Origin of the sequence: Streptomyces sp. NPDC021093, from assembly GCF_044333135.1 — a bacterium.
Taxonomy (GTDB): domain Bacteria; phylum Actinomycetota; class Actinomycetes; order Streptomycetales; family Streptomycetaceae; genus Streptomyces.
This window is the reverse complement of record NZ_JBIRQJ010000006.1, coordinates 501,787-678,306: the sequence shown is the minus strand read 5'-3', so window position 1 is coordinate 678,306 and position 176,520 is coordinate 501,787. Positions and strand designations below refer to the sequence as shown.

The window sequence follows — 176,520 nt, the reverse complement described above, 5'->3', positions numbered from 1 at the left end:
TCCTCCCTCGCCTACGACGCGGAGCGCAAGCTCTTCCTCGCCGCGTCCTACGACGGGCAGGTCTACCCGCTCGCCGGGTGATCCCCCACCAGCGGGGGGGGGGGGGGGGGGGGGGGGGGCCCCCCCCCCCCCCCCCCCCCCCCCCCCCCGCCCCGCCTCACCCCACCCCTCGCTTCGCCATCACGGAGGGGCACAGGGACGGCCCCCTGCGGCCCCTACGCCCCCTCCGCCCCCTAAGCCCCCACCTCCTAAGCCCCCACCTCCACCTCAGCCCCCGCCCCGCCCCGTACCTGGGTCCCGCCCCGCAGTACCCGCAGGTCCATCCACTGCCCCATCCGCCGGTACCCCTCGTCGCCCGGGTGCAGATGGTCCCCCGAGTCGTACACCGCCAGCATCCGCGTCGGTGCGAACGGATCCCGTACCGCCCGGTCGAAGTCCACGACCCCGTCGAACACCCGCCCCGCCCGGATCTCCTCGTTCACCGCGTCCCGCACGGCCTCCCGCTCCGGCGTCCAGGACGAATGCCCGCCGAACGGCAGCAGCGTTCCCCCGACGACCCTCTGCTGCCGTGCGTGCCCCTGCCGTACGAGCTCCCGCAGCCCCGACACGATCCGTCCCGGATCCATCTCGTGCGGCGGCGCGATGATGTCGTTTATCCCCAGAAGCACGACGACCACCCGGACCCCGGGCCGGTCAGCGGCGTCCGCGGCGAACCGGGAGAGACCGCTCGGCCCGCGGCCGTCGCTCAGCAGCCGGTTCCCGCTGATCCCCTGGTTCAGCACGCCGTAGTGCGGCGCCCCGGGCTCGGCCCGCAGCCGGTCGGACAGCACGTCCGGGTACCGCCGGTTGGCGTCGGTCGTGGACGCTATTCCGTCCGTGATCGAGTCGCCGAAGAGCACCACCGCACCGTTCGCGTCCGGGTTCAGCACCTCCACCCCGGTCAGGTAGCGATAGTTGTTGGTCCGGCTGCGGTACGCGCCGCCCGAGGGGTCCTCGGTGTGGTCGCCGACCGCGGCGTACCCGGTCTGGCGGGCATGCGGGTGGTACGTCACCGAGCCGCTCGGGGCCGCGGAGTACACGGTGACCAGGAGCTCGCCGTCGTACGGCACCTTGATCGCCGTACGGTCACCGACGAAGGACCCACCGGCCGGGATGGTCACGGACGGCTTTCCCCGGAAGGTCACGGGCCGCATGGTGCCGGGCTCGGCGGCCGGGGCGCCGGAGGCCGCCGCGACGGCGATCGACGCGTGCGAGACGACCAGCGGCTTGTTGCCGAAGCGGTTGGACAGGGTGATGCGGGCGCTGGTCCCGCCGATGCTGGTGTGCACGACGTTGCGTACGGAACGCCCGGGGAGCCCGCGCCTGGTGCGCGGTTCCGGGCCGACGGGGGAGGCGGACCAGGTACCGATCCACTGACCGGCACCGGCGGGCCGCAGCCCCGTACCGTTGCCGTGCCGGGCTCCGTCGGTACGGCCGTTCTTCGCATCGCCCCCCTCGCGCGCACCGCGCGGGGGAGCGTCGCCGGTCATCAGCCCGGTGAGGGCGAAGATGCCGCAGGAGATCAAGACGACCACTGCTGCCAAGCCGGCCAGCAGGGCATAACCATTGCGCCTGGTCATGCGGTGGGGGACTCCTCATCGATCATTCGAACTGATCACCATGATGCGGCATGGCGTCGGGAAGGGAGACGTCGGGAACTCCAGGTGCGTTCCGGGAGTAGGTCAGGTAGGGACATTGCGTACGGGTCTTTACGTACGTACGCCAATGCACGGCATCGACATCGGCACGGGTACGGGGTACGGGCATCGGCGGCAGCGCCGTCACCGGTACGTACGTACGGCACGGGCGAGCGGAGTGGGCGGAACGGATGGAACGTACAGACAGCGGTGCGACCGAGCGGGAGGGACGCGAGGGGCAGGAGCGGCGCGAGGAGCGCCCGTCCGGCCCCTCGATCTCCGCACGCCCCGATCCTTCGGACGAGGGATTTGCGGACTCTTCGGACGAGGGACTCGCGGACCCTTCGGACGAGGGACCCTCGGCGAGGGACCCCCGGGCTCCTTCGGCCCAGGCTTCCTCGGCTCAGGCCCCATCGGCCCCGGCCGCTTCGGTAAAGGCTTCCTCGGCTCAGGCCCCGTCGGCCCAGGCCCCATCGGCCCCGGCTTCCTCGGCCCAGGCCCCTTCGGTAAAGGCCTCCACAGCCAAGGCTTCCTCGGGAAAGGCCTCCTCCTCAGCCACGGGTTCCTCACCCAAGGCTGCCCGCTCGACCCCCCGCCCACCCTTCGCCTTCAGCGAGGCGGACGAGGAGAAGCGCCGGGGCGTGCGCCGGATGAAGACCACGGCGACCGGCCTCCTCGTCCTGGTCGCCCTGATCTACGTCCTCGCAAAGTGGGCGCAGCACAGCGGCTTCACGGGCTGGCCCGGCTATGTCGCGGCGGCGGCGGAGGCCGGAATGGTGGGTGCGATGGCGGACTGGTTCGCGGTCACAGCCCTCTTCAAGCACCCGCTCGGCATCCCCATCCCGCACACGGCGATCATCCCGACCAAGAAGGACCAGCTGGGCGTCTCCCTCGGCTCCTTCGTGGGCGAGAACTTCCTCTCCGAGGACGTCATCAAGGCCCGCCTGGCCCCGCTCGACCTGGGCGGCCGAGTGGGCGCCTGGCTCGCCGAACCGGCCCACGCCGACCGGGTCACCGAAGAGCTCGCCACCGCACTGCGCGGCGCGCTCACGGTCCTCCGCGACTCCGACGTACAGGCCGTCGTGGGCGAGGCCATCACCCGCCGCGCGGACGCCGCCGAGATCGCCCCGGGCCTGGGCAAGGCCCTCGACAAGGTGGTCGCGGACGGCGCCCACCACCGCGCGGTCGACCTGATCTGCACCCGCGCGCACGACTGGCTCGTCGAACACGGCGACTCCGTCATGGACGCGGTCCAGGGCGGCGCCCCCGGCTGGACCCCCCGCTTCGTGGACCGCAAGATCGGCGACCGCGTCTACCGCGAACTGCTCCGCTTCATCACGGAGATGCGCGACATGCCGACCCACCCGGCCCGCGGCGCCATCGACCGCTTCCTCACGGACTTCGCCACGGACCTCCAGTCCGACTCCGAGACCAGGGCCCGTACCGAACGCCTCAAGTCCGAGATCCTCAACCGCCCCGAGGTCCAGGACGTGATCGCCTCGGCCTGGTCCGCGGTCCGCTCGATGATCATCGCGGCTGCCGACGACGACCAGTCCGAACTCCGCCTCCGGGTCCGGGCCTCGCTCATCTCCCTGGGCGCCCGCCTGGCCACGGACGGCCGCCTCCAGCGCAAGCTGGAAGGCTGGGTGGAGGGAGCGGCGGTGTACGTCATCACCACCTACCGCTCGGAGATCACGTCCCTCATCACGGACACGGTCGCGGGCTGGGACGCCGACCACACATCGAAGAAGATCGAGGCCCACATCGGCCGCGACCTCCAGTTCATCCGCATCAACGGAACGGTGGTGGGGGCGCTGGTGGGCCTGCTGATCTACACGGTGTCGAGGGCGTTCGGCGCGTAAACGCGGCGCTCCGCAAGCGGGGGTGGGGCGCCGCAAGCAGGGGGGCGCCGCGGGTCTTCTGCGGCACCCCACCCCCCTCGGGGTTTCTGCGGCGCCCCACCCCGGGTCTGCGGGCCCCACCCCCCCGGGTGCGCCCCCCGCGGGTACGACCTACTCCCCGCAGCGCTTCCCGCCACCACACCGAGTCGCAGCCCAAGAAGCCGCAGCAACCCCACCCGCCACAGCGAACACGGCAGGCCAGGCCCCGACCTTCTTCGCCAACGGGTGCGACCCCGCGAACCCGGCCACGTACAACCCGGTCAGCCCGGCCGCGACCTTCCCCCCGGCCTCCTGCTGCCACTGCCGAGCGGCCACAGCCCCGGCCGCGGCGAGCGCCACCCCGCCCAACGGCCGCTTCTTGGTCCAACGGGCAACCCCGTAGCCCCCCACCAACCCGGTAGCGGCAACGACGGATGCGGGCACCTTGGCCATGACTACTGCCTCCTGATCTGCTGCGCCGTCCAGGGCGCAAGCCTCGTCCACCGAGGCTAACGACCGCACCGGACCGCCCGGATCGGGGCCCCTCCCGCTGCTCACCCGGTGAGCAGCGGAGTCACCGCCGGCCGCCGCCCGAGGCAGGCGAGACGTTGACTGCCGGGCCCTGTGCACCACCCCCCTGCGCACGCCCGCGCCCACCGCGCCGCCCGAGATCCGGGGCGCGGATTCGTTACGCCTGAAGAGCCGGGGCCGGCCCCCACGACAGGCGACTTCACTAGTCACGCAGAGTCACCCACGGGGCTGGTTCATGACATATGCCAGAACCGGAGTTAACCGCTCGTAGTTATGTCAGCTCAATGGTTCAAACGAGCAGGGGTGGCCTGATGCAGATTGTCGACGTATCTCGGAACGTGCTGGTAGCAGCACTCGCGGCTGCCTTCACCGTCTCTGTCGCCGCCGCGCCCGCCCACGCCTCGGCGATCGGGTCAACCGCGGTGAACTCCTTCTCGTACACGGTCGGGGGAGCGACGGTGAAGGTGCCGACGGGGTGCTTCTTCACGCACATCATCAAGGGGAGCGGAAAGAAGATCGACCACCAGAATGCGGGCGTGGACTGCGGGTTTGTCGCCGCTCTGGGTCCCGGCTTCTGCAACTGGCGGATCGATTTCAGCTACGCGGACATGAACAACGCGACGTACAAGACATCCCGGGGCAAGACGCATCCCGAGTGCAAGATTGACCCCATGAGGAACAACTCGCCCCAGACGCTCCCGCGTTACGGAAAGGCGTGCACGCATCTCTACGTCAACGGAACCCGCCGGTCCAGCCAGTGTCACTACATCAAGAAGTGAGCAGCGACTCATGGTGAACGCCAATCAACCGCAGGAGCGCCAACGACTCCTCAAAGGCATCGCCTTCGCGGCGGGGCTGCTCGGATCGCTCGCGTTCTTCGGGTTCTTCCCGGGGCTCCCGCATGTGATCGACGGCGGGGCGATCCTGGTGTCGGTGGGCGTCGGGGCGCTGGCCAGCTGGGTATGCGGACGGCGGGTCAACAGACCCGGCTGAGCCGCTTCTCCATCCGGGTGCTGCCGCTTCCGCAGGGGGCAGCACCCGGTTGGCACGCCTCAGCCCCTACGACTAGGCATCGCAGGCGACGCCGTCCCTGTCCCGGTCCAGGTGGCGCCCGTACCCGGGCTGTCCCTTCCTGAGCGGTGCGGCGCCGGCGGCCCGTACCGCCGAGCAGTTCCTGAAGTACACCTTCGTCTTCGTCGTGGGCTTCTTGGTCCTGGCGGGGGCGGGTGCGGCCGTGTTCATGGTCACCCGCACAACTGCCGTAGCTTCCAGGGGTGTTGAGCCCACGGTCGCGCCCGTCCCCTTGATCTTCACCTTGTACGCGAAGTCGTCCTCGCCCACGTACGAGGCGTTCGGCGTGTAGGTGGCGCGGGTCCCGCTGAGCGTGGCGGTGCCGTGCCGGGGCTTGGCGTCAAGGGTCAGTACGTAATCGGGCTTGCGAACAGCCGTGAGGAACGGTGCGCCCTTCGCCCCGCCGTCCTGCGCGAAGGTGTCATTGGCCAGCATCTCCACCACGACGCGCCTCCCGCCCTCGGTGCTCTTCGCGTCGTCGATGAGCTGGAGTACGGGCGGATGGGTGGCGGCGTCCGCCTTCACGACCCCCGCGTCCTCGCCCGCCTTCGTGCCCGCACCCTTGTCGCCGGCCGAAGCGCCTCCTTCACACCCGACCAACGCCACGGCCAACGCCACGGCAGCCCCACTCACCACAGCTGCGCGCCGACGCGCGGCACCTCTCACCCACCACATGTGCCCTCCAAGGCATCCGTCCGAAGTCCGCAGTCGGCGGTCCACAGCCCACGGTCCACAGCCCACAGTCCGCAAGAACGGTGGCTCGAATCCGCGCAAGGTACGCCACGGACCGCCCGCGCGACAGCCCATCCACAAACCCCCGCCGACCTCCCGCAAGGGCGTGTAAGCGGGGCAATCACCGCCAAAGAGGTGTGAGACCGAGAGGTGAGCGGCGCAAGGGCGGCGTGAATGGCGACGTTGCCGATCCAGCAACGCGAATTGCCAAATTCGCACGTACGGAGTGACTGTGTGAGCAGTAGAAGACCCACCGGACCGCGGACCCGCTCCGGACCACGGACCCCCTCGGGGCCACGGACCGCTACAGGACAGACCGCGCCTCACGGCAGGAGACCACCATGCTCAACCCCACCGAAGTGCCGCAGTCCACGGACGCGACACAGAGCCCCGAGTGCCTCGACGTCGTCGTCATCGGCGGGGGCGCCGCAGGCCTCAGCGCCGCGCTCGTCCTCGGCCGCTCCCGCCGCTCCGTACTCGTCGTCGACGCCGGACAGCCGCGCAACGCCCCCGCCGCACACATGCAGGGGTACCTGGGCCGGGACGGCATGCCGCCCGGTGAGTTCCTCGCTGTCGGCAGGCAGGAGGTCCAGCGGTACGGTGTCCGCCTCACTACGGACGAGGTCACTGACATCACCGCGCACGGCGACGGCGAGAGCGACAGCGACGGCGGTGACAGCGACGGCATCGGCGATTTCGACGTACACCTCCGGAACGGCCCCTCCGTCCACGCCCGCCGCATCGTCGTCGCCACCGGCCTCGTAGACGAGCTGCCCGACATCCCGGGCCTCGCCGAACGCTGGGGCCGCGACGTCCTGCACTGCCCGTACTGCCACGGCTGGGAGGTGCGCGACCGCGCCTTCGGCGTCCTCGCCCACCCCACCCTCGGCGCCCACCAGGCGCTCCTCCTGACCCAGTGGTCCCAGAACATCACCCTCTTCCTGCACGACGTCACCGAACTGCCGGACAGCCAGCGCGCACAGCTCAAGGCAGCAGGCATCCCGGTCGTCGAAGGACCGGTCGCCGCACTCGTCGTGGCGAAGGGGACGGACACGGACACGAGCACGGCCACGGACATGCTCACCGGCCTACGTCTAGCCCAAGGCGATGTCGTCCCCCTGGACGTCCTCTTCGCCGCCGGGCGGCCCGTGCCCCGCGACACCCTGCTGCGCCGCCTCGGCGCCCGCACCGTACCCACCCCCGTCGGCCCCTACCCCGAGGTCGACCCCACCGGCCGTACCAGCGTCCCCGGCGTCTGGGCCGTCGGCAACGCCGCCGGACCGACCGAGCAGGTCATCAACGCCGCGAGCGCCGGCTACCGCGCGGGCGTGACCATCAACGCGGAACTGACCTTCCTCGACCTGGGCCGCTAGGACTCGCAGCCCACCCCGTCCCCGTCACGGTCCAAATGACGTCCGTACCCGGGATCGCCCACCCTGATCGGCGCGACACCGGCGGCGCGCACGGCGGAACAGTTCTTGTACGAGACGCTGCCGCCACCCCCGGACCCGCCACCGGAGGCACTGCCGCTGCCACTCCCGCTCCCAATCCCTCCGGATGAGGAGTCGCAGCCCACCCCGTCCCCGTCCCGATCGAGATGCGGTCCGTAACCGGGTCGGCCCTTCCTGATCGGTGCGACACCGGCGGCGCGTGCCGCAGCACAGTTCTCGTAGTAGACCGGCGGTGCGGGCTTCTTGGTTCTGACCGGCGCGGGCTTGGGTGCAGACACGCTGAGGCGTACAACAGCCGTGCCCGTAAGGGAAGTTGATCCCCCTCCCCTGCCGCCATCGACGACGATCTTGTACGTGAACTGGTCCTCGCCGCCGAATCCCACCATCGGCGTGTAGACGAAGCTGCTCCCGCTCGCGCTGACGACGGCAGTCCCAGCGGTGGGCTTCGCATCGAGGGAGAGCGTGAACTCCCCACCCCGTACAGCGTCCTTGAGCGGTGCGGCCGTGCCGCCACCCTCAGTGAAGGTGTCGTTCGCCAGCACGTTCACAGTGATCGGCTTGACGCTGCGCACGCTCGCGGTGTCGTCGACAAGACCGAGCACGCCCCCGGCCGGGGAGGGCGTCGCCTGCGTGGCCGAAGGAGTCGCCGCCGTCCCCTTCGCGGTCCTCGCGGACGCGGCCCCCACCGGCTTGGCGTCCGTCGCACCCCCGCCCCGATCCCCGCACCCCGCCAGCGTCACCGCCAGGACCACGGCAACCCCACTCGTCAACGCCGCGCGCTGACGTATCGCACCTCTCCTCAACAACACGTGCCCCCCAAGGCATTGGTAGTGAACTGAGGAGCCGATGATGGCAGCACTGTGAAGATCCAGTAATGAACTAGTGGCTATCTGGCCTAAAGAAGCCGTTTAGCCTCCCCCTCCCGGCCCCCCTCCCAACCCCACTCCCCACCCCCTCCCCGCCAAGCCCTCAGCTCACCGCGCTCCCGCGCAACACCTCGACGTGCTGGGAAAGTTGCGATGATGGCTCGAATCCACACCCAGTCCTGTCACAGATCGCCGACAGCACGACCACAGCCCGCCCACAGCGCGCGCAGCCCACCCCTCCACCGGGCAGATCCCCGACATGCCCACCCCCACCAAGGCCGACGTCCCCGCACTCGCCCGCCTGGCCCGCACCCAGCAGAACCTGGTCACCGCCCGCCAACTCCACACCGTCGGCCTGGCCGCCAGTACCGCCCGTCGGCGCTCCGCCCCCGGCGGCCCCTGGCAGTGCGTACTGCCGCGCGTCTATCTGATGCAGCCACTCCCTCCGACCCCCGCCCAACGGGCACTGGCCGCGGTCCTGTATGCCGCAGGCCCCAACCCCCGCCCCCTCAACGGCAGATCAGCCGCAGTGACCGCCGAGACCGCCCTCTTCCTCCGAGGGGTACGAGACGCGCGCCCGGCCCCCGTGGACGTACTGGTCCATCACACCCGAGACATCCGAAGCACTGCCTTCGTACGGGTCCACCGCACCCGGCGCTACCCACCCGTGCTCCTGGCCGAGGGCGTCCCCTCGGTGCGCGCCGTCCGCGCGGCAGCGGACTTCGCCGGCCGCGAACCCTCCCCGACCCGCGTACGTGCGCTCCTCGCCAACGCCGCCCAGAAGGGCCTCTTCCACCCGGAAGATCTCCTCGCCGAACTCCGCGCGGCCAAGACCCTCCACCTCCCACCGGCGGCCGCCGCGGCCACCGAACTCCTCGCCGGCATCCGCTCCTTCGCCGAAGCCCAGGCCCGCGACCTCCTCCTGGCCACGGACCTCCCCGTCCCCCTCTGGAACCCCACCCTCCATACCCCGCAAGGCACTTTCCTGGCAGTCCCGGACGCCTACTGGCCCGACCATGGTGTGGCCCTGGAAGTGGACTCCCAGGAGTTCCACTTCACACCGACTGCGTACCAGCACTCGGTACGCCGCCGCCTGCGCCTGGAAGCACACGGCGTGGAGGTGGTGACGACGACCCCGGCCACGATCCGCGACCAACCGGAGGTGCTGGTGGGAGCGTTGCGGGCGAAGCTGGAGCAGGGGGAGGGGCGGGGTGTGCTGCTGGGGGTACGGGTCACTCCGGGCTGAGGTCTCCGCGACGTACCGCTCGTACGAACTCGCCCCAGGCGGCACAGCGCACGGCGATGAGCGGCCCACCGGGCGACTTGGAGTCGCGCACGGCGGCCGAGTCGCCTGCGAATGCCGTCTCGACGCACTCGGTTTCGTTGCCACCGCTGTAGGACGACTTGAACCACTCCCAAGCGCCGCCCGTCATCACAACTCCCCACCTCGGACAGCCCGTATGAACTCCACCCACGTAATGCGGCGCAGATTGATCCGGCGCCCCTCCGGCATCTTCGAATCACGTACGGCCGTGTGCGCCGATATGCAGGCGACCTCGACGCACTCTCCACCCGTGCCGTTGCTGTAGCTGCTCTTCTGCCAACTCGGCTCTGCGGACCGGGTCATCGGGAGTGTTCCTCCAACGTCTTGCGGATCAGCGTGGCTGATCTCTGCGGGCTCAGCGCCATCGCCCGGAGGTGATCGAACGCCTTTGTGTAGAGGTGCACGTCTGTGGGCTGCTCCAGGTAGACCGAGTCGGTCAGCCCTTCCCGGTAGACCACGTCGGGGTCCTCCTGCTCGGGGAAGCCGAGGATGGTGTAGGTCCCGGTCACCGGGTATGCACCTGCGTCGAAGGGCAGGATCTGCACCGTTACGTTGCTCAACTTCACCATTTCCAGCATACGTTCGAGCTGCATGGCCATCACCTGACGGCCGCCGATGACGTGCATGAGAGCGCTCTGGTGGATCACCGCCCAGAGATCCGGCGGGGCCGGTTCGGTCAGCAGCTCCTGGCGCCGCAGCCGTACGTCGACAAGCCGCTGGATCTCGTCGGCGCTGTGGTCGCTCGATGCCCGGCTCAGCTCTGCTGCGTAGTCGGCGGTCTGGAGCAGGCCGGGGATGAACTCGTTCTGGTACGTACGCAGATCAGAGGCGGCCTGCTCCAGGCCCACGTACACCGAGAACCACGCTGGCACTGCATCCCCGTGCGCATGCCACCACCCCTTGGTCTTCGAGTCCTTGGCGAGGGACTTCAGCAGGTCGCGCATCTCGTCAGAGGTCTCGTAGAAGCGGCACAGTGCGTCGATGTCCGAAGGCTGTACACGCCCCTGTCCGGTCTCCAGCCGGTTGACCTTGGATCCGCTCCAGTCGAGTTCCTTGCCCACCCGGTTGCAGGTGAGCCCGCTTTCTTCGCGCAGCTTCTTGAGCTCGATCGCCAGCCGTCGGCGCCGCGCTGTGGGTGAACCGGCCACGTGCTTCAACTCCCTGTGCGGTAGCGGAAGTTCCATCCCACAGGAAGGCAGGCGTTCCGCCAATCACTCATTCGAGCTAATCCCTTCATGCACATTGCACGGCGGGATGGGCGCTGCAATCCTCTCACTAAGAGTGACCGACGGTCACGCGGTGCACGACGAGGTGCGCGGGAGGCAGAAGCGAATGCTGATCCATGGAGAAGGAAGCGGCGGAGCCGGCGGCGAAATCGGCTGCGTGAAACGGAAGCCCTGGGAGCTCCCCTTCTGCGCGGAAGCAGAGGAGGCCGCAGGCGTGAGGCGGGTGCTGGCCCTCCACCTCACCCTCTGGGGCCTGCCGGAACTGATCGACCCGGCCCAGATCTGCGCCACGGAACTGATCTCGAACGTCATCAATCACGTGGGCCCCGGCACCCCCACGACCCTCACGGTCTCCATGAACGGGACGTACCTGCGCCTCGAACTGCACGACCCGGACACCCGCGCCCTCCCCACCCTCCTGGATGCCGAGAACGACGACGAGTCCGGCCGCGGCATGGCACTGGTCGACGCGGTCACCGACCGCTGGGGCGTGATTCTCCGCGCGGAAACGAAGGCGGTGTGGTGTGAACTGGCCACCGGGCTCACGGCAGAGAACGGTCATGTCGGAGGCCCTCGGGTGGCCCGCGCCGAGGAGCACCTCACGCTCTATCGCCCCGCCAGCCATTCGCGTTCGTCCGCCACGGGCCGGCTCGGCACAGCGATCGCGGAAGAAGCCGCGATCGCCCTGATCGCCGACCTGCTGCACTGGCTGCGGGCGCATGGCTGCGACCCGGATGAGGCGCTGGACCGGGCGCAGGTGCACTTCGAGGCTGAGGTGGCCTGAGGTAGCTGGGCGGATCAGTTGGCCGACTGCCAGGGGGCTACCGGCCCGCCGAATGCGGCGGCGTCGGCCTACGCACTCGGCCTGCCCTCCAGGAAGCCCGGGAATGCTGGCCTATCTGGCTGGACTCTGGGCGGATTGCGCCAAGAGTGCGCGGAGCTCTGCGGGAGTGCGCCAGGATGCACCCTTGTGGCTCCGGTGGCACATGCGGTGGCAGTTGGAGCACACCAGAGCGAGATCCTGCAGCTTGGTCGCACGAGGGCCGGCGATGTGGAGAGGGAGGGTGTGGTGGACCTCGATGTAACCGTCGCCGAGTGCTCCATACCGATGGGCGAATACGAACTCGCACACCTCGCAGGCAAACGGCAGCCCCTGCTTGCGGACTTGGTCGAGCTTGCGCCTGCGGAGCTTGGGGTCTCGCTCACGACTCGTTGCCCAGCGCACGAGGAGGCGGCCTTCGATGGCGGGGCTGCCATCCCCGTCGAGCTCATCCGGTTGCCTGCTGAGCTTGTGGATCTCGCCCGAGGCAACCCCAGCGTCGAGGGCTTTGGCGGCTTTGAACATCCTTTCTGGGGCCGTGAGGAAGGCCTCGATCATCTGCCGGTCGCCGGCGCCGCACCGGGTCGGTTTGCCCGAATAACCGGGGTGGTTCGAGGCCAGGTCTGTCGTCTTCCGGCTGACGCTGCCGACCGAGCGGAACTTCGGGTCGGCGCTCGCGCCTTCATGCAAGGGGAGTGCCCGCAGAAGTTCAGACAGCTCGATCACGGCTGGATCTCCTTCGCGGAGCTCCCGCCAGCCGTTCTCCGCGACCAGTGCGCAGGCGAGCAGCAATTCATCAGATGTCCACGTGGGGCTCCGCATAGGGAATATCGTACGTGTGTTCGTTGCAGTGTGGAAGAAGCGGAGTTCTGAGTACGGCAGCGCATCACGCACACTAGGGGGACGTGTCACCAGCAGGGTCGTGTCACCCTCTGTAATGAGCAATCACAAAGAGTGGTCGCTGTTCGAGTTCGCAAGGAGGGTGCATGACCAGCACTGAGCGAAAGTTCACCTCGGTGGAGATCTGTGCCGGCGCGGGAGGGCAGGCGGTCGGCCTGCACGAGGCGTTGTTCAAGCATCTCGCGTTGATCGAGATCGACAAGCATGCGGTCATCACCCTCAAGGAGAACGTTGAGGGAAACGTGGAATGGCAGGGCTGCCAGGTCATGGAAGAGGACCTGACGAAGCTTGCCCCGGAGAAGCTGAAACATGGCCTGGGTCTTGCGGATTTCGATCTCGACCTGCTGGCCGGAGGAGTCCCATGCCCTCCGTTCTCCGTGGCGGGGAAGCAGCTCGGCAAGGACGACGAGCGGGATTTGTTCCCGACCATGCTCGACCTCGTCGATGAACTAAAGCCCAAAGCTGTTCTGATTGAAAACGTCCGAGGTCTTCTTGATCAGAAATTCCAGGAATACCGCGAAGGGGAAATCCTGAAGCGGCTGGAAGGGATGGGATACAAGAAGTGCTACTGGGAAATTATTGAAGCAAAGAATTATGGTGTTCCGCAGCTTCGGCCCCGGGCAATTCTTGTAGCTATGCACGAGAGCTACTTTGTCGAGGAGTTCGTCTGGAAGAAGCCCGAGGAGAAGCCCGCAGTAACTGTCGCTGAGGCGCTTCACGACACGATGAAGGATCGGTTCGACAGTTCCGGTGATCTTCGGGCGAAAGCTGCATTTAAGAAGTGGCACGATGCTGCTTCGAAGGGTGTTGCCCCGACCCTAGTAGGAGGGTCAAAGAAGCACGGAGGGGCTGACCTTGGGCCGTCGCGGGCGAAGGCAGCGTGGAGGGAACTCGGAGTGTGTGGCCTTGGTGTCGCAGACAAACCGGAAGAAATGACGAGGCCGGAGCGAGACCTCTTTGCCGAAGACGGTCCCAAGCTCACGGTGAGGCAAGCGGCAATCATCCAGGGATTCCCAGAGACTTGGAAGTTCCCTGGGAAGAAGACGGCTACCTACCGGCAGGTTGGGAACGCGTTCCCGCCGCCGGTGGCACGAGCGGTGGGTGAACAGATCATCGCGGCGCTGGAAGCAGCGGGAGTGAAGAAGGAACGCGAGGCACCCTTCGAAGCACCCGTTCCTGCCCGCCCGGCTCGGTCAGCTGGTCTTACTGCGAAGCTTGCTGACCGTCGCAGCGATCTGGAGAGCGCAGGCGTCAGGTGACTCGTGCTCCCAGTAGCGGAGTACGGTCCAGCCGGCGTCTCTAAGGCGTTGACTGGTGTCCTGATCGCGTGCCATGTTCCGGGCGACTTTGTCAGACCAGTAGCCGGAGTTGGTTTTCGGTGGGACGTAGTGCTCTGGGCAGCCGTGCCAGTAACAACCGTCAATGAACACAGCGACCTTTGTCGGCCGGAAGACGAGATCCGCCGTCCGGCGAAGGCCAGGCAGGGGCTTTGCTGCCACTCGGTAGCGAAGCCCCTGTGCGTGGAGTAGGCGGCGGATCAGCAGCTCGGGCTGGGTGTCCCGGCTGCGAATTGCCTGCATGTTCCGGCGTCGAGCGGCGGATGAAGCCCAGGAACCAGGAGGCAGGGGCTCTTCGTTCTCCACTGATCATTCCCTTTGAAGTCCATCTGGTCTCCCGCACCTGCCGATGCTGTCGATGACGCGCGGCAGCTCTAGGAGTCGAGCGCCAAGTCGAGGAGTACGCCGGCAGCGGCCTGCTGCTGATCGTTCAGCAGCGTCTTCGTCAGAGACATCACTGCCCACACGTCTCTCTGCGATGCGTAGTGGAGTATCGCGTCGGCTGCCTCGTGTAGTCCGCTACGTCGGCACGATGCGATGGCGAGGGAGGTCTCCGCGGCGCTCGCTTGCCCGCCGAGATGACGCAGGACACCCGCTGCGTCCTCGTGTCGCTTCGTCGCGAACCGATCGGTGAGCTCCTGCAGAGCCGGCCAGGGTGGGTCTGTTGCTTCGTTGTGTTGCCGGTCCCCCTTCAGCAGGGGGACCGGCAACACAACAGGAAGTTCAGGGGCGATGTTGTTGTGGTTCTGCGCGGCTGAGTCAGCCGGCTTGCCCTGAAGCATGGGTGCAGAACAGTTCGCACAGAGAGCCGAGAAAGTGGAGACGGTGCGCTCCCGCACGGACTGGCACAGCTTCGCCAGGTCGTCCCAGGAGATGACGGGGTCGCCTGTCCTGCTGGCGTAGTCGCAGGCCAAGGCATGCAGGGACTTTAGGGGTTCCAGAGTGGGGCGGCGTCCCCGCTTTCCGTGGATCAGATCGGACAGGACCGACTTTGACAGGGGAGGGTTCGCACCTCTCTGGTCGAGCTGTCTGCATATGCCTGCGAGTGAGTCCTGCTGAGGTTGCACGGGAGAGCTCGCGGGGAGCTTGATGGCAGCACAGAGGTCTCTTACGGCTTCGGCCAAGTCTCTCTGCGGCCCCGGCTGGCAGGTCAGCGGCTTGTACTCTCCGCGCTTCGGCATGCTTGCTCCCCCAGGCTGAGCTTCGTTGCTGGTGGCTTCCCTGACAGATTGTCACCTGCACGAGGGGCCCATGGGTGGGGTCTTCTGTCCTGACTTCAAGTGGGACAGGAATCGGCTTCCGTTCAGGTGCGTGGTGACGTTCTCTTGAGGAGGAAGAAGCCAAGGGCGATGCGATCTGACGCTGAGGTCCGATTTCTCGGTTGCGATGCCCCTACGAGAGGTGACGTGTGCGCATGAACATGCCCATCTGGACGAATGAGAAGCTCGGCACGATGAAGCGCGCCGGGCTTTGGCTTGTCCAGGAGATCGGCGTCGGGAATACCTTCACGAAGGGGCAGCTGCGGGATGCCTTTCCTGATACCGCTCAGATTGACCGTCGTATGCGTGATCTGCGTGACTTCGACTGGCAGATCGATACGAAGCGTGAGGACGTAACTCTTGATGCGCACGAGCAGCGTTTCGTACGTCAGGGAGACCCTGTCTGGGAGCCCGGAAAGGCGACGCGTAAGGCCGGTACGGTGGTGTCCGCGTCTCAGCGGCGTTCGCTTCTCACCCATGATGGGCACAAGTGCCGCTCCTGCGGAATCGGACCGGGTGAGAACTACGTGGGTACGGATGTGACCTCGCAGCTGGACATCGCCCGCCGACCTGTCCGCCTTGCGGACGGAACCACTGAACTTCAGATGATCATCGAGTGTAATCGCTGTCGCGTCGGTGACCGGGAGCTCGTTGCGGACGTGGGTGCTCTCTTGGGGCGTGCCGCGGCATTGCCGGCGATTGAGAAGAAGATCCTTCGTAGCTGGTTGGAGCAGGATCGCCGGGAGTTCAGCGAGATTGAGGACCTGTGGGCGGCATTTCGGACGCTGCCGGCTGACGCTCGCGAGCAGTTCAAGGACGGTTTGGAGTAGTCCTTCTGGAGAACGGGTGTGGGGGCACCGGGTCCCCACACCCGGCGTCATTGTTCTTAATTCTTTAAGTACGAGAGGGAACTCATGTCTGTGCAGTTTGGTACCCCGCCCATTGCGAACGAAAATCAAGCCCTGGTTGAGAAGAGATTGAAGGAGGTTCACGAAGGGCAGGGCGTTGCTGAGACCTTGACAGTTGAATTTCGGGGGCAACCCCGGCATATCGAAGTTATCGACATGCCGGTGAATCAGCTCTTCTACAACCCTGGAACTCATCGAATCCGCGCCCAGCGTAGCCATGATCCGGTCAGTGACAAGGCGTTGGATGAAGATCCCTGGAGTGAGAAGAGCCAGGAGTACCTGCACCATCTGCTGACCGCGCTCCCGGCGGACCCGAAGAAGCGTGACCCGGCGTTCATAGCGTTGATGGAGAGCCTTCAGGAGCATAAGCAGAACGAGCCTGGTCTGATCACCCGCGAGGGAATCCTTGTCAACGGGAATACCCGTCGCGCTGCTCTCAAGGAACTTGCAGTACCCAATATCCGGGTCGCGGTGCTGCCGGCTTCGTGCACCGAGGCAGACATCCATGCTGTGGAGCTGTCGCTTCAGCTGCGCCCTGATGAGCGGCGACCGTATTCCTATATCAATCACTTGCTCGCCCTGGAGGAGCAAGTCAAGCTTGGTAAGCATCTCTCCGAAGTAGCCCGGAACTTCCGTACGACCCAGCCGGCTTGTGAACGGGATCTTTGGATTTTGAGCCAACTTCAGGACTTGGTCCGGCGCAGTTCGACAGGAACCCTCTCTCTGCGGCTCATGGACTTTGAGGAAGCGAAGGAAAAGCTCTTCGAGCTCTTCCGTGCATACAGCAAAGAGCACGGAAAGAACAAGGACAAAGCTGACCTGCTCAAGGAGGCTCGTCTGACTGCCATCGCCCTCGACTTCTCGAAGACCGATGTCCGGTACATCAGTTCCGACTTCCAAGCCCGTTTCCTGGACCAGCGGCTGCCTGAATCTGTCAAGGGGGCTGCCGGTGCTCCTGCTGCGGTTTCCATCCCTGGTCTCAACAGGGTCGTCCAGTCCGCCGGTGCCCCAGTCGCGGCAGCGCGTGCTCTGACGGACTCGCTGCTTCGCGCGAGGGCCGTCCAAGTTGCCGATGACAAGGCGACGCCGGAACAGCTCAGCACTGCTTCTCAAGCCGTTACGGAAATCAAGGACGCTTTCGAGGAGGCAATCGAGTTCGCTGGAAAGGATCATCGGCTGCGGAAGAAGCGGCAGGCAGCGCCAGACCGGGTTCTGGATGCCAGCAAGGACTTGGAGCAGTGCATCACTGATCTCGTGATGGCGCGTGGAAACGGCAGCCTGGACGAGGGTGCTTTTGATGATGCTCTGATCAGCCTGCGAACTGTCATGGGGCGCCTCGCAGTAGAGGCGGGGAAGAGTATTCCACTGCCTGGCGAGGGAGTTACGTGGCTGCGCAACGCAACCGCTGAAGGCCGGTGAATGTGATGACAGCCTACGGAGGGCCTTCGCTCTGGCTCGGATTTGACACTTCCCGTACAAGGGTTGTTCTGCGTACCCGGTCAGAGTTCGCAAGTGATTTCTCCGCACTGATCGCCCGCATTGCAGTGGGAGGCCAGCGCGGCCCTCTAGTCGCAGAATTCGACCTGGATGATTTCCTCGTCGGGCTGAGCGAACTTGCTACCTGGGTACATGAAGGTGTCGACTGGGAAGACACTCTTGTCAGCCTTGTGAACGGCGTCCTGGATGATGCTGCAACGGCTGAACGGAGCATCCAGGGCGATTCCCCGCCTGCGGAAGGCCAAGTCGATCCTGAAGATCTTGATGTGCTGATCGGTGCGGACTGGACCGCAGATCTCACCTCCTTCCAGCGCAGGGATATCGCCCGTCTGTTGTCCCTGCGCCATGGGGCAAATTTCAGTGTGCCCGGGGCTGGAAAGACAAGAGTGGGACTTGCGATCTTCTCAGCGATGAGGGAGCAGGGTGAGGTTCAGCGACTGCTGGTAGTCGGCCCCAAGTCTGCTTACGAGTCCTGGCAGCACGAGAGCATGACCTGCTTCAAGACCCCCCTCCGTACTTCTGTCATGGGGGGAGCACCGGATCAGAGTGCTGAAGTGCTCATCGTGAACTACGAGCGGTTGAGCCGTTCGGTCTCTGGTCTGGCCTCGTGGCTTCGGTCTGCGCCTTCGATGATCATTCTCGATGAGGCGCACCGTATGAAACTTGGGGCTAACGGAACCTATGGAGCGGCTTGTCTGGCCCTGGGTCCCCTGGCTGAGCGGCGATTGATCCTGACGGGCACACCGGCTCCGAACGGAGCCCGGGACCTGGAGAATTTGCTTTCCTTCGTATGGCCGGGCCATGGGAAACGTGTGGTGACAGATGCGGTGGGAGGTGGAGATCTAGCCCATGCGAGTTCCGTACTTCGCCCCCTTTTCACGCGTACGACGAAGAGTGAGCTTGGCCTTCCGCCGTTCGAGCCAAAAATCAAGTACGTGGATCTTCCGCCGCTTCACGAAGAGATTTACCAAGCTCTGAAGGGGGAGGCTTCAAGCCGCCGGGGGGATCTGGAATCGCTAGGGAAGGCCATGCTGCGCATGCTCATGGCTGCTACAAGCCCAGCGCTGCTCGCGGAAGGATCAACGCGGTATGAGCCGCTGGCTTACCGGACCCAACCAGTGGAGGCTTCACCAGATGCTTCTCTGATCTCCTTGCTGCGTAGTTTGCCGAGTCATGAGCTGTCCCCCAAGTACAGGGAAACTCAGAAGATTGTCCGGAGGAATGCCACCGCGGGACGTAAGACGTTGGTCTGGACGGCCTTTGTCCGTAGTCTCACGACGCTGGAACATCTTCTCGCTCCGCACAGCCCGGCAGCGGTCCATGGCGGGACGCCTGACCGGGAGGAGCAACTGCGCCGGTTCCGTGAGGATCCGGACTGCATGGTCCTCATCTCCAACCCCGCGACCCTCGGTGAGGGCATCAGCCTCCACCAGGTCTGCCACGATGCTGTCTACGTGGACCGCGACTTTATGGCCGGCCGGTTCCTTCAGAGCCTCGACCGAATTCACCGACTCGGCCTGGCGCCAGGCACCGAAACCAGAGTGACGGTACTCGCAGCGCGGCGGACCGTTGACGAGATCGTGGCCATGCGGCTGCAGGAGAAGCTGGAGTTTATGGGCCGGATCCTGGATGACCCTTCTGTCCAGCAACTCGGCGACCTTCAAGAGGAGGCGCCTGCCACTGAGGGAATGGATACGGCGGATATCCGGGCACTTCTGGCCCACTTGGATTCGCCTGCCTCGTAGGGCGGGGGGGGGGCTTCGCTTCAGGGAGTTGGTCACTCTGCGCGCTGAGCGGCACGGAGGTCCGGCAGGAGCGGACCTCTGGCTGGGAGGTCCTCGGGGCGGGCGAGGGCCCAGCGCTGGCCGCCAAGGATGATGTGCGGGCGTGCTGCGTCCTCGGTGACAACGGCGGCAACTCGCGCGCTGACGAACTCGCCTTCCTGCGGTACTGGGAGTTGCAATCGGCGTGCGATGTCCTGATGGCTGATGTAATCCCCCATGATCAGGAACCCCTCATCCCGGAGTGCGGATCGCGATCCGCCGTTCCCGCGCACGCGTTTCATGTAGTCCTTCTGCTGCGCGACCGTGCGGACGACATTGCGGCCGATGCGCCGGTTCTGGGCACGGCGGAAGAGTTCGTTGAGGCGGGCCTGGCCAGACTTTGGGGAGCAGACAGCTTCCTGGTCCGCGGGGCTGAGATGCAGGAGAATGTTCTCGGGGAGTTCCGCGTTGTGCCAGAGCCAGAGGATCTTGTTCCTGTGCTCGGCTTTGACAGTCAGCTTCTTGTCACGGTTGGTTCCCGTGTTGAGCCATGCCCGGTCTATACGGAGCAGGCCCGCGCTCCAGCGGCTTTGGTAGTCGTCGGCCCATACGAGCAGGCACAGGTGACCCACTGCTTCGGGAGGAATCATCCAGCCGCCGAAGGACTGGGAGTACTTGCAGTCCACATCGAAGCCTGCGATCTGGTAGTCCATGTCGACGCCGTCATCGAACCTGAACTCCCGCTGGAGGTTGATCTCCACGATCGTTCCTGCGTGGGTCTTCTCCGTCTTGAAGAGGTCCTTCCAGTCGTAGCGGCCGGTGATCTCTCCGTTGAGCAACTGGTCGATCGTGTCTCGGAGGACTGCCGCGAAGCGCTGGCCGGTGGGATCGAGTTGCCCGAGGCGCGCGTATACCGCCGCAAGCTCTGGGTCTTCCTGAAGGAAGACCTGTGAGTGCATGTTGACAGCGGCGGATACGTCCGACTTGGACAAGTGGCAAGCCTGCTCTGTGAGTTGACTGTCAAGTAGGCATGGAGGCTACCTGGTGAAGTCTGCACCAGGGCCTGTGGGCTGGCACGAGTCCATCCTCCTGTAGCGGAGGAGCTGCCTCTTGGAGGCGATTGCGGAGCGGGATGGCGTAAGTGTGAAGGCCAGGGGAGAAAGTCACGGAACCCTGGCCGAAAGACCTCCCAGATCTCTCAGACCTCCCAGAGGGAGTGCCTCGTGCAGTTTGTGTGTCAGGCCTTGCGGCATCGGTCCTTGCGCGCCGGGCCTTGATCGTCACCCCAGGTCCGGCACCCCGTGGCAGTCCCGGTACGTGTCTCCCGAGCCGCACCAGCACTCCGCGCTCTTTGCCGGGGGCCACGAGGTGGCCTTGCCGCGGGCGGCCAGGGTGGTGGCGTATTCGGCGAGGAGGGGGACGGAGTCCGGGGTGGTGCGTTCCGAGGCGGCGAAGGCTTCGTAGGAGGGGATGGAGCCCGTGACGATGCCGAGGTTGGGGGTGCCGGTGGCGGCCAGCTCGCGGAGGGACGATTCGAGGCGGGTGAGGTGGGTCTCGTGCGAGGGGTACTCGGGCTGGAGGCCGGGGTACGTGGCGAGGAGTTCGGCGAGGTCCGCGGCCGGCCAGAGGAGGAGGGCCACCGGGAACGGGCGGGAGAGTGCGGTGCGGTAGCTGCCCAACTCGGCGCGCAGACGGGCGATTTCGGCCTTGAGCTCGGCCGGGTTGTCGGAGCCCAGGGCCCAGAGGCGCTTCGGGTCGTGGAGTTCGTCGAGGGTGATGCCGGAGGACTGGGTGGACGTGTGGGTGCGGTCGGCCAGGGCGTCCCAGTTGTCGTGGGCCTTGCCGAGCATCCGGCGGACCCGGTGGCGGCCGGCGAGGAGGGACTGGGTGGGGTAGGGGATGGCGTCCTCGGAGGGGTCCACGAGGAGGGTGAGGGCCGTGGTGTAGCAGTCGTGGGAGGCCTGCAGGTCGTCGTGCTGTTCGAGGGCCTCGGCGATGACGTCCCACGGTTCGGGGGTGCGGGGGGCTGCGGCGCGGATCCCGTCGATGATCGCGCGGGCCTCGGCCTCGTGCCCGTACTCCCAGAGGTTCGCCGCCTTGAGGGCCTTGACGAGGGGCGGGTTCTCGGGGGCCGGAGCGGTGGAGGTCAGGAGCTGGTCGTAGAGGGTGCCGGCTCGGGCCCGGTCTCCGGCGAGTTCGAGGTGGGCCGCCGCCTGGAGGAGGAGGGGTTCCTGGTCCTCCGGGTACTGCGCCGCGGTGCGCAGCAGACGCTCGGCTTCGGTGGTGTGGTCGGCGGGCGAAGGCGTGTCGGGGCGCATGTGGGACACCGTACTGCTGTACGGGGCGCGGGTGAGAGGGACCTGGGGATCCGGGTTCGGGGTGGTGGTGGAGGCGGGGGGAGGGGTGGGGGTGGGGTTGCGCATGGGGGGAGCGTTCCCCGGTGGGGTGGGGTGGGAACGTCGCTCGTGGGGGTGGTGAGTTGAGGGGGTAGGGGCTATCTTGCGCGCGCCTGGTGGGTGGGTGGTCGCGTGGTGGGGTGGTGAGGGTGGTGGCGGTACGGGGTCGGGCTTGGGGTGTGGTGGTACGGGGGCGAGCGCGGGCCGGAGCGGGAGGGGGCGCTCCGCGCGGGGGCCGCCCTGTGCCCACCCTCCCCCAAGCTCTCAACTCCGTTCGAGCAGGGGGTGCCCCCCTCGCCCGATGGGCGGCCCAGCTGCCCACAGGACGGGCGGCCCATCTGCCCACAGGGCGGCGGCATCTGCCCACAGGGTGGCGGCGTCGGTCCGGGGTGCGGTGGAAGCCCCGGCGGCGGCGGGGTGGGGTGGTCCGTGGGTTGTGGGTGGGGGGTGAGGTCTTTGTGACCTGTGGGGTGGTGCTGATGTTGCTTGTGGTGCATCAGGTGTGGTGGACGAATCGGGAGGCCAGGGGCGGGGCCGAGGAGGCCGTTCGTGAGTTGGTGAGGGAGTGGGAGGGGCCTGGTGGGCGCACGGGGGCCGGGGCAGGAGGGAGTACGGGGGTGGCAGGGGCGGGCGTAGAGGGGGAGTCCAGTGGTGGTGGGGATGCTGGGGCCTCGGGATCAGCGGGGGCCTCCGGGGGCTCTGCCGCGGAGGGGGCTGGTGGGGCTTCGGTCGGCTCAGGAGGTGGGGCCGGGAGTGGTGGGCCCGGGGACAGGGGCGGGACCGGGGACGGGGACGGGGTCGGGACCGGGACCGGGGCCGGGAAGAAGCCCGTCGGGCCGCCCCGTTGGGATCAGGCCTATGCCGTGATTCGGATTCCCAAGGTGGGCGTGGTGGCGCCCGTCGCTCAGGGGGTGGGGAAGCGGGGGGTGCTCGACAAGGGGTACGTGGGGCATTACCCCGGGACCGCTCAGCCGGGGCAGGCCGGGAACTTCGCGCTGGCCGGGCATCGGAATACGCATGGGGAGCCGTTCCGGTACATCAATCGGTTGGGGGTGGGGGACGAAGTGGTCGTGGAGACGCGGGAGGCTGTTTATACGTATGTGGTGAGCGGGGGTGTGCCGCAGACGTCCGCCCGGGACGTGGGGGTGATCGGGGCCGTGCCGCGCAGTGGGGTCAAGGCGGGGTACGGGTACCGCGAGCCGGGGTACTACCTCACCCTCACCACCTGCACCCCCGAGTTCACGTCGAAGTACCGGCTCGTGGTGTGGGGGAAGCTGGCGCGAATGCGGCCGCGGTGAGGCCCGGATGAGTCCGTGCCGAGGGGGCAGGCCTTAGGGTCGCGGGCGTGTCCAGTGATCTTCCGCGTACTTCGGGTACGTCACCTGCGCCCCGTGAGCCTCATGTGCTTCGGCGGCGGCCTCAGCTGCTGTGGTTGCTCGTGCCCTATGTGCTGTATTTGGGCGTACTTCCGCTGGTGAATCGGGTGCAACCGGTGGTCCTGGGGCTGCCGTTCTTGTTCGTGTGGCTGCTGGGGGCCACCTTGCTCACGCCCGTCGCGGTGTGGCTGACCTGGCGGGGGGATCACCGGCGATGAGTTCTGCTGTGGTGGCCACGTCCATCTTCGGCGTCTTCATGGTGGGGACGGTCGGGCTCGGGCTGCTTGCCATGCGGGGGCGTGGGGGCGGGAGCGGCGGGCTTGCCGAGTGGTCCGTGGGCGGGCGGAGCCTGGGGGCCGTTTTCATCTGGGTGCTCATGGCGGGGGAGGGATATACGAGTTTCAGTTATCTGGGCGCTGCGGGGTGGGGATACAACTACGGGGCTCCGGTGTTGTACGTCGTCGCCTATATGTCCTGTGGTTATGCGGTGGGGTACGTGGTGGGGCCGATGTTGTGGTCCTATGCGCGGCGGCATTCGCTGGTGGGCATTACGGACATGGTTGCCCATCGGTACGGGAAGAAGTGGGTGGGGGTCGTGGTGGCCGTGCTCGCTTCTGTCTTTCTGCTGCCGTACATCCAGTTGCAGATCACCGGGATGGGTGTGGTCGTCTCGACGATTTCGTACGGGGCGATCAGTCTCAACTGGGCCTATTTCATTGGCTTTGCGGTGACTGTTGGCTTTGTGGTGGTGAGCGGTCTCCGGGGGAGTGCCTGGGTCTCCGTCCTGAAGGACGGGATGGTGATTCTGACGCTGGGGTTCCTGGCCGTCTATGTGCCGTTGCATTATTTTGGGGGGTACGAGCCTTTCCTCGACAAGGTCGTGGCGGAGAAGGGGGAGTGGCTGACGTTTCCCGGGCACGGGGAGAGCGGGTTCGGGCAGGTGTGGTTCATCACCACTTCCTTCTTGAATTCATTGACGGTGGTCATTTTCCCGACGACGGTGGCCGGATATCTCGGGGCGCGGTCCGCCGACGGACTGCGGCGCAACGCGATGTGGCTGCCCGCCTACAACGTGCTGCTGTTCATTCCGATGCTGCTGGGGATCGCGGCGCTGTTCGTGGTGCCCGGCCTCGTCGGGGCCGATTCCAATCTGGCGCTCTTCAAGCTGGTCGTCGACTCGTTGCCGGCCTGGGTGGTGGGGGTGGTCGGCGTCGCGGCCGCCCTGTCGTCGATCGTGCCGATGGCGGTGTTCATGCTGGTCATCGGGACGATGTGGGGACGGAGCGTGCTCGGGCTCGTACCGAAGTGGCGGGGGCGGGAGAAGCTGGCCTCGCAGGTCGTGGTGGTCGTCGCGGGGGCGCTCGCGCTCGTGCTCACGTACACCGCGCCGAACACCCTCGTACGGCTGTCGCTGATCTCGTACGAGGGGATGGCGCAGCTCCTGCCCATGCTGCTGCTGGGGCTGGTGTGGCGGAAGCTGACCCTCGCGGGGGCGTTGAGCGGGCTGGTGGTGGGGGTGGGGGCCGTGTGCGCGCTGGTGTTCACCGGGCACGATCCCGTGTGGGGCATGAACGCAGGAATTCTGGCGCTCGCACTCAACCTTCTCGTCGCTCTCACCGTCTCCTTCAGTGGGCCGCGCGATCATGACGAGCGGCCCGACGACGAAGTGCTGGCCCGTGACCCACAACCGGTCCCACTGGTCAAGGGCGACGAACTCGTGGCAAGGTGATGCGAGTTGAGTCGTCAGAATCGTTGCAGTGAGTGCTGCGGCGGTCACGGAGAGAGTGAGGAGGGTCGGCGTGATCGGATGTGCGCGTTATGCGCTGCTGATGTTCTTCCTGCTGGCCCAGGTCCTCTTCGACCTCGGCGGCTTCGGCTTCGCGGGCGCTGTCGCGCTCGCCGCGACCGCCACCGCGGGTGCCGCGCTCATCGCCTGCGCGCTCATCTCCGGGCGTACGGTGCCGACCGTTCCGCGTACGAAGGTGCGCACCGCCATCCGCGACCGGGAGCGGCGCACCGCCTTCCTGGCCCAGCGTGACCCCGATGCGGCGGGCAGGCCCCGGCCGCGAGCGCCCGGCCGGCTGTCTCCGACGGCCGCGTAGGGGCAGCGGGGGCAGCGGGCTCAACTGCCGTACCTCCACGTCCCCAGCCCCTCGTGGGTCGTCATACCGATGTTCTTTCTTGATTCTTCGGTACGACGAGACCCCCGGAGGGCTCTTCCGTGTATTCCCTGTTCGCTTCCCTTGTCGAATGGCTTGCCGCGCTTTTGGAGCCGGTGTTCGCCGTTTCCGCGACCGCTGCCGCCATTGTTGCTTTTACGATGCTGGTGCGCATCGCCTTCCATCCGCTGGCTCGGGCCGCCGTACGGGGTGAGAAGGCGCGGGCGAAGATCGCCCCGCAAGTGGCCGCTCTGCGGAAGAAGTACGCGAAGAATCCGGAGCGGATGCAGAAGGAGATCCTGGCGCTGCACACGAAGGAGAAGGTTTCGCCCTTCTCCGGCATGCTGCCCATGCTGGTACAGCTGCCGGTCTTCTTCGTGATGTACCGGGTGTTCTCCTCGGCGGAGGTCGGGGGACGGGTGAACGAGCTGCTCGGGCACCGGCTTTTCGCCGCGCCGCTGGGGTCGCGGTGGAGTGACGCGCTGGCGCACGGGGGCGTTTTCGGGGCGCAGGGGCTTGTGTATGTGGGGCTTTTTGTGGTGCTGGCGGGGGTGGCCACCTGGTCGTTCCTGCGGGCGCGGCGGAATGCGGCCCATTCCGATGTTCCGCAGCTTCCGGGCGGGGTGAGCGAAGGGGCCGGGGCCGGGCTGGTCAAGTGGATGCCGTTGCTGTCGTTCGGGACCTTGATCTCCGCGATGGTGCTGCCGTTGGCGGCCGGGCTGTACGTGGCCACGACCACCGCGTGGACCGTGGCCGAGCGGGCTTGGCTGCACCGGGAGCGGAAAGAGGGCAAGCGAGAGGTTCCCGTACTGGCGTAGCCGGTGGGCGGGCCTCAGCGGTCCACGCAGTGGGCGTGGTCTTGCGGAGCGGGCGGCTACCTTGGAGGATCGAACAATTCTCCGGTGGCCGGGCCGCAGCGCATCATCATCAGCGGCCGGGTTGGGCGCGACCTCGACCACGAGGAGATCAGTCGACATGAAGCTGCTGCGTGTGGGAACTGCCGGTTCGGAACGTCCGGCGCTGCTCGACGGCGACGGGGTGACCGTACGGGACCTGTCCGGTGTCGTGCACGACATCGACGGCGGTCTGCTGTCCGACACCGCCGCCCTGGAGCGGATCCGGGAGGCGGCGCGGGCGGGGACGCTGCCCGTGCTGGACGCGGCGGGGCTGCGGGTCGGGCCGCCGTTGGGACGGATCGGCAAGATCGTGTGTATCGGGCTGAACTACCACGACCATGCGAGGGAGACCGGGGCACCGATCCCCGAGGAACCGATCCTCTTCTTCAAGGCACCGGACACGGTGGTCGGCCCCTACGACACCGTGCTCGTGCCGCGGGGGAGCGAGAAGACGGACTGGGAGGTCGAGCTCGCGGTCGTCATCGGGCGGACCGCCCGGTACCTGGGCAGCGCGGAGGAGGGGCTCGGGTGCGTGGCCGGGTACGCGACCTCGCACGACGTGTCCGAGCGGGAGTTCCAGATCGAGCGGGGCGGGACCTGGGACAAGGGGAAGAACTGCGAGACGTTCAATCCGCTGGGGCCGTGGCTGGTGACGGCCGACGAGGTGCCGGACCCGCAGGAGCTGGAACTGAGGCTCTGGGTGAACGGGGAGCTGAAGCAGGACGGGCGGACCGGGGAGCAGATCTTCGGGGTGGGGGAAGTGGTGCGGTACGTGTCGCAGTTCATGACGCTGTACCCGGGGGACGTCATCAACACCGGGACGCCGGCGGGGGTGGCGATGGGGCAGGCGGAGCCGAAGCCCTATTTGCGGGCGGGGGATGTGGTGGAGCTTGAGGTGGGGGGATTGGGGAGGCAGAGGCAGGAGCTGAAGGGGGCGTAGGGGCGGGAGCGAGCGTGGGCCGTAGCCAGGGGGGCGCTCCGCGTGGGGGCCGCCCCCTTGCCCACCCGTTCCGCCCCCGGGGGGCGGCCCCGCTGCCCAAGGAGGCGGCGGGTGGCGCTGCCAAGGGGGCCGTGGGTCAGAGGTGTACCGTCACGCCCTCCGTGGCTGACTTCAGGGCCGCTTCCAGGACGGTCAGGGCCGCTGTCGCTTCCAGGGCTGTGACCGGGGGGTTCGTGTGGGTGCGGAGGGCTTCGGCGATCGCCTCGTAGTAGGCCGGGTAGTTGCCCGGGAGGGTCGGGACCGGTACGCCGCCGCCCGTGAGGGGAGATTCGCCGGAGCCGAGGCGGCCCCACATCTCCTCGGGCTCCTCGCCCCACGCGGCGGACGGGGAGGGGCGCCTGCCCTCGCGCAGGGCCGCTTCCTGGGGGTCCAGGCCGTACTTCACGTAGCCCGCCCTGGAGCCGAGTACCCGGAAGCGAGGGCCGAGCTGGGCGGTGGTCGCGCTCACGTAGAGGTGGGAGCGGACGCCGTTCGCGTGGGTGAGGGCGATGAACGTGTCGTCGTCGGCCGCCGCACCCGGGCGCCGTACGTCCGACTCCGCGTACACCTGCGTCACCGGGCCGAAGAGCGTGAGGGCCTGGTCGACCACGTGGCTGCCGAGGTCGTAGAGGAGGCCGCCGATCTCCGCCGGGTCGCCGGACTCGCGCCAGCCGCCCTTCGGCTGCGGACGCCACCGTTCGAAGCGCGACTCGAAGCGCTGTACGTCGCCCAGCTCGCCCTCCGCGAGCAGCGCGCAGAGAGTCAGGAAGTCGTTGTCCCAGCGGCGGTTCTGGAAGACGGAGAGCAGGAGGCCGCGCTCGGCGGCGAGGGCCGCCAGTTCGCGGGCCTCGGCGGCCGTGCCGGCGAGCGGCTTGTCCACGATCACCGGCAGGCCCGCGTTCAGGGCGGCCTTCGCGAGTGCGACGTGGGTCTTGTTCGGGGAGGCGATGACGACCAGGTCGAGTTCCGCGGCACGGGGCCACAGATCGTCGGGCGCGTCCGCGAAACGTACCTCGGGGAACTCGGTGAGGGCCTGCTGCCTGCGCTCCGGGTTCGACGTGACGACCGTGTCCAGGACCAGGCCCTCGGTCGCCGCGATCATCGGCGCGTGGAAGACGGAGCCCGCCAGCCCGTAACCGATCAGGGCCACTCGGAGGGGAGCGGCGGGGGTGGAGGCGGCGGGTACGGGTGAGGCGGGCGAGGCATCTGAGGGCGTCATGGTTTCCACTTAAACAACGCAGGTGGGGAAGTGCAAAAAGGGGTGGGGGGAGGGGCGCGGGGAGGGACGCAGGAGGGGGTGCAGGAGGGGTGCAAGGCAGGGTGGCAGGGGGTGCCCGCGCGGCGAGTGTCGAATGGGTGCTGTTCGGCCGTACGGGGGCGTGGCGCTGCTCCCGCGGCCGGTCCGCATGGCAGGGTCACGGACCACGGCCGGGCGCGGGTGCTCGGCCGTCCGTCTGTCCGGTGGGCTTACCACCTGATGTGGAGAGGCCAACTCATGCGACTGCGCAGTGCATTTGTACGGGGAGCACTTGTACTGGGAGTCACCGCCGGGACGCTTGCGTCCCCACCGGCCCTCGCACCGGCACTGGCCCTCGCACCGGCCCTCGCACCGGCACTCGCCCTCGCACCGGCCCCCTCCGCCGCGGCCGACGGCCTTCCGTACCGGCAGATCGGCGCCGCCCCCCGCGCCGACCAGCAGCAGCCCTCCTGCGGCGACCCCCACAGCGCCGACTTCCCCCTCGCCACCCGTATCCACGGCGGGCCCGTCACCTACGAGCCCGGTGGCGACAGCGCCGAGTTCTACGTCGACCTCACCAATGACACCGGTGCCGTCTGCCACGACGTCCATCCCGTCCTCGTCCTCGTCGACCGCGGCAGAAACCTTCGGCCCGACCACCTCCGCGCCGAGTACGACGACACCGCCTCCGGCGGCCGGCACACCGTCCCCTTCGTCCGTACCGACGAGGACGAGCTCATCGGCGTCTTCGGCGACGGGATCCCCGGCTTCACCGTCGGGGCCGGCCGCACGGTGAGTGTGCAGGTGCGGCTCGCGTTCACCGAGGCCGCCCGCGCCAACTCCGTCGTCGCCAACACCGCCGTCGTCCAGCGCAAGGACGACGACGGCGAATGGGTCGGCCAGTCCGCCGACTACCGGTTCGCCGTCGACCCCAACACCCCTACCGGGGGCGGCAGTTACCCGGAGGGTGAGCCGGACGGATACTCGGCCGCCGCCGGGAGCCGGCCCGAACTCGCACGGTCGGGGCCGAGCCCCCTGTTCGGGCAAGGGGGCTCCGCCGTCGCCCTCCTCCTCGGCGGCGGCGCCCTCGTGGCGGGCTCCCGGCGGATGCTGAGGCGGACGAGTACCCCGGTGCGGACCCCGCCGGAGCGCTGAGCAGCGGAGCATTCCGGACACCGAACGGACCCCCGTCCGCCGCCATCTGCGACGATCCCTGACGTGGACTACCTGAACACGCACCACGAGGACCCCGGCGCGCCCGTCCGGTCCGGCATCCCGGAGCACGGACGCATCCCCAAGTACTACGCCGTCAAGGCCCATCTCTCCGAACTGGTCGGGGAGTTGGCGGAGGGCCAGCTGCTGCCCACCGAGCGCGACCTCGCCCTGCGCTACGAAGTGGCCCGCGACACCGTCCGCCAGGCCCTGCGCGAGCTGCTGCTGGAGGGGCGGGTGCGACGGCAGGGACGCGGGACCGTCGCCGCCGGGCCCAAGCTCGAACAGCCCCTGTCGTTGGCCAGTTATACAGAAGGGGTTCGCAGGCAGGGGCGACGGCCGGGGCGGAACCTGATCGGCCTGGAGCGCTTCCCCTGCCCCGCCCGGCTCGCACCGGACGTCGGGGTCGAGCCAGGAGAGCCCGTCTGGCACCTGGAGCGGGTGCTGCTCGCCGACAACGAGCGGGTGGGGCTTGAGAGTTGTTACGTCGCCGTGGCGCGCGTGCCGCGTCTCGACGTCGACTTCCAGCCGGACTCCTCCTTCTACGCCTACCTCCGCGAGGGCGTGGGGGTGGGGCTCGGCCGGGCGCACGAGCGCATCGAGACCGTCCTGGCCACTCCGCGCGAGGCGCTGCTGATCGGGACGCCGCCCGCGCTGCCGATGCTGCTGATGCACAGGTGGTCGCAGGACGTCGCCGGGCGTCCGCTGGAGCGGGTGCGGATGCTGTTCCGGGGAGACAGGTTCAGCTTCTCCACGCAGCTCCTGACGTAGGCGGGGCGCGGCTCGGAGAGGAGGGGTCCGCCCCCTCTTGATAACGAGGCGGTAACGGGTCTGAGCCAGCCTTGGGTGGCTGTTCACCGTGCCGTTGCCGTGCGGATCCGGCTGCGTCATCCGCCCCGAGGAGCGTAGCCGCCGTGAGAGTCATAGTCGTTGGAGCCGGCGTGGTGGGAACCATGCACGCCTGGCACGCAGTGGAACGCGGCCACGAGGTCGTACAGATCGAGCGCGAGAGCGAGGCACGTGGTGCGAGCCTGCGCAACTTCGGCCAGATATGGGTCAGCGGGCGTGCGGGCGGCGAAGAGCTCGACACCGCGCTGCGGGCCCGCGAGCTGTGGGAGGGCATCGGCGCCCGCGTTCCCGAGCTGGGCTTCCGGGCCAACGGGTCGCTGACTCCGGTACGTACGGAACTCGAACTCGCGGTGGCCGAAGGCGTGTTGGGGCGGGACGATGCCGCCGCCCGCGGCTACAAGCTGCTGACGGCCGACGAGGCCCGGTCCGTCAACCCCGCCCTGCGCGGTGACTTCCTCGGCGCGCTGTACTGCGAGCGGGACGCTGCCGTCGAGCCCCGTACCGCTCAACTGGCATTGAAGCAAGCGCTGTTGGCGTCAGGACGGTACACCTTCCTCGGCGGGCGCGAGGTGCGGGAGGTGGTCGGCGAGGGTGCCGTACGGGACGACCACGGAGTCGTGCACCGGGGCGACGCCGTCGTCCTGTGCACGGGCGCCTGGCTCGGCGGGCTCGTGCGCGAGCTGGTGCCCGCGCTGCCGGTGCGGCGGGTGCGGCTCCAGATGATGCAGACCGCGCCCCTCGGCGAGACCCTCACCACCTCGGTCGCCGACGGCGACAGCTTCCGCTACTACCCCGCGTACGCAGGTGAGGCGCTCGACGCCCTCAACGCGGGACAGGAGCAGACACCGACCGCCGCCGCCCACAAGATGCAGCTGCTGATGGTGCAGCGGCGCGACGGCGGGCTGACCATCGGCGACACCCACGAGTACGAGCACCCCTTCCGCTTCGATCTGGAAGAGGAGCCGTACGACCACGTGAAGGCCGTGGCGGAGAGCTTCCTGGGCCGTCCGCTTCCGAAGGTCCAGCGGCGCTGGGCCGGGGTGTACGCCCAGTGCACCGACAAGAGCCGGGTGGTGCACCGGGAGCAGGTGCGCAGCGGCGTATGGCTGGTGACCGGGCCAGGCGGACGCGGGATGACCTGCTCGCCGGCCATCGCCGAGAAGACCGCGAACGAATTGGGCTGGTGAGTACAACCATGAGCAGCAACCGCATTGACCTCGTCGTCCTCGACATGGCCGGGACGACCGTCGCCGACGACGGCCTCGTCGAGCAGGCCTTCGCCGCCGCGGCGCAGCAGCTCGGCGTCGAGGCGGGCACTCCCGACTTCGACAGCAAGCTGGACTACGTCCGTGCCACCATGGGCGAGTCCAAGATCTCCGTCTTCCGGCACCTCTTCGGCGACGAGGCCAAGGCCCAGCAGGCCAACGCCGCCTTCGAGGAGGCGTACGGGGAACTGGTCGACGGCGGTCGCATCGCCGAGATCCCCGGTGCGCGCGAGGCCATCGAGAAGCTCACCGGCGACGGGCGCACCGTGGTGCTGACCACCGGTTTCGCCCGGGTCACGCAGGACGCGATCCTCGCGGCACTCGGCTGGCAGGACCTGGTCGGCCTGACCCTGTGCCCCGCCGACGCCGGGGGCCGGGGCCGCCCGTACCCGGACATGGTGCTCACCGCCTTCCTCCGTACGGGGGCGGTGGCGGGGGTCGCCGATGTGGTCGTGGCCGGCGACACCTCGTACGACATGCTCAGCGGTGTACGGGCCGGGGCGGGCATCGTCGCCGGTGTCCTGACCGGCGCGCACGGCCGCGCCCAGCTGGAGGCCCACGGAGCCAGCCACGTCCTCGGCTCGGTCGCCGAACTCCCCGAGCTGCTCGCGGAGTTGGGGCGATGAGCAGCGGCATACGCTTCGAGTCGGTGTCGGTCGCGTACGGGAAGAACGTCGTCCTGGACTCGCTGGACCTGACCGTCGAGCCGGGCGAGGTGATGGCGCTGCTCGGTCCTTCCGGGTCCGGGAAGACGACCGCGCTGCGGGCGGTGGCGGGGTTCGTACAGCCTGCCTCCGGGCGGGTGTTCATCGGGGACCGGGACGTCACCGGGCTGCCGCCGTACCGGCGGGGCATCGGGATGGTCGTCCAGCAGTACGCGCTCTTCCCGCATCTGCGGGTGGAGGAGAACGTTGCTTTTGGGCTGAAGGCCCAGAAGGTCGCCAAGGCGGAGATCCCGGGGCGGGTCGCGGAGTCCCTGGAGATGACCGGGATGGCCGCCTACGCGCGGCGCTATCCGCGGGAGTTGTCGGGCGGGCAGCAGCAACGGGTGGCGATCGCGCGGGCGTTGGCGATCCGGCCGGGCGTGCTGTTGCTGGATGAGCCACTGTCGGCGCTGGATGCGCAGTTGCGGTCCGGGATGCTGGCCGAACTGGCGCGGCTGCACCGTGAGTTGCCGGATGTTTCCATTCTATATGTGACGCATGATCAGGTCGAGGCGCTGACGCTGGCGGACCGGATCGCGGTCATGGACAAGGCGCGGCTGCAGGACTGCGGTACGCCGCAGGAGCTCTATCGGCGGCCTCGGACGGAGTTCACGGCTTCCTTCGTGGGCAACGCGAATCTGCTGCCGGTGGAGGTGGGGGCGGGGGGCGTCCGGTTCGACGGAGTCGATCTGTTGGTCTCCACCGAGGGGATCGCGGAAGGCGCCACGGCGACTCTCTGCGTACGGCCGCACCTGGTGGGGCTCGGGGAAGGGCCCAACGCGTTGCGCGGAACGATCAGCGAGGTGCAGTGGAGGGGGTCCACGCACCGGCTGTATGTGGATGTGGGTGCGGGGCGGCGGGTGAAGGCGGATGTGCGGGAGCTTCGGGAGACGCCGGTGCTTGGGGACTCGGTTGTCTTGCACTTCGCGAGTGAGGACGCGGTGTTGTTGGGGGCAGGGGTTTCTGGTGAGTGAGGTGGTGGCGGGGCCGGGACCGGGGCCGGGACCGAGGTCCGGGGCGGTGGCGAGCGCGGGCCGAACAGGGGGTGCGGCTCCGCCGGGGGCCGCCCCTGTGCCCACCCTTCCCCAAGCTCTCGGCTTCGCTCGAGCAGGGGAGACCCCACTCGCCCCCAGGGGCGGCCCTGCTGCCCGCAGGGGCGGTGGCGGCCCTGCTGCCCGCAGGGGCGGTGGCGCCAAGTCGCAGGGGCGGGGGGTGCCTCGGTGGGTGTGGGCTTTGCCGCCCGTTGCTGTGCTTGCGGTGGTTTTTCTCTATCCGCTGGCGCTGGTCGTGCAGCAGTCGTTTACGGCTGAGAGTGGGGAGGTTTCCCTTGCGCCGTATGGGGATGTATTCGCTTCCGAGGCATTCCGGGAAGCGTTGACCACCACCGTGTGGCTCGCTCTCGGGGCCACCGTCGGGTGTCTCGTCCTCGGGTTCGTGCTCGCCCTTGTCATCGCCTTCGTGCCCTTTCCCGGTGGGAAGGCCGTCGCGAAGTTCATCGATGTCTTTCTCTCCTTTCCGTCCTTTCTCATCACGCTCGCGCTGCTCTTCATCTACGGCAGCGTGGGCATGGCGAACGGGGTCTGGACCGGGGTGACCGGGGCCGCCGACGGGCCGTTCCACTTCCTCACCACGCCGTGGGGAGTGCTGCTCGCGGAGATCACGTACTTCACGCCCTTCGTGATGCGGCCGCTGCTTGCGGCCTTCTCGCAGATCGACACGGCGCAGCTCGAAGTGGCCTCCTCGCTCGGGGCGCGGACCTGGCGGATCGTACGGCAGGTGATCCTTCCCGAGGCGCTGCCCGCGCTCGCGGCCGGTGGTTCGCTCGTGCTGGTGATGTGCCTGAATGAATTCGGGATCGTGCTCTTCACCGGGGCGAAGGGCGTCACCACGCTGCCGATGCTGGTCTACAGCAAGGCAATTCTGGAGTCGGACTATCCGGCGGCATGCGTGGTCGCCGTCGTCAACATCGCGATATCCGTTGGGCTTTACGGGATCTACCGGGTGGTGAGCCGTCGTGTTGGTGCATAGCCGGACCGGGAAATGGGCGACCTGGGTCGTCTTCTTCCTGCTCTTCCTGCCGCTTTTCGCGCTGCCGTTGCTGGTGATTCTCGCCGCGTCGTTCTCGACGCACTGGTCCGGGGCCTTTCCGTCCGGGCCGACCGTCGAGAACTACGGGGCCGCGGTGCGGGGAGAGTCGTTGCAGGCGCTCACGACGAGTCTTGTCACCGCTGTCGCCGCGAGCGCCCTCGCGCTGACCTTCGGGAGCTGGGCCGCCCTTGCCGCCGCCGCTCTGAAGAAGGGCGGGAAGCGGGCGCTGGACGCGCTGTTCATGCTGCCGGTGGCCGTGCCCTCGGTGGTGGTCGGGCTCGCGGTGCTCGTGGCGTTCAGCCAGCCGCCGTTCCTGCTCAACGGGACGCGCTGGATCGTCATCCTCGCGCACACCATCCTTGTCACGGCGTTCGCCTACCAGTCGGTTTCGGCCGCGATCGTACGACTCGATCCGATGTACGAGCAGGCCGCCGCGTCGCTCGGCGCCCGGCCCTCGTACGTCCTGTGGCGGGTGAAGCTGCCGCTCCTGCTGCCGTCGCTGAACGCGGCCGCGGGACTCTGCTTCGCCCTGTCCATGGGGGAGTTGAGCGCCACGATGATGCTCTACCCGCCGGACTGGATGCCGCTGCCGGTGCAGATCTTCACCGCCACCGACCGCGGATCCCTCTTCACCGGATCGGCCGTCGCGGTCGTCCTCATGGGGACCACGCTGCTCGTGCTGCTCGCGGTCTCCCGCATCCGTACCAAAGCCTCGTTCCGCTGACCGACACCTCTCACCTAGGGATACGAAACGTCATGCAGCGCACCCTCAAGCCGCTCGCCGCCCTCACCGGCAGCCTCGTCCTCGCCGGTTCCCTCTCCGCCTGCGGCGGGTCGTCCGCCGCATCGGCCGACGAGAAGATCGTCACCGTCTACAGCGCCGACGGCCTCAAGGGCGAGAAGGGCGACGGCTGGTACGACAAGGTCTTCAAGGACTTCGAGAAGAAGACCGGCATCAAGGTCAAGTACGTGGAGGGCGGCTCCGGCGAGATGGTGCAGCGCGCCGTCCGCGAGAAGTCCAACACGCAGGCCGACGTCCTCGTCACGCTCCCGCCCTTCATCCAGCAGGCCGACTCCAAGGGACTGCTCCAGAAGTACGAGCCGGCCGGCTCCGACCAGGTGAAGGGCGGCGACAAGTCCGGCGAGGGCAAGTGGACCTCGGTCGTCAACAACTACTTCGGGTTCATCAAGAACAAGAAGGAGCTGCCCGGCGACACCCCCAAGACCTGGGAAGAGCTGCTGGACGCCAAGTACAAGGGGAAGATCCAGTACTCGACGCCGGGCGTGGCGGGCGACGGCACGGCCGTCGTCATCAAGGCGATGCACGACCTCGGCGGCAAGGACGCCGCCATGGCGTACCTGAAGAAGCTCCAGGCCAACAACGTCGGCCCGTCCTCCTCCACCTCCAAGCTCGCGCCCAAGGTCGACAAGGGCGAGATCCTGGTGGCCAACGGCGATGTGCAGATGAACTTCGCGCAGTCCAAGTCCGCCCCGAACCTGGGTATCTGGTTCCCCGCGAAGGCCGGCGGCAAGCCCACCACCTTCGCGCTGCCGTACGCCGCCGGGCTCGTCAACAAGGCCCCGCACACCGAGAACGGCAAGAAGCTCCTCGACTTCATGCTCGCCGAGGAGGCGCAGAAGGAGGTCAGCTCCGTCGGCGGCGGCTTCCCGGCCCGCGGCGACGTGAAGCCCACCGACGCGAACGCCATCGAACTCACCAAGCTGCTCGACGGAGTTGACGTCTTCCAGCCGGACTGGGCCGACATCGACAAGAACCTCAAGGGTTACGTCGACGCCTGGAAGACCGCCACCGGAAGCTGAACTCGGCGCGGGAGAAGCTGAGTTGTGCCCGGCGGACGTCAGTCCGACACCTGTCGGTAACCATTCGGCCAAGGTTCACTGCGAGGGTCTGGACCAGTCACTGTTATCACGCAAAGGTAACGGGTCTGGTCCAGATTCTTGTGCGCCTCGATCTCAGCAGCCTCGTCTCCACAGCCTCGCCTCCACAGCCTCGTTCTCAAGCCCCGTTCCCGTCGGAGGACCGTCATGCCCCGAGGTATGTCACGCCGTACCGTGCTCGCCGGAACCGCCACCGCCGCAGCGGCCGCCGCCGTGTCGGGGGGCCTGGCCGGTGCAGCTCAGGCCGCCCCCGCCCCCGGCCCCGCCGCCGCAGCAGCAGCCGAAGTGCCCAAGCTCCCCAACGGCACCAGCAGAAACAAGGTCCTCGTCGTCGGCATGGACGGTCTGCGCCACGACCGCATCCAGGCCGCCAAGGCGCCCACCTTCAAGTCCCTGATGGCACGCGGTACGTTCGCGACCAGCCTGCTGTACGCCCCGCCGGCCGCGCAGACCTCCTCGGGCCCCGGCTGGTCCACCGTCTCCACCGGTGTCTGGCCCGACAAGCACGGAGTGGTCGACAACAGCTTCAAGGGCAAGGACTACGCCGCCTACCCCGGCTTCCTCGCCCGCCTCCGCCAGGTCCGCCCGGACCTCTCCACCTTCGCCGCCGTCGACTGGAAGCCCCTGGACGCCGAGGGCACCGTCACCGCGGGAGCCAGCGCCAAGATCGCCCTGGACGGCGACGCCGACGGATACGTGCAGCACGACGCGACCATCGCGGCGGCCGCCGAGACGATCCTGCGGGACCAGAACCCCGACGTCTGTTTCATCTACTTCGGCCAGAGCGACATCGTCGGCCACGACTCCGGTGCCATGAGCCCGAAGTACCTGGAACAGATCGACGTCATGGACGGCTACGTCGGCCGGATGCTCGCCGCGATCAAGGGGCGCAAGAGCTACCACCGCGAGCGCTGGACGATCCTCCTCACCACCGACCACGGGCACGCCGACGCGGGCGGCCACGGCGGCCCCTCCATCGAGGAGCGCCGCGTCTTCACGATCGCCCAGGGCCCCGGCATCCCGGCCGGTGCCAAGCCGGTCAACGGCCGCCACGTGGACACCGTCGCCACCGTCCTCCACGCGCTCGGCATCACCCCCGACCCCGCGTGGGGCCTGGACGGGCGCCCCCTCCAGCGGCCCTCCGCGGACGGCTTCGACGCCTCGTACGGACTGCTGAAACCCGCGGTCGACGAGACCGGCACCCCGGCCGGCGTGCTCGGCTTCACGCACGGCCCGGCCGGTGGCTGGAGCATCGACAACTCGCGGATGCCGGAGGGCGGTGTCGCGGAGTGGCGCGGCTGGACGCTGACGACCGACGAGTTCTGGACCCGGGCGGACAAGGGCCAGGGCCGGGAGCAGTTCACCCGGGGGCGCGGTGTCATCGCCGTCGCCGACCCCGACGAGTGGGACGACAAGGGCAGCCCGACCTCGACCGGCGAGTTCGACTCGACGCTCGTCTCGCCCGCGTACCGCGTCTCCCGCAAGTCCTCGGTCACGCTGACGTACTTCACCCACTACCTCCAGGACGGGCCGCAGCGCGGTGACGTCCTGGTGTCCTTCGACGGGGCCGCCGACCAGCTGGTCAAGAACTACGCGGCCGACGCGGAGAACGCCGCCGAGAAGTTCACGCTCCCCGTGCCCCAGGGCGCCCGCACCGTCCGGGTCAAGTTCCGGCTGCGGGACGCCCGCAACAACTGGTACTGGGCCGTGGACGACGTCCAACTCGGCTGATCCCACGGCTCATTGAGGAAAGTACGGCCCCGGGGCGCCCCACGCGGCCCGGGGCCGGTGCACGGTTCCCCCGTCCCACGCACCACCTGCCTCCTGGAGTAAAGACATGTCCTCTGGCATCTCGCGCCGCGCCGTCCTCCTCGGCGCCGCCGCCGTCGCCACCGCGGCGGGCCCCCTCGCCTCCGCCACCCGGGCCTCCGCCGCCGAGCGGCAGGCCCGCGCGGCCAGGACCCCGAAGGTCCTCGTCATCGGGCTCGACGGGGCGATGATCCGCCGCATCAAGGACGCCGACGCACCGAACCTGGACGCGCTCATGGCCGCCGGTGTCACCGCGCCCTCCGCCCTCTACAGCAACCCGATGGCGCCGACGAGTTCGGGCCCCGGCTGGTCCACGCTGATCACCGGTGTCTGGCCGGACAAGCACAAGGTCGTCAACAACGAGTTCACCGGCGCCGACTTCGCCGCCTACCCCGACTTCCTGACCCGCGCCGAGACCGCGAATCCCGCACTCAAGACGTACGCGGTGGCGTCCTGGAACCCGGTCACCGACGTCATCTTCTCCGCGAAGGTCGACGAGCGCGTCTCCACCCCGGCGGCCGAGTACGACGTGGGCACGACGAAGCGCGCGGTCGCCAGGGTCAAGGCGGACGTCGACGCGGTCTTCGTCCACCTCGACAACGTCGACCACGCCGGCCACGCGAGCGGCAACGCCAGCCAGGCGTACCTCGACGCGCTGCACGGCGTCGACACCCAGGTCGGCGAGATCCTCGCCGCCGTCAAGTCCCGTGCCACGTACGGGAACGAGGACTGGCTCGTCATGATCACCGCCGACCACGGGCACACCGCGACCGGCGGCCACGGCGGCAACTCGTGGGACGAGCGCCAGACCTTCCTGATCGCCACCGGGGCCGGGCTGCCCGCCGGTGTCACCCGGTACGACGTGAAGATGCCGGACGTCGCCGTCTCCGCCCTCGTCCACCTCGGCGTCGGCATCGACCCGGCGTGGAAGCTCGACGGACGGGCCGTGCAGCAGCCCGTCACCGATCCCTTCGACTCGCTGCGCGGCACGCTCCAGAAGGCCGTCGACGAGACCGGCATCGGCGCCGACGTCCTCGGCTTCACGCACGTCGCACCCGCGGGCTGGTCGGTCGACAACTCCAGGATGGGCACCGGCGGCGTCACCGAGTGGCGCGGCTGGTCCTTCACCACCGACGAGTTCTGGACCAAGGCCGAGAAGGGCCAGGAACGCGAGCTCAACGTCCGCGCCCGGGGCGTCTTCGCGGTGTGCGACGGCGACGAGTGGAGCGACAGGGCCGTCACCGGGACGTTCGACTCAACGCTGGTCAGCCCGGCGTTCCCGGTGCGGGCCGGCCAGGCCGCCACGCTGACGTACACCTCGTACTACCGGCACGAGGCCCCGCAGAAGGCCGAGGTCCTCGTCTCGTACGGGGGAGGGGCACCGGTCTCCGTGAAGACGTACACGGCGAACGCCTCGTCCCGGGTCGAGACGATCCCCCTCCAGGTCCCGGCCGGCGCCACCACCGCCCAGGTCCGTTTCCGCTACACCGGCGGCAACAACTGGTACTGGACGATCGACGGCGTCAACATCACCGCCTGAGATTGACGCCGCCTGACACTAGGGTCTGTCCGGCGGATCCTGCCGCGGTCGCGTGCCCTGGCACGCACGCCCCCAAGGTCTTAAGGACCAGGGGGGACCCCCTCGGCGTTGTCGTCAATCGACGACGCTCCGCGTCGCCTCAATCCTCCGCCTTGCATCTGCACGCACCAGACCCCGCTCAGCCGCGGAGAAGAGGTCGAGGTCATTTCCTGTGCGGCCCGATCCGCCGGACAGACCCTAGGCTGGGGGCGTGCACAGGGTTGTGCGCGCCCCTTGTCTTCATGTGTACGTACGGCGGGAGTCCCACCAGATGGCAGAGCGCAAGCCGATCGAATCCTGGCTCACCGACATGGACGGGGTCCTCATCCACGAGGGCGTCCCGATCCCCGGCGCCGACGCCTTCATCAAGAAGCTCCGGGACACCGGCAAGCCCTTCCTGGTGCTCACCAACAACTCCATCTACACCGCCCGTGACCTGCACGCACGCCTCGCCCGGATGGGCCTGGACGTGCCGGTCGAGAACATCTGGACCTCCGCGCTCGCCACCGCCCGGTTCCTGGACGACCAGCGCCCCGGCGGCACCGCGTACGTCATCGGCGAGGCCGGTCTGACCACCGCGCTGCACGACATCGGGTACGTGCTCACGGACCACAAGCCGGACTACGTCGTCCTCGGCGAGACCCGGACGTACTCCTTCGAGGCCCTCACCAAGGCGATCCGGCTGATCAACGGGGGCGCCCGCTTCATCTGCACCAACCCCGACGAGACCGGGCCCTCCGCCGAGGGCCCGCTGCCCGCCACCGGTGCGGTTGCCGCGCTGATCACCAAGGCGACCGGCAAGAAGCCGTACTTCGCGGGCAAGCCCAACCCGCTGATGATGCGCACCGGCCTCAACGCCATCGGCGCGCACTCCGAGACCAGCGCGATGATCGGCGACCGGATGGACACCGACGTGCTGGCGGGCCTGGAGGCGGGCATGGAGACGTTCCTGGTGCTCACCGGGCTGACCGGCAAGGACGACATCGACACGTACCCGTTCCGGCCGTCCACCGTCGTCGACTCGATCGCGGACCTGGTCGAGCGCATCTGACAGCGCGCAGGGGGACCGCAGGGGCCCGTACGGCGCAGTGACGGGCCCCTGCGGATGCGGAACCTCACGTCCGGGTGAATCTTCGGAGTACCAGGAGGTTCACCATGCGCTCATCGCAGCTCACTCTGTGTGCGGGTGCGGTACTCGCGGCGGTACTCGTCCCCGCGCCCGCCGCCCTTGCCGCAGTACCGGCCGTCCCACCGGCCTTCCCCGTGCCGGCCGCCGTGGCCGAGAACGAAGAGTCCCACGGCAGCGTCACCGTCACCCCGTCCACCATCGCGGCCGGCGGGGAGGTGGATCTGCGGGTCAGCGTGTGCGGCGGCAAGAAGGCCGTCGGCACGTCGGAGGCGTTCTCCTCGCCCGCGTACTTCAACCCCGCCGCCGACGGCGGCCTGTTCGCCGAGGCGCGCATCCGCTCCGACGCCCAGGGCCGCGACTACGGCATCACCGTCAAGTGCGAGGACGGCGCGGGCAACGCCAGCGGCAACGTCACCGTCGTCCACCACAGGACCGAACCGACCGCTCCCGTCCGCGCGGGCGGCGGCGGCACCGCCCTGGCCGCCGAGTCCGACGGCCCCGGCACCTCGCACACCCTGATCGGCCTCGGCCTCGCGGGTGCGGCAGCCGTCGCCATCGCCGGCCGCTCGGTGCGCCGCCGCCGCAACACCTCGCACTAGAGGGCGCCCTGTAGGGGCGCGGGGAACTGCGCGACCAGCCACAACGGACCCGCGCGAAGAACGAAGGGAGCACACCACCATGGGCACCGACCACCCCGCTTCCGGCAAAGGCCGGATGCTCACCGGCATCGCCTGGGCGGTGCTGCTCCTCGGACTGTGGCTGTGGGGCCGCGACCTCACCGACGGCGCGGGCGGCAACTCCGCCCCGACCACCGGTGACGTGGCCGCGGTGGGACGCCCACTGCTGCAGGTCGAACTGCCCGACGCGCACGAACCGTTCGCGGGCGTCCGCCCCGGCCGTCTCGACGTCCCCTCGCTCGGCATCAGGGCGCCGGTCAGCGCGCGCGGGCTCGACGCAGGGGGCGCGGTCGACCCGCCGCCGTACGAGCAGCCGCGCGAGGTCGGCTGGTACCGCGACGGCACCCGTCCCGGAGCGAGCGGAGTCGCACTGCTCGTGGGGCACGTCGACACCAGGAGCAAGCCGGCCGTGTTCTACGGCCTCAGCTCCGCCCGTCCCGGCGAACAGGTCAAGATCACCGGGGCGGACGGAACGGTCACCGAGTTCACCGTCGAGGACGTCCAGGTCTTCAGCCGGGACAAGTTCGACGCGAAGAAGGTGTACGGACCGCGCGAGGACGGCCGCGCCGAACTGCGGCTGATCACCTGCGGCGGTACGTACGACCACAACGCCCGCTCCTACACGGCCAATGTGGTCGTCTCCGCCTATCTGACGGGCGTCACTCAGGCCCCGGCGGCCGCCACGTCCTGAGCGGGTGCGGCCTGAGCGGGGGCGGGTGAACCGGCCCGCTTCGCGGCACGCAGCCCCAGTCCGCCGAAGACCGCGGCGAACACGGCCCACAGCAGCAGCTGCGACCCGAGCGACAGCACCCGGAAGTCCCACAACAGCGTTGCCGGTACGGGGACTTCATCCGGATTGCCGGGCAGCAGGAACAGGACGGCGAGAGTGGCCGCCCCGGTCAGGAACACCGCGCCGTGCCGCACCGGCTCCGCCTTGCCCGCCAGGCGCACGTAGAGCTGCCAGGCCAGCAGCATGCCCAGGATCGAGATGACCACGGCGGCCAGCCACAGCGTCTGGCGTTCGCCGACGGTGTTGGCGTCGCCGACGCCGGGCGGCGCGGCCGGGTAACGCAGCCCCGGCAGCAGCGCGACCGCGACGAACGCCGCGGCACAGAACGCGAGGGCACGCGGCCAGGCCCGTACCAGGAAACCGGTCCGACGGTGCACCAGCGCGTAGGCGACCGCGAACAGCGCGCCCATGGCCAGGCCCGCGATCACGGCCGTGACGACCAGGCCGAAGTGCTGCTGGGAGCGGGAGAAGAGTTCCTCGTGGTGCTCGGCTACGGCGCCCGCCGCCGCGTGGGCGTGCTCGGCCGCCTCCGCCTTGGCCGAGCGCGCCTCTTCGAGGACGATCGCCCGGTCCATCACCGGCTCGGCGAGGAGGAGTGAGAAGAGGCCCGTGACCAGGCCTGCGACCCCGCCCGCCGCGAGACCGCGGCCGAGCAGGGTGAGAGTGGGGTTGCTCATGTGCGTACGGCCCCGATCAGTGGCAAGGGGCACCGAAGAGGTGCCGGCCGTCGTGCGAGAACTCGTGCAGGTAGCTGCCGGTCGCGGAGATGATGTGGCCGTTGTCCATGAACACGGCGTACAGCGCGATCAGTGCGACGATCACGGCGGCGGCCAGGATCAGCAGATCCCGGGTGCGGGTCGTCGCGGACGCCAGGTCGGTGGTCTGTACGGACTGCTGGGCAGACGCGGACATGTCGGGTGAGCCTCCTTCTGGGGTTTCCACGCCCCAAAGCAGGAGGACGACGGGTCAGTTCCTGACTCCCACGGCCGCATGCGGCAGCTGTGGTCACAGTGGCGGGACCGCCCCGGAATCGCACCGGAGTTCCTGTCCACCGTCGCCTCGAAGTGTGGAGTTGTCCTCCGGAGAGTCCCAGCCTGGCTGTGCACTGTCAATATGCCCCAGGGGGGCGTGCGAGATGACCCAGGGGCGCGCGAAGGTACCTGGCCCGGCCGACTGCTCGCTCCCCCCGGAGCCGTCGGCCGGGCTGGTCCTCGACCGCGCGCGCACGAACTGCGGGAGAAGCCCGGCGCCGTCGCGGGAGGTTCTGGGAAAACCAACTCGGAATACGGGCCGGGGGCTGGGGCCGCATCACCACTCTAGAGCGGTCAAGCGCCGTTCTCCATAGCGCAATTGACGCAATGTCACGGCAAAGTAGCTGCGGGTGTCACTCTTGTGGTCACCGCAGCGTCAGCGGGAACCCTTTTCTTCGCTCTTGTCCTTGCTGAGGCGCTTCGCGGGGGACCCCCCGCGGGATTTCGTACGGGACTCCGCAGGGGGTTTCCTACGGATCTCCGCCGAGTCCAGCGTCCCCAGGACGAGCTCCAGCGCCACCTCCGACAGCGCCAGCTGACTCCGTCGGGCATACGACCGCAGCTCGGTGAACGCCTCGTCCACCGAGATCGCCCACCGCTCGGCCAGCATCCCCTTGGCCTGCTCCAGGCGCACCCGGTTGGTCAGCGCCGTCTGGAGCTGCCCGGCGAGCAGTTCGTTCTGCCGGATGGTGCGCTGCTGGAGGATGCCGATGGTCGCGGCGTCCGCGAGGGCCTGTGCCAGTTCGACGTCGCCGGGGCCCAGCTTCAGGTGGGGCGTGGTGGCGAACAGGTTCAGGGCGCCGATCACCGTGTCGCGCAGCCGCAGCGGGATCGCGTACGTGGTGTGGAAGCCGTACTCCCGGGCGCGCGGCGCGAACACCGGCCAGCGCTCCAGGGTCTCCGGGGTGTCCAGGGCGACCGGCAGGACGGCCGTACGGCCGCGGAAGCAGTCCAGGCAGGGGCCCTCCTGATGCTGGATCTCCAACAGGTCCAGCAGCCAGGCGCGTTCGTCGGACGACGCGGCGGTCTGCAGCTGGCCGTGCTGGTTGACCAGCATCAGCCCGGCGGCCGACACGTCGAGCAGCTCCACGCAGCGGGCGGCCAGCCGCTGGAGGAATTCGATCACGTCGAAGTCGTCGACCAGGGTGTCGGCGAGCTCGACGAAGGCCGTCGCGATCTTCTGTTCGCGCACGGTGCTGTCCATGCCTGTCACCTACATCTGTCGTGCTGCCGAGTGGGGCGCCCGGAGCGCTTCCCAAGAGTCATCGTGCCGTTTCCGATCCGTCGCCGTCGCGCAGTGCTCCGTCCGGGGTGAAACGCAGTCGCCGTGCCACGACGTCCCTGGCTACTTCCAGGATGGGCTCATCGGCGGCGTACGCATATGCCCGCAGCCGTACCAGGGCCGCCGCCGGGGGCACTCCCAGCCGTACCGAGATCATTCCGGTGGCCTGGTGCACCTCCGCCCGGTACAGCGACGCGTCGATCGCCAGCCAGTTGCCGGCACCGGGATCCTCGGGCTCCGTACTGCCCAGCAGGGTCAGGGTCAGCGCGTCGGAGAACACCAGCAGGTCGGCGATCGACCGCTGGTCCAGCGGTCCTGGCCCGGCCCGCCTGCAGGTGAGCACCCCCACCAGGATCGCGCCGATCTGCAGCGGTACGGAGAACACCGCCCGCACCCCGAGCTTCTCCGCGCCGGGCAGGAAGCCGGGCCAGCGCTCCCGGGAAACCAGGTCCAGATCGCCCTCCAGGACGAGCCGGCCGGTGCGCAGCGCATCCGTACCGGGACCCTCGCCGAGCGTGAACTGGAGATCCTCCAGCGCGACGTCCGCAGGACCGGAGAACCACACGGGTTCACCGCCGCTGTGCTGCAGCGCGGAGGCGCCGCCGGAGAGCGTGACGGCCAGCCCGTCCACGCCCAGAACCTCGGCGCAGTGGCGGGCGAAGGACCCGTCGAGTCCGGCTGTGCGGCGGACCGCCAGTTCGTCGAGCAGGGCGGTCATGCGGGTGGTGACCACGCCCTCCTCCCGAGGTGTGCTGAGCGGGGTACTGCAGAGTGTGATGGAAGTGTGCCGCAAAGACGTCCGAAGTGTGACCGCCGGAGCGCCTCATCGTATCCGGCTGCCCAGGAACAGGCTGGCCGAACGCGGTGCAACAGGTTCTCCACGAAGCAGGGCACGCCTCGTGGGGCAGGGCGCCGGTGTGTCAGGATTGGATTCGACCGGATCTGTCCGGGCAGGGGCGCCAGGGGGGTTGCCTCGGAACTTCTTTCATCTTCGAGACGGTCACCTTCGAGAGGCTTCGAGAAGGTCGGTTTTCGCCAAGGCGCCCAAGGGGGAGTCGATGTACGGCAGTTACAGCGGACGTGTGCGAGCGGTGGGAGCGGTCGCGGTGGGCGCCGCGCTGCTCCTGACGGGCTGCACTTCGGGCGAAGGGGGCGACGGCGGGACCGCGGGGAAGAAACCGCCGGTGTCCCAGCTGCCCAAGGGCGACGACCCGTACTGGGTCAACCCGGACGCCAAGGCGGCCAAGGCGCTCGCCGACGAGGGCGACTCGGGCAAGCAGGAGCTGATCAAGAAGATCGCCCAGCAGCCGGCCGGCGAGTGGCTGATCCCGGAGAACGCCAAGGAGCAGGCCAAGGGCTTCACCGAGGCCGCCGCCCAGGCCGACCGCGAGGCGATCCTGGTCGTCTACAACATCCCGCACCGCGACTGCGGCAACTTCTCCGGCGGCGGCGCCGCCGACGGCAACGCCTACCGCGCCTTCATCAAGGAGGTCGCCGAGGGCATCGGCGACCGCCCGGCCACCGTGGTCCTGGAGCCGGACGCGGTGCTGCACATGGTCGACAACTGCACCCCGGAGAAGTTCCACGAGGAGCGTTACGACCTCCTCAAGGGCGCCATCAAGACGCTGAAGAAGCAGCCGAAGACCAAGGTCTACCTGGACGCGGGCAACGCGGGCTGGGGCAAGCCGGACCAGATCTTCGAGCCGCTGAAGTGGTCGGGCGTCGAGGCGGCCGACGGCTTCTCGGTGAACGTGTCGAACTTCTACACCACCGAGGAGAGCAAGAAGTACGGCAAGGAGCTCTCCGCGAAGGTCGGCAACAAGCCGTTCGTCATCGACACCAGCCGCAACGGCAACGGGCCCGTCCAGCAGAAGGGCCTCAAGGACCCCTGGTGCAACCCGCCCGGCCGGGCGCTCGGCGAGGCGCCCACCACCAACACCGGCGACGAGCAGGTGCACGCCTTCCTGTGGGTCAAGCGCCCCGGTGAGTCCGACGGCGAGTGCAAGGGCGGCCCGCAGGCCGGCCGCTGGTTCGCGGACTACGCGCTGGAGCTGGCGAAGAACGCCAAGTAGGCCGCGTACGGCATAAAAGTAAGGGGCGCCCTCCAAGGAGGGCGCCCCTTACTCATGTGCTCAGTGCCGTGGCTACGGGACCTCGACCCAGACCGCCTCGGAAGGCGTGCCCTGGTCGTCCGTCACGAACAGCATGTAGTGCCCTGAGGGCACCAGTGCCCGGTTCGTCGGGACGGTGACCGTGATGCCGTCGGCCGTCTTCTTGACCTCCAGGGCGATGCTGCGCTGGTCCATGTCCGTCATGTGCGTGACGGAGCTCGGCCGCATCAGCTTCGCCGTCTTGATCGACGCCGCGTGCTGCGTCTTGAAGGTGCCGGAGCCGCCCCGTTCGATCTTCTTCGGCCCCTCGGTGAGCTTGGGCCGCGAGTCGCGGTAGAGGTACGGCGGGGTGTAGATCTCGATGCGCTGCTCGAAGACGCCGGGCCGGGTGTTGGCCTTGTCCGAGTAGAGCGAGTCGGAACCCGCGACCATGACCCGTCCGTCCGGCAGCAGCACCGAGCCCGAGTGGTAGTTGCGCCCCACGTTCGGGTCCGCGAGCCGCTTGAACTGGTTGGACTTCGGGTCGTACGTACGGGCCTCGCGGATGTTGGAGTCGCTGCGCCCGCGGTAGTCCTCGGAGCCGCCGGTGACCAGCACCGTGTCGTCCGGCATCAGCGAGGCGCTGGGGTAGCGGGTGCCCTTGTCGAGCGAGGGACCGTCCTTGAAGGCCGGGTTGGGCATCTTGGTGTCGACCAGCCGGGTCTTCTCCGAGGACTTCTCGGACTCGCCGACGCCGCCACCGCCGATGACCATGAACTTCTGGTCCTGCGCGGGCGGCAGCATGACCGAGGCCGAGGTCTCCAGCTGATCCGGGTCGCTCATGCCCGGGATCTTCTTGAAGCTGTTGTTGTCGAGGTTCCAGATGCCGGGGTCACGGCCGACGTCGGCCGGGCCGTAACCGGCGTTGGAGCCCGAGTAGAAGAGCTTGCCGTCGTCCAGGAGGAACAGCGACGGGTAGGTCGGCAGCCGCCGCTCGAAGCCCGTGTACTTCCAGGTCTTCGTCTTCGGGTTGTAGATCTCGTCCTTGCCCGGGACGATCTGGCCGATCTCGTCGAGACCGGAGGTCGCCAGGACCTTGCCGTCCTTGAGCGTGGTCAGCGACGGGTACCAGCGCGCCTCGTTCATCGGGTCGACCGTGACGTACTTCTCCGACTCGGGGTCGAACTCGTACGCCTCCCGGATGCCCTGGAAGTCCTTCTTGTCCAGGGCCAGCTTCTGGGCGATGCCGTACGTGTTGCGGGCGTCGACCGACTTCAGACCGGCGATCGTGTAGTTGTCCTCGGTGCCCGACTCGTACTGCTTGCCCGACTGCTTGGCCTCGACGTAGATGCGGCCGAGACCCGGGTCGTTGCGCAGGAACTTCCCGGTGCTCTTGTCGAAGACCTTCTTGGCCTTCTCGACGAGGACCGGGTCCTTGGTGACGTACGTCTTGCCGTTCTTCTTGCCGGTGAAGACGGTGCCCGCGGGCAGCGTGATCGGCTTGTCCGGGTTCTCGTTGTGGACCACCATCAGGCCGCCGGCCTTGGTGACGTCGCCCTCAAGCTTCTCGTACCGCTTCGTACCGCCCGCGACCAGCAGCTTGCCGTCGGGCAGCTGCGCGTGACCCGAGCAGAACATGTCCTTCGGCGTCGGGATCATCTTGTACGTGTTGGCCTTGGGGTCCCAGAGGATCGACTCGAACTTGCCCGCGTCGAAGTTCTTCTGGTTGTTGCCGGAGCCCGCGATCATCAGCACCTTGCCGGTGTGCAGCAGCGCCGAGTGGATCGTGTTGATCTTCTTGTCCGTCGGGACGTCGAGGAAGTCCCAGTGGCCGTTCTCCGCTTTGTACTCGGGACGGTTGATCTTGTACTCGTGGTACTGCTCCGACCCGAAGCGGTACAGCGCGGGCCCGTTGAACGCCGCCAGAGCAACAACCACCGCGGCCGTGATCGACAGACGTTTGGCCCGGCGGCTCGGACGGAAACTCATTTCTTACGTCCCCCAAGGGAAGAGATCTGCATGGTCTGGTCGGCCGCGGCCCAGCTCGGCTTCTGCTGCGGGACGTGGCCCTCGGGGTGCTGCCCGGGGTAGGCGGCCTGCTCGTCGTACTCCGGGGCGCCGCCGGCGGAGCCGGGTCCCTGCTGCGGTCCCGGCTTGCCGTTCTTCTTCTCGTCCCGCATGCCGAGGCGCCAGACGATGATCGGCGCCGCCGTGATCAGCAGGGCGAGCGTGGCCCAGGTGACCATCGCGGGGTGCGAGTGGCCCAGGAAGTACGAGGCCGCGATGGACCCGCCGAAGATCACGATGAAGAACAGGTGGATCCGGAAGGTGCCGAAGAGCGTGTCCGGGCTGGACGAGTCGCCCTTGGGCGTCACGACGAAGCTGGACTTGCGGCGCAGCGCGGCGTCGAACAGCGAGCGCGCGTAGATCGGCGCCGAGAGCGCGGACATCGCCATGCCGGCCAGACCGCCGGAGCCCTCGGGCTCGTGCGGCGAGACGTTGTGGCGGCGGTTCCAGATGTAGAGGCCGATCTGGAGCGCGGAGGCGTTGCCGTACAGCATCATCCAGATGACCGGGTCGATCTGGACACCCGAGGCGCCCATGCCCAGGAACAGCGCGCAGGAGAGCGCGGCCAGGATCCAGTTCATGGCGGACATCGGGTAGAAGATGATCATCATCGTGTAGTTGAAGAGCTTGCCCGGGGGCAGCGTGCCCCAGCCCTTCCAGTACTGCTTGAGGATCGTCTCGTACGTACCGCGCGACCAGCGCAGCTGCTGGGTGAAGAAGTCGGTCCACGCGGTCGGGCCCTCGCCGACGGCCAGCACGTCCGGGGTGTAGACCGAGCGCCACTTCTTGCCGGTGGCCGGGTTCTTGGCGCGGTGGATCTCGAAGCCCGTCGCCATGTCCTCGGTGATCGAGTCGTACAGACCGCCGATCTGCTTCAGCGCCTTGATGCGCACGGCGTTGGACGTGCCCACGAACATGGGGGCGCCGTAGCGGTTGCCCGCGCGCTGGATCAGGGCGTGGAAGAGGAACTGCTGCGACTCGGCGGCCTTCGTGACGAAGGTGTCGTAGTTGCCGTAGACCTGCGGGCCGATGACGAAGCCGATGTTCGGGTCGCGGAAGTAGCCGAGCATGCGCTCCAGGTAGTTCGGGAGCGGGATGTGGTCGGTGTCGACCGAGGCGAAGTAGTCGTAGTCGTCACCGTGCGCGTCCAGCCAGGCGTTGTAGTTGCCGTGCTTGGTCTTCGCGCGGTGCGGGCCCTTCTTCTGGTTCCACTTCGCGATGCCCTTGCGGGAGAAGTGGTGCACGCCCAGGCGTTCGCAGACGGCCTTGACGGCCGGGTCGTCGCCCTCGTCGAGCAGCCAGATGTGCAGCAGACCCCGGTGGCGGATCTTGACGGCCGCCTCCAGGGTCTTGGTGACCATCTCCAGCGGCTCCTTGCCGGGCACGAAGGAGGTCATGAAGGCGACCCGGGTGCCGGTCTCGGGGACGACCGGGATCGGGTCACGGGCGACGAGCGTGGCGTGCGCGTTGGAGAGCACGTTCAGCGTGCGGAAGAGCTCGATCAGACCGATCGACACCAGCATGACGACGTCGAGCACCCGCAGCAGGTCGTCCTGCAGGTTCGGGTCGCGGTCGGTCCAGTGGCTCGGCTGCATCAGCCAGATGAACAGGCCGAGCGAGAGCAGCGGCGCGGCACCGAGCAGCAGGGCCGCTCTGATGCGGTGCGGCTCCTGGGAGATCAGCGACCGGTACTGGACCTTGTACGGCTTGCTGGGGTCCGGCTGGGTCAGCGGTCCCGCCAGCCGGCTGTAGTGCTCGTAGTCGTACCTGGGCAGCGCCTTCTGCTTTCGGCGACCCTGGCCGTCGGACGCCGGCTGCGGGGGGACCCGGAGCTGCGTCGTCTGGGTGGGGTCGTGGGTAGGGTCGTGGTACTGCCCGGCGCCGCTCGGCGTCGACGTCATGAGTCATCCCCCCGCACGCAAGGCTGGCTGCGTGTGTTCGTAGGTCTGGTCGCTCGCTGGCGGTCCCCCTCGACCGTCCCGAACGCATCAATGGTCGGCCCGCCACCACCACAGACACAGGACGGCAACCTTCCGGTTGCATGATGCCCGTCCCGAGATCAATCGGTGATAGGGGCCCCCACCCCTTGGGGTGCTGACGCACCCCGCATGGCCCGGCCGTCCCCTCGTCGGCCGTCCGAGCCTCAACTCGTCGAACCGTCCGCCCCTTTGGAGCCACGGGCTCCAGGATAGGTTCCCCGACTCTTCATGTGATCGCAAGGGTCGCTGATCGCAGGGGAGCCGGAGTCCCGGGGCGGTTCCGGGGAGGGCCCGGAACCGTGGGAATGACCGAGACCCTCCCACCGGTGGTGGAAGGGTCTCGGTTGCGCGTGCGCCGCCAGGGACTCGAACCCCGGACCCGCTGATTAAGAGTCAGCTGCTCTAACCAACTGAGCTAGCGGCGCCTGCTGACTCGGATAACTCTACCGGACGCTCGGGAGTGGTTTGAACCAGTGGTCGCCCGTGATGTCTGCTTGCTAATAATTCGTACCGTCAAGATGCGTTATGTCCGGGCAGTTGGGACACTGTGGCCGTGATCGAGTTCCAGGAGATTCAGCCCGCAGCCGACTGCCCCTGTGCCGGATGTGCTGCCCAGCGCCGGGTTCGCAGGACGAGGTCTCTCGCGGTACGTGACGGAGGTCACGCGGCGGCGCACGGCGCACGCCGGGCCGTGCTGCTGGTCACCGCCGCCGGGGTGGTGCTGGGCGGCGGGGGAGCGGCAGGGGCGGCGGACCGCGGTCCGGAGGGGGAGAGGTACCACGACCATAGTGCCCACCACGGTGCTCACCACGGGTTCGAAGTGAGCGTCGAGGTGCGTCTCGAAGTGCGTGCGGAGGCGGAGGGGGAGGGCGAGGAGAAGGAGGGGGACGAGCAGCTGGACGTTCCCGCGCCGCAGGGGCGGACGGCTCCGCTGCACGGGGGCCCCGGAGCCCCCGGCGGACCGGAAGGGCCGGGCGCGGCGGGTGCGCCGGGGCCCGGCGGGGTCGCCGCGGCGCCGAAGCTCAGGCCCGCCTCCCGGGCCGACATCATCAACCGGGCCAAGAAGTGGGTCGCGGCCGGGGTCCCGTACAGCATGGACAAGTTCTGGACGGACGGGTACCGGCAGGACTGCTCCGGGTACGTCTCGATGGCCTGGGGGCTCAGCGGCAACGAGTGGACCGGCAGCCTCGCCGACTACGGGGTGAAGGTGAGCCGTGACCAGCTGGAGCCCGGCGACATCCTCCTCTTCCACAACACGGCCGACCCGCACGACGGCTCGCACGTGACGATCTTCGGCGGCTGGACGGACTACACCCGCGGCCACTACCTCGCGTACGAGCAGACCCGGCCGAAGACCCGCAGACAGGCCACCCCGATCGGCTACTGGAACAACGCCGACCGCTATGTGGGCTACCGGTACAAGGGACTGGCCGGCGGCACCTCCGTCCAGGGCGCGCCGGGTGCGGCCGTGTTCCCGGGCGCGCGGCACTTCCGGCCGGGGCAGTCCAGTGCGTACGTGGAGCAGCTGGGGCGGCGGCTGGTGCAGAGGGGGTTCGGCAAGCACTACACGGTGGGTCCCGGACCGCGCTGGAGCGAGGCGGACCGGCGCAACGTCGAGGCGTTCCAGCAGGCCCAGGGCTGGCGGGGCAAGGCGGCGGACGGCTATCCGGGGCCGGAGACCTGGCGCCGGCTGTTCCCGGCCGGAGCACCCGGAGCGCCCGGAGCGCCCGGAGCGCCCGGAACGCCCGGAGCGCCCGGAACGACGGAATCGACGCAGGGGGCCCAGCGATGAACGAACCCGTGGTGCGCCATCCCGTGATCAGGAACGAGTCGACGACCGAGATCCCCGTGCACCTCCTCTTCCGCGACGAGACCGGGGTCTCGTCCGTGCCGTCCGGGGCGACGGTCGTCGGACGGCGCAAGGGGACGGGCGAGCAGCGGAAGGTGACCGCCGTTCCCGTCCCCACTCCTGTTCCGCAGGGTCCCGTCGAGCGGCCGGGACCCGCCGGGCCGGGTTGGGCGGCCGTGATCGCCGGGCTCGGTGCGGTGGCCGGGTGCGGGGCGGTGCTGTGGTGGGTGGGCCTCGTGCCGGGGCCGCTGCGGGTGCTGCTCGGGCTGCCGGTGCGTACGTACGACGGGATCGGGACCGCGGGATGGGGGGCGCTCGCCGCTCTGGTGACGGTGGGGCTGTGTGCGTTCGGCGGTCTGGCGCGGGGGCGGGAGGGGTACGCGTCGGTGCTCACGCTCTTCGGGGCGTACCGGGGGAGCGTGCGGCGGACCGGTCTGGTGTGGCTGAGCCCGCTGCTGGTGCGCCGGCGGGTGGACGTACGGCTGAAGCACTGGCGGAGCGAGCCGTTGGCGACCGTGGACCGGAACGGGATCGCGCTGAGGGTCGTCGTCCTCGTGGTGTGGCGGGTCGCGGACACGGCGCGGGCGACGCTCACGGTGGCCGACCACACGGGGTATCTGCGCGGACAGGTCGAGGCGGGTCTCGCGCGGGTGCTGTCCCGGCTGCCGGTGGACGCGCTGTCCGCCGCGGCGGACAGCGGCGGGACGCGGACGCTGCGGGACACGGCAGCGGTCGGGGACGCGCTGACCCGGGAGGTGGCGGAGCGGACGGCGGCGGCCGGGATCGAGGTCTTCTCGGTGCAGCCGGTACGGATCGAGTACGCGCCCGAGGTCGCCGAGGCGATGCGCCGCCGGAACCTCGCCGCCCTGGAGGCCAAGGACCGGGACCGGGCGCTGGCCTCGGTGGTCGACGCGGTGGAGGACACGGTGCGAAGGCTGACCGCGCGCGGGCTGGTGGGAGAGCTGGACGACTACGAACGCAAGGCGCTGGTGCGGGAGTTGACGGTTGCCTACCTCGGGGGGAGGTGAGGTTCCTTAAGTCTTTTTAACGTTGGACATTGGTCTGGACATGTTCAACTGCCGTCCCTACATTGTGTCTTGGTCTAGACCGGAAGTTCAACTCCACCGCTTCACCGCTTCACCGTGCGCCCTACCCAGGCGTGCCTGTGCCGGCACAGCTCGCAGTTCGACGAACTCCCCCACGTTCTCCTGGAGCAAAGCATGCGAAAAAAGGCAATGAGTGCTGCGGTCGTCGGCCTCGCGATAGCGGGCAGCACCGTGCTCGCCACCGGCAGTGCCAGCAGCCACGGCTACACCGATTCCCCGATCAGCCGCCAGAAGCTCTGCGCCAACGGCACGGTCACCGGCTGCGGTTCCATCCAGTGGGAGCCGCAGAGCGTCGAGGGCCCCAAGGGCTTCCCGGCGTCAGGACCCGCCGACGGAAAGATATGTTCCGGCGGCAACGGCGGCTTTGCGCAGCTCGACGACCCGCGCGGCGGCAACTGGCCCGCCACTCAGGTGAGTTCGGGTCAGAGTTACTCGTTCCGCTGGCAGTTCACCGCGCGTCACCGCACGTCGGACTTCCGGTACTACATCACCAAGCAGGGCTGGGACCCGACCAAGCCGCTCACCCGGGCCTCGCTCGACCCGCAGCCGTTCCTGAACGTGCCGTTCGGCGGCCAGCAGCCGCCCGCGACACTGACCCACCAGGGAACGATCCCCGGCGGCAAGTCGGGCAAGCACGTCGTGCTGGCGGTGTGGAACGTGTACGACACGGCCAACGCGTTCTACGCGTGCTCGGACGTCAAGTTCTGACCCTCCCGCAAGGAAAGTGAGCCGCCCCGGCGCCGACGGGGCGGCTCACTCCGTATGGGTGAATCCGTAGGCGGGGTGCGGAGAAAGAGCGCGCGCCGGTGTCTGAATACGTACGGGACAACAAAGTTGAACCTCGTTCACCTTCTCGTTCGCCCTTCGCCGTCGCCGTTCGCCGTCGCTGTTCCTTCCGCCGCACCGGAGGTTCCCCGTGAGATCCGCACGTAGTCTGCTCGCCGCTGCCGCCACCACCGCCCTCACCGCCTGCGCGCTGACCGTCCCCACCGTCTCCGCCGCCCACGCCGCCGACGCGCCGCAGCAGCGCACGTCGCCGCAGTACAAGGAGTACGTCTCGCTCGGCGACTCCTGGTCCGCCGACGTCACCATCACCGGCATCGACTCGACGCACGCGCCCAGCGGCTGTGCGCAGAGCAGCTGGAACTACCCCAAGCAGGTCGCGAAGGCGCTCTCGATCCCCGGCTTCCGGGACGCCACCTGCGGGGCCGCGACCACCGCACACCTCACCGCCGCGCAGGACGTCAACCTCTTCCCGCCGGTCGCGACGGGCACCAACGCCCCCCAGTTCGACCGCCTCACGCCCACCACCGACCTGGTCACCCTCGGCATCGGCGGCAACGACGCCGGGCTCGCGGGCGCGGTCACCGGCTGCATCAACGTGCTGCCCAAGCCGCTCGGCGTCTCCTGCAAACCGAAGTGGACGGCCCCCGACGGCACCGACCTCATGTCGAAGCGCATCGCCGAGTCGCGGCCATTGGTCACCGCGGCCGTCCGGTCCATCAGGTCCCGTTCCCCGAAGGCGCGGATCCTGCTGGTGGACTACCTCGCCGGGGCCGTCCCCGACCGCGGCTGCTTCCCGTACGTCCAGATGTACGACGAGGACCTGAAGTGGTTCGGCGCCCGGCTGGCGGAGCTGAACGGGATGCTCGCCGAGGTCGCCGCCGAGACGGGCGTCGAACTGGTCGACACGTACAGCGGCAGCACGGGACACGACGTCTGCCAGGCCTCCGGCACCAAGTGGGTCGAGGGCGTCCTGCCGATCTCGACGAACCCGCCGGGCCTCGCCGTGCCGTTCCACCCGAACCGCCTCGGCGCCGACCACCAGGCGGCGTCGGTGCTGGCGGCGGTCCGCAGGGGCTGACCGCATCGGCCGGTCGACTGCCCCGGTGTCAACTCGCGTTGCGAGAGCGTGAATTGTCGGCCGGAATGTGACGGAGTGGGCGCGTTGGCGTGGACGGGGCGGGGCGGTCGGCGGTTTCCTGGTGGGGTTCGTGCCCAGCTGTGAGAACCCAGGGGGAGCACCTTGCCGTCCATGCCGCGCCGCACCTTCCTTCAGGCCGCCACCGTCACGGCCGCCACCGTCGCCGTGGGCGGCGGGGCGGCGGCCCAGGCCCTGGCGGCTCCCGCCCCTGCCCCCGGCGCCGTCCCCGGTGCCGCACCCGGCAAGCGGCTGCTGCGCCTGACCACCGCCACCAACGGTGCGGGCAGCGGCCACGCGGGCCGCTACGTCGCCGAGGTCCACAACGTCCTGTGGTCCTTCGGTGAGGACGGCGGGCCCGCCACCGCCCTGACCCCGCCCGACCTCGAACCCAACCGGCCCGTCCTGTCACCCGACGGCCGTCAGGTCGCGATGGCGGCCTTCCGCGGCGGCCAGTTCCACGTGTGGGTGATGAACACGGACGGCTCGGGGCTGCGCCGCCTCACCGACGGCGCGTGGGACGACCGGGCCCCCGCCTGGTCGCCGGACGGCACCCGCATCGCGTTCTCCTCCGAGCGCGGCGGCGACCCGGTCAAGGGCAGCCCGTACCGCATCTGGACCGTCGACGTGCGCACCGGGAAACTGGCCAGGATCACCGGCCTGGCGGACCAGCCGGGCCCCGGGCAGACCAAGCCCTGGGAGGACTTCGACCCCACCTGGAGCCCCGACGGCGCCCGGGTCCTGTTCGTCAGGGGCACCGTCGACGGCACCACCCTCAAGTCCCGTACGATCGCCGCCGTCGCCGCCGACGGAAGCGGCCCCGTCACCGTCGTCCACGCCGAACCGGACACCGCCCCGCCCGGCAACCTCCTCACCCCCTCCGTCTCCCCGGCCGGCCGCACCGCCTGGCTGCGCACCACGACCACGGGCCAGCGGTACGAACCCATCGCCCTGGTCGTCGACGGCACGCAGGCCCCGGTCGACGGCTCGCTCGCCGACTCGCCGCCGCGCTGGCTCGACGACGAGCGGCTGCTGGTCACCCTCGACGGCCGCTTCCAGATCGTCCGCCCGCACCGCGCGAGCACCGGACAGGTCGTCGACTTCGACGCGACGCTGCCGGTCGACCGGCCCTCGTACCGGGTCAAGAAGTACGAACTGGAGCCGCGGCGGGCCCGCAGGGTGCGCGGCATCCAGCAGCCGGTGCTCGCTCCCGACGGGCGCTCCTTCGCGTTCGTCGCCCTCAACTCACTCTGGATCCAGCCGACTTCGGGGCATGTGAAGCCCAGACGGCTGGTGCGCGGAACACCGACCAGCTACCTCCAGGGCCCGTCCTTCAGCCGCGACGGACACTGGCTCCTTTACGTCGACGACCGCGAGGGCCTGAACGGGGTGCGCCGCCTCGAACTCGATACCGGCAAAGACGAGTTGCTGGCGGGCGGCGGGCGCACGCACCCCGCGCTGTCCCCGGACGGCAAGCGACTGGCCTGCATCGACATGGCGGGAGGACTGGTCGTACGGGACCTGGCCGCAGGCACCGAGAAGGTGCTCGCCACCCCGCTCGGCGGCGGCGGACTGCCGGGCCCGCCGAGCTGGTCCCCGGACGGCCGCCACGTCGCCTACTGCGACCGCAACCGGCTCAACTTCCGCTACCGCGAGGGCTACAACCTCATCCGGGTCGTCGACACGACCACCGGCGCCTCGGCCCTGCACCCCTTCGCCCCCTTCGCCTCGCTCTCCGACCGGTACGCGTCGGGACCCGCCTGGTCGCCGGACGGGAAGTGGCTGGCGTGCGTCAGCGAGTCCGCGCTGTGGGTGCTGCCGGTGGGGGCGGACGGAAGCCCGGCGGGCGAGGCGCGCCCGGTCTCCAAGTCCGGTGCGGACCACCCGAGTTGGGCGGCGGACTCACGGACGCTGCTCTACCTGGCGGAGGGCAGGGTGCGGCTGACCACCCTCGACGCGACGGACGCCGACGGGAAGGGTCCCGACCGCACGGGCGCCGACGGGAAGGGTCCCGACCGCACGGGCGCCGACGGGAAGGGTTCCGGTGCCGGAGGCCCCGGCCGGGAGATCCCCGTCCGCCTCGACCTCCGCCGCTCCACCCCCGTCGACACCGTCGTCCACGCGGGCCGCCTCTGGGACGGCACGGCCGCCGACGGCCGGCTGCGCACCGACGTCGACATCCTGATCCGCGACGGCCGCATCACCGCCGTCGAACCGCACCGGACCGGACGGCGCGCCGCCCGCCACGTCGACGCCTCCCGGCAGACCGTCCTCCCCGGCCTCTGGGACGCACACACCCACCCCTGGCAGTACACCTACGGCGCCCGCCAGACCTCGGTCTCCCTCGCGTACGGCATCACCACCACCGTCTCGCTCGCCGGTTTCAGTTACGAACAGGCCCGCATCCGGGAGGCCATCGTCTCCGGGCACCTCGCCGGACCGCGCCTCCTCAGCACCGGCGAACTCCTCGACGGGCCGCGCGTCGCCTACAGCATGGGCCGCGCCCACCGCACCGAGGAGGGCCTGCGGCGGTCGCTCGCCCGCGGGGCGGCCCTGGACTGGGACTTCGTCAAGACGTACGTGCGCGCCCCGATGGCGTCCATGGAACAGGCCGCCCGGTTCGGCCACGAACGCCTCGGCGTCCTCTCCGGCTCGCACCTCGTCTCGCAGGGCCTGCAGAGCGGCGAGGACCTGACCAGCCACCTCGTCGCCACCGAACGCGCCGACCGCGGACACGGCGCCACCAGCGAGGGCTTCACCTACCAGGACACCCTCGCCCACTACACGCGCGGCGGCCTGAAGCTCCTGGCCACGCCCTTCGTCGCCTCCCCCCTCATCGGCGACTTCCCCGCCCTGGCCGACGACCCGAGGGTGACGGCCATGATGCCGCCCTGGGACGCGGCGTCGGTCCGCGCGGCGGCCGCCAGGACCCCGACCGCCACCGAACGGCTCGCACTGCGGCGCGAGATGGACACGTACCGGAAGCTCGTGGACGACGGCGGCCGCATGGCGATCGGCACCGACACCCCGATCACCGCGGTCGGGCTGACCCTGCACGTGGTGCTGCGGGCGATGGTCCGCAGCGGCTTCACGCCGGCGGAGGCACTGCGCTCGGTCACCACCTCGCCCGCCGAACTCTTCGGAGCAGCAGGGGAGTTGGGCACGGTGGAACGCGGCAAGATCGCCGACCTGACCCTCGTCGACGGCAACCCGCTCACCGACTTCGACGACCTGGTGAACATCACAGGCGTACTCGTCGGCGGACGCGTCCACGAACGGGCAGGGCTGGAAGCGGCGTACGAGAAGAAGGCCACCGCGGGAGCACGCACACGCTCCGAAGCCCCCGGCGGCGACTGGGCGGCCGTGACGGCACTGATGCGCGAGGGCGGCTGCTGCTGAGGGCTCCGCCGGGGGTGGCGTCCTACAGGGGCGGCAGCGGGTCGTCGCGCAGGATCGAGTACCGCGCGATGTCCCGCCAGGCCCCCGCCCGGAAGGCGCGCGAGCGCATCACGCCCTCCTGGGTGAAGCCGCACTTCTCCAGGGAGCGCCGCTCCGCGACGTTGGTCACCTCGGTGTCCGCCTCGATCCTGGGGATCGGGTCGCTCTCGAACAGGCTGTGCACCAGGAGGAGCTGGGCCCTGGTGCCGATGCCCCGGCCGGTGGCGGACGGGAGGAGCTGGGCGCCCATGTTCCAGCAGTGCGAGGTGCCCGCGGTGCGCTCCCTGCGCCAGCCGACCAGGCCACACCTGGTGTCGCCCTCGTGCACGATCAGGATGTTGCTCACCCCGTCGAGCAGCCGGCACTCCGCCCAGCGCCGCCGCCACACCCCGGGATCGCTCCAGCCCTTCCACTGGAACGGTCCGACGGCCTGCGGGTCGGCGAGGAAGGACTCCAGCATCGGCAGATCGTCCTCGGTCGCCGGGCGGAGGGATATGGGGAGGGTGGGATCGTCCGTCATCCCAGTGAGGGTAGTGGCGGGGGCCTCCCGGGGCAGGCCGAACGGTACGGTTCGGCGGGTGAAGATCCTCGTCACCGGCGGTGCCGGTTTCATCGGCTCGTCGTACGTCCGCATGCTCCTCGACGGCCGTCTGCCCGGCCACGAGAACGCCCGGGTGACCGTCCTCGACCTGCTCACCTACGCCGGCAACACCGACAACCTGCCGCTGGACCACCCCCGCCTGGACTTCGTCCACGGCGACGTCTGTGACCTGCCGCTGCTCCTGGACCTGCTGCCGGGGCACGACGCCGTCGCGCACTTCGCGGCCGAGTCGCACGTCGACCGGTCCATCGCCGGTGCGGGGGCCTTCGTCCGTACGAACGTCGAGGGCACCCAGAACCTCCTTGAAGCGTGCGTGCGCACCGGCGTCGGCCCCGTCGTGCACGTCTCGACCGACGAGGTCTACGGGTCGATCGCCGAGGGCACCTGGACCGAGGAATCCCCGCTCGCCCCGAACTCCCCGTACGCCGCGTCCAAGGCGGGCGCCGACCTGATCGCCCGCTCCTACTGGCGCACCCACGGCCTGGACGTCCGCACCACCCGCTGCTCCAACAACTACGGCCCCCACCAGCACGCCGAGAAGCTGATCCCGCGCTTCACGGCACTGCTCCTCGCGGGCCGCCCCGTCCCCGTGTACGGCTCGGGCGAGAACGTCCGCGAGTGGCTGCACGTCGAGGACCACTGCCGCGCCGTCCACCTGGTCCTCACCAAGGGCACGGCGGGCCGGGTCTACAACGTCGGCACCGGAAACGCCCTCACCAACCTCCGGCTGACCGACATGCTGGTGGAGCTGACGGGTGCACCGGCCGGTCTGGTGGAGCACGTCGCCGACCGGAAGGGGCACGACCTGCGGTACGCGCTGGACGACACCCGCATCCGCGAGGAGCTGGGGTACGCGCCGCAGGTGCCGTTCGCCCAGGGGCTGGCGGAGACGGTGGAGTGGTACCGGGGGAAAGAGAAGAAAGCCCCCGGGCTTTCGCTCGGGGGCCTTCCTTCGTCTGTGCGCCGCCAGGGACTCGAACCCCGGACCCGCTGATTAAGAGTCAGCTGCTCTAACCAACTGAGCTAGCGGCGCTTGACTCGTAAATCGTACCTGGTCCGAGGGGGTGCTCGCGACCAGGTACGCCTGCGACGGGGGGTAGTCGGGCCATTACAGCGAGAGCGACAGCGCCATCGGCGTGGCCCGGCGGTTCAGCGCGTCCGCCGCCTGCCGGAGCCGGTGCGCGTGCTCGACCGGCAGCGACAGGGCGAGACAGCCCACTGCCGCGCCCGCCGTGAGGGGCACCGCCGCACAGACGGTGCCCAGTGCGTACTCCTGGAGGTCCAGGACCGGGACGGTCGGCGGCTGGCTGTCCAGCTTGGAGAAGAGGAGCCGCTCGCTGGTGATCGTCCGGGAGGTCAGCCGGGCGGTCCTGTGCCGGGAGAGGTGGTCGCGGCGGCCGTCCCGGTCGAGCTGGGTGAGCAGGCACTTTCCCACCGCGCTGGCGTGCGCGGAGGAGCGGAAGTCGACCCACTCGTTGACCTTCGGGGTCAGCGGGCCCTCGGCGACCCGGGTCACCCTGATCTCCCCGTCGACGTACCGGCCGAGGTAGATCGCGGCGCCGACCGAGTCCCGCAGCTGGTCCAGGGTCTGCTGGAGGCGCAGCTCGACCAGCTCGCGGCGGGTGGTGCCGGGCGCCCCGACGAGCTCCAGCGCCTCACCCGCCACGTACGCACCGTCGGCGACCTGCTCCACGTACCCCTCGCGGCGCAGCATCAGCAGCAGCGGGCGCAGCTCGGCCGGGGGCAGCCGGGTCTCGCGGGCGAGCTGGGTGTCGGTGACGCCGTCACCGTGCCGGGACACCGACTCCAGTACGCGCAGGGCGTGCTGCACCGAGTGCTGCGGGTGTCGCGGCCGTGGCTGCGGCGTGGTCGGCTCGGGCTTCAGCGCCACGGTCTCCCCCTAGCTCTGCTGCGCTGCGTCGTTTCTGCTCTGCGTCGTGCGGTCCGTGCCGTTCGTGTCGCGCCGTTCGTGTCGTGTGCGCCGTTCGTGTCGCGCCGTTCGTGCGTCTCAAGCCACGATAGCCGTCAACCCCCGCCGCAGGGGCGGGGGTTGACAAATCGGCTCGCGCGGGCATTCGGACCCGGGGCCCGTGAGCTGGGTCTGTGCACCTCCGGCATATGCCGGAGGCAGGTCGCAATTCGTGTGGCGTCAGAGCACCGCGCCCAGGAACTCCCGGGTGCGCTCGTGCTCCGGGTCGCCGAAGATCTTCTCCGGCGGACCCGACTCGATGACCCGCCCGGAGTCGAACATCAGGACGTCGTCCGAGATGTCCCGGGCGAAGTTCATCTCGTGCGTCACGCAGAGCATGGTGATGTCGGTCGTACGGGCGATGTCGCGCAGCACGTCGAGGACGCCGGCCACCAGCTCCGGGTCGAGCGCCGATGTCACCTCGTCGAGGAGGAGGACCTGCGGCCGCATGGCCAGCGCCCGTGCGATCGCCACCCGCTGCTGCTGGCCGCCGGACAGTTGCGTCGGCTTGGCGTCGCACCGGTCGCCGAGGCCGACCATGTCGAGCAGGTCGCGGGCCCGCTGCTCGGCCTCGTCCTTGGACAGGCCGAGTACGCGCACCGGCGCCTCGGTGATGTTGCGGAGCACGGTCATGTTCGGGAAGAGGTTGAACTGCTGGAACACCATCCCGATGTTCTTGCGCACCTCCCGCAGCTGCTTCTCGCCCCGCGAGGGGAAGAGCTGCTGCCCGTTGACGTGGATGGTGCCCTCCTCGGGCTTCATCAGCGTCATCAGCAGCCGCAGGATGGTGGTCTTGCCGGACCCGGAGGGCCCGATCAGGGTCACGTGCTTGCCCGGCCGGACCGAGAAGCACAGGTTGTCCAGGACGGTGTTCTTCCCGAACCGCTTGGTGACGTTGTCGAACTTGATCAACTCGTCGGCGGCCGGGGTCTGGACGGAATCAGCGGTTTCAGCGGACAAGACGACGCTCCAGGGCTCGCAGCAGAAGGGACGCCGGGTAGGCGATGAGGATGAAGGCGATGCCGACGACCGTCAGCGGCTCGGTGTACTGGAAGGTGGACGCGCTCTCCAGCCGGGCCTGCTGGAGCATCTCCAGCACGCTGATGCCGGCCAGCAGCGGCGTGTCCTTCAGCATCGAGACGACGTAGTTGCCGAGCGCGGGCACGATGCGCCGGATCGCCTGCGGGAGGATCACCGCGAACCAGGTGCGGTGCGTCGGCAGGCTGAGCGCGGTCGCCGCCTCCCACTGGCCGACCGGTACGGCGTCGATGCCCGCCTTGTAGACCTGTGCGGTGTACGTCGAGTAGTGCAGCCCGATCGCGACGGTGCCGGTGGTGATCGCGGAGAACTGCACGCCCCACTCCGGCAGCACGAAGAACAGGAAGAACAGCTGCACCAGCAGCGGGGTGTTGCGGATGAACTCGGTGACGACGTTCACCGGCCACCGTACGAACTTCGAGGCCGACCTGAGCCCGAAGGCCCACACCAGACCCAGCGAGAACGAAAGGAGCGAGCCGAGCGCCAGCACCTGGAGGGTGAGCAGCACCCCGTCCCAGAAGCGCGGCATGAAGTCCAGGGCCGCGGACCAGTCCCAGTTGCTCATCGCGTCCCCCCGGAGATCTGCGCCTTCACGTCAATCCCGATCCCGGCCTTGGACTTGCGCTCCAGCGCCTTCATGCCGCGCGTCAGGACGAACGCGATCACGAAGTAGATGACGAGGGTGATCGAGTAGATCTGCGCGCTCTCCTGGGTGGCGAGCCGCACCAGGTAGGCGGCGAACGACACGTCGCCGATCCCGAGCAGCGACACCAGTGCGGTGCCCTTCAGCAGCTCGATCAAGAGGTTGTTGAACGGCGGGATCATCTCCGGCACCGCCTGCGGCAGCAGGATCAGCCGCATCCGCTGCCACGGCGTGAAGTTCAGCGCGACCCCCGCTTCGCGCTGCGCGGGGGAGACCGAGGCGAGCGCGCCGCGCACGACCTCCGCACCGTACGCACCGTAGGACAGGCCCAGTGCGAGCACGGCGGCCCACATGGGTACGAACGCCCACCCGATGAGCCCCGGCACCACGAAGAACAGCCAGAACATCAGCACCAGTGCCGAGGTCCCGCGGAACACCTCCGTGTAGACACCCGCCAGGAAGCGAACGATCCACAGCCGGTTGGTCCGCGCGATCCCGATCACGAAGGCGACGACGCCCGCCAACAGGGCCGAGTAGACGGTGAGTTGAATGGTCGTCCAGATCCCGGGCAGGATCCACTGCTGCCACAGTCCCGCGCTCATCGGCACAGCTCCTCGGCCGTCAGCGTCGTCATCTCGGACTTCGTGAAGCCGAACGGCTGGAGGATCCGGAACAGCTCGCCGCTCTTCTTCATCCTGTGGATCTCCACGTTGAAGGCGTCCCGCAGTTCGCCGTCCAGCCTGCGGAAGGCGAAGCCGCCGCCGTCGATCTTCTTCTTGCCGCCGACCACCGGCGCGAACGGCTCGGTGGCCTCCGCCTTCGTGCTCTTCCTGACCACGCCGCGGCCGGTCAGCGCCGTACCTGCGAAGACGTCGACGCGCCCCGACTCCACGGCGTTCAGCCCGGCCACCGGGTCCTGGAGGATCACCAGTTCCTTCTCCGGGATGCCGGCGGCGATCGCGTACTCGATCTCCGCGTACCCGGTGCCGGTGGCCATCTTCGCGCCGGACTTCTTGATGTCCTGGTACGAGGTGAGCTTCTTCGGGTTGCCCTTCGGCACGATGAAGGAGTCCAGCATCTGGTACTCCGGATCGGCGAAGATGACCTGCGCGCACCGGTCCTTGTTGATGTACATACCGGCTGAAACGACGTCGAACTGCTGGGAGTTGAGCCCCGGAATCAGCGACGAGAAGTCCGTCGCGACCGGCTGCACCTTCCCGATGCCGAGCCGCTTGAAGATCACCTTCGCGAGCTCGACCGCCTCACCGGTGAAGTTCCCCTGCTCGTCGATGTAGCCGTACGGCGCCTCACCTGCGATTCCCAACCGCACGATGCCCTGCGACTTCAGCCGGGCGAGCGTGTCCCCGGTCGGCACCTTGCTGCAGCCCGCGACCCCGAGCGCCCCCGCCGCGCCCAGCGCCGCACCGCCCGCCAGCAGGGCACGCCTCGACACCGGCCTTCGTTTTCCACTCTCTTCACTTCTCGTAGGAGCCATGGGCGCGCGGCTACCCGAGACCGCACGGATTACTCCACTCAATTCCGGCCGACGGGGCGGCTGATGCCCCCTTGACGGGAGCAAACCACTGCGCACGATGGGAGGATGACCGACCGATTCGTGGATATTTCGCTCGACAAGCGTGGTGTGCACTGCACCGCGAAACTCCTCGACTCCCTGGCCCCGCTCACCTGCCGGGCGGTCTGGGACGCCCTCCCGCTCGGCGGCGACGTCTACCACGCGAAGTACGCCCGCAACGAGATCTACGCGCTCTTCCCGTCCTTCGCCGACGCGGAACCCCCGCTGGAGAACCCCACCGTCACCCCCATCCCCGGCGACCTCTGCTACTTCTCCTTCGCCGGTACGGAACTGGCCACCGGCTCCCACGGCTACTCCGCCGAGCACATCCGCCAGGACCGCCCCACCATCGTCGACCTCGCCCTCTTCTACGAGCGCAACAACCTGCTCCTCAACGGCGACCAGGGCTGGGTCCCGGGCATCGTGTGGGGCACGGTCGTGGAGGGCCTGGACCGGATGGCGGACGCCTGCCAGGACCTGTGGCGGGCGGGGGCGGTGGGGGAGACGCTCAGCTTCCGGCGGTCGTAGGGAGCGCATGACGAAAAGTCCGACACCGGTGATGAAAAGTCCGACACCGCACCGCAGTTGGCTCCCACGCCCACGCTCCGTACCATCCGCCCCGGCAGTGGACCCGAAGGACCCGAAGAACGGAAGCGGACCGTGGACGCGAGACCCGAGTACGAGAGCGGCGGCAGTGACGTGGACTGGGAGGGGGAGTGGCGCTGGCACGACGCGCAGTGGGCCGGCAACACGGCGATCCTCGTCGGGGCCTGCGCCGTGTCCGGGATCGGCTGGCTGTCCGGTACGGGGCCCGGGATCCGGGTGAGTGCCGTCGCCCTGCTGGTGGCGGCGCTCCTGATCTGGCTGAACACCCGGGCGCTGAAACGGCTCAGGTCCGAGACGGGCCTCTCGCACCGTCGGCTGGCGGCGGTCATGCGGCTCTCGCGGCGGGAGCAGATACCGAACGACCCGGTGGCCCGGCACGCGATGGTCCGGCTGCTCAAGCTGCAGAACAGCAAGAAGACGGGGGCGCGCTGGGCGCGCCCCGTCCTCGCCGCGGTGCTGCTGCTCTTCGCGCTCCTGCAGTTCCTCGCCGGGAACGTCCTGTTCAGCGTGGCGCTGCTCGCCGCGGGCGGCTATCTGGCCTCCCCGTTCGGCGTGGCGGCGCGCATCGAGGCCCGCCAGAACCGGCTGGAGGCCCGCCTCGCCGAGCTGACCGCCGCCCCGCCGCAGGGCTGAGCCGGGCGGGGTCGGGCGGGGTCGGCTCAGGCGGGCCTGGCACCCACCGGAACGGCCCGTACCCACGTCCGCTCCGGGTCCAGGTAGGCGTCCACCTTCAGCCCCGCCTCCTCCAGCGCCGTCTCGAACTCCTGCTCCGTCAGCGGGCACGAGAGGAAGGTCTGCGTCCAGTGCGCGTCGGGGAATTCGTACTGGACGTGCACGGACCGGGTCCCGGGACGGCCCTCGCCCGCGGCGGGCTCCGAGGAGACGATGCGGACAAGCCCGCCGTCGGGGTACTGCCGCTCGACGGGCAGCCCCTCGTGCCGGCCGGCCGCCTCCCGCTGGATCACCACGACGCCGTCGTCGGCGACATGGCGGCGGCAGGTCCGCAGGAAGCCCTCGCGCAGTCCTTCCGCGCCCGCGTGGACGAGGAAGGACATGAGGACCACGACGTCGTAGCGCTCACCGGGCAGGTCGAGGGACTCGATGGGGCTCCGTACGACCCGCACCCGGGGGAGCCACTCCCGTACCTCCGCGAGCATCTCGGCGGACTCGTCTACCGCGGTGACGATGAAGCCCTGCTCGTTCAGCGGGCGGGTGAGCCGGCCGACACCGGCGCCCAGTTCCAGGAGGCGGGCACCCGGTCGGCTCGGGGCGGCCAGCGCCAGCCACTTCGGCTCGTCGAAGACGGGGAGCCGCCGGTACAGCTCCACCGCGCACCCGTCGGGGGTGATCGCCCCGGGCCCGGTGCCCTCGTATCCCTTGCGCACGATGTGATCCATGGGACGCATCGCAACACGGGGCGGGCGGCGGGGAAAAGGCGATCCTCGGCCGTTCCTGGGCCGGGACTGACGATCCAGTGGGAAATTCCGGCGGAAGCCGTGCCCCCGTGCCGCCTCATTCGTCAGGCGGGTAGGCGACATCCTCATGTGGCCGGACGATATGGGCATCTGGAGCACTCAGCGTGAAGATCGGAACGAACGAAAACAGCGGAACCAGGGGAACCGGCGGAACGAGAGGAACCGGAGGATCCGGCGGAACCAGAGGAACCGGCGGATCCAGGAGGACGCGGGTGCGCCGCGTGTCGGCCGTCGCCGTCACCGCCGCCACCGCCGGGTCCGTCCTGGCCACCGGGGCGGCCCTCGCCCCGGCACAGGCCCTCGCCCCGGCGGCCGCCGGTACGGCCGCCCCCGCGCTCGCCGCCCCCAAGGCCCCCACCGTCACCGCCAGGGGCGCCTTCCTGATGAACGCGGGCACGGGGAGGACCCTGTACGCGAAGGGGGCGGACACCCGCCTGCCCACCGGCTCGACCACCAAGATCATGACGGCGAAGGTGGTGCTCGCCAGCAAGGGCCTCGACCTGGACGCCAAGGTCACCGTGCAGAAGGCGTACAGCGACTACATCGTCAGGAACTCCGCCTCCTCGGCCCGCCTGATCGTCGGCGACAGGGTCACCGTCCGCCAGCTGCTGTACGGGCTGATGCTGCCGTCCGGCTGCGACGCGGCGTACGCGCTGGCCGACAAGTTCGGTACGGGCGGGACACGGGACGCGCGGGTGAAGTCCTTCATCGGGAAGATGAACGCCACCGCTCGCTCGCTCGGCCTGAAGAACACCCACTTCGACTCCTTCGACGGCGGAGGCGGCAGGGGCAACTACTCCACGGCCCGCGACCTCACCAGACTCGCGGTGAGCGCGATGAAGAACACCACCTTCCGGGCCGTGGTCGCCACCAGGTCCACCAAGCAGCGCACCGCCACCAGGTCCGGCGGCCGGCGCACCATGGCGTGGACCAACACCAACCCGCTGCTCAACAGCTACCCGGGCACCCTCGGCATCAAGACGGGGTCGGGCCCCAACGCCAAGTACTGCCTGGTCTTCGCCACCAAGCGCGGCAGCAAGACCCTCTACGGCACGCTCCTCGCCTCGTCGTCGGACGTGAACCGGGCGAAGGACGCGGGCCGGCTGCTCGACTACGGCTTCAAGAAGTAGCGGGACACCCCGCTTCGAGCGGTAGGTGGGCCGCTCCGCTTCAAGAGGCAGCGGGCCGCTCCGTGAGGAACCGGTCCTCGCACCAGGCCACGGCGTCGTCGCGGGTGTCCGTCCAGCGGCCGGGGTGGCCGACGGCGTCCTTCAGGAACGGTTGCTGGACGGCGACGGCGACCTGGTGGCCCCGATGTTCGAGGTCCGCCAGCGTCGCGGCGAGCATCGTGGCGGGGCCGGCGCCGACGGCCGTGACCGCCGTGAGGTCCAGGACCACGCCGCCGGGATCGGCCGGGACGACGTGCGCCACGGCGTTCAACAGCTGTTCGGTCTCGGTGAACTCCAGGTCGCCCTGGGCACCGACGACGGCGATGCGCCGCCCGTCGCGGTCCAGGGCCGCCGCCTGTCCCGGATCGCGCACCCGGGAGGAGCGCGCCGCGTGCACGGTGTCGGTGACGGTGGCCGTCAGGTGCACCGGCGCGTGCATGAGGTGCAGCGCGAACCGTTCGGACATCTCGGTGAGGGCGGCCACGCCCCGTACGGAGTTGCCCTCCGCGTCCAGCGGCGGGCTGTAGAGCGCGACGCCGAACCGGCCGGGGCTGGCCGCGATCAAGCCGCCCGCGACGCCGCTCTTGGCGGGCAGCCCGACGTTCAGCAGCCACTGCCCTGCCCCGTCGTACATGCCGCAGGTGGCCATGATCGCCAGGGTCCGCACCGCGACGTCCTGGGTCACCACGCGCTCGCCGGTGCACGGGTTGAGGCCGCCCTTGGCCAGGGTCGCGGCCATGACCGCCAGGTCGGCCGCGGTGACCCGGACGGCGCACTGGCGGAAGTAGGTGTCGGTCACGGAGTAGGGGTCGTCGTCCAGCGATCCGGCCGAGCGCATCAGATAGGCCAGCGCGCGGTTGCGGTCACCGCTGGCGGCCTCGGAGGCGTACACCTCCTCGTCGTGGTCGAGGCGGCGGCCGGCGAAGGCGGACAGCCAGTCCAGGATGCGGGCGGACCGCTCTTCGGGGTCGGCCGCCTTGACCAGGGCGGTGGTGGCGATCGCACCGGCGTTGACCATCGGATTGGCGGGCCGTCCTGTGCCGGGCTCCAGGCTGATGGCGTTGAAGGCCTCGCCGCTCGGCTCGGCGCCGACGCGTCTGAGCATCTCGTCGGGCCCCAGGTCGGTCAGGGCCAGGGCGTAGACGAAGGGCTTGGAGACCGACTGGATGCTGAAGTGGGCATCGGCCTTCCCGGCCTGGTAACGATGGCCGGCCATGCTGGTGAGGGCGATCCCGAAGTCGTCCGGGTCGGCCTGGGCGAGCTTCGGGATGTAGGAGGCGACCTCGCCGCCCCGCAGTGCGCCGATGCGCTCGTGGAGTTCGCTGAGGGACTCCGTCACCGGATCCATGAATTGCCTCACGCCTCCTGCTCCTGCTCCCGCTTCACCCGCCCGGCACGGACCGGCCGTGCCGTACCCAGACCGTAAGTACGGTCACCGGCCGCCACAGCCGGAGCCGGCCCACACGGGTGACCGCGCAGGGCGGAGGCGCGGTGCGGGCGGGGGAGCGGTGCACGCCGGTCACGGGCGCAGTGCACGCCGGTCACAGGCGCGGTGCACGCCGGTCACAGGCGCGGTGCACGCCGGTCACAGGCGCGGTGCGGGCCCGGAGCCCCCGACGGCCCCCGCGGGCGCCGCAGCCCCTACGCCCCCACCGCTCCCGGCGCCGGAACCCCCACCCCCGCCCCGTACAGCGCCTCCGCCACCCGCAGCACCAGCCCGTCCCGGTGCCTGGCGGCGACCAGCTGCACCCCCACCGGCAGCCCGCCCGCGTCCGTCCCGCACGGCACCGTCGCCGCGGGCTGCTGCGTCAGGTTGAAGGGGTACGTGAACGGGGTCCAGCCCGTCCACCTGCGCAGCCCCGACCCCCTCGCCACCTCCGCACCCGCCTCGAAGGCCGTCACCGGCAGCGTCGGCGTCACCAGGACGTCGTACGCCGTGTGGAAGCGGCCCATCCGCCGCCCCAGCTCCATCCGGGCGTCCACCGCGGCCAGGTAGTCCAGCGCGCTCAGCCGCGCCCCGGCCCCGCAGATCTCGCGCAGGCCGGGGTCCAGGCCGTCCCGCTGTTCGCGCCCGAAGCCCTGCACCACCCGGGCGGCCCCGCTGAACCACAGCGTGTGGAAGGCCTCCACCGGGTCCGCGAAGTCCGGGTCCGCCTCCTCCACGTACGCGCCGAGATCGGCGAGCCTCTCGACCGCGCCCCGTACCGCGGCCGCGACCTCCGGCGCCACCTTCACCTGTCCGCCCAGCGTCGGCGAGTACGCCACCCGCAGCCCGCGCACCCCGTCCCGCAGACCGGTCCTGGTCTCCGCGTCGTCCGTCACCGCCGACTGCGACCAGTCCCGCCAGTCCGCCTCCCCGGCCATGACGTCCAGCATCAGGGCGGCGTCGGCCGCGTCCCGCGCCATCGGCCCCGCGTGCGAGAGCGTGCCGAAGGGGCTCGACGGGTAGAGCGGGATCCGGCCGTACGTGGGCTTCATGCCGAAGATCCCGCAGAAGGAGGCCGGGATCCGGACCGAGCCGCCCCCGTCCGTGCCGACCGACAGCGGCCCGGCGCCCGCCGCCACGGCCACCGCGCTCCCGCCGCTCGAACCGCCCGAGGTCCGGTTCTGGTCGTACGGATTGCGGGTGACGCCGAAGCGCGGCGAGTCCGTGACGCCCTTCCAGCCGAACTCCGGGGTGGTGGTCTTCGCGACCAGGACGGCCCCGTGCTCCCGCAGCCGTGCCACGGAAGGTGCGTCTTCCACCCAACTGGCGTCCGCCGACACGGCGTTGGAGCCGCGCAGGGTCGGTGTGCCCGCGGTCAGGAGCAGGTCCTTGACCGTGACCGGCACCCCGTCGAGCAGGCCCCGGGGCTCCCGCCTGCGCCACCGCTCGGCGGACGCGCGGGCCTGCTCCAGGGCGCCCTCGTGGTCGATCGAGACGAAGGCGTTCAGGGCCGGCTGGATCGCCTCGGCCCGCTCCAGTACGGCCCGGGTCGCCTCCACGGGCGACAGCTCGCCCTTCTCGTACGCGGCGAGCAGCTGGCGGGCGGTGAAGGCGGTGAGGGACGTGGGTGCACTCGGTTCCGTCGCTTCAGTCATGCATGGGGACGTACCCAACATTCTTGTCGACTACATTCGGAAGAGGCCCACCGCTCTCCCAAAGGTCGTACAACTCCACGAACTGGGCTGCCAGTTCGTCCCGCCACCCCAGCACGTCGCCGCTCATGTGCGGGGACACGGTGAGGCCGGGCACGTCCCACAGCGGGCTCTCCGGGGGGAGTGGTTCCTGGGTGAAGACGTCCAGTGCGGCGCCCGCGATCCACCGCTTGGCGAGGGCGGCCAGGAGGTCGCTCTCCACGACCAGCTGACCCCGCCCGACATTGATGAAGTACGCCGCCGGGTTCATCGCGTCGAAGGCCCGCGCGTCGAACATGCCCCGGGTCGTGTCCGTCAGCGGTGCCGCGCACACCACCCAGTCGGCGCGGGCCAGGAGGGGGAGCAGTTCGCCGGGGCCGTGCACGCCGGGCCGGGCGGTGCGCCCGGTCACGGCGACGGTCACCCCCAGCGCCTCCAGGGTCCGCGCGATCGCCCGCCCGATGGGCCCGGAGCCGACCACCACGGCCCGCGTCCCGGCCACCCGCCTCGTCTCCCGGTGGTGCCAACGGCGCTGCCGCTGCAGCTCGTTCGTGCCCAGGAAGTCCTTCGCCGCGGCGAGGACGAGACCGGCGACGTACTCCGCCATCGGCTGGTCGAAGATGCCGCGCGCGTTGGTGACCACCGTGTCGGAAGCGGCGAGTTCCGGACACATCAGATGGTCCACCCCGGCGCTCGCGGTGTGCACCCAGCGCGGGCGTGCGCCGGGGCCCGGCCATGCGCGCCGTACCGCATCCGAAAGGAAGTCCCACACCAGGAGCACATCCGCTTCCGGTAGTTGACTCCGGATCGTCGAATCGTCACCGTGCAGAATGCGGGTCCGTCCGGTCAGGTTGCCGAGACGGGGCAGTGGTTCGGCGTCAAGGACAAGAAGGGTCACATCAGTCATGGCGGAGAAACCGTTTCGTAACGTCTGACATACGCAGATGGTGTACGGATTGACCACACTCGTACCCGCACCCTACGGTCGTCAACACCCGTATCTGGGGGCCGCATTGGACATTGACTTTCTCGGTGGGCCACAGCCGCAACGCGGCGTGGGAGTGGTGGCCCCCTTCGACTTCGCACTCGACCGGGAGCTCTGGCGGTGGGTGCCGGACGGCATCTCCCTCCATCTCACCCGAACTCCCTTCGTCCCCGTCGAGGTCAGCCTCGACCTGGCCCGGCTGGTCAGCGAGCACCAGACGCTGCGCGAGGCGGTCCGGGCCCTGATCGCGGTCGAACCGCAGGTCGTCGCGTACGCCTGCACCTCCGGAAGTTTCGTCGGCGGCACCGCAGGGGAACGCGCCATGTGCGAGGCGATGTCCCGGGCCGGCGAGACACAGGCCGGGGACCTGCCGTCGGTGACCACGTCCGGCGCGCTCCTGGAGGCGCTCGGTGAACTGGGCGCGCGAAGGATCGCCCTGGTCACCCCGTACACGGAGTCGGTGACGCAGTCGCTGGAGGAGTACCTGGCGGAAGCGGGCATCGTCATCACCGGAAGGGAGTTCCTGGGGCTCACCCGGCACATCTGGAAGGTCCCCTACCGGGATGTGGTGGACATGGCCCGGCAGGCGGTGGTCGGCGCGGCCGACTGCCTCTTCATCAGCTGCACCAACCTCCCCACGTACGACGTGATTCCACAGCTGGAGGCGGAGCTGCGGATGCCCGTCATCTCCGCGAACCAGGTCACCATGTGGTCCGCGCTGCGCCGGCTCGGCGCGCAGGCGGTCGGTCCTTACCAGCAGCTGCTGATGGCCTCCAGGACGCAGTCGCAGCCGGAGGCCGCGGAGCTGCTGCCGCCTGCGGAGCTGCTGCCACCCGCGGAGGTGGTGCGGCCCGCGGAGCTGCTGCCGCCGGTGGAGCTGTTGCCGCCCGTGGAGCTGCTGCCGCCCGCGCTGCCGGCGGCGTTCCAGGACCCCCCTCCGCTCTCCGAGTTCCCCGAGCAGGAAGGCCCGACCTGACATGACAGCGATCGGATTCCTCTATCCCGGCCATTCCGCCGAGGACGACTACCCGCGCATCGAAATGATGCTCGCCGCCCCCGACGTCCGTCTGCCACTGGTCCACACCGACATCGGCACCGACGCCCACCGCGTCGACGCACTCCTGGAGATGGGCTCCGAGGACCGACTCGCGGCGGGCGTCGAGGAGTTGCGCCTCGCGGGCGCGGAAGCGGTCGTCTGGGCCTGTACGAGCGCCAGCTTCGTGTTCGGCCTCGACGGCGCCCACGACCAGGTCCGCCGCCTGGCCCTGCACGCGGGCCTCCCCGCCTCCTCCACGTCCTTCGCCTTCGCCCATGCCGTACGGGAACTGGGCGCGCGCCGCGTCGCGGTCGCCGCCACCTATCCGTCGGACGTCGCGGAACTCTTCCACGACTTCCTCAAGTCGGCGGGTACGGAGGTCGTTTCGACCCGGGGCAGCGGCATCGTCACGGCGGCCGAGGTCGGCACCTGGGGCCGTGCCGAGGTCCTCGCGCTGGCCCGCGCGGGCGACCATCCGGACGCGGAGGCGGTCCTCCTCCCGGACACGGCGCTGCACACGGCGGCGTATCTGACGGACCTGGAGAGGGAGTTGGGCAAACCCGTCCTGACCGCCAACCAGGTCACGGTCTGGGAGGGTCTCCGGCTGGCGGAGCGGCGGGTGCGGGCGAAGGGGCTGGGAGTGCTGTTCGGGGGGTAGCTGGGCACCCCGGTACCCGTCGGCGCCAACTGGGCGGCCCCTGCGTTTGATTGATCACGCGGGCCGCCTCTCCCTTTCCCTCTTGCGCACACCGTTCCGTCGTGCGTACAGTGTGCGCATCGGGAACGCGACGGGCGTTCGACCCACACACATACGGGGGTAGTCATGACGGAGAACATGAGCTGGAACGAGCAGGGCGAGTGGAAGGCCGCGGGCGCGTGGGGGGTCAAGGGCTCCACCGCCCGGACCGTCGAACTCGCCCGCTGGCAGGCCAGGCTGGACGAACTGTGCGCCGCGCACCACGTCCCCGGCGCCTCGCTCGCCGTGCTGGTCGACGGCGAGGTGCACGAGCTCGCCAGCGGCCTCCTGCACCGGGGCACCGGGGTGGAGACGACCACCGACTCGGTCTTCCAGCTCGGCTCGATCGCCAAGCTCTACACGGCCACCCTGGTGATGCAGCTCGCCGACTCGGGCCTCCTCGACATCGACGCACCGGTCGTGTCCGTCCTGCCGGAGTTCGTCACCGCCGACCCCGAGGCCACCAAGCGGATCACCACCCGCCAACTCCTCTCCCACACCAGTGGGTTGACCTGTGACTTCACCTACGACAGCGGGCGCGGCGACGACTGCCTGGCCCGCTTCCTGGAAGCCAGCGCAGGAGTGGCGTTGGACTGCGCGCCGGGCACCGCCGTCTCGTACAGCGGCATCGCCTACAACGTCCTGGGCCGCATCGCGGAGGTTCTGACCGGCCAGACCTGGGACGAGGCGCTGAAGACCCGGGTCCTCGCCCCGCTCGGCGCGACCCACACCATGACCCTCCCCGAGGAGGCACTCGCCTTCCGGGCCGCGATGGGGCACCTGGGCGAGCCGGGCGAGATGCCCGACCCGGCCCCCGCCTGGGACATGATGCCGCGCTCGGCGGGCCCGTACGGCCGGGTGATCGCCAGCGCGGGCGACGTGGTCCGGCTGGCCCGCATGCACCTGGACGGCGGCGTCGCACAGGACGGCACCCGCATCCTCTCCACCGCCGCCGTCTCCGCCATGCAGCAGTGGGAGACGGACGTCCCCGACAGGTGGACGGTCAGCTCGGACGGCTGGGGCCTCGGCTGGACCCTGTACGACTGGAAGGGCACGCGGGGCTACGGCCACGACGGCGCGTCCATCGGCCAGTACTCCTACCTCCGCGTCGTCCCCTCCGCCGGGGTGGCCGTCGCGCTCCTCACCAATGGCGGCAGCGCGCGCCTGATCTACGCCACCCTCATGCGCGAACTCCTCGCCGAACTCGCCGACGTGGAGATGCCGGACTCCTTGGCCCCGTCGGCCGAGCCGGTCGAGGTCGACTGGGCGCCGCTGGTCGGCGTCTACCGCAGGGCGGGCGTCGTCCTGACGGTGACCGAGGGGCACCTCCTGTACGAATTCGTCGACGGAATGGCCGACTTCTCGCCGCCGCTCTCGGTGGACCTGCTCCCGGTCACGGACAAGGTCTTCGCGGGCACGGGGGCGGGGGCGTCCTTCAGCGAGGACTACATGCCGGTGGTCTTCGCGGAGCTTTCGGACGGGACGGCGTGCGTGTACGTGGGAATGCGCGCGGCACCGAAGGTGTGAGCGGCCGGCGCGGAGGGGGCGGTGTCGGGGTGCGACGGCCGGGTGGGGGCGTGCCGCAGTGGGGGCCGCCCCCTTGCCCACCCTTCCCCAAGCTCTTAAGGAGCAGGGGAGACCCCACTGCCCCCGGGGGGCGGCCCCGCTGCCCAAGGAGACGGCGGTATTTAGGGGCGCGGGGAACTGCGCGATCAGCCACGATGCACCCGCACGACGATCATCCCGGTGGGGAATAACCGGAGCCTCCCTCCCGTTCCGTACGACGGAAGTACGGAAGACGCCCCACCCGCCCCAGGAGGATCCCCGGTGGAACCCACCCCCCACCCCATCCGTGCCAGCGCCACCGGCCTCGCCCCCACCCCCCTCTCCGTCCTCGACCTGGCCACCGTCGGCGTCGGCGCCACCCCCAGTGACGCCCTCCGCACCAGCGTCGAGATCGCGAAGCTCGGGGAGGCCCGCGGGTTCCACCGCTACTGGGTGGCCGAGCACCACTCCATGCCGGGAGTGGCCAGTTCGTCGCCGGCCGTGATCCTCGCCCACCTCGCCGCCCACACCGACCGGATCCGCCTCGGTTCGGGCGGCGTCATGCTGCCCAACCACGCCCCGCTCGTCATCGCGGAGCAGTTCGGCACGCTGGAAGCGATGGCCCCGGGCCGCGTGGACCTGGGCCTCGGCCGGGCCCCCGGCACCGACGGCGCCACCGCCGCCGCGCTGCGCCGCAGCGACAACCCCCACGAGGGTGCGGACGAATTCCCGCGCCAGCTGGCCGAGTTGACCCGGTTCCTGACCGACGACTTCCCGGAGGGCCACCCCTACTCCCGGATCCACGCCGTCCCGGGGCCTGTGCAGGGCCACAGCAACACCCCCCAGATCTGGCTCCTCGGCAGCTCCGGCTTCAGCGCCCGGCTGGCCGGTACGCTCGGGCTGCCCTTCGCGTTCGCGCACCACTTCTCCGCGCAGAACACGATCCCGGCCCTCGACCTCTACCGCGAGTCCTTCCGCCCGTCGGAGGTCCTGGACGCCCCGTACTCGGTCATCGGCGTCTCCGCCCTCGCCGCGGACGACGAGGCCGAGGCCCGCCGCCAGGTCCTCACCGGCGCGCTCAGCATGCTGCGTCTGCGCACCGGCCGCCCCGGTCTGATCCCCACACCGGAAGAGGCGGCCGCGTACCGATTCAGCTCCCTGGAGCAGGAGTTCGTCGACGGCTGGCTGGCGAACGTCGTGCACGGCACCCCGGACGCCGTCCGTGCCGGTCTCGACGACCTCGCCAAGCGCACCGGCGCCGACGAGCTGATGCTCACCGCCAACGCGCACACCGGCTCGGCCCGCGTCCGCTCGTACGAGCTGATCGCCGACGCGTACCAACTCCCGCATGCGGTCTAGGACTTAGGAAGCCGCCCGCTCGCAGAGCATCGCCGCGATCCGGTCCGGCGCCGTCGGCCGCGAGTACAGCCAGCCCTGGCCCGTGTCGCAGCCGATCCGCCGCAGCCGCGCCGCCTGGCCCGCCGTCTCCACGCACTCCGCGGTGACGGTGAGGCCCAGGCGGTGCGCGAGCTGCACCAGGGCCTCCACGATCGTTTCGTCGGCGGGGTTCGGGTGCGCCTCGTCCTGGAAGCCCCGTACGAAGGCGCCGTCCAGCTTCAGCACCGACACCGGCAGCCGGCTCAGATACGCCAGGTTCGAGTAGCCCGTCCCGAAGTCGTCGATCGCGATGTGCACGCCCATGTCGCTCAGCGCCTGTAGCGCCTGCAATGGCCGTCCCGCCGAGCCCATCACCGCCGACTCGGTCAGCTCCAGCTGCAGCAACTCCGGTGCGAGCCCCGTCTCTTCGAGGATCTCGGCCACATCGGCCACCAGGTCCGAGTCCCAGACCTGACGCACCGCCACATTCACCGAAACGAAGAGCGGCTCGGTCTCCGGGTGGTCCTTCTGCCACTGCCGCGCCTGCCGGCACGCCGTCCGCAGCACCCACCGCCCGAGGTGGACGATCGAGCCGTCCTCCTCCGCGATTCCGATGAACCGATTCGGCGCCAGCGTCCCGAACTGCGGATGCCGCCACCGCACCAGGGCCTCGACCCCCCGCACCAGGCCGCCCTCCAGGTCCACCAGTGGCTGGTACTCCAGCACGAACTCGCCCCGCTCCAGGGCGGGACGCAGCGTCGACGACAGTGCCTGACGGGTCATCCGGTGCGCGTTGCGCTCCGGGTCGAAGAGCGTCCAGCGGCCCTTGCCGTCGGCCTTCGCCCAGTACAGCGTCGTGTCCGCGGCCTGCATCAGCCCGGTCGCCGTCGTGCCCGCGGCCGACCGCTCGACGACGCCGATCGACGCGGACACCGAGAGCCGCTGCCCGGCCAGGTCGAACGGCTGCTGCAGCGCGGTCAGCACGGTCTGCGCCAGCTCCGCCAGCTGCTCGGTGCCGGTCGAGTCCTCCACGAGCAGCGCGAACTCGTCACCGCCGAGCCGTGCCACCAGGAACCCGCCGCCGGGACCGTAACCGTTCTGGTCCGCGCACCGGGTCAGCCGGGTCGCGACCGCGGTCAGCAGCCGGTCGCCGACCCGGTGGCCGAGCGTGTCGTTGACCGCCTTGAAGCCGTCCAGGTCCAGGTAGCAGAGCCCGATCCGGCCGGTCCCGCCGCGCTCGTACGTCGAGGTCTCCAGGGCGGCCGAGAGCCGCTCGAAGAACAGCGCGCGGTTGGGGAGGCGGGTCACCGGGTCGTGCATCTGGAGGTGCCGCAGCCGGGCCTGGAGCTCGCGCCAGTCGCTGATGTCGGAGACCGAAAGGAGCACGTTCTCACTGTCCGGTACGGGGGCGAGCGCGACCTCCACCCACAGGGCGTGCCCGTCGCGGTGCTTGAGCCTGCGGGTGCAGCGGAACTTGGTCCGCCGTCCGTCCAGGAGCTCGCGGTACGCGTTCCAGGTGCGGGCGTCCGAGGCCAGGTCCACCAGGTCGGCGGCCTCCGTACCGGCCAGCCGGCCGGGGTCGGAGCCGAGCAGCGTGCCGAGCGCCGTGTTCGCGGCGAGGACGGTGCCGCCCGGGGTGAGAAGGGCCATCGCCAGCTGGGCGGCCCGGAAGGCGGCCCGGTAGTCGCGGACGCCGGCGTCGTCACGGCCGCCGCTGTGGGCACGGGGGTACTGCGGGTCGTCCGGCCCGCCCGGGGTCGCGCACCCGTCGTACTCCGGACAGTCGCCGTACTCGGGATGACGCTCCGTGACGAAGGGTGGGACGAGAGGGGCGGGGGAGACTGGGTCGGGGCCTGAACCGGACTCTTCGGGGATTCCGCTCACGGTGTGCTCCCGCAGGGCGATGGAGTCGAACAGGTTTCGTCGGGGGATGTCGGAGGTCCTGATGTCGGCGGTCCTGATGCGGATCCCAGGCGGGAAAGTGTGCCGATCATAGAGGCTGCCCCGACGGCCGATCCAGCTCCTTCGCCGCCGAATCCCGGCCCGGTACCGGGCCGCCGGGGTGGCCCGCCCTACTGGCCGATCGTTTCTGCACGGGTGTGCCTTGACCTGCCATCCTCCTGACCACTTGTGACTTTCTGTGACCTACCGGGGTGTCGCCGCAGGGTGTCCCGAGTACCCGAGTGGCGCACTGGAACAGGGCATTCACCCCCAAACCCGAACAATGTGGGTGGGGTGTTCCGAATTCCGCAGCGGAGGCCCGGAGGTCGATGTGCTGGACCAGTTGACGCCCGGGGAAGTGCCCGAGGAGCCGCCCGGCGGACCACCCGAGGGGGTGGCTGAAGGGGCGGCCGAGGGGACGTCCGGCGGGGTGGACCGGTCCCGGCTGCGGCTGCGCAGCACGGCGGCCTTCGTGACCTCCCTCGCGGCGCTCGCCGCGACGGGGCTCGTCGCGGGCCCGGCCGCCGCCGCCGGCCAGTCGGCCGCACTGTGCGCACTCCCGCGCACCGCGGCCCACCACTCGCTGGGCCTCGACAGCTGGAACGAGAGCTACCCCCGCCCGGTCCAGACCCTCAACGCGGTGATGATCTTCCTGTCCTTCCCCGACTCCGAGCCCCTGACCACCCCCCGCGAACTCGCCGCCGACCACTTCCCGGCGACCAGTGACTTCTTCCGGCGCGCCTCGTACGGAAAGTTCCTGCTCAAGCCGCACCCGATGTCCGACTGGGTGCGGATGCCGGCCGACTCCACCTCGTACGCCATACAGCGCGACTGGAGCGCCGAGCGGCGCAGCGCCTACCTGCGCGACGCGGTGGCCGCCGCCGACGGCCGGGTCGACTTCTCCCAGTACGACGTCGTCTACCTGGTCGCCGACCCGGACGCCCCGGGCGTCGACTCCGACGCCACCAAGGTGGTCAACTTCGACACCCCGCTGCGCGCCGACGGCAAGGACATCCGCCGCATCGTCACCGTCTTCGAGAAGCACCCGCCGGACCGCAACGTCCTCGCCCACGAGACCGGCCACGTCTTCGACCTCCCCGACCTCTACCACCGTCCCTCCGACGGCAAGGGCGACTGGGACACGCACGTCGGCGACTGGGACGTCATGGGCAGCCAGTTCGGACTCGCCCCCGAGCCCTTCGGCTGGCACAAGTGGAAGCTCGGCTGGCTCGACGCCGACCAGGTCGCCTGCGTCCCGTGGGGCAGCACCACCCGGTTCACCCTGGACCCGCTGGCGGCCCCCGCCCCGGCCGGCGGCCAGCGCGGCAACGCACGCCTCGCCGTCGTCCGTACGGGAGAGAACACCGCCCTCGCCGTCGAGGCGCGCGGCGGCTCGGGCAACGACCGGGGCGCCTGCGTCGAGGGCGTCCTGATCTACCGGGTGCGCAACGGCGCGGCATCCGGCGGCGGCCCGATCGAGGTCGTCGACACCCACCCGCGCACCGAGGCGTGCGCGGACCGCTCGGTGTACCCGCCGCTCGCGGACGCACCGCTGGGCGTCGGCGAGACGTACACGGTGGCGGACCAGGGCACCCGGGTGGAGGTCGCGGACCGGACCGGCTCCGGCGGGTGGACGGTGCAGGTCACGACGGGACAGGGGCAGCGGGCGCCGGCCCGGTCCTAGGCGGTGCGCAGTTCTTCGGAGAGGGCGGAGAGGTACGAAAAAGTCCCCCGAGCCGAAGCTCGGGGGACTTTTCCCGTCTGTGCGCCGCCAGGGACTCGAACCCCGGACCCGCTGATTAAGAGTCAGCTGCTCTAACCAACTGAGCTAGCGGCGCCTGCTGACGTCGTAGACATTAGCACCCTGATCGGCGGGAGGAAAAATCGATAACCGGGAGGCCCGCACACAGGCCCAGAACAGCACCTCGGGGCCCGGCAGCCAGGGGTGTCGGACATCGGGCGCGACCACCCAGCGGGGCCCCTTCTCGGGTCCGGGCGCCAGCGCGGGCACGGTCACCGCGTCGCCCGTCCCGTGGCAGAGCAGCGGCGGTACGTCGTCGGCGCGGTGCTCCCACTCCAGGAGCGCGGGCAGCCGCTGGGCGGTGCCGGGCGTCGCGAACAGCAGCATCCGCCCGCGCTGACCGGCCACGGGGCCGGAGCCGGGGCCCTCCGCCCAGAGCGCGTCGAGCATCCGGCGGCCGAAGACGGCGGGCGCGTTCACCACGTCGAAGGCGGTCCCGCAGGGCAGCACGGCGGGCGCGGTGGGGCGCGCCTCCCAGGTGGAGAGCGTGCTGCGCGCATACGCGGAGGCGGAGACCAGCCAGGCGGCGCCGGAGGCGGTGACGCGGTCGAGTGCGGGGGTGGGGGCGGGGGCGGGGCTCTGCGTGGGGGAGTGCGCGGGGGAGGGGGAAGGGAGCGGGGAGCGGAGGGGTGTGGGGGCGTGGGTGCTCATGTCACAGGTCTACTGGGGGTGAGCGATTCGTTTCCGAGAGTTGCCGGAAACCGGGACAGGGTGCCCAGGAGGGGAGTATCTTGCCGTCGCCGCATATGCCAACTGCGAATCCCCGGTCCGAGCACCCGGGCCTGAGCTGCCGGGCCTGATCTCGGGCCCGAGCGCCCCGGTCCGAGCTCCCGGGTCCGAGTTCCCGGGTCCGAGCTCCCCGGTCCGAGTTCCCCGGTCCGAGCTCCCGGGCCCGAGCGGGTTCCGTCGCTGCGGCGATCCGGTCTACTGGCCGGTTGCCCCGTTGCGCAGCAGGTCCCGTCCGAAGTCGACCATCTTCTTCGCGTAGTCCTCGGTCCACGCCGCCCGCTCCGCGATGTCCGCCGGCGTCAGCCGGTCGAACCTCTTCGGGTCCGCCAGCTGCGCCGCCGCGACGGCCTGGAACTCCACCGCCCGGTCCGTCGCCGCGCGGAACGCGTGGGTCAGCTCGGTGGCCCGGGAGAGCAGTTCCTTGGGGTCCTCGATCGACTCCAGGTCGAAGAAGTGCTCGGGATCGGCGGACGCTTCCGCGGGCTCGAAGAGCAGCGGTGCGGGGCGCAGCCGCCGCGCGTTCGGCTCGGTTTCCGCCATGTGCTTCCTCCCATTCGCGGCCACCCAGGGGGCAGATGGCCACCATCCATTGTCCGGGTGCGCGCAAGTAGGCCTCACCGGGCCCGGCGGGCCCGGTGCTCAAGGCGTTCCGGCGGTCAGGGTGTCCAGCGCACCCGGTGTTCCGCGAGGTGTGCCAGTACCGAGTGGTTGGCCTCCCACCCGTCGGGGGCACCTTTTCACTGCCGCCCTCGCACTGCTTCGCAGGCTTCGGACGGCTGGCCGGACTCCGTCCGGCGTCCGCGGTCAGGGTGTCCAGCGCACCCGGTGTTCCGCGAGGTGTGCCAGTACCGAGTGGTTCGCCTCCCATCCGTCCGGGAACTTCACGGTCACGCCCAGCTGCACCGGCTCCGTCGACGGGTGTTCGTCGAGCAGTTCCGCGACGCCCTCGCGGCACACCACGATGCACGCGTGCCGGTGGCGGGAGGCCAGGACGCACAGGCGGCCCGTCTCCAGGTGGAAGGCGGTCGCGTCGGGGCGGCCGGACAGCGGGTGCAGGACGACCGTCACGTCGAACTCCCGCCCCTGGAGCCGGTTCGCGGTGTCCACCGCGACGCCCGTCACGCCGAGGGCGGCCAGCGCGGCCCGTACCGCCGCCGCCTGGTCCCGGTGCGCGGTGCCGACCGCGACGCGGTCCGCGGTGAGGGGGGTGGGGTCGGGGGAGCGTTCGCTGAGTGCCGCCCCGCCCCGGTCGAGCAGGCGTCGTACGACCCGGGCGAGTGCGCCCACCGCCTCCGGGTCGGTACGGGGCGTGTGCCGGGCGGGCAGCTCAAGCAGGCCCCAGCCCGATTGCGCCGCCTCGTCCACCACCCGGTCCTCCGCCGAACCGTCCGACGGCACGCCGAAGGTCAGCCGCCGGTCCTCCGGGCCCGTACCGCTGCGGAACGGCGTGTACGGGTAGAAGGCCGCCGACACGAGCGGCGCGGCCGACGCAGGGAGCCGCCACGACACCGGCAGCCGGTGCTGCGGCAGCTCGGGGTTGTGCGCGAGGAGGGTGGACACGGCGCTGGCGGACGGGTCGTACGACAGCCCCGCCCACTGATCGGCGCCGACGATCGAGAACGGGTCGAGCTGCCCCGGGTCGCCCACGAACAGCGCCCGCTCGAAGAGGCTCGCCACGGCGAGCAGCGCGTCCGACCGCATCTGGTACGCCTCGTCGACGATCGCGTGCCGCCACGGCTCGACCCCCTTGACGTGCGCCCACTTCGCGGCCGTCGAGAGGACGACGTCGAGCCCGGCGAGGTCGGCCGCCTTCGCGGACTTCTTCACCTGTCCGAGGTCGTCGAGGGCCTTGTCGTACGGATCGGATTCGGAGCTGTGCAGCCGACCCACGGGGAGGTCGGGCTGCTTCTCGGCGAGCCGTAGGACGAGGTCGTCCACCTGGGCGTTCGTCTGTGCGACGACCATCAACGGGCGCCCGGCGGCGGCAAGTTCGAGGGCGGCGCGCACGACGAGGGTGGACTTTCCCGCGCCCGGCGGGGAGTCCACGACGACGCCCCGGTGGGCGCCGTGGAGCGTGTCGTGGAGGATCGCGGCGGTGGCGCGGGCGGCTTCGGCGCCGGGGTCGAAGTCGCGGTCGGGGCCGGTGCCGGGGTGCGGGGGAAGGGTGGTCACAGCAGGTCCTCCGGGGTCACCGGGTCCGGGGCTTCCGCCAGGGTGGGGCCGGTGGCCGTCGCGGCGCCGGGTTCGCCGTCCGGGTTCGGCGGGCCGCCGTGGGTCCACGGGGTCTCCTCCGGGTCGGGCAGCTGCGGTCCGCCGCGCTGTTCGTGCTCGAACAGGGTCCAGCAGACGCGGTCGCCCGCCGCCGGGACGGTGCCGGGGGCCGGCTCCTTGGAGCGGCCCATTCCGTTGACGACGCGGAGCACCAGCACGCCCTCGTCCGCCCACTCCACGAACTCCGCGGTCTGCGCCTTCCCCTCCAGCGACCGGTACACCTTCACCCGCTCGCCGCCGCCCAGCTGCGGCAGATCCGTCGTCCGTACGGTCACCAGCGGACGCGGACTCGGCCGTTTCCCCTCGCTCCAGCTCATCTCGACACCGAGCACCTCGCTGGTGAACGCCTCGCCGGACAGCCGCCTGGCCGCCATGACCAGCGGGTCGTCCAACGCCTCCTGGGCCTCCAGCCGCGCCTGCTCCGTCTCCCGCGAGGCGAGCTTCTGGGCGGCGCCCACCGCGCTGTCGAGGCGCGGCTGCGGCGGCTCCCCGGCCCGTACCCGGTCCCGGTGGCCGGTGTACGACCAGCGGTCCCGGGTCCACCGCTCACCCGCCCGCACCCCCTCGGGCAGGGCCCGCAGCAGGTCCAGGGACTGCCACACGGAGTCCCAGGTGGGCCGCAGCTGAGTGGCGAGCAGCTCGCGGATGCGGCGCTCGGCGGCCGACAGCGCACCGAGCCGGGCGTCCGCGCTCATCCCGTCCTCGGCGGCGGCGAACTGCTGCCTGGCCAGGTCGTACGCGTCGATGGCGGGGGCGAGCAGGGCGTTGTCGAACGCGGGGTCGGTGGCGGGACCCGCGGGCGGGCACAGCAGCTGCCCGGCGGCGTCCCGCCCGGCCTCGGCGCGCAGCGCGGCCGCCGCGCCGCTGCCCGCGCCGCTGCCCGCGTCCTCCCGCTCCTGCGGGTCGATCGCGTCGCTCGGACCGATCCAGGCGAGCAGCGCCCCCAGGTGCTGGTCCTCCAGGCTGCTCTGCCCGGTCGCCCAGTGCCGGCCGAGCAGGTCGGTCGCGGAGAGGAGGAGGGAGGAGCCGGGGACGCGGGCCCGCTCGCCGTAGTGCGTCAGCCAGCGCCCGAGGAGGGGGATGTGCGGCGGGGCGGGATAGGGCGTGTCCGGGTCCTGCTCGGCGGTGCGGCGGAACCGCATCGACCGCCCGAGCAGCCGTACGTACTCGATGCCGGCCCGGCTCGGCACGATCAACTGCGGTGCGTCCCGGCAGAGTTCGACCTCCACCTTCACGCGCTTGCCGGTCTCGGGGTCGGTCTCGTTGCGCTCGGCGGGCTCGGTGTCGTCGGCGTACGAGTCGATGTACGGGAGCACGGCGTCGGCCAGCTCGGCGAGGAACGCGAACCGGAGGTCGCGGTCGCGGGGCTGGGCGACGGCGAGGAGGCGGGGGGTGCTGCGGTCGGTCCCGACGAGGGCCCCGAGCGGCGCGCCCGCCTCACCGGCGGTGGTCAGGGGCACGACGACCATGGGCCGCTCGGCGAGGTGCCGGTGGCGGACGGTGGCGAGGGGCTGGGCGCGACCGCTGCGGGTGGCTTCCAGCCGGGCGAGGGTGTTGATCAGCGACATGGGATGTCGGGCTTGCCTTTCGGGGTGGGGCGGTGCGGTGTCGGGGTGGACGGTCGGGCGAGGCATGCCGCGGTGGGGGCATTTAGGGGCGCGGGGAACTGCGCGATCAGCCATGACGTGCCCGCACGAAGACCACCGGCCCGGCGGCCAGCCACGACGTGCCCGCACGAAGACCACCGGCCCGGCGGCCAGCCACGACGTGCCCGCACGAAGACCACCGGCCCGGCGGCCAGCCACGACGCGCCCGCACGAAGACCACCGGCCCGGCGGCCAGCCACGACGCAACCGCGCGACGACCACCACCCGCCCCCGGCCCCACCTCACACCCCCGCCCCGGCGGCAGCCCCCAGCGCCTCCGCGCGCAACGCCGCGGCCCTGCGCAGGGCCGCCACCGTCGGATCCGCAGGATCCCCCGCACGGCCCTCCGCCGCGTCGAGGACCGCCTCGACCGTCGTCAGCCCGCCCAGTTCGCCCCGCACGCTCCGGCCCAGCGTCTCCACCGCGCCCGCCTCGCGCGACCGCTCCCGGCAGTGGAAGGCCAGTTCGCACGCGGCCAGGCACTCCGGTGCGTACGCCGCGTCCACCGACTCGACCGCGGCGGCCAGCTCCTGGGCCGAGCGCGACGACGGGTCGAACGTCGTCCCCTCCGGCAGCGCGGCCGCCAGGTCCTCGATGCGGCGCATCCGGGCCAACTGCCGCCTGGTGACCGAGAGTTGCTTCCGTACGTCCACCACCGCGCCGGTCGGCAGGTTGGAGAAGTCCTTGGGGCAGACCAGCAGCACCCGGTGCCCGACCTCCGCGCCCGCCACCTTCGCCGCCACCCGCTCCAGCGCCAGTACGTACACAGCGGCCTGCCGGGCGGCCGCACCCACCTTCGCCGCGTCGGCCGAACCGTCCAGCATCGGGAAGGACTTGATCTCGACGGCCGTCCAGTGGCCGTCCGGATGCACCACCACCGCGTCCGGCTCCAGGTACGCGGGCGTGCCCGCGACCTCCAGCGCCAGCATCGGGTGGTCGAGCAGCGTCCACGCCTTCGCCGCCGTCGCCTCGCGCAGTGCGAGCGCGGTGCGTGCCGTACGCCCCTCGGGGCCCGCCGCCGACACGTCGGGGGTCAGCGCCCCGGACGGATCCTCCACCCCCAGCAGCCGCAGCAGCTCGGTCCCGCCGTCCGACTTCACCCGCGCCTCGAACGCGTTGCCGCGCATGAACGCGAACTGCGACTGCCCGAAAGCGGCCGGCGACCCCAACGCCTGGGCGAGCACCGCCTTGTTCACCCCCGCCCCGTCCAGCAGCGTCCGCCGCTCGCACCCCGGGTTCGCCGCCAGCGCGGCCAGTGCGCGGGCGTCCAGCGGATGCGGGGCGACCGCGGGGCCACGCAGCTCGGCGAGCCGCTGCCGTACCGGAACGTGCGCCGGAGCAGCCGGTTCGTGACGTACGGGCTCAGGCGTGGGTTCGGGTCCGCTGCCCAGGGTTGCGTTCACCCTCGGAAGTCTCGCATCCGCCACTGACAACACCTCCGTACCGCCGCTGACAACACCTCCGTACCGCCACTGCCAACACCCCCGCATCCGTTCCCGCACCCCGTGCGCGATGATGGAACGGGCCGGTCCTATTCCGGTCCATTTCGCTCAGCGTCCAGGGAGAGATCGACATGGCACCCCGCATCCTGCTGGCCCGGCACGGTCAGACGGAATGGTCGCTGTCCGGCAGGCACACCGGCCGCACCGACATCCCGCTGCTCGACGAGGGCCGCCACGGTGCGAAGGTGCTGGGCGAGCGGCTGCACCGCGCCCCGTGGAACGGCCTGCCGGACGTCACGGTCCGCACCAGCCCGCTGCTCCGCGCCCGTGAGACCTGCGACCTCGCCGGGTTCGGCGACCGCGCCCAGGACTGGGACGCCCTCATGGAGTGGGACTACGGCTCCTACGAGGGCCTCAAGCCGGACGAGATCCACGCACGGCAGCCCGGCTGGATGATCTGGCGCAACGGCGCCCCGGACGGCGAGACCCTCGCCGACGTCACCGCCCGCGTCGACGAGGTCGTCGAGTGGGTCCGCTCCGAGGACCGCGACGTGCTGGTCTTCGCGCACGGCCACATCCTGCGCTCGCTGGGCGCCCGCTGGCTGGGCCTCGACATCGGCTTCGGCGCCCACATCCGGCTCGACCCGACCTCGCTGTCCGTACTGGGCTGGGCGTACGGCGAACCCGCCGTCGAGCGGTGGAACGACACCGGCCACCTCGACGGGTAGCCGCCCCGCCGCCGGTCTCACCCCCGCCGCGCCGTCCTCGCGTGCCGGGCCAGGAACGCGCCGATGCTCGGGGAGCGCCGGTGCGGCAGCAGCGTCCTGATCGTCCCGGCCAGCAATCCGCTCACCCGGGACGACTGGACCTGTTCCAGCAGGTCGAGCACCTTCTGGCCGACCGCCGCCGCCTCGTCGGGCACGCCCGCCCTGGCGAGGTCGTCGGCCAGCTCGGCGTTGTAGAGCGCGAGGTTGCGGGCGAAGTGCGGGTCCTGGAGTGATGCGGCCCGGTGCGCGTACCGCGCCGCCACCTGCCAGTCGCCCAGCGCCGACCAGCACTGCGCCTCAAGCCCCGCCAGTTCGGCGGGCCCGAAGAAGGACATCCACTCCGGGTCGTCCCCACAAGGCCCGCACTGGAAGAGCGACTTGGCCCGTACGAGCGCCTCGACGCAGCCCGTACGATCGCCCAGCGCGGCCCAGCCGGCCGCCTCGCGCAACGTCAGCAGCGACATCAGCCGCATCGAGCCGAGGCCGCCCGCCGCCCGCTGCCCGGCCTGCGCCGCCCGCAGCGCCTCGCGGGGGCGGCCCGCGTCCCTGGCCAGGAACGCCGTGTTGCAGAACGCGTGCGCCTCCAGCCGCCCGTCCCCGGCGACCCGCGCGGTGGCCAGCGCCTCCGCGTAGTGCGAGCGGGCCTCCTCGAAGCGGCCCGAGTCGTGCGCCAACCAGCCCACCGACAGCGCCAGTTCACCGGCCGCCGAGTGCAGCCTGTCCGACACCGTGCGCCGGACCGTCCCGGCGTCGAGCAGGGCGTACGCGGTTCGCAGGGGCTTGCCCGCGTGCTGGTAGAGGGCGTCGGCGCCGTGCCGGTCGTCGAGCAGCCGGATCTGCCGCACCGCCTCTTCGACGGCGGCGGCCTCGTTCGTGCCCGGCCGGCCGGAGAGGGCGCCGGCGCCTCTGCGGGCCGGGCCGTCCGGCGTGCTCGCGAAGGCGGTCCCCAGGGACCCGAGAGTGGCAGCGGCGGCCACGGTGGCGGAACCGCTCGTCATGAACGCGCGACGCAGCACGTCGCTCTCCTCGTCGATGTGGGAAACATGTGGTTCGGGACCGGCCGGGCCGGGCCGCGCGGGCACCAGTGCGGGTACGAGCACAGGGGCGGGAGCGGCCGTACCCGCGGCCGTACCCGCGGGCGTACCGAAGTGCGGCAGCAGCGCGTTCGCACCACCGCGCGCTCCCCGGCCGCGTACGGTCTCCCGGGCCGTGAACCCCAGATCGGTCAGCGTCAGACCGGGGAACATGTGCAGGAACACCCGCTCGTACGCGTAGTTGGGGCAGCGGATCTCGCCCGCCTCCACCCGCCCGATGTACCGGGCGTCGCACGCCACCTGCTCACCGATCTCGCGGGCCGCCCGGCGCACCGCCGCCGCGAACTCTCCCGGTGAGCGGTGTCCCCGCAGGGCCCTGAAGACGGTGTTGGGGTCGGACGGCCGGTGATTCGCTGGTGACGACGCCATGGCCGGGCCCTCTCTGGCGGATGGTGCGATGGTGCTGTGCCGGGGCGGATGCGTGCACCCCGGACGGGGCATGAACGTACCGGCTGCGACCCTGCCGACACGCGGAGTTTGCCTACAAACCGGATATCTCATCCACGATCTGCCATGAACTGCCATCCTTTGCGGCGGCGAGCCGCCGTAGCGTTGCCGCCGTTGCCGCGTTGACCAGGGAACGGAGGGAGTGCGGCTCCCTCCCGAGCGAGGAGGGTTCCCTTGTTGGAGGCCGGCATGGAGACCGTGGAAGCCGTTTCTGAACTCGGTTCGCAACCCGGTTCGGGAGCCGTTTCGACATCCGCGGGAGTCTCGGGAGTCCGCGGTGCGCCCGGGTCCGCACCACGCACCACCGCGACCGCGCCGCACGCGGGGCCCGCGACCGCCGCCCCCGCACCCCGCACGACCACCCCCGCGTCGCACGCGACCACCCAGCACTGGCCCACCGCCGAGTGCAGCCCCGCGCCCGAGGCGTCGGCCTTCCCCGCCGCTCTCCTCGGCCCCGAGCCGCTGGGTCCCGAGCCCCTTGATCTGGTCACCGTCCCCGCCCGGCAGGGGCTGGAGGCCGTCGACATCCTGCGCCGCGCCTCCGCCGCCACGGGGCCCGGCGCGGCCGGATCGGGCCCGTCCGCCGTCGGTCCCGTGCTGCACGACGGCCCGTGCGACACGGTCGGCTTCCTGGTGCCGCCAGGCACCGCCGACGGCTGGGACATGCCGGGCAGCGCCTGTACGCAGACCCTGGGACGCGGGGTCTCCTTCGACATCCCGGGGCAGGCCCCGGAGGGCGGCGCGGCCGGTGCCGCGCACACGGACGGTGCGGGCGAGAACCGTACGCACGCGGACAGCTCGCACGCGGCCGGTGCGCATGCGGACAGTGCGCACACGGCCGGTGTGAACGGCGTGCTCGGTGGAGACGGCACGGAAGGATCCGGCTGGCTGCTGCCGCCCACCGACGACACCGTCCCGGTCACCGACCCGGCGGCGCTGCGCAGGGCGCTCGGCGAGGCGGCCCGCCTGATCGAGGCGGCCGACCGCTGCCGCTGAGGCACGGGGGCAGCTCCCGTACCGGCAGGGGCGGTCCCCGCCGGTGCGCCGATGTCCGCCGGTGCGCCGATACTGGCCGGGTGGCAAAGAAATCCCAGGCTGCGGCCTCGACGTCAGCGGCCCGATCCACCAGCGGCAGGCGGCGCGAGCGCACCGCGGCGCCCGAGGCCGTCGTGGAGAAGGTCGACGGCGGCCTCGCCGAGCTGATACCCGACCGGGACCGCCCGCGCGGCTGGACCCTCCTCCTCGACGGCGCGCCCCAGTCGCACGTCGACCTCGACGACCCCGCGCACCTCGACTTCGCGTACCAGCGCAGGCTCGGCCACATCGTCGACCTGATCGCCCCGGCGAAACAGCCCCTCCAGGTGCTGCACCTCGGCGGCGGCGCCTTCACGATGGCGCGGTACGTCGCCGCCACCCGCCCCCGCTCCACCCAGCAGGTCGTCGAGATCGACACCCCGCTCGCCCAACTGGTGCGCAGGGAACTGCCGTTGGACCCCAATGCGCGAGTACGAGTGCGGGGTGCGGACGCCCGCGAGGGGCTGGCCAGGCTCCCCGACGGCTGGGCGGACCTGATCATCGCGGACGTGTTCAGCGGAGCCCGTACCCCCGCGCACCTCACCAGCGCCGAGTTCCTGGCCGACGTACGGCGCGTCCTCGCACCCGGCGGGTACTACGCGGCGAACCTCGCCGACGGGCCGCCGCTCGCGCACCTGCGCGGGCAGATCGCGACCGCGGCCACGGTCCTCCCGAACCTCGCGCTCGCCGCCGACCCGGCCGTACTGCGCGGAAAGCGGTTCGGGAACGCGGTGCTGCTCGGCTCGGATGCGGCCCTTCCGGTCGCCGAGTGGACCCGGCGGGTGGCGACCGACCCGCACCCGGGGCGGGTCGAGCACGGACGGGACCTGGCGGACTTCACCGGGGGAGCGGCACCGGTCACGGACGCGAGCGCGCAGCCGTCCCCGACCCCGCCGGCCGCGGTCTTCAAGTAGGACCGCGGTCTTCGAGCAGGACCGCGGTCTTCGAGCAGGACCGTGCAGGGGCCGGGCGGGGATCAGGACTTGATGGTCTCGATCATCGGTTCGTGGTGGTACCAGGTGCAGAAGACCGACAGCCTGGCCGCGCCCGCCGTGAATTCCACCCGGATCCAGGACGGGTCCTTCCACACCTGCATCGCCCACCCCGAAGCGGGCGTCGCGGACACCAGGGTCGCCGAGTCCTTCCCCATCGAGAAGACCACCCGGCCCGCGTCTGTGTTGACGGACCTCGGGGCGCCGGACGGCTTGACGGGAGGGGAAGGCGTACGGGACCCGGAGGCGGGCGGTGCGGAGGAGGGGGAGCGGCGGCCGGGGGCCGGGGACGCGGGCTTCTTCGCCGACGGGGTCTGCGACTGCGAGGGGCGGTGCGTGGAGGAGGACCGCGGGCGGGACGCCTGCGCGGTGGGGCCGGGTTCCGGCGGCGAGCCGGGGATGGGCAGGGCGCGCGGCGGGTCGTACGCCGTGCCCGCCATCACGGTGTGGACGCCCCACCACGAGAAGGTGACCGCCGCACCGGTGGCCAGCAGCCACGCCCCGGCATGTATGAGTCCTCGTCGCATCCGGGCCATCCTGCACCACGCGCACCACCGGTGTCCCCGGGGGATGGGCGTCCGCCGAATGGCGTACGGTGCCGTTCCATGGCAAGTGTGCTCGTGGTCGAGGACGACCAGTTCGTACGCTCCGCCCTCATCCGGCACCTGACCGAGGCCTCCCACACCGTGCGGAGCGTCGGGACGGCCCTGGAGGCGTTGCGCGAGGTCGCTCATTTCCGCTTCGACGTGGTCGTCCTGGACCTCGGTCTGCCCGATCTGGACGGGGCCGAAGCGCTCAAGATGCTGCGCGGAATCACCGACGTACCGGTGATCATCGCGACCGCGCGGGACGACGAGGCGGAAATCGTACGGCTGTTGAACGACGGCGCCGACGACTACCTGACGAAACCTTTCTCGGTGGAACACCTGTCGGCCAGGATGGCCGCCGTGCTGCGCCGGTCCCGTGCCTCGGCGGGTGCGGAGCCGCCGTCGCGGGTCATCAGGGTGGGCGGGCTCGCCATCGATCCGCTGCGCCGGCAGGCGGAGCTGGACGGGGGCCGACTCGACCTCACCCGGCGCGAGTTCGACCTGCTGACCTTCCTCGCGGGGCGGCCCGGAGTCGTCGTACCGCGCAAGGAACTCCTTGCAGAGGTCTGGCAGCAGAGCTACGGCGACGACCAGACTATTGATGTGCATCTGTCGTGGCTCCGCCGCAAATTGGGTGAAACTGCCGCCAACCCCCGCTATCTGCACACCCTTCGAGGTGTCGGAGTAAAGCTCGAACCCCCTCTGGCCGAACCGCCTCTGACCGAACCGCCTCTGTCCCAACCCCCGGCCCCCTCCCCATGAGGTGGGCCCTCGTCAAGGTGTGCCTGGCCGTCACGGCGATGGTCGTGGTGGCCTTCGCGGTGCCGCTCGGGCTCGTCATCCGGGAGATGGCCGGGGACCGGGCCTTCTCCGGCGCGGAACGCCAGGCGGCCTCCATCGGCCCCACCCTCTCCATCACCACCGACCGTGAACAGCTGACGCGTGCGATGGCGATCACCGAACCCGGCAGCAAGGGCTGGATGGCGATCCACATCCCCGCGTCCGACGAGCCCGGAACCGCCGGGCAGGCGCAGGAGATCGGCATCCGCAGGGCCTCGGTCGAGGACGTCGAGGCGACCCAGCGGATCGGCCGCGCGTACACGGCGAAGGCCCCGGGCGGCTCGGTCCTGCTCCAGCCGACGGCCCTCGCGAGCGGCGACATCGCCATCGTCGAGGTCTTCGTCCCGGAGGAGGACGTCAGCAACGGCGTCGCGACGGCGTGGCTCGTCCTGGCGGGGGTCGGGCTCGCCCTGATCGTCGGCTCGGTCGCGGTCGCCGACCGCCTCGGCGTACGCATGGTCCAGCCCGCCCAGCGGCTGGCGGGCGCGGCCCAGGACCTGGGCGAGGGCAAACTGGGGGCGAGGGTCCCCGAGGAGGGCCCCACCGAGCTGAAGTCAGCCGCCGTCGCCTTCAACTCGATGGCCGACCAGGTCGTCCAACTCCTCGCCAACGAACGCGAATTGGCAGCGGACCTCTCGCACCGCCTGCGCACCCCGCTGACGGTCCTGCGGCTCAACGCCGCCTCGCTCGGGGACGGCCCGGCCGCCGATCAGACGCGGGCGGCCGTCGAGCAGCTGGAGCGCGAGGTCGACACGATCATCCGTACGGCGCGGGAGCAGCGCCCGCAGACCCATCCGGTCCCGGGCCCGGGGGCGGGCTGCGACGCCTCCGAGGTCGTACGCGCACGCATGGAGTTCTGGTCGGCGCTGGCGGAGGACGAGGGCCGCGAGGTGCGTCTCGCGGGCGTGGACCGGCCGGTCCGGATACCGGTGGGCCGCCCCGAATTCGCGGCGGCGCTGGACGCGCTGCTCGGCAATGTCTTCCGGCACACCCCGGAAGGCACGCCCTTCTCCCTCGACGTGCACAACGGCGAGGACGCGGTGATCGTCCTGATCTCGGACGCGGGCCCGGGCATCGCCGACCCGGAGGCGGCACTCACCCGGGGCAACAGCGGCGAACGCGCGGGCTCGACCGGCCTCGGCCTGGACATCGTGCGCCGCGTGGCGGAATCGACGGGCGGCGACGTCCGCATCGGCCACTCGGTCCTCGGCGGAACCGAAATCCGCATCTGGCTGGCGCTGCACGGGGGACGGGCGGAGAGGACGGGGAGGAGGGGGCACAGGGTGGTACGGAGGGGGAGGCGGCTGGTGGCGGGGCGCTAGCGACCCGGTCCGTCCGGGGCACGGGACAGCACTGGACGTGCAGCTCCGCCGCACGGGCGCGGGGCTGTACTGGATCTGCGGCTCCGCCGCGTGGGCGCGACCAGCCACGACGCCCACCGGCCCTGTTAGGGGCGCGGGGCTGTACTGGATGTGCGGCTCGGCCGCGTGGGCGCGACCAGCTACGAGGCACCCGGGCAACGCCCACCGGCCCCGTTAGGGGCGCGGGGAACTGCGCGATCAGCCACGACGCACCCGCACGTACCACCCACCCACCCGCCCTGCGGCGAGCGGTTTAGGTGGAGGGGCGGGGAGGGGCCCATCCGCGAAGCGGCCCACCGGCCCGCACGGGGTGCGGTCGCGGGGCGCGGGGGTGCGGTGGCGAGGGCGTGCGGTCGGGGGAGGGTGCGCTCCGCGTGGGGGCCGCCCCCTTGCCCACCCGTTCCGCCCCCGGGGGGCGGCCCCGCTGCCCAAGGAGGCGGCGGGGGAGCAGGGGGAGGGGCGCCCCGCTGCCCAAGGAGGCGGCGACCAGGAGGAGGAGGCGGCTAGGCGGTGGCTAGGGAGGGCGGAGGCTAGGGGTGGTGGCGGCAGTCGCCCGCAAGAGGGCGGCGGAGCTAGGGGGGGAGGCGGCAGCCGCCCGCAAGGGGCTAGGGCTGGGGGGCGGGCCTCAGAGGGGTGGTAGGGAGCCGGTTCGGGCTGCCTCTGCGTACCATCGCGCGCTCGACTTCGGCGTGCGCACCTGCGTCGTGAAATCCACGTGCACCGCACCGAAGCGCTTGCTGTAGCCGTACGCCCACTCGAAGTTGTCCATGAGCGACCACAGGAAGTAGCCGCGCACGTCCGCGCCGACCGCCAACGCGTCCTGGACCACGGCCAGATGGGCGTGCAGGTAGGCGATCCGCTCGGGGTCGTGGACCGTGCCGTCCGCGCCCGGCTTGTCGTCGTAGGCGGCGCCGTTCTCGGTGATGTAGAGGGGGACGCCCGGGGCCTCGCGCCCGTACCGCACGAGGAGTTCGTAGAGGCCGGACGGGTCGATCGACCAGCCCATCTCCGTACGCCCGCCCGGTGGTTGGTGGAAGGCGACGGTGTCGGCGGCCGGCCAGGGGGAGTGTGTGCCGGCGCCGTGGCCGTCCGAGCGCGGGGCGCCCGCTTCGGGTGCGTGCGACACCAGCGCCGGGGTGTAGTAGTTGATGCCCAGCATGTCGAGGGGCTGGTGGGCGGTGGCCTCGTCGCCCGGCTCGACGAACGACCAGTCGGTGAGCGCGGCCGTGTCCGCCAACAGGTCGGCGGGATAGGCCCCTTGGAGCAGCGGCCCGGTGAAGATCCGGTTGGCGAGCGCGTCGATCCGGCGGGCCGCGTCCGTGTCGGCCGCCGAGGAAGGGTCCAGCGGGCGTACGGCGCTGGGGTTGAGGCTGATGCCGATCCGGGCCCTGGCCGGGAGCGCTGCCCGCAGCGCCTGGGCGGCGAGCCCGTGCGCGAGGTTGAGGTGGTGTGCGGCGCGCAGGGCGGCGACGTGGTCGGTCCGGCCGGGGGCGTGCACCCCCGACCCGTACCCCAGGAAGGCGCTGCACCAGGGCTCGTTGAGGGTGGTCCACAGCTCGACGCGGTCGCCGAGCGCCTCGGCGACCAGCCCCGCGTACTCGGCGAACCGGTACGCGGTGTCCCGGGCCGGCCAGCCGCCCGCGTCCTCCAGCTCCTGCGGGAGGTCCCAGTGGTAGAGGGTGAGGGAGGGGGTGATGCCGTGGTCGAGGAGGTCGTCGACCAGGCCGCGGTAGAAGTCCAGGCCGCGCTGCACGGCAGGGCCCCGGCCGGTCGGCTGGACGCGCGGCCAGGAGACGGAGAAGCGGTACGCGGTCAGGTTCAGGTCCGCCATCAGCGCCACGTCCGCGGCCCTGCGGTGGTAGTGGTCGCAGGCCACGTCCCCCGTGTCGCCGTTCTCGGTGCGGCCGGGTGTGTGGCTGTAGGTGTCCCAGATGGACGGTGTGCGGCCGTTCTCGCGCACCGCGCCCTCGACCTGGTAGGCGGCGGTCGCGGAGCCCCACAGGAAGTCGCTCGGAAAGCGGGCGGGCGGAATGTTCGCCGAAGGCATGCGTCAACTCCCGTAATACATCAGTGAAGTGATGAAGCGTCAAGAAGGTGGGGCAGCGAGCGTCAGCCCTTGACCGCGCCCTGCATGATCCCGCCGACGATCTGCTTGCCGAAGAGGACGAAGGCGATCAGCAGGGGCAGCGTGCCCAGGAAGGCGCCCGCCATGATCACCGCCTGGTCGGGGATGTAGCCGCGGCCCAGCCCGGTCAGCGCCACCTGCACGGTCGGGGAGCCGTTCTGGGTGAGGGCGATGATCGGCCAGAAGAAGTCGTTCCACGCCATGACGAAGGTCAGCATGCCGAGGACCGCCATCGCGGGCCGCGCCGCCGGGAAGACGATGTGCCACATCACCCGGATGCTGCTCGCCCCGTCCACCCGGGCCGCCTCGATCAGTTCGGTCGGCAGCGCCTCGATCAGGTACTGCCGCATGAAGAAGACACCGAAGGCGCACACCAGCGTCGGCAGGATCACCGACTGGAGCTGGTCGGTCCACTGCAGCTTCGCGACCATCATGTAGAGCGGTACGACGCTGAGTTGGGGCGGCACCATCATCGTCCCGATGACCAGCAGGAGCAGCAGGCTCTTGAACCGGAACCGCAGCTTGGCGAAGGCGAACCCGGCGAAGGTCGAGAAGAGCACCGTGCCCGCGGCCACCGCCCCCGCCACCACCGTCGTGTTGAGCAGCGCCGTACCCATGTTGGCGTCGGTCCACGCGATGCCCAGGTTCTTGAAGAGGTTCCCGCCGAACCAGAAGGGGGGCGGGGTCTGCGCCAGCCGGGTGTTGTTGCGGGACGCGGCGATCGCCGTCCACACCAGCGGGAAGAGCGAGCCGACCGTGAACACGATCAGGATCGCGTACGTGATCCTCCCGCCGTGCCTCTGCCGGCCGGCCCGCCGGACACCGCGGGCGCGCCCGGGTCCGCGGGCCTCGTTCTCCGGCTTGCGTACGTCCCGTACCGTCGTCGCGCTCATGACCGGGGACCCTCCTCGCTCTTGAGCAACCGGCGCGAGATCAGCCAGTTGACCAGCCCGATCAGCAGCAGGATCAGGAACATCGTCCAGGCGATGGCCGACGCCCGCCCCAGGTGCAGGTTCACCCACCCCTGCTCGTACAGGTACAGACCCAGCGTCTGGAACTGGTGCTCCGAGCCGCCCGTCGCGCCCGCGCTCCCGCTGAAGAGCATCGGCTCGCCGAACAGCTGGGTCGCGCCGATCGTCGAGACGATCACCGTGAAGAGGATCGTCGGCCGCAGCGACGGGATCGTGACGTGCCGGAACTGCTGCCAGCGCGACGCCCCGTCCAGCTCCGCCGACTCGTACAGGTCGTGCGGGATGGCCTGCATGGCGGCCAGGTAGATCAGCGCGTTGTAGCCGGTCCAGCGCCAGACGACGATCGTGGAGACGGCGAGCTGCGAGGTCCAGGTGCCGTTCTGCCAGTCCACCGAGTCGATGCCGACCAGGCCGAGCGCCCAGTTGATCATCCCGTAGTCGCGTCCGAAGAGGAGCACGAAGACGAGGGTCGCCGCCGCCACCGACGTGGCGTACGGGGTGAGGACGGCGACCCGGAAGAAGGCCGAGCCGCGCAGCTTGAAGTTGAGGAGGTGCGCGATGCCCAGGGCGATCACGAGCTGCGGGACGGTGGAGAGGATGCCGATGGTGACGGTGTTGCGCAGGGCGTTCCAGAAGAACTCGTCGCTCATCAGCCGGCTGAAGTTCCTGAGGCCCACCCAGTTCATGTCGGTCGGCGCGGTCAGCTCCACCTGGTGGAGGGCCGCCCAGCCGGTGTAGAGGAGCGGGAAGAGCCCGAAGGCGAGGAAGAAGAGGAAGAACGGCGCCACGTACGCGTACGGGCTGAACCTCATGTCCCAGCGGTAGCGGCGGCTGCGCCACTTGGACACCGCACGGACCGGCTCCCGCTCTCCGGCCCGTACGGCCCCGCCCTCGGCCCCTTCGCCGGGGGCGGGAGGCGGGGCGGGCACGGACTCACTGCTCACACTGCTCATCAGCCGTCACCGTCCCCGATCCCGTCACCGTTCGCGATTCCGATCCCGTTCCCGATCCCGTTCCCGTTCCCGATCCCGTTCCCGACGTCGTAGCCGTGGCCGTGGCCGATTCCGCTCACTGGTCCAGGGCGTTGTCGATCGCCTTCACCGCTGCGTTCCAGCCATCCTCGGGCGAGCGGCCCTTCTGGTCGACCTGAAGCATGCCGACGTCCGCCATATTGGTGTTGATGACGAGGTCCTTCGGGCCGAGGATCTGCACCGGCACCCCCTTCGCGGCCTGCGAGAAGATCTGCCCGATGGGGGCGTTGTCGAAGTACGCGTGCTTCGCTCCGGACACGACCGGGTCGGCGTAGGCCGTCTGGGCGCTCGGGAAGCTGCCGCGCTCGGCGAACAGGGTGGCCTGCTGCGCGGGGGCGGTCAGCCAGGCGGCCAGCTTCGCGGCCTCGGCCTTGTTCTTCCCGGCCTCGGGGACGGTCAGGAACGCTCCGCCCCAGTTGCTGGGCTTCGGCGCGGGGGCCACGTCCCACTTGCCCTTCCCCGCGGCGCCCGCCTTGTCCTGGATGTAGCCGAGCATCCACGGCGGGCAGGACACGGTGGCGAACTGGCCGTTGGCGAAGCCCTGGTCCCAGCCCTTCTGGAACTGCTGGTGCTTGGCGGTCAGCCCGGCCGTCGCCGACTCCGCAGCGATGTCCCAGGCCTCCTTCACCGCCGGGTTCGACTTGTAAATGACCTTCCCGTCGGTGTCGTAGAACCGCTTCTCGTTGCCGCCCATCACCGCGGCCAGCAGCCCGGACGCCGAGTCCAGGAACTTCGTCCCCTGCGGAGCCTTCTGCAGGTACTGCTTGCCGACGCCCAGGTACTTCCTCCAGTCCCCGGCCCACAGCTTGCCGACCGCCTCCCGGTCGGTCGGCAGCCCGGCCTTCTGGAAGAGGTCCTTCCGGTAGCAGATCCCCATCGGCCCGACATCGGTGCCGAGCCCGACCGTCTTCCCGTCCTTGCTCGTACCCTGCGCCCACTTCCACGGCAGGAACGCGTCCTTCTGCACCCCCGCGACCTTCCCCAGGTCCATCAGCCTGGCGGACTGGGTGGCCGTGATCTCGGCGATGTTGTTCACCTCGACGGCCTGGATGTCGGACAGGCCGCTGCCGCTGGTCAGGTGGTTCAGCAGCTGCGGGTAGTAGTTCTCGTTGCGCTCGATCGAGTTCTGCTCGATGGAGACGTCCGGGTGGGCCTTCATGTACGCGTCGAAGAGCCCGGCCTCCTTCATGCCGAAGGCCCCGAAGACACCGATCCGCAGAACGGTCTTCCCCTTCTGCCCGGCGGCGCTGCCCGTGCTGCTGCCGGACGGGGAGTCGTCCGACGCACAGCCGGAGAGCAGCGCACCGCCCAACAGGGCGGCGGTCGCGGTGAGGGCGACCGCGGCCCTGGAACGGGCCCTGGAGCTTGTCCTGCGCACAGCGACGATCTGCATAGCGTCCTCCTGAAGCCCGATGGGTCAGGTACGGTGGGAGCGCTCCCATATGTGATGTGTTGAAGGTTCGCGGCTCCCCGCGGGGGTGTCAAGGCACCGGACAGCGAGACTTGGCGTCATAAGCGTGTGTACGAATGCGACGAGCGTGCGTACGGACGCGCGAACGTGCCGGGAGGGGTCGATTCAATGGCGATACGGGAAACGGGTGGTCCGAGGACCGTCCGCGGCGGACGCGGCGCTGGCCGCCCCACGCTCGAAGAAGTGGCCGCACGCGCGGGTGTGGGCCGGGGCACGGTGTCCCGGGTGGTCAACGGCTCGCCCCGGGTCAGCGACCGGACGAGAGCCGCGGTCGAAGCGGCGGTCGCCGAACTCGGCTACGTGCCCAACCGGGCCGCCCGCGCGCTGGCCGCCAACCGCACGGACGCGATAGCCCTCGTCGTCCCCGAGGCCGAGGACCGCTTCTTCGTCGAGCCGTACTTCTCGGACATCCTGCGCGGTGTGGGCGCCGCCCTCGCCGACACCGAGATGCAGCTCCTGCTCACCATCGTCGGCAACGACCGCGAGCGCGGCAGGCTCGCCCACTACCTGGCGGGCCACCGCGTCGACGGCGTCCTCGTCGTCTCGCTCAGCTCCGACGACCCGCTCCCCGACCTGCTGACCGAGCTGGGCATCCCCGCCGTCATCAGCGGCCGCCGCTCCGCCGACGAGCCGCTCCCGTGGGTGGACGCCGACAACGTCTCCGGCGCCCGGCAGGCCGTCGCCCACCTCGCCGCGCGCGGCCGGCGCCGGATAGCCACCGTCACCGGACGCCTGGACATCTACGGCGCCCAGTGCCGTCTCACCGGCTACCGCGACGGCCTCGCCGAAGCGGGCCTGCCCGTCGACGAGGCGCTCATCGTCCCCGCCGACTTCACCGAGGAGGGCGGCCGGGCGGCCATGGAGACCCTCCTCGCCCAGGACCCCGCCCCCGACGCGGTGTTCGTGGCCTCGGACGTGATGGCCGCCGGCGCCCGCCAGGTGCTGCGGGCCCGCTCCGTCCGGGTCCCCGAGGACATCGCCATGGTCGGCTTCGACGACTCCTCCATCGCCCGCCACATGGACCCGCCGCTCACCAGTGTCCGTCAGCCCATCGAGGAGATGGGCCGCGTGATGGCACAGACGCTGCTCGCCGAAATAGCCCGCGCCACCCTCCCGGTGGGCGCCCCGCGCCCGCCCCAGCCGCAGCTGATGCTCCCCACGGAGCTGGTGCCGAGGTCGTCGTCGTAGCGAGGTGTACGGGACGGGGGCGGCGCGCGCAGCCGGTCAGCAGGTGAACGGGCGGCCGGTCAAGCAGGTGTGCGCGCGGCCGGTCAGCGGGCGAAGTAGAGCCGTACGGCCGAGCCCTCCGCCGCGATCCGCTCCTCCACCAGATCGCTCAACTGCCGCACCAGCCACAGCCCGTGCCCGGACGGCGCCGACGGATCCGGCGGAAGGTGCCCGGGGAACCCCGGGGGAGCGGCGGACGCCCCCGTCCCCCCGTCCACCACCTCGCACACCACGAACTCCCGCCCCGCCCACAGCCGCAGCGCCCGCGGCCCGCTCCCGTGCCGCAGCGCGTTGTCCGCGCACTCGTGCACGGCACAGGCCACCTCCCGGCTCCGTACGGCCGACAGCCCGGCCCGCCGTACGAACCCGGCGGCCGCGCCCCGCAGGGCGCTCAACTCGTCGGCGGTGAAGGCGAGTTCCGCATCCGGTGCGCCCAGCGGGGCCAGCGCCTCCGTCTGGCACCGCAGGTAGAAGGCGCCGGGGTCGGCGTACGCCACGCTGCGCTCGTCGTGCGCGGCCGAGCCGTCCGCCACCACCAGCTCGGGGTGGGTGTGCCCGGCGGCGTCCAGCACCTCGCCCGGCAGCTCCCGGGCGTCGTACGGGCAGACGATCCAGTGCGGGGTGTGCGCGAACGCCACGTTCAGCAGCGACTCGTACCGCTTCCACTCGCGCGTCTCCAGGGGACTCCGCCCGTGCCACACCGGCTCTCCGACGACGCGCACCCGCCGCCTGCCGCCACGGGAGCGGGCGGTGCAGTAGGCGTGGTACCGGCCCAGCGTCCTGGCCGGGTAGCCGTACCAGTCGGCCGCGTCGACGAACTCGACCGCCGCCGCTTGCGCGGGTTCCAGCGCCTCGCGCAGCAGTGAGATGTTCCGGGCCGCGGCCACCGCGAGCACCGCGTCGCCTGCGGCCAGTCCGTCCCGTACGAAACCGACGGTCCCGGCGAGGAACTCGGCGTCCGATCCGTAACGCATCCCCTGGTGGACGAATCCGGTCCTGCTGGCCATCGCTCGACCTCTTCCTCGCCTCGCCGTACCTGGCACGGTACGCCGCGAGGAGCGGCGGGGCGCCGGGGTGGGCGGGAGTGAGACAGATCACGCGGGGCACCGGCTTCGCAGGGGCCCCGTGGAACGACCAAGGCCCCGGTTCTTTCGAACCGGGGCCTTGAGCCTTCAGGGTGAGTGACGGGACTTGAACCCGCGGCCACCTGGACCACAACCAGGTGCTCTACCAACTGAGCTACACCCACCGTGACCGGTCTTTTTCGTGACCGGCTGAGAAAAAGTGTACAGGGTTCGCGAGGGTGCTCGCGCCCAGGTTTACGGAGGCCTTTCCAGGGCCCCCGCGAGGGTGCTACTTGCCGCCCTCACCAGGGGCGACGTACTTCGCTGCGATCTTCTTCGCGGTGTCGGAGTCCGGGCCGGGCCGGGGCACGAAGACGGCTTCGCGGTAGTAGCGCAGTTCGGTGATGGAGTCACGGATGTCGGCGAGGGCGCGGTGGTTGCCGTTCTTGTCCGGGCTGTTGAAGTACGCCCGCGGGAACCAGCGCCTGGCCAGCTCCTTCACCGAGGACACGTCGACGATGCGGTAGTGGAGGTAGTCCTCCAGCTCCCGCATGTCGCGTGCGAGGAAGCCGCGGTCGGTACCGACGGAGTTCCCGCAGAGCGGGGCCTTCTTCGGTTCCTTCACGTGTTCCCTGATGTACGCCATGACCTGTGCCTCGGCGTCGGCGAGAGTGGTGCCGGCGGCGAGTTCGTCGAGGAGGCCGGAGGAGGTGTGCATCTGGCGCACGATCTCCGGCATGGTCTCCAGGGCCGCGTCCGGCGGGCGGATCACGATGTCCACGCCTTCGCCGAGCACGTTGAGCTCCGAGTCGGTGACCAGTGCGGCCACCTCGATAAGTGCGTCGTCCGTCAGCGAGAGCCCGGTCATCTCGCAGTCGATCCACACCATGCGATCGTTCATGCGGCTCACCCTATGTCGTGCGGGTGCGTCGTGGCTGGCCGCCGGGGTGGGTGGTCGTCGTGCGGGTGCGTCGTGGCTGATCGCGCAGTTCCCCGCGCCCCTGAAGGGGCGCCCCGGAGCGGGACGGGCGGGAAGGGGTGCGGCCCCGCGCGGAGCCGCACCCCTTCCCCCGTTCCCGCTACCTCAGGCGGCCGCCCGGGGCGTACACGTCCGAGCTCAGTTTCCCGTTCTCGGAGACCGCCGCGCTGGCCCCCGGCACCCCCGCGCTCGCCGCCGCCGCCCGCCGTACCTGCTGCGGCACCGCGTCGGACAGTGCCGACGACCCCAGCGAGACGGGGTCGGACGACGGACGCCTCGCCCGGTAGGCGGCCCGGTAGGCCGCGGGGGAGGAGCCCAGCTGGCGCCGGAAGTGCCCGCGCAGGGCGACCGGGGAGCGGAAGCCGCACCGGCCGGCGACCTCGTCCACCGAGTAGTCCGACGTCTCCAGAAGCCGCTGCGCCTGCAGCACCCGCTGGGTGATCAGCCACTGCAGTGGAGCGCTCCCAGTGAGCGAGCGGAAACGCCGGTCGAAGGTCCGTCGGCTCATGTACGCACGCGCGGCAAGCGTCTCCACGTCGAACTGCTCGTGGAGGTGTTCGAGTGCCCACGCGACGACCTCGGCCAGCGGGTCGGCGCCGATTTCTTCAGGTAAAGACCTGTCGAGATAGCGCTCCTGCCCGCCGCTGCGGCGCGGCGGCACGACGAGACGCCTGGCCAGCGCACCCGCCGCCTCCGTCCCGTGGTCCGTGCGCACGATGTGCAGACACAGATCGATTCCGGCCGCCGTCCCCGCGGAGGTCAGGACGTCTCCGTCGTCGACGAAGAGTTCGCGCGGATCGACGTGCACCGACGGATACCGTTTGGCGAGCGTCGGTGCGTACATCCAGTGCGTGGTCGCCGGGCGGCCGTCGAGCAGGCCGGCGGCGGCGAGCACGAAGGCCCCGGTGCACAGCCCGACGATCCGGGCCCCCTCCTCGTGCGCGCGGCGCAGCGCGTCCAGCGCCTCCGGTGGTGGTGGGGAGGTGATGGACCGCCAGGCCGGTACGACGACCGTCCCTGCGCGGCTCATCGCCTCCAGGCCGTACGGTGCGGTCAGTTCGAGGCCTCCGGTGGTACGGAGTGGTCCTTCCTCGCCGGCGCACACCAGCAGCCGATAGCGCGGCACCCCGGCGTCCTGCCGGTCGATGCCGAAAACCGAGAGCGGAATGGAGCTCTCGAAAATGGGTCCCCCGCTGAACAGCAGCACGGCAACGATTTCCCGGCGGCGGCGCCCGGAGAGCTTCCGGGTGGCCTCCGACGGTGCGGCCAAGTCCTGGCTCATGACGCTAAGCCCCCCTCGGTGGTCGCGGCTCCCTGATCGTGACGGGCCTGTGGCTCCTGCACACTGCTCCTTGAAGTCGCAGTCCCTCTAGGTCCTGCACGGTTCCCCCGCCGTCGAATAACCCATGATCGAATCTACTGTGTCGTATGGCGCCGTCGTGACAAGTTCCGAAACCGGCGCTATGTCGACATGACAACTTGGCGCGAAGCATTCGATCAGGAAGCGTTCCACTCCCGGGCGCTGCAGGGAAGTGCGCCTCTCGCTCATGGCCCGTCCCCGTAGGGTGCGCGGGCGGCGAGCGGTCCTTTCTTCCCTGGTGGCACGGGGGTTGAAGGGGGCTTCCGCCAAGGGTCGGGGGTATATGCGAAGTTGGCTGAAAACCTACGGGCGCGCGTGTGCGATCCCGTCACTCACCCGGCGCACCACTCTGCGGTGAGTGACCTCGATGGAACGATTTCACGCACTGTTCGCCCGTGATTTCCGTGTCCACGGGGGGACGCTCAGGAATCGGCCTTGCGGCCGCCGCGGTGCGTGCCGGAGCCGGTCCGGCTGTGCCTGCCGCGGTGGGTGCCCGCCTGGAGGTCCTCGGCGAGCTCCCGGTCGCGGGCGGCGGCCCGCGCCGACTGGTGGAGCAGCATGCGGCAGGCGACCGTGACGACGGCCAGTCCGCCGGCCGCCAGAGTGGCGCCGCCGACGGGCGCTCCGTACCCGATCAGTACCACCGGCACGAGCAGACAGCTGAAGGCCGCCCACCGGACGAGGTCGCCCGCCGCGCCGGCGGACGCGCACTCCGGTGCGGCCGGGATGTCCGGGGGCAGACGGTGTCCGTGGTGTGCCTGCGGCCCGTGGGGCCCCTGGTGCCCGTGGGGGCGCTCGTGATCGTACGGCGACGAGAAGGGCGGGGAGCCGTGCACGGCGCACTTCCTCCTGGGCGCGGGGGACGGGGAACCTGGCCAACGAACGGAGGGGCCGGACGGTCACGTGGGAGGCGGCTGTACGGAGCAGCGACAGACGTCTGTACGGAGCGGTGGCGGGCGTCCGTACGGAGTGGCGGCGGGCGTCCGTACGGAGTGGCGGCGGGCGTCCGTGCGCGGCGGCGGCCCGACGTCCGGACGGAGCAGCGGCAGACGCCTGTACGGGGCAGCGGGCATTGCGATACCGGCCGGGGTCGTGCATGCTCCTGGAACGCTGCTCGCCTGCGGGCACTGGGCAGCGGAGGAGTGCCGCCGTACCCTTGGGGGTATGGGCTTGGGAAGATGATTCCCGGACAGCTCCGTTGTCGCGGGGTGAGTCGCACCCGTTGTTCCTGCCGTAAGCCCCGTGTAGTTCTCCTGAGGATGCAGACGCCGAGACACCGATGGCCGGTCACGAAACCCCCGAACCCGCGGACCGCAAGCAGGTCGCCGATCCCAGTGCCGAGTACGGCGTGGAGTCGAGCGGCGACCTCTGTGCGCGAGAAGACCCACGTCACTCCTGCGACCCCGCCTTCCGGCACGGTGTCGTCGTCGGCTTCGACGGCTCCACCTCCAGCGAGCGGGCGCTCGCGTACGCCATCGGAATGGCCAGGCGGCTCGGCCAGGGGCTGATCATCGTCCATGTGGCGAACCGGCTGCCGACCACCGTCTGGGCGGGCTGCGAACCGCCCGTCTTCGTCGACGTGCCCGACCACCGCACCGAGGTGCTGGGGCTCGAACTGGCCTGCGCGGACTACCTCGCCGAGGTGCCGTGGATCCTGGTCGAGCGGGGCGGCGACATCTGCCACGAACTGGAGGAGGTCGGCCGGGAGTACGAGGCCGACGCGATCGTGGTGGGGTCGACGCAGGGCATCGTGGGGCGGCTCTTCGGGTCGGTGGCGGGGCGGTTGGCGAAGCGGGCGCAGCGGCCGGTCGTCGTCATTCCGTAGTACTTCCTTCCGCAGTGCTTCTTCCGTGGTGCTTCGCCGGGCCGTGATGTGTCGCCGTTTCGTGATGCTTGGTCAGTTTGCGGACGGGGTGGGGCAGTTGGCGGTTCTGAGTCCTTGACGGATTGCGGCGATCCCTGAAACTACCGCTGCGTAGGGGTGATTTGTAACCTTGTGAAGGGTAAATAAAGGCCACTGGGAACTCGGTACCAGGCACGCGCAGTACTTGCAGGAAGGGAGCCCCCGCCGTGGACAACGACGTCTCTGCGGGAAGCAGCACATCCGCCTCCGCATCCACTCTCGGCCATCTCGCACTCGGACTCACCCTGCTCGCCTTCGGCCTCGGCCACACCGGGGCGCTCAGCGGTGTCACGGTGGCGAGCGCCGTCACCGTCGCGCTGTTCGTCGGCGGCATCACCCTCTTCGTCGCGGGACTCCTGGAGTTCCGGTCGGGCAATTCGTTCAACGGGACGGCGTTCGCCGGGCTCGGGGCCTTCTGGTTCACCTGGGGCACCGTGGCCGGTGACGGCGGCGTCGTCCCGGCCGACGCGGCGGGGCTCTTCCTGCTGCTCTGGGCGCTGCTGGCGCTCAGCCTGACCCTGGGGGCGGCCGGTGGCGGTCAGCTCGCGCAGGTCATGTACGGGCTGTTGTTCGTGGCGCTGCTGCTGCTCGGGATCGCGCAGTTCGCGGACGCCGCGACGCTGGGGAAGGTCGCGGGCTGGGTGGCGGCGCTCTCCGGGCTCGTCGCCTGGTACGGCGCGACGGCGGCGTGGGCGAAGTGGCCCACGGCCCTGCCGGGCCGCGCCGCGGGCGGCCGGGGTGTGACGGCCACCGGCTGAACCGCAACTGCCGGGCGGGGGTCCGGTGTTGGGCGACACCTGGCCCCACGAGGGGAAGGGCCCCGCACGCCGTGGTGGCACGTGCGGGGCCCTTCTCGTACCGCTCGCAGAAGCCGGTGGTGACTATTCGACGGTGACGGACTTCGCCAGGTTGCGCGGCTTGTCGATGTCGCGGCCCATGGCAAGTGCCGTGTGGTAGGCGAGGAGCTGGAGCGGGATGCCCATCAGGATCGGGTCCAGCTCGCTCTCGTTCTTCGGGACCACAATGGTGTGGTCGGCCTTTTCCTGCTCGCGGTGGGCGACCGCCAGGATCCGGCCGCTGCGGGCCTTGATCTCTTCGAGGGCGGCGCGGTTCTTCTCAAGCAGGTCGTCGTCGGGGACGATCGCGACCGTCGGCAGCGCGGGCTCGATGAGCGCCAGCGGGCCGTGCTTGAGCTCGGACGCGGGGTAGGCCTCGGCGTGGATGTAGGAGATCTCCTTGAGCTTCAGGGAGGCCTCCAGGGCGACCGGATAGCCGCGCACGCGCCCGATGAACATCATCGACTGGGCGCCCGCGTAGGCCTCGGCGACCTTCTTGATCTCTTCCTCGGAGTCGAGGATCTCGGTGATCTGGGCGGGCAGCTTGCGCAGGCCCTCGATGATCCGCTTGCCGTCGGAGACCGACAGGTCGCGGATGCGGCCCAGGTGCAGGGCGAGCAGCGCGAAGGCGACGACGGTGTTGGTGAAGCACTTGGTGGAGACGACGCAGACCTCGGGGCCCGCGTGGACGTACACGCCGCCGTCGGCCTCGCGGGCGATCGCCGAGCCGACCACGTTCACGACGCCCAGGACGCGGGCGCCCTTGCGCTTCAGCTCCTGCACGGCGGCCAGCACGTCGTACGTCTCACCGGACTGGGAGACCGCGATGTAGAGGGTGTCGGGGTCGACGACCGGGTTGCGGTAGCGGAACTCCGAGGCCGGCTCGGCGTCGGCGGGGATGCGGGCCAGGGACTCGATGAGCCCGGCGCCGATCAGGCCCGCGTGGTAGCTCGTACCGCAGCCGAGGATCTTGATGCGGCGCACGCCGCGGGCCTCGCGGGCGTCCAGGTTGAGGCCGCCCAGGTGCACGGTGGAGAAGCGGTCGTCGATGCGGCCGCGCAGCACGCGGTCCACGGCGTCGGCCTGCTCGGAGATCTCCTTGTGCATGTACGTGTCGTGGCCGCCCATGTCGTACGACTCGGCCTCCCACTCCACGGTGGTCGGCGTGGCCGACGTGGTCGAGCCCTCCGTGGTGTACGTACGGAAGTCGTCGGCCTTGAGGGTGGCCATCTCGCCGTCGTCGAGGGTGACGATCTGGCGGGTGTGCGAGACGAGGGCGGCGACGTCGGAGGCGACGAACATCTCCTTCTCGCCGATGCCGAGGACGACCGGGGAGCCGTTGCGGGCGACCACGATGCGGTCGGGGAAGTCGGCGTGCATGACGGCCAGGCCGTAGGTGCCCTCGATGTGCCGGAGCGCCTCGCGGACCTTCTCCTCCAGGGTCTCGGCCTGGGCGCGGGCGATCAGGTGGACGACCGTCTCGGTGTCCGTCTCGGAGGCGAAGACCACGCCGTCGGCGACCAGCTTGGCGCGCAGGTCGTCGGCGTTGTCGATGATGCCGTTGTGGACGACGGCGACCTTGGACTCGGCGTCCAGGTGCGGGTGCGAGTTCTCGTCGGAGGGGGCGCCGTGGGTGGCCCAGCGGGTGTGCGCGATGCCGGTGGTGCCCGCGAAGCGCTTGGGGACGCGGGCCTCCAGGTCGCGGACCCGGCCCTTGGCCTTGACCATGCGCAGGGCGGCGGCCTTGGGGGTGTTGATCACGATGCCCGCGGAGTCGTAGCCGCGGTACTCCAGGCGCTGAAGGCCTTCCAGGAGCAGGGGGGCGACGTCACGCTTGCCGATGTAACCGACGATTCCACACATAAAAAGCTGTCCTCCGAGTGTTGTCCGTGGTGCCCGGCCGTAGCGACGATTCGGCCGTAAAGACGATTCAGCCGTAGACGATGCGCCGCAGCTGGCGGAGCGAGAGCTCCGGCGGTGCGACCGCGCGGTGCGGCAGCTCGGCCGCGATCCGATCGAAGATGTCCGCGTTCACGGCGCCGCCCGCCTGCAGTTCGCGGTGGCGCCGGCGGACGAATTCCTCGGTCGTCTCGTCGAAGTACGCCAGGACGTCGAGCACGACCCGGGCCGCCTCGCCGCGCGGCAGCGCGGTGGAGCGGACCAGATGGTCGATGAGGTCCTCGTGCGGGGACGAGGGAGACGTACGGCGTTCGAGCACCCGTTGATATTGGGGGACCAGATAGGACTTACGCAAGAATCCTGCCCGATATCGGGCAGGATTCTTCTTGATCGCGATTTCTGGGGACCTTGGTATGGACCTGGAGGGGTCTAGAGCCGCTTCAGGACCGCCTGCTTGGCCGTCGTGAACTCCTCGTCGGTGAGTACTCCGGACCGGTGCAGCTCGCCGAGTTCACGCAGACGGCGCAGCAGGGCGTCGTGGTCGTCGGCTGCGGCCGGAGCGGCCTTCTCCAGTACGGGGGTTCCGGCGGGCTTCGCGGCGGCCGCCGGGTGCGGGAGCCGGACCAGGACCGCGGCGGCGACCAGGGCGGCCGTGTACTCCTTCTTCGACAGCCCCAGCAGGTCCAGTGCGTGCGGGTCGTACTTCGGGGCGGGGGACTTCGCCCCTGCCCGGGCCGTGAGGAAGCGGAGGTAGCCGTTCTCCAGGCCGATCGAGGGCAGCCAGTCCACCCCGGTGATCTCGGTCAGCGGGAGCGTGACGGAACCGCCGGACGACTTGGACTCCTCCGCCTTCCAGTTCCAGGTCAGCCGCACCGCGTCCCCCTCGAAGGAGGCCGTGCCGTCGCCGCCGCCACCGCCGCCCGACACCGGTACGGAGGGGCCGGGTAGCAGGAAGCGGTCCACGGGCCCGGACGGCACCTGGTCGAGCAGCAGCGCGTTGCGGACCTCGTCCACGAAGTACTCGGCGACGCCGGTGCGGTCCTGCTCGACGGCGAGGCGGTACGGATCGGCGGCGTCCGGCAGTCTGCCGCTCGCGGCAAGCAGCAGCGGGCAGGCGCCCTCCCGCAGGCGCAGCCGCAGCCCGCCGCCCTTGCGCCCCGGCTCGTAGGCGATGCCCGCCAGGGCCGTCAGCGGAACCTCCAGCTCACCCAGCGCCTGCCGCAGCGGATGGATCCGGCTGCCGCGTCCCGGGACGATGCGCACTGTGTCGCCGTCGAAAGTCCACGTACCGTCCTTTTGAAGAATCTCCGCCATACCGGGATTCTCGCACCGGGGTGGGTATCCATGGGGTGTTGGACTGGTCTACACCCTTGACCGGCCCGTGACTTGGGCGGTAGCCATGGGTCCTGCTCCACATCTGTTACGTACATGCCACAGCCGCGCTGCCCCGTCGAAGGGACCGCTTGTGAGACACCGTCGTACGATTCCCCGCCTCCTCGCTCCGATGCTGCTCGTCGCCGTCGCGGGCACGGCAGCCGTCGGAGCGGCCCCCGCGCCCGGCACGGGGGCCGCAGCCCCGGCCGGGGCCACCGCGCCCCGCCCGCTGGGCCAGATCGTCCCGGCCCCCGCCGAGGTGAAGGCCGGCGGGTCCGCGTACACGATCGGCGCGAAGACCCGGATCCGGGTCGGTCACTCCGCCCAGGCCCGCCAGGTCGGCGAGGCGCTCGCCAAGGTGCTGCGCCCGTCCACCGGGTACGAGCTCCCCGTCACCTCGCGCGACGGCCGGGACGGCATCCGCCTCAGGCTGTCCTCGTCCGACAGGTCGCTCGGCGACGAGGGCTACCGGCTGGAGTCCGGCCGCGACGGCATCACCGTCACCGCGCGCAAGGACGCCGGTCTCTTCCACGGCATCCAGACGCTGCGCCAGCAGCTGCCCGCCGCCGTCGAGAAGGCCACGAAGCAGGCCGGGCCGTGGCAGGTCGCGGGCGGCACCATCAAGGACGTCCCGCGCTTCGGCCACCGCGCCGTGATGCTCGACGTCGGGCGGCACTTCCTCTCCGTGGAGCAGGTCAAGCGCTACATCGACCAGGCAGCGCTCTACAAGATGAACAAGCTGCACATGCACCTCAGCGAGGACCAGGGCTGGCGCATCGCCATCAACTCCTGGCCGAGGCTGGCCACCTACGGCGGCTCCACCCAGGTCGGCGGCGGCCCCGGCGGCTACTACACCAAGGCCCAGTACAAGGACCTGGTGAAGTACGCGGCCTCCCGCAGGATGGAGGTCGTGCCCGAGATCGACATGCCGGGCCACACCAACGCGGCCCTGGCCTCGTACGCCGAACTCAACTGCAACGGCATCGCCCCGCCCCTCTACACCGGCACCCAGGTCGGCTTCAGCAGCCTGTGCGCGAGCAAGGCCATCACCTACAAGTTCATCGACGACGTGCTGCGGGAGATCGCGCAGCTCACCCCCGGCAGGTACCTCAACATCGGCGGCGACGAGGCCCACTCGACCAGCCACGCCGACTTCGTCAAGATCATGAACCACGCACAGGACGTCGTCGGCAAGTACGGCAAGAAGATCATGGGCTGGCACCAGCTGGTCGGCGCGAAGCAGGCCAAGGGCAAGGTGGTCCAGTACTGGGGGTACGACGCGACCAGTGCCGCCGAGCGGCAGACCGTCGTCGACGCCGCGAAGGGCGGCACCAAGCTGGTGCTCTCCCCGGCCGACCGCAGCTACCTCGACATGAAGTACAACAAGGACACCAAGCTGGGCCTGGCCTGGGCGGGCTACGTCGAGGTGCAGCGCTCCTACGACTGGGACCCGGGCAGCTACCTGACGGGCGCGCCGGAGTCCTCGGTGCTCGGCGTCGAGGCGCCGCTGTGGACCGAGACGCTGGCCACCAGCGACCAGCTGGAGTACATGGCGTACCCGCGGCTGCCCGGCATCGCCGAGCTGGGCTGGTCGCCGAGGTCCACGCACGACTGGGACACGTACAAGCTGCGTCTGGCGCAGCAGGGCCCGCGCTTCGACGCGCTGGGCATCGACTACTACAAGTCGCCCCAGGTGCCCTGGGCCACTGAGTAGCTGAGAGCGTCCCGGTAGTACGGGAGGGGTGCGCCGGGACCGTCCGGTGCACCCCTCCCTGTTCGTGGGGCCGGGGCTACGAGGCCTCGTACTCCGAGGGGGTCTCGCGCAGGCCGTCCTCGGTGAGGCCGCGCCGCCAGTAGCCGGTGAAGGTGATCCGGCGGCGGTCGTAGCCGCGCTCGTTCACGAAGTGCCGGCGCAGGGCGCGCACGGACGAGGCCTCGCCCGCGATCCAGACGTACGGGACGCCGTCGGCCGGCAGCTCGGCGGCGGCGATCGCCTCGACGGGGGCGGGTGCGTCGTCGTCCCGTACGAGATAGGTGATCTCGGCGTCGGCCGCGGTCTTCAGCTCCAGGGCGTCGCCCCGGTGCGGGACCGTGATCCACGCCCTGACGGGAGTCCCGGCGGGCAGCCACTCCAGGGCTGCGGAGACGGCGGGCAGCGCGGTCTCGTCGGCCCAGATCACCACGTGACCGGTGTCGTCGGCGGGCCGGAAGCGGACGCCGGTGCTGTCGGCGACGGTCGGGCCCAGGACGGCGACCCGGTGGCCGGGGGCCGCCTGCTCCGCCCAGCGGCAGGCGGGGCCGCCGTCGGGGTGCAGCGCGAAGTCGATGTCGATCTCGGACGCCGGGTCCGTGCGCTGGGCGCGGACGGTGTACGAGCGCATGACCGCGCGCGTCCCGTCGGGCATCGTCCGGTACGAGGCGAACCAGTCGGGGTCCGTCTCCGGCGGCAGCACCGGGGTGTCCTGGCCGGGGTGCGGCAGGAAGACCGAGAGCGACTGGTCCCGGCCGCCGGAGACGAAACCGGCCAGGTCCTCGTCGCCGTACCCGCCGAAGGTGACGCGCTGCAGGGAGGGGCTGAGGCGCTCGGTGCGCAGCACGGTCAGGTGGAAGAGGCGGTACGGGAGCGGCGTCTGGTCGGACATGGGCGGCCTCCTGCAGGGGTGCGGTCTCGGGGAGCGGGGCAGTCTCGGAGCGTGCGGTCGGGAGGGTGGGGCTCGCGCGGGGGCCGCCCCCTTGCCCACCCGTCCCGCCCCCGGGGGGCGGCCCCGCTGCCCAAGAGGGCTAGGGGCTAAGGGGGGCCGGGGGCTAGGGGGCAGGCATTTAGGGGCGCGGGGAACTGCGCGACCAGCCACGACGTACCCGCACGACGACCACCGGTCCGGCGGCCAGCCACGATGCACCCGCACGGATCGCACGCGCGCCGCAGTCGGCGCCCCACCCCCCATCAAACCGTCAGGCGACCTTCTTCGCGTTTTCGATCGCCTTCGCGAGGTCCTCCAGGATCGGTGCGCACTTGGCGTAGGAGTAGATCGGCTCCGTGACGCGCGGGATCACCTGGCCGGCCTTGACCGCGGCCAGCTGCGCCCAGGTCGGCTTGTTCGCGATGTCCTTGGGCTGGAGCACCGCCGAGCGGTTGTCCATCATGATCACGTCGGCCTGGTACTTGCCGACGTTCTCCCAGCTCAGGCCCTCGAAGAAGCCCTGTGCGTCGACCTTCGGCTCGATGAACTTCACGCCAAGCTCCTGGAAGTAGAGCGTGTCGGCGCTCATCTTCGCGAGCGAGACGTAGAACAGCTCGGCCGAGGCGGAGCCGATCATGACCTTGATGTCGGGGTGGGCCTTCGCCGCGGCGCGCAGCCGGGCCGAGGCCTTCTCGAAGCGGGCCTTGGCGTCGACGGTCTTCTTCGCCTTGAGGTCGGCGCCGAGGGAGGCGGCCAGACCGGCGCGGCGCGCCAGGGCCTTCTCCATGTTGGTCTCGGCGGCCCACAGGGCGACCTGCGGGGCGAGCGAGGCGATCTTCTTGGCGGACTGCTCCGGCACGTACCAGAGGATGTCCTTCTGCCACATGTCGGTGATCAGCAGCTCGGGGACCAGCTTGGCGTACTTCTCGACGTCGAACTCGCCGTAGACGTTGCCGATGATCTCCAGCTTCGAGATGTCCATGTCGCCGGCCTGGACGTCGGGCTTGCCGTCCTTGCCCTTGGTCGGGCCGAAGACGCCCTTGACCTCGATGCCGTAGTCGTGGAGCGCGGCGGCCGTGCCGGTGAAGGCGACGATGTTCTTCGGGAAGGACTTCGTCTCGGTCTTCTTGCCGCGGTCGTCGGTGAAGGACCAGGGACCGGACTTCCCGGTGCCCGCCTCCTCCGTCTTGCTGCCGGCAGCCTTCTCGCCGCCGCACGCGGCCAGTGCGGCGCCGATGCCGAGCGCACCGCCGGCGGCGAGGATGCCTCGGCGGGTGGGACGGGAGAGGCGGGACCGGTAGGACATGGGAGGTCTGCTTTCGTACGGGCGGAGTGCGGAGCCAGGGCCGGAACCAGAGGTTCGTGGGAAGGTTAGCCTAACCTTCTGTTGGCCTGAAGATGGTGTCCGGTTTCCGCCCGTACGAACGCTGATGTGTGTCTCCGTACCGGACCTGCGGGTCAGGCCTGCATGCCCAGCTCCCGGGCGATCAGCATGCGCTGCACCTCGCTGGTGCCCTCGCCGATCTCCAGGATCTTGGAGTCGCGCCACATGCGGGCCACCGGGTACTCGTTCATGAAGCCGTACCCGCCGTGGATCTGGGTTGCCTCGCGGGCGTTGTCGACGGCGACGGTGGACGAGTACAGCTTGGCGATGGCGGCCTGCTTCTTGAAGGGCTCGCCGGCCACCAGCCGGGACGCGGCGTCGTACCAGCCGACCCGCGCCATGTGGGCCCGCATCTCCATGTCGGCGATCTTGAACTGGATCGCCTGGTTCTCGCCGATCGCCTTCCCGAAGGCGTGCCGCTCGCGCGCGTACTTCAGCGACTCGTCGACACAGCCCTGTGCGAGGCCGGTCGCGAGCGCGGAGATCGCGACGCGGCCCTCGTCGAGGATCCGCAGGAACTGGGCGTAGCCGCGGCCCTCCTCGCCGAGCAGGTTCGCGGCCGGGACACGTACGTCGGAGAAGGACAGCTCGCGGGTGTCGGAGGAGTTCCAGCCGACCTTCGAGTACGGGGCGGCGACCGTGAAGCCGGGGGTGCCGGACGGGACGATGATCGAGGAGATCAGCGGCTTGCCGTCCGGCTTGCGGCCGGTGACCGCGGTGACGGTGACCAGGGCCGTGATGTCGGTGCCGGAGTTGGTGATGAAGCACTTGGAGCCGTTGATCACCCACTCGCCGGTCGCCTCGTCCCTGACGGCCGTCGTACGCGTGCCGCCCGCGTCCGAGCCGCCGTCCGGCTCGGTCAGGCCGAACGCGCCGAGCGCCTCGCCCGCGCAGAGCCTCGGCAGCCACTCCCGCTTCTGCTCCTCCGTACCGAACCGGAAGATCGGCATCGCGCCGAGCGAGACGCCCGCTTCGAGGGTGATCGCGACGGACGAGTCGACGCGGGCCAGCTCCTCCAGGGCGATGCCCAGGGCGAGGTAGTCGCCGCCCATGCCGCCGTACTCCTCCGGAATGGGCAGGCCGAACAGGCCCATGCGGCCCATCTCGCGGACGATCTCGTACGGGAACTCGTGCCGTTCGTACAGGTCGCCGATCTTCGGGGCGACGACGTCGTGCGCGAACTCCTCGACGGTGCGCCGGAGTTCCTCGTGCTCGGGGGTGAGACGGTGGTCCATCTGTGTCACTGCTCCTGGTGGGAGAGGGCGCGTACGGTACGGGACGGGCTGGGCCTGCCCAGCTGCTCCGCCATCCACACGCTGGTGGCGGTGAGGCGGGTGAGGTCGACCCCGGTGTCGATGCCGAGGCCGTCGAGCATCCACACGAGGTCCTCGGTGGCGAGGTTTCCGGTGGCGGACTTCGCGTACGGGCAGCCGCCGAGGCCGCCCGCGGAGGCGTCGACGGTCGTGACGCCGTGCCGGAGTGCGGTCAGGGTGTTGGAGAGGGCCTGGCCGTAGGTGTCGTGGAAGTGCACACCGAGGCGGTCCGTGGGAATGCCGGCGTCGTTCAAGTCGCGCAGCAGCGCGGCGACTTGGCCGGGGGTGGCCACGCCGATCGTGTCGCCGAGGGAGAGCTCGTCGCAGCCCATGTCGACGAGGCGGCGGCAGACCCGGGTGACCTGGGCGGCCGGGACCGCCCCTTCCCAGGGATCGCCGAAGCACATCGACAGGTAGCCGCGGACGTGCGCCCCCGCGGCGCGGGCGCGGGTGACCACCGGCTCGAACATGGCGAGGGCCTCGTCGACCGTGCGGTTGAGGTTGGCCCTGGCGAAGGACTCGGTGGCACTGGCGAAGACGGCCACGTCCCGGGCGCCGAGGGCGAGGGCGCGGTCCAGGCCCTTCTCGTTGGGCACCAGGACGGGCAGCCGTACTGCCTCCGCCAGGTCCTGGAGCTGTGGGAACAGGGCTTCCGCGTCGGCGAGTTGGGGGACCCACTTGGGGTGGACGAAGCTGGTGGCCTCGACGGTGCGCAGGCCGGCCGAGGCGAGGCGGTGGATGAACTCCGCCTTCACCTCGGTGCGGACGGTGGCCTTCTCGTTCTGCAGGCCGTCGCGGGCGCCGACCTCGTAGATCCTTACGCGGGCGGGGAGTCGGGGGTCCTTGACGACCATGGGGAGCGTCATGCGGCGTCCTCCTCGTCGGGGGCGACGGCATCGGGGGCGACGGCGTCGGGGGCGACCACGGCCAGGACCTGGTCCATGGCGACGGTGGCCCCTGCCTTGACGTCCAGTTCGGTGACGGTGCCGGAGTGCGGGGTGGAGATGACGTGCTCCATCTTCATGGCCTCGACGACGAGGAGGCTCTGCCCCGCGCTCACCCGGTCGCCGACGGCCACCTTGACGACGGTGACGGTGCCGGGCATCGGGGCGGTGAGGGCGTCCGCGCCGGAGTGGGCGGTGCCGGTGAGGGTGGCGGCGACGGGGTCGTGGGCCTGGAGGTGCCAGGCGTCGCCGTCCCGGCCGAGCCAGTCGCCGTCCGGCGAGGAGGCGTGGGTGAAGGTGTGGGTGAGGCCGTGCACTTCGACGGTGAGGCGGGCCGGGGCCGGGACCAGGGCCGGGACCGTGGCCGTGGCTTGGGCGGCCCGGGGCGAGGGAGCCGCGCCGCCGGGGGCGAGCCGGGCGCGGAGGTTCTCCCCGTCCTCGACCTGAACGTCCGCGGTTCCCGCGTGCCCCCGCACCCGTACCGCCACCGGCTCCTGGCCCGGCGCCTTGAAGTGGTGTGCCGTCCAGGCGGGTGTGCCGCCCAGGCGCCACCCCGACGGGGCGTCGAAGGGGTCGGTCCAGCCGTCGGCCGGGCGGCGCTCCAGCTCCGCCTGTGCCAGCAGTCCCGCCGCCGCGTACACCTCCGGCGGGACGGTGTCGGCGATCAGCGACTCCGCCTCCCGCTCCACCAGCCCGGTGTCGAGGTTCCCCGCCACCACGTCCGGGTGGGCGAGGAGCCTGCGCAGGAAGCCCGCGTTCGTCTGGACGCCGAGGGTCACCGTGTCCGCCAGTGCCGCGCGCAGTCTGCGCAGAGCGGTGGGGCGGTCGGGACCGTACGCGATGACCTTCGACAGCATCGGGTCGTACAGGCTGCCGATCTCCGTGCCGACCGAGAGCCCCGAGTCCGTACGGACACCGTTGCCCTGCGGTTCGTGCAGCGCGACGATCGTGCCGCCGGAGGGGAGGAAGCCGCGCGCGCCCGCTTTTACAGACACGGTCTCCGCGCAGATGCGGGCCTCGACGGCGTGGCCGGTGAGGGTGATGTCGGCCTGGGCGAAGGGGAGTTCGGTGCCCGACGCGACCCGGAGCTGCCACTCCACCAGGTCGATGCCGGTGATCAGCTCGGTGACCGGGTGCTCCACCTGGAGGCGGGTGTTCATCTCCATGAAGAAGTACGAGGACGGGTCGTCGCCGGGGACGATGAACTCGACCGTGCCCGCACCCGAGTACCCGCAGGAGCGGGCCGCCTGGACCGCCGCCTCGCCCATGGCCGTACGGGTGGCCTCGTCGAGGAGGACGGAAGGGGCCTCCTCGATGATCTTCTGGTGGCGGCGCTGGAGCGAGCACTCGCGCTCGCCGAGGTGGACGACGTTGCCGTGGCCGTCGGCCAGGACCTGGATCTCGATGTGCCGGGGGCGGTCGATCCACCGCTCCACCAGCAGCGTGTCGTCGCCGAAGGAGGAGCGGGCCTCGCGCCGCGCGGCCGCGATTTCGTCGGCCAGCAGGGCTTCGTCCCGGACCAGGCGCATGCCCTTGCCGCCGCCGCCCGCCGACGGCTTGAGGAGGACCGGCATGCCGATCTCGCGTGCGGCGGAGGCGAGTTGGGCGTCCGTCAGGCCGGAGCCCGATGAGCCGGGGACGACCGGTACGCCCGCCGCCTTCACCGTCTCCTTCGCGCGGATCTTGTCGCCCATGAGGGAGATGGCCGATGCCGGAGGGCCGATGAAGACCAGTCCCGCGGAGTCGCACGCGGCCGCGAACTCCGCGTTCTCCGCGAGGAATCCGTACCCCGGGTGGATCGCCTGCGCGCCCGAGCGCACCGCCGCCTCCACCAGCCGGTCGATGCGCAGATAGCTTTCGGACGCGGCCGGCGGGCCGATCCGTACCGCCGTGTCCGCCTCGCGCACGTGCCGGGCGTCCGCGTCGGCGTCGCTGAAGACGGCCACCGAGCGGATGCCCAGCTCGCGCAGGGTGCGGATGACGCGGACCGCGATCTCACCGCGGTTCGCGACCAGCACCGTGTCAAAAAGCGAAGTCATCACAGTCGTCATGAGTCGTCTCACATCCGGAAGACGCCGAAGGCGGGGTCGGCGAGCGGGGCGTTGGCGCAGGCGGTCAGGGCGAGTCCCAGCACCTGGCGGGTTTCGAGGGGGTCGATGACGCCGTCGTCCCAGAGGCGGGCGGACGCGTAGTAGGCGTTGCCCTGCTGCTCGTACTGGGTGCGGATCGGGTCCTTGAAGGACTCCTCCGCCTCCGCGGGCCACTCCTCGCCCCGGCCCTCCAGCTGGTCGCGCTTGACCGTGGCCAGCACGGACGCGGCCTGTTCGCCGCCCATGACGGAGATCTTCGCGTTGGGCCACATCCAGAGGAAGCGGGGGGAGTAGGCGCGGCCGCACATCGAGTAGTTGCCCGCGCCGTACGAACCGCCGACGACCACGGTCAGCTTCGGCACGCGCGTGCAGGCCACCGCCGTGACCATCTTCGCGCCGTGCTTGGCGATGCCCCCGGCCTCGTAGTCCCTTCCGACCATGAAGCCGGAGATGTTCTGCAGGAAGACGAGCGGGATGCCGCGCTGGTCGCACAGCTCGATGAAGTGCGCGCCCTTCTGGGCGGACTCGGAGAACAGGATGCCGTTGTTGGCGACGATGCCGACCGGGTGGCCGTGGATGCGGGCGAAGCCGGTGATCAGCGTCTGCCCGTACTCCGACTTGAACTCCTGGAAGCGGGAGCCGTCGACGACCCGCGCGATCACTTCGCGCACGTCGTAGGGGGTGCGGGAGTCGACGGGCACCGCCCCGTACAGCCCGGCGGGATCGACCTTCGGCTCCTCGACGGGGCTCACGGACCAGGGGAGTCGGCCGCGCTCGGGGAGGGTCGCGACGATGTTCCGTACGATCCGCAGCGCGTGCGCGTCGTCCTCGGCGAGGTGGTCGGTGACCCCGGACGTACGGGAGTGGACCTCGCCGCCGCCCAGCTCCTCGGCGGTGACGACCTCGCCGGTGGCCGCCTTCACGAGCGGCGGGCCGCCGAGGAAGATCGTGCCCTGGTTGCGGACGATGACGGCCTCGTCGCTCATCGCGGGTACGTACGCCCCGCCCGCCGTGCAGGAGCCGAGGACGGCCGCGATCTGCGGAATCCCGGCGCCCGACATCCGCGCCTGGTTGTAGAAGATCCGCCCGAAGTGCTCGCGGTCCGGGAACACCTCGTCCTGCATGGGCAGGAAGGCGCCGCCGGAGTCGACGAGGTAGAGGCACGGGAGGCGGTTCTCCAGGGCCACCTCCTGCGCCCTGAGGTGCTTCTTCACGGTCATCGGGTAGTACGTGCCGCCCTTGACGGTCGCGTCGTTGGCGACGATCACGCACTCTCGGCCGCTGACCCGGCCGATACCGGCGATCACACCGGCGGCGGGGGCCGCGTCGCCGTACATCCCGTTCGCGGCGAGCGGGGCCAGCTCCAGGAAGGGCGAGCCCGGGTCGAGGAGGGTGTCCACCCGGTCCCTGGGCAGCAGCTTTCCGCGCGCGACGTGCCGGGCGTGGGACTTCTCGCCGCCGCCGAGCCGGGCGGTGGCGAGCCGGGCGCGGAGGTCGTCCGCGAGCTTCCGGTGGGCGGCCTCGTTGGCCTGCCAGGCCTCGGACGACGGATCCGCGGTGCTGTTCAGCACCGGTGCTTGCTGCATTCTGTCGAGCTCCCTTGCCCGCCGGAGGTGCGTGCATGCTGCCGCGCGGGGTGCGGGGTGCCGTGCCGCGCGAGGTTAGTGACCGTTAACGCACTCCTGAGGTTAACGAGCGCTAACGGCGCTGTCCAGGGCGGACGCCGGGCGGGAAAGGGGAGTTGTGGAGGGTCGGCCGGGTTCGGTCGGGGCCTGGCCGGGGTCTGGCCAGGGCCCTGGCCGGGGCTCTGGTCGGGGTTTGGGCGGGGTGGGGTGGATCGGCGATCATCCCGGGATGAGCGCGGAAGATCTGACGGGGATACGTGGGCCCGGACGCGGGGACGGGCACGGGCACGGGGACGGGGGCGGCGCCGGGGGTGGATACGGGCACGGATACGGGCACGGATACGGCCCGCCAGGTCCGCATTCCGGACCTCCGCATCCGGGGCCCGCGCATTCCGGGCCTCCGCATCCCGAGCCCCCGCACCCTGGGCCCGCGCATCCCGGGCCCCCGCGCCTCGGGCCTCCGCATCCTGGGCCCGCGCACCTTGGGCCGCCGCGCCCTGGGCCTCCGTATCCCGGGCCCCCGCACCCTGGGCCCCCGCACCTCGGGCCTCCGTATCCCGGACCTCCGCACCCCTGGCCCCCGCACCCCCGGGCCCGTGTGCCCCTCCCCGCGCTTCCTGCTCCCCGGCGCATCGCCGAGGTCGATGCGCTGCGCGGGTTCGCGCTGCTCGGCATCCTGCTCGTCAACGTGCTCGTCATGGCCGGTACGTACGGCCTGACCGGTGGTGGCGGTGGTGGCGGGGTCGGTGCGGTGTCCGGCGGTGGCGGGGCGGGCGGCGCCGGAGCCGGGACCGGCGGTACGGCGGCCGATTCCGTCGTGGGCTGGCTCGTGGCGTTCCTCGCGCAGGGGAAGTTCTACCTGCTCTTCTCGTTCCTCTTCGGCTACAGCTTCACGGTCCAGATGGCCTCCGCCGAGCGCGCGGGTGCCAGGGTCGGCCCGCGCACCGTGCGCCGGGCGGCCGGTCTGTTCGCGCTCGGGCTGCTGCACGCCGTGTTCCTCTACACCGGCGACATCCTCATGTCGTACGCCGTCCTCGGCCTGATCCTGCTCGCCGCCCGCAACGCCGCACCGGGCACCGCACGCCGCGCCGCGTACTGGATCTGGGGCGTGTTCAGCGGGCTGCTGCTGCTCATCGCCCTGCTGTCGGTGCTGTTCGCGCCGACGCCGGGCGAGGTCGCTGAGGCGAACGCCGAGTCCGCCGCGCTGACCGCCGGCTACCGAGGCTCCTTCGCCGACGTCGTCGCCACGAACCTCGACCAGCTGCCGCTGTACCTGTTCGGGACGGTGGTCGCCGCGGGCACGGTGGTGCCCGCGTTCCTCTTCGGACTCGCGGCCGGACGCACCGGGTGGTTCGACCGTACGGACCCGGCGAAGCTGCTCCGTACCGTACGGATCGGACTCGCCGTCGGCGTCCCGGCCGCCGCGCTCGCCGCGAGCATGGAGGTCGGCCCGCTCCCGGAGCGGTGGAGCACCCTCGGCGGGGTGCTGGGCATGATCACGGCCCCGGCGCTGACGGCCGCGTACCTCGCCGGGATGCTGCTCTTCTTCCGCACCCGCCCCGGCCGCCGCGCGGCAGCGCTCCTCGCCCCCGCCGGCCGGATGTCCCTGACGAACTACCTCACCCAGTCCCTCGTCATGGCCCTGGTCTTCACCGGTTACGGGCTCGGTCTGTACGGCAGGCTGGGCATCGCGGTCCCGGTCCTGCTCGCACTGCTCCTCTACGCGCTCCAGCTCGCGGTCAGCGGCCCCCTGATGCGGCGCTTTGGGCACGGTCCGGTGGAATGGCTGCTGCGCGTGGTCACCCTCGCGGGCAGCCCGCGCCGGGCCCGTCCGGACGCCGATCGGGCATCAGGTTAACGATCGCTAACCCGCCGGTCTAGAATGCTCGCATGAGCACTCAAGCCGCCCCCGGCGGAACGTCCCGGGTCGCGGCCCCCACCCGCCGCGAGCAGATCCTCAGGGAGGCCGCCCGCCTCTTCGCCGAGCGCGGCTTCCACGGGGTCGGCGTCGACGAGATAGGCGCGGCGGTCGGCATCAGCGGCCCCGGCCTCTACCGGCACTTCGCGGGCAAGGACGCGATGCTGGCGGAGCTGCTCGTCGGCATCAGCGAACGGCTGCTGGAGGGCGGGCGGGCCCGTGTCGCCGCGGCCCCCGAGGATGCGGAGGTGCTGCTGGCCGCCCTGGTCGACGGCCACATCGACTTCGCCCTCGACGACCGCCCGCTGATCACCCTGCACGACCGGGAACTCGACCGGCTGCGCGACGCCGACCGCCGCAAGGTGCGCCAACTCCAGCGCCAGTACGTCGAGTTGTGGGTCACGACGGTACGGGACCTGCACCCCGCCACCCCGGAGTCGGAGGCCCGCGCGGCCGTCCACGCCGTCTTCGGCCTGCTCAACTCGACCCCGCACCTGGGGTCGGGGCTGCCGGGGCGGGGGGCCACGGAGGCGTTGCTGCGGAGGCTGGCGCACGGGGCGTTCGGGGCGTTGGCCGACGGCTGAGGGGTGTGCGCACCGGGACCGTGCGTGGATCCGAGCGATGATGGCTCGAATCCACGCACGGTCCGGGCCGGGACTGCCCCGGACCGCCCCCGACCGCCCCGGATCGGCAGTACGTCCACCCGCCGGAACCCCCCGTGCATCCGCGAACACGCCCGGCAGAATGGACCCCATGCCGATACTCAGCCGTGGCGCTCTCGTCGACCACCTCGTAAGCACCCGCATCGCAGGAGACGTCGCCACCCCGCGCGACAACAACCTCTCCCACTACCGCAAGCTCGCCAACGGCGACCGGCACTACTGGCTCGGCATCGAGCTCGGCGACCGGTGGACCGACGAGCAGGACGTGCTCGCCGTCATGGCGGAGCGGTGCGGAGTCAGCGACGACCCCGAGCACCGGCACGGGCAGGACACCATCGACCCCGAGCTGACCGTCGACGCCCTGGACCGGGCCGCCGCGCGGCTGCGCAAGGCCGCCGCCGACAAGCAGCGGGTGCTGTTCGCCACCGGGCACCCGGGGGCGCTGCTCAATGTGCACGGGGCGACCGCGAGAGCCCTGCGCGACGCCGGGTGTGATGTCGTACGGATTCCTGGTGGGCTGACCGCTGATGAGGGTTATGTCGTGCAGTTCGCCGACGTCGCGGTCTTCGAGCGGGGGGCGAGTCTGTGGCACACGCACTCGCCCGCGCCGATGACGGCGATTCTGGACGGGCTGGAGAGGGGCGGGGAGCCGCTGCCGGACCTCGTCTTTGCCGACCACGGGTGGGCGGGGTGCGCCGGGCAGCGGGGGGTCGATTCGATTGGGTACGCGGACTGCAACGACCCGGCGCTCTTCCTGGGCGAGGCGGAGGGGGTCATGGCCGTGACCATTCCGCTGGACGACCACGTCGTCGACCCGTTCTTCTACGAGCCGATGACGGACTACTTGCTGGATGCGGCCGGGTTGCTCTGACCGGGCCCCCGGCCACGGCGCGGGGTGGGGTCGAGGTAGACGCGGGCGACCGCCGGGTAGCGCTCGCGCAGCTGCTGCTCGGCCTCCTCGCAGGCCCACTCGATCTCGGCCGCCGACGAGACGTCGCGGAAGTCGATCTTCGCGGCGACGAGGAGTTCGGACGGGCCCTGGATCAGGGTGGTCAGTTCGATCACGTCCTCGATGTGCGGGACGGAGAGGAGCTCCTCGCGGACCCCCTCGCGCATCTCCGGCGGCAGTGCCCGGCCGATCAGGAGCTGGGCGTTGCTGCGGCCCAGGACCCAGGCCACGTACACCAGGAGCAGTCCGATCAGGACGGACGCGAGGCCGTCCCACACGCCCGAGCCGGTGAGCCGGCCCAGGAACAGACCGGCTGCCGCCAGGAGGAGGCCGGCCAGGGCCGCCGAGTCCTCCATGACGACGGCCTTGACCGCCGTGTCCGGGGTCTGGCGGAAATAGCGGCCGGTGGTGGCGCCCAGGCGGGCGGCCTCGGCGCGGATCTGCTTGACGCCGGTACGGAGCGAGTAGCCCTCCAGGAGGAAGGCGACGGCGAGGACGAGGTAGGAGACGAGGGGGTCGCCGAGCTCCTCGCCGTGGGTGAGGGTGTGGATTCCGTCGTAGATCGAGAAGACGGCGCCGCCGACGAAGGTGGCGACGGAGGCCAGCAGGGCCCAGAGGTAGCGTTCCGGGCCGTAGCCCAGGGGGTGCTTGGCGTCGGCCGGTTTCCCGCTGCGCTTGAGGGCGGTCAGGAGGAGGAGTTCGGTGACCGTGTCGGCCACCGAGTGGGCCGCCTCCGACAGCATCGCGCTGGAGCCGCTGATCGCGCCCGCGACCGCCTTCGCGACGGCGATACCGAGGTTGGCGGCCGCCGCGACGACGACCGTGAAGGTGCTTTCGCCGCCCCTGCCGGTTTCCGGGCTGCTGTCCGTTGTGTTGTCCTCCGCCATGTTTCGGACGGTATGCCCGATCAGCGTGGGACGCGAACCACGCCCTCCTGGATGACGGTGATCGCCAGGCTGCCGTCCTGCGTGTAGATGCGGGCCTGGCCCAGGCCCCGGCCGCCCGATGCCGACGGCGACTCCTGGTCGTAGAGGAGCCACTCGTCCGCGCGGAAGGGGCGGTGGAACCACATCGCGTGGTCGAGCGACGCCCCGACCACGTCGCCCGTCGCCCAGCCGCCCCGGCCGTGCGCCAGGAGGACCGAGTCGAGGAGCGTCATGTCGGAGACGTACGTGGCGAGGCAGACGTGCAGGAGGTGGTCGTCGGCGAGTTTGCCGTTCGTACGGAACCAGACCTGCGAGCGCGGTTCGCGGGGCTCGCCGACCGTGGCGTACGGGGGCGAGTCCACATAGCGCAGGTCGATCGCGGCGCGGGCTTCGAGGAGGCGGTCGACCGTGCCCGGGTCGACGAAGCGGTCCGCGTAGTGGGGGAGGGACTCGGCGGCGGTGGGGAGGGACTCCGGCGCGGGGGAGGCGGGCATGGGGGACTGGTGCTCCATGCCCTCCTCGTACGTCTGGAACGACGCCGAGAGGTGGAAGATCGGCTGGCCGTGCTGGACGGCGACGACCCGGCGCGTGGTGAAGGAACGCCCGTCGCGGATCCGGTCGACCGTGTAGACGATCGGGGCGGACGGGTCGCCCGCACGCAGGAAGTACGCGTGCAGGGAGTGGGTGAGGCGGTCGTCCGGGACCGTGCGCCCGGCGGCGACCAGGGCCTGTGCGGCGACCTGGCCGCCGAAGACGCGGGGGACGATGGCCGAGCGGCTCACGCCCCGGAAGATGTCCTGCTCGATCCGCTCAAGGTCGAGCAGATCGAGCAGGGACTCAAGTGCCCCTCGGGGGTGCGGGGGTCGTCCCCCGGGAAATGAGTGCAGCATGGGGGGAGTTGTAGCAGCTGTTGCTGCTTACAGGCCCATGTCCTTGGCGATGATCATCTTCATGACCTCGCTGGTGCCGCCGTAGATGCGGTTCACGCGGTTGTCCGCGTACAGGCGGGCGATCGGGTACTCGTTCATGAAGCCGTAACCGCCGTGCAGCTGGAGGCACTTGTCGATCACGCGGTGCGCGACCTCGGTGCAGAACAGCTTCGCGGAGGCCGCCTCGGCCGCCGTCAGCTCGCCCGCGTCCAGGGCCTCCGTGGCGCGGTCGACGACCGCCTCGGCGGCGTCCACCTCGGCCTGGCAGGCGGCCAGCTCGAACTTGGTGTTCTGGAACGCGGCGACCGGCTTGCCGAAGACCGTGCGGTCCTGGACGTACTGCTTGGTGAAGCGGATCGCGGCCTTCGCCTGGGCGTACGCGCCGAAGGCGATGCCCCAGCGCTCGGAGGCGAGGTTGTGGCCGAGGTAGCCGAAGCCCTTGTTCTCCTCGCCGAGCAGGTCCTCGACCGGGACCTTCACGTCGACGAAGGCGAGCTCGGCGGTGTCGGAGGTGCGCAGGCCGAGCTTGTCGAGCTTGCGGCCGACCGAGTAGCCCTCCAGCTTGGTGTCCACGGCGAAGAGGGAGATGCCGTAGCGGCGGTCGTCCTCGCGCGGGGCGGACGTACGGGCGCAGACGATCACGCGGTCGGCGTGCACGCCGCCCGTGATGAAGGTCTTGGCGCCGTTGAGGACGTAGTGCGTGCCGTCCTCGGAGAGCTTCGCGGTGGTCTTCATGCCCGCGACGTCGGAGCCGGTGCCCGGCTCGGTCATGGCGAGCGCCCACATCTCCTCGCCGGAGACGAACTTCTCCAGGTAGCGCTTCTTCTGCTCGTCGGTGGCGAGCATCTTGATGTACGGGAGGCCCAGGAGGACGTGGACGCCGGAACCGCCGAAGTTCACGCCGGCGCGGGCGGTCTCCTCGGTCAGGACGGCCTCGAACTTGTGCGACTCCAGGCCCGCGCCGCCGAACTCCTCGGGCACGTTGATGCCGAAGACGCCCAGCTCGCCGAGCTTGTAGTAGAACTCGCGCGGCGCCTGGCCCGCGGCGAACCACTCGTCGTAGACGGGGACGACCTCGGCCTCGATGAAGGCCCGGAGGGTCTCCCGGAACGCCTCGTGGTCCTCGTTGAATACGGTACGGCGCACGGGAACGCCTCCTTCGGCGAGAGAGTGGAGCTCGGCTGCGCGCTCGGCTAAGCGCTTGCTCAGATACCTGGTAAAAGTTACCGGCCAGTTATGAGGGTGTCCAGAGGAACGGGGTGTTGGAGGGACCACACCGGTGCCGGGCCCCGGGGGAGGGGATCGGCGGGACCTGTCCGTCGTGTCCAAGTCCCGGACGCGCCTCATCGCATCCGTACATGTGCGGAATCCGTCGTCCTGCCTACGCTCGATGCCATGAACACTCCCTCTTCCGAGCCCCGCGGCCCCGTCGACTCGTCCCGCATTCCCCGGTACGCCGGACCGGCGACGTTCGCCAGGCTGCCCCGCCTGGACGAGGTCGGCGGGCGTACGGACGTCGCGGTCGTCGGCGTGCCCTTCGACACGGGTGTCTCCTACCGGCCGGGCGCGCGCTTCGGCGGCAACGCGATCCGTGAGGCGTCGCGGCTGCTGCGGCCGTACAACCCGGCGCAGGACGCGTCGCCCTTCGCGCTGGCTCAGGTCGCCGACGCCGGTGACATCGCGGCGAACCCGTTCAACATCAACGAGGCCGTCGACACCATCGAGGCCGCCGCCGACGACCTGCTGGGGTCGGGCGCGCGGATGATGACGCTCGGCGGCGACCACACCATCGCGCTGCCGCTGCTGCGGTCGGTGGCGAAGAAGCACGGGCCGGTGGCGCTGCTGCACTTCGACGCGCACCTGGACACCTGGGACACGTACTTCGGGGCGGAGTACACGCACGGCACGCCGTTCCGGCGGGCCGTCGAGGAGGGCATCCTCGACACCGAGGCGCTGTCGCACGTGGGCACGCGCGGCCCGCTGTACGGCAAGCAGGACCTGACCGACGACGCCAAGATGGGCTTCGGCATCGTGACGTCGGCGGACGTCATGCGGCGCGGTGTGGACGAGGTCGCCGACCAGCTGCGGCAGCGGATCGGGGACCGGCCGCTGTACATCTCCATCGACATCGACGTGCTGGACCCGGCGCATGCGCCCGGTACGGGGACGCCGGAGGCCGGGGGCCTCACGTCGCGCGAGCTCCTGGAGATCATCCGCGGGCTTTCGGCCTGCAACCTGGTGTCGGCGGACGTGGTCGAGGTGGCGCCGGCGTACGACCACGCGGAGATCACGTCGGTGGCGGCTTCGCACACGGCGTACGAGCTGACGACGATCATGTCCCGCCAGATCGCCGCCACACGCGGCTGACATGCTGGGCGCTGGCGGGGTGATGCCCCCGGGGTGCCCGTCCGGCGGGGTTTTCTGCGTGCGGGTGCGTCGTGGCTGGCCGCGCAGTTCCCCGCGCCCCTAACTGCCTGCCCCCTAGCCCCCTAGCCCCCTAGCCCCCTAGCCTCCTTAGCCCCCTAGCCTCCTTGGGCAGCGGGGCCGCCCCCCCGGGGGCGGGACGGGTGGGCAAGGGGGCGGCCCCCCACCCCGGCACGCCCCTCCGCGACCGCGTGCCCTCGCGCCCGCCCCCCACGACCGCGTCCCGTGCGGGTGCGTCGTGGCTGATCGCGCAGTTCCCCGCGCCCCTGAAGGGGCTGCTGGGCGTGCCCGCGCGGCGGAGCCGCATGTCCAGGACAGCCCCGCGCGCCTGACGGGGCCGGTGGGCGTGCCCGCGCGGTGGAGCCGCAGATCCAGCACGGTCCCGCGCCCCCGAAGGGCGCCCCGTGCCCGATACCGCCCCTCCCCGTCGACTGCGCGAAGCTGGACACATGACCCACGACCACGACCTCGTCCTCCGGCCCACCCCCGCCCAGGCCGCCGCCGCCCTTGCTCCGCCTGTTGGGCGTACCGGTGGTGACCTGGTCGTGGAGACGTTGCGGGGGCTCGGGGCGACCACCGTCTTCGGGCTCCCGGGGCAGCACGCCCTCGCCCTCTTCGACGCGCTGCGGCGGTCGAAGCTGTCGTACGTGGGCCTGCGCGTCGAGAACAACGCCGGGTTCGCAGCGGACGGCTACGGCCGGACGACCGGCGAGGCCGCCCCGCTCTTCCTCTCCACCGGACCCGGCGCCCTCACCTCCCTCCCCGCCCTCCAGGAGGCCGCCGCCGCCTCCGCCCCCGTCCTGGCGATCTCCAGCCAGGTCCCGGCCGCCGGCCTGGGCGGCGGCCGGCACGGCCACCTCCACGAGCTGCGCGACCAGCAGGCGTCGTTCCGGGACGTCGTGAAGTCCGTCCACATCGCGCGCACCCCGTCCCAGATCCCGTCCGCGATCGCGGCGGCCTGGGAGTCCGCGCTGACCGCCCCGCACGGCCCGGTCTGGGTCGAGATCCCGCAGGACGTGCTGGAGGCGGAGACGCAGATCCCGGTCGTGGTCGCGCCGGACGCCACCCCGCACGACCTCGCCCCGCGCCCCGAACTCACCGCCGTGGCAGCCCACTTGCTGGTGAACGCCACCCGGCCGGTGATCGTCGCGGGCGGCGGAGTCGTACGTTCCGACGCCTCGGGGAAGCTCAAGCAGCTCGCCGAGCGGCTGAACGCCCCCGTCGTCACCACCTTCGGCGGCAAGGGCGCCTTCCCCTGGCACCACCCGCTCTCCCTCCAGTCCTGGCTGGAGGACCGCCACACGACGGAGTTCCTGGAGGGGGCCGACGTCCTGCTCGTCGTCGGCTCCGGGCTCGGCGAGCTGAGCAGCAATTACGGCACGTTCGCGCCGCGCGGCCGGATCGTCCAGATCGACGCCGACCTCGGCAAGCTGGAGTCCAATTACCCGGCCCTCGGCATCCACGCCGACGCCCGCCTCGCGCTCACCGCGCTCCTGGAGACCATCGACGAGGAGCGCGCTGACGAGGGTGCCGCCGAGGCGGTACGAGAGGTGCTCGGCCGGGTCCGCGCACGCATCGCCGCCCAGGGGCTGGACGCCGAGCAGCAGCTCCTCGCCTCGATTCGCGAAGCGCTGCCCGCCGCGTCCCCCAGCTTCTGGGACATGACGATCCTGACCTACTGGGCCTGGTCCGCCTTCGACCCCGCCCGCCCCAACACCATGCACTCGGCCCAGGGCGCCGGGGGACTGGGATACGCCTTCCCGGCGGCCCTGGGAGCGGCCGTCGCCGACCCCGACACCCCGGTCCTCGCCGTCTCCGGCGACGGCGGCGCGATGTACTCGATCGCCGAGCTGGCCACCGCCCGCCAGCACGACCTCCCGGTGACCTGGCTGATCGTCGACGACGGCGGCTACGGCATCCTCCGTGAGTACATGAGCGACGCGTACGCGGACACCACGGGCACGGACCTCTCCCGCCCCGACTTCGCCGCCCTCGCCGAGTCCTTCGGCGTGCCCGGGGTCCGTACGACACCGGAGACGCTGGCCGCCGACCTGGCGGCGGCCCTCAAGGCGCCGGGACCCTCGGTGGTCGTCCTCCCGGCCCGCCCGCGCATGTTCGCGCCCACTCACCTCGGCGAGGGCTGAGGCGCCCGGGCAAGGCCCGTTACCGAACACGTACACAAGACCCGTACAACTTTTCCCCCTCTTCTGAGTCATCTGATGCGGAAGTGCCTTGAGAGCACTTCCGCATCACTGATTTCAGGGGACAGGGACACGGGGACATGGTCGTACGCACCAACCGAATACAGGGCATACCGAGAGGCCTCACCGCCGTCGCACTCGCCACCGGAGTCCTCCTCCCGGTGGCCGCTGCCGCTCCCGCCACCGCTGCCGCTCCCGCGGTGACCTGCAGTTCGAACAAGGCCGGGCTCGCGAAGAAGCTCCAGGGGGACATCACGGCCGCCCTGCGCGGGAGGCCCGGCACCGTCGCGGTCGCCGTGTACGAGCACTCCAGCCGGACGTACTGCTCGCTGCGCGCCTGGAACAGCTTCGACTCCGCCAGCATCGTCAAGGTCACCGTCCTCGCGACCCTCATGCGGGACGCGCAGAAGACCGACCGGGCTCTCTCCGCCCGTGAGCGCGGCCTCGTCGACGCCATGATCACCAAGTCGGACAACGACGCGACGTCCGCGCTGTGGAAGCAGCTCGGGGTGGCGAAGATCAACGCGTTCCTGAAGGCCGCCGGGATGCCCGCGACCAAGCCGGGCGCGGCCGGCTACTGGGGGCTCACCCAGGTCAACGCCGCGGAGCAGAGCAAGCTCCTCGGGCTGATCACCCTGCGCAACAGCGTCCTCAAGGACAGCTCGCGCGCCTACGTCCTCGACCGGATGGCCCGCGTCGTGCCCGCCCAGCGCTGGGGCACCCCGGCCGGAGCCCCGGGCCAGGCCCGCGTACAGGTCAAGAACGGGTGGCTGCCACGTGCCTCGCAGGGGTGGCGGGTGCACTCGCTGGGCGCCTTCACCGGCCTCGGGCACGATTACACGATCACCGTGCTGAGCCACGGCAACAAGACGATGCAGCAGGGCGTGGACACGGTGCAGGCCGTGTCGCGGGCCGTGCACCGCGACCTCAACCCGGCCGCGGGCGGCAAGGCGCGCACCTTCGAGGCGCCCGTGCCGGCCGTCGTGCCGCCCGCAGCTCCGCAGGAAGTGATTCCGCCGATGCCTTCCGGGCCCGCCCCGACACGCTGAGTACGCCCCGTTCGCGCCCCCTTTCACCCGGGTGAACGTCGCGCGGAACATTGCAGCGGGATGAAATCCGCAGCTCGCGGCGTTGGTGCCTTCCGGTGGGACATGGATCGACCGGGAGGCACCACGTGGCAGGGCAAGAGCAGCAAGTCGTACGAGAACCGGGGTGGGCGCGGCGGCTGACCGGCTACGCCTGGCGGTACCGCACCAATGTCCTGCTCGCCCTCGGCTCCTCCCTCGCCGGCATGGCCGTCATGGCCCTCGTACCGCTGATCACGAAGATCGTCATCGATGACGTGATCGGCAGGGGGACGCGGTCCCTGGCCGTGTGGACGGGGCTGCTGATAGCCGCGGCCGTCGTCGTCTACGGCCTCACCTACATACGCCGCTACTACGGCGGCAAGCTCGCCCTCGACGTCCAGCACGACCTGCGGACCGAGATGTACGGGACGATCACGAAGCTCGACGGGCGGCGGCAGGACGAGCTGTCCACCGGGCAGGTCGTCGGTCGTGCCACCAGCGACCTCCAGCTGATCCAGGGCTTGCTGTTCATGCTCCCGATGACCATCGGGAACGTGCTTCTCTTCCTGATCTCGCTCGTGATCATGGCGTGGCTCTCCCCGGTCCTCACGCTGGTCGCGCTCGCCGTCGCCCCCGCCCTGTGGTTCATCGCCCGGCTCAGCAAGAAGCGTCTTTTCCCGGCCACCTGGTACGCGCAGGGGCAGGCCGCCGCGGTCGCCGGCGTCGTCGACGGTGCCGTCTCCGGGGTCAGGGTCGTCAAGGGGTTCGGGCAGGAGGAGCAGGAGACCGGGAAGCTGCGGGAGGTGTCGCGGCGGCTGTTCGCGGGACGGCTGCGGACCGTGAAGCTCAATTCCCGGTACACGCCGGCCCTCCAGGCCGTCCCGGCACTGGGCCAGGTCGCCATGCTGGCGCTCGGCGGGTGGCTGGCGACGCGCGGGCAGATCACTCTGGGTACGTTCGTGGCCTTCTCGACGTATCTCGCGCAGCTCGTCGGGCCCGTGCGGATGCTCGCGATGGTGCTGACCGTCGGGCAGCAGGCGCGGGCCGGTGTGGAGCGGGTGCTTGAGCTCATCGACACCGAGCCGTCGATCGAGGACGGGACCAAGGAGCTTCCGGCGGACGCTCCGGCCACCGTCGAGTTCGACGGCGTGGGCTTCGCGTACGAGGAGGACCGGCCGGTCCTCGACGGGTTCTCGCTGGAGATCAGGGAGGGCGAGACCGTCGCCGTCGTCGGGTCTTCCGGGAGCGGCAAGTCGACCGTTTCGCTGCTGCTGCCGCGCTTCTACGACGTGTCGCGCGGGGCGGTGCTGGTCGGCGGGCACGACGTGCGGGAGCTGACGCTCTCCTCGCTGCGGGCCGCGATCGGGCTGGTGCCCGAGGACAGCTTCCTCTTCTCCGACACCGTCCGCGCCAACCTCGCGTACGGCGTCCCCGACGCGACCGACGAGCAGATACGCACCGCCGCCCGCGCCGCCCAGGCCGACCGCTTCATCGAAGAACTGCCGAACGGGTATGACACCAAGGTCGGAGAGCAGGGGCTGACGCTGTCGGGCGGGCAGCGCCAGCGTCTTTCGCTGGCCCGCGCCATCCTCACCGATCCCCGGCTGCTGCTCCTGGACGACGCCACCTCGGCCGTGGACGCTCGGGTCGAGCACGAGATCCACGAGGCGCTGAAGGGCGTGATGGCGGGGCGTACGACGCTGCTCATCGCACACCGCCGGTCCACCCTCAACCTCGCCGACCGCATCGCCGTCCTCGACGGCGGACGCCTCGCCGACATCGGTACGCACGCGGAGCTGGAGCAGCGCTCCGCCCTCTACCGCCGTCTCCTCACCGACCCCGACGAGCTGGGCGGCGTATCGCCGGGACACACCCCGCCGCAGGTCCCGGTGGAGGACGACAGGTCCGTACAGGCGGAACTGGACGCCGAGTTCGACGCCGAGCGCGGCATCACCCCCGACCTGTGGATACGGGACGAGACCGACCCGGCCAGGACGGTGACCGACCACGCGCCCGGAATGCCCGCGACCCCCGAGCTGCTGGCCCAGGTCGAGGCCCTGCCGCCCGCCGACGGCGTACCGGACATCGACGAGGCGCGGGCCGTCGCCCCCGAGGACTCGTACGGACTGCGCAGGCTGCTGCGCGGCTTCGGCCTCCCGCTCCTGGTCAGCCTGGGTCTTGTCGCCGTCGACGCGGGGATGGGGCTGCTGCTGCCGGTGCTGATCCGGCACGGGATCGACGAAGGCGTCACGCAGCTCGCGCTCGGCGCGGTGTGGACGGCGGCGGGGCTGGCGCTGCTCGCCGTACTCGTGCAGTGGGGCGCGCAGATCAGCGAGGCCCGGATGACGGGACGGACCGGCGAGCGGGTGCTGTACTCGCTGCGCCTGAAGATCTTCGCGCAGCTCCAGCGGCTCGGACTCGACTACTACGAGCGGGAGTTGACCGGGCGCATCATGACCCGGATGACGACCGACGTGGACGCGCTGTCCACCTTCCTCCAGACGGGTCTGGTCACCGCCTTCGTCTCCGTCGTCACCTTCCTGGGCGTCATGGTGGCGCTCGTCGTCATCGACGTGGAACTGGCGCTGGTCGTCTTCGCGACGCTGCCGCTGCTGGTCGTCGGCACGTACTTCTTCCGCAAGAAGAGCGTCCAGGCGTACGAGCTGGCGCGCGACCGGGTCGGCGCCGTCAACGCCGACCTCCAGGAGAGCGTGGCCGGGCTGCGCATCGTGCAGGCCTTCGGCAGGGAGCAGGCGGGACGGGAGCGGTTCGCCGCGAACAGCCGCAGCTACCGGCAGGCGCGGGTGCGGGGACAGTGGCTGATCTCGGTCTACTTCCCGTTCGTGCAGCTGCTGGCGTCGGTGGCCGCGGCCGCCGTGATGATCGTCGGCGCCGGGCGGATCGAGGCCGGGACGCTGACGGCGGGCGCGCTCGTCGCGTACCTGCTCTACATCGACCTGTTCTTCGCCCCCGTCCAGCAGCTCTCGCAGGTCTTCGACGGGTACCAGCAGGCCACCGTCTCGCTGAAGCGGATCCAGGAGCTGCTGCGCGAGCCGACCTCCACGGTCGGTGCGGACGCCCCCAAGGACGTGCTGTCGCTGCGCGGCGAGATCGCCTTCGAGGGCGTTTCCTTCCAGTACGGGGAGGAGGAAGAGGCCCTGTCCGAGGTCTCGTTGCACATACCGGCGGGTCAGACGGTTGCCTTCGTGGGGGAGACGGGGGCCGGGAAGTCGACCCTGGTCAAGCTGGTCGCGCGGTTCTACGACCCGACCAGCGGCCGGGTCACCGCCGACGGCTCCGATCTGCGCGACCTCGACATGACCGCGTACCGGCACCGCCTCGGTGTCGTGCCGCAGGAGGCCTACCTCTTCGCGGGGACGGTCCGTGACGCGATCGCCTACGGGCGGCCGGACGCCACGGACGCGGCCGTCGAGGCGGCGGCCCGCGCGGTCGGCGCGCACGACATGATCGCGACGCTGGACGGCGGCTATCTGCACGCGGTCGCCGAGCGCGGCCGCAACCTCTCCGCCGGTCAGCGCCAGCTCATCGCGCTCGCGCGGGCCGAGCTGGTCGACCCGGACGTGCTGTTGCTGGACGAGGCGACCGCCGCCCTCGACCTGGCCACCGAGGCCCAGGTCAACCAGGCCACCGACCGGCTCACCGGCCGCCGTACGACCCTGGTCGTCGCCCACCGGCTGACCACAGCGGCCCGCGCCGACCGGGTCGTGGTCATGGACCACGGGCGGGTGGTCGAGGACGGCACCCACGACGAACTGCTCGCGCTGGACGGCAGGTACGCGCGGCTGTGGCGCACCTTCGTGGGGGAGGACGAGCCGGCATCGGTCTGAGGGGCCGTTCTCCCGTGCCCTTCCGTGCCCTTCAGTGCACGGTGCAACCGATTCATGGCCGTGAAGCGTCGTACGCGCATACGATCCCGTGGAAAACGGGGCGAGTGTGTTCGATGAGGTGGGGCAGCCATGCGTCCGACGGGACAGATGAGACGGAGAGCGATCGGCGCGCTCGCGGTGACGATGACGGCCGGCCTGCTGGCCCTCGGCGGTCCGGCCGTCGGATCCGCCGACGCGGCGGCGGCCGCCTGCGCGGGGGTGCGGGTCAAGACGTACGGCTTCGCGACCGGCGAGGTCCGGGTCTACAAGAGCCGCCAGTACGTGTGCGCCCAGACCGTCGCCAAGCGGGCCGGCGTGCGGCAGAAGATGCGGGTGAGCGTCCAGGCGCGCGGCAGCAGGGCGGCCGTCGACTCGGGGACGTACACGCGCCATGCCGGGCCGGTGACGGTGTACGCGCTCAACCGGTGCGTGCGGGTGGAGGGTTCGGTGGGCGGGAAGAGCACGGCTTCCGGCTGGATCCTCTGCTAGCGGCGGGACTTCCGCGCCGAGCTGCCGGGCTTCCTGCACCGAGGGGTTGGACTTCCCGCACCGAGCGGTTGGATTCTCGGGCCCGTCTTCTTGGAGTCTTCGCTTCCTTTCCCATTCCTCTACAGACAAGAGGGATTGGGGATCATTAGGTTGACCTCTGTTGTCCGTGTGCCGACAGGGGAGTGGCGAATGCGCAAGACGTTCAGGGGAGTTCTCGCGGGAGCGGTGCTCATAGGCACCGTCGGCGCGACCGGCGGGGCGGTGGGGACGGCGACGGCAGCCGAGCCGATACCGGCGATACCGGGGGCGTCGGCGATACCCGCCGGCGAAGCCGCCGCCGTCGACATCAAGGACCGCATCCTCGCGATACCGGGCATGAGCCTGATAGAGGAGAAGCCGTACGCCGGCTACCGCTACTTCGTCCTCAACTACACCCAGCCGATCGACCACCGGCACCCCGAGCGCGGCACCTTCCAGCAGCGTCTGAGCCTGCTGCACAAGGACGTGAACCGCCCGACCGTCTTCTACACCGGCGGCTACGGCCTCACCACGAACCCCGGCCGCTCCGAGCCGACCGCGCTCGTCGACGGCAACCAGGTCTCCCTGGAGTACCGGTACTTCACGCCGTCCCGGCCCGCGCCCGCCGACTGGTCCAAGCTGAACATCAAGCAGGCCGCCGACGACCAGCACCGCATCTTCACCGCCCTCAAGGCCATCTACGCGAAGAAGTGGCTGTCGACCGGCGGCTCGAAGGGCGGCATGACCGCCACCTACTACGAGCGCTTCCACCCGCGCGACATGGACGGCGTCGTCGCGTACGTCGCCCCCAACGACGTCCGCAACGACGAGGACTCGGCGTACGACCGCTTCTTCCGCACGGTCTCCACCAAGGAGTGCCGCGACCGCCTCAGCAACCTCCAGCGCGAGGCCCTGGTCCGCCGCGGACCGCTGCTCGCCAAGGCGAAGGCGCTGGCCGCGAAGAACGGCTCCACCTTCAAGACGATCGGCAGCGTCGAGAAGGGCTTCGAGAACACGGTCCTCGACTTCGTCTGGGGCTTCTGGCAGTACAGCTCCGAGAAGGAGTGCGGCGACGTCCCGGTGGCGAAGACCGCCACCGACGACCAGATCTTCAACTACCTCGACGCGAAGTCCGGCTTCTCCTCCTCCAGCGACCAGGACCTGTCCGGCTACACCCCGTACTACTTCCAGGCGGGCACCCAGCTCGGCGCTCCCCAGTACAAGTACCCGCACCTCAAGGGCCTGATGAAGTGGGGCCCCGAGTACTTCCAGTCGCGGGTGTACGTGCCCCGCGACATCCCCATGAAGTGGGACGGCGGCGCCGCGATGCGCGACGTCGACCGCTGGGTGCGCAGCGACGCCCGCCAGATGATGTTCGTGTACGGGCAGAACGACCCGTGGGGCTCCGAGCGATTCGCCCCCGCGGGCGGCGCCCGCAACGACAACCACGTGTACACCGTGCCGGGCGCCAACCACGGCGCGCGCATCTCCGGGCTCCCCGCGGACCAGCAGGCGGCGGCCGTCGCCCAGGTCCTGAAGTGGGCGGGCGTGGCCTCCACCGCCGTCCAGTCGGACCCGGCGAAGGCGAAGCGGCTGACGGCGTACGACGCGAAGCTGGACAAGGCCGAGGTGAACAGGGAGCAGGCGCTGCGCCCGTAACTCCCTTTTCCCGTCCGCCCGTTGACGACTACACCGGGCGGGCGCAGCCCACTGGCCGTCCGCCGTCCAGCTGTACGTACAGCCGGGTGGTGGACGGGCACAGGGTCCGCCCGGTGACCGCCCGCTCCACCCTGAACTCCGGGGCGCGGTCGCCCGATCCGTCGCACGGGGTCTCCTTCACCTGGCCGCCGCCCGCCCCGTACACACAGTCCCCGACGACCGTGTGCGGGCCGCCGCCACCGCCCGGGTCGCCGGGGTGCGGGGCGGTGAGGTTGCGCATGCAGGCGTAGCCGCGCGGGACGACGCCGTCGCCGGTCTCGTCGCTCGTGGGCCGGGACTGCGAGATGTGCAGGACGAAGTCGGTGGTGGCCGGGCAGGAGGGGCCGCTCCCCGCCTGCCCGTTGTAGCGGGCGGTGACGCGGGCGGCGGCGCGCTCGCTGGCGCAGGAGACCTCGCGCGGGGTCTTCCCGTACGAACTGCACTCGCGGACGTCGAGGAAGACCGCGCCGTAGCCGGAGGAGGCGGCGGGCAGCCGGTTGTCGGCCGCCTTTCCCGGATCCTCGCCGCCGAAGCCGCCCTGGCAGCCCGCCAGGCCCATGATCAGCAGCCCGGCCCCCGCCAGGGCCAGGGCGGCCTGCCGTACCGATGTCGCAATGGTCCCCAATGTCCTGCGCATGCAGCATCCCCCGATACCTTTGCACTTCGGCGCTTATGCAGTTCTGCCATGCGGTTCTGCCTAGAGTGACCCGAAGTGGTGGGTGTGCGCCAGGCTTGCGGGGCAATTCCGCCGTACGGGTCCGTGCGGTCCCGGATCAGGCCCCACCCGTCACTTGCGTACGATTGCGCACCAATTCCGGGGAACTTCCTCGGAACCACGGATTCCAGGGAACCCGGCCGCACCCCGCCCCGTCCAACCGCCGTACTGCTGGTGAGTCTCCGCAGAGCGGTGTCGGCCCTCGCTGCTGGCTGCGTTCGCTGACTCCCCTCTCCAACCGCCTGCGGCCAGCAGCACGCCCCGCCACCGGTGCGCCCCCCTCCGAATGCGCCGGTGGCGGGCACCCCCGCCTTCCCTCCTCTTCACCTCAACTCCGCACCTCCGCGCGGATATTGACGGGTACTTACTTTCGGGCAAGTGTGACCCCGCTGGAAGTTTCCTTCAAGGGCTTCAAGAAGGGGTCACCGTGCCGGAACACCTCACCAGTCCCTCCCGCCGCACCCTCCTCGCCGCGAGCGCCGCCGCGGTGGCCGCGGCCGTCACCGGAGCTGCACCGGCGGTGGCGGCCGACCGGCCCGCCCCCTCCGACGACCGGCTGAGACGGATCATCTCCGCCATGTCCCTGGAGGAGAAGGTCGGCCAGCTCTTCGTGATGCGGGTGTACGGGCACACCGCGACCGACCCCGACCAGGCGGACATCGACGCGAACATGAGGGAGATCGGGGTCCGTGACGCCGCCGGACTGATCGCCAAGTACCACGTCGGCGGCATCATCTACTTCGCCTGGGCGCACAACACCCGCGATCCGCACCAGATCGCCGACCTCTCCAACGGCATCCAGCGCGAGGGCCTCGGCCGGAGCCCCCGGATACCCCTGCTGATATCCACCGACCAGGAACACGGCATCGTCGCCCGCGTCGGCAAGCCGGCCACCCTGCTGCCCGGTGCGATGGCCCTGGGGGCGGGCGCGTTCCGCCGGGGCACCCGGGACGCCCGCGAGGCCGCCCGCATCGCCGGGGCGGAACTGCTCGCCATGGGCATCCGGCAGAACTACGCCCCCGACGCGGACGTCAACGTCGACCCGGCCAACCCCGTCATCGGTGTCCGCTCCTTCGGCTCCGTGCCGAAGTCGGTGGCCGCACTGGTCGCGGCACAGGTGAAGGGCTACCAGGGATCCGGAATCGCCACCGCCGCCAAACACTTCCCCGGCCACGGTGACACCAAGGACGACAGCCACAACCAGCTTCCCTACATCGACCACACCCGCGAGGAGTGGTCGACGCTCGACGCCCCGCCCTTCCGGGCCGCGATCGCCGCCGGCATCGACTCGATCATGACCGCCCACATCGTCGTCCCTGCGCTCGACCCCGCCGAGGACCCGGCCACCCTCTCCCGTCCCATCCTCACCGGCATCCTGCGCGAGGAACTCGGCTACCGGGGAGTCGTCGTCACGGACTCGCTCGGCATGCAGGGCGTACGCACGAAGTACGGCGACGACCGGGTGCCCGTGCTCGCCCTCAAGGCCGGCTGCGACCAGCTCCTCAACCCGCCGAACCTGGACGTGGCGTGGCGGGCGGTCCTGGCAGCGGTCAGGGGCGGCGAGCTGACCGAGGCCCGCCTCGACGAGTCGATCCTGCGCATCCTCCGGCTCAAGGCGCGGCGCGGCCTCTTCGACCACCCGTACGTCACGCACCGGGGCGTCGACCGGACGGTGGGCATCCGCCCCCACCTGTCCGCCGCCGACCGGATCGCCGACGCGACGACCACCCTGCTGGTGAACGAGGGCGGACTGCTGCCGCTGTCGAAGCGGCGGCACCGGCGCGTGCTGGTGGTGGGGGTCGACCCGGCGTCCCCGTCCGGGACCACGGGCCCGCCGACGACGGTGCTGGCCGCCGCCCTGACCGGCCTCGGCTTCACCGCGACGGCCCTGTCCACCGGCTCGGCCCCGTCGCGCGCGAAGATCGACGAGGCGGTGGCGGCGGCACGGACCGGTGCGGACGCGGTGGTCGTCGCGACCCGCAACGTCACGGCGGCGAGCGCACAGCGGACGCTGGTGACGGAGCTGGCGGCGACGGGCGTCCCGGTCGTGACGGTGGCGATCCAGAACCCCTATGACGTGGCCCAACTGACGGGATCGGGTGCGCGTGCGCAGCTGGCCGCGTACTCCTGGACGGACGTCGAGATGCAGGCCGCGGCGCGGGTGCTGGCGGGCAGGGTGCGGCCGGGAGGCCGACTGCCGGTGCCGGTGCAGAGGGCGGACGATCCGGCGAAGGTGCTGTATCCGGTGGGGTACGGGGTGGGGTACTGACGAGCTGGGGTGCGGGCCGGGAGTGAGGGCGAGTGCGGGTGTCGGTGTCGGAAGAATGTCTCGGTAGCACGTGTAAGTGAGACATTATTCGGCCGCCACCCCCTCCCATCGCTCCTGCAGCACCCGCACCGCCTCCCGGATCGCCGGTCGCCGGGCCGCGCCCGTCCGCCACAGTGCGTAGAGCCTTCGCGTCGGCACCGGGTCCAGTCGTACCGCCACCACGCCTTCCGGCAGGGCCCCGCGCCCCAGTCGGGGAATCATCGCGATCCCCAACCCGGCGGCGATCAGCGCCACTTGGGTGTGGTTCTCCTCCGCCTGGTGGGCGATGTCCGGCTCGTAGCCCGCGGTCCGCAGCGTGCGCATCAGCCAGTCGTGGCAGACCGTCCCCGGCGGCTGGCAGATCCAGCGTTCGGCGGCCAGTTCCTCCCGATGTACGTCCGTGCGCCCGGCCAGCGGGTGACCGGCGGGGACCAGCAGGTCGCAGCGGTCGTCGCCGATGACGGCCTGCTCCACGCCCTCAGGGGCGGGCAGCGGGGCGATGTCCCAGTCGTGGGCGACGGCCAGGTCGAGGGCGCCCTTGGCGACCAGGTCGACGGAGAGGTGCGGGTCCACCTCGGTCAGGCGGGCGTCCAGCGCCGGGTGTGCGCGGGCCAGTTCGGCCAGGGCGCCCGGCATCAGGCCCCGTGCCGCCGATGCGAACGCCCCGACCGTCAGGCGGCCGTTCGGCAGGCCCCGCCGCTCCTCCAGAGCGGTCTCCGCCCGTTCGACGATCGACAGCAACTCCTGTGCGGTGGCTGCCAGTTGAAGGGCCTCCTCGGTGAGGGCGATGCCTCGGCCACGTCGTTCCACCAGCTTCGTCCGCGTCTCGCGCTCCAGCTTCGCGATCTGCTGCGAGACCGCCGAGGGGGTGTAGCCGAGCGCGGTGGCGGCGCCCGCCACCGACCCGTGGACGGACACCGCGTGCAGGGCGCGCAGCCGGGAGAGATCGAGCACGGGCTCCTCTTTTCGTAAGCAGTGCTTCATCCCATGGTGAAGGAATCCGTGCTGGTGCTAAAGGGTCGGTGGGCGTGATCCTCGACCCATGCCCACCCCCACGTCCACACACGTGCCCATGCGCCCCGCGCACATCGCCCTGGCGGTCGTCGTCGCCGCCGTCTGGGGAGTCAACTTCGTCGTCATCGAGGTCGGCCTCTCCCACTTCCCGCCGCTGCTCTTCTCCGCCCTCCGCTTCCTGGCCGCAGCCCTGCCCGCGCTCTTCTTCGTGGGGCGCCCGAAGGTGGCATGGAAGTGGGTTGTGGGGGTGGGGCTTGCGCTCGGGGTAGGCAAGTTCGGGCTGCTCTTCGTCGGGATGGACCAGGGGATGCCCGCCGGTCTCTCCTCGCTCGTCCTTCAGGTGCAGGCCGTCTTCACCGCCCTCATCGCGATGGCGACGCTGGGTGAACGTCTCACCCGTACCCGCCTGTTGGGCATGGCGGTCGCCCTCGCGGGCATCGGCGTCGCCGCCTACGACGAGGGGGCGAGCGGCCCCGTGCTCGCCTTCGTCCTCGTGATCGCCGCTGCCGCCTGCTGGGGCGTCTCCAACGTCCTCACCCGCAGGGCCGCCGCCCCCGACCCGCTCAACTTCATGGTCTGGGTGTCGGCCGTCCCGGTGCTTCCGCTTCTCGCCCTCTCCGTCCTCTTCGAGGGCTGGGACCGGGACGTGGCGGCCCTCGCCGCCCTCAGCTGGACCGGGGTCGGCATCATCCTCTACGTCGCCTGGGTGGTGACCGTCTTCGGCTTCGGCGCGTGGGGCTTCCTGCTCAGCCGTCACCCCGCCTCCTCGGTCGCCCCCTTCACCCTGCTGGTACCGGTCTTCGGGATCACCTCCGCGGCCTTCCTCCTCGACGAGCAGGTCAGCGGATTGCGGTGGTGCGCGGCGGCGCTGCTGGTGGGCGGGGTGGCGCTGGCACAGTTCCGGATGCCGCGCCTGCGCTCACGTACCGTGCAGGCGTCCTCCCGTGCGGAGGCGAGCCCCGTCAAGAGCGGGTGAAGTCGACCGCCTCGATCTCCCGGAGGCGCTCGAAGCGTTCGCGCAGTTCGGTCCTGCGGGCCGGGTCGTGGGCGAGGTTGGTCTTCTCGTGCGGGTCCTCCCGCAGGTCGTACAGCTCGTGGTCGTGGTCGTCGAAGTCCGCGTCGGGGCCGAAGACCATCTCGGTCGGCTCCGGTTCGACGGGCCGGTCGGCGCACTGGCCGCCGCCGACGCCGAAGTACCGCGCGTACTTGTACCGGCCGTCGAAGACCCCTCGGATCGCGTAGCGCGTCCGCTGGATGCGCCGGGTGTGCACCGAGTCGTGCGCGAACAGGACGTAGTCCCGTACGGAGGCGGTGGGGTCGGCCAGTACCGGGGTCAGGTCGGTGCCCCGGAAGGCCGGATCCGGGGCGGCCCCCGCCAGGCCGCAGACGGTGGAGGCCAGATCGACGTGCGAAGCCAGCGCGTCGGTCACCGTGCCGGGCCGGGTGCGGCCCGGTGCCTTCACGTAGAAGGGGACCTTCATGACCTCGTTGTAGACGAACGGGCCCTTCGAGCGGAGCCCGTGCGAGCCGCACATGTCCCCGTGGTCGGAGGTGAAGACGACGACGGTGTCGTCCCACTGGCCGCTCGCCTCCAGCGCGCCGAGCACCGTGCCCAGCGACTCGTCGGCCAGTTGGTGCAGCCGGGCGTAGTAGTCGAGGTGGCGCAGCCAGGAGCGCTTGTCCTCGGGGTCGATGTAGCCCCAGAGGCTGTGCTGCTGGTCGTACCGCCACTGGCGCTGCACGTCGGGCTTGGAGTGCAGGTCGTCGTCGAAGTTCTCGGGGAGGGCGTCGAAGATCTCGTCGTACGTGTCGTCGAAGGCCGGTACCGCCTCGCCCCGGCCGAAGGCTCCGGTGCCGATGAACTGCCTGACCAGCTCCAACTGGTCCTTGTGGGCCGCCTGGTAGTCGGGCTGGTCCAGCGGGTACCACATCACGTCGTGCGGGTTGACGAGCGCGACGGTCAGGAACCACGGGTCGTCCGAGGCCGCGTTGACCGTCAGCCAGCGGGCCGCGTCCTCGGCGATGACCGGGTCGAAGTGCACCCCGGTGCCCGCCATGCCCATCCAGTGGTGGTCGTTGCCGTCCCAGTCGGCATAGCCGTAGGCCTCCATGTGCGGCCGGGCGGAGGTGGACAGGTGCCACTTGCCCAGGTACGAGGTGCGGTACCCGGCGCCGCGCAGGGCGTGGCCGATGGTGGGCACGGCCGTGTCCAGCTCCGGCTGCCAGGGGAAGATGATGTTCTCCGCGACGCCGTGCTGGGGGACGTACTGGCCGGTCATCATGGTGGCGCGGGAGGGGGAGCAGGGGGAGGAGTGCGTCCAGTAGTTGGTGAACTCCAGTCCCTCCGCGCGGAGTCGGTCGCGCCACGGCAGCCGGAGTCCGGGCGGCAGCCAGCCGCGCTGCCGTTCCTGGTCGGAGACGACGAGGAGGATGTTGGGCCTGCGCGTGGGGCTCTTCTTCTGCACGGGTGACCTCCGTGGACGGAAGGTGGTGCCGGGGACGCCGGCCGTACTGCCGAGGCGCCCGTCGAGGTTTAACGCATCTGCGTTAGATGGACAAGGGGTGTGACAATCGGCCGGTGGAGCCCGCGGAAGAGGTCATGGCAGATACCCGGAGCAGCCGGAGCACCCCGAGCACCCCAAGCCGCCACGGCAGCCGGGGTGAAGGGCGCGAGGCTCTGATCGCCGCCGCCGAGCGGCTGTTCGCCCAGTACGGCGTCGGGGCGGTCTCGCTGCGGGCCATCGCGGCCGAGGCGGGCCAGCGCAACACCTCGGCCGTCGCCTACCACTTCGGCTCCAAGGAGAAGCTGGTTGAGGCGATCTACGCACGCAGGCTCACCCCGGCCAACGCGCGCCACCTCGCCCAGCTGGCCGAGCTGGACGCCCAGGGCAGGGGCGAGGACCTGCGGGCGCTGGTGGACTCGTTCATCCGCCCCATGCGCGAACGCGTCGAATCCACCGAGGAGTCGGGCTGGTTCCTGCGGTTCGTCGCCACCGCGCTCTACGTCGACGAGATGGCCCCCTTCGACCTCGCGTCGCAGCCGTGGACCGAGGGCCTGGACGTCCACCGCACGCGCGTCCTCGCCGGCCTGGCCGACCGGGGGCTGCCCGCGCGCCTGTGCGAGAGCCGCTGGCGCCACTTCGTCGGCCTCACCCTGCACACGCTGGCCGGCCTGGAACGCCTCGTACAGGCGCACCGCCACGACCCGGCCCGGCGGAAACCGGATCTCACGCTCGCGGTCGCCGATCTGGCCGACGTGGCGACAGCGGCGCTGACCGCCCCGGTCTCGGCGGAGACGGCAGCGGCGCTGACCGCCGGGCCGGGCCGGGGACGACAGCAGCCCTGAGGGTCGAGCCCCGGGCCTCAGGAGGCGGACGCGAGCAGCGCCAGGTGCTCCCGCCCCGCCGCCAGCAGCCCCGGCAGTTCCGCGGCCTGGGGGTACCAGCGCTTCTCGTACTCCCAGCACACCCAGTCGTCGGGGCCGAGCAGAGAGAGGCACTCGGCGAGCGGCAGCACTCCGGCGCCGAGGGCCAGCGGGGTGGTGTCGTCCGCCGACGCGATGTCCTTCACCTGTACGTAGCCGAGGTGCGGGGCGAGGACGCCGTGCGAGGTGACGGGGGTCTCGCCGCCGAGCCAGGTGTGCATGAGGTCCCAGAGGACGCCCACGTTCCTGTGACCGACGGCGGCGACCACGCGGGCCGCGTCGACGCCCGCCCGGTGCGAGTCGTGGGTTTCGAGGAGGACGCGTACGCCGCAGTCGTCGGCGGTCTCGGCCGCCGCGCCCAGCCGCCGGGCGGCCCGTGCGTCGCCGCCCGCCGACCCGTCGGCCCCGGGGAAGACCCGTACGTACGGTGCGCCCAGGTCGCGGGCCAGCTCCAGCAGGTCCCGGATCTCGTCCAGCACGGGTCCGTCCTCGCCCTCCGCCGCGACCTTGGCGTACCCGGCGACGGTCAGGATCTCGATCCCGGCGGCGGCGAACGCCGCCACCACCTCGGCCCGCTCCTTCGCCCCGATCCCCGGATGCACCGGCTCCTCGGGGTGGGCGCGGAGCTCGACGCCCCGGAATCCGGTCGCGGTGGCGAGCGCGACGACGTCGGAGATCGGCATCCCGGGGACGCCGAGGGTGGAAAAGGCCAGTTTCACTGTGCGACAACTCCTTCTGTTCCTGCGGTCGTTCCTGCGTCCCGGCCCGCCGCGGATGCCGTCCGGCCCGCCGGTGCCGCCGGGCCCGCGGCCAGGTCCAGCCGCCAGTCCTGACCGACGAGATCCGCCCCGTACGACCGGTGCGGCTCCTCAGCGACCAGGACGAACCCGGCCCGCTGGTAGATCTTCCGGGCGGCGGTCAGTACGTCATTGGTCCACAGCACCACTTCCCCGTACCCCGCCTCGCGCGCGAAATCCACCACGGCGGAGACCAGCCGCTCGCCGATGCCGCGCCCGCGCGCGGACGGCTCGACCAGCAGCAGCCGCAGCCGGGCCGTCGCCGACCCCGGCGCGCCCCCGTCCCGTACGCACATCACGCTCCCGACGGGCCGCCCGTCCAGCTCGGCGATCCACACCCGCTCCAGATGCGGGTCGTGGTCCTGCGCGAACCCGGCGACGATGCCCGCGACGAAGCCCTCGTACTCCACGTTCCACCCGAACTCGGCCGCGTACAGAGCCCCGTGCCGGGCGATGATCCAGCCCAGGTCGCCGGGGGCCGACTCGCGCAGCACCGGCTCCGGGGGCCTCCCGGCCGTACCGCCCAGGCCCTCCACCCCCTCCAACCCCTTCACTCCCTCCAGTACGTCCCGTACCTCCCGCATCCCGTGGACCATCCGCTCCCGCTCCTCGGGCGGTACGCGGGACAGCAGCACGCCCACCGCCTCCCGGGACCGCTCGTCGAGCAGGGACGCCGCCTCGCGGCCGTGCGGGGTGAGGGTGACCCGCTGGCGGCGCGGATCGCGCGGGGACGCGGTGCGTTCGACCAGCCCGTCCCGCTCGAACCTGCCGAGCAGCCGGCTCAAGTACCCGGCGTCCAGGCGCAGTCGGGACCGCAGGTCGGCGGCGTCGGTGCGGGGGTCGTGGGCCAGTTCGTACAGCACCCGGGACTCGGTGAGGGTGTACGGGGCGGAGAGGTGGCGGCTGTAGTCGAGCGCGCCGATCAGGTTGGTGTAGAACCGGTTGAAGGCGCGCATTTCATGAATGGTCATGGAGTGCTCCCGTCCTGGTCTCCTTTGACTGGGTCAACGGTAAGTCGCCGGGCCCGGCGAGGGAACGGCCCGGCCGGAGAACGGCGTAGCGGACAGGCGTACGGGGCAGGAGTCGCCCATGACTCAGACCCCCGCATCCGCTTGGCAATTCACCGACTCCCGGGGCCAGTTGGCGTCCGCCGCCGTGCGTCCCACCCGTATCGCCGCGTACATCCAGGCGGGCGCGACCCTCTGGGACCACGGTCTGTGCCCCCTGGGGATCTTCGGCTCCCACCACGACGGAGCCGCCCCCGACCGCGCCAAGTCGGGCCGCCTTCCCCTCGACCGCCTGGCCCACTACGGCGCGGGCGCCAGCGTCGATCCCGACGAGGTGCTCGCCTCGGGCGCGGACCTGCTCGTCGCCGTCAGCTACGGCGGCGGCGCCGTCTACGGCCTGGAACCGGACGCGGCCAAGCACCTGGAGGAGCAGATCCCGGTGGTGGTGATCGATGTCGGCCAGGGCCGCTCCCTGTCGGAGGTACGGGAGAACTTCGCCGCGCTCGCGGCAAGCCTGGGCGGCGCCGAACCCCCGGACGCGGACCACCGGCTGGCCGACGCCCAGGCCAAGTTGAAGTCCCTGGTCGGCCCCGGGACCCCGGCGATCCTCGCGCTCTCCCCGGCGAGCGCCGACGAGGCCCACCTGGCCCGCCCGCACGCCTGGCCCGACCTCCGCGCCCTGACCGCACTCGGCGTCCCCCTCCTCGCGCCGCCCCCGGAGGGCGGCGCGAACTGGGCCACGGTGCGGTGGGAGACGGCCGCCGCCCTGGCCCCGCGCATCGTCCTGGCCGACGTACGGGCCAACGCGGCACCCCTGGACCCGTCCCGCCTGGGTCCGGATCTCCGGATACTCCCGTGGAACCCGGAACTCCCGGCGAGCAGCACGGCCCACACCGGCTTCTTCGACGGCATCGCGGAGGCACTCACCGGCTGACCGGCCGACAGGCCCGCGGCCGACCGGCGGTCCGGCCCGCGGCCGACCCTTCCACGACCCCTCACCATCCCCTGGTGGATCATGCGAGGAGCGCGACGAACGAACCCCAGGAGGCAATCCATGTCCCACCCGGCACGCCCGATCACCCTCGTCACCGGTGGCAGCAGAGGGATCGGCGCCGCCACCTGCCTGCGGCTGGCGGCCGACGGTCATGACATCGCGCTCGCGTACGTACAGGACGAGGCCGCCGCGGAGGAGACCGCGGCGGCCGTCCGCGCGAGCGGCGCCCGCTGCCTCGTCGTGCGGGCCGACACCTCCCAGGAGGCCGACGTCGACCGCCTCTTCGACACCGCGACGGCCGGACTCGGCCCGCTCACCGGCCTGGTCAACAACGCCGGCGTCACCGGCAGGCTCTCCCGGCTCGCCGACGCCACCACCGAGGACCTGCGCCGCGTCGTCGACGTCAACCTCTTCGGCACCCTGCTGTGCTGCCGCCGCGCCGCCCGCGACATGACGGCCAACGGCGGCGGCGCCATCGTCAACATCTCCTCCGGCGCGGCCACCCTCGGCAGCCCCGGCGAGTACGTCCACTACGCCGCCTCCAAGGCCGCGGTCGACACCCTCACCCTCGGCCTCTCCAAGGAACTCGGCCCCGACGGCATCCGCGTCAACGGAGTCGCCCCCGGCCTCACCGACACCGACATGCACGCCACCATGGGCGACCCCGACCGCCCGGCCCGCATGGCCCCCGAAATCCCCCTCCGCCGCGCCTGCGCCCCCGCCGAGATCGCGGCGGCCGTCGCCTGGCTGCTGTCCGCGGACGCCTCGTACACGACGGGGACGGTGCTGCGGGTGGCGGGCGGGCGCTGAGGCCCTGACCTGCCGGATCGTCCTCGTGCCCCGGCTCAGCCCTTCCGCGCCGCCACCCCCGTCGACCCCCGCACCACCAGCTCCGCCGGGACCGTCTCCACTCCGCCGGGGCCGGTGGGCGGTGTGGCCGTCGTGGCGAGCAGGCCGGCTCGGGCGCCCGCTTCGTGCAGGGGCAGTCGTACGGTCGTGAGCGCCGGCACCGTGTCCGTCGCCGACGGGAGGTCGTCGAAGCCGGCGACCGAGAGGTCCTCGGGGACGCGCAGGCCGCGGGTGCGCGCGGCGGCGCAGACGCCCAGCGCGATGGTGTCGTTGGCGGCGACCACCGCCGTCAGGTCCGGGGCCTTGGCGAGGAGTTGGGGGAGCGCGGCGTGGCCCGATGTGCGGTCGTACGGGCCGTGGAAGGTGAGGGTGGGGTCGTAGGCGAGACCCGCCTCGCGCAGGGCGTCGCGGTGGCCCTCCAGACGGTGGCGGGTCGTGGTGCGTTCGGCGGGGCCCGCGACGTAGCCGATGCGGGTGTGGCCGAGGGCGAGGAGGTGCTCGGTCAGGCGGCGGGCGCCGGCCCGGTTGTCGAAGGAGAGGGTGGCGGTGACCGTGCCGCCCTCTGACGCGGGGAGCGCACCGGTCTCCGGTGCGTCCGCCGCGTGCAGTGCGGGTCTGCCGCACAGTACGATGCGGGTGCCCGCCGCCGCCAGTCTCGCCAGCTTCGCGGCCACCGCCGCCGAGTGTTCGGGGTCCTCGATCGCACCGCCGGTGAGGATCACCGCGGCCGCGCGCTGGCGCTGGAGCAGGGTGAGGTAGGTCAGTTCGCGCTCGGGGGAGCCGCCCGTGTTGCAGACGACGGCCAGCTTCTCGCCGCCGGTGCGGGCGGTGCCGTCGGGGCCGCTGATCCGGGACTGGGCGGCCCCGGCCAGGATCCCGAAGAACGGGTCCGCGATGTCGTTGACCAGGATGCCGACCAGGTCGGACGTGGCGGCGGCGAGCGCGCTCGCCGGGCCGTTCACCACGTAGTCCAGGTCGGCGACCGCGCGCAGCACGCGTGCGCGGGTCGCTTCCGCCACCGGGTAATTGCCGTTCAGGACACGGGAGACCGTGGCCGGGGACACCTGGGCGCGGTCCGCCACGTCCGCCAACGTCACTGTCATGCGCCCGCCCCAGTCACTGTCATCGTGCTGCCCTCATCCGCTCGGTCGCCGGGCCCGTCCGGTGGGCCTCCGGGTCTTGTCGCACCGCCGTGCACAGGTTAGCTTCTTGGCCCGTAGCTTATAGAAAGCGCTTTCCCGCGTGCGTGCGGGGCGTACGCACGGCTGAATGAAGCTGTACGAAGGGGACTTACGTGACACGCAAAACGGTGCGGATCGCCATGAACGGCGTCACCGGACGGATGGGGTACCGCCAGCACCTCGTACGGTCGATACTCGCGATCCGCGAGCAGGGCGGCCTCGACCTCGGCAACGGCGACGTCCTGTGGCCCGAGCCGGTCCTCGTCGGCCGCCGCGAGCACGCGCTGCGCTCCATGGCGGCCGCGCACGGCATCGAGGAGTGGTCCACCGACCTGGCGGCCGTCCTCGCCGACGGGAGCGTCGACCTCTACTTCGACGCCCAGGTCACCTCCGCCCGCGAGGACGCGCTGAAGCAGGCGATCGCCGCCGGCAAGCACGTCTACACCGAGAAGCCGACCGCGACAGGGGTCGAGGGCGCCCTGGAACTGGCCCGCCTCGCCCGCGCCGCCGGCATCAAGCACGGCGTCGTCCAGGACAAGATCTTCCTCCCCGGACTGCTCAAGCTGAAGCGCCTCGTCGACGGCGGCTTCTTCGGCGAAATCCTGTCCGTGCGCGGCGAGTTCGGCTACTGGGTCTTCGAGGGCGACTGGCAGGACGCGCAGCGCCCGTCCTGGAACTACCGGGCCGAGGACGGCGGCGGCATCGTCGTCGACATGTTCCCGCACTGGGAGTACGTCCTGCACGAGCTGTTCGGCCGCGTCACCACCGTCACCGCGCACGTCGCCACCCACGTCCCGCAGCGCTGGGACGAGCACGGCAAGCCCTACCCGGCCACCGCCGACGACTCCGCGTACGGCATCTTCCAGCTGGAGGGCGGCGCCGTCGCCCAGATCAACTCCTCCTGGGCGGTCCGCGTCCACCGCGACGAGCTGGTCGAGTTCCAGGTCGACGGCACGCACGGCTCCGCCGTCGCCGGACTGCGCGACTGCCGCGCCCAGCACCGCTCCGCCACCCCCAAGCCGGTCTGGAACCCCGACCTCCCGGCCACCGAGTCCTTCCGCGACCAGTGGAGCGAGGTCCCCGACAACGCCGTCTTCGACAACGGCTTCAAGGCCCAGTGGGAGCTCTTCCTGCGCCACGTCGTCCTCGACGAGCCCTACACCTGGGACCTCCTCGCGGGCGCACGCGGCGTCCAGCTCGCCGAGCTGGGCCTCAAGTCGTCGGCGGACGGCCGCCGTTACGACGTTCCGGAGCTGTCGCTGTGAGCGCGCTGACCCTGCCCCGCGCCGGTGGCGGAACCTTCTCCCACACCCCGCGCACCGAGCCCTCCCCGTACGTCCCGGGCGGCTCGCCGCTCGTCTCCCGCACGGTCCTCTCGGCGGCCCACGTCGTCGCCGACCCGTACGCCGACACCTCGCCCGACTCCGCCGCGGCGGTCGACTGGGACGCCACCCTCGCCTTCCGCCGCCACCTGTGGGCGCACGGGCTCGGGGTCGCCGAGGCCATGGACACCGCACAGCGCGGCATGGGCCTCGACTGGGCGGGCGCGGCGGAGCTGATCCGCCGCTCGGCCGCCGAGGCGCGGTCGGTGGGCGGCGCGATCGCCTGCGGCGCGGGTACGGACCAACTCCCGCCCGGTACCCATGACCTGGCGACCGTCACGGCCGCGTACGAGGAGCAGCTCGCCCTCGTCGAGGGGTCCGGCGCGCAGGCCGTCCTGATGGCCTCGCGCGCCCTTGCGGCCACCGCGACCGGCCCCGATGACTACCTCACCGCGTACGGCCATCTGCTCCGCCAGGCGGGCGAGCCGGTGATCCTGCACTGGCTGGGCCCGATGTTCGACCCGGCACTGGAGGGGTACTGGGGGTCGGCGGACCTGGACACCGCGACCGAGACCTTCCTCCAGGTCGTCGCCGCCCACCCGGACAAGGTCGACGGCATCAAGGTGTCGTTGCTGGACGCCCGGCGCGAGGTCGAGCTGCGCCGCCGCCTGCCGGAGGGCGTCCGCTGCTACACCGGCGACGACTTCCACTACCCCGAACTGATCGCGGGCGACGAACACGGCTTCTCGCACGCCCTGTTGGGCGTCTTCGACCCGCTCGGGCCGCTGGCGGCCGAGGCGGTACGGGTCCTGGACACGGGTGACACGGACGGTTTCCGCAAGCTGCTGGACCCGACCGTGGAGCTCTCCCGGCACCTGTTCAGGACGCCGACCCGCTTCTACAAGACGGGAGTCGTCCTCCTGGCCTGGCTGGCCGGTCACCAGTCGCACTTCACCATGGTCGGCGGCCTCCAGTCGGCGCGCTCGCTGCCGCACCTGGCGCGCGCCTATCAACTGGCGGACGGAGTCGGCCTGTTCCCCGACCCGGAGCTCGCGGCTACCCGTATGCGGGCGCTGCTGACCGTGCACGGAGTACCTCAGTGACCCACTCGCCCGCACGGCTGAGCATCAATCAGGAAACCCTCAAGCAGTGGTCGTTGGAGGAGCTGGCGACGGGGTGCGCCGCCGCGGGCATCTCGCGGGCCGGACTCTGGCGGGCGCCCGTCCAGGAGTACGGGGCGGAGCGCGCGGCCAAGCTGATGCGCGACACCGGGCTGACGGTCACGAGCCTGTGTCGGGGCGGCTTCCTCACCGCCCTCGACGAGGCCGAACGGGCCCGTGCGCTCGACGACAACCGGGCCGCGGTGGACGAGGCGGCCACCCTCGGCACCGACACCCTGGTCCTCGTCTCGGGCGGACTCCCGCCCGGCAGCCGGGACTTGGCGGGCGCCCGCGAACGTATCGCCGACGCACTCGCGGTCCTGGGACCGTACGCGCAGGAGCGGGGAGTGCGGCTCGCCATCGAGCCGCTGCACCCCATGTTCGCGTCCGACCGGTGCGTGGTGTCGACCCTGGGCCAGGCACTCGACCTGGCCGAACGCTTCCCCGCCTCGCAGGTGGGCGTCGTCGTCGACACGTACCACGTCTGGTGGGACGACCTCGCGCCCGCGCAGCTCGTGCGCGCGGGGGCCGGCGGCCGCATCCACGCCTTCCAGGTGGCGGACTGGATCACGCCGCTGCCCGCCGGAGTGCTGCTGGGGCGCGGGCAGTTGGGCGACGGATCCATCGACCTGCGCGGCTTCCGGGAACAGGTCGACGCGACCGGCTTCACCGGCCCGATCGAGGTCGAGATCTTCAACGAGGGCCTGTGGGCACGGGACGGCGCGGAGGCACTCGCGGAGGTGGTGGAGCGGTACCGGCAGCACGTGCTCTGACCCTCCGGTACGTCGCTGACCCGCCGGTAGGTCTCTGACCCTCCGGTACGGTCCGTCCCTGTCACTCCGGTCCGTACGAAGGGGCAGGGGCGGCGCCGGACCGCCCACCGTCCGGAGGGAGTGCCGTCACGCGTGGCTGAGGACGGCCAGCAGCGCGGCGCACTCGGCGAAGGCCTGGACGGCCAGCGCCACCTGCCGCACCCGTACGGCCGGCGCGACCAGGGCCACGGCGAATGCCACCACCGCGACGCTGACGCTCCACGAGAACAGCCCCTCCGGCAGCCCGGAGGACGAGCACTGCTCCCCGTACGTCAGGCAGCGCGAGGCCCGCTCCGAGGCCAGCGTGAGCACACCGACCGCCACGACCGCCGGAAGGAAGAGGAGGGCGGTCAGGGCGGCCCAGAGCCGGGTGCGGTCCTTCGGCGGCGCGGCCGAGGGGGCGGGAGCGGGGTCCGAGGTGTTCATGCCCCCATTCAAGGCGGGCCGCCGACGTCGCACAGCCGTCCGGATACTCAGATCCCGGGTGACGCGTACTCAGGCGTCGGGAGCGGGCGGGGCTACTTCTTCCCGCCGCCCAGCACCTGCCCCAGCAGGTCACCGAGACCCCCGGTGCCTCCACCGGCGCCCCCTGCGGGTGCCGCGCCCGCAGCCCCCGGGTTCCTCTTCTCCGTGGCCCGCTTGGTGACCACGGCCAGGACCACCGGGAGCGCGATCTCGATCGCCCGGGTGACGCTCGCCGCCGGGAGGCCGGTCTTCTTCGCCACCGCGTTGGCGACCGGCTTGGCCAGCTTGCCGAGCATCCCGGCCATCATGCCGCCGCCGACCAGCCCGCCCAGGCCGCCGCCCAGCGTGGCCACGCCCTGCAGGGGCGGCTCGGCGGCCTCCGCGAAGGCGGCGCGCACCTCGTCGGCCTCTTCCGGAGTGGCGGCTTCCGCCTTCTCGGCGATGGTGCCCGCGAAGGCATCGGCCGTGGAGGCGACGACGCTCTGCGCGCCGGCCGTGTCCGTACCGAGCACATCGGCGATCTCGGCGAGCTTGTCGTCCCCCAGCTCGTCGAGCACATCCTTTTGGAATGAGTTGTCCGTCATGACGGAAACGCTACGTCTGCACCGGTGCGTCGGCACCTTGTGATCTCCTCGAAGAAAACTGGAATCCCCGTGCAACCCTCTGGCGCACTCGTGGGTCGTATTGGGCATCAGGGCTTCCGGGGAGGGATCTGGGGGGATTCAGGGAGGCCTGTGACGGAGGGGGACTCCAAGGGACCCGGTCGACGGACCGGGTCCCTTCTGTCGTGTCGGGGCTGTGAATGCGGGGCAAGTTGTACGAGTTCTCGGTACCATAGTCGTACCGAGAACTCGTACAACAGGTAGGAGGCTGGGCGCGATGTCCATAAGTGCAAGCGAAGCAAGGGCGACGCTGTTTCCTTTGATCGAGCGCGTCAATACGGATCATGACCCCGTCCGCATCACCTCCAAGGCGGGTGATGCGGTCCTCATGTCCGCCGATGACTACGACTCCTGGCAGGAGACCGTCTACCTGCTCCGCTCGCCGGCGAACGCGCAGCGTCTCATGGAGGCCGTGGCCCGCGACCGTGAGAGTGCCCCGTCCGTTGCCAAGAGCATGGACGAGCTCAGGGAGCTGGCCGGGGGTGAGGAGTGAGAAGTGTCCACTTCGATCCCGCCGCCTGGGAGGACTTCCTGTTCTGGCTCTCTGCGGACCGGAAGATGGCACGCAGGATCACCCGCCTGATCGGTGAGATCCAGCGAGAGCCTTTCGGTGGCATTGGCAAGCCCGAGCCGCTGAAGGGCGACCTGTCTGGCTACTGGTCCCGTCGCATTGACGACGAGCACCGCCTCGTCTACCGGGCGGACGACAAGGAAGTGAAGATCCTCAAGGCGCGCTACCACTACTGACCGGCCTCACCTCCTGGGTGAACGTGGCCTCCACCGGCGGGGTTTGTCCACAGCCCGCCCGCGCTGTCGTACCCCGGCGGTACCGTCGGATCATGAGCAGCTCAGGGGCCGGGTCAGGGGCGGGTACAGGCGGGGGTGCGGGTGCGGCCGTGGTGGAGGGGGTCCTGGAGCGGATCACCTATGCCAACGAGGACACCGGATACACGGTCGGGAGGGTCGACACCGGGCGCGGGTCCGGGATCGGCGATCTGCTGACCGTCGTCGGCGCGCTGCTCGGGGCGCAGCCGGGGGAGTCGCTGCGGATGGAGGGGCGTTGGGGCTCCCACCCGCAGTACGGCAAGCAGTTCACCGTGGACAACTACACGACGGTGCTGCCCGCCACCATCCAGGGCATCAGGCGCTATCTGGGGTCCGGGCTGATCAAGGGGATCGGCCCGGTGATGGCCGACCGGATCACCACCCACTTCGGCGTCGACACCCTCGACATCATCGAGCAGCAGCCCAAGCGGCTCGTCGAGGTGCCCGGACTCGGGCCCAAGCGGACGAAGATGATCGCCGCCGCGTGGGAGGAGCAGAAGGCCATCAAGGAGGTGATGGTGTTTCTGCAGGGCGTCGGGGTCTCCACGTCCATCGCCGTCCGCATCTACAAGAAGTACGGGGACGCCTCCATCTCCGTCGTGAAGAACGAGCCGTACCGCCTCGCCGCCGATGTGTGGGGCATCGGGTTCCTCACCGCCGACCGCATCGCGCAGGCGGTCGGGATTCCGCACGACAGCCCGGAGCGGGTCAAGGCGGGTCTGCAGTACGCACTGTCGCAGTCCACCGACCAGGGGCACTGCTTCCTGCCCGAGGAGCAGCTGATCAGTGACGCGGTGAAGCTGCTCCAGGTGGACGTCGGGCTGGTCATCGAGTGCCTCGCCGAGCTCGCGGAGGATCCGGAGGGTGTCGTACGGGAGAAGGTGCCGGGGCCGGAGGGGCCGGCCGGGGAACCGGTCACGGCTGTCTACCTGGTGCCGTTCCACCGGGCCGAACTCTCCCTCTCCGCCCAGGTGTTGAGGCTGCTGCGCACGGACGAGGACCGGATGCCCGGGTTCCGGGACGTGGAGTGGGGGAAGGCGCTGGGCTGGCTAGCGAAGAGGACGGGGGCCTCGCTCGCCCCCGAGCAGGAGGCCGCAGTCAAGCTCGCGCTGACCGAGAAGGTGGCGGTGCTGACCGGCGGTCCCGGCTGCGGAAAGTCCTTCACGGTGCGGTCCGTGGTCGAGCTCGCGCGGGCGAAGAAGGCCAAGGTGGTGCTGGCCGCGCCCACCGGCCGGGCGGCGAAGCGGCTGTCCGAGCTGACCGGGGCCGACGCGTCCACCGTGCACCGGCTGCTTGAGCTGAAGCCGGGCGGGGACGCGGCGTACGACAGGGACCGGCCGCTCGACGCCGATCTGGTGGTGGTCGACGAGGCGTCGATGCTCGATCTGCTGCTCGCCAACAAGCTGGTGAAGGCGGTGGCCCCGGGGGCTCATCTGCTGCTCGTGGGGGACGTCGACCAGCTGCCTTCCGTCGGTGCGGGCGAGGTGCTGCGGGACCTGCTCGCCGAGGGCGGGCCCGTGCCGCACGTACGGCTGACGCAGATCTTCCGGCAGGCCCAGCAGTCGGGGGTGGTGACCAACGCCCACCGGATCAACGCAGGTACGCACCCGCTGACCCAGGGGCTCAGCGACTTCTTCCTCTTCGTCGAGGACGACACCGAGGAGGCCGGGCGGCTCACGGTGGACGTCGCCGCGCGCCGCATTCCGCAGAAGTTCGGGCTCGATCCGAGGCGGGACGTACAGGTGCTGGCGCCCATGCACCGGGGCCCCGCCGGAGCGGGGAATCTCAACGGACTGCTGCAGCAGGCCATCACGCCTGCCAGGCCCGACCTCCCCGAGAAGCGGTTCGGCGGCCGCACCTTCCGGGTCGGCGACAAGGTCACCCAGATCCGCAACAACTACGACAAGGGGGAGAACGGCGTCTTCAACGGGACGGTGGGAGTCGTCACCGCCCTCGACGCCGACGAGCAGACGCTGACCGTGCGCACCGACGAGGACGAGGACATCGCGTACGACTTCGACGAGCTCGACGAGCTGGCGCACGCGTACGCCGTCACCATCCACCGCTCCCAGGGGAGTGAATATCCGGCCGTGGTGATCCCCGTCACCACCGGCGCCTGGATGATGCTCCAGCGGAACCTGCTCTACACGGCCGTGACGCGGGCCAAGAAGCTCGTCGTCCTGGTCGGGTCGCGCAAGGCGATCGGACAGGCGGTACGTACGGTTTCGGCCGGTCGGCGGTGCACCGCGCTCGCCCACCGGCTCGCAGGCGGAACGTACGTACCGACACAACGGCAGCCCCCTCGGCAAACCGCAGAGGGCCATCGGTGGGAAACATCACCCGGGGGTTACGGAACCGGGGCGAAGGGGGCAGTATGAGCAGGTTGGCGGCACTCAGTGCCGCGAACTGGCCTATTGGCCGACCCCGAGTGCACTCTGCTGAGCCAAGTGGGGGATGGTAGAGACAGTCAGGGCACCTCGAAGAAGAGGCACTACGTCGGTGAGGGATGACGTGAGCGAGAGCGACAACTCTGTAGTACTGCGGTACGGCGATGGCGAGTACACCTACCCGGTGATCGACAGCACCGTCGGCGACACGGGCTTCGACATCGGGAAGCTCCGGTCCCAGACCGGTCTGGTGACCCTCGATAGCGGATACGGCAATACCGCCGCCTATAAATCCGCGATCACCTACCTCGACGGCGAGCAGGGCATCCTGCGCTACCGCGGGTACCCGATCGAGCAGCTGGCCGAGCAGAGCAGTTTCCTGGAGACGGCCTACCTGCTGATCAACGGCGAGCTGCCGAAGGACGACGAGCTGTCGACCTTCAAGAACGAGATCACCCAGCACACGCTGCTGCACGAGGACGTCAAGCGGTTCTTCGACGGCTTCCCGCGCGACGCGCACCCGATGGCCATGCTGTCCTCGGTCGTTTCGGCGCTGTCCACCTTCTACCAGGACAGCCACAACCCGTTCGACGAGCAGCAGCGCCACCTGTCGACGATCCGGCTGCTTGCCAAGCTGCCGACGATCGCCGCGTACGCGTACAAGAAGTCGATCGGCCACCCCTTCGTCTACCCGCGCAACGACCTGGGTTACGTCGAGAACTTCCTGCGCATGACCTTCTCGGTCCCCGCCCAGGAGTACGTGCCGGACCCGGTCGTCGTCTCGGCGCTGGAGAAGCTGCTGATCCTGCACGCGGACCACGAGCAGAACTGCTCGACCTCCACCGTGCGTCTGGTCGGCTCCTCGCAGGCGAACATGTTCGCCTCGATCTCCGCCGGCATCAGCGCCCTGTGGGGCCCGCTGCACGGTGGCGCCAACGCGTCCGTCCTGGAGATGCTCGAAGCGATCCAGGCCGACGGCGGCGACGTCGACGCCTTCATTCAGAAGGTGAAGAACAAGGAGGACGGCGTCCGCCTGATGGGCTTCGGCCACCGGGTGTACAAGTCCTTCGACCCGCGCGCCAAGATCATCAAGGCTGCCGCGCACGACGTCCTCTCGGCCCTCGGCAAGTCCGACGAGCTGCTGGACATCGCGCTCAAGCTGGAGGAGCACGCGCTCAACGACGAGTACTTCGTCTCGCGCAACCTCTACCCGAACGTGGACTTCTACACGGGTCTGATCTACCGGGCGATGGGCTTCCCGACGGACATGTTCACCGTGCTCTTCGCGATCGGCCGGCTGCCGGGCTGGATCGCCCAGTGGCACGAGATGATCAAGGAGCCGGGTTCGCGCATCGGCCGTCCGCGCCAGATCTACACGGGCGAGGTCCTGCGCGACTTCGTACCGGTCGACGAGCGCTGACCACTCGGTCGCGTACCTCTTGAGCGCGACCGCTTGAGTACGACTCCTTGAGTGCGACTTGAGCGCGACCGCTTGAGCACAGCCGCTTGAGCGCAATGAAAAGCGCCCCGCCGCCGATCCCCCCACGGGTCGACGATACGGGGCGCTTTCCTGTTCCCCGGATCGGATTCCCCCCACGGGATCCCAACCGGGCGTCTGTCGGCTTTCGCCGCCAGAGGTCTGTGTCTACCTCTTCAACCTGTGAAGTCCTGCCGGTCCTGAAGGTCCTGCTGTCGTACGGCTTCCCGCTGCGCGGTCCGCCGGGACGCGTAACTGACGGGAGGGCCGCTCAAAGCTCCCCGAAGGTACGTGTCCCGGCCAACGCTTGCCGGGGACGTCCCCCAAGACATCCCGCGTCGAACGTCCCCCAAGACGTTCTTGGCATCGCTTCTTAGACTCGCGACCCCGGCCAATGGTTACCCCTCAAACGCAGTGATCTACGTCACTCGACGTATGTCATGCGTTCGTGTACGTCATGTGAAGGTACGTAGCCGGAGGCTGTTTGTCACTACGAAGACGGATGAGAAAGCCATGGCGAATCCGGCGATCATCGGGTTGAGCAGCCCGGCGGCGGCCAGCGGCAGCGCCGCGACGTTGTAGCCGAAGGCCCAGAAGAGGTTTCCCTTGATGGTGGCGAGGGTCCGGCGGGACAGCCGGATCGCGTCCGCGGCCACCCGGAGATCACCGCGGACCAGCGTCAGGTCGCCCGCCTCGATCGCCGCGTCCGTGCCGGTGCCCATCGCCAGGCCCAGATCGGCGGTGGCGAGCGCCGCCGCGTCGTTCACGCCGTCGCCGACCATCGCGACCGTACGGCCCCGGGCCTGGAGGCGGCGGACCACGTCGGCCTTCTCCTCGGGCAGGACCTCCGCGTACACCTCGCCGGAGTCGATGCCCACCTCGGCGGCCACCGCGTCCGCGACCGCACGGTTGTCCCCGGTCAGCAGTACCGGTACGAGGCCGAGCGCGCGCAGTCGGACGACCGCCTCCGCACTGCCGTCCTTCACTGTGTCGGCCACGGTCAGCACGCCGCGTGCCTCGCCGTCCCAGGCGACCGCGACGGCGGTGCGCCCCGAGGCCTCGGCGGCGGCCTTCGCCCCGGCGAGCGCGGGCGGCAGCTCGTAACCCCGGCTGCTGAGCAGCTTCTCCCGCCCCACCAGCACCTTGCGGCCCTCGGCGGTGCCTTCGACGCCGAGGCCGGGGAGGTTGGTGAAGCCGGTGACCTCGGGGAGTCCTGGGCCCGCGCCCGCCGCCACCGCCCGCGCGATCGGATGCTCCGACGCGTGCTCCAGGGCCCCGGCCAGCCGCAGCAGTTCGGCGCGGTCCACCCCGGCGGCGGGCGTGACGTCCTTCAGCTCCATCCGGCCCGTCGTCACGGTGCCCGTCTTGTCGAGCACGACGGTGTCCACGCGGCGCGTCGACTCCAGCACCTCGGGGCCCTTGATCAGGATGCCGAGCTGGGCGCCCCGCCCGGTGCCGACCATCAGCGCGGTCGGCGTGGCCAGGCCCAGCGCGCACGGGCAGGCGATGATCAGGACCGCGACGGCGGCCGTGAAGGCGGCGGTCGGGTCGTCGGTGACGAGCAGCCAGGTCACCAGCGTGCCCAGCGCGATCAGCAGCACGACCGGGACGAACACGGCGGAGATCCGGTCGGCGAGGCGCTGCACCTGGGCCTTGCCGTTCTGCGCGTCCTCCACCAGCCGGGCCATCCGGGCGAGCCGGGTGTCGGCGCCGACCCGGGTGGCCTCGACGACGATCCGGCCGCCCGCGTTCAGGGTCGCGCCGGTGACCCGGTCGCCCGGCCCCACGTCCACCGGCACCGATTCACCGGTCAGCATCGACGCGTCGATGGCCGAACCGCCCTCGACGACCGTGCCGTCGGTGGCGACCTTCTCCCCGGGGCGTACGACGAAACGGTCCCCGACGGCCAGCCGGCCCACCGGCAGCCGCACCTCCTGGCCGCCGCGCAGCACCGCGACATCGGTGGCGCCCAGCTCCATCAGAGCCCGCAGCGCGGCCCCCGCCTTCCGCTTGGAACGGGCCTCCAGCCAGCGGCCGAGCAGGATGAAGACGGTGACCCCGGCGACCACTTCGAGGTAGACGGTGGAGGCGCCGTCGGCCCGGCCCGCCGTCAGGTCGAAGCCGTGCCGCATGCCCGGCATGCCCGCTTCGCCGAAGAACAGCGCCCACAGCGACCACCCGAAGGCGGCCAGCGTGCCGACCGAGACGAGGGTGTCCATGGTCGCGGCGCCGTGCCGGAGGTTGGTCCAGGCGGCCCGGTGGAAGGGCAGCGCGCCCCAGACGACGACCGGGGCGGCCAACGTCAGCGACAGCCACTGCCAGTTGTCGAACTGGAGGGCCGGGACCATCGACAGCAGGATCACGGGCGCGGCGAGCACGGCGGAGACGAGCAGCCGCTGCCGGAGGGCTGCCAGTTCGAGGTCGGCGGGGTCCTCGGCGGCCCGGTCGTCGTCGGCCGGGCCGTCGGACGCCGGGGGTGCGGGTTCCTCCGCCGTGTACCCGGTCTTCACCACGGTCGCGATCAGGTCCGGGACGCCGACCGTCCCCTCGTCGTACGCGATCCGTGCCTTCTCCGTCGCGTAGTTGACGGTGGCGGCCACGCCCTCCATCCGGTTGAGCTTCTTCTCGATCCGGGCCGCGCACGAGGCGCAGGTCATCCCGCCGATGGTCAGCTCGACATGGTGGCCGAGGGGGCGGGGCGGATCGGGGGTGAGGGGTGTCGCAGGGGTGGCGCTGTTCATTCGTGGGGCTCCAGGAAACGTGCCGGGCCGTATCCGCCCCAGTATGAACAACCTGGCGGATACGGCCCGCGAGCAGTGGGGACGAGCGGTCAGACGGTGCCGACCAGCTCGTAACCGGCCTCGTCGACGGCGGCCCGTACCGCCTCCTCGTCCAGCGGGGCGGCCGACACGACGGTGACCTGCCCGGTCGAGGCCACGGCCTTGACCGACTCGACGCCCGCGATCTCCGAGATCTCGCCGGAGACCGCGCCCTCGCAGTGGCCGCAGGTCATGCCCTGCACCTGGTACACGGTGGTGACGCCGCCCACCTGGACGTCGGCCGCACCGGTGGAGCCGCAGGAGCCGGACGGCGAGCAGCAGGAGCCGGAGGTCTGGGCGGCTTCGCCGGCGGCGGGGGTCTGGGTCTCGGCGGTCATGGAGGTGCTCCTTCGAAGACGGGTGTGGCTGGTGACTGATGTGACAACACTATACCCCTAGGGGGTATCAATCCAGTGGCATCCGGCCCCGTCGGCTTTCGACCGTGTCGCATCTGGGATAGATCACCCTTATGTCACATTCGGGGACGCTCATCCTCATCATGGCCATCGCGGTGCTCGCGCCCCTGCTGGCGTACGGGATCGGCCGCTGGCTGCCCGTTCCGCTCGTGATCTTCGAGATCCTGCTCGGCATCCTGGTGGGCCCCGACGTCCTCGGCTGGGCACAGCGCGACGAGGTGATCGACGTGCTGTCGCAGCTCGGCCTCGCGATGCTGATCTTTCTCGCCGGGTACGAGATCGAGTTCGGCAAGGTCCGCGGCAGCACGCTGAAACGGTCCGCCGCCGCCTGGCTGATCGCCCTCGCCCTCGGCCTGGGGCTCGGCACCCTGCTCGCGAACCTGGGCGACGACGGCGGCTTCAGCAAGGGAGTCTTCATCGGCACGGCGCTGACCAGCACCGCGCTGGGCACCGTCCTGCCGGTGCTGCGGGACTCGGGGGACCTCGGCGGGCGCTTCGGGCAGGTGATGATGGCGTTCGGCTCGGTCGGCGAGTTCGGGCCGATCGTCGCGATGGCGCTGCTGCTCAGCGGGCGCAGCGCCTGGCAGTCCACGGCGCTGCTCGCCACCTTCGCGGCGCTGACGGCGGCGGCGGTCTACTGGGCGATGCGCCCCAAGCCGCCGTGGTTCTCGTCGGTCATCGCCAAGACCCTGCACAGCAGCGGCCAGTTCGCGGTGCGCTTCGTCGTGCTGCTGCTCGCGGTGATGCTGGGCGCGTCGCAGGTCCTGGGCCTGGACGTACTGCTCGGCGCGTTCGCCGCCGGACTCATCACCCGGCTCGTCCTCAACGGAGCCGCCCCCGGCAGCAGCGGCGAGATCCTCGCCAAGGTGGAGGCGATGGGCTTCGGCTTCCTGGTGCCGGTGTTCTTCGTGGTCACCGGCATCGAGTTCGACCTGCGCTCGCTGCTCGACGGCGGCCGGGCGCTGCTCCTGCTGCCGGTCTTCCTCGCCCTGTTCGTCGTCGTACGGGGGCTGCCGGTACGACTCCTCGCCCCGCCCGACCTCGGGGGCCGGGACCGTACGGCACTGATGCTCTTCAGCTCCACCGCCCTGCCGCTCATCGTGGCGATCACCACCATCGGACTCGACGACAAGGTCCTGGCGGCGAGCGAGGCGGCGGCACTGGTCGGGGCCGGAATGGTGTCGGTACTGGTCTTTCCGCTGCTGGCGCTCAGGTGCAGGGCGGGGAAGGGGGAGAAGGGAGCGAAGGGGGAGAAGCGGGAGAAGCCTCCTCGGGCGAGGAGGGTGGAGGCGGAGTCCTGGTAACGCCTCTATGAGGCGGCGGTGGCGCCTCCATGAGGTGCTGGGTACGCCTCTATGAGGCGGCGGTGGGTGTGCCCCCGTGCGCTGCCCACTCCGGGGCGAGGATCGCCATGTGCAGGTCGTCGATCCACTCGCCGTCGTGCCACAGGGCCTCGCGGGCGCGGCCCTCGACGACGAATCCGACCTTCTCGTACACCCGGCGGGCGCGCGGATTGAAGTCGAAGACGCCGAGCGAGACGCGGTGCAGGCCGAGGGTCTCGAACGCGTACGCGACGACGAGGCGGCAGGCCTCGGTGCCGAGCCCCCGGTTGCGTCCCTCGGCCCCCAGCAACGTACGGAAGTTGCAGCTCCGGTTGGCCGGGTCCCACTCGTTGAGGACGACCTCGCCCACGCACTTCCCGGTGGCCCGGTCGACGACGGCCAGATCGAGGCGGTCGTCGTGGTCGGCGCGGGTCAGGTACCAGGAGCGGGTGGCGGCCAGGTCGACGTCGCTGCCGTCGCTGCCGCTGCCGGTGAACCTGTTCACCTCCGGGTCCCGGACCGCCGCCAGCATCACCGGGAGGTCCTCCTCGGTGAAGGGGCGCAGCAGGGTGCGGGTGCCGGTCAGGGTGGGCTTGACGGAGAAGTCGGCGCGTGGCTGCGTCGGTGCGTTCATCCGGTGATCCTCCGTGCCGTACGGGGCGGCCCGCAAGCGAGATTCCCGGGTCGCGGCGCGTGCCCCGCACCGTCGGCCGGGAGCCGGCCGGATGCGGGGCTGCGGGGAGGAGGGGCGCCCCCTCGGGGCTGTCAGTCGCGCCGGCCTCTGTTGCCTGGGCGGCGGGTCACCCAGCTGCGGATGGTGTCCGCGTACCAGTAGGGCTTGCCGCTCTCGACGTGGTCGGGCGGGGGCAGCAGACCGTGCTTGCGGTACGAGCGCACGGTGTCCGTCTGAACCTGGATGTGCGCGGCGATCTCTTTGTACGACCAGAGCTTGCGGTCCGTCATCGGTGCACCTCCCTGCGAAAGCAGCAGTCACGGCCGGGGGGCCGTCGGGGGATCTGCGGCATTTCGCTGGCGATCACTCAGCCTCTGCCCCGTGAACGACACTCCGTGATGAGGAGGCTGGGGCTGTGGTGTGCCTGTGACGGAAGGCCCGCGTAACGGCGACATGTGTGACGGAAAGGGCACCTCTGTGACGTAAGTGGTGCAGGGGATGAGCAGGACACACCGGGCGGGCCGGGCCGATGTGCTTGGCCGGGCCCGCGCTCGGGTGTAATGCGGATGCTCGGGTGTAATGCGGGTGTAATGCGGGTGCGTAAGGGGGAGTTGGTGCGTCCCGTCTCGTGCGTCAGTGCTCGCCGGGGCCGCACACCGGCACACCGGCGATCTTCTTGCCGCCGCGGAGGTAAACGTTGCTCACCCAGGCGAAGTCACTGCCTTCGGGCAGCGTCACCTTGCTCCACCAGCGGTTCTTCGTGCCGTCCTGAGACGTGACCGGGGTGGTGTTCTGGTTCGTCTGGCAGTAGTCGAGCAGCCAGATGCGGGACTTGGTGGCGAGGACGTGCGCGCTGGTGCGGGGGAACTCGCGGAGGTTGACGTGGGAGCCGTGGAGGAAGACCCTCTTGGCCGCGAGGACCGGGGCGGCGGGCGGTGCCAGGGCGGGTGCGGGGGCAAGTGCGGGTGCGGGGGCAGGTGCGAGGGCGGGTGCCACCGTCGGCGCGACGGCCGGCCGGGGGCTGTCGGCCCCGGTGGCCGGAGCCGACAGCAGGCCGGTGGTCAGCAGGGTGGCCGCGGTGGCGGTGACGAAGAGGCGCGGGTGCGTCATGGGCTGTTCCCCCTGTGTGGGCTGCCGCGTGGGCCGCCTGTGCGGCTGCGCGTCCGAACGGGCCGTTCGCTCTCGGCCCTCCGTACGAGAAGCCTGCCCAGCGGTGTCCGCACGGGCGGGAGAAGCGGACGCGGTTCACCCGGACGGAGCCCCGGGTACCGGGCTTCCTCCGTGGTGCCCCTCTGCGCCCGTGTCGCCGCTACGCCCCGCAGGACCGCAGGAAGGCCCGCGTCCGGCGTGCGATCGGCAGTGGCCTGTCCGGCGGGCACGGGTACATGTCCTGCTCCACGATCGCGAACAGGCCGGTCCCGCGCTCCTCGGCGAGGGCCTGCGCGGCCTGCAGCACGGGCTCCAGCGCGGGCACCCCGCCCGGCGGTTCGCACATCACGCCCTCCGCCACGGCCCGCCCGAACGGCAGCCGCTGCTCGTCCACCCGGGCCAGCACCGCCGGATCCACCTGCTTGAGGTGCAGATAGCCGATCCGTTCCCCGTACGTCTCGATGAGTTTGACGCTGTCGCCGCCGCAGTAGGCGTAGTGCCCGGTGTCCAGGCACAGTGAGACCAGATCGGAGTCGGTCGAGTCGAGGAGGCGGACCACGTGCTCCTCGGTGGCGATGTGGGTGTCCGCGTGCGGATGGACGACGACCCGCAGCCCGAACTCCTCGCGCACCTGCCGCGACAGCCGCTCCGTCTGCGCGGCGAGCAGCCGCCACTGGGCAGGGGTGAGGGTGTCGTCCTCAAGAGGCAGCCCGGTCTCGTCGTCCCGCCAGAAGGCCGGAATCATCACGAGGTACCCGGCGCCCACGGCCTGCGCCTGCCGGGCCACCGCCGAAACCGTGTCCAGGGCGGCGCTCCAGGCGGCGGCGGAGTCCCGGTGCAGCGCGGTGAACACCGTCCCTGCGGACACCTGGAGACGGCGCTCGCGCAACTCCTGGTGGAGCCGGTCGGTGTCGCGCGGCAGATAGCCGTACGGCCCCAGCTCGATCCACTCGTAACCGGCCGTGACGACCTCGTCCAGGAAACGCCGCCAGGGCACCTGGTGGGGCCGGTCGTCGAACCACACCCCCCACGAGTCCGGTGCGGTCCCGATCCTGATGCGCGTCAGCTCTCCCTCGCCGGTCATGGGGGAACCTTGACAGTTTTCCGAACGCGGGGCTAGATCTGAAAACCGCAGTCCGCCGACGAGGGGGATTCATGGGTGACCCGTACCGAAGCAGCCGGAGCACGCCGCACCGAGACACCCCGTACGACCTGATCGCGATGGGTCGGCTCGGTGTGGACCTCTATCCGCTGCGGGCGGGGGTGCCGCTGGACCGGGTGGAGACGTTCGGCAGGTTCCTCGGCGGATCGGCGGCGAACGTGGCGGTCGCCGCGGCGCGGCTGGGACGGCGGGTCGCGCTCGTCTCGCGGACCGGGGCGGACCCCTTCGGGACGTACTTGCGGCGGGAGCTGGGGGGCTTCGGCGTCGATGTGCGCTGGGTGACGGAGGTCGCCGCGTACCCCACGCCCGTCACCTTCTGCGAGGTCTTCCCGCCGGACGACTTCCCGCTCTACTTCTACCGGCAGCCCAAGGCGCCCGATCTGGAGATGCGTCCGGGGGAGCTGGACCTGGACGCGGTGCGCGGTGCCCGCGTCTTCTGGGCGACCGGTACGGGGCTGTGCGCGCAGCCGAGCAGGGACGCGACGCTGGCCGCGCTGGAGGCGCGCGGAGGGGCTTCCGGTGGGGCTTCCGGTGGGGGCGTTGGGCGTTCCGGGGGTGCCGGGCGCTCCGGGGGTGCTGCGCACACCGTTCTGGACCTGGACTGGCGACCGGCCTTCTGGGCGGACCAGGACCCGGGCCCGTACTACGCACAGGCCCTGCGGCACGCCACCGTCGCCGTCGGCAACATCGACGAGTGCGAGATCGCGACCGGTACGCGCGAACCGCACGCCGCGGCGAAGGAGTTGTTGGGGGCGGGGGTGGAGCTGGCCGTCGTCAAACAGGGGCCCGCGGGTGTCCTCGCCGTGCACCGCGACGGAACTTCCGTGCGGGTGCCGCCTCTTGAGGTGGAGGTGCTCAACGGGCTCGGCGCGGGCGACGCGTTCGGCGGGGCACTCTGCCACGGGCTCCTCGCGGGCTGGCCCCTGGACCGTACGGTCCGCTGGGCGAACGCGGCGGGAGCGCTGGTGGCGACGCGGCTTGAGTGCTCGTCCGCGATGCCGTACGCGGCGGAGATCGAACGGCTTCTCCAACCGGCGAGGGACGATGAGCCGGCGGAGGACGTCCAACCGGTGAAGGGCGGCGAATGATGACGGACCACCACCTCTTTGCGGCGGCGGGGAGCGAGTCCCACGGCCCGTACGCGCTCGACATCGGGCCGAAGCGGGCCGGGTGGGAGTACGCCGCGCTGCGGGTCCTGGAGCTGCGGCCCGGAGCCTCGCACCATCTGCCCACCGGGGAGTTCGAATGGATCGTGCTCCCGCTGGCCGGGGCCTGCAGCGTCCTCGTCGACGGAGAGATCATCGAACTCCGGGGCAGGGAGGGCGTGTTCGACTCGGTCAGCGACTTCGCGTACCTTCCGCGCGACGCCCACGCCCAGATCGCCTCTGGTGCGGGGGGCCGCTTCGCCCTGGCAGGAGCGAGGTGCGGGCGACGACTTCCCGCTCGTTACGGTCCCGCGCCGGAGGTTCCGGTGGAGCGGAGGGGGAGCGGGATCTCGGGTCGCGAGGTGCGGAACTTCGCGGCGGCGGACGTCTTCGACTGCGACCGGCTGATCGCGGTCGAGGTGATCACTCCCCCGGGGCACTGGTCGTCGTACCCGGCGCACAAGCACGACGAGGGGATTCCGGGGCGGGAGTCGGTGCTGGAGGAGATCTACCACTACGAGTTCGAGGGCGGGCAGGGGGCGGGGGCAGGTGCGGGTGCGGGGGTGGCGGGCTATCAGCGGATCGCGCCGTCGCGCCCGGGTGGTGCGGACCTTCTGGCCGAAGTCCGCAGCGGAGACACGGTCCTGGTGCCGAACGGGTGGCACGGGCCGTCGATCGCCCCGCCGGGGCATGCCATGTACTACCTGAACGTGATGGCGGGCCCGGGTCCCGGCCGCGAATGGAACATCAGCTTCAGGGAGGGGGAGGGGTACGGGGAGGGGCACGAGTGAGCGCTCAGGGGGCGGGCGCGTTGTACGTGCGGGTGCGTCGTGGCTGGTCGCGCAGTTCCCCGCGCCCCTAAACGCCTGCCCCCTAGCCTCCTTGGGCAGCGGGGCCGCCCCCCGGGGGCGGGACGGGTGGGCAAGGGGGCGGCCCCCACGCGGAGCGCGCCCCTCCCGCGACCGCACGCCCTCGACACCGCACCGCTCTCATTCCAGGAGGTCCCATGCCAACCCCCGCCCCCACCCGCCACCTCACCACCGCCCAAGCCCTCCTCACCTTCCTCACCCACCAGCACACCGAACGCGACGGCATCCGCCACCGCCTCATCACCGCCACCTGGGGCATCTTCGGCCACGGCAACGTCGCCGGACTCGGTCAGGCGCTCCTGGAGACCGGGGCCGGGGATTCCGACGGCATGCCCTTCCTCCAGGGCCGCAACGAGCAGGCCATGGTGCACGCCGCCACCGCCTACGCCCGCCAGCAGGGCCGCCTCTCCGCCCACGCCGTCACCACCTCCATCGGCCCCGGCGCCACCAACCTCGTCACCGGCGCCGCCCTCGCCACCATCAACCACCTCCCCGTTCTCCTCCTCCCCGGCGACACCTTCGCGGCCCGCCCCGCCGACCCGGTGCTGCAGCAGCTCGAAGTCCCGTACGCAGGGGACGTGTCGGTCAACGACTGCCTGCGGCCCGTGTCCAAGTACTTCGACCGCATCACCCGCCCCGAGGCGCTGATCCCCGCCGCCCTCGCCGCGATGCGGGTCCTCGCCGACCCCGCCGAGACCGGGGCCGTCACCCTCTGTCTGCCGCAGGACGTCCAGGTGGAGGCGTACGACTGGCCCGAGGAGTTCTTCGCGGACCGCGTCTGGCGCGTACGGGCCCAGGAGCCCGACCAGCGGGACCTGTTCGACGCCGAGGCCGCGCTGCGGGCCGCCCGCCGCCCCCTGCTCGTCGTCGGCGGCGGCGTCCGCCACAGCGGCGCCGAGTCCGCACTCGGCCGACTCGCCGCACTCACCAAAATCCCCGTCGCCGCCACCCAGGCGGGCAAGGGGGCGCTCCCGTACGACCACCCCGCCGACGTCGGCGGCATCGGCCACACCGGTACCGCCACCGCCAACCACCTGGCCCGTACCGCCGACCTCGTGATCGGCGTCGGCACCCGCTGGACCGACTTCACCACCGCATCCGGAACCCTCTTCCAGCATCCGGACGTCCGTTTCCTCAACATCAACATCACCGGCTTCGACGCCCACAAGATGGGCGGACTCACACTGATCGGCGACGCCCGGGCGACCCTCGCGAAACTCGCGAACCTCGCCCATGACCTCCGCGTCGACGAGTCCTACGAAGCCGAGTACCGCACCGCGAAGGAGAGTTGGGAGGCGTACGTCAGCGCCGTGTACGCCGCCCCCGACGACAAGGCCGTCCCCACCCAGGCCCAAGTCCTCGGCGTACTCGACACGCTGGTCACCCACGAGGACATCCTGATCAACGCGGCGGGGTCGCTCCCCGGCGACCTCCACAAGCTGTGGCGCACCCGTTCCGGCGGCGGGCGCCACGACCAGTACCACGTCGAGTACGGGTACTCCTGCATGGGTTACGAGATCCCCGCGGCCGTCGGCGTGCAGCTCGCCGCGGCCGACCGGCCGGTCTGGGCGCTCGTCGGCGACGGTACGTACCTCATGAATCCGACCGAGATCGTCACCGCCGTGCAGGAGCGTCTGCCGATCAAGGTGGTGATCCTGGACAACCGCGGGTATGCCTCCATCGGCGGTCTCTCCGAGGCCGTCGGCGGCGAGCGCTTCGGCACCGACTACCGCTTCCGCGCCTGCGACGGTACGTACACGGGAGACCCGCTGCCCCTCGACCTGGCCGCCAACGCCGCAGCCCTCGGGATGCGCACCCTGCGCGCCCGCACCATCGGTGACCTGCGGGAAGCCCTCAAAGAGGCGCGCGCGAGCACCGTTCCCACATGTGTCTACGTCGAGACCGAAACGGGCGACACAGTGTCGGGCCCGCCGTCCGGCGCTGCGTGGTGGGATGTTCCCGTGGCCGAGACCGCGACCCGCCCGTCGGCGGTCCTGGCACGCGAAGAGTACGGCCGGCACGTCGCAGCCCGACGCCACCACCTTTGAAGGAGTGCAGTACATGAAGACCGTCAACCACTGGATCGGTGGCAAGACCGTCGAGGGTGCGTCGGGCAACTGGGGCCCGGTCACCGACCCGGCCACCGGCGCCGCCGACACCCGTGTCGCCCTCGCCTCCGTCGAGGAGGTGGACGCGGCCGTCGCGGCCGCGAAGGACGCCTTCGCGAAGTGGGGCACGTCCTCCCTCTCCGCCCGCACCGCGATCCTCTTCCGCTACCGCGCCCTGCTCGACGCGCACCGTGACGAGATCGCCGCCCTGATCACCGCCGAGCACGGCAAGGTGCACTCGGACGCGCTGGGCGAGGTGGCCCGCGGCCTGGAGATCGTCGAGCTGGCCTGCGGCATCACCACCCAGCTCAAGGGCGAGCTGTCCACCGAGGTCGCCACCCGCGTGGACGTCTCCTCGATCCGCCAGTCGCTCGGCGTCGTGGCCGGCATCACGCCGTTCAACTTCCCGGCCATGGTGCCGATGTGGATGTTCCCGCTCGCCATCGCGTGCGGCAACACCTTCGTGCTCAAGCCGTCCGAGAAGGACCCGTCGGCGTCCCTGCGCCTCGCGCAGCTCGCCACCGAGGCCGGTCTGCCGGACGGCGTGCTGAACGTCGTGCACGGTGACAAGGTCGCCGTCGACCGCCTCCTGGAGCACCCGGACGTCGCCGCGGTCTCCTTCGTCGGCTCGACCCCGATCGCCCGCCACATCCACACCACCGCGTCCGCCAACGGCAAGCGCGTACAGGCCCTCGGCGGCGCCAAGAACCACATGCTGGTCCTCCCGGACGCCGACCTCGACGCCGCCGCGGACGCGGCCGTCTCCGCCGCCTACGGCTCGGCGGGCGAGCGCTGCATGGCGATCTCCGCCGTCGTGGCCGTCGGCGCCATCGGTGACGAACTCGTCGCGAAGATCGTCGAGCGCGCCGAGAAGATCAAGATCGGTCCGGGCAACGACCCGGCGTCCGAGATGGGCCCGCTGATCACCGCCGCCCACCGCGACAAGGTCGCCTCGTACGTCACGGGCGCGGCCGCCCAGGGCTCCAAGGTCGTCCTGGACGGCACGGGGTACACGGTCGAGGGCTTCGAGAACGGCCACTGGATCGGTCTTTCGCTCCTCGACCACGTCCCGACCGACTCCGACGCCTACCGCGACGAGATCTTCGGCCCGGTGCTGTGCGTCCTGCGCGTCGACACGTACGAAGAGGGCGTCGCCCTCATGAACGCCTCGCCGTTCGGCAACGGCACCGCGATCTTCACCCGCGACGGCGGCGCCGCCCGCCGCTTCCAGCTGGAGATCGAGGCCGGCATGGTCGGCGTCAACGTGCCGATCCCGGTGCCGGTGGGCTACCACTCCTTCGGCGGCTGGAAGGACAGCCTCTTCGGCGACCACCACATCTACGGCAACGACGGCATCCACTTCTACACCCGCGGCAAGGTCACCACGACCCGCTGGCCGGACCCGGCCGACGCCCCCTCCGGCGTCGACCTCGGCTTCCCCCGCAACCACTGACCCACCCTCACCCGCGGGCCCCGGCCACCCCCTCCCGGCCGGGGCCCGCATCTCTTGAGCGGTCGCTCAACCCTGTTGAGCGACCGCTCAAGCGTGCCGGTACACGCCTCCCGGCTCCAGCTTCCTCGGCGCGAACAGCCGCTCCACCGACACCAGCGTGAACCCCCGCTCCCGCAGCCCGTCCACGATCGCCGGTACCGCCGGCACCGTCCCCTCATAGATGTCGTGGAGCAGGACGATCCCGCCCGGCTTCGCGGACTTCAGGATGCGTTCCTCGATCATCTTCGGGTCGTGGTCCTGCCAGTCCAGCGCCCGCGAGTTCCACAGGATCTGGGCGAGGCCGAGCTCCTTGCAGAACGCCGCCACGTCCTTGTTCGTACGCCCCTGCGGCGGCCGCATCAGCGTCGGCCGCTGCCCCGTCAGCTGGGCGAGGGCGTTCTGGGTCTGCACCAGCTGCCGCCGTGCCTCCCGCGGCGGCACTTCGGTCAGCCGCGGGTGCGTCCACGAGTGGTTGCCGACCTTGTGCCCCTCCGCCGCCATCCGCCGCACCAGGTCCGGGTACTTGTGCACAGGCCCCTTCCCGATCAGGAAGAACGTCGCCGGTGCGTGCATCTCCTCCAGCACGTCGAGCAGTTCGCCGGTGTGAGGACCCGGCCCGCCGTCGAAGGTCAGGGCCACGCACCTGGCCACCCGGCAGTCGACGGGGCCGACGGCCGGGCCGCCCGCGAAACCGGTCAGCAGGGCGGCCGCCAGCAGTGCGACCGCGGAGATCAGGGAACGCCTGCGTTTCGTCACCGCACACCGGTACCAGCGGCGGGCGCCTCCGCAAACGCCACGCCCGCCGCCGGTCACCCGGTCGGCCCGGCACTTCGTCGGCCCGGCACCGGGTCGGCGCGGCACCGGGTCGGCGCGTCAGCGCGGGGATGTTCCGACGACGACCGTCGCCCCCATGTCCTCGTCCTCCTCGACACGGGTCGTCAGCCCGCCCCGTACCATCGCCGCGACCGTACGGTCCGCCTGCCGCTCGCTCGTCTCGATCAGCAGGCTTCCGCCGGGCGCCAGCCAGCGCGCCGCCTCCGCCGTCACCCGCCGCTGCACGTCGAGGCCGTCGGCGCCGCCGTCCAGCGCGACGAGCGGCTCGTGGTCCCGCGCCTCGGAGGGCAGCAGCCCGATGTCCTCGGTCGGTACGTACGGGGCGTTGGCCACCAGCACGTCCACCCGCCCCAGGAGCCCGGCGGGCAGCGGCGCGTACAGGTCGCCCTCGTACACCGCCCCGCCCACCGCGCCCACGTTCCGCCGCGCGCACCGCACCGCGGCGCTCTCCACGTCGGCGGCGTGCAGCTCGATCCCCGGCAGTACGGATGCCAGGACCACGCCCACCGCCCCCGCCCCGCAGCACAGGTCGAGCACGACGGCTCCCGGCCGCCCGAGCGCGACGGAGTGCCGGGCCAGGAACTCGGTCCGTCGCCTGGGCACGAACACCCCCGTGTCCACGGAGATCCGCAGCCCGCAGAACTCGGCCCAGCCGAGGACGTGTTCGAGCGGCAGCCCGTCGACCCGCCGGTCCACCATGGCGGCGAGCTCGGCGGGCGTACGCGCGGTGGACAGCAGCAGCTCCGCCTCGTCCTCGGCGAACACACAACCGGCGGCCCGCAGGCGCGTGACGACGACGGAGGGCGAGAGAGCAGGGAGAAGGGGAGCGGGAGCCGAAACGGGAGCAACGGGAGTGCACGTGGATATCGACATGGGAGAGCCTTTCGGAATGATTACCGAGGGCGCTCTCCGGCCCGACCCGCAACGACGGCTGTGACGGCTTGGACAGCTACGACAGCTTCGTACGGCGACCACGAGGTGAGAGCACCCGACCTGCGACAGCGGTAATGGGTCTCACCTCCCTGGTCCGGGCCCGCACGGACGGCGGGCAACACGAAGGACCCTACCCGAGGGAATCACCGCAGTACAGAGGCCCGTCGGCGGCACTCGGCGGCCCGCGTCCGCGCCGCCCGCGCGGCCCTTCGCCCCGGAGAGGGCGAAGGGCCGTACCGCTGCTACTTGTTGACGGCGAAGCGCATCAGGGCCTGCTCGTCGCCCTGCTTGACCTTGCCGGTCGTGTTGATGACCTCAAGCTTCCAGTTCGCACCGTCCCGGACCGCCTTGGCGACGGCGCACGCGTTGTCGCTGGTGAGCAGGGAGGGCCAGATGTCCGCGACCTGCTGGGAGCTGCCGCCGGAGGCGTCGTACACCTTGAAGCTGATGTTCCGGGCCTTGGAGAACGCGCTGTTCTTCTTGAACGCGGCGGAGACGAACACGATGGACGTGACGTTGGTCGGCACGCGGCCGAACTCCACGGTCACCGTCTCGTCGTCGCCCTCGCCCTTGCCCGTCTGGTTGTCGCCGCTGTGCACCAGCGCGCCGTTGCCCAGCGGGTCCAGGGAGTCCAGTCCGGCGAGCCGGACCGGGTCACCGCCGCTCATCGCGATGGCGATCAGGTCGAGGTCGGTGCCGACCGTCCGGCGCAGCTTGCCCAGCACGCCGCCGCTGCTGCCCGAGGTCGGGTCCCAGGACACGCCGATGGACAGGTGGGTCACGCCGGCCAGGTCCGCCGGGCCGTCTTCCTTGCTGAGCGTGATCATGTGAGATCCCTTGATAGTGGACAAGTAAGTGCAAATTCTGCATTGCGCCGTCGGGGCGGCCCAGGCCGGGGGTGGAGCCGTCCGGGGCCCTCGCACCCTCTCAGGCGAAGCCCCAGGTGAGCATGGCGAATACGCCGTCGCGCCGCGCGCCGGCCGCCGCGTACGTGGCCAGCGCCGCCGCGTTGTCCGTGTCGACGCCGACCCACATGTCGTAACAGCCGCGCGCACGGGCCTCCGTGGCGAGTGCCTCGGTCAGCGCACGCCCGATGCCGCGCCGCCGGTGGCCCTCGTCCACGGACAGCTCGTACAGGCACATCTCGGTGCCCTTGTCCGGGTGCAGCATCTCGATGCCGGAGACCATCCCGGCCGGAAAGCCGTCGACGTACGCGATGAGCATCAGATGTCCCGGCGCGGCCAGGAAGCGCTCCGCCCACTCCTCGCGCGCCGCCGCATCAAAGAGGTGCTCGGCGGCGATCAGTTCCGCGGTGGTGGCGGCGCGGCGGATCTCCCAGCGGTGGGTGTCCGTGCGGCGGATTTCCATGCGACGGCCTCTCCGGTACGGGCGTACGGGGACGAGCGGCGTACCACGGCTGCGGTACGGCGCAGCGGCGCTCTACTCCTCGGGGAGGTGCACCGGCTCCGCCTGGCGGCAGCCTAAAGGCACAGGGCGGGCACTTAGGGTCGGGAGCATGGAGAATCCCCTTCGCCGACTTCCGCGCGGGCGCCCCCGCGGGAGGCGGCTCACCGCCGTGCTCGCGGTGCTCGCCGTGCTGGTGGGCGGTGGAGTCTGGGCGGGAGTCGCCGCCGCGGCAGACGACCCGGCCCCCGTGCACAGGTCCGACCGGATGATGGAGATGCCGGGCGCCCGCATCGACACCTCGTACTTCACCGCGGGCGAGGCCGCGAAGCGCAGGCCCGCCGTGCTCGTCGGCCACGGCTTCGGCGGCAGCAAGAAGGACGTGCAGGCCCAGGCGGAGGAGCTGGCCCGGCAGGGGTACGCCGTCCTGACCTGGTCCGCGCGCGGCTTCGGCAGGTCCGGCGGGAAGATCGGCCTCAACGACCCGGACACCGAGGTCAAGGACGTGTCCCGGCTGATCGACTGGCTCGCGCGGCGCGGCGAGGTCCAGCTCGACAAGGCGGGCGACCCGCGCGTCGGCGTCACCGGCGTCTCCTACGGCGGCGCGATCTCCCTCCTCGCCGCGGGCCACGACCCGCGCGTGGACGCGATCGCACCCCAGCTGACGTACTGGGACCTCGCCCAGTCCCTGTTCCCCGACGGGGTGTTCAAGAAGCTCTGGGCCGGGATCTTCGTCACCACGGGCGGCGGCTGCGCCCGCTTCGAGCCGAAGCTGTGCGAGATGTACGAGCGGGTGGCCGTCGCGGGCAAGCCCGACGACGCGGCCCGCAAGACCCTTGAGGAGCGCAGCCCGTCCGCCGTCGCGGACCGGATCAAGGTGCCCGCGCTGATCGTCCAGGGGCAGAGCGACTCGCTCTTCCCGCTCGGCCAGGCGGACGAGATGGCCGCCGCCGTCTCCAGGAACGGCGCCCCCGTCGCCGTCGACTGGGTCTCCGGCGGCCACGACGGCGGCGACCAGGAGGCGGACCGTGTCCACGGCCGCATCACCGACTGGTTCGACCGTCACCTCAAAGAGGACGCGACGGTCGACACCGGCCCCGGTTTCCGCGTGAGCCGCACCGGGGGAGTCGACTCCACCAACGGCTCGGCCAGCCTGCGCGGCGCGGACGCCGCCCGCTACCCGGGCCTGCACCACGACGTGCGGAACGTCCCGCTCACCGGCCGCCGAGGCCCGGAGCAGACCTTCGCCAACCCGGCCGGGGCCAACCCGCCCGCCATCTCCTCCGTGCCGGGCGCGGGAGCCCTCTCGCAGCTCTCCGGGCTCGGCGTGGGCCTCTCCCTGGACTTCCCCGGCCAGTACGCGCAGTACGATTCCGCACCCCTGGACAGCGGCCTCCAGGTCACCGGCGCGCCGACCGTCAAGGTGCGGGTGAAGTCCGA

General features: G+C 70.8%; 155 protein-coding genes, 4 tRNA genes, 1 pseudogene and 1 riboswitch (1 of these 161 only partly in view). Of the genes and pseudogenes, 80 read left to right on the top strand and 80 right to left on the bottom strand.

Going from position 1 to position 176,520, the window contains the following annotated elements:
- Nucleotides 1-248: 248 nt before the first annotated feature.
- Together ACH4SP_RS21960 and ACH4SP_RS21955 are read right to left on the bottom strand one after the other, a co-directional pair.
- Nucleotides 249-1,619, bottom strand: a complete 1,371-nt coding sequence (locus ACH4SP_RS21960) for an SGNH/GDSL hydrolase family protein (RefSeq protein WP_398417181.1) — start codon at nucleotides 1,617-1,619, stop codon at nucleotides 249-251.
- A 505-nt stretch (nucleotides 1,620-2,124) separates the two neighbouring features.
- Complete coding sequence (locus ACH4SP_RS21955) at nucleotides 2,125-2,337, bottom strand: hypothetical protein (RefSeq protein WP_398417226.1); 213 nt, start codon at nucleotides 2,335-2,337, stop codon at nucleotides 2,125-2,127.
- Between ACH4SP_RS21955 and ACH4SP_RS21950 the strand changes: the two are divergent.
- A pseudogene (locus ACH4SP_RS21950) lies at nucleotides 2,279-3,538 on the top strand (DUF445 domain-containing protein); the annotation flags it as partial. The gene ACH4SP_RS21955 and the pseudogene ACH4SP_RS21950 overlap by 59 nt on opposite strands.
- A 150-nt stretch (nucleotides 3,539-3,688) precedes the next feature.
- Here the strand turns inward: ACH4SP_RS21950 and ACH4SP_RS21945 are convergent.
- Complete coding sequence (locus ACH4SP_RS21945) at nucleotides 3,689-4,009, bottom strand: hypothetical protein (protein WP_398417180.1); 321 nt, start codon at nucleotides 4,007-4,009, stop codon at nucleotides 3,689-3,691.
- Nucleotides 4,010-4,398: 389 nt separating this feature from the next.
- Here ACH4SP_RS21945 and ACH4SP_RS21940 point away from each other — a divergent pair, with 389 nt between their 5' ends.
- Both ACH4SP_RS21940 and ACH4SP_RS21935 read left to right on the top strand, forming a co-directional pair.
- On the top strand, nucleotides 4,399-4,866 hold the full coding sequence (locus ACH4SP_RS21940; RefSeq protein ID WP_398417179.1) for a hypothetical protein: 468 nt from the start codon (nucleotides 4,399-4,401) through the stop codon (nucleotides 4,864-4,866).
- A gap of 10 nt (nucleotides 4,867-4,876) precedes the next feature.
- Nucleotides 4,877-5,080, top strand: coding sequence for a hypothetical protein (locus ACH4SP_RS21935; protein WP_398417178.1), 204 nt, complete (start codon nucleotides 4,877-4,879; stop codon nucleotides 5,078-5,080).
- Nucleotides 5,081-5,152: 72 nt separating this feature from the next.
- On the opposite strand, the gene ACH4SP_RS21930 is transcribed toward ACH4SP_RS21935, so the two are convergent.
- Nucleotides 5,153-5,776 (bottom strand): excalibur calcium-binding domain-containing protein, encoded by a 624-nt coding sequence (locus tag ACH4SP_RS21930; RefSeq protein WP_398417177.1) that lies wholly within the window; start codon nucleotides 5,774-5,776, stop codon nucleotides 5,153-5,155.
- A gap of 455 nt (nucleotides 5,777-6,231) precedes the next feature.
- Between ACH4SP_RS21930 and ACH4SP_RS21925 the strand changes: the two genes are divergently transcribed.
- Nucleotides 6,232-7,263 carry an NAD(P)/FAD-dependent oxidoreductase gene (locus ACH4SP_RS21925; RefSeq protein WP_398417176.1) on the top strand — a complete coding sequence of 344 codons (1,032 nt, stop codon included), beginning with the start codon at nucleotides 6,232-6,234 and terminating at the stop codon, nucleotides 7,261-7,263.
- Here ACH4SP_RS21925 and ACH4SP_RS21920 read toward each other — a convergent pair.
- Nucleotides 7,260-8,111, bottom strand: coding sequence for an excalibur calcium-binding domain-containing protein (locus ACH4SP_RS21920; RefSeq protein WP_398417175.1), 852 nt, complete (start codon nucleotides 8,109-8,111; stop codon nucleotides 7,260-7,262). The two genes, ACH4SP_RS21925 and ACH4SP_RS21920, sit on opposite strands and share 4 nt — an antisense overlap.
- Before the next feature lie 355 nt (nucleotides 8,112-8,466).
- Between ACH4SP_RS21920 and ACH4SP_RS21915 the strand changes: the two genes are divergently transcribed.
- Nucleotides 8,467-9,453 (top strand): hypothetical protein, encoded by a 987-nt coding sequence (locus tag ACH4SP_RS21915; protein WP_398417174.1) that lies wholly within the window; start codon nucleotides 8,467-8,469, stop codon nucleotides 9,451-9,453.
- Here ACH4SP_RS21915 and ACH4SP_RS21910 read toward each other — a convergent pair.
- Genes ACH4SP_RS21910 through ACH4SP_RS21900 form a run of 3 tightly spaced genes read right to left on the bottom strand, consistent with a single transcriptional unit; the run spans nucleotide 9,440 to nucleotide 10,679 of the window.
- The gene (locus ACH4SP_RS21910) at nucleotides 9,440-9,640 is read right to left on the bottom strand and encodes a DUF397 domain-containing protein (protein ID WP_398417173.1); all 201 of its coding nucleotides are present in this window, start codon (nucleotides 9,638-9,640) and stop codon (nucleotides 9,440-9,442) included. The genes ACH4SP_RS21915 and ACH4SP_RS21910 overlap by 14 nt on opposite strands.
- On the bottom strand, nucleotides 9,640-9,834 hold the full coding sequence (locus ACH4SP_RS21905) for a DUF397 domain-containing protein (protein ID WP_398417172.1): 195 nt from the start codon (nucleotides 9,832-9,834) through the stop codon (nucleotides 9,640-9,642). The genes ACH4SP_RS21910 and ACH4SP_RS21905 overlap by 1 nt, the downstream gene beginning before the upstream one ends.
- The gene (locus ACH4SP_RS21900) at nucleotides 9,831-10,679 is read right to left on the bottom strand and encodes a helix-turn-helix domain-containing protein (RefSeq protein ID WP_398417171.1); all 849 of its coding nucleotides are present in this window, start codon (nucleotides 10,677-10,679) and stop codon (nucleotides 9,831-9,833) included. Before ACH4SP_RS21900 ends, ACH4SP_RS21905 begins: the two co-directional genes overlap by 4 nt.
- Before the next feature lie 184 nt (nucleotides 10,680-10,863).
- On the opposite strand from ACH4SP_RS21900, the gene ACH4SP_RS21895 reads away from it, so the two are divergent.
- The gene (locus ACH4SP_RS21895) at nucleotides 10,864-11,541 is read left to right on the top strand and encodes an ATP-binding protein (RefSeq protein WP_398417223.1); all 678 of its coding nucleotides are present in this window, start codon (nucleotides 10,864-10,866) and stop codon (nucleotides 11,539-11,541) included.
- A gap of 111 nt (nucleotides 11,542-11,652) precedes the next feature.
- On the opposite strand, the gene ACH4SP_RS21890 is transcribed toward ACH4SP_RS21895, so the two are convergent.
- Complete coding sequence (locus tag ACH4SP_RS21890) at nucleotides 11,653-12,303, bottom strand: HNH endonuclease (RefSeq protein ID WP_398417170.1); 651 nt, start codon at nucleotides 12,301-12,303, stop codon at nucleotides 11,653-11,655.
- Nucleotides 12,304-12,563: 260 nt separating this feature from the next.
- Between ACH4SP_RS21890 and ACH4SP_RS21885 the strand changes: the two genes are divergently transcribed.
- Nucleotides 12,564-13,736, top strand: a complete 1,173-nt coding sequence (locus ACH4SP_RS21885; protein WP_398417169.1) for a DNA cytosine methyltransferase — start codon at nucleotides 12,564-12,566, stop codon at nucleotides 13,734-13,736.
- On the opposite strand, the gene ACH4SP_RS21880 is transcribed toward ACH4SP_RS21885, so the two are convergent.
- Both ACH4SP_RS21880 and ACH4SP_RS21875 read right to left on the bottom strand, forming a co-directional pair.
- Nucleotides 13,671-14,102, bottom strand: a complete 432-nt coding sequence (locus ACH4SP_RS21880; RefSeq protein ID WP_398417222.1) for a very short patch repair endonuclease — start codon at nucleotides 14,100-14,102, stop codon at nucleotides 13,671-13,673. The genes ACH4SP_RS21885 and ACH4SP_RS21880 overlap by 66 nt on opposite strands.
- Nucleotides 14,103-14,188: 86 nt before the next feature.
- Entirely contained in the window at nucleotides 14,189-14,596 is a 408-nt protein-coding gene (locus ACH4SP_RS21875) for a hypothetical protein (RefSeq protein WP_398417168.1), read from the bottom strand.
- Between the two features lie 632 nt (nucleotides 14,597-15,228).
- Between ACH4SP_RS21875 and ACH4SP_RS21870 the strand changes: the two genes are divergently transcribed.
- The 3 genes from ACH4SP_RS21870 (at nucleotide 15,229) to ACH4SP_RS21860 (ending at nucleotide 19,223) form a co-directional block, all read left to right on the top strand.
- Nucleotides 15,229-15,903 (top strand): hypothetical protein, encoded by a 675-nt coding sequence (locus tag ACH4SP_RS21870; protein WP_398417167.1) that lies wholly within the window; start codon nucleotides 15,229-15,231, stop codon nucleotides 15,901-15,903.
- Between the two features lie 84 nt (nucleotides 15,904-15,987).
- Complete coding sequence (locus ACH4SP_RS21865; RefSeq protein WP_398417166.1) at nucleotides 15,988-17,400, top strand: transcriptional regulator; 1,413 nt, start codon at nucleotides 15,988-15,990, stop codon at nucleotides 17,398-17,400.
- A 5-nt stretch (nucleotides 17,401-17,405) separates the two neighbouring features.
- On the top strand, nucleotides 17,406-19,223 hold the full coding sequence (locus ACH4SP_RS21860) for a DEAD/DEAH box helicase (RefSeq protein ID WP_398417165.1): 1,818 nt from the start codon (nucleotides 17,406-17,408) through the stop codon (nucleotides 19,221-19,223).
- A 32-nt stretch (nucleotides 19,224-19,255) separates the two neighbouring features.
- On the opposite strand, the gene ACH4SP_RS21855 is transcribed toward ACH4SP_RS21860, so the two are convergent.
- Both ACH4SP_RS21855 and ACH4SP_RS21850 read right to left on the bottom strand, forming a co-directional pair.
- A complete protein-coding gene (locus ACH4SP_RS21855; protein ID WP_398417164.1) occupies nucleotides 19,256-20,233 on the bottom strand; it encodes a NaeI family type II restriction endonuclease in 978 nt (325 codons plus the stop codon).
- A 288-nt stretch (nucleotides 20,234-20,521) separates the two neighbouring features.
- Complete coding sequence (locus ACH4SP_RS21850) at nucleotides 20,522-21,559, bottom strand: SEC-C metal-binding domain-containing protein (RefSeq protein ID WP_398417221.1); 1,038 nt, start codon at nucleotides 21,557-21,559, stop codon at nucleotides 20,522-20,524.
- Nucleotides 21,560-22,116: 557 nt separating this feature from the next.
- On the opposite strand from ACH4SP_RS21850, the gene ACH4SP_RS21845 reads away from it, so the two are divergent.
- The 6 genes from ACH4SP_RS21845 (at nucleotide 22,117) to ACH4SP_RS21820 (ending at nucleotide 27,008) form a co-directional block, all read left to right on the top strand.
- Entirely contained in the window at nucleotides 22,117-22,935 is an 819-nt protein-coding gene (locus tag ACH4SP_RS21845; RefSeq protein ID WP_398417220.1) for a class E sortase, read from the top strand.
- Nucleotides 22,936-23,069: 134 nt separating this feature from the next.
- Complete coding sequence (locus tag ACH4SP_RS21840) at nucleotides 23,070-23,231, top strand: DUF3311 domain-containing protein (RefSeq protein WP_398417163.1); 162 nt, start codon at nucleotides 23,070-23,072, stop codon at nucleotides 23,229-23,231.
- Nucleotides 23,228-24,742, top strand: coding sequence for a sodium:solute symporter (locus ACH4SP_RS21835; protein WP_398417162.1), 1,515 nt, complete (start codon nucleotides 23,228-23,230; stop codon nucleotides 24,740-24,742). Before ACH4SP_RS21840 ends, ACH4SP_RS21835 begins: the two co-directional genes overlap by 4 nt.
- A gap of 100 nt (nucleotides 24,743-24,842) precedes the next feature.
- Nucleotides 24,843-25,115: a DUF6412 domain-containing protein gene (locus ACH4SP_RS21830; protein ID WP_398417219.1), complete on the top strand. Its 273-nt coding sequence runs from the start codon at nucleotides 24,843-24,845 to the stop codon at nucleotides 25,113-25,115.
- Nucleotides 25,116-25,234: 119 nt separating this feature from the next.
- On the top strand, nucleotides 25,235-25,990 hold the full coding sequence (locus tag ACH4SP_RS21825; protein ID WP_398417161.1) for a YidC/Oxa1 family membrane protein insertase: 756 nt from the start codon (nucleotides 25,235-25,237) through the stop codon (nucleotides 25,988-25,990).
- A 157-nt stretch (nucleotides 25,991-26,147) separates the two neighbouring features.
- Nucleotides 26,148-27,008 (top strand): fumarylacetoacetate hydrolase family protein, encoded by an 861-nt coding sequence (locus ACH4SP_RS21820; RefSeq protein WP_398417160.1) that lies wholly within the window; start codon nucleotides 26,148-26,150, stop codon nucleotides 27,006-27,008.
- Between the two features lie 136 nt (nucleotides 27,009-27,144).
- Here ACH4SP_RS21820 and ACH4SP_RS21815 read toward each other — a convergent pair whose 3' ends face one another.
- The gene (locus ACH4SP_RS21815; protein ID WP_398417159.1) at nucleotides 27,145-28,266 is read right to left on the bottom strand and encodes a Gfo/Idh/MocA family oxidoreductase; all 1,122 of its coding nucleotides are present in this window, start codon (nucleotides 28,264-28,266) and stop codon (nucleotides 27,145-27,147) included.
- A gap of 276 nt (nucleotides 28,267-28,542) precedes the next feature.
- Between ACH4SP_RS21815 and ACH4SP_RS21810 the strand changes: the two genes are divergently transcribed.
- From ACH4SP_RS21810 to ACH4SP_RS21750, 13 genes are all read left to right on the top strand, one after another.
- Entirely contained in the window at nucleotides 28,543-29,439 is an 897-nt protein-coding gene (locus tag ACH4SP_RS21810) for a hypothetical protein (RefSeq protein ID WP_398417158.1), read from the top strand.
- Nucleotides 29,440-29,502: 63 nt separating this feature from the next.
- Nucleotides 29,503-30,267: a GntR family transcriptional regulator gene (locus tag ACH4SP_RS21805; protein ID WP_398417157.1), complete on the top strand. Its 765-nt coding sequence runs from the start codon at nucleotides 29,503-29,505 to the stop codon at nucleotides 30,265-30,267.
- Nucleotides 30,268-30,410: 143 nt separating this feature from the next.
- Nucleotides 30,411-31,532 carry a TIGR03364 family FAD-dependent oxidoreductase gene (locus tag ACH4SP_RS21800; RefSeq protein ID WP_398417156.1) on the top strand — a complete coding sequence of 374 codons (1,122 nt, stop codon included), beginning with the start codon at nucleotides 30,411-30,413 and terminating at the stop codon, nucleotides 31,530-31,532.
- Nucleotides 31,533-31,540: 8 nt separating this feature from the next.
- Nucleotides 31,541-32,236, top strand: coding sequence for a phosphonatase-like hydrolase (locus ACH4SP_RS21795; protein ID WP_398417155.1), 696 nt, complete (start codon nucleotides 31,541-31,543; stop codon nucleotides 32,234-32,236).
- A complete protein-coding gene (locus ACH4SP_RS21790; RefSeq protein WP_398417154.1) occupies nucleotides 32,233-33,288 on the top strand; it encodes an ABC transporter ATP-binding protein in 1,056 nt (351 codons plus the stop codon). Before ACH4SP_RS21795 ends, ACH4SP_RS21790 begins: the two co-directional genes overlap by 4 nt.
- 238 nt (nucleotides 33,289-33,526) lie before the next feature.
- Nucleotides 33,527-34,342, top strand: coding sequence for a 2-aminoethylphosphonate ABC transporter permease subunit (locus ACH4SP_RS21785; protein ID WP_398417153.1), 816 nt, complete (start codon nucleotides 33,527-33,529; stop codon nucleotides 34,340-34,342).
- Entirely contained in the window at nucleotides 34,329-35,126 is a 798-nt protein-coding gene (locus ACH4SP_RS21780; RefSeq protein ID WP_398417152.1) for an ABC transporter permease, read from the top strand. The genes ACH4SP_RS21785 and ACH4SP_RS21780 overlap by 14 nt, the downstream gene beginning before the upstream one ends.
- Before the next feature lie 32 nt (nucleotides 35,127-35,158).
- A complete protein-coding gene (locus ACH4SP_RS21775; protein ID WP_398417151.1) occupies nucleotides 35,159-36,223 on the top strand; it encodes a 2-aminoethylphosphonate ABC transporter substrate-binding protein in 1,065 nt (354 codons plus the stop codon).
- A 225-nt stretch (nucleotides 36,224-36,448) separates the two neighbouring features.
- Nucleotides 36,449-38,032, top strand: coding sequence for an alkaline phosphatase family protein (locus ACH4SP_RS21770; RefSeq protein ID WP_398417150.1), 1,584 nt, complete (start codon nucleotides 36,449-36,451; stop codon nucleotides 38,030-38,032).
- A gap of 106 nt (nucleotides 38,033-38,138) precedes the next feature.
- Nucleotides 38,139-39,650, top strand: coding sequence for an alkaline phosphatase family protein (locus ACH4SP_RS21765; protein WP_398417149.1), 1,512 nt, complete (start codon nucleotides 38,139-38,141; stop codon nucleotides 39,648-39,650).
- A 310-nt stretch (nucleotides 39,651-39,960) separates the two neighbouring features.
- Entirely contained in the window at nucleotides 39,961-40,740 is a 780-nt protein-coding gene (locus ACH4SP_RS21760; RefSeq protein WP_398417148.1) for an HAD-IIA family hydrolase, read from the top strand.
- 104 nt (nucleotides 40,741-40,844) lie between these two features.
- Nucleotides 40,845-41,417 (top strand): hypothetical protein, encoded by a 573-nt coding sequence (locus tag ACH4SP_RS21755; protein WP_398417147.1) that lies wholly within the window; start codon nucleotides 40,845-40,847, stop codon nucleotides 41,415-41,417.
- A 79-nt stretch (nucleotides 41,418-41,496) separates the two neighbouring features.
- Nucleotides 41,497-42,186 (top strand): class F sortase, encoded by a 690-nt coding sequence (locus ACH4SP_RS21750; protein ID WP_398417146.1) that lies wholly within the window; start codon nucleotides 41,497-41,499, stop codon nucleotides 42,184-42,186.
- Here the strand turns inward: ACH4SP_RS21750 and ACH4SP_RS21745 are convergent.
- The 4 genes from ACH4SP_RS21745 to ACH4SP_RS21730 form a co-directional block, all read right to left on the bottom strand.
- Nucleotides 42,159-42,962 carry a CbtA family protein gene (locus ACH4SP_RS21745; protein ID WP_398417145.1) on the bottom strand — a complete coding sequence of 268 codons (804 nt, stop codon included), beginning with the start codon at nucleotides 42,960-42,962 and terminating at the stop codon, nucleotides 42,159-42,161. The two genes, ACH4SP_RS21750 and ACH4SP_RS21745, sit on opposite strands and share 28 nt — an antisense overlap.
- 16 nt (nucleotides 42,963-42,978) lie before the next feature.
- Nucleotides 42,979-43,197 carry a CbtB-domain containing protein gene (locus ACH4SP_RS21740; protein ID WP_398417144.1) on the bottom strand — a complete coding sequence of 73 codons (219 nt, stop codon included), beginning with the start codon at nucleotides 43,195-43,197 and terminating at the stop codon, nucleotides 42,979-42,981.
- A gap of 34 nt (nucleotides 43,198-43,231) precedes the next feature.
- A riboswitch (cobalamin riboswitch) is annotated at nucleotides 43,232-43,394 on the bottom strand.
- A gap of 298 nt (nucleotides 43,395-43,692) precedes the next feature.
- Entirely contained in the window at nucleotides 43,693-44,520 is an 828-nt protein-coding gene (locus ACH4SP_RS21735) for a GAF and ANTAR domain-containing protein (RefSeq protein ID WP_398417143.1), read from the bottom strand.
- Between the two features lie 58 nt (nucleotides 44,521-44,578).
- Nucleotides 44,579-45,331, bottom strand: coding sequence for a GAF and ANTAR domain-containing protein (locus ACH4SP_RS21730; protein ID WP_398417142.1), 753 nt, complete (start codon nucleotides 45,329-45,331; stop codon nucleotides 44,579-44,581).
- A 325-nt stretch (nucleotides 45,332-45,656) separates the two neighbouring features.
- Between ACH4SP_RS21730 and ACH4SP_RS21725 the strand changes: the two genes are divergently transcribed.
- Nucleotides 45,657-46,670, top strand: a complete 1,014-nt coding sequence (locus tag ACH4SP_RS21725; protein ID WP_398417141.1) for a glycoside hydrolase family 6 protein — start codon at nucleotides 45,657-45,659, stop codon at nucleotides 46,668-46,670.
- A 72-nt stretch (nucleotides 46,671-46,742) separates the two neighbouring features.
- On the opposite strand, the gene ACH4SP_RS21720 is transcribed toward ACH4SP_RS21725, so the two are convergent.
- The 3 genes from ACH4SP_RS21720 to ACH4SP_RS21710 form a co-directional block, all read right to left on the bottom strand.
- Nucleotides 46,743-48,677, bottom strand: coding sequence for a galactose oxidase-like domain-containing protein (locus ACH4SP_RS21720; RefSeq protein ID WP_398417140.1), 1,935 nt, complete (start codon nucleotides 48,675-48,677; stop codon nucleotides 46,743-46,745).
- On the bottom strand, nucleotides 48,674-50,656 hold the full coding sequence (locus tag ACH4SP_RS21715; protein WP_398417139.1) for a glycosyltransferase family 2 protein: 1,983 nt from the start codon (nucleotides 50,654-50,656) through the stop codon (nucleotides 48,674-48,676). Before ACH4SP_RS21715 ends, ACH4SP_RS21720 begins: the two co-directional genes overlap by 4 nt.
- A 429-nt stretch (nucleotides 50,657-51,085) precedes the next feature.
- Nucleotides 51,086-51,159, bottom strand: a tRNA-Lys gene (locus ACH4SP_RS21710).
- 266 nt (nucleotides 51,160-51,425) lie between these two features.
- Here ACH4SP_RS21710 and ACH4SP_RS21705 point away from each other — a divergent pair.
- The 5 genes from ACH4SP_RS21705 to ACH4SP_RS21685 all read left to right on the top strand — a co-directional run bounded on the left by ACH4SP_RS21705 (nucleotide 51,426) and on the right by ACH4SP_RS21685 (nucleotide 59,009).
- Entirely contained in the window at nucleotides 51,426-52,526 is a 1,101-nt protein-coding gene (locus ACH4SP_RS21705; protein ID WP_398417138.1) for a peptidoglycan-binding protein, read from the top strand.
- Nucleotides 52,523-53,611 carry an SPFH domain-containing protein gene (locus ACH4SP_RS21700; RefSeq protein WP_398417137.1) on the top strand — a complete coding sequence of 363 codons (1,089 nt, stop codon included), beginning with the start codon at nucleotides 52,523-52,525 and terminating at the stop codon, nucleotides 53,609-53,611. The genes ACH4SP_RS21705 and ACH4SP_RS21700 overlap by 4 nt, the downstream gene beginning before the upstream one ends.
- 192 nt (nucleotides 53,612-53,803) lie before the next feature.
- Nucleotides 53,804-54,397 carry a lytic polysaccharide monooxygenase gene (locus ACH4SP_RS21695; protein WP_398417136.1) on the top strand — a complete coding sequence of 198 codons (594 nt, stop codon included), beginning with the start codon at nucleotides 53,804-53,806 and terminating at the stop codon, nucleotides 54,395-54,397.
- Between the two features lie 208 nt (nucleotides 54,398-54,605).
- Nucleotides 54,606-55,553: an SGNH/GDSL hydrolase family protein gene (locus ACH4SP_RS21690; RefSeq protein WP_398417135.1), complete on the top strand. Its 948-nt coding sequence runs from the start codon at nucleotides 54,606-54,608 to the stop codon at nucleotides 55,551-55,553.
- A 171-nt stretch (nucleotides 55,554-55,724) separates the two neighbouring features.
- Nucleotides 55,725-59,009, top strand: a complete 3,285-nt coding sequence (locus ACH4SP_RS21685) for an amidohydrolase family protein (protein WP_398417134.1) — start codon at nucleotides 55,725-55,727, stop codon at nucleotides 59,007-59,009.
- 22 nt (nucleotides 59,010-59,031) lie between these two features.
- Here the strand turns inward: ACH4SP_RS21685 and ACH4SP_RS21680 are convergent, their stop codons facing one another.
- On the bottom strand, nucleotides 59,032-59,568 hold the full coding sequence (locus ACH4SP_RS21680; RefSeq protein ID WP_398417133.1) for a GNAT family N-acetyltransferase: 537 nt from the start codon (nucleotides 59,566-59,568) through the stop codon (nucleotides 59,032-59,034).
- Nucleotides 59,569-59,626: 58 nt separating this feature from the next.
- Between ACH4SP_RS21680 and rfbB the strand changes: the two genes are divergently transcribed.
- The gene (gene rfbB, locus ACH4SP_RS21675) at nucleotides 59,627-60,643 is read left to right on the top strand and encodes a dTDP-glucose 4,6-dehydratase (RefSeq protein ID WP_398417132.1); all 1,017 of its coding nucleotides are present in this window, start codon (nucleotides 59,627-59,629) and stop codon (nucleotides 60,641-60,643) included.
- Here rfbB and ACH4SP_RS21670 read toward each other — a convergent pair.
- The 6 genes from ACH4SP_RS21670 to ehuB form a co-directional block, all read right to left on the bottom strand.
- Nucleotides 60,609-60,682: transfer RNA gene (locus ACH4SP_RS21670), tRNA-Lys, on the bottom strand. The two genes, rfbB and ACH4SP_RS21670, sit on opposite strands and share 35 nt — an antisense overlap.
- A gap of 75 nt (nucleotides 60,683-60,757) precedes the next feature.
- Nucleotides 60,758-61,540 carry an IclR family transcriptional regulator gene (locus ACH4SP_RS21665; protein WP_398417131.1) on the bottom strand — a complete coding sequence of 261 codons (783 nt, stop codon included), beginning with the start codon at nucleotides 61,538-61,540 and terminating at the stop codon, nucleotides 60,758-60,760.
- A gap of 258 nt (nucleotides 61,541-61,798) precedes the next feature.
- Nucleotides 61,799-62,578, bottom strand: coding sequence for an ectoine/hydroxyectoine ABC transporter ATP-binding protein EhuA (ehuA, locus tag ACH4SP_RS21660; RefSeq protein ID WP_398417130.1), 780 nt, complete (start codon nucleotides 62,576-62,578; stop codon nucleotides 61,799-61,801).
- The gene (ehuD, locus tag ACH4SP_RS21655) at nucleotides 62,568-63,221 is read right to left on the bottom strand and encodes an ectoine/hydroxyectoine ABC transporter permease subunit EhuD (protein ID WP_398417129.1); all 654 of its coding nucleotides are present in this window, start codon (nucleotides 63,219-63,221) and stop codon (nucleotides 62,568-62,570) included. The genes ehuA and ehuD overlap by 11 nt, the downstream gene beginning before the upstream one ends.
- Nucleotides 63,218-63,901: an ectoine/hydroxyectoine ABC transporter permease subunit EhuC gene (gene ehuC / locus ACH4SP_RS21650; protein ID WP_398417128.1), complete on the bottom strand. Its 684-nt coding sequence runs from the start codon at nucleotides 63,899-63,901 to the stop codon at nucleotides 63,218-63,220. The genes ehuD and ehuC overlap by 4 nt, the downstream gene beginning before the upstream one ends.
- Nucleotides 63,898-64,794, bottom strand: a complete 897-nt coding sequence (ehuB, locus tag ACH4SP_RS21645; RefSeq protein WP_398417127.1) for an ectoine/hydroxyectoine ABC transporter substrate-binding protein EhuB — start codon at nucleotides 64,792-64,794, stop codon at nucleotides 63,898-63,900. Before ehuB ends, ehuC begins: the two co-directional genes overlap by 4 nt.
- Before the next feature lie 105 nt (nucleotides 64,795-64,899).
- Between ehuB and ACH4SP_RS21640 the strand changes: the two genes are divergently transcribed.
- Together ACH4SP_RS21640 and ACH4SP_RS21635 are read left to right on the top strand one after the other, a co-directional pair.
- Nucleotides 64,900-65,400, top strand: coding sequence for a DUF3830 family protein (locus ACH4SP_RS21640; RefSeq protein WP_398417126.1), 501 nt, complete (start codon nucleotides 64,900-64,902; stop codon nucleotides 65,398-65,400).
- Between the two features lie 132 nt (nucleotides 65,401-65,532).
- A complete protein-coding gene (locus tag ACH4SP_RS21635) occupies nucleotides 65,533-66,111 on the top strand; it encodes a hypothetical protein (protein ID WP_398417125.1) in 579 nt (192 codons plus the stop codon).
- Nucleotides 66,112-66,137: 26 nt separating this feature from the next.
- Here ACH4SP_RS21635 and ACH4SP_RS21630 read toward each other — a convergent pair whose 3' ends face one another.
- Nucleotides 66,138-66,875 carry a class I SAM-dependent methyltransferase gene (locus tag ACH4SP_RS21630; RefSeq protein WP_398417124.1) on the bottom strand — a complete coding sequence of 246 codons (738 nt, stop codon included), beginning with the start codon at nucleotides 66,873-66,875 and terminating at the stop codon, nucleotides 66,138-66,140.
- Between the two features lie 290 nt (nucleotides 66,876-67,165).
- Between ACH4SP_RS21630 and ACH4SP_RS21625 the strand changes: the two genes are divergently transcribed.
- Nucleotides 67,166-68,083 carry a D-alanyl-D-alanine carboxypeptidase family protein gene (locus tag ACH4SP_RS21625; protein ID WP_398417123.1) on the top strand — a complete coding sequence of 306 codons (918 nt, stop codon included), beginning with the start codon at nucleotides 67,166-67,168 and terminating at the stop codon, nucleotides 68,081-68,083.
- A 40-nt stretch (nucleotides 68,084-68,123) separates the two neighbouring features.
- On the opposite strand, the gene glsA is transcribed toward ACH4SP_RS21625, so the two are convergent.
- The 3 genes from glsA to ACH4SP_RS21610 form a co-directional block, all read right to left on the bottom strand.
- Nucleotides 68,124-69,482, bottom strand: coding sequence for a glutaminase A (glsA, locus tag ACH4SP_RS21620; protein WP_398417122.1), 1,359 nt, complete (start codon nucleotides 69,480-69,482; stop codon nucleotides 68,124-68,126).
- 281 nt (nucleotides 69,483-69,763) lie between these two features.
- On the bottom strand, nucleotides 69,764-71,203 hold the full coding sequence (locus ACH4SP_RS21615; RefSeq protein ID WP_398417121.1) for an amidase: 1,440 nt from the start codon (nucleotides 71,201-71,203) through the stop codon (nucleotides 69,764-69,766).
- Nucleotides 71,196-72,146 carry a D-2-hydroxyacid dehydrogenase gene (locus tag ACH4SP_RS21610; RefSeq protein ID WP_398417120.1) on the bottom strand — a complete coding sequence of 317 codons (951 nt, stop codon included), beginning with the start codon at nucleotides 72,144-72,146 and terminating at the stop codon, nucleotides 71,196-71,198. Before ACH4SP_RS21610 ends, ACH4SP_RS21615 begins: the two co-directional genes overlap by 8 nt.
- Nucleotides 72,147-72,252: 106 nt before the next feature.
- On the opposite strand from ACH4SP_RS21610, the gene ACH4SP_RS21605 reads away from it, so the two are divergent.
- The 4 genes from ACH4SP_RS21605 (at nucleotide 72,253) to ACH4SP_RS21590 (ending at nucleotide 76,900) form a co-directional block, all read left to right on the top strand.
- Nucleotides 72,253-73,200 (top strand): decarboxylase, encoded by a 948-nt coding sequence (locus tag ACH4SP_RS21605; RefSeq protein WP_398417119.1) that lies wholly within the window; start codon nucleotides 72,253-72,255, stop codon nucleotides 73,198-73,200.
- A 1-nt stretch (nucleotide 73,201) separates the two neighbouring features.
- Nucleotides 73,202-73,918: an aspartate/glutamate racemase family protein gene (locus tag ACH4SP_RS21600; RefSeq protein WP_398417118.1), complete on the top strand. Its 717-nt coding sequence runs from the start codon at nucleotides 73,202-73,204 to the stop codon at nucleotides 73,916-73,918.
- 165 nt (nucleotides 73,919-74,083) lie between these two features.
- Nucleotides 74,084-75,523 (top strand): serine hydrolase domain-containing protein, encoded by a 1,440-nt coding sequence (locus ACH4SP_RS21595; RefSeq protein ID WP_398417117.1) that lies wholly within the window; start codon nucleotides 74,084-74,086, stop codon nucleotides 75,521-75,523.
- Between the two features lie 300 nt (nucleotides 75,524-75,823).
- On the top strand, nucleotides 75,824-76,900 hold the full coding sequence (locus tag ACH4SP_RS21590) for an LLM class flavin-dependent oxidoreductase (protein ID WP_398417116.1): 1,077 nt from the start codon (nucleotides 75,824-75,826) through the stop codon (nucleotides 76,898-76,900).
- Nucleotides 76,901-76,903: 3 nt separating this feature from the next.
- Here the strand turns inward: ACH4SP_RS21590 and ACH4SP_RS21585 are convergent, their stop codons facing one another.
- A complete protein-coding gene (locus ACH4SP_RS21585; RefSeq protein ID WP_398417115.1) occupies nucleotides 76,904-78,802 on the bottom strand; it encodes a putative bifunctional diguanylate cyclase/phosphodiesterase in 1,899 nt (632 codons plus the stop codon).
- A 451-nt stretch (nucleotides 78,803-79,253) separates the two neighbouring features.
- Here ACH4SP_RS21585 and ACH4SP_RS21580 point away from each other — a divergent pair, with 451 nt between their 5' ends.
- Complete coding sequence (locus tag ACH4SP_RS21580; RefSeq protein WP_398417218.1) at nucleotides 79,254-80,543, top strand: M6 family metalloprotease domain-containing protein; 1,290 nt, start codon at nucleotides 79,254-79,256, stop codon at nucleotides 80,541-80,543.
- Nucleotides 80,544-80,623: 80 nt separating this feature from the next.
- On the opposite strand, the gene ACH4SP_RS21575 is transcribed toward ACH4SP_RS21580, so the two are convergent.
- From ACH4SP_RS21575 to ACH4SP_RS21550, 6 genes are all read right to left on the bottom strand, one after another.
- Nucleotides 80,624-80,697: transfer RNA gene (locus tag ACH4SP_RS21575), tRNA-Lys, on the bottom strand.
- On the bottom strand, nucleotides 80,688-81,311 hold the full coding sequence (locus tag ACH4SP_RS21570; RefSeq protein ID WP_398417114.1) for a hypothetical protein: 624 nt from the start codon (nucleotides 81,309-81,311) through the stop codon (nucleotides 80,688-80,690). The genes ACH4SP_RS21575 and ACH4SP_RS21570 overlap by 10 nt, the downstream gene beginning before the upstream one ends.
- Before the next feature lie 273 nt (nucleotides 81,312-81,584).
- Entirely contained in the window at nucleotides 81,585-81,929 is a 345-nt protein-coding gene (locus ACH4SP_RS21565) for a hypothetical protein (protein WP_398417113.1), read from the bottom strand.
- 264 nt (nucleotides 81,930-82,193) lie between these two features.
- Nucleotides 82,194-83,561: an AAA domain-containing protein gene (locus tag ACH4SP_RS21560; RefSeq protein ID WP_398417112.1), complete on the bottom strand. Its 1,368-nt coding sequence runs from the start codon at nucleotides 83,559-83,561 to the stop codon at nucleotides 82,194-82,196.
- Entirely contained in the window at nucleotides 83,558-85,228 is a 1,671-nt protein-coding gene (locus tag ACH4SP_RS21555) for a hypothetical protein (RefSeq protein WP_398417111.1), read from the bottom strand. The genes ACH4SP_RS21560 and ACH4SP_RS21555 overlap by 4 nt, the downstream gene beginning before the upstream one ends.
- A 320-nt stretch (nucleotides 85,229-85,548) precedes the next feature.
- A complete protein-coding gene (locus tag ACH4SP_RS21550) occupies nucleotides 85,549-86,709 on the bottom strand; it encodes a hypothetical protein (protein ID WP_398417110.1) in 1,161 nt (386 codons plus the stop codon).
- Nucleotides 86,710-86,879: 170 nt separating this feature from the next.
- Between ACH4SP_RS21550 and ACH4SP_RS21545 the strand changes: the two genes are divergently transcribed.
- Complete coding sequence (locus ACH4SP_RS21545) at nucleotides 86,880-87,476, top strand: histidine phosphatase family protein (RefSeq protein WP_398417109.1); 597 nt, start codon at nucleotides 86,880-86,882, stop codon at nucleotides 87,474-87,476.
- 17 nt (nucleotides 87,477-87,493) lie between these two features.
- Here ACH4SP_RS21545 and ACH4SP_RS21540 read toward each other — a convergent pair whose 3' ends face one another.
- Complete coding sequence (locus ACH4SP_RS21540) at nucleotides 87,494-88,978, bottom strand: hypothetical protein (protein ID WP_398417108.1); 1,485 nt, start codon at nucleotides 88,976-88,978, stop codon at nucleotides 87,494-87,496.
- Nucleotides 88,979-89,245: 267 nt separating this feature from the next.
- Between ACH4SP_RS21540 and ACH4SP_RS21535 the strand changes: the two genes are divergently transcribed.
- On the top strand, nucleotides 89,246-90,052 hold the full coding sequence (locus tag ACH4SP_RS21535; RefSeq protein ID WP_398417225.1) for a hypothetical protein: 807 nt from the start codon (nucleotides 89,246-89,248) through the stop codon (nucleotides 90,050-90,052).
- A 173-nt stretch (nucleotides 90,053-90,225) separates the two neighbouring features.
- On the top strand, nucleotides 90,226-91,044 hold the full coding sequence (locus ACH4SP_RS21530; protein ID WP_398417217.1) for a spermidine synthase: 819 nt from the start codon (nucleotides 90,226-90,228) through the stop codon (nucleotides 91,042-91,044).
- Nucleotides 91,045-91,106: 62 nt separating this feature from the next.
- Here ACH4SP_RS21530 and ACH4SP_RS21525 read toward each other — a convergent pair whose 3' ends face one another.
- Nucleotides 91,107-91,649 (bottom strand): hypothetical protein, encoded by a 543-nt coding sequence (locus ACH4SP_RS21525; protein ID WP_398417107.1) that lies wholly within the window; start codon nucleotides 91,647-91,649, stop codon nucleotides 91,107-91,109.
- Between the two features lie 78 nt (nucleotides 91,650-91,727).
- Here ACH4SP_RS21525 and ACH4SP_RS21520 point away from each other — a divergent pair, with 78 nt between their 5' ends.
- Nucleotides 91,728-92,471, top strand: a complete 744-nt coding sequence (locus tag ACH4SP_RS21520; protein WP_398417106.1) for a response regulator transcription factor — start codon at nucleotides 91,728-91,730, stop codon at nucleotides 92,469-92,471.
- The gene (locus ACH4SP_RS21515; RefSeq protein ID WP_398417105.1) at nucleotides 92,468-93,871 is read left to right on the top strand and encodes an ATP-binding protein; all 1,404 of its coding nucleotides are present in this window, start codon (nucleotides 92,468-92,470) and stop codon (nucleotides 93,869-93,871) included. Before ACH4SP_RS21520 ends, ACH4SP_RS21515 begins: the two co-directional genes overlap by 4 nt.
- A 664-nt stretch (nucleotides 93,872-94,535) precedes the next feature.
- On the opposite strand, the gene ACH4SP_RS21510 is transcribed toward ACH4SP_RS21515, so the two are convergent.
- From ACH4SP_RS21510 to ACH4SP_RS21495, 4 genes are all read right to left on the bottom strand, one after another.
- A complete protein-coding gene (locus tag ACH4SP_RS21510; RefSeq protein WP_398417104.1) occupies nucleotides 94,536-95,957 on the bottom strand; it encodes a GH1 family beta-glucosidase in 1,422 nt (473 codons plus the stop codon).
- Between the two features lie 62 nt (nucleotides 95,958-96,019).
- On the bottom strand, nucleotides 96,020-96,928 hold the full coding sequence (locus ACH4SP_RS21505; RefSeq protein WP_398417103.1) for a carbohydrate ABC transporter permease: 909 nt from the start codon (nucleotides 96,926-96,928) through the stop codon (nucleotides 96,020-96,022).
- Complete coding sequence (locus ACH4SP_RS21500) at nucleotides 96,925-97,959, bottom strand: carbohydrate ABC transporter permease (RefSeq protein ID WP_398417102.1); 1,035 nt, start codon at nucleotides 97,957-97,959, stop codon at nucleotides 96,925-96,927. The genes ACH4SP_RS21505 and ACH4SP_RS21500 overlap by 4 nt, the downstream gene beginning before the upstream one ends.
- A gap of 115 nt (nucleotides 97,960-98,074) precedes the next feature.
- On the bottom strand, nucleotides 98,075-99,430 hold the full coding sequence (locus tag ACH4SP_RS21495; RefSeq protein ID WP_398417101.1) for an extracellular solute-binding protein: 1,356 nt from the start codon (nucleotides 99,428-99,430) through the stop codon (nucleotides 98,075-98,077).
- Between the two features lie 186 nt (nucleotides 99,431-99,616).
- On the opposite strand from ACH4SP_RS21495, the gene ACH4SP_RS21490 reads away from it, so the two are divergent.
- On the top strand, nucleotides 99,617-100,696 hold the full coding sequence (locus tag ACH4SP_RS21490) for a LacI family DNA-binding transcriptional regulator (protein WP_398417100.1): 1,080 nt from the start codon (nucleotides 99,617-99,619) through the stop codon (nucleotides 100,694-100,696).
- Between the two features lie 83 nt (nucleotides 100,697-100,779).
- On the opposite strand, the gene ACH4SP_RS21485 is transcribed toward ACH4SP_RS21490, so the two are convergent.
- The 5 genes from ACH4SP_RS21485 to ACH4SP_RS21465 all read right to left on the bottom strand — a co-directional run bounded on the left by ACH4SP_RS21485 (nucleotide 100,780) and on the right by ACH4SP_RS21465 (nucleotide 104,974).
- Entirely contained in the window at nucleotides 100,780-101,742 is a 963-nt protein-coding gene (locus ACH4SP_RS21485) for an anti-sigma factor RsbA family regulatory protein (RefSeq protein ID WP_398417099.1), read from the bottom strand.
- 169 nt (nucleotides 101,743-101,911) lie between these two features.
- Nucleotides 101,912-101,984: transfer RNA gene (locus tag ACH4SP_RS21480), tRNA-His, on the bottom strand.
- A gap of 104 nt (nucleotides 101,985-102,088) precedes the next feature.
- Nucleotides 102,089-102,700, bottom strand: coding sequence for an oligoribonuclease (orn, locus tag ACH4SP_RS21475; protein ID WP_398417098.1), 612 nt, complete (start codon nucleotides 102,698-102,700; stop codon nucleotides 102,089-102,091).
- Between the two features lie 178 nt (nucleotides 102,701-102,878).
- On the bottom strand, nucleotides 102,879-104,060 hold the full coding sequence (locus ACH4SP_RS21470; RefSeq protein WP_398417097.1) for a helix-turn-helix domain-containing protein: 1,182 nt from the start codon (nucleotides 104,058-104,060) through the stop codon (nucleotides 102,879-102,881).
- A 500-nt stretch (nucleotides 104,061-104,560) separates the two neighbouring features.
- The gene (locus ACH4SP_RS21465) at nucleotides 104,561-104,974 is read right to left on the bottom strand and encodes a hypothetical protein (RefSeq protein WP_398417096.1); all 414 of its coding nucleotides are present in this window, start codon (nucleotides 104,972-104,974) and stop codon (nucleotides 104,561-104,563) included.
- Between the two features lie 443 nt (nucleotides 104,975-105,417).
- Here ACH4SP_RS21465 and ACH4SP_RS21460 point away from each other — a divergent pair, with 443 nt between their 5' ends.
- Together ACH4SP_RS21460 and ACH4SP_RS21455 are read left to right on the top strand one after the other, a co-directional pair.
- Nucleotides 105,418-105,963, top strand: coding sequence for a universal stress protein (locus ACH4SP_RS21460; RefSeq protein WP_398417095.1), 546 nt, complete (start codon nucleotides 105,418-105,420; stop codon nucleotides 105,961-105,963).
- 245 nt (nucleotides 105,964-106,208) lie between these two features.
- On the top strand, nucleotides 106,209-106,799 hold the full coding sequence (locus ACH4SP_RS21455; RefSeq protein WP_398417094.1) for an acetate uptake transporter: 591 nt from the start codon (nucleotides 106,209-106,211) through the stop codon (nucleotides 106,797-106,799).
- A gap of 123 nt (nucleotides 106,800-106,922) precedes the next feature.
- On the opposite strand, the gene glmS is transcribed toward ACH4SP_RS21455, so the two are convergent.
- From glmS to ACH4SP_RS21440, 3 genes are all read right to left on the bottom strand, one after another.
- Nucleotides 106,923-108,740, bottom strand: coding sequence for a glutamine--fructose-6-phosphate transaminase (isomerizing) (gene glmS / locus ACH4SP_RS21450; protein ID WP_398417093.1), 1,818 nt, complete (start codon nucleotides 108,738-108,740; stop codon nucleotides 106,923-106,925).
- A gap of 67 nt (nucleotides 108,741-108,807) precedes the next feature.
- Nucleotides 108,808-109,095, bottom strand: coding sequence for a hypothetical protein (locus tag ACH4SP_RS21445; protein WP_398417216.1), 288 nt, complete (start codon nucleotides 109,093-109,095; stop codon nucleotides 108,808-108,810).
- 110 nt (nucleotides 109,096-109,205) lie between these two features.
- Nucleotides 109,206-110,090 carry a DUF4429 domain-containing protein gene (locus ACH4SP_RS21440; RefSeq protein ID WP_398417092.1) on the bottom strand — a complete coding sequence of 295 codons (885 nt, stop codon included), beginning with the start codon at nucleotides 110,088-110,090 and terminating at the stop codon, nucleotides 109,206-109,208.
- Nucleotides 110,091-110,280: 190 nt separating this feature from the next.
- Between ACH4SP_RS21440 and ACH4SP_RS21435 the strand changes: the two genes are divergently transcribed.
- Nucleotides 110,281-111,864 carry a beta-N-acetylhexosaminidase gene (locus tag ACH4SP_RS21435; RefSeq protein WP_398417215.1) on the top strand — a complete coding sequence of 528 codons (1,584 nt, stop codon included), beginning with the start codon at nucleotides 110,281-110,283 and terminating at the stop codon, nucleotides 111,862-111,864.
- Nucleotides 111,865-111,940: 76 nt separating this feature from the next.
- On the opposite strand, the gene ACH4SP_RS21430 is transcribed toward ACH4SP_RS21435, so the two are convergent.
- The 6 genes from ACH4SP_RS21430 to ACH4SP_RS21405 all read right to left on the bottom strand — a co-directional run bounded on the left by ACH4SP_RS21430 (nucleotide 111,941) and on the right by ACH4SP_RS21405 (nucleotide 120,148).
- Nucleotides 111,941-112,792, bottom strand: a complete 852-nt coding sequence (locus ACH4SP_RS21430) for a siderophore-interacting protein (protein WP_398417091.1) — start codon at nucleotides 112,790-112,792, stop codon at nucleotides 111,941-111,943.
- A gap of 310 nt (nucleotides 112,793-113,102) precedes the next feature.
- A complete protein-coding gene (locus ACH4SP_RS21425; protein WP_398417090.1) occupies nucleotides 113,103-114,137 on the bottom strand; it encodes an ABC transporter substrate-binding protein in 1,035 nt (344 codons plus the stop codon).
- A gap of 152 nt (nucleotides 114,138-114,289) precedes the next feature.
- Complete coding sequence (locus ACH4SP_RS21420) at nucleotides 114,290-115,450, bottom strand: acyl-CoA dehydrogenase family protein (RefSeq protein ID WP_398417089.1); 1,161 nt, start codon at nucleotides 115,448-115,450, stop codon at nucleotides 114,290-114,292.
- Between the two features lie 5 nt (nucleotides 115,451-115,455).
- The gene (locus tag ACH4SP_RS21415) at nucleotides 115,456-116,394 is read right to left on the bottom strand and encodes a hydroxymethylglutaryl-CoA lyase (protein WP_398417088.1); all 939 of its coding nucleotides are present in this window, start codon (nucleotides 116,392-116,394) and stop codon (nucleotides 115,456-115,458) included.
- On the bottom strand, nucleotides 116,391-118,511 hold the full coding sequence (locus ACH4SP_RS21410) for a biotin carboxylase N-terminal domain-containing protein (RefSeq protein ID WP_398417087.1): 2,121 nt from the start codon (nucleotides 118,509-118,511) through the stop codon (nucleotides 116,391-116,393). Before ACH4SP_RS21410 ends, ACH4SP_RS21415 begins: the two co-directional genes overlap by 4 nt.
- 20 nt (nucleotides 118,512-118,531) lie before the next feature.
- Nucleotides 118,532-120,148 (bottom strand): carboxyl transferase domain-containing protein, encoded by a 1,617-nt coding sequence (locus ACH4SP_RS21405; RefSeq protein WP_398417086.1) that lies wholly within the window; start codon nucleotides 120,146-120,148, stop codon nucleotides 118,532-118,534.
- A 637-nt stretch (nucleotides 120,149-120,785) separates the two neighbouring features.
- On the opposite strand from ACH4SP_RS21405, the gene ACH4SP_RS21400 reads away from it, so the two are divergent.
- From ACH4SP_RS21400 to ACH4SP_RS21390, 3 genes are all read left to right on the top strand, one after another.
- Nucleotides 120,786-122,045, top strand: coding sequence for a DUF418 domain-containing protein (locus tag ACH4SP_RS21400; protein ID WP_398417085.1), 1,260 nt, complete (start codon nucleotides 120,786-120,788; stop codon nucleotides 122,043-122,045).
- A gap of 32 nt (nucleotides 122,046-122,077) precedes the next feature.
- A complete protein-coding gene (locus ACH4SP_RS21395; protein ID WP_398417084.1) occupies nucleotides 122,078-122,689 on the top strand; it encodes a TetR/AcrR family transcriptional regulator in 612 nt (203 codons plus the stop codon).
- Between the two features lie 169 nt (nucleotides 122,690-122,858).
- A complete protein-coding gene (locus ACH4SP_RS21390; protein ID WP_398417083.1) occupies nucleotides 122,859-123,638 on the top strand; it encodes a phosphatase in 780 nt (259 codons plus the stop codon).
- Here ACH4SP_RS21390 and ACH4SP_RS21385 read toward each other — a convergent pair.
- The 3 genes from ACH4SP_RS21385 to ACH4SP_RS21375 are packed head-to-tail and all read right to left on the bottom strand — an operon-like array spanning nucleotide 123,608 to nucleotide 126,717.
- The gene (locus tag ACH4SP_RS21385) at nucleotides 123,608-124,603 is read right to left on the bottom strand and encodes a cation diffusion facilitator family transporter (RefSeq protein WP_398417082.1); all 996 of its coding nucleotides are present in this window, start codon (nucleotides 124,601-124,603) and stop codon (nucleotides 123,608-123,610) included. The genes ACH4SP_RS21390 and ACH4SP_RS21385 overlap by 31 nt on opposite strands.
- A gap of 20 nt (nucleotides 124,604-124,623) precedes the next feature.
- The gene (gene tesB, locus ACH4SP_RS21380) at nucleotides 124,624-125,532 is read right to left on the bottom strand and encodes an acyl-CoA thioesterase II (protein WP_398417081.1); all 909 of its coding nucleotides are present in this window, start codon (nucleotides 125,530-125,532) and stop codon (nucleotides 124,624-124,626) included.
- A gap of 27 nt (nucleotides 125,533-125,559) precedes the next feature.
- Nucleotides 125,560-126,717, bottom strand: coding sequence for an acyl-CoA dehydrogenase family protein (locus ACH4SP_RS21375; RefSeq protein WP_398417080.1), 1,158 nt, complete (start codon nucleotides 126,715-126,717; stop codon nucleotides 125,560-125,562).
- A 249-nt stretch (nucleotides 126,718-126,966) separates the two neighbouring features.
- Here ACH4SP_RS21375 and speB point away from each other — a divergent pair, with 249 nt between their 5' ends.
- The 6 genes from speB to ACH4SP_RS21345 all read left to right on the top strand — a co-directional run bounded on the left by speB (nucleotide 126,967) and on the right by ACH4SP_RS21345 (nucleotide 137,316).
- Entirely contained in the window at nucleotides 126,967-127,938 is a 972-nt protein-coding gene (speB, locus tag ACH4SP_RS21370; protein ID WP_398417079.1) for an agmatinase, read from the top strand.
- Between the two features lie 506 nt (nucleotides 127,939-128,444).
- On the top strand, nucleotides 128,445-130,139 hold the full coding sequence (locus tag ACH4SP_RS21365; protein ID WP_398417078.1) for a thiamine pyrophosphate-binding protein: 1,695 nt from the start codon (nucleotides 128,445-128,447) through the stop codon (nucleotides 130,137-130,139).
- Between the two features lie 137 nt (nucleotides 130,140-130,276).
- The gene (locus ACH4SP_RS21360; RefSeq protein WP_398417077.1) at nucleotides 130,277-131,245 is read left to right on the top strand and encodes a serine hydrolase; all 969 of its coding nucleotides are present in this window, start codon (nucleotides 130,277-130,279) and stop codon (nucleotides 131,243-131,245) included.
- Nucleotides 131,246-131,370: 125 nt separating this feature from the next.
- Nucleotides 131,371-135,111 (top strand): ABC transporter ATP-binding protein, encoded by a 3,741-nt coding sequence (locus tag ACH4SP_RS21355; protein ID WP_398417076.1) that lies wholly within the window; start codon nucleotides 131,371-131,373, stop codon nucleotides 135,109-135,111.
- Between the two features lie 147 nt (nucleotides 135,112-135,258).
- Nucleotides 135,259-135,639: a hypothetical protein gene (locus tag ACH4SP_RS21350; RefSeq protein ID WP_398417075.1), complete on the top strand. Its 381-nt coding sequence runs from the start codon at nucleotides 135,259-135,261 to the stop codon at nucleotides 135,637-135,639.
- 189 nt (nucleotides 135,640-135,828) lie between these two features.
- Nucleotides 135,829-137,316 (top strand): S28 family serine protease, encoded by a 1,488-nt coding sequence (locus ACH4SP_RS21345; protein ID WP_398417074.1) that lies wholly within the window; start codon nucleotides 135,829-135,831, stop codon nucleotides 137,314-137,316.
- Nucleotides 137,317-137,344: 28 nt separating this feature from the next.
- Here ACH4SP_RS21345 and ACH4SP_RS21340 read toward each other — a convergent pair whose 3' ends face one another.
- Nucleotides 137,345-137,992, bottom strand: a complete 648-nt coding sequence (locus tag ACH4SP_RS21340; protein WP_398417073.1) for a hypothetical protein — start codon at nucleotides 137,990-137,992, stop codon at nucleotides 137,345-137,347.
- A 505-nt stretch (nucleotides 137,993-138,497) separates the two neighbouring features.
- On the opposite strand from ACH4SP_RS21340, the gene ACH4SP_RS21335 reads away from it, so the two are divergent.
- Nucleotides 138,498-140,339, top strand: coding sequence for a glycoside hydrolase family 3 protein (locus ACH4SP_RS21335; protein ID WP_398417072.1), 1,842 nt, complete (start codon nucleotides 138,498-138,500; stop codon nucleotides 140,337-140,339).
- A gap of 84 nt (nucleotides 140,340-140,423) precedes the next feature.
- Here ACH4SP_RS21335 and ACH4SP_RS21330 read toward each other — a convergent pair whose 3' ends face one another.
- Nucleotides 140,424-141,332: a LysR substrate-binding domain-containing protein gene (locus tag ACH4SP_RS21330; protein WP_398417071.1), complete on the bottom strand. Its 909-nt coding sequence runs from the start codon at nucleotides 141,330-141,332 to the stop codon at nucleotides 140,424-140,426.
- Nucleotides 141,333-141,450: 118 nt separating this feature from the next.
- Here ACH4SP_RS21330 and ACH4SP_RS21325 point away from each other — a divergent pair, with 118 nt between their 5' ends.
- A complete protein-coding gene (locus tag ACH4SP_RS21325; RefSeq protein ID WP_398417214.1) occupies nucleotides 141,451-142,368 on the top strand; it encodes an EamA family transporter in 918 nt (305 codons plus the stop codon).
- Here ACH4SP_RS21325 and ACH4SP_RS21320 read toward each other — a convergent pair.
- On the bottom strand, nucleotides 142,355-143,857 hold the full coding sequence (locus tag ACH4SP_RS21320) for a sulfatase-like hydrolase/transferase (protein ID WP_398417070.1): 1,503 nt from the start codon (nucleotides 143,855-143,857) through the stop codon (nucleotides 142,355-142,357). The genes ACH4SP_RS21325 and ACH4SP_RS21320 overlap by 14 nt on opposite strands.
- A 134-nt stretch (nucleotides 143,858-143,991) precedes the next feature.
- On the opposite strand from ACH4SP_RS21320, the gene ACH4SP_RS21315 reads away from it, so the two are divergent.
- Nucleotides 143,992-144,738 carry a TetR/AcrR family transcriptional regulator gene (locus ACH4SP_RS21315; RefSeq protein WP_398417069.1) on the top strand — a complete coding sequence of 249 codons (747 nt, stop codon included), beginning with the start codon at nucleotides 143,992-143,994 and terminating at the stop codon, nucleotides 144,736-144,738.
- Nucleotides 144,739-144,755: 17 nt separating this feature from the next.
- Here the strand turns inward: ACH4SP_RS21315 and ACH4SP_RS21310 are convergent, their stop codons facing one another.
- Both ACH4SP_RS21310 and ACH4SP_RS21305 read right to left on the bottom strand, forming a co-directional pair.
- Entirely contained in the window at nucleotides 144,756-145,535 is a 780-nt protein-coding gene (locus ACH4SP_RS21310; RefSeq protein WP_398417068.1) for a sugar phosphate isomerase/epimerase family protein, read from the bottom strand.
- Nucleotides 145,532-146,584 (bottom strand): GNAT family N-acetyltransferase, encoded by a 1,053-nt coding sequence (locus tag ACH4SP_RS21305; protein WP_398417067.1) that lies wholly within the window; start codon nucleotides 146,582-146,584, stop codon nucleotides 145,532-145,534. The genes ACH4SP_RS21310 and ACH4SP_RS21305 overlap by 4 nt, the downstream gene beginning before the upstream one ends.
- A 118-nt stretch (nucleotides 146,585-146,702) precedes the next feature.
- On the opposite strand from ACH4SP_RS21305, the gene ACH4SP_RS21300 reads away from it, so the two are divergent.
- The gene (locus ACH4SP_RS21300) at nucleotides 146,703-147,554 is read left to right on the top strand and encodes an ABC transporter substrate-binding protein (RefSeq protein WP_398417066.1); all 852 of its coding nucleotides are present in this window, start codon (nucleotides 146,703-146,705) and stop codon (nucleotides 147,552-147,554) included.
- Between the two features lie 120 nt (nucleotides 147,555-147,674).
- Nucleotides 147,675-148,424, top strand: a complete 750-nt coding sequence (locus ACH4SP_RS21295) for an SDR family oxidoreductase (RefSeq protein WP_398417065.1) — start codon at nucleotides 147,675-147,677, stop codon at nucleotides 148,422-148,424.
- A 35-nt stretch (nucleotides 148,425-148,459) separates the two neighbouring features.
- On the opposite strand, the gene ACH4SP_RS21290 is transcribed toward ACH4SP_RS21295, so the two are convergent.
- Nucleotides 148,460-149,566, bottom strand: a complete 1,107-nt coding sequence (locus ACH4SP_RS21290; RefSeq protein WP_398417064.1) for a LacI family DNA-binding transcriptional regulator — start codon at nucleotides 149,564-149,566, stop codon at nucleotides 148,460-148,462.
- Between the two features lie 191 nt (nucleotides 149,567-149,757).
- On the opposite strand from ACH4SP_RS21290, the gene ACH4SP_RS21285 reads away from it, so the two are divergent.
- The 3 genes from ACH4SP_RS21285 to ACH4SP_RS21275 are packed head-to-tail and all read left to right on the top strand — an operon-like array spanning nucleotide 149,758 to nucleotide 152,899.
- Entirely contained in the window at nucleotides 149,758-150,909 is a 1,152-nt protein-coding gene (locus ACH4SP_RS21285; RefSeq protein WP_398417063.1) for a Gfo/Idh/MocA family protein, read from the top strand.
- The gene (locus ACH4SP_RS21280; protein WP_398417062.1) at nucleotides 150,906-152,069 is read left to right on the top strand and encodes a dihydrodipicolinate synthase family protein; all 1,164 of its coding nucleotides are present in this window, start codon (nucleotides 150,906-150,908) and stop codon (nucleotides 152,067-152,069) included. The genes ACH4SP_RS21285 and ACH4SP_RS21280 overlap by 4 nt, the downstream gene beginning before the upstream one ends.
- On the top strand, nucleotides 152,066-152,899 hold the full coding sequence (locus tag ACH4SP_RS21275; protein ID WP_398417061.1) for a sugar phosphate isomerase/epimerase family protein: 834 nt from the start codon (nucleotides 152,066-152,068) through the stop codon (nucleotides 152,897-152,899). Before ACH4SP_RS21280 ends, ACH4SP_RS21275 begins: the two co-directional genes overlap by 4 nt.
- Nucleotides 152,900-153,025: 126 nt before the next feature.
- Here ACH4SP_RS21275 and ACH4SP_RS21270 read toward each other — a convergent pair whose 3' ends face one another.
- Together ACH4SP_RS21270 and ACH4SP_RS21265 are read right to left on the bottom strand one after the other, a co-directional pair.
- Nucleotides 153,026-153,364 carry a hypothetical protein gene (locus ACH4SP_RS21270; protein WP_398417060.1) on the bottom strand — a complete coding sequence of 113 codons (339 nt, stop codon included), beginning with the start codon at nucleotides 153,362-153,364 and terminating at the stop codon, nucleotides 153,026-153,028.
- 92 nt (nucleotides 153,365-153,456) lie between these two features.
- Nucleotides 153,457-153,987 carry a DUF937 domain-containing protein gene (locus ACH4SP_RS21265; protein ID WP_398417059.1) on the bottom strand — a complete coding sequence of 177 codons (531 nt, stop codon included), beginning with the start codon at nucleotides 153,985-153,987 and terminating at the stop codon, nucleotides 153,457-153,459.
- Nucleotides 153,988-154,282: 295 nt separating this feature from the next.
- Between ACH4SP_RS21265 and ACH4SP_RS21260 the strand changes: the two genes are divergently transcribed.
- The 4 genes from ACH4SP_RS21260 to ACH4SP_RS21245 all read left to right on the top strand — a co-directional run bounded on the left by ACH4SP_RS21260 (nucleotide 154,283) and on the right by ACH4SP_RS21245 (nucleotide 158,697).
- Nucleotides 154,283-154,558, top strand: a complete 276-nt coding sequence (locus tag ACH4SP_RS21260) for a type II toxin-antitoxin system Phd/YefM family antitoxin (RefSeq protein WP_398417058.1) — start codon at nucleotides 154,283-154,285, stop codon at nucleotides 154,556-154,558.
- Entirely contained in the window at nucleotides 154,555-154,812 is a 258-nt protein-coding gene (locus tag ACH4SP_RS21255) for a Txe/YoeB family addiction module toxin (protein ID WP_398417057.1), read from the top strand. Before ACH4SP_RS21260 ends, ACH4SP_RS21255 begins: the two co-directional genes overlap by 4 nt.
- Before the next feature lie 92 nt (nucleotides 154,813-154,904).
- A complete protein-coding gene (locus ACH4SP_RS21250) occupies nucleotides 154,905-157,268 on the top strand; it encodes an ATP-dependent RecD-like DNA helicase (RefSeq protein ID WP_398417056.1) in 2,364 nt (787 codons plus the stop codon).
- A 133-nt stretch (nucleotides 157,269-157,401) separates the two neighbouring features.
- A complete protein-coding gene (locus tag ACH4SP_RS21245) occupies nucleotides 157,402-158,697 on the top strand; it encodes a citrate synthase (RefSeq protein ID WP_398417055.1) in 1,296 nt (431 codons plus the stop codon).
- Between the two features lie 512 nt (nucleotides 158,698-159,209).
- Here the strand turns inward: ACH4SP_RS21245 and ACH4SP_RS21240 are convergent.
- The gene (locus ACH4SP_RS21240) at nucleotides 159,210-161,495 is read right to left on the bottom strand and encodes a heavy metal translocating P-type ATPase (RefSeq protein WP_398417054.1); all 2,286 of its coding nucleotides are present in this window, start codon (nucleotides 161,493-161,495) and stop codon (nucleotides 159,210-159,212) included.
- An 89-nt stretch (nucleotides 161,496-161,584) separates the two neighbouring features.
- Nucleotides 161,585-161,911 carry a heavy-metal-associated domain-containing protein gene (locus ACH4SP_RS21235; RefSeq protein WP_398417053.1) on the bottom strand — a complete coding sequence of 109 codons (327 nt, stop codon included), beginning with the start codon at nucleotides 161,909-161,911 and terminating at the stop codon, nucleotides 161,585-161,587.
- 131 nt (nucleotides 161,912-162,042) lie between these two features.
- Here ACH4SP_RS21235 and ACH4SP_RS21230 point away from each other — a divergent pair, with 131 nt between their 5' ends.
- Complete coding sequence (locus ACH4SP_RS21230; protein WP_398417052.1) at nucleotides 162,043-163,293, top strand: cation:proton antiporter; 1,251 nt, start codon at nucleotides 162,043-162,045, stop codon at nucleotides 163,291-163,293.
- Nucleotides 163,294-163,342: 49 nt separating this feature from the next.
- On the opposite strand, the gene ACH4SP_RS21225 is transcribed toward ACH4SP_RS21230, so the two are convergent.
- From ACH4SP_RS21225 to ACH4SP_RS21210, 4 genes are all read right to left on the bottom strand, one after another.
- On the bottom strand, nucleotides 163,343-163,945 hold the full coding sequence (locus ACH4SP_RS21225) for a GNAT family N-acetyltransferase (RefSeq protein ID WP_398417051.1): 603 nt from the start codon (nucleotides 163,943-163,945) through the stop codon (nucleotides 163,343-163,345).
- A 131-nt stretch (nucleotides 163,946-164,076) separates the two neighbouring features.
- A complete protein-coding gene (locus ACH4SP_RS21220; protein WP_398417050.1) occupies nucleotides 164,077-164,274 on the bottom strand; it encodes a helix-turn-helix transcriptional regulator in 198 nt (65 codons plus the stop codon).
- Between the two features lie 343 nt (nucleotides 164,275-164,617).
- The gene (locus tag ACH4SP_RS21215; protein ID WP_398417049.1) at nucleotides 164,618-165,094 is read right to left on the bottom strand and encodes a peptidase M23; all 477 of its coding nucleotides are present in this window, start codon (nucleotides 165,092-165,094) and stop codon (nucleotides 164,618-164,620) included.
- A gap of 199 nt (nucleotides 165,095-165,293) precedes the next feature.
- On the bottom strand, nucleotides 165,294-166,217 hold the full coding sequence (locus tag ACH4SP_RS21210; protein WP_398417048.1) for a sugar phosphate isomerase/epimerase family protein: 924 nt from the start codon (nucleotides 166,215-166,217) through the stop codon (nucleotides 165,294-165,296).
- Nucleotides 166,218-166,288: 71 nt separating this feature from the next.
- Between ACH4SP_RS21210 and iolC the strand changes: the two genes are divergently transcribed.
- From iolC to mmsA, 4 genes are all read left to right on the top strand, one after another.
- On the top strand, nucleotides 166,289-167,383 hold the full coding sequence (iolC, locus tag ACH4SP_RS21205) for a 5-dehydro-2-deoxygluconokinase (RefSeq protein WP_398417047.1): 1,095 nt from the start codon (nucleotides 166,289-166,291) through the stop codon (nucleotides 167,381-167,383).
- Nucleotides 167,383-168,231 carry a 5-deoxy-glucuronate isomerase gene (gene iolB, locus ACH4SP_RS21200; protein ID WP_398417213.1) on the top strand — a complete coding sequence of 283 codons (849 nt, stop codon included), beginning with the start codon at nucleotides 167,383-167,385 and terminating at the stop codon, nucleotides 168,229-168,231. The genes iolC and iolB overlap by 1 nt, the downstream gene beginning before the upstream one ends.
- 215 nt (nucleotides 168,232-168,446) lie before the next feature.
- The gene (gene iolD / locus ACH4SP_RS21195; RefSeq protein WP_398417046.1) at nucleotides 168,447-170,357 is read left to right on the top strand and encodes a 3D-(3,5/4)-trihydroxycyclohexane-1,2-dione acylhydrolase (decyclizing); all 1,911 of its coding nucleotides are present in this window, start codon (nucleotides 168,447-168,449) and stop codon (nucleotides 170,355-170,357) included.
- Nucleotides 170,358-170,370: 13 nt separating this feature from the next.
- The gene (mmsA, locus tag ACH4SP_RS21190) at nucleotides 170,371-171,870 is read left to right on the top strand and encodes a CoA-acylating methylmalonate-semialdehyde dehydrogenase (protein WP_398417045.1); all 1,500 of its coding nucleotides are present in this window, start codon (nucleotides 170,371-170,373) and stop codon (nucleotides 171,868-171,870) included.
- Nucleotides 171,871-171,957: 87 nt separating this feature from the next.
- On the opposite strand, the gene ACH4SP_RS21185 is transcribed toward mmsA, so the two are convergent.
- From ACH4SP_RS21185 to ACH4SP_RS21170, 4 genes are all read right to left on the bottom strand, one after another.
- Nucleotides 171,958-172,665, bottom strand: coding sequence for a polysaccharide deacetylase family protein (locus tag ACH4SP_RS21185; protein ID WP_398417044.1), 708 nt, complete (start codon nucleotides 172,663-172,665; stop codon nucleotides 171,958-171,960).
- 117 nt (nucleotides 172,666-172,782) lie between these two features.
- Complete coding sequence (locus ACH4SP_RS21180) at nucleotides 172,783-173,616, bottom strand: putative protein N(5)-glutamine methyltransferase (RefSeq protein ID WP_398417043.1); 834 nt, start codon at nucleotides 173,614-173,616, stop codon at nucleotides 172,783-172,785.
- A gap of 302 nt (nucleotides 173,617-173,918) precedes the next feature.
- Nucleotides 173,919-174,503 (bottom strand): TerD family protein, encoded by a 585-nt coding sequence (locus ACH4SP_RS21175; RefSeq protein WP_398417042.1) that lies wholly within the window; start codon nucleotides 174,501-174,503, stop codon nucleotides 173,919-173,921.
- A 100-nt stretch (nucleotides 174,504-174,603) separates the two neighbouring features.
- Entirely contained in the window at nucleotides 174,604-175,044 is a 441-nt protein-coding gene (locus ACH4SP_RS21170) for a GNAT family N-acetyltransferase (protein ID WP_398417041.1), read from the bottom strand.
- A gap of 148 nt (nucleotides 175,045-175,192) precedes the next feature.
- Between ACH4SP_RS21170 and ACH4SP_RS21165 the strand changes: the two genes are divergently transcribed.
- A protein-coding gene (locus ACH4SP_RS21165; protein WP_398417040.1) for an alpha/beta fold hydrolase crosses the window boundary here: on the top strand, nucleotides 175,193-176,520 show its 5' portion. The gene runs 1,324 nt beyond the window's last position; only the first 1,328 of its 2,652 coding nucleotides appear in the window; it begins with the start codon at nucleotides 175,193-175,195; its stop codon lies beyond the right edge, outside the window.

Coding starts and splice junctions, on each gene's coding strand:
- ACH4SP_RS21960 (WP_398417181.1), bottom strand. CDS start 1,619: ATGACCAGGCGCAATGGTTATGCCCTGCTGGCCGGCTTGGCAGCAGTG.
- ACH4SP_RS21945 (WP_398417180.1), bottom strand. CDS start 4,009: ATGGCCAAGGTGCCCGCATCCGTCGTTGCCGCTACCGGGTTGGTGGGG.
- ACH4SP_RS21940 (WP_398417179.1), top strand. CDS start 4,399: ATGCAGATTGTCGACGTATCTCGGAACGTGCTGGTAGCAGCACTCGCG.
- ACH4SP_RS21935 (WP_398417178.1), top strand. CDS start 4,877: ATGGTGAACGCCAATCAACCGCAGGAGCGCCAACGACTCCTCAAAGGC.
- ACH4SP_RS21925 (WP_398417176.1), top strand. CDS start 6,232: ATGCTCAACCCCACCGAAGTGCCGCAGTCCACGGACGCGACACAGAGC.
- ACH4SP_RS21915 (WP_398417174.1), top strand. CDS start 8,467: ATGCCCACCCCCACCAAGGCCGACGTCCCCGCACTCGCCCGCCTGGCC.
- ACH4SP_RS21910 (WP_398417173.1), bottom strand. CDS start 9,640: ATGACGGGCGGCGCTTGGGAGTGGTTCAAGTCGTCCTACAGCGGTGGC.
- ACH4SP_RS21905 (WP_398417172.1), bottom strand. CDS start 9,834: ATGACCCGGTCCGCAGAGCCGAGTTGGCAGAAGAGCAGCTACAGCAAC.
- ACH4SP_RS21895 (WP_398417223.1), top strand. CDS start 10,864: ATGCTGATCCATGGAGAAGGAAGCGGCGGAGCCGGCGGCGAAATCGGC.
- ACH4SP_RS21885 (WP_398417169.1), top strand. CDS start 12,564: ATGACCAGCACTGAGCGAAAGTTCACCTCGGTGGAGATCTGTGCCGGC.
- ACH4SP_RS21875 (WP_398417168.1), bottom strand. CDS start 14,596: ATGCTTCAGGGCAAGCCGGCTGACTCAGCCGCGCAGAACCACAACAAC.
- ACH4SP_RS21870 (WP_398417167.1), top strand. CDS start 15,229: ATGAACATGCCCATCTGGACGAATGAGAAGCTCGGCACGATGAAGCGC.
- ACH4SP_RS21865 (WP_398417166.1), top strand. CDS start 15,988: ATGTCTGTGCAGTTTGGTACCCCGCCCATTGCGAACGAAAATCAAGCC.
- ACH4SP_RS21860 (WP_398417165.1), top strand. CDS start 17,406: ATGACAGCCTACGGAGGGCCTTCGCTCTGGCTCGGATTTGACACTTCC.
- ACH4SP_RS21850 (WP_398417221.1), bottom strand. CDS start 21,559: ATGCGCCCCGACACGCCTTCGCCCGCCGACCACACCACCGAAGCCGAG.
- ACH4SP_RS21845 (WP_398417220.1), top strand. CDS start 22,117: ATGTTGCTTGTGGTGCATCAGGTGTGGTGGACGAATCGGGAGGCCAGG.
- ACH4SP_RS21835 (WP_398417162.1), top strand. CDS start 23,228: ATGAGTTCTGCTGTGGTGGCCACGTCCATCTTCGGCGTCTTCATGGTG.
- ACH4SP_RS21830 (WP_398417219.1), top strand. CDS start 24,843: ATGTTCTTCCTGCTGGCCCAGGTCCTCTTCGACCTCGGCGGCTTCGGC.
- ACH4SP_RS21820 (WP_398417160.1), top strand. CDS start 26,148: ATGAAGCTGCTGCGTGTGGGAACTGCCGGTTCGGAACGTCCGGCGCTG.
- ACH4SP_RS21815 (WP_398417159.1), bottom strand. CDS start 28,266: ATGACGCCCTCAGATGCCTCGCCCGCCTCACCCGTACCCGCCGCCTCC.
- ACH4SP_RS21810 (WP_398417158.1), top strand. CDS start 28,543: ATGCGACTGCGCAGTGCATTTGTACGGGGAGCACTTGTACTGGGAGTC.
- ACH4SP_RS21795 (WP_398417155.1), top strand. CDS start 31,541: ATGAGCAGCAACCGCATTGACCTCGTCGTCCTCGACATGGCCGGGACG.
- ACH4SP_RS21790 (WP_398417154.1), top strand. CDS start 32,233: ATGAGCAGCGGCATACGCTTCGAGTCGGTGTCGGTCGCGTACGGGAAG.
- ACH4SP_RS21775 (WP_398417151.1), top strand. CDS start 35,159: ATGCAGCGCACCCTCAAGCCGCTCGCCGCCCTCACCGGCAGCCTCGTC.
- ACH4SP_RS21770 (WP_398417150.1), top strand. CDS start 36,449: ATGCCCCGAGGTATGTCACGCCGTACCGTGCTCGCCGGAACCGCCACC.
- ACH4SP_RS21765 (WP_398417149.1), top strand. CDS start 38,139: ATGTCCTCTGGCATCTCGCGCCGCGCCGTCCTCCTCGGCGCCGCCGCC.
- ACH4SP_RS21760 (WP_398417148.1), top strand. CDS start 39,961: ATGGCAGAGCGCAAGCCGATCGAATCCTGGCTCACCGACATGGACGGG.
- ACH4SP_RS21755 (WP_398417147.1), top strand. CDS start 40,845: ATGCGCTCATCGCAGCTCACTCTGTGTGCGGGTGCGGTACTCGCGGCG.
- ACH4SP_RS21750 (WP_398417146.1), top strand. CDS start 41,497: ATGGGCACCGACCACCCCGCTTCCGGCAAAGGCCGGATGCTCACCGGC.
- ACH4SP_RS21745 (WP_398417145.1), bottom strand. CDS start 42,962: ATGAGCAACCCCACTCTCACCCTGCTCGGCCGCGGTCTCGCGGCGGGC.
- ACH4SP_RS21740 (WP_398417144.1), bottom strand. CDS start 43,197: ATGTCCGCGTCTGCCCAGCAGTCCGTACAGACCACCGACCTGGCGTCC.
- ACH4SP_RS21735 (WP_398417143.1), bottom strand. CDS start 44,520: ATGGACAGCACCGTGCGCGAACAGAAGATCGCGACGGCCTTCGTCGAG.
- ACH4SP_RS21725 (WP_398417141.1), top strand. CDS start 45,657: ATGTACGGCAGTTACAGCGGACGTGTGCGAGCGGTGGGAGCGGTCGCG.
- ACH4SP_RS21720 (WP_398417140.1), bottom strand. CDS start 48,677: ATGAGTTTCCGTCCGAGCCGCCGGGCCAAACGTCTGTCGATCACGGCC.
- ACH4SP_RS21715 (WP_398417139.1), bottom strand. CDS start 50,656: ATGACGTCGACGCCGAGCGGCGCCGGGCAGTACCACGACCCTACCCAC.
- ACH4SP_RS21700 (WP_398417137.1), top strand. CDS start 52,523: ATGAACGAACCCGTGGTGCGCCATCCCGTGATCAGGAACGAGTCGACG.
- ACH4SP_RS21695 (WP_398417136.1), top strand. CDS start 53,804: ATGCGAAAAAAGGCAATGAGTGCTGCGGTCGTCGGCCTCGCGATAGCG.
- ACH4SP_RS21685 (WP_398417134.1), top strand. CDS start 55,725: ATGCCGCGCCGCACCTTCCTTCAGGCCGCCACCGTCACGGCCGCCACC.
- ACH4SP_RS21680 (WP_398417133.1), bottom strand. CDS start 59,568: ATGACGGACGATCCCACCCTCCCCATATCCCTCCGCCCGGCGACCGAG.
- ehuD (WP_398417129.1), bottom strand. CDS start 63,221: ATGAGCAACTGGGACTGGTCCGCGGCCCTGGACTTCATGCCGCGCTTC.
- ehuC (WP_398417128.1), bottom strand. CDS start 63,901: ATGAGCGCGGGACTGTGGCAGCAGTGGATCCTGCCCGGGATCTGGACG.
- ehuB (WP_398417127.1), bottom strand. CDS start 64,794: ATGGCTCCTACGAGAAGTGAAGAGAGTGGAAAACGAAGGCCGGTGTCG.
- ACH4SP_RS21640 (WP_398417126.1), top strand. CDS start 64,900: ATGACCGACCGATTCGTGGATATTTCGCTCGACAAGCGTGGTGTGCAC.
- ACH4SP_RS21630 (WP_398417124.1), bottom strand. CDS start 66,875: ATGGATCACATCGTGCGCAAGGGATACGAGGGCACCGGGCCCGGGGCG.
- ACH4SP_RS21615 (WP_398417121.1), bottom strand. CDS start 71,203: ATGACTGAAGCGACGGAACCGAGTGCACCCACGTCCCTCACCGCCTTC.
- ACH4SP_RS21610 (WP_398417120.1), bottom strand. CDS start 72,146: ATGACTGATGTGACCCTTCTTGTCCTTGACGCCGAACCACTGCCCCGT.
- ACH4SP_RS21600 (WP_398417118.1), top strand. CDS start 73,202: ATGACAGCGATCGGATTCCTCTATCCCGGCCATTCCGCCGAGGACGAC.
- ACH4SP_RS21595 (WP_398417117.1), top strand. CDS start 74,084: ATGACGGAGAACATGAGCTGGAACGAGCAGGGCGAGTGGAAGGCCGCG.
- ACH4SP_RS21570 (WP_398417114.1), bottom strand. CDS start 81,311: ATGAGCACCCACGCCCCCACACCCCTCCGCTCCCCGCTCCCTTCCCCC.
- ACH4SP_RS21565 (WP_398417113.1), bottom strand. CDS start 81,929: ATGGCGGAAACCGAGCCGAACGCGCGGCGGCTGCGCCCCGCACCGCTG.
- ACH4SP_RS21555 (WP_398417111.1), bottom strand. CDS start 85,228: ATGTCGCTGATCAACACCCTCGCCCGGCTGGAAGCCACCCGCAGCGGT.
- ACH4SP_RS21545 (WP_398417109.1), top strand. CDS start 86,880: ATGGCACCCCGCATCCTGCTGGCCCGGCACGGTCAGACGGAATGGTCG.
- ACH4SP_RS21540 (WP_398417108.1), bottom strand. CDS start 88,978: ATGGCGTCGTCACCAGCGAATCACCGGCCGTCCGACCCCAACACCGTC.
- ACH4SP_RS21535 (WP_398417225.1), top strand. CDS start 89,246: ATGGAGACCGTGGAAGCCGTTTCTGAACTCGGTTCGCAACCCGGTTCG.
- ACH4SP_RS21525 (WP_398417107.1), bottom strand. CDS start 91,649: ATGCGACGAGGACTCATACATGCCGGGGCGTGGCTGCTGGCCACCGGT.
- ACH4SP_RS21520 (WP_398417106.1), top strand. CDS start 91,728: ATGGCAAGTGTGCTCGTGGTCGAGGACGACCAGTTCGTACGCTCCGCC.
- ACH4SP_RS21515 (WP_398417105.1), top strand. CDS start 92,468: ATGAGGTGGGCCCTCGTCAAGGTGTGCCTGGCCGTCACGGCGATGGTC.
- ACH4SP_RS21510 (WP_398417104.1), bottom strand. CDS start 95,957: ATGCCTTCGGCGAACATTCCGCCCGCCCGCTTTCCGAGCGACTTCCTG.
- ACH4SP_RS21505 (WP_398417103.1), bottom strand. CDS start 96,928: ATGAGCGCGACGACGGTACGGGACGTACGCAAGCCGGAGAACGAGGCC.
- ACH4SP_RS21500 (WP_398417102.1), bottom strand. CDS start 97,959: ATGAGCAGTGTGAGCAGTGAGTCCGTGCCCGCCCCGCCTCCCGCCCCC.
- ACH4SP_RS21495 (WP_398417101.1), bottom strand. CDS start 99,430: ATGCAGATCGTCGCTGTGCGCAGGACAAGCTCCAGGGCCCGTTCCAGG.
- ACH4SP_RS21490 (WP_398417100.1), top strand. CDS start 99,617: ATGGCGATACGGGAAACGGGTGGTCCGAGGACCGTCCGCGGCGGACGC.
- ACH4SP_RS21485 (WP_398417099.1), bottom strand. CDS start 101,742: ATGGCCAGCAGGACCGGATTCGTCCACCAGGGGATGCGTTACGGATCG.
- orn (WP_398417098.1), bottom strand. CDS start 102,700: ATGAACGATCGCATGGTGTGGATCGACTGCGAGATGACCGGGCTCTCG.
- ACH4SP_RS21470 (WP_398417097.1), bottom strand. CDS start 104,060: ATGAGCCAGGACTTGGCCGCACCGTCGGAGGCCACCCGGAAGCTCTCC.
- ACH4SP_RS21460 (WP_398417095.1), top strand. CDS start 105,418: ATGGCCGGTCACGAAACCCCCGAACCCGCGGACCGCAAGCAGGTCGCC.
- glmS (WP_398417093.1), bottom strand. CDS start 108,740: ATGTGTGGAATCGTCGGTTACATCGGCAAGCGTGACGTCGCCCCCCTG.
- ACH4SP_RS21440 (WP_398417092.1), bottom strand. CDS start 110,090: ATGGCGGAGATTCTTCAAAAGGACGGTACGTGGACTTTCGACGGCGAC.
- ACH4SP_RS21435 (WP_398417215.1), top strand. CDS start 110,281: ATGCTGCTCGTCGCCGTCGCGGGCACGGCAGCCGTCGGAGCGGCCCCC.
- ACH4SP_RS21430 (WP_398417091.1), bottom strand. CDS start 112,792: ATGTCCGACCAGACGCCGCTCCCGTACCGCCTCTTCCACCTGACCGTG.
- ACH4SP_RS21425 (WP_398417090.1), bottom strand. CDS start 114,137: ATGTCCTACCGGTCCCGCCTCTCCCGTCCCACCCGCCGAGGCATCCTC.
- ACH4SP_RS21420 (WP_398417089.1), bottom strand. CDS start 115,450: ATGGACCACCGTCTCACCCCCGAGCACGAGGAACTCCGGCGCACCGTC.
- ACH4SP_RS21415 (WP_398417088.1), bottom strand. CDS start 116,394: ATGACGCTCCCCATGGTCGTCAAGGACCCCCGACTCCCCGCCCGCGTA.
- ACH4SP_RS21410 (WP_398417087.1), bottom strand. CDS start 118,511: ATGACTTCGCTTTTTGACACGGTGCTGGTCGCGAACCGCGGTGAGATC.
- ACH4SP_RS21405 (WP_398417086.1), bottom strand. CDS start 120,148: ATGCAGCAAGCACCGGTGCTGAACAGCACCGCGGATCCGTCGTCCGAG.
- ACH4SP_RS21395 (WP_398417084.1), top strand. CDS start 122,078: ATGAGCACTCAAGCCGCCCCCGGCGGAACGTCCCGGGTCGCGGCCCCC.
- ACH4SP_RS21390 (WP_398417083.1), top strand. CDS start 122,859: ATGCCGATACTCAGCCGTGGCGCTCTCGTCGACCACCTCGTAAGCACC.
- ACH4SP_RS21385 (WP_398417082.1), bottom strand. CDS start 124,603: ATGGCGGAGGACAACACAACGGACAGCAGCCCGGAAACCGGCAGGGGC.
- tesB (WP_398417081.1), bottom strand. CDS start 125,532: ATGCTGCACTCATTTCCCGGGGGACGACCCCCGCACCCCCGAGGGGCA.
- speB (WP_398417079.1), top strand. CDS start 126,967: ATGAACACTCCCTCTTCCGAGCCCCGCGGCCCCGTCGACTCGTCCCGC.
- ACH4SP_RS21365 (WP_398417078.1), top strand. CDS start 128,445: ATGACCCACGACCACGACCTCGTCCTCCGGCCCACCCCCGCCCAGGCC.
- ACH4SP_RS21360 (WP_398417077.1), top strand. CDS start 130,277: ATGGTCGTACGCACCAACCGAATACAGGGCATACCGAGAGGCCTCACC.
- ACH4SP_RS21350 (WP_398417075.1), top strand. CDS start 135,259: ATGAGACGGAGAGCGATCGGCGCGCTCGCGGTGACGATGACGGCCGGC.
- ACH4SP_RS21345 (WP_398417074.1), top strand. CDS start 135,829: ATGCGCAAGACGTTCAGGGGAGTTCTCGCGGGAGCGGTGCTCATAGGC.
- ACH4SP_RS21340 (WP_398417073.1), bottom strand. CDS start 137,992: ATGCGCAGGACATTGGGGACCATTGCGACATCGGTACGGCAGGCCGCC.
- ACH4SP_RS21325 (WP_398417214.1), top strand. CDS start 141,451: ATGCGCCCCGCGCACATCGCCCTGGCGGTCGTCGTCGCCGCCGTCTGG.
- ACH4SP_RS21315 (WP_398417069.1), top strand. CDS start 143,992: ATGGCAGATACCCGGAGCAGCCGGAGCACCCCGAGCACCCCAAGCCGC.
- ACH4SP_RS21305 (WP_398417067.1), bottom strand. CDS start 146,584: ATGACCATTCATGAAATGCGCGCCTTCAACCGGTTCTACACCAACCTG.
- ACH4SP_RS21300 (WP_398417066.1), top strand. CDS start 146,703: ATGACTCAGACCCCCGCATCCGCTTGGCAATTCACCGACTCCCGGGGC.
- ACH4SP_RS21295 (WP_398417065.1), top strand. CDS start 147,675: ATGTCCCACCCGGCACGCCCGATCACCCTCGTCACCGGTGGCAGCAGA.
- ACH4SP_RS21290 (WP_398417064.1), bottom strand. CDS start 149,566: ATGACAGTGACGTTGGCGGACGTGGCGGACCGCGCCCAGGTGTCCCCG.
- ACH4SP_RS21270 (WP_398417060.1), bottom strand. CDS start 153,364: ATGAACACCTCGGACCCCGCTCCCGCCCCCTCGGCCGCGCCGCCGAAG.
- ACH4SP_RS21265 (WP_398417059.1), bottom strand. CDS start 153,987: ATGACGGACAACTCATTCCAAAAGGATGTGCTCGACGAGCTGGGGGAC.
- ACH4SP_RS21260 (WP_398417058.1), top strand. CDS start 154,283: ATGTCCATAAGTGCAAGCGAAGCAAGGGCGACGCTGTTTCCTTTGATC.
- ACH4SP_RS21250 (WP_398417056.1), top strand. CDS start 154,905: ATGAGCAGCTCAGGGGCCGGGTCAGGGGCGGGTACAGGCGGGGGTGCG.
- ACH4SP_RS21240 (WP_398417054.1), bottom strand. CDS start 161,495: ATGAACAGCGCCACCCCTGCGACACCCCTCACCCCCGATCCGCCCCGC.
- ACH4SP_RS21235 (WP_398417053.1), bottom strand. CDS start 161,911: ATGACCGCCGAGACCCAGACCCCCGCCGCCGGCGAAGCCGCCCAGACC.
- ACH4SP_RS21230 (WP_398417052.1), top strand. CDS start 162,043: ATGTCACATTCGGGGACGCTCATCCTCATCATGGCCATCGCGGTGCTC.
- ACH4SP_RS21225 (WP_398417051.1), bottom strand. CDS start 163,945: ATGAACGCACCGACGCAGCCACGCGCCGACTTCTCCGTCAAGCCCACC.
- ACH4SP_RS21220 (WP_398417050.1), bottom strand. CDS start 164,274: ATGACGGACCGCAAGCTCTGGTCGTACAAAGAGATCGCCGCGCACATC.
- ACH4SP_RS21215 (WP_398417049.1), bottom strand. CDS start 165,094: ATGACGCACCCGCGCCTCTTCGTCACCGCCACCGCGGCCACCCTGCTG.
- ACH4SP_RS21210 (WP_398417048.1), bottom strand. CDS start 166,217: ATGACCGGCGAGGGAGAGCTGACGCGCATCAGGATCGGGACCGCACCG.
- iolC (WP_398417047.1), top strand. CDS start 166,289: ATGGGTGACCCGTACCGAAGCAGCCGGAGCACGCCGCACCGAGACACC.
- iolB (WP_398417213.1), top strand. CDS start 167,383: ATGACGGACCACCACCTCTTTGCGGCGGCGGGGAGCGAGTCCCACGGC.
- iolD (WP_398417046.1), top strand. CDS start 168,447: ATGCCAACCCCCGCCCCCACCCGCCACCTCACCACCGCCCAAGCCCTC.
- mmsA (WP_398417045.1), top strand. CDS start 170,371: ATGAAGACCGTCAACCACTGGATCGGTGGCAAGACCGTCGAGGGTGCG.
- ACH4SP_RS21180 (WP_398417043.1), bottom strand. CDS start 173,616: ATGTCGATATCCACGTGCACTCCCGTTGCTCCCGTTTCGGCTCCCGCT.
- ACH4SP_RS21175 (WP_398417042.1), bottom strand. CDS start 174,503: ATGATCACGCTCAGCAAGGAAGACGGCCCGGCGGACCTGGCCGGCGTG.
- ACH4SP_RS21170 (WP_398417041.1), bottom strand. CDS start 175,044: ATGGAAATCCGCCGCACGGACACCCACCGCTGGGAGATCCGCCGCGCC.